Source organism: Fictibacillus barbaricus, from assembly GCF_014635025.1.
Lineage (GTDB): Bacteria > Bacillota > Bacilli > Bacillales > Fictibacillaceae > Fictibacillus > Fictibacillus barbaricus.
Window position 1 is genome coordinate 1 of record NZ_BMCE01000001.1, and the last position, 230,686, is coordinate 230,686.

A 230,686-nucleotide genomic window follows, 5' to 3' on the forward strand; every position below is an offset into this window, starting at 1 on the left:
CTGACGGAATTAATTCTTAATTCCTTACCTATTTCTTTTGTTCAGTTTTCAAAGAACTTTTTTGTTTCGGTCACTTGTTTTAGCGACTTTAATAATATACCACGCTGAAGCATTAGAGTCAATAGCTTTCTTTAACTTTTTTTAAAACATTTCTTTAGGAAACATTTATTATGCTGCAGGTGCAATTAGCTGTTCTTTAAGACAGCTTGATTATCTTACCACGGTTATATACGTGATGCAATACCTAAAATAAAAAAGCTTCTATCTTAAGATAAAAGCTCTTCAATAAAGAGATCATTTCTATTCTTCAATGCGATGATCTCACCATTTGCATCTAACTTTATCATGGGTCTTGTAGGTTGGCTTTCTTCTATAAATACAATCTCTCCTACTTCCTGGTTCGTTAGTTTTACACGGCTGCCTACAGAAAATGTTGAAAGACCGGATAATAAAGCACGGATCACTTGATGATCAAACTTACCAAATTGATCTTTCATCATCATCTCAAGTACTTTAAACGGAGACTGCTTGCTTCGGTATGGCCTTTCAGCTGTCATAGCTAGATAAACATCGGCAACGGCAAGGACCTTGCTAAAGGGATGCAGTTTACTTCCTTTTACTTTTAAGGGATAGCCAGACCCATCTGCCCGTTCGTGATGTTGAAGTACACCTAGTAGAACACCTTCTTTAATAGATGGAATCTTTTTGAGCATATTGTATCCATGAATGGTGTGCTTTTTTACTTCATCAAATTCAGCCGTAGTTAGAGCGCCACTCTTCTTTAAAAGAGTAGGTTGAACTTTTGCCATGCCACAATCAGATAGAATACCGGCTAAACCGATCTGTATACAATCTCCGCTTGAGAAATTCATTTTTTTAGCTAAGAAGGTGCTTAATATACCTACAGCAATCGAATGATGGTAGATATAATCAGCACTCGTAGCATAATGATGAAGCAGCAGGATCTCCCTTGGAACATTCGAGCCTTCCTCAAGAACAGGCAGAACACTTTGACGTACATCAAGCATATCAATAGCACTTCCCGACTGCCAATTTGTGAAGAGCTGTTTATATCTCTTTACGGCTTGAAGATACATTCCCGGAAAAGAGCGCTGTTCCTTTTCTGTTTTCACCTGAGTCATTTTTTCTTCCCGTTTAGATGAAGGAGGAGCAACCTGATCAGGTTTATCATGTTTTGTATTCGCTTGGTTCGTTCTCGATTCGTTTAAAATATCAATTTCCTTGATTTGAAAACGAGTAAGCACACGAAGATGCCCAGAATTTAAAATAGTATTCTTATTAACGATTGGCTGATTAGTCATAGAGAATACATCTTGAACCAACATCTGACCAATCTTAGCCTGACTCGTTTTAATCTTCATAATAAGGCTCCTTTTATTTGGAAGTTCATGATTTTATTTTACATATAAAAAAGAGGAAAATGTATACTCATTTTCCTCTTTTAAGCAATTATTCGTTATTCTCTTCGCTATCTTCTGTTTCAGAAGCAGGTGTTTCTTCTGTTTCTAATGCTGGTGATTCACCTTCTGTCACAATTGGTTCACCATTTTCATCAAATAACTCTTCTGATTCTTCTTCACGTTCTACAACGGCTACGGTAGCGACGTGATTGTTATCATTCATGGTCATCAGTTTAACACCTTGAGTGTTACGTCCCATCTGCGAAATACCAGAGATGTTCATTCTAATAATGATGCCTTTTGCGGTGATAATCATTAGATCTTCCTCATCTGTTACAGTTTTCAATGTAACAACTGGACCATTCTTTTCAGTAATGTTAACGGTTTTTATCCCTTTACCGCCGCGAGACTGTAGTCTGTACTCACTCATCGGTGTACGTTTTCCATAACCCTTATCCGTAACGATTAAGATGTCTTGTGATTCATCTAAGACTTCCATTCCAACGACAGCATCATCTTCTCCAAGGGTAATGGCTTTAACACCTGTGGCTGTTCTTCCCATGGATCTAACGTCTGTTTCTTGATAACGGATAGACATACCTTGCTTCGTACCAACGATGATGTCCTTGCTTCCATCTGTCAGACGAACACCCATCAATTCATCCTCTTCACGAAGATTGATCGCGAATAATCCGCCTTTACGGATATTGCTGTAAGCTGATAACGGTGAACGTTTCGTGATCCCTTGTTTTGTCATAAAATTAAGGTAAACTTCGTCACTTTCCATATCTTCTACAGGAATAACTGCAGAGATCGTTTCACCTTGTTCGATCTGAAGTAAGTTGATGATCGGAATACCTTTAGCTGTTCTTCCGTACTCAGGAATTTCGTACCCTTTTAAGCGATATGCTTTTCCTTTATTAGTGAAGAACAGGATATAGTTATGCGTGTTCGTTGTGAACAGCTGCTCAACAAAATCATCTTCACTCGTACCCATTCCTTGAATCCCTTTACCTCCACGGCGCTGTGAACGGTAAGTAGAGATAGGAAGCCGCTTGATATATCCTTTATTAGTCAACGTGATAACGATATTTGAACGAGGAATCAAATCTTCATCCTCAATGCTGTTAAATCCTACAGAAATAATCGTACGTCTAGGATTGTCGTATTTCTCTTTTATCTCTGCTAATTCAGTACGGATAATTTCAAGGATTCTTTCTTCGTCTGCTAAAATTGCTCTTAACTCAGCAATTAAAGCAACAAGGTCATTATATTCGTTTTCGATCTTATCTCGCTCTAAACCTGTTAATCGCTGCAAGCGCATATCTAGGATGGCCTGGGATTGCTCATAGCTTAATTCAAACTTTTCCATTAACCCTTCGCGTGCTATATCCGTTGTTCTTGAAGCGCGGATCAAGGCGATCACTTCATCTAGATGGTCAAGTGCAATACGAAGACCTTCTAGGATGTGAGCTCTTGCTTCAGCTTTCTTAAGATCAAACTCCGTACGGCGTCGGATAATAACTTGCTGATGCTTAAGGTAATGGTACAAACATTCTTTAATGTTCAGTACTTTAGGCTGTCCATCTACGAGCGCAAGCATGTTGATACCAAAGCTTGTCTGTAGAGCCGTCTGTTTGTATAAGTTATTCAAAATAACATTTGCGTTCGCATCACGGCGTACTTCCATCACAACGCGCATACCATTACGGTCAGACTCATCACGCAAGTCTGTAATGCCGTCGATCTTCTTATCACGAACTAATTCAGCAATTTTCTCGATCAGACGAGCTTTATTCACTTGATAAGGAAGTTCAGTAACGATGATAGCCGCTTTCCCGCTAGGCATTTCTTCAATCTCCGCTTTTGCACGGATAATGATGGAACCTCTTCCGTTCTGATACGCTTTACGAATTCCTTCACGGCCTAAAATTTCACCCGCTGTCGGGAAATCAGGTCCAGGAATGATCTCCATCAATTCTGGAATCGTAATATCAGGATTCTCACTTACGGCTAAGATCCCGTCAATTACTTCTCCAAGATGATGAGGAGGAATGTTCGTTGCCATACCAACTGCGATACCGGCAGCACCGTTTACGAGCAGGTTGGGAAAACGAGCAGGCATTACAATAGGTTCTTGTTCTGAACCGTCATAGTTATCTTTGTAGTCGATCGTGTCTTTATTGATGTCACGTACCATTTCCATAGCGATCTTAGACATACGTGCTTCTGTATAACGCATAGCTGCCGCAGCGTCGCCGTCGACAGAACCGAAGTTGCCATGGCCATCGATAAGCATGTGGCGGAAGTTGAAATCCTGCGCCATACGTACCATTGTGTCGTATACAGCAGAGTCGCCGTGCGGGTGATACTTACCGATTACTTCACCAACGATACGGGCAGACTTTTTGTACGCCTTATCGGCAGTCATCCCCAAATCGTTCATCGCATAAAGAATACGACGGTGAACGGGCTTCAATCCATCACGTACATCCGGGAGTGCACGACTGACAATTACACTCATGGCATAATCCATGAATGAAGTACGCATTTCCGTACTAATATTAATTTCTTTAATCCGTGAACGTTCCATTTCAGACATTCGTTTTACCTCCATAACCTCTTGAAAAACAAAGGCTTTTTATAGCCAAAATAACTGCTTTAAAACAAACCGAAACTGGACCTTGTCCAGCTTCATGTTTTTTATATCTAGCTTCAATGGTTCAGCATTTTCATTTAGATATCTAAATTCTTAACATACTGTGCGTTCTCTTGAATGAAGTCACGGCGCGGTTCTACTTTGTCGCCCATCAAGATCTCGAATGTTTCATCCGCTGCCATCGCGTCCTTCATTTCCACTTGAAGCAATGTGCGCGTCTCTGGGTCCATTGTTGTCTCCCATAACTGTGTAGGATTCATTTCTCCAAGACCTTTGTAACGCTGCAGCGCGGGCTTTGGAATTTGCGGCAGTTCTGCAAGCATTTTCTCAAGCTCTTTGTCGTTATAAGCATATTCAATGCGCTTTCCTTGCTGTACCTTGTAAAGAGGCGGCTGAGCGATATAGATATATCCGTTCTCAATGATCGGACGCATATAACGGAAAAAGAATGTCAATAGCAGTGTACGGATATGTGCACCGTCGACATCTGCATCTGTCATGATGATAATTTTATGATAGCGTGCTTTTGTAATATCGAATTCATCGCCGATCCCTGTACCGAGAGCAGTTATGATGGCACGAACCTCGTTATTGGAAAGGATTTTATCCAATCTTGCTTTTTCAACGTTAATAATTTTACCGCGAAGAGGCAGAATTGCCTGGAAGTGACGATCACGGCCCTGTTTCGCTGATCCGCCGGCAGAGTCACCCTCTACCACGTACAATTCAGAAATGCTTGCATCTTTTGAAGAACAATCTGCAAGTTTACCTGGCAGTGAAGATACTTCTAGCGCACTCTTACGGCGTGTAAGCTCACGTGCTTTTTTCGCTGCAACACGTGCACGAAGCGCCATCATCCCTTTTTCTACGATCGATTTCGCTACGACCGGGTTCTCGAGCATAAACGATGAGAACGTCTCGGAGAAGATCGACTCTGTAATCTGACGTGCTTCAGAGTTGCCAAGCTTCGTTTTCGTTTGTCCTTCAAACTGAGGATCCGGATGTTTGATCGAGATGATTGCGGTTAAACCTTCACGTACATCTTCACCAGTTAGGTTCGTATCGCTGTCTTTAAACAGATTGTTCTTACGCCCATAATCATTAATTACACGTGTAAGGGCTGTTTTAAAGCCAGACTCGTGTGTTCCGCCCTCGTGCGTGTTAATGTTATTTGCAAACGAATAGATATTGCTGGCGTAACTATCATTGTATTGGAACGCGATCTCTACTGAGATGCCGTCTTTTTCCCCTTCAACGAAGATCGGTTCCTCATGCAGCACTTCACGTGTACGGTTAATGTGCTCCACATATGATTTAATTCCGCCTTCATAATGATATTCTTTCGCAACTGGTTCTTCTCCCCGTTTGTCTTCTGCAATGATGCGAAGTCCACGGTTTAAGTAAGCCAGCTCACGAATACGGTTGGAGAGAGTTGGGAAATCATATTCTAATGTTTCTGTGAAAATCTCCGGATCTGGTTTAAAGTGCGTACGAGTTCCGGTTTTATCTGTATCACCGATCACTTTAAGGTCTGCAGTCGGTACGCCGCGCTCGTATGATTGATAATGCAGTTTTCCGTCACGGGAAACCGTTACTTCTAACATAGTGGAGAGGGCGTTTACAACAGAGGCACCAACACCGTGCAGTCCTCCGGAAACCTTATATCCGCCGCCGCCAAACTTACCTCCTGCATGCAGGACTGTCATGATAACTTCAAGCGCAGGTCTTCCCATTTTTTCATGCATACCGACAGGAATACCACGTCCGTTATCTTCTACAGTGATGCTGTTGTCTTCTTCGATTGTGATTCGAATCGTGTCACAATAACCCGCTAATGCTTCATCGATCGAGTTATCCACGATTTCCCAAACAAGATGGTGCAATCCGCGTACGTTCGTGGCACCAATATACATCCCAGGACGTTTACGGACGGCTTCAAGACCCTCTAGTACCTGGATATTACTTTCATCATAATTTTGCTGTTGTTCTAATTGTTGTTCAGTCGTCAATTCGTTCACCTTCATTCCGGTTTCAAAACGCTTTATTTATAAAACCTTTATTTTATGTTCCAGCCATTTTCAAGTTCGAGGCGATCAGTGGCTCTCTTTTTTAACGTTGAGGCAGAAAGAGGAGACAAATAGATCGTTTTGTCTGTAATAATTACGGATTTTGCGGCATTCCCGCTTAGATCGGTCAATGTTTGGTCTTGTTCATGCTTTTTCAGAAACTCCTTTGCTAGCACAGAAGTCTTTAATGCATTGATATCCAATATTGCTAGTACATCTTTAGAATGAATCACTTCTTCATCACCTAAATGCAAAAGCAAATCCCTCACCTCACTTCAAACGTTCTATGGAGCCTGAATGAACTTTATAGGTTGCGGCCTTCTCTAGTGTTTCATGGTGTATGCCCTCCACACTAGTTGTAGTAACAAAGGTTTGTACTTTTCCTTGTATTGTATTTAAAAGATGAGATTGTCTGAAGTCATCTAGTTCGGATAACACGTCGTCCAAGAGCAAGATAGGGTATTCTCCTACTTCTGAATGGATCAGATCAATTTCAGCGAGCTTCAATGACAGTGCTGTTGTCCGCTGCTGACCTTGAGATCCAAAGGTTTGCACGTCTTTTCCGTTCACAGAAAACAGCAAATCATCCCGATGGGGCCCGAATAGAGAGGTTCCTCGTTCAATCTCTTTATCTTTTATTTTACCAAACTTCATATGAAACGCTTCTATCATTTTCGACAAGTCCAACCCATCACATACCTCAATGGCAGGTTTATAATGAATTTTTAAATCTTCCAATCCTCTAGATATTCCTCGGTGGATCGGTTCCGCCCAACTTTGCAGCTTGTCCATGTACTTCACGCGCTTTAACGTGACTCTGGCAGCTTTATCAATAAGCTGTTCTGTTAAGATCTCAAGCATCGTTATCTTTTCAGGACTTTTGTTACGATACATCTCTCTTAATAAAGAGTTTCGCTGAGACAAAATCTTTTGGTACACAGAAAGGTCATTTAAATAAACAGCGTTAACCTGGCCGATTTCCATGTCAATAAAACGACGACGCACCTGCGGACTGCCTTTTACAAGATTGAGATCCTCAGGTGCAAACATAACCACATTAAGATGTCCGACGTAATCTGTTAGTCGTCGTTGTTCAATGCGGCTGATTTTCGCTTTTTTTCCTTTTTGTGAGATAACAAGGCTTAAATCAAAAGAACTGTTCCTCTTTTTGATGCTACCCTCTATTTTAGCATATTCTTCGTCCCAAGTTATCAACTCTTTATCTTTTGCCGTTCTATAGGATCTTGCCATGGCCAAAACATAGATCGATTCCATGACATTTGTTTTCCCTTGGGCGTTTTCACCAAGAAAAACATTGACCTTATTTTCAAATTCAAGAGACTGTTCTTTATAATTCCGGTAATTTTTTAATTGAAGCTTTTCAATATGCAAAGGGATTCCCCCTATTCCGTTGTTACCTTAAACTCTCCTACGTCTGGAATGGACACGACATCACCCGCATATAATTTTTTCCCTCGGCGTGTTTCATGTTCTCCGTTCACAAGAACTTCATGTTCTGCTAAATACCATTTTACCATTCCTCCCGATTGGATGACATCGGTAGTTTTTAATAGCTGCTGCAGCGTAATGAATTCTGTATTGATTTTTACATTTTCCATTTCTATAACCTCCTTAATAAATTTTCTTTCTTACTAGTTTCTCCAAAAAACGAGTGACTTAGAAAGAAAAGAAAGCCACCGGTCATCCGGCAGCTTTATATTTTAGTAAGTTCTTACAGGCAAGATTAATTGACGGATCGAATCATCTGAGACTGGCTGAATTAAAAACGGTCTCATCGCTCCTGTAAATAGGATGCTGATCTCTAAGTAATCCATCACTTTTAGCGCCTCCATGACATACTTAGCGTTAAAAGATATCTTCAGCTCTTCTCCTTCAATCTCCTCTGCGATCATGTGTTCAAATACTTTACCGATCTCTGGAGAGTTTGAAGAAAGTTCGATGGTTTGGTTATCTAATGTTGCTAATTTTACAACGTTGTTTCTTCCTTCTCTAGCTAATAGAGAGGCACGATCGATCGCTTGTAAAAATTCTTTTGTTTTTAAAACAAATGTTGTTTTGCTCTCAGATGGAATCAGTTTAGAAGTATCCGGGTAGTTCCCATCTAATAATCGTGAGAAGAGTAAGATGTTTTTTGCTTTAAAAAGAATCTGATTGTTCGTTACAACGATCTGTACTTTTTCTGCTGATTCATCAAGAATCTTTGAAAGTTCATTCAAGCTCTTTCCTGGTATTACTACGTTTTGAAAAGATAGTTCTTCAGCTTGTGAATCGATCGGCATTTTGCGCTGCGCCAATCGATGGCTATCTGTTGCAATACAGTTCAGGACACCATCCGACAAGGTCCAATTCACGCCTGTTAAGATAGGACGTGTTTCTGAGGTGGACACCGCAAAGACAGTTTGGCGAATCATCGTTTTCAAAAGATCACTTTGAATTTCAAAAACAAGATTCTCTTCGATTTGCGGCAATCGAGGATATTCTTCTGGATCAAGCCCTAAAAGACTGAATTCAGATGCGCCTGAACGAAGTGTTGTTTCAAAACGTTCCCCAACTTCAATCTCAACAGATTCATTTGGCAACTTTTTTACGATTTCAGAAAAATAACGAGCTGGAAGTACTACACTTCCTTCTTGTTTTACTTCAATATGTACCAGATCGCCTTCTTCAACTGGTATTAATCGTTCGATCGAAATATCAGAATCACTTCCAGTTAGATGTACACCATCGTATGTAACTTCCATTTTTATTCCCGTTAAAATTGGAATCGTAGTTCGGGACGATACAGCTTTCATGACATCTTGAACGGCTTCGATCAATTGGTTTAATTGAATCTTAACTTTCATTGTTTTGCCCCCCTGTTATTTATTAAAAATCTTTTAAAAAATAGTAGTAATAGTACTAGGCGCTGTGAATGTGTGGATAACTCTTTAAAACAAAGATAGAACAGCCTATCCACATGTGGACAGACTGTGTATAAAGTAACTGTAGTTATTCACAGTATTCAGTGTTGTTTATTTAATTGGATTTAAGCTGATCATGAATTTCCTGCACTTTTCTTTGCAGTATTTGATCAGTTATAAGCAAAGTTGAAATTTTTTCATGGGCATGCAGGACAGTCGTATGGTCACGTCCTCCAAATTCTTCACCTATTTTAGGCAAGGAATTATCAGTCAGTTCACGGGATAAATACATCGCGATTTGTCTTGGAAAAGCAACAGATTTCGTTCTCTTTTTCGCAGTGAAATCTTCTAACTTCACGTTATAATGCTTTCCTACTACTTCTTGTATATGGTGGATCGTTAATGTTCTTGGTTTAGCAGAAGGAATAATATCACGAAGGGCTTCTGCTGCTAAGTCTGCGTTCATATCTTGATTAATTAAAGAAGAATAAGCAACTACTCGAATAAGTGCACCTTCAAGTTCTCTAATGTTCGTATCAATTTGATTTGCGATATAAAGCATCACTTCATTAGGAATATCCAGGCCTTCCGCTTTTGCCTTCTTTCGCAAGATGGCGATTCGTGTCTCTAGATCTGGCGGAGTAATATCTGTAATAAGTCCCCACTCAAAACGAGAACGAAGTCTGTCTTCTAGTGTCGGAATCTCTTTTGGAGGCCGGTCACTCGAGATGACAATCTGTTTGCTCTCTTCATGAAGAGCATTAAATGTATGGAAAAATTCCTCTTGGGTCTGTTCTTTTCCCGCTAGGAATTGAATATCATCAATTAAAAGCACGTCCACACTGCGAAATTTGTTGCGAAACTCAACCGTTTTATTGTCACGAATAGAATTAATAAATTCATTGGTGAATTTTTCGGATGAAAGATAAACTACTTTTGCCCCTGGATTATGTTCTAATACATAATGACCGATCGCATGCATTAAGTGTGTTTTTCCAAGTCCAACTCCACCATATATAAATAACGGATTGTATGCTTTTGCTGGTGCTTCGGCAACAGCTAAGGAAGCGGCATGCGCAAAGCGGTTCCCAGATCCAATAACAAAACGATCAAATGTATATTTAGGATTCAGCATACTTTGAGAAACTTCTTCGTGAGGTTCATTAGATGCTTTTGGGGCTTTTTTCATGGAAAGTTCTAGATCCAAGTCTAATTCTGTCTGATTTTGCGGAATGATGAACTTCACGTCGAGAGCTGCTCCTGTTACGTCCAACAGTGTCTCTGAAATGATGCCCGCATATCTGGACTCAAGCCAATCACGCGCAAATTCATTCGGCGCAGTAATAACAAGCGTATCATTTTGCAATGCATGCGCTGTTGTTGATTTTAACCAAGTCTCAAAGCTGGGCTTACTGACTTTTGTTTCGATTGCAGAAAGTGCTTTGGACCATAGGTCGTTGATGTTTTCCAACCAATTTACCCCCCTTATCTCTTTAAATTATCCTATTTCAGCAGTTGTTGTCCCTGTTGTATAAGACTTGTACACCCAGTGAATACCTATGAATAAAAATAAAAGTCCACACCTTATGTGAATGTTAATTAATATAGTAGATAATAGGATTATGAACAGCTAAAAAGCATCTGTGGACAACCTTTTTAACAGCCATAAAAATCTGTCCACAAGTTTATCCACAGGATGTGAATAACTTGAAATGCAATTCACGTTATTAACGAGTTAAAACACAACAAGCATATCAAAAAAAAGCAAGCTTGGCAACGGATTATTGTTACTTATCCACAACGCCCATACCTTGTGTAGAAAAGTTGTCCACAATACTAGATTTTGTGTAAAACGTGTCGATAATTGGTGTGGATAATAAAAAATGTGTCGAAAAAGATGTCCACAGGCTGGAATAAAAGATTTTTAAGAATAGTGTAGAATGATTCCCCTTAATGACGAGAATTAGATGCAGATCTTGATGTACTTTACATAAAAAGAAAATCCAGCTTGACAAAAGAAGGGGCCAGTCATTATACTTTATTAGACTGTCTTTTATAAGAGATATCCTCAGGGAGGTGTTATATACATGAAACCTACATTCCAACCGAACAATCGTAAGCGTAAGAAGGTACATGGTTTCCGTGCACGTATGGCTACTAAGAACGGTCGTAAAGTTCTAGCTCGCCGTCGTCAAAAGGGAAGAAAAGTGTTATCTGCATAGGCCACTGACATCAGTGGTCTTTTTTTACTTTTATAGACATATCCGCTCAATCCATATCAGCCTTATTTTTAAGGAAAGTCGAGTTTTCTGAAGAGAAAGGTTTTATTAACTTTAAAAAAGACCGATACTGATGAAGATCGAAATAGACGATGGAATGAGATTGCTTAAATTGATGGAGTGTTAATTGATGAAGAAAGAACAACGCATCAAAAAAAACGAGGAATTTCAAGAGGTTTTCAAAAAAGGAAAATCCACGGCTAATCGCCAATTTGTTATATACAGTTTAAAAAAAGAAGATCAAGAAACATTTCGGATCGGTCTTTCAGTCAGCAAAAAAGTAGGAAAAGCCGTAACGAGAAATCGAATAAAGCGTTCAGTTAAAGAAATCTTCCATAAATATAGTGAACAGCTTCTGACAGGCAGGGATTATGTGGTTATCGCGAGAATACCTACTGCTAATATGGAATTTCATGAATTGGAGAAAAGTTTGCTGCATGTAATGAACAGAGCAAACGTTTTTAAAAAGAGGGTGTAAGAAATGAGGTCCTTCTTTATAGGGATTATTCGTTTTTACCAAAAGTGGATCTCCCCATTAACACCACCTTCATGCCGCTTTTATCCGACTTGTTCGCATTATGGCATAGAAGCATTTAGGCGTCATGGGGTTATAAAAGGAATGTGGCTAACTTTTGTCAGAATCCTAAAGTGCCATCCTTTTCACCCAGGAGGCGTTGACCTCGTGCCTGAAAAAAGAGACAATAAATAATTGAGATGAGATTTATGATTTTAAGGAGGATAAGAGTGTGCGTAAGAAAATAGGTTTAATGATTGCCCTTTTCGCACTCATGGCTGTCCTATCAGGATGTGGATCGATGAATGAACCCATCACAAAAGACAGCACGGGAATTTGGGACACATATTTTGTATATCCATTATCGTGGTTGATCACATATTTCGCTAATTTAACAGGCGAGAATTATGGACTAGCGATTATTATTGTTACATTGCTTATCCGTACTGCACTTCTGCCTTTAATGATTCAGCAGACACGCAGTTCAAAAGCGATGCAGGCAGTTCAGCCAGAGATTCAAAAACTGCGTGAAAAATACAAGTCAAAAGATGCGAACACACAGCAAAAACTTCAGCAGGAAACGATGGCGCTCTTCCAAAAGAACGGTGTAAATCCTCTTGCAGGATGTTTGCCTTTACTTATTCAAATGCCTATTCTTTTAGGTTTTTATCATGCGATCATGCGTACCGGAGAAATTGCTAATCACAATTTCCTGTGGTTCGACCTTGGAGATCCAGATCCATACTATATTTTACCGCTAGTTGCAGGTCTTACGACATTCTTGCAGCAGAAGATCATGATGGGCGGAATGGATAACCCGAATCCACAAATGAAGATGCTGCTTTACATCATGCCAGTCATGATTGTTGTATTTGCGATTAATTTCCCAGCTGCATTATCATTATATTGGGTGATCGGTAACATTTTCATGATTGCACAAACATACTTCATTACGACCCCAATGAAAAAGAATGAAAATCAAGTTGATGGGGGAGCTAAAAAGTGAAAAAGGTACAGGTAACAGGGAAAACGGTTGAAGAAGCAGTAGAGGCAGCACTAGAACAACTTCAGACTTCAAAAGATCAAGTAGAAGTATCCATTCTTGAAGATTCCAAAAAAGGTTTTTTTGGCCTTGGCGGGAAGCCTGCAGTTGTTGAAGTAACAGTGAAAGCTGATCCTGTTAAAACCGCGATTGACTACCTTCAGGATGTAACATCCAAAATGGGGGTACCCGTTACCATCACACAGCGACAGGAAAATGATCATCTTGTGCTGGATCTATCCGGTGACAAAATTGCGATTTTAATTGGAAAACGAGGGCAAACGCTTAATGCGCTTCAGCTTTTAACGAATATGGTTGCAAACTCAGATCCTGCAAGCAAGCATGTCAAAATTGTGCTTGATGCTGAAAATTATCGTACCAGAAGACAAGAATCACTTGAACGATTAGCAGAGCACTCTGCTCAGAAAGTATACTTTACGAAAAAGAGCTTTGCACTTGAACCGATGCCTGCTAACGAACGTAAAGTGATCCATTTAGCACTTAAAGAAAACCGAGATGTTGAGACGACGTCAGAAGGGATAGAGCCATTCCGTAAAGTCGTGATCCGCCCGACGTCCTCCAGCAAAAAATAATGGGAGCTTCAGAGGTTATTCCTCTGGGGCTTTTTGTTTACTGTAAGCCTATTATGCGATACACTATTTTTTATTGTGGATATTTATGTCCTTTTTTGCTAAACCATTATCACAGCAACTAATTAAGGCCATACTATAGGTAATTTATATAGAGCGTAAGAATGAGGAAAGCCGAGGTGAACAACAATGGAATACGATACAATTACTGCTATCTCCACACCGATGGGTGAAGGGGCGATCGCGATCGTCCGATTAAGCGGACCTGAAGCGGTATCCATAGCAGATCGTGTATATAAAGGCTCAAAGAATCTTTCAGAAGTAGATACACACACCATCCATTACGGAAAATTGTTTGATCCCAAAACAGAACAAGCCGTAGAAGAAGTAATGATTAGCGTTATGCGTGCGCCTCGTACGTTTACACGTGAAGATGTAGTAGAGATCAATTGTCACGGCGGTTTAGTATCCGTAAACCGAGTTCTGCAATTGATCCTGCAGCAGGGAGCACGCTTAGCGGAACCAGGAGAATTTACAAAACGTGCCTTTTTAAACGGACGAATTGATCTGTCTCAAGCAGAAGCGGTGATGGATCTGATTCGAGCGAAAACCGATCGCGCGATGAATGTTGCGCTTAATCAAATGGAAGGACGCCTTTCTTCTTTGGTTAGCCGGCTTAGACAAACATTGCTAGAGACGATAGCTCATGTTGAAGTAAATATTGATTACCCTGAATATGATGCAGAAGAGATGACGCATTCCCTATTGAATAACAACCTTCTAACCGTTAAAAAAGAGGTTGAATCTATATTACAAACAGCACAGCAGGGGAAAATCCTTCGTGAAGGGTTGTCGACTGCTATCATCGGAAGACCAAACGTAGGAAAGTCTTCACTCATGAATGCATTGGTTCATGAAAATAAAGCCATCGTAACAGATATTGCCGGTACAACAAGGGACGTAATTGAAGAGTATGTCAATGTAAGGGGAGTTCCTTTGCGGCTTGTTGATACAGCTGGGATACGCGAAACAGAAGACATCGTTGAAAAGATCGGTGTTGAAAAATCGCGAAAAGTACTTAAAGAAGCGGATCTGATTTTACTTGTATTGAATGGAAACGAACCGCTCTCGCTTGAAGATGAAAACTTATTCCGTGCGGCAGCTGGTTTAGATAAGATCGTGATCATCAATAAAACAGACCTGGAACTGAAAATAGATATGGACAGGGTTAAAGAGCTCACAGAAAATTCACCTCTGATTTCAACATCTTTAGTTAAAGAAGAGGGAATAGATGAATTAGAACAGGCTATAGCAAACCTCTTCTTTAAAGGTGGCATCGAAGCTCAGGACTTAACTTATGTATCCAACTCAAGGCATATTGCACTTCTGCAGCAAGCGATTCATCATATTGACGAAGCAATTGGCGGTATTGAGGCCGACTTGCCGATCGATATGGTTCAGATCGATATAACGAGAGCATGGGAGATCCTTGGTGAGATTGTGGGTGACACGGTTTCAGAAAGTTTGATCGATCAATTATTCTCTCAATTCTGTCTCGGGAAATAGAAAGTAAGGAGGTAAAAAACAATGGGATATAAAGCAGATGCGTTTGACGTCATTGTTGTCGGTGCTGGCCATGCTGGAGTAGAAGCAGCTCTTGCTTCTGCACGTATGGGCGCAAAAACATTATGTCTGACATTAAACTTAGACACAGTAGCGTACATGCCTTGTAATCCGTCAGTCGGCGGACCTGCAAAAGGGATCGTTGTACGTGAAGTTGATGCCCTTGGTGGTGAAATGGCACGCAACATCGACAAAACACATATACAAATGCGCATGCTGAATACAGGAAAGGGTCCTGCTGTGCGCGCGCTCCGTGCACAAGCAGACAAATATCTATATCAGCATGAAATGAAGAAGACCATGGAAAACACTGAAAACCTCACATTGCGCCAAGGAATGGTAGAGCGTCTGATCATTGAGAACGGTGAATGTAAGGGTGTTATAACTAAAACTGGAGCAGAATATGCTGCTAAAGCTGTCGTACTTACAACTGGTACTTATTTAAGAGGGAAGATCATTATTGGTGAGCTTGCTTATGAAAGCGGTCCTAACAACATGGCTCCTTCAATTAACTTATCATACCACCTGCAAGAACTTGGATTTGAAATGGTACGTTTTAAAACGGGAACTCCGCCTCGTGTCAACAGCAAGACGATCGATTATTCTAAAGCTGAAATACAGCCAGGGGATGATGTTCCGCGAGCATTCTCTTATGAAACAACAGAATACATTACAGATCAGCTCCCTTGCTGGCTTACTTATACAGGGGATGAAACACATCAGCTGATCAACGGTAATCTTCACCGCTCTCCTATGTATTCAGGAATGATCGAAGGGACAGGGCCAAGATACTGTCCATCTATCGAAGATAAAATTGTCCGCTTTAACGATAAACCAAGGCATCAAATTTTCTTAGAGCCTGAAGGACGCAATACAGAAGAAGTCTATGTACAGGGACTTTCTACAAGTCTTCCGGAAGATGTTCAAAAGAAGATTTTAGCAACGATTCCCGGGCTTGAAAAAGCAGAACTGATGCGTGCTGGTTATGCGATCGAATATGATGCGATCGTACCTACACAGCTTTGGCCATCACTTGAAACAAAGCTTGTGAACGGTTTGTTTACTGCCGGTCAGCTTAACGGCACGAGCGGTTATGAAGAAGCAGCGGGACAAGGCATAATGGCTGGAATTAATGCAGCATTAAAAGTACAAGAAAAAGAACCTCTAGTACTTGATCGTTCCGAAGCTTATATTGGCGTTTTGATTGACGATCTGATCACAAAAGGGACAAACGAACCTTACCGTCTTCTAACTTCTAGAGCTGAGTATCGTTTGCTATTAAGACACGATAACGCTGATCTCCGTCTAACGAAAAAAGGTCACGAAATCGGACTGATAGCACAAGATCGTTACGAACGCTTTGAGGAGAAGAAAGTTCAAATTGCGCAGGAAATAGAACGTTTAGAACATGTTTCTATTAAGCCAACGGAAGACGTGCAGCAAATCCTTGCAGAAGCACAATCTACACCGTTAAAAGAACCGATGTCTGCTGCAAACCTTTTAAAACGTCCAGAAATAACGTATCCTGTGATCAAACAACTGGCACCTGCAGAAACACCATTGAGTGAAACGGTAATGGAACAGGTTGAAATTCAGGTAAAGTATGCAGGGTACATCGATAAACAGCTTGCGCAAGTTGAGAGAATGCGCAAGATGGAAAATAAAAAACTGCCGGTTGATCTTGATTATATGGCGATCAATGGTTTGGCCACAGAAGCAAAACAAAAGCTTCACGAAGTTCGACCTCTTTCTGTCGGGCAGGCATCACGTGTATCAGGGGTAAATCCAGCAGACATCTCCATTCTGTTGATTTATCTTGAACAAGGCAAACTGGCGAAGATCGCCCGTTGAGGGGGAACTCAAAAAAATGAATATCGAAATGTTTCAAACTTCTTTAAAAGAAAAAGGAGTACAGTTATCTGAGAAACAACTTGCACAATTTGATACGTATTACCGCTTACTCGTTGAGTGGAACGACAAGATGAACTTAACAGCAATAACAGAAAAAGAAGAAGTATATCTAAAACATTTTTATGATTCAGTTACAGCAGGCTTCTATTATGATTTTAATCAACATATTACGGTTTGTGATGTCGGAGCAGGTGCAGGATTCCCGGCGATTCCACTCAAGATCTGTTTTCCAAACATCCGGCTGACTGTTGTCGATTCACTGAACAAGCGTATTGGTTTTTTACAGCATATTGTAGATGAACTCGGTTTAGAAAATGTATCTTTGTATCATGATCGGGCGGAGACATTTGCTCATCGTCCTGAATTTAGGCAGCAGTTTGACCTTGTTATGGCCCGAGCGGTCGCAAGACTATCTGTTTTATCTGAGCTTTGTCTGCCATTGGTTAAAAAAGGAGGGCACTTTTTAGGAATGAAAGGCGCCAATCTTCCTGAAGAAGTAAAAGATGGTGAAAAAGCAGTAAAACTTTTAGGCGGAACAGTTCAAGAGGTTCATTCATTTTTATTGCCAATAGAAGAGAGTGAACGAAATATTATTCTTATTGAAAAGGTTAAAGAAACACCTAAAAAGTTTCCGCGAAAACCTGGAACACCAAACAAATCTCCTATTCAATAAAACCCTTCTGTGTTTCACGTGAAACACAGTCGTTACATAAAAGAAAGATTTTTACAGGCTTGCAGGATTTTTGGACTAGTGAGAAGAAATAGTTAACAGGCACATTACAAAAGGTGGTGTATTCGCATGAAGCATCCTTTTTCACGTTTATTCGGCATCGGCGAAAAAAGCCAGCAAACCTTAGATCCAGAACCAGCTGAAAAAAACGACAACGAAGAAGTACTTCAAATCCCGGTTCAGCAGATCATACCAAACCGGTTTCAGCCTCGTACGGTTTTTATAGATGAACGAATTGAAGAATTGTCACAAACAATAGAAGCTCATGGTATTATTCAGCCTATCGTGGTTCGCAGCATTGGAGAAAATCGATACGAACTGATCGCAGGGGAGCGCAGATGGCGGGCAGTCCAAAAGCTTGGCTGGGAAAAGATCCCCGCTATTACTAAAGAGATGGACGATTCGCAGACGGCATCTGTAGCACTTATTGAAAACCTTCAACGAGAAGAACTCACAGCTATTGAAGAAGCTATGGCTTATGCTAAACTTCTAGATTTGCATGGACTTACTCAAGAGGGACTTGCACAAAAGCTCGGCAAAGGTCAATCAACGATTGCGAACAAGCTGCGTTTATTAAAGCTTCCGCAATCTATTCAAGATGCACTTTTGCAGAAAAAAATCACTGAACGCCATGCCCGGGCATTGATTGTTTTAAAGACTCAAGAAAAGATGGAGGCTGTCCTTCAGGAGATTCTTGAAAAACAATTAAATGTAAAACAGACGGAAGATCGTGTGAAGCGGATGATTGAATTTGAGACTCAAGAAAAGAAACCGCAAGCACGACGTAAATCTTATAGCAAAGATATGCGTCTTGCGATCAATACAGTGAGACAATCTGTTGACATGGTCGTGCAAAGCGGTCTGTCTATCGATACTGAAGAAGAGGAACATGAAGAGTTCTATCAATTCACGATTCGTATTCCGAAAAAATAATTGAAGACCACCAGCTGAAAACTATGGCTGGTGTTTTTTTATTTACCCGCTTGTAAAACGGTGAAAATAATTCACAGAAAAACTTCTTTTTTCTTTAAATCCATACGTCATTTTAAATGCTTCATGATAGAATAATAGATAATGATGGTTTTATTAAGTGAGGTAGGTGACATCGTGGCCAAGATCATTGCAGTAGCCAACCAGAAAGGCGGAGTCGGAAAAACGACTACGTCCGTCAACCTTGGTGCATGCTTAGCATATTTCGGTAAGAAAGTTTTGCTCGTAGATATAGATCCTCAAGGAAATGCGACAAGCGGCGTTGGTGTGGACAAAGGAGACATTGATCAGTGTATCTATAATGTCCTTGTTGAGGATGTTGAAGTAAAAGATGTTATTGTAGAAACGATCTGTGAAGGTTTACATATCCTCCCTTCAACCATTCAGCTTGCTGGAGCGGAGATTGAGCTAGTTCCGACAATATCGCGCGAAGTTCGACTGAAAAGAGCCTTGGAAAAGGTCAGCCACATCTATGATTATATTATTATTGATTGTCCGCCATCTCTAGGACTTCTTACGATTAACTCTTTAACAGCTTCTGACTCTGTTATTATCCCGGTACAATGTGAATATTACGCACTCGAAGGATTAAGCCAGCTTTTAAACACAGTCCGTCTTGTGCAAAAGCACTTAAATACTGACCTGATGATAGATGGAGTCCTGCTTACAATGCTTGATGCACGTACGAACTTAGGCATTCAAGTCATTGAGGAAGTAAAGAAGTATTTTCAAGATAAAGTGTATGAGACGATCATACCTAGAAACGTTCGACTTTCAGAGGCACCAAGCCACGGGAAGCCGATCATTATTTACGATCCAAAATCCCGAGGTGCAGATGTATATTTAGATTTTGCGAAGGAAGTGATTGGCATTGGTGAAAGGGTTAGGTAAAGGGCTGCATGCCTTTTTCCCTCCGACAGAAGCTGGGGAAGAAGAGCACATTAAAGATGTCAGCATAACAGAGCTTAGGCCAAATCCGTATCAGCCCCGTAAAGTTTTTGACCAAAAAGCCATTGATGAGCTAAGAGAATCCATTCAAGAACATGGCATCCTGCAGCCGATTGTTGTACGAAAAAGCATTAAAGGCTATGAGATTGTCTTAGGTGAAAGAAGGTTTAGGGCTGCATCTGAAGCGGGATTAAAAACGATTCCTGTGATTGTAAAAGATTACTCAGAACAAAAAATGATGGAAGTAGCTCTTATCGAAAACCTTCAAAGAGAAGATCTTAACCCAGTAGAAGAAGCCCAAGCTTATCAAAAGTTAATGGAGCATCTTAAGATCACACAAGAAGAACTAGCATCCAGGGTTGGTAAGAGCCGTCCGCACATCGCAAATCACATACGCCTGCTTCAGCTTCCAAAACCTGTACTTGAACTATTATCAAACGGCCAATTATCAATGGGGCACGGACGAGCATTACTCGGACTTAAGAAAAAAACCAAATTGCAGCAAGTTGTTCAGCGAATTACGGAAGAGGGTTTAAACGTAAGACAGCTGGAAAAATTGATATCTGACATCAATAAGAATGTTCCACGTGGAACAAAGAAGAAAACCGTGCAATCGAATATCTTCTTTAAAGAAAAAGAATCCTTCTTACGTGACCGCTTCGGCACATCTGTCTCCATTAAGAAATCGAAACGAAAAGGAAAGATAGAGATTGAATTCTTTTCTCAGGATGATTTAGAACGCATTTTGGATCTGTTAGAAAAATAGAGAGAAAACCATCGACACGGTGGTTTTCTTTTTTACCATTCTTATTGATTTGGCTTAAGATGTATGAATACTAAAGACGAGGTAAGCACCTTGATTTAAGTTTTATAACGAGATCATCGCTGGCCTACTTGGATAGGAGATCGTATACATGTCACTGTTAGGAACAATAGTAAATGGGATCGCCATTGTTGCAGGAAGCTTTTTAGGATTGTTTTGGACAAGGATACCAGATCGTTTTAAAAACACGATCTTACAAGCTATGGCTTTAGCCGTTATGATTTTGGGGATTGGTATGGGACTTAAAAGTGAACAGTTCCTGATTGTAATTGCCAGCTTGGCAGTGGGTGGAGCTTTAGGCGAGTGGTGGAACCTAGAGGATAAGTTGAATGCTGTCGGAAAATGGCTCGAAACAAAAGTTGGGAAACAAGATAAAGGTTCTGTTGCGACAGGGTTTGTGACAGCTACACTTGTATTCGTTGTTGGAGCGATGTCGATCGTAGGTGCCCTTGACAGCGGGTTAAGACAACAACATGATGTGCTATATACAAAAGCATTGATCGATGGTTTCTGTGCTATTTTATTTACCTCAACACTTGGCATTGGTGTCATGTTCTCGGCTATTCCTGTCGTTTTATATCAAGGAGCGATAACACTGATGTCAACTCAGATCGACCAATTTGTTCCGCAAGAGCTGATGGATGCGCTTATTGTAGAGATAACGGGTACTGGCGGAATCATGATCGTGGCAATCGGATTGAACCTGCTTGGAGTTACGAAGATTCGAGTTGCCAATCTTCTTCCTGGCTTATTGGTAACAACCATTCTTGTTTTTATTATTGAAAAATGGGATAACATTTTAGCCTTTTCACAAGGACTGTTTTAAAAAAGCCGTCTCCATTTGGAGCGGCTTTTTTGTTATTGAATTTTATATATATCTTGTGAACGCGCTTCTGTTCCCGCAATCATGTTTTTTTGCTGAATCTTCTTTCTTAAACACGCCATATGAAGGGAATCCGCGATTAAATCAGCCATCTTCATCACAATGCTAAGCCTTGTATTCTGCAGAACGAAGTATTCCATGAATCCGCTTACGTTTACGATACCTGTGATGTGCATATCACCAACTGGCGGAAGCTGTTTATTGACACCTGCACCTGGTTTTACCGGACCATCATTAATAGAGACCATGCCAACATGATTCAATCGGCCCAAACAGGCATCAATTCCAATAATAAAGGCACCTGGATGCTCTGCTTGGATCATTTTCAGCTTTTCTTCTAAATTTACGGCGTGAACTGGGTCATCAAGTGTGCCGTACACAAAAAACGGAAATGTATCTTTGTTGTGCAATTTTGTACCAACGAGGGGGCCTAATGCATCGCCTGTCGATCTATCTGTTCCTATACAAACAACGACAACTGGCTGATGGTTTGAATCCGGAAGCATAGGCAGAATCTGTTCTGTTATCCGTAACATGGCTTCCTTGTCTTCATGGTGCAACTTATATTGAAGTGGTTTCCCTAGTCCCAGCTTCCGTTTGAGGAACATGACATCCTCTCCTTTATAATGGTACTACTAGTATACGGAAGAAATCCTTTTCCTATACATGGTAGAATAGAATAATCACAGACTTTTGTTTAAAGTCTATACCCGTTTAGCGGGCACTCGTAACCGAATAAGTTTTTCATAACAACTTTCAATCAATGACATTTGATATTCTAGGTAAAAGCTGATTAAATAATTTCATAATCAGAGAGAGGATGGAGACCCATTGGAAAAACCAAAGTTGCCTGAAGCAGCAGAACAGGCTGTAACTATTTTTTCAGATAAAGAATGGTGGGCAGGAATTGCTACCACTGGAATAAAGATCGTAGGAATCATCATACTCGCCGTGATCTTCAAATATGTTGTAAAAGCAACGATTGCCAATATATTTAAAGTTAGGTTAAAGACCCCCTTAAGATTAAGTGAGAGACGGGAGAATACTTTATTCAGGCTCTTAGATAACGTAGCATCCTATGTTATTTACTTTGTCGCGATTTTAACCATATTAAGTGAGTTCATGGATATAAAAGCGATACTTGCCGGTGCTGGTGTAGTGGGCCTAGCGATTGGATTCGGTGCTCAAAGCCTTGTGAAAGATATTATAACGGGCTTTTTCATTATCTTTGAAAACCAGTTTTCCGTAGGCGATACAGTAAGAATTACAAGCTTTGAAGGAACGGTCGAAGAGATTGGACTCCGAACCACAAAAATCAAAAGCTGGACAGGAGAATTACATATCCTGCCGAATTCGTCTATCACAGAAGTTACAAACTTTTCTGTTCATAACAGCATCGCCGTCGTTGACTTAAGCATTGCTTATGAAGAGGATATCGATAAAGCACAAAAGATTATTGAAGAAGTCGTAAAAAATGCAAAACCGAACTATCCAGAAATGGTAAAAGAACCAGAAGTACTGGGTGTACAGATGCTAGGTGCGTCTGAAGTTGTCATCCGGGTAACTTCTGAAGTACTGCCGATGACACACTTTAAAATTGCGCGTGAACTTCGTAAAACCTTAAAATATGAGCTTGAAAAAGCAGGTATAGAAATCCCTTATCCTAAAATGGTCACCTATCACAAAGAGCAGATGCCAAAAGAACAAAAATAAAGGAGAGCTGATGATGCAGCAAAAGGAATTTCAGCTTCACGATGAAGTGGAAATGAAAAAACAGCACCCATGCGGTACAAACCGATGGAAAGTCATCCGTATGGGAGCCGATATCAGAATTAAATGTATGGGGTGTCAGCATAGTGTGATGCTGCCTCGGTCAGAATTTGCTAAGAAAATAAAGAAAGTTTTGTTATCACCAGGGGAGTAAATACAGGAGGTAAACGTATGGAGGAGAAAGTGGTTTCCGCATGTCCCTTAAATTGCTGGGACGCGTGCAGCTTTCACGTGACCATTGAGAATCAAACGGTAAAAAGAGTTGAAGGAAACCACGATCACCCGATTACAAAGGGAAAGATCTGTGGAAGAGGAAGGCTTTTAGCAGAAAGAACGAATTCATCACAACGTATTCTGCATCCGCTTAAAAAGATAAACGGTGAATGGGTCCAGATAGAGTGGGAACAAGCCCTTGATGAGATTGCTATGAGGATGGGGGAAGTAAAATCCAAATATGGGCCAACTGCTGTTATGCATTCTCATGATTATTCAAATAACGGGCTCTTAAAAAGTCTTGACCAGCGGTTCTTTAATTGCTTTGGAGGCTTAACTGAGGTTGTTGGAAGTCTGTGCTGGGGAGCGGGGATCGCTGCTCAAACTTGGGATTTCGGCAACTCTTACAGTCATGCCCCTGATGATATCGAAAATAGCAAACAGATTGTTGTCTGGGGAAGAAATGCAGCGCATACGAATATGCACCTTTTCACCCGTTTGCAAAAGATGAAGAAAAAAGGTATCCCTATAACTGTTATTGACCCCATGTTTCATACAACTGCAAAACTGGCAGATCGCTATGTTGCTGTCAGACCTGGCATGGACGGATGGCTTGCACTAGGGATTGTTAAGGTTATCCTTGAAAAGGGATGGCAAGATACTTATTTTATTGAGAACTTCACTCATGGATTTAAAGACCTAGAGAAACTTGCCGCTAGTATAAAACTTGAAGAAATTGAAGTAAAAACAGATGTTTCACGTGAAACAATCGTTCAGCTGGCTCATACATACAGAAGTGGTCCAACTTCAACTTTTTTAGGACTGGGTATGCAGCGGTATAAAAATGGCGGTAATACGATTCGTTTGATCGATGCTTTAGCAGCGGTAAGCGGCAATATCGGGATACCGGGTGGAGGCTGCAGCTATGGCAACTTAGCGGTTGGTCAAAGTTTCAACAAACAGGAATTAACGCTGCCCCATAAACGAAGAGAAGTTCGTCATTTTACTCGCATGTTTCAGGCTGAAGAGATTCTGCGGAATAAAGAGCTTCCCGTTGAAGTTCTTTTTATAACAAGAAGCAATCCGCTAACTCAAGTTCCTGATTCGAATAGAGTAAGACAAGCCTTTGAATCTGTGCCCACGATAGTCGTTGTCGATCAATATATGACCGATTCCGCAGAAATTGCAGATTACGTGCTACCTTGTACAACTGTTTTTGAAGAAGAAGATATCTATTATGCGTCAATGTATCACCACTATATAAACTATGGAAAAAAACTCGTTCCGCCAAAAGGTGAAGCGAAATCTGACCTTGAGATATGGTCGATGCTTGCAGAGCGTCTCGGTTTTGGTGAAGAGTTTCATTATACCGCTGAAGAGTTTATGGAGATGGGCCTCTCATCATTAAATAAACACGGGATCACACTTGAAAAATTAAAACAAGAGAAATTTCTTGAACTGCCTGTTGAGTCTGTTCCTTGGTCTGACCGAAAGTTTCAAACGCCAAGCGGCAAATATGAGTTCACTTCACTGTCAGCCCTTCAAGAAGGATTTACGGATGGGAGAATCAAGCTTGCGTTTCCTGAAGAAAGTGCAGAAAATGAACCAGAACTAGTGAAAAAGTATCCTTATCAGCTGCTTACGATACATCCCTTGCGCTCAAACCATTCTCAAAGCCATCATCTTATTTCAAATATGCAAACTGTAGTGGTTCAAGTCTCAGATGTAATCGCAAAGAACAAAGGGATCTTATCAGGCGATGAAGTAGAGATTTTTAATCAAAGAGGCAGTTTAAAAGGAGAAGTAAAGATTATAAAAAACGGCCATCCAAATGTGATTAATGTTGATGAAGGACAATGGCATAAATTTGGCGGCAGTGTGAATGTATTAACTCCTAGCAGTGAATCAGATATAGGACAAGGAAGTACGTTTTACGATTGCAAGGTAGACATACAAAAATTGAATGGAAGTCTGAGCCGGGTGACTTAACCCGGTTCTTCTTGTTTTTTAAAGTGATAAAACCTATAATTGGGAAGGATATTTTTTTATCGAATGGACTCGGGTCACCGAGCTTTATATAAAACAGAGGAGTGAAATAACAGTGGCTCTTACAACTGGAATCGTTGGTTTGCCGAACGTTGGTAAATCTACATTGTTTAACGCTATTACACAAGCAGGTGCTGAATCAGCTAACTATCCTTTCTGTACGATTGATCCAAACGTGGGAATCGTAGAAGTACCCGACGATCGTCTTCAAAAATTAACAGAATTAGTACAGCCTAAAAAAGTAGTACCTACTACTTTTGAGTTTACAGATATTGCTGGGATCGTAAAAGGTGCTAGCAAGGGTGAAGGACTAGGGAATAAGTTCTTGTCACACATCCGTCAAACAGATGCGATCTTACAAGTTGTACGCTGCTTCGATGATGAGAACATTACACACGTTCACGGGAAAGTAAATCCGATTGACGATATTGAGGTTATTAACCTTGAATTAATCTTTGCGGACCTAGAATCCATCGACAAGCGTGTTGCACGTGTTGAAAAATTAGCAAAGTCTAAAGATAAAGAAGCTGTAGCTGAGTTTGCTGTACTTTCAAAAATAAAAGAAGCGCTCATGCAAGAACTTCCTGCTCGCAGTGTGGAACTAACACCTGAAGAGAAAAAGATCGTTCATGCGATGCACCTTCTAACAATGAAGCCTATCCTTTATGTAGCAAACGTGAGTGAAGAGGAGCTATTAGAAGGAACAAACGAGCATGTGGAAGCTGTTAGAGAATACGCTGCTCGCGAAAATGCAGAAGTGATCGTGATCTGTGCAAAAGTTGAAGAAGAGATCGCTGAACTAGATGGCGATGAAAAACTTGCTTTCTTAGGTGAACTAGGAATTGAAGAAGCGGGTCTTGATAAGCTGATCCGTGCTTCTTATTCGCTTTTAGGATTAGCCACTTACTTCACAGCAGGTGTTCAAGAAGTTCGTGCCTGGACGTTCCGTAAAGGGATGAAAGCTCCTCAATGTGCTGGAATCATCCACACCGATTTTGAAAGAGGCTTTATCCGTGCAGAAGTTGTAGCTTATGATGATCTGATGGCAGCTGGGAACATGGCAGCTGCGAAAGAAAAAGGGAAAGTCCGTCTAGAAGGTAAAGAGTACGAAATGAAAGATGGAGATGTGGTTCATTTCCGTTTTAACGTTTAATCAAAATTTAAAAAAGAGGAGGAAGAGCTGACGCTTTTCCTCTTTTTTAGGCTTATTTGTAATGTTAGCTTGTTTTATACAATATTTTTTGATATAATTCTTTATTGTGAGTTAATTGTCAACAAATATGATGATTTTCTCCTTGCCCGAGACAAATGTGTTGGGCCGCTTAGACCAAAAGGAGGTGAACGGAATGAAAAAGTACGAAATCATGTACATCGTCCGTCCGAATATCGAAGAGGAAGCTCTTAAGTCAACGAAAGAGCGTGCGAAAAGCATCCTAACTGACAACGGTGCGGAAATCGCGAACGAAAAGGAAATGGGTAAAAAGCGTTTAGCTTATGAGATCAATGACTTCCGCGATGGATACTACACGCTATTGGAAGTTAATGCTCCAACTGAAGCGATTAATGAGTTCGACCGTCTTATGAAGATCAACGAAGATGTTCTTCGTTTCATGACAATCGTAGACGAAAGAAATTAATCCTTTAAGGAGTGGTTCTGAATGCTAAATCGTGTAGTACTGGTGGGACGTTTAACGAAAGACCCAGAATTAAAGTACACTCCAAACGGTGTGGCTGTAGCTAATTTCACACTTGCTGTCAATCGGCCTTTTTCGAATCAGCAGGGTGAACGTGAAGCAGATTTTATTAACTGTGTCGTGTGGCGCAAGCCCGCTGAGAATGTGGCGAATTTCTTGAAAAAAGGATCACTTGCAGGAGTGGATGGACGTTTGCAAACACGTTCTTACGAGAACAATCAGGGTCAAAGAGTGTATGTTACTGAAGTAATGGCAGAAAGTGTTCAATTCCTTGAACCTAAAAGCGCTAATGCGGGCGGCCAGCAATATCAAGGCGGCAGCAACTTTGGTGGACCATCAAATGACCGCGGATTTGAGCAGCAAAATCAGAACCGCAGCTATGGAAGTGACAACGGATATGGTCAGCAAAATCAGAACCAGAAACGTAATAACTTCAACGATGACCCGTTTGCAAATGATGGCACACCGATCGACATTTCTGATGACGATCTGCCATTTTAAACTAACGTAAACTATGAATCGGAATATATAAAATAAATCTAAAGGAGGGGACCATCAATGGCTGGACGTCGTGGTGGACGCCAAAAGCGTCGTAAGGTTTGTTTCTTCACTGTAAACAAGATCACTTACATCGACTACAAGGATACTGATCTTTTGAAGCGTTTCGTTTCTGAACGCGGTAAGATTCTTCCTCGTCGTGTAACTGGTACATCTGCTAAATATCAACGTCAATTGACTCGTGCGATCAAACGCTCGCGTCACATGGCTTTGTTACCATATGTATCTGAATAAGATCATATAAAAACGCAGCTAGGGTTTCCTGGCTGCGTTTTTTTCTATGGTTGAACTGGAGCTGCTTGAGTTGGAGTGGCAATGAGCGCGTGTCGGAATATGACGAAAAATGTAGATTCGTGGATATTTGAACAAAACTCGTGGAATTAACTCCAAAATTCCTGGAATCAACCAAAAAACTTGTGGATTTATAAGCGGAATTCGTTGAAATATCGTAATAATAGTTCGTTCAAAAATCGCTGTTCACTGCACTTTTATAAAAGCCTCTTCTCTTTTCCTTCTTAAATTCATCCAATTTCCACAATTTGTTTACTTCTCTAAAAGTACGTCTATGCTAGAATTATCGTTTAAGTTGAATTACAGCGGCTATGTAACTACAATTAGAACATATGAAGAATTTGATGAGGTGAATCATGCGCAATACTAAAGTATTGGTAGAAGGTGCTGTCGTTTCGGGCATCTATACGCTTCTTTTTTTATCCAGTATGTACATACCGTTTTTTAGCCTTTTTTCATTATTTATCTTGCCCCTCCCGTTTATTATCTATTTATATCGACATGATCTTAAAGCGGGATTGCTGCTTTGGGCTGTTACGTTTGGTGTGTCCCTTGCCTTTGCGGGTATTAACGGTTTAATCGTAACCCTTTTCTCCGGTTTAACTGGAATAGTGATGGGGGAAATTTACAGAAGGAAAAAATCTGCTTTTGCGGTTCTTTTAGGTGCCAGTCTCTCGAATATTTTAAATATGCTTGTTACACTCGTCATCGCCCAAGTATTCATGGGTATTAATTTTGTGAATGAGTTAGAACAGCAGTTTCAGAGTGCGATAGGCACTGCAGAAGAGTTCTACAAAACAAGCGGACAAGATCCTGCTCAAATTGAACGATTTAAAGAGCAAGCGGAGCTAATTCCGATGATGCTTCCGACATACATCATTGGAGGGGCTGTTATTCTTGCCTTCTTAACATATTTGGCAGCTAGGATGCTTATGAAAAGGCTCCGTTACGATGTACCATCATTCCCTCCATTCCGAGAGTGGAACCTGCCAAAATCATTTTTGTGGTATTATATTATAGCGATTGTTTTAACGTTCAGCACCCCTGAAAAGGGCACTGCTTTATATATTGTAACGATAAATTTATATATGATATTATCGTTTGTACTTATTATTCAAGGTTTTACAGTTATTTTTTATTATGCCTGGATAAAGAATTGGAAGAGAAAAAGAATCATATTGTTGATTATACTCCTGTTTTTGTTGAACTCTTTCCTGCCAATTCCTCTGGAAGTGGTTAAATTCTTAGGTATAATTGACTTAGGTTTTATGATTAAAAAACGGTTGAAACCAAAACAGTAGGAGCTGAAAGTATGCCAAAGTTTTTGCTAAAACGGTGGCATGGTTATCCCGTCATCGCCTTATTTGTTACTTCTGTTGTGCTGGTTAGCATCATCACTTATTTTCATTGGATGATCGGAATGGCAGGCTTTGTTTTGCTTGGCGGATTGTTTTATTATGCCATGAAAGCCGAAGCGAGTTTTCAGGAGGAACTAGGTGACTATATTTCTACGCTTTCCCATCGTTTGAAAAAGGTGGGGGAAGAAGCACTGATGGAAATGCCGATCGGGATTATTTTGTATGATGAGGATTTTAAGATCGAGTGGGCAAACCCATATATGGGGTCACTTATTGAAGAAGAATCCTTTATCGGGCATTCTCTAAACCATGTTTCAGAAGAACTGATTCCTTATATAAAAAGTGATGCTAAGGAAGAAGTTATTAAGATTAACACACATAGATTTCAAGTAAACTTTAAAAAAGAAGACAGACTGCTTTACTTTTTTGATGTAACCGAACAGCTTGACCTTGAACGTTTATATGATGAAGAACAAACCGTGATGGCCATTATCTATCTCGATAACTATGATGAGGTAACACAAGGGTTAGACGACCAATTCCGTTCAACCATCAATTCAAAAGTAACATCTGTACTGAATGAATGGGCGAACGAGCATGGTATCTTCTTAAAACGAACTTCGTCTGAGCGATTTTTAGCAGTATTCAACCAACGTATTTTAAATGAATTAGAAAAAAATAAATTTAGCGTATTGGATGAAGTAAGAGAATCTACAGCTAAACAGAACGTTTCGCTCACACTAAGTATCGGGGTAGCGGCAGGAACGTCTTCCTTGCCAGAACTCGGTCAGCTTTCACAATCGAGTCTGGACTTGGCTCTTGGCCGAGGTGGCGACCAGGTAGCTATCAAACAGACGAACGGAAAAGTACGTTTCTACGGAGGCAAAACAAACCCAGTCGAAAAGCGTACTCGTGTACGTGCCAGAGTCATATCACATGCGCTTAGTGAACTTGTGGCTGACAGCGATAAAGTGATTATTATGGGTCATAAGAATCCTGATATGGACTCGATCGGTTCTGCTATCGGGATATTGAAAGTCGCGCAAGTCAATGGAAAAGACGGTTATATTGTGCTCGATCAATCTGACATTGATGTCGGCGTGCAGCGTTTAATGGATGAACTACGCGAAACAGAATCAGTATGGAAGTTTTTTATTTCGCCTGAAGAAGCCCTCGAGATCGCTTCTCGAGATACTCTTTTAGTCATTGTTGATACTCATAAGCCTTCTATGGTCATTGAGGAAAAGCTTTTAACAAAACTTGATCATGTTGTTGTTATTGACCATCACCGACGAGGAGAAGAGTTTATCAAAGACCCTGTTCTCGTCTACATGGAGCCTTATGCGTCGTCAACAGCTGAGCTCGTAACCGAACTTTTAGAATACCAGCCGAAACGACTGAAGATGCGTATGCTTGAAGCAACAGCACTGCTGGCAGGGATTATCGTAGATACGAAAAGCTTTACGCTTAGAACGGGTTCTCGTACGTTTGATGCAGCCTCCTATCTAAGAGCGCATGGAGCTGACACGATCCTTGTTCAAAAGTTTTTGAAAGAAGACTTAAATACGTATACGAAGCGTTCCAAGTTGATTGAGAGCGCAGAAATCTATAAAAAAGGCATCGTAATTGCCAAGAGTACTCCTGAGGATGCTTACAATCAAGTGGTGATTGCTCAGGCTGCAGATATCTTATTAACGATGAACGGCATTCAAGCTTCTTTTGTTATTTCAAACCGAATAGACGGAAAAGTAAGCATCAGTGCTCGTTCGCTTGGGGACATCAACGTGCAGATGATCATGGAAAGATTGGAAGGCGGAGGTCACCTGACTAATGCTGCCTGCCAGATTGAAAACAGCACGATTGATGATGCAGAGAAACACTTAAAGATGGTTATCGATGAGTATATTGAAGGGGGAGAAGAGGAATGAAAGTGATTTTTCTTCAAGATGTAAAAGGTAAAGGTAAAAAAGGGGAAGTCAAAAACGTTTCTGAAGGATATGCGCGCAACTTTTTATTCCCTAAAAACTTAGCTTCTGAAGCAACTGCAGGAGCGATGGCAACATTGCAAGGCCAGCAGAAGAGCGAAGAGAAAAAGCAGCAGGCTCAACTTGAAGAAGCTGAAGCACTTAAAGCTAAACTGGCTGAGATGACGATTACGATTAAAACAAAAACAGGCGAGGGTGGCAGAGTATTTGGTTCTGTTACAAGCAAACAAATCGCTGACGGTCTCAAAGAACAAGGCATCAAGATCGACAAACGTAAAATTGAACTGGCTGACCCGATTAAATCGCTAGGATATACAAATGTGCCGATCAAAGTTCATTCACAAGTAACGGCAACAGTAAAAGTACACGTAACGGAAGAATAAAAAGCCGGGAGTCCCCGGTTTTTTCCACGTTTATAAAAGGGCAGAGAGGAGGAAATGAACATGAGTGATTTATTTGCTGATCGCATACCACCGCAAAATATTGAAGCCGAACAGGCTGTTCTAGGTGCTATCTTCTTAGAGCCCGAGGCTTTAATCACAGCATCAGAGATTCTTTTGCCAGAGGATTTTTACCGAGCCACTCATCAAAGAATCTACCGAGTGATGCTGGATCTTAACGCTAAAGGTGAGCCTGTCGATCTCATAACGGTTACTTCTGAACTGCAGGACAAGAACCAGCTTGATGAAGTAGGAGGTTTGTCTTTCTTAACAGAGCTCGCTGATAGTTCACCGACTGCTGCGAACATCGAGTATTACAGCAAGATCGTTGAGGAAAAATCACTTCTGCGCCGATTGATACGAACAGCTACCGATATCACGGCTAACAGTTATGCGCGGGAAGAAGAAGTAGAAGCCATCCTGAATGAAGCAGAAAAATCCATACTGGAAGTTGCCAATCGTAAGAACACGAGTGCTTTTACGGCGATAAAAGACGTGTTGGTTCATGCGTACGACAACATTGAAGCTCTTCATAACCGTAAAGGCGACATTACGGGAATCCCGACAGGGTTCAATGACTTAGATCGCATGACCGCAGGGTTCCAGCGCAACGATCTCATTATCGTTGCAGCCCGTCCATCCGTAGGTAAAACAGCATTTGCGCTGAATATTGCACAAAACGTCGCAACTAAGACAGATGAGAATGTAGCGATCTTTAGTCTCGAGATGGGAGCGGAGCAGCTTGTTATGCGTATGCTCTGTGCAGAGGGGAACCTGGATGCTCAGAGGCTGCGTACAGGGTCTTTGCTGCCTGAAGACTGGCAAAAGCTTACGATGGCAATGGGAAGCTTGTCTGCGGCTGGTATTTACATTGATGATACACCAGGTATCCGTATTAATGATATTCGGGCAAAATGCCGACGTCTTAAGCAGGAAAAAGGATTAGGTATGATTCTTATTGATTACTTGCAGCTTATTTTAGGCAGCGGTAAGTCTGGGGAAAACCGTCAGCAAGAGGTTTCTGAGATTTCTCGTTCCTTAAAAGCACTTGCTCGTGAGCTGGAAGTGCCAGTAATCGCACTGTCTCAGTTATCTCGTGGAGTAGAATCCCGACAGGACAAGCGTCCGATGATGTCTGATATTCGTGAATCCGGATCGATCGAGCAGGATGCTGATATCGTAGCCTTCTTATACCGTGATGACTATTACGATAAAGAAACAGAAGCTAAAAATATTATCGAGATCATTATTGCTAAGCAGCGTAACGGCCCAACAGGAACGGTAGAGCTGGCTTTCGTAAAAGAATACAACAAATTCGTTAACCTGGACCGGCGGCACGATGAAAGTGCCATTCCGCCAGGCGCATAAAAAAAGCAGCTGGATTAATCCGGCTGCTTTTGTAATTCAAGGAGTTTTTTTTCAATTAACCAATTCTCTATGCGATTTTTTACTTTCTCTTTTTGAAAAGCTTGCCACTCTTCCAGCAAGTTAAGCTCAGCCACTTTTTCATTAAATCGTTCAAAAGGTACATCTTCATTTAGGGCATGAAGCAACTCGTTATTTTGGTTCTGACTTTCGAACTCAACCATCCAACTAAAAGCTTCTACATTCAATACCTTTGGAATCTCAACGAATCGCTCTGGCTCATCTGCATCTAAGAATTCAAGATTAGGAAGACCGTCTGGTTCGATCGCATCGAGAAGAATAACTTGTTCGGCAGTGTCTAAATAATATATGTGGTTTGCTTTATCATCCATGTAAGCAACCATTAATTTTTCAATAAACAAATGAATTTTACCTCCTAGACAAGGTGTATACTACAGGATACGATAGAGTTTTTGATCTTTTGACTATGGAAACGCAAATATATTACGAACGAAAGTAAGTATATATGAATTAATGTTCGTGTTTTTGGTTGACTTTCCTTAAATATATTGCTAAACTAAGCATGGTTTTTAAGATTAGATGATAAATTCGTCAATCGTTAATTTCATGGAGGTGCAACCATGTCATCAGTAGTAGTAGTAGGAACACAATGGGGAGACGAAGGTAAAGGTAAGATTACTGACTATCTCTCAGAAAAAGCAGAAGTAGTAGCTAGATATCAAGGCGGTAACAACGCTGGTCATACAATTGTTTTTGAAGGGAAAAAGTATAAGCTTCACCTTATTCCGTCTGGAATCTTTTATAAAGATAAGGTCTGTGTAATCGGAAACGGAATGGTTGTTGATCCAAAGGCCCTTCTCGAAGAGCTTGACTACCTTCACGGCCACGGAGTAAGTACAGACAACCTCCGTATCTCTAACCGTGCACACGTAATTCTTCCTTATCATCTTCGCCAAGATATTTTAGAAGAAGAAAGCAAGGGCGCTAACAAGATCGGTACGACGAAAAAGGGTATCGGCCCGGCCTATATGGACAAAGCAGCTCGTGTTGGAATTCGTATTGCAGACCTTTTAGATCGCGAAGTATTTGAAGAAAAGCTTGAGCGCAACTTAGCGGAAAAGAATCGTTTATTCGAGCGCATCTACGAATCAGAAGGCTTCACTAAAGAAGAAATTTTAGATGAGTACTATGAATATGGTCAGAAGATCGAAAAATACGTAGTAGACACATCAGTAGTTTTGAACGATGCACTAGATGATGGCCGTCGTGTCCTTTTTGAAGGAGCACAAGGGGTTATGCTGGATATCGACCAAGGAACATATCCTTTCGTAACATCCTCAAATCCAATCGCAGGTGGAGTAACGATTGGTTCTGGTGTTGGGCCAACTAAGATCAACCATGTTGTAGGGGTTTCAAAGGCATACACAACACGTGTTGGCGATGGTCCATTCCCAACTGAACTTCATGATGAGATCGGTAATCAAATCCGTGAAGTTGGCCGTGAGTATGGTACAACTACTGGACGTCCGCGCCGTGTAGGCTGGTTTGACGCTGTTGTGGTTCGTCATGCACGCCGAGTTTCGGGTATTACTGACCTTTCATTGAACTCAATCGACGTTTTAACAGGTATTGAAACGTTAAAAATCTGTGTAGCATACAAATACAAAGGTGAAATCACACATGAGTTTCCAGCTAGCCTGAAAATGCTTGCTGAATGTGAGCCAGTATTTGAAGAAATGCCAGGCTGGACAGAAGATATTACAGGCGTTAAAGATTTAGGAGAACTTCCTGAAAATGCTCGTCACTATGTGGAGCGCATCTCCCAAGTAACAGGTATTCCGCTTTCAATCTTCTCTGTTGGACCTGACCGTGCACAAACAAACATGGTAAGAGGCGTATTTGCATAATTAAATAGGAGGCCCCTTGGAGACAAGGGGCTTCTTTTATTTGTTTGGGGCTTTTATATATGCAGCTTGAGTGTTGAATTTTGTCGAACGACCTATATTTTTTGATTAAGACTCAATTTATCTTTAGAATGACTTAATTTTTTTAAATAAGACTTAATTAACCCTCATTTTGACTTAATTGGAGCTGATCTAGACTTAATCACAGAAGAAAAAATAAGATATTGAAAGTTTTTATGAAAAATATTATGAAAACATATTGCCAAAGCACTCATATCGTGATAAAGTAACACTTGTCGTGAAAAAACGACATTGTTTTTGAAAGCACGAGCCATTAGCTCAGTCACGAGCGAAACAACACGAGTTTACTGCGAGTTGTTTCGACGGATAAACGTACGGTATTGCTTGTAGAGGAAGAAACAGGTATTACCGACGGAAATTTTATAGCCCGAGCCATTAGCTCAGTCGGTAGAGCATCTGACTTTTAATCAGAGGGTCGAAGGTTCGAGTCCTTCATGGCTCACCACTTTTTTTAAAAAAGTGGCCCGTTGGTCAAGCGGTTAAGACACCGCCCTTTCACGGCGGTAACACGGGTTCGAATCCCGTACGGGTCACCATTCATTTTTTCTCGAATAACCAGTACTTTTTTACAAGTGGACTCGTGGTGTAGTGGTTAACATGCCTGCCTGTCACGCAGGAGATCGCCGGTTCGACCCCGGTCGGGTCCGCCATTTTTATTTTAAAAAAGTACAAATGAAATAAAAACCAAATTTTTAATTTGGCTCGGTAGCTAAGAGCGTTACCTCACGAGTAAACTTCGATTTGTCTCGACGGATACGCATAAAAGAATAGCTATAAGAGGAAGAGACACACCTTAAATAAAACCAAATTTTCAATTTGGCTCGATAGCTCAGTCGGTAGAGCAGAGGACTGAAAATCCTCGTGTCGGCGGTTCGATTCCGTCTCGAGCCACCATTTTACTTTAAATCCTAAAACATGTTGCATGTCCTGATGAAGGGCATGCTTTTTTTTGCTCTGTTTAGGCGTCACGAATAGATCGAATCCTGCAGTACTTGCCCTACTTACATTGCATAACGGAACGCCGAACAATCAGAAAACAGCTAGAAAATGAGAAAGAGGGATAAGTACTTAACATTAAGAATATAATGTTACCAATTGGGATTAGGAAGGTAGTGATCATACAGATGGAATTTCAATGGGGACTGTATTTGATCGCGAGTTACCTTGTAGGTGGTTTGATGACAGGGTTTCTTGTAGCAAAGCTTTTAAAAGGTGTAGATTTACGACTGCTTGGAAGCGGCAATATAGGTGCACGAAATGCAGGGAGAGTTTTAGGGCCTTCTGGTTTCGTTCTAACATTAGCAGGTGACATCCTTAAAGCAGCGGCAGTCATCTGGGCTGCCATTCAATTTGAATACCCTCCACATATTCAGCTGCTTGGTTTTCTAGCTGTTATTCTAGGCCATCTTTATCCAATATTTCTAAGGTTTCAAGGAGGAAAAGGGGTTGCCTCATTTATCGGAGGTTTGGTCGTTTTTCATTTAGTCTCTGCGATATTAGTTGGTGCAGCATTCCTTTTGTTTTATTCCATTAAACGAAGCTTAACGGTTGCAGGGTTATTTGCCTTTGCACTTGCTCCTTTCTTCTATTGGTTGATTGAAAGACAATGGCTTGAAACGCTCATTCTTCTGCCGATCAGTTTACTCGTTATATATGTTCAAAAAGACGATATTAAGGAAAGAATCAAGTTAAACGAATAATTCTTAAAGAGCAAAAAGAGTTTATCTTTTGCTCTTTTTTGATGGCCCACTTTTACAGTTAGATTACAAAAACCGTGAATTTCTGACAAATTGAAATCCCTTATGATAGGATACTAGAGATAATAAACGGCGAAGATTGTCCTAGGACAATAGACATAGCAGAGAAATAGCAGAGGATCTTTAGGGGGAAAAAGAAGAGTGCAGAATCGAAAAACCACTGAAAGATTTATAAGAAAACTAGTTCCGTTATTTTTAGCAGTTATTATGATACTCTCAACATTTACGTTGAATCCTTCTGTAACAAACGCACATCACGATGATAACCAGTTAATAAAAACAGTTTTCCATGTTTATGTTGATGGGGTAAAGATTGGTACAGTAAGGGAAAAAAGTGTTGTTAATCAGACAGTTGAGCATATTTTACAGAATGCAAAAGGCAGAAAGAGCGATTTTGCCTTTACCATAAATGAATCTATAGAGTTAAAGCCAGAAAAGATGTTTCGGCCACAGTTCGATCATGAAGCGGCTAGAAAAGCGTTAACAAAGCATTTATCTGTTTCAATAGAAGCTTACCGTTTGGTGGTGGGTGGACAGACAGCAGCTTATGTTTCTAGTGAAAAAGAAGCAGAGGACATACTTTTAAAGCTTCAACTTGAACATGTTTCAAAAGAAGAACTGGATGCTATAAATAAAAAGAAGGCTAAAGATAAAGAACTTGAAATACCAGATCTAAAACCTGGTGAAAGTAAAGTTGTTGACGTTGATTTTTCTAATCCTATTTTAATTTGGAAGGCACAGACATCCATTAATGAACTCGTTTCTGTTAAGGAAGCGATGTCCCGTATAAAAGAAGGGACACTTCAAAGAAAAGAACATGTTGTTTTAGAAGGGGAAACAGTTGAATCGATTACTGAAAAGTATCACTTATCAATGGATCAATTTTTCACGTTGAATCCAAGAATGCTGCTAGCGCCCGTTATTCGAACAGGTGACTCAGTAACCGTAACAGAAAAGAAGCCTTTTACCGAAGTACTCGTCTATAAAGCCACTCGTGTTCAAAACGAGATTCCTTTTCAAATTGAAAAGCAGGAAGACAGTACAATAGAAAAAGGCCAGACAAAAACGGTACAAAAAGGTCAAAACGGATTAGAGGATATCACCTTTACTGTTTATAATGCAGACAACAAGCTTCTTCAAAAAGATATCTTGAAGAAAGAGCAAGTAAAAGCACCTGTAACTGAGATTCAAAAGATCGGTACAAAGGTGATCCCATCTAAGGGAACAGGCACTCTTTCATGGCCTGCCGTTGGTGGATATATTTCCAGCCATAAAGGATCACGCTGGGGAAGGCAGCATAAAGGAATCGATATTGCTCGTCCATCTGAACGCTCTATCCTTGCTGCAGATAATGGCACCGTCGTATTTGCGGGCTGGGACGGGGATTATGGCAAAAAGATCATCATCAATCATAACAATGGAATGAGAACTATCTATGCTCATTTGAATTCTCTTTCTGTATCAACAGGGGATGTGGTGCAGAAGGGTTCAAAGATTGGTGTGATGGGTTCTACAGGCCGATCGACAGGTGTACATTTACATTTTGAAGTATACGAGAATGGTGATCTGAAAAATCCTGCAGATTACTTGTGATAATACGTGTAAGACCTCTTGGGAATGAACCATTTCTGGGAGGTTTTTCTTATCAGAAATTAGAAGGTTTTACTAGTAGTATGGAGAAAGTTTCAACTGTGATAAAATAGTAGAGATACCATTTAAAACAAACAATAAAGTATATATCCTGCTATATATAAAATAGAGTTTCCGAAGAAGGAGCGTTCCCATGGAAAAGAAAATTCTCGTAGTGGATGATGAAAAACCAATTGCAGACATCCTGCAGTTCAATCTTGAAAAAGAAGGATTTACTGTCATTTGTGCCTATGACGGTATAAATGCACTTGAAAAGGTTGAGAAAGAAAAGCCTGATATGATTCTGCTTGATATTATGCTTCCTTTAAAAGATGGCATGGAAGTATGCCGTGAAATCCGTAAAAAATATGATATGCCGATTATTATGCTTACAGCTAAAGATTCGGAAATTGATAAAGTACTAGGATTAGAGCTTGGTGCGGATGATTATGTGACAAAGCCTTTTAGCACACGAGAATTGATCGCTCGTGTCAAAGCAAATCTGCGCCGTCATCAACAAGAAGCAGAGCGTGAGGTAGATGAGAACAATGAGATCACGATCGGTTCTTTAACCATCCATCCTGATGCTTATATTGTTACAAAACGCGGTGAAACCATTGAGTTAACACATCGAGAATTTGAATTGCTGCATTATCTGGCTAAACATATCGGACAAGTGATGACACGTGAACACTTGCTGCAAACGGTGTGGGGGTACGACTATTTTGGAGATGTTCGAACAGTTGATGTTACCGTTCGCCGTCTCCGTGAAAAAGTAGAAGATAACCCGAGCCACCCATTATGGATCATTACAAGACGCGGAGTGGGGTATTACCTAAGAAATCCTGATCAGGAGTAATCATCATGGATAAAGTGAATTTTTTTAAATCAATACATGTCAAATTTGTATTGATTTATGTTTTGCTCATTTTAATAGCCATGCAAGTGATCAGCGTTTATTTTATTAATAACCTAGAGGCTGATCTTCGGCAAAGCTTCTCTAAATCACTCTATGACAGAGTGAATTTATTAGAGTTTAATATTGAGCAAAAGATGAAGGACGCAAGTAAGTATAAAAATAGTAAAAACGAAGATGGGGAAGAACAGGTAACGCTTGAAGAAGATATTCAAGCGTTAATTGATGAGGAGTTTGAAGAAAAAGAATTACAAGTCTTGAATAAAGAAGGTATGGTTCTTGCCAGCAACAAACAAAGGCTGGTCGGCCAAATCAGCTTTAACCCTAAGATTAAAATCGCTCTTGAAGGCACTGTTGATGATGAGATCATGCTTACACCTGAGGGTGAAAGGGTTATGGTTTTGGCAAAGCCGATTCAGATAAACAGTGATGGACCAACCATCGGAGCTATTTATCTACAAGCCTCTATCGAAAGCATCTTCAAACAAATTCAGCGTATTAATAATATTTTAGTAACCGGTACAGTAATCGCTCTGATTATTACAGGACTACTCGGTGTCTTCTTGGCGCGTACGATAACCCGTCCAATGGCAGATATGAGAAAACAGGCTCTGGTTATGGCCAGAGGAGATTTCTCGCGTAAAGTTCAGCTTTATGGAGATGATGAGATCGGACAGCTGGCGATGACGTTTAACAACCTGACGACAAAGCTCCAAGAAGCGACTGCCATTACCGAGAGTGAAAGAAGAAAGCTGCGTTCAGTCCTGACCTATATGACTGATGGTGTGATCGCGACAGATCGAGATGGAGCCATCATTCTTATGAATGACCGCGCTGAAGAAATGCTGAATATCTCCAGGCAGAATGCACTTGGCACTTCACTATTGGAACTGCTTCGATTAAACACGAATTATACATGGGAAGAGCTGTATAACGAATATGAGTCTATGCTGCTTGATTTCAGTACAGACGATCTTCATTATGTCGTCCGGGCTAACTTCTCAACCATCCAAAAAGATGATGGGCCAATTAATGGTCTTATTTGTGTTCTTCATGATGTAACAGAACAAGAACAAATAGATAACGAACGAAGAGAGTTTGTATTTAACGTTTCACATGAGTTAAGAACGCCTCTTACTACGATGAGGAGCTATCTAGAAGCCCTTGCAGACGGTGCTTGGCAGGATGATAATATTGCCCCGCGTTTCCTTGAAGTAACCCAAAATGAAACAGAGCGTATGATCAGACTTGTTACAGATCTGCTTCAACTTTCAAAAATGGATAGCAAAGACTATAGATTTAACTTCCGTGAGATTGATTTGATTCACTTTTTAAACGGGATTATTGATCGTTTTGACATGCTTGAAAAAGAAAATATTGAGTTATCCCGCTCACTGCCTGACACCTTGATCCCTGTTCAAATGGATACTGACAAGATGACACAAGTATTGGATAACATCATTTCTAATGCGATGAAGTATTCTCCTGAAGGTGGTACGATCACGTTTACAGCTGTAGTTATCGGCCGAAAAGTAAAAGTGAGCATCTCTGATCAGGGTGTAGGAATTCCCAAGAACAACGTATCCAAGATTTTTGACCGTTTCTTTAGAGTAGACCGAGCACGTTCTAGAGATATAGGCGGAACGGGGCTGGGTCTTGCGATCGCAAAAGAAATTGTGCTGGCGCACGGCGGAGATATATGGGCAGAAAGTGAATGGGGACAAGGAACAACGATACATTTCACTCTTCCTTTAAGAAAAGTTAAGGAGGGGCCAAAAGCATGAACTGGTTAAAATGGATTACACATACAAGAAAAGTGATTACGTATGTTCGTGAAAACCGTGAATTGATAAAGTCAGTTGTTTTAACGTCATTGATCGCATTAAGCCTTGTCTTAACATGGAGCTTGTGGACTTTTAAACCGAGCTACCCTGCATTAGAGGATCCACGAACAGTGAAAAAGGAAATGGTAGAAGATCAGCTTTCTTTATCTGAAGCTGTCTATCCTACCCAAGTAATCTATCACAAAGACAATGAATTATATGGAGCAGAAGCTAACAATCAGATCAATTTATTTCATAAAGTCTTAAGTGAGACAAGATTTACTTTTGATACAGGTCCAAAGAATGATCAAACATTTGACCCTGCTGATGAGAGCTTTATAAAGAAAACAAACTATGTAGAAGTAATCTATCCTGTAGGAATGAGTCAGGAGATATATAAAGATGTCTTTTCTTTTGAAGCAGCTCAAATTACAGCAAGCAAGCCTCAGAACGTAGACAGACTATACTTGTATCAAAGCAATACAGGCGGCGTTGAAGGGTATCTGATCTCGTATCAGCCACAGAAGAAACAAAAAATTAAAGCGATAAATAATGACGCACTTTTGCCTTTGCTAAAGCAAATGAATCAACTTGTCGCAAAAGAGGATTTTAAGCCTTATGTTTCTCATGACATTAAAGAAGAGACAAGTGAAGGGGAAAATGAGATTAAAGACCGCTTCTATTTTCCTATGAATTCTATAATAGTAAACAGCAACGCTTATATCTCAAAAGCCATCAATGAAGAAACGAAAGAGAAATATAAAAAAGCTCTATTTAAGGATCCTTTAGCCGTTAAAAGTGCTTCTACGGCTGTAAATGAAGAAACATTTACAGATGGTACAGCTGCAATGGTTATAAATGAAACAGAAAACCGATTCACGTATACAAACTTTGCAGGTTTAACAAATGGGAGTCAAAGCACGATCAATTCTCCACTATTCCTGTCTATAGACTATGTAAATACGCATGCAGGATGGGGCGGTAATCCTTATATCGTATCATCTCTCGATAACGAAACGGCTGGGTTTTGGCTTTACGTAGACGAACTGCCAGTATTGGATGATGATATGCAGATGAGTCTTAGCTGGTCTGAAGGTGAACTCTACCAATATAAGAGGTCTATGGTAGAACTGGATACACAATCTAAATATTATCCAGAAGATCTATCAGAGACGATCAAACTGGAATCAGGCAATGAGGTTATCCAAGAGTTAAAGGCTGCTGATTATAACGAGAACTATATTAAGGATGTCCGAATCGGTTATTCCATCAGAAGGCAAAGCAAACCACATATCTATATATTAGAGCCAAAATGGTTTATAAATTATGAAAATCAAGGGTGGTCGCCATTATTTAAAGCTGACAGAGAGGAAGGGTTTTAATTGGATTGGAAAAAAACAAAAAGCATCTTTATCCTTACCTTCCTTGTCTTGAACTTGTTTCTAGGCTATCAGCTCTACCAAAAGAATGATATAAACAATATCGCACCACTTTCTCAACAGCCTTTAGAAGAGATACTGCGAATTAACAATATTGAGTACGAAGATCAGATTCCGAAATATAAAGACGAACAAACACTGATCAGCGCTCAGAGATACAATTTTTCTGATGAAGAAAAATCGTTAAAATTTAAAGAAATTTCGCTGGATCAACAAAAAAGTTCAGATATTACATTGAACTATACATTAAAGAAACCGATGGATCTGCCTAAGAAAGATGACAATGATCTTATAGATACACTGTCTAAGTTTCTAGAAGATAATGTGTCACGCGGTAATGAGTATGCCTATTTTGCCTGGGATAAGAAGAAGAACATCATTTGGTTCAATCAGATTTATTTAAAAAAACCTATCTTTTATAATGCTGCTAATTTTGATCAGCCAAAGGATTCTAATTTAGACTTTGAAGCTCCAAATGGTATGATTAAATTTTACCTTGATGAAAAAGGAAGACTGACAAAGTTTACACAAACGTATCTATTAATCATGCGTCAAGGAGCTCCACAGGAAATTATTGATCCTACTAAAGCGTTAGGAAGGCTGTTCGATACTGCCTACTTAACAAAGGGTGATAAGGTAAAAGACATACAATTGGGGTATTACAGTCTAGTAGAGGTAGGAGACCTTCAAGTATATGCTCCTACTTGGTTTATAGAAACAGAAGACGGACAGTATTTAGTTAATGCAACTGACAGTTCCATTCAAGTGTTATCGGGAGAAGAAGAGTAGAAAGGAACATGCGGTTATGAGTTTGAAATTTAGCGTTCTTGCTAGTGGAAGCTCGGGGAATGCGATATACGTAGAGACGGAAAAGACACGCTTGCTTGTTGATGCAGGTCTGAGTGCAAAACAGATTCAAATTCTTTTTGAAAAAGCGGCTTGTGGTGAAGTAGGTGATATTGACGGTATCTTGGTCACTCATGAACATAGCGATCACATAAAAGGACTCGGTGTACTTGCCCGAAAATTTAAGCTGCCGATCTATGCGAATAAGAACACATGGAATGCCATGGACGGCCTGATTGGTGACGTTGCAACGGAACAAAAATTTGAGTTTGAGATGGAAACCGTTAAAACGTTCCATGATCTAGAGGTTGAGTCGTTTGGCGTTTCTCATGATGCAGCTGAGCCGATGTTTTATGTTTTTCATCATAATGGAAGAAAGCTTGCTCTTATGACAGATACGGGCTACGTGAGTGATCGTATGAAAGGGATCATTCGTGACAGCCACTCGCTTGTTATTGAATCTAACCACGATATTAACATGCTTATGATGGGAAGATACCCTTGGAATATTAAACGCCGGATCTTAGGTGATCATGGGCATATATCTAACGAAGATTGTGGACATGCTCTTGCGGATGTTATTGGGGATGGCACTAAACATATATATCTAGCCCATCTGAGTAGAGATAATAACATGAAGGATATTGCGCGCCTAGCGGTTGAACAGACCCTAAAGACCTATGATATCACTGCTGGAGAACAAATTATTCTTCATGATACCGATGCAAGCCAGCCAACAAAACTGGCTTTAGTGTAACTCCTCGCGTTGTTTAAAGTAAACCGTTTCAGGAAATAACAATAAGTGTGGGAAATTATGAAAAATAACCCAAAATGTCCATATTTTCAGGACTAATTGCTTACAATAGGTTATGAACTCATACACTTGATTGTTGAAAGGAACGGTGAAGAGCAATATGGGATATTATGATGACGATTATGAATCCTCATCTCGGCAAAAAGGAAACCGCGGAGGAAAGTTTCTACCAGCTTTGCTAGGAGCCATTCTGGGTGGTTTACTTGTATTATTTACAGTACCTGCCTTAGGAGGGGCGGGTCTGTTGCCGGATAACTTGTACCCTTCTGATGGAGAGGAAAACGGGCTGGATACGGACGAGAACGAAGTAGAAAGAAACGTTGATATCGATCTTACGACAAACGTAACGGATGCAGTAGATAAAGCTTCCGGAGCCGTTGTAGAGGTAATCAACATTCAGCAAACTGATTTTTGGAGCCAGCAGCCCGCTGGTACAGGATCGGGTGTTATCTATAAAAAAGAAGGCAATAAGGCTTACGTTGTAACAAACGATCATGTTGTTGCGGACGCAAGTCAGATTGAAATTACGCTAAGCAACGGAACCAAGCTTAAAGGAACCTTGCGCGGTACCGACCCGCTGATGGATCTAGCTGTCGTTGAGATTGATGGGAGCAAAGTAGAGAGTGTAGCGGAGTTCGGAACATCCGGTGATTTAAAACGAGGGGAACCAGCGATTGCAATCGGTAACCCGTTAGGGAACTTCCCCGGATCTGTAACGCAAGGTATCGTTTCAAGTGCTGACCGCTCTATTCCTATAGATCTTGATCAAGACGGCAACCCGGATTGGCAAGCAGAAGTTATTCAGACTGATGCGGCTATTAATCCAGGTAACAGCGGTGGTGCATTAATCAATATTGCCGGTCAGGTTATCGGAATTAACTCTTCTAAAATTGCTCAGAATGAAGTAGAAGGAATCGGATTCGCCATTCCTTCAGATGTTGCAGAGCCCATTATTGAAGACCTTGAGAAATATGGTGAGACGAGAAGACCATTTTTAGGAGTTAACATCATACCGCTTTCGCAAGTGAACACGTACCAGCGAGAACAAACACTTAAAATTCCAGACAGCGTTCAAGAGGGTGTTGTCGTTATGGAGATCACTCCAGCATCACCAGCTGCCAGAGCCGGAATGAAAGAAATGGACGTAATTGTTGAGATGGACGGAGAAAAGATTAAAGATCCAATCGCTCTTCGTAAATTCCTATACACGAAAGCAAAAATTGGTGATGAAGTTGATGTGACATTCTATCGTAACGGCAAGAAGCAAACTGTTAAGGTTGAACTCAGCGGTGGAAGACAAACTTAAGTTTTTTAAACAGGGGGAATTTTATCTCCCTGTTTTTTGTTTTGATTCCACATGTGGACAACTTTAATAAGGAAGATTATTTACACACAGACCATTATTCGTTAGTGTAGGAAGAGGAATTGTGGATAAGTAGGGAGTGAAGATTTTTGAATATTATTTGCTGTAAAGAGCATGCAGAGCTTGCGATTGACATTATTGTGGATGAATTTGAAACACCGCCGGTCGTAGAGTTATTAACAAAGGAAAGCGAGTTATCAACAGGATGTGAATACTGCAGCAAACAGGGTGTATATAAAGTATCGAACATATGACCGCCTACAATATATGGCCTTCATTGTGTATATGTGGATAAGTTCTGGGGATAACTTATTTGAAAGGAAGTTTTCAACACGTGAATATATCAATTGTTTCAGTAGGGAAATTAAAAGAAAAATACTTAAAGTCAGGTATAGATGAATACTTAAAGAGACTTGGTCCTTATGCGAAGATAGAGATTATAGAGGTTCCTGATGAAAAAGCGCCTGAAACATTAAGTGACCAGGAGATGGTTATGGTTAAAAACGCAGAAGGTGAAAGGATATTGGCTAAGATCGGGCAGGATGTACATGTGATTGCTATGGCTATAGAAGGTAAGGCTGTCTCATCTGAAGATCTGGCTGAAAACTTGGACAAGCTGGCGACTTACGGAAAGAGCAAAGTAGCTTTTGTAATCGGTGGATCTTTAGGTTTAAGTGAGGCTGTTATAAAGCGGGCAAACGAAAAGATCTCTTTTGGAAAGATTACATACCCGCATCAGTTGATGAAACTCGTACTGGTAGAGCAGATTTATCGAGCGTTTCGGATTAATCGGAATGAACCTTACCATAAGTAAATGAGGTTTTTAAACAAAATGTTCAGTAGATATAGTGAGTGGAATACACTTTAGAGTAAATATGAATGATAAAAATATAAAAGGAAAACCACTGAGATTAGTCTCAGTGGTCTTTTCTTTACTTATTATCATTCAACAAGTAGTTATAAATATTGGCTTCGCCAGCTCCATAAAGTGGATCTACTCCGACTTTACCCAAATCAAGGGCACTTTGTCTGATTGCTGCTGCTACTTGAGCAGGTGAGTACTCAGGGTGAGCTGCTTTAATGACTCCAGCCACACCAGCAACTTTTGGTGCTGCCATGGAAGTTCCGTGTAAATAAGAATATCCATGCCATTGTCCATCAGTAAATTTCGTTGTAGCATTACTACCACCATTAGCTCCTACAGGATAAGAAGGATAGGTTGATAATGTACGATACGTAAAATCACGTTTATTTAAATAGTCGCCTTTTGGGTCTGCACGGAACAAACTGTCGTATAATGGACCGTTATCCCCACCAGGACCAGCAACGTCAATTGCATTTCCATAATTAGAGTAGAATGCAATATTATCTGTTGACCACTCATTAGATGAAGAAACGGTAATAACTCCAGGAATTTGGGCTGGTACTACACGAGATGGACCTTTAATGTCTAAACCGTAAGTATCCTTCCAATAAGCCTGCATATCATGTAAATTGTTTAGATCTTTTGAATCATTCCCTGAAGATACAACCACTGTAACTCCTTTTTGGATGGCATACTGAATTGCACGGTGATAAGCTACCATTGAAGCGGAATCACCTTTTTCTCCAAGGTTATGAGCCATCCAACGCCAGCCTCCAATGGACATATTAATAACTTCAACGCCATCGTTTGCTGCAGCTACAATTGCATCAGTAATCCAAGATTGTTGTGCTCCACCTGTTGCACCAAATACGCGGTAAGCTCGGACTGTTAATTCTGGACCTACTCCCTTAACCTTTCCATTGGCGGCAATTGATCCAGCAACATGTGTTCCGTGACCATTTTTATCCCAGGCATCTGTTGTTCCAGGTACAAATGTTTTTGATCCAGCAAGATCAGCGTTATCCTTCAAATCTGGATGGCTGAAGTCAATTCCTGTATCAATGACGGCTACAACGGTATCAGGGTTACCTTCATTTAGCTCATAAGAATCGCCATCATGAGTCAAACGCTGCATATCCCATTGTTTATCCCAATAGCTGTCTGCATTTGAATCCAAAGTAACTTTGCCTCCATCTGGGTTACCAGGAGTAAAATTAACTTTGTTATCTGGATCGGTTTCTAAGTATGCTTCAAGTTCTCTTCCAACAGTCTGAATGTTAGTATCTTGTTTTATATTTGATAGAAAAGTTGAATCGGAGGATGCAACCTCAACAATTCCGATTTCATGTATAACTCTTTCAACATTCCCTCCTGCCTTCGAGATGGTTTCTGAGAAATTACCCGGCAGCTTCCCTTTATACGCTATTACATAATGTTCCTTCTCCGTTGCAGCCTTTGTTTGATTCGGTTGGACCCCAATAAGCAAAGAAAATGATAGAGCCGAACAAATAGATAGCACAGCTAGTTTCTTTTTCATTAATATTACTCCCTTATGTAAATTTAATGTGAATCACAAATTAATTCTAGTACAAGCTCTTCAAAAAATTTGTCGATTAATAAAAAGAAAATTTAAAATATTACGACAAAATAACCTAATATTTGTGATGGCAGACCTAAATATCCCCAGAAAATTAAGAAGAGAAGCTATGCTTACTGCTAGTTAACGAAATAAAAAACCTCATTTTGTTTAGACGAGGAGAACCGTACCACAAGTAAAAAAACCATTTTTATCGATATGGTAAAATGGACAAGAACTGATGAAGAGAGGAACCAATTAAATGTCTAATCTACCAGATTGCCCAAAATGCAATTCCCCTTATGCTTACGAAGACGGCAGCTTTCTTGTTTGTCCAGAGTGTGCTCATGAGTGGACGTCAGAAAGTGAAACTTCCGAACAAGAAGAGAAGGTTGTTAAAGATGCGAATGGAAACATCCTGAAAGATGGTGATTCTGTATCGGTCATTAAGGATCTTAAAGTAAAAGGAACATCTTCTGTTATTAAGATTGGAACAAAAGTAAAAGGAATCCGTCTCGTAGAAGGCGATCATGATATTGATTGCAAGATCGACGGTTTTGGAGCTATGAAGCTTAAGTCAGAGTTCGTAAAAAAGATTTAAGCTCTCATCCCATTCATATTTAATAGATGATAACCAACTTACTTCAAATCTGCTGATATAGCGATAAAGATCGTCCTAAAAAACTGAAAAATATTTATAAACCCCGTTTTTTAATAAGCGGGGTTATTACGCGTTTATATTCATTGACTTGGTTGTTTTAATCCGTACATTATGATGGGAAGAGTGATTTGCGGTCATGGAACGCTCTAGCACTCTGTCATTGCAGTTAACGTGAATTGGACAAGTGTTGCTGTATATAAAAAAAGCTCTAGCCTTGTTGGCTAGAGCTAATTCATTATAAAGATTCCTTGATCACTTTCTTATAATAAAGAACTGATAACATACCGAAGATGGAATAGAGGACGGTATAGACAACCATCACGATAATCATAGGTGTCCATACTTCAGCTCCGAATAAGAACCACCCGGATTGTACAGCGAAATAACCGTGAAGCAATCCGATGGCTAAAGGAATACCAAAATTAAATAGCTGCTTGAACTGGATCCCTTTCAAGAGATCGCCTTGAGTATATCCCAGCTTTCGTAAAATCGTGTAATTGGGCTTCTCACTTTCACCTTCATCCATCTGTTTAAAGTAAAGGATACATCCCGATGTAATCAGGAAAGTAAGTCCTAAGAAACCTACAATGAACATCATTAAGCCCATGTTCTTCTTTTGATTGGTGCTTATTTCAAGACGGGACTCATTGTATAATTTTTCATATGTTCCCGTTGATTTAAAAAGATCATTAGCTTTCTCTAATTTTTCTTTGTTGTTTATATTTACCCCAATATATAGAGTGGATTCTTTTTGAATCTTTGGATCCAAATCCTTTTTGACACGCTTGAATACCGTGTCATCTACAACGGCAACAGGTACGCCGCCTCCTGTAAAGTACCAGGAAACAGGGTGTTCTTGTTCTAGCCCTTGGTAGGTTTGAGGTATAACCTCAGTCTTTCCTTTAATTTGAATCATTCCAGAATCCTTTAATGGCATAAACTTTTGCAAGAGATCGTTATATCCTGTGAAAACTACTTCTTTTGGTGAAACATCTACCCAATCAACAGATTTGTCGCTTATAAGAGGAAGAGGCATTGCCTTTGGGTCTATCACGAGCTCTTCTAAACTTCTATCTACTAGCTGTCCAGCATTAACAGATGCTTGAATGACTTCTAATGATGTCTCGGTGTATTCAATATTATTTTCTTTTAAAGCTGTCTCAAACTTATCTGCAGAATTCCTATCAATGATTGAGAAGTGATGAGGAATATGATCTGCTGCTGTTTTTTCTGCAGAATAATAAGAGATATAGGTCAATGACAACAAGGCTATGGCAAGAGCAGAAACCGTTGTAATGATCGTTAAAAGCAATGCATTAGATTTCATGCGAAACATAACGGATGCCAAGGACATGACTTCATTAATAGACAGGTACCCGTCTTTTCGTTTTCTTAAAAGATGCAGAAGAAAGCTTACAGAACCTTTATAAAAAAGATAAGTACCGAGGATAACGGAAGCCAGAATGAAGATCATTGCTCCAAATAACTCAGGCATTGTAGTAAAGTCACCAGTAAATAGTTTAGAAGAAATGTAATAACCGGTTAAGATCATACCGATCCCGAAAACGCCTATAACAATTTCAAACACGGAAAGCTTCTTAATTTTTCCTTCAGTGGAAGAAGTGACACGGAACAAGGCCAGAATACTTTGCCGTTTAATAAAGATATAGTTCATGATCATGATTAAAAGATAAATGACGGTAAATACGATAAGGGTTTGCACAAGAGCTTGTGATGAAAAACGAAGGGACGCAATCGCATCAACTCCGGTTGTCTTAAATAAGATCATAATAATCAATTTTGAAAAAGAAAATCCAGCAAAAATTCCAATCCATAATGATCCAAAGTAAAGTACAAGGTTTTCAAGTGTCAGGATTCGAAATATCTTATTCTTCGTCATGCCAATAAGCTGAAATAAGCCTATTTCTTTACTGCGCCTTTTAATAAAAATCGTGTTTGCGTATAAAAGGAAGATCGAAACAATCGCCACTAAGAGAATGGATGCCGCTCGGACTGATGCTGCTCCTTTTACTGTTCCTTTTGCAGCATCCATGGATGGGTCATACTGCAGCGTTACAAAAGCGAAATAAAGTGCTGCAATAAAAATCAACGCAAATACATATAGGTAATAGTTCTTTAAATTTTTCTTTATGTTTCGAAAGATCAGCTGATTAATGTTCATGTTGAACACCGCCTAAAACACCTTGCGTTTTCATGATATCTTTAAAGAAGCTCTGTCGATCTTGTTCTCCTTTCATTAACTGGGTATAGATCTGACCATCTTTTATGAATACAACACGGCTGCAATAGCTTGCAGCGACAGGATCATGTGTAACCATTAAGATCGTAGCTTTTCGATTCTGGTTTAGTCCGCTAAGTTTATTTAATAAATCAGATGCGGATTTTGAATCAAGGGCTCCTGTTGGTTCATCAGCAAAGATGATGCTAGGCTCATGAATAAACGCCCGAGCAGCAGATGTACGCTGCTTTTGACCGCCAGAGATTTCGTTTGGGTACTTATCTTTTACCTCATATATACCTAACTCTTTAGCTACCCTGTCAAATTTTTGTTCTGCTTCTTTTTTGGGTGTTTTCGTAATGGATAAAGGCAAAAGAATGTTTTCTTTAACCGTTAATGTATCCAATAAGTTGTAATCTTGAAAGATAAAGCCTAAGTGATTTTTTCTAAATTCTGCAAGCTGCTTTTCTTTCATCGCTGTCATCTCGACTTGGTTTATATGAATCGTGCCTTCGCTGACTCGGTCAATGGATGAAAGTACATTTAACAGAGTAGTCTTTCCAGAGCCAGAAGCCCCCATGATACTAATGAATTCTCCCTTTTCGATAGAAAGGTCTATGCCTTTTAATACTTGCTGTTTGTTTAATTTGTTTCCGTAACTTTTATAAAGCTTAGCGGCTTTTAATATACTCATTTTGTCATTAACTCCTCTCTGAATAGTTCCATTATAGAAAGGGAGAAAACCAATTTCCTTCCATTAGCCGAACAAAACATAAAAGCATGTGACACTTTTGTCACATGCCCATAATATGATCAAATTCGTTTTTAAGCGGAAACGCCAATTTAATAGTTGTTCCGTTGCCTAGCTTTGATTCAGCCGAGATACGTATGTGTAAAGAGTCTGCTGCTTTCTGAGCTAAATATAATCCCATTCCTGTGGAGGCTTGGTCGTGATGTACAGTGGTAGATGTAAATCCTTTATCAAAGATACGGGGGAGATCTCGGGGGTCTATTCCACGACCCGAATCTTTAATTTCAAGATAGGTTCGTTCCTCATGTTCATAGCTTCTTATCATAATGTCAGAAGAATAACTGTATTTAACGGCATTCGTAAGGATCTGGCGAATAATAAATGCCAGCCATTTTGCATCACTAAGAACACGGGTGATCTGAAAATCAAAATCGAAGCCGATCCCTTTTTGAATACACCAGGATTGCAACGTTTTTAGTTCGGAAAAGAGCAGCGTCTCTAATTCTGTCACTTCCATAAAGAGATCGTTCTCAATAAAAGGAATTCGTTTTTGGTGGAGCTGCTGATCCAATAAAAGATGAATCCGGAGCCACTCATACGTTAAGTCTGTTTTTAACGAATTATCCTCGATTCGCTGAATCATTAAATGCATAGCCGTTAAGGGTGTTTTTACCTCGTGGATCCACGATAGCATCTCGTCTTTTTCTTGCTCGATTTGAACCCGGTTTTGAGAAGCAGTCCTTTTTAAGTGTTCCGTTTGTTCAATAATACTTTTCTCTACAATTGTCTCAAAAGGAGTCCTGGATGCTGCTAAGTTTGATAGATCTAGATTATGATCTTTTTCTTCAAGTTGTTTAAAGAAATCAGTTTCACTTTGATACCGTAAAAATAAGAAAAAAGCAAATAAAAAAAGAGATAAAAAGACGATATAACTTATCGATGAAAGTGGGATGGCAGCATCGAGATAAGCGATAAAAAGCAAGATTAGTTGTTGAAAGAGAAAGAAGAGAATCCAACTTCTTCTTTCTTTCATATATCGTTTGATCATACGGATTCCTCTTCAATCGCCATATATCCTTGTCCCACTTTTGTTTCGATGAACTGACCTAATCCGATCTCATCCAGACGCTTACGCAGGCGATTCACGTTAACCGTAAGAGTGTTATCACTTATAAAACGTTTATCATCCCATAAGCTATTGATTAGATTGTCACGACTGACGATCCTATTTTTTTGTTCAATCAAAAGCTTCAGGATAAATACTTCATTTTTAGTCAGTTCAACTGAGCCTTTATCGCTGGTGATTAAATTCTTTTCATAGTCGATGGTTGCCCCGCACCATGTTTTTAAATTTACTGTTTCGGTATTGTAATTATAAACACGGCGAAGAATCGCATGGATCTTAGCGATCAATACATCAAAATGGAACGGCTTTTGTATGAAGTCATCTGCGCCAAGCTGCATGGACATCACCATGTCACTAGGATGGTCACGAGAGGACAAGAATATAATGGGAACATTGGAATGAGATCTGATATTCCTGCACCAATGAAAACCATCAAACTTGGGAAGCTGAATATCAATGATAACTAAGTCCGGCTTAATATCAGTAAATTCCTGAATGACCCTTCCAAAGTCTGTAATGCCATACACTTGATAAGACCATTGAGATAAACGGTCTTTTACTTCGTTAAACAAAGTTAAGTCATCCTCAATTAGTAAAACTTTAAACAAATCTATCACCACGCAAATCACCATTTTATTTATATTGAGTGTATAGCAAAACTTGGATATTTTCTACAAGAGACTCTCTTATATGAGAGGAGATCAAATAGAAAAGGATGGCTTCTTTCACATCTTTATCTTAAACTATGAGGTTTTATCTCACTCATCAGACCGTATGATAACTGCCACTGCAAAATACCTTAAACATGACGAGTTCAAAATGAATGTTCCACATGAAACAATGAAAAAAGAAGGCGAAAAAACACCTTCTATACTTGTATCAGCCTATCCATGCACCTTTTTATTCACACACTCCTGAGTCAGCAGTCAATATAAAAAAAATGAAGCTTTCTTGGACCTAAGAAAGCGCTGCGTCCGCTAAGGTATAAACAATCGCATCGTCAGTAGGAGGATTATGCAGACCTGCTCTTACATCCCGAAAATGTCGCTGCAACGGATTTTGCGCGGAAAGACTTCGAGCACCCACGATCCTCATGGATAAATCGACCACCCGATTTGCACTGTTGGTTACAGAATGTTTAACAGCTGCGAGTTCTGCACCTATATATGGCCGCTGTTCAGGGCGTTCAACCCACTTTCTTGCGATAGCATAAAGGACCGTTCTTGCCTGAAATAGCTCCAGTTCTATTTTGCCGATCTTTCTTCTTACTTCAGGCACGTCTGCAATAGGCCCTTTTAACGTATTAGGACTATAATTGGACGCAAAATCAATCGCATAATCCCGTGCTGCTTGAGCTATGCCAAGATACACAGCAGGAACCTGCAAGTACCAGCCTTTTGGAGACACGTGTTTTCCATCATCAATAACGAGAAGAGCATCTTCGGATACAAATACGTCGTTTAATAAGAGATCATCACTTTTCGTGCCTCTCATGGAGATGCTATCCCAGGTTTCTTTGACCGTCACTCCGTTTAATCGATGATCCACTAAGAAAAAGCCTTTATGATCTGTATGGCTAATGTTAGCTGTAATGATAGAGTAATCTAAGGCTTCTGCCATAGAAGCAAAAGCTTTGCTGCCGTTAATAAGCCACCCTTGATCTTTTTTTACCGCTGTCGTTGTCGGAATACCCCCTCTAGAAGGACTCCCTGTTGCGCGCTCCGTCTGTGCGAGGTTAATGAGTGCATGATGTTCTACGACTTTATGGCTAAGGTTTGCGAATGTGTCTCCAGCCCAATGACGGTTTTCGGCAGCTTCTAAAAGAGTACCTAAATGCCAGCCAAGTGAAAGGGCAGTAGGTGCATCTCCTTCAGCCAAATGTTCCTGTATGGTTAAAAACTCAAGAAGATTTAATCCTTTGCCTCCGAACTCTTTTGGGATGGTGAGGGAAAGAAAGTTATATTTTTTTAGGTCCTGAAAGTTCTCATATGGGAAAATCCCTTCTCTATCTACACGTTCTGCTCGTTTCTTGAAAATTTCTTTTAGCGTTAAAGCTTTGTTTAAACTATCTTCAAACCCCTCACTTACAGTTGGTACATTTAAAAGTTGGCTCACAGTTCTCCTCCTTTATTTTTTTAAAAAAAGGCACAAAAAATCCTCTTTCTAATGACGAAAGAGGACGTAGTTACAAATACGAAGATCACTCTCTCATCTATCAGACAGTTAATCTGTCTGCTGGAATTAGCACCTTTCTTAGAAAAAGCGGTTGCTGCAGGATCGTAGGACCAGTTCCTCCCCTGACTCTTGATAAGATTCATTACCATATTCATTTATTAGTGAACACTATAAGGGATGAGGCAAAGGGCTGTCAATTAAAAATCGAAAACTAAGAAAATTTACTCATTTCAAAAAAGAGGCGTTGACAGGCCACTTTTGATCCTGTATATTTTGTTGATAAATTGAATATCATCGATTTCTTATCGAGAGAGGTGGAGGGACTGGCCCTTTGAAGCCTCGGCAACAACTATTTTAGTACTGTGCCAATTCCAGCAAGCGTAAAGCTTGAGAGATAAGAGGAGACCTATACGTATGTTTTTTAAACGTATCTTTAACCTCTTCTTAAATTTGAAGAGGTTTTTTATTTTCTCTTGGAACGGGTACGAAAAAATTCATGATACGGAGGAAATTATTTTGAGTAAAGAAATTTTGTTAAACGCTTTTGAGATGACAAGTGCCATGCATAATTCTCATGGCCTCTGGAAGCACCCGGAGAACAAGAGACATAGAAACTATAAGGATCTGGATTATTGGATCCATTACGCAAAGCTTTTAGAAAAAGGAAAGTTTGACGCGGTGTTTTTTGCTGATGTACTTGGTGTATACGACGTGTACAAAAAAAGTAAACATCCTTCGATTCGTGATGGGCTGCAAGTTCCGTTGAACGATCCTGCTCTTCTCATTTCAGCGATGGCCAGTGTTACAGAGCATTTGTCTTTCGCTGTAACGGTGAGTACGACGTACGAACAGCCTTTTGGTAATGCTAGACGTTTTTCCACACTCGATCATTTAACAAAAGGACGAATTGCGTGGAATGTCGTAACTTCCTATCTGCCAAACGCCGCCAGAAATTTCGGGTTGGAAGATATGATCAAACACGATGAGAGATACAATATAGCCGATGAATATCTAGAAGTGTCATATAAGCTTTGGGAAAACAGCTGGGAGGATGATGCGGTGATACAGGACATTGAGAGCAACACGCTCGTCAACCCAGAAAAAGTCCATGAGATCCATCACAAAGGGCGCTATTTCAAGGTGGAAGGGCCTCATTTAAGCGAACCATCATTGCAGAGAACGCCGGTTATCTACCAAGCAGGAACATCAGAACGAGGACGTGACTTTGCCGCAAAGCATGCTGAGTGTATTTTTGTAGGCGGTCCAACACCAAAAAGAATTCGTTTTTATGCAGATGACATTCGAACACGAGCAGAGAAACACGGGCGGGACCCGGAGAAAATTAAAATCTTTTCGTTCTTAAACGTTGTGGTAGGCAGAACAACAGAAGAAGCTGAAGAAAAGTTTAAAGCATATGCCAGTGTTTGGAGTTCTGATGCTGCAAAAGCTCAATACGGAGCAAGCGGCTATGACATTGCTGAATATGAAGGGCTGGATGCTGATCTTCCTTTTGCATACAAAAAGTCTACTGAAGGCGGACATTATAAAGCAGCTACTCTTACAACGGATGCTCCTAGACCGCTAACTATCGGAGAAGTTTTAAAACGATTTGAGGAACCTGACAGGGGAAGCTTTATAGTCGGCAATCCAGAAGAAGTAGCAGATGGGATTCAAAAGCAGTTTGAAGAGTCTGGAGTGGATGGTTTTAATTTAAATCATCTGGTTACACCAGGCGACCTTGAAGCCTTTGTGGAGTTGGTTGTACCTGTTCTTCAAGAGAGAGGACTCTACAAAAAAGAATACAGCAAAGGAACACTTAGGGAAAAATTATTTCCGAAAGGTGAATCTTTATTGCCTCAAGACCATCCGGCAGCAAAATTTAGACGAGTTCTTGCAGAAACAAAATAAAAATTCAGCAGAAGCGGGGAGGAAACGAATTGAGAAGAAATCTACTATTTATTTTAGCTGTCTTGTTAATAAGCATTGCTGCTGGCTGTGGTGCTTCAGGAGAGAACGAAAAAAAGGTAATTACCCTTGGTGCAACAGTACCATATAGTGACATGCTTGAAAATGGGGTTAAACCCTATTTAGAGAAAAAGGGATATACAGTTGAAGTGAAAGAATTCAATGACTATGTGCAGCCGAATATTTCATTAAAAAGCGGATCATTGGATGCAAACCTTTTTCAGCATAAGGTGTATATGGATGCATTCGCGAAAGAAAATAATATGAAATTGTCCTCTGTTATTACAGTGCCGACAGCACCGATCGGCATCTATTCCAAGAAGTATAAATCTCTAAATGAAATCAAACCTGGAAGCACGGTCTCCCTGGCAAATGATCCTACTAACTTAGCGAGAGGTCTGACCGTTTTAAGAGATAATGGCTTAATAGAAATTAATAGCTCAGCTAACCCTCTAAAAGTATCAGAAAAAGATGTTACCAAAAATCCGAAGAGCCTAAAGTTCCAGCCAGTTGAAGCCGCCCAAACACCTAGGACACTAGATTCAGTAGATTTGGCAGCCGTTAACGGAAACTTTGCCATCTCATCAGGGCTGAATTTAAAAGATGCTCTTGTAAAGGACAAACTGCCTGAGGAGATTATTAATCGAATCGTTGTACTAGAAGAGAATAAAGACTCGAAATTGGCTAAAGATCTTAAAGCTGCAGTGGAATCAGAGGAATTTAGAAAAGTTATAGACAGTAAGTTTGAAGAATTTCATAAGCCTCAATGGATGAATAAATAAATGACAACAAAATAAAATATCTTGTCCAAAAGCCGTTACCAACTCTCTTAAACACTCATAGAATGTCTTATGTTATTTTAAGGGGGAGATCAAATTGAGTAATTGCCCGCATTGTGGCCTTTTTCGATACGATTTAAGCGGATGTATCTGCTCAGATCAAGACTATAATAGTGATTGGAACTCGAGATATATTGATGAAATCTTCAATAAAGACAACGGTCTTGTAAGAGGACAAAAAAAGGTAAGAAAACAAAAGAAACGACCAGGAATGTAGTAAAACATGGCTTATTCATACTTACTATAAATGAATTAGAGCTGACTTAAAGGTTTGTGAATGGCAAATCATAGGTCAGCTTTTTTGGATATAAAGAAAGAAGCAGAACCCAGAACGAAAAGGGTCTGCTCTTTTGTTAGTCACCTTCTTGGACGAAGTGGCGGTGCTGTATTCAGTTTTCTTACAATAGAAGAATATTGAACACTTTTTAGTTGGTTGGAGTCAGACTTAGAACCGTCAAGTTCTTTTAGGATAACCATATTAGACCCAATCTGCCCCTGTACTTTAAATCCCCAACGCTGAAAGACTTTGAGTGCGTCTGTGTTTTCTTCATCAACTGTGCCAAGAACCGTTCGGATGCCTTGTTCCATTAAATGCCTTTCAAAGGCCGGGAGAACAGAACTGGCTATCCCTTTCCCTTGATGCTTCGTATCTAAAACGACATAGTCAATATAGATCATCTGTCCGATTCTAAACCGATAGGAAACAAAACCAACGATCGTATTGTTATTATCGGATACAATTAAGACCTCATTAGCCATTCGTAAGATTAACTCAATAACTTCTTTACGGACTTGAAAATTATTAACTACCATATCAACCAATATCGGATCGTCTTTTCCAGGAACCCGTTTGCGAATATACAAATATATTCCCCCTTATACACTTTACGAAGGGAAGATATTGACGAAAAATAGAGAAAGATTTACTTGTGAACAAAATTTTTAGGTCAGTACAACGATACTATTTTTTAAAAAATCCCCCTTGCTTGTACTATATGTGGTTGTCCCATAAAGGGTATGGATATCTTCCTAATTCTTATTAAAAGGGCTAAAGGCCAAGGAGGGTCTGGAAACATAAGAAAGCCGGGGATTTCCCCGGCTTTATAGCACTAAATGCTATTCCCATTATGCTGTAGGTCTTTTTTTACATTTTTTTCTTTTTTTCTTAGGAGCAAGTAAGCACACAATAGACACCCCCCTCTATATGTGAACTTTTGAAAAGAGAACGAATTAACATCCTCTTTTCTACTATATCTTACGCATGCTTGTCTTAAATGCTTGGACAAATAAGGATTTTAGACAAAATGATCAAAAACAAAACACGGTTACAGCCAGTTGCATGAATTCGTTTATAATTAAGGATACTGCTTTGGGATAAGGAGAAGTTCGAAATGAACTATGTGAAGAACAACGTAAAACAAATATTTAAAGTGCTGGAGTATATCGAACAACATATAGATGAATCGTTAACTTTAGAGAAACTTGCAAGCATCTCCACCTATTCTCCTTTTCACTTTCAACGAATGTTCAAGAGCGTTATTGGTGAAACACCAGCTGCCTATGTAAAGAGATATCGTTTAGAAAATGCAGCTCACTTGCAAGTCTTCGTATAAAAGCACATGCAGAATTGCTATAGGGGATCATTTAATTATCTTTACATTGCTTGGCATGCTTCAAGGTTTAATGAATTAAAAGAAAGTAGAAGCTTATTCAATAGGCTTCTTTTTTATATAAAAAACCCACTGACATAATGGAGACCATTGCATCAGTGGGAAAAAATAACATTTTATTATCGGATACCCTTCATGAACTCTTGAATCTTAGGTGAGATCACGAATAAGAACAGAGATAGTAAGATAGCAACTCCGCCGATTGTACCGAAGTACATCATTTCTGTTTCAGCAGAATAGAACTTAACGATCTGTGCATTGATTGCTTGTGCAGCAGCACTAGATAGGAACCATAAGCTCATTGTTTGTGCTGAGAAAGCAGCTGGGGCAAGCTTAGTTGTTGCTGAAAGTCCAACAGGTGATAATAATAGTTCACCAATTACGACGATGAAGTAACTAAGAACAAGCCATAATGGATTTACTAGAGAATCTTCACCGCCAAAGTAAGCAGGAAGAAGGATAACAAGGAATGATAATCCAGCAAATAGCAAACTTAACGCAAATTTCTTTGGCACTGTCGGCTGACGGTCACCAAGCTTCACCCAGATCCAAGCGAACAACGGCGCTAATGCAATAATGAATAATGGGTTCAATGATTGGAACCAAGCTGGTGAAATCGTGATACCTGCAAATTCAAGGTCTGTACGCTTGTCTGCATATACAGCAAGAATGGTAGAACCTTGTTCTTGAATAGCCCAGAACATTACAGATGCAATAAATAACGGGATATATGCGATAATTCTTGAACGCTCAGTTGCCGTCGTTTTTGGGCTTCGGTACATCACGATAAAGTAGATTGTCGGGATTGTAATACCAAAAATACCAACAAGTGTAATGAAAACATCAAGTGTAAAGATTCCAGCAGGAATTGTAGTACCTAAGATCACAGCTAATACAACTACTGAGATTCCAACAATCAGAGATACCTTTTTCTTCTCAGCTGGAGATAATGGGTTAGGCACAAAAGTACCCGCAAGACCTAGATTTTTTTTCTTTGTAAGAACAAAGACGATCAGTCCTAAAAGCATACCTACAGCTGCAATAGCGAATCCTAGATGGAAGCTTGTTTTTGCAACTTCCCCTACAAGTAACGGGGAAAGGAATGCACCAAGGTTGATACCCATGTAGAAGATACTGAAACCAGCATCTCGACGATTATCTTCTGGTGCGTACATATCACCTACAACACTGGATACGTTAGGTTTAAGTAAGCCTGTCCCAATAACGATGAAGACCATTGAAACAAATAACATGGTCAGATTGCCCGGCAAGGACAATACGATATGACCGATCATAATTAAAATACCACCGTAGAATAGTGCTTTAGATGTACCAAAAACTCTGTCTGCTAACCAACCACCGATTACACCTGACATATATACGAGTGAACCATAAATGGACATGATGGCTAAAGCAGTGGACTGGTCAAGCCCTAAACCACCTTTTGAAACTTCATAGTACATGTAATAGATCAGGATTGCTCTCATTCCATAATAAGAAAAGCGCTCCCAAAACTCAGTGAAGAAAAGTGTGAATAGACCTTTAGGATGTCCAAAGAAGCCTTTTTGAGGCACACTATCCACAATTTTCTGTCTATTAATGTCTGACATGAGACAACCTCCTTTAGTTCATTAAATATAATACTTTGAAATATTTATTATTGTCAAAAGTTTTTGGCTTATCTATTATTACAGGTTCTCATACATTCGTAAATGGAAATTACAGCCTATATAAGCAAAATGAATTATAATCATGCAAAAACTGGTATATGAGAGTAAGAAATAAGACTTAGGGACAGTTTATATTTTGCAAAAAAGCGTACAAATATGAATGTATTGGAAATGCTATGATAACATTGAGGGAATGATAAGTTTTCAGTAGTATAGAAGAAGAAGTTTACAGGTTTTGAAAAGAGGTCTTTTTATGAACAAACATTCCATTTATGGATTAACAATCGATCAGTTAACAGCTTGGCTCCTTGAGCATGGACATAAACCATATCGCGCATCCCAGGTTTGGAGTTACTTATATAGAGAGCGAGTCACAAAATTCTCTGAGATGACCGACATCAAAGAAGATTGTATTCATTTATTAGAAGATAACTTTACAATCCAAACGCTTCGTCAACACGTAAAACAAGAAGCGTCTGACGGCACAATTAAATTTTTATTTAAACTGCAAGATGGCAACCTAATTGAGACTGTATTAATGAGGCATAAATACGGCTTGTCGGTTTGTGTTACTACTCAAGTAGGGTGTAATATAGGCTGCAGTTTCTGTGCAAGCGGGTTGTTGACTAAGACTCGTGATTTATCCAGCGGAGAGATCGTGGAGCAGATCATGAATGTACAACATCATTTGGATTTGGCTGGCAAAGGAGAAAACGTTAGTCATATCGTAGTGATGGGTATCGGGGAACCGTTTGATAATTTTGAGAACATGGTGGACTTTTTAAAGATTATGATCGATCAAAAAGGACTTGCTATTGGTTCGAGACACATTACGGTTTCTACAAGCGGGATTGTGAATAAGATTTACGAATTTGCAGATACAAACATCCCTGTGAATTTAGCGATTTCCTTGCATGCCCCAAACAATGAGCTGCGTACAAAAATTATGAAGATTAACCGCGCGTATCCTCTTGAAAAGTTAATAGATTCCATAAACTATTATATAGAGAAAACAAACCGTCGTATTACGATTGAATATATCTTATTAAAAGATGTTAACGATCACGTAGAAGAAGCGATACAACTAGCTGCGCTCTTTCAAGATAAAAAGAAAAAGCTCTATATTAACCTTATTCCGTACAACCCTGTTGATGAGCATAGTCAGTACCAGCGCAGTGATCAGGAATCAGTGCTCAGCTTTTATGACACACTTAAGAAAAATGAAATCAACTGTAAGATCCGTCAGGAACATGGTACAGATATTGATGCTGCTTGCGGACAGTTAAGAAGCAAACAGATCAAAAAGGATAAGAATAACTCAAATTCAATCAAACTTTAAAGCTTGAGACCGGTTAATGTGACCGGTCTTTTTTTCTGTTGACAACTGTAAATGAATTACATATGATGAGGGTAATCAATGGAAAGGATGGTGTGTTTGTGAGCGTTGTCGTTCTTAACTAAAACAAATCGGATACAGGTATACAGAAGAAAAAATGAAACGGTATGATCCGGTTTATTTGTTATGCTCTTTTGTTGCCGCCATTAGTTAAGAACAGCGGTCAGATACAAGCCATCATATTCATTCCTTTGATGCTGCCGGACTCTTCTTATGAGCCGTTTTTTTATGCAGTTTTATAGGGTGAAGTCTATCTATGAGGCAGAAATGACATGTTCATTTCTGTCTTTTTTTATTGGCACGTTCCTGGCCTCTGTTAAGAGGAGGGGATATAAAAAACATTCCATAATAAAACACGTTTTTTGGCAATAAAAAATTTGGAGGTAGATCCACTTGAATACACAAACCATAAATATGCTTGAATATAACAAGATAAAAGAAAATCTTGGCTCATATGCAATGAATTCAGCAACGAAAAAAATGATTGAGAAACTAGAACCTTCTTCAGATCTCTCTGTTATAAAATCGTGGATGCTTGACACTACTGAAGCAAAATTGATTCTCGAGAAAAGCGCTAGTGTTCCTATCGCTAATCTAAATGGTCTTGAACAGGTGCTGGACGTTCATAAAAAGGGCCTAAATCTTACAGCTGAGCAATTGACATTAATTTATGGGCTGCTCGAAAATGTCAGCAGAATGCAGCGTTATATGAAAGACAAAATCTATTTAGCACCGGCTGTATCCTCATATGCTTATTCCATGTTCGATCTTAGTGATCTAAAAGAGGAGATCTATCGGTGTATACGAAACGGTCAAGTAGATGATCATGCAAGCAAAGCTTTATCGAAAGTAAGAAAAAAGATCGCAGTGGCAGAAGAAAGAATTAAATCAAAGTTAGACAATATGATGAAATCAGCAGCTTATCGGGATATGCTTCAAGATTCAATCGTTTCGATGAGGGATGGCCGGTATGTGATACCAGTAAAAAGTAAATTTAAGCGAAATATTGATGGCCAGATTCTAGATAGCTCTTCCAGCGGAGCAACAGTTTACATGGAGCCGAATGATATACGTAAGCTGCAAACCGAAATCAGCGTGTTAAGAGCAGAAGAGGAGATCGAGATCTCTATCATCTTAGGGGTTTTAACTGGGATGGTTGCTGCATATGAAAGGGAATTACACGTTACGATCGAGGCGATGATTCATTATGACTATATCTTCGCGAAAGCAAAATACAGCAGAGTATTGGATGCTAGAGGTGTTGAGATAAACCAAGATAATGTTATTAGAATCATAAACGGAAAACATCCTCTGCTAGGTGAAAAGTGTGTTCCACTGAACTTTAACTTGGGTGAAGGATATCAATCCCTTGTCATTACAGGACCAAATACAGGTGGAAAAACAGTAGCAATCAAAACCGTGGGGCTTTTGACATTAATGGTTCAATCAGGAATGCATGTTCCAGTTGGAGAAGGAAGTCAATTTTCAGTATTTCGAGAACTTTTTGTTGATATTGGAGACGGTCAGAGCATAGAACAGTCCCTTAGTACGTTTTCATCCCATATGACCAACATTATCTCTATTATGAAGAAAGCTGGACCTCAAGACTTGATCATTTTAGATGAACTTGGCGCAGGAACTGATCCTTCAGAGGGAATGGGACTCGCTGTTGCAATTCTTGAAAAATTATATAGTCAGGGAAGTATGATTTTAGCTACCACTCATTATAGTGAGATAAAGGAATTTGCGGCAGCAACTCCTGGATTTGAAAATGGTTCCATGGAGTTTGATCTTGAAACACTTCAGCCCATGTACCGATTAATCATTGGTAAAGCAGGTAATAGCCAGGCATTTGCTATTGCATTGAAATTAGGAATGGATCAGGAAATCATCCACCGTGCACAAGTTGTCACCGATCAAAACGGTTATCCACATGTGGATAAAGCGAAGGAGTCAATATTGTCCACAATTGACCGTTCAGGACTTGAAAATTTAAGAGAAAAAGCAAAATCTCGTGTGAAAAAGCAGCAAGAAAAACCACGGAACAGCGAAGATATCCAAGAAGAAACATTTCAAGTTGGAGACAGAGTGTACTTATCAAGCTTAAAAACAGCAGGGATTATCTATGAATTAGAGAATAAACATGGAGAGTTTGGCGTTATGGTTGGGGAGAAAAAACACATGATCCACAAAAAACGTCTAAAGCTCCATATTCAAAGTAACATGCTGTATCCAGAAAACTATGACATGGACATTGTGTTTGAATCAAAAGAAAACCGAAAAAAAGATAAACTCATGAATAAACGTCATATCGAGGGGCTTTCGATTGAGCGTGAAATCGATTAAAGCGAGGGAGAGGAATGGCTAGTAAGCACGTTTATAAAACATTGACCTTAAAGGATTTATCCCCTGGGTTATTACAATCATTCATACGCTATCAAGAAACAAAACGGGTATGGTACGAAGACAATAATGAGTTTCAGGTGAAAGATGATTATTTTATTGATGATTGGTCTGAGGAGAAGAAAGAGAGTGTTATAGAAGCGTTGAGGCAGTGCATTACAGATGGTGGTGCAGTAATCGGTTCATTCGACGACGATGAGCTGGTAGGCTTTGCAAGTGTGGAAAGCATGCGTTTTGGCTCTGAGGATGAATATGTAGAGCTTTCTTATATTCATGTATCAGGTGGGCAAAGAGGTTTTGGAATTGGAAGCAATCTTTTTAAACGATGTTGTGAGGTAGCTAGGAGATTTGGCGCCAAGAAACTATACATCGCTGCCCATCCGTCGATTGAATCTCAAAACTTCTACAAGGCAGTAGGGTGTACGCCTGCTGTTGAGATCAATAGAGATATATGGGATAAAGAACGATTAGACATTCAGTTAGAGAAAGTGTTGTAAATACAAGAGAGACATCTATCAGGTGATAGATGTCTCTTTTTTGGGTTGTATAACTACATGCTCTATAGCGGCATTCTCTACATTTGCTCCAACCGAAACCGTTTTTGTGAAATAATGATCGCAGGTAAGGTTTTTTATCGTAATATCATCAGCCCGATGCGGACCTCCATATACCTTTATCGCAGGTCCTGCTGACGTAAAATCCCTCAAACTGACTTGATTTAACAGGACATTTCGTGCGCGATACTGAACCGCAATCATTGGATTTTCTTGATAATCGTAGAAGGGATCTCCGATAAGAGTAAAACCATTAATAATCACGTGATTATATCCAGATACGACAAGGCCACGTGGTGTTGAAGCCCTATAAAGCTCAGTAAATACAGGAGCAATCGCACATATATTTGTGGCAGAGATGTGATAAGCTGTTTTTGAAGCCGGGTCTATATCTTTGTGGTGCCCAATATGACGGAAGTTATAAGCTCGATTATCATTAACAGATAGATGACCAGCGATATGAACATTGGTAGCTGCAGAAGCATTGTGATGGGCTTTTATCTCGACGCCTCCAAAACAGCGGGCAGTGGAATTGTTCAAAAGCCACACATTATGGGATCCATCGTCAATTTCAATGCCATTTGAGTTTGAAAACCCCTTCTTATGTGATCTTCCGCTCGGGTCACACATGTGTGAATTCGAAATAAAGATATGTTCACTATGATGGGTAGTAATTCCATCGTCTCCAAAACCATAACCATTCAAGTTATCTAACCAGATGTATTTACTTCCTCCCCTTGAACGCGTTCCATCACCTAAATAGGTATAAACGGAAGAAGACACATCAAAACAATGAAGTCCCGGATTGATCGCCTCTAAATCCAGCATCCATCCATACGTAACGTTTGCGAATGTAAGACAGCTCGAGCGATTATTTCCTGCTGCTGTTTTTTCTTCATTCCCAAGCCTTTCAACGTTCCAGTCCAAAGTCATTCCTTTAATGGCTATATTTCGATTACCTCTTACATGATTCTTATTTGTGATGAGCCACTCACTCTTTGGAGATTGATCATGTAATTTTAAAGTTGTTTTCCCTTTTCCTTCCCCTAAAAGTACAGTCCAAGACGGAAGTTTAATGCCTTTTGTAACGTAAATCCCCTCTGGTATACGTACTATGACCTTTCCTCTCCCGATCGCTTTTCGGATTGCCTCAGTGTCATCGGTCATACCGTCACCGACAGCCCCAAAATCTTTTAGGTTTACTTCCTCTTTTATATGATCATATAAATTCACATATTGTTGATCCAGTTCGCATATCCAGTCAGGATATATATTTTCTTCATGATCCACTTTCCATTGTGTAGATTGTATAGCTTCGTATCGCACCCTTTTAATAAGAAAGCTTTTTGTCATGAATGTAAGCCAATTTATATTATTTTTCTGTTTGTTTATTTTACAAGTTTCATTAAATAGTTTTTCAGATATGGATAGTATATCTGTCATGGATGCCATGGGATGTTTAGTACTAATTTCGTTTATAAGGATTTTATTTTTCATAGGGTTATGTTTTTTATCTAATTGAATCAAAGGAAATTTCACCTCTTCTTTTGATTAAATGATAACTACTTTTCATATTACCCTATCTCAAATCATGTAATCAAAGTAGAATTTCATGAGTAGGGGAGGGTAAAAAAAAGCTGCACTACACATCGCAAACATTTTTGTTTACAAGTTTACAATTATGTTTACCTTTGTTTGCAGTGATGTTTGCAAGTTTACAAAACCGTTTGCATGTTGGTGTATAAGGGATTTTGACGATCTGATAGATTTGTTTGCGGTGTTGTTTACAAGTTTACAAATAATGTTTGCGTGTTTACATTTTTGTTAAAAGAAAAAATAGGCATTGTCTATTTAGAGTTAACCCTCTACTCTATTCATATAGCACCAAAATAAAAATTGAAAAAAGAAAGGATGTACACTAATGAGTAATTCTCGAATTGCAGCTGTTGATGTGGGTAACGATTCATTAAAAGGAATTTTCGGTACATTAGACTATGAATTAAACATTCCAAATGTCATTGCAAGAGATATTGAAGACCGTCCAGTAATAGGAATTGAAGAATTAGACAGCAAAGATCCATTAGAAGGCATACATATTAAAGTCCACTCCCCTGCCCTCAAAGAAAATAATGCGATTTACCGTGTTGGACAGCTAGCGACAAAAAGCGACAATTCTACAGAATTAGATCCAGGAAGCAGCAAATCAGAAGAAGATCAAACATTGATCATGTTATTTGCAGCTCTGGCATTAGACGCTGTAAGAGAAGAAAACGCAAAAACGTTTACAAAAAACAATAACGTAATCGATTCAAGCTACATCTTAGGTACTGGTTTGCCTCTTCGTGAAGTTAAAGAAGGCAAAGATGCTGGATACCGTTCTAAACTATTAGGATCCGTTCACCAAGTAGAGTTCCTCGTTACTCCAAAGTACCAAGGAATAAAAGTGAACTTGAAATTTGAAGAAGTAAAAGTATATCCGGAAGGTTTTGCGGCATTCATTAACCTTGTGATGGATAATGATCTAAACATCATTAACAAAGATCTAATCGACAAGCCGATCCTAATTCAAGATATTGGTGGTCTGTCTACAGATATTGCTGTTATTAAAAATAGAAATGTAGATGACGATAAAGCTCAAGGGTTTAACCTTGGTGTTTCGGAAGCATTGGAACAAATCAGAGAAGAGATCCGCTCTAAACACGGTGTAGAACTTGATAGCCGTCGTGATGTAGTAGATATTATTACGAAAAAAACAAACCGTAATCATATCATGGTGCGCGGAAGCCGTACTAGTGTACACGATATTACGGACCGTATTTTAGTAGATTTAGCTAAAAAGCAATACCGCCTGCTTCGTAATGTATGGCAGAAGAACTCCCAAACGGAAATCTGCTATTTTGTAGGTGGAGGATCTGCCGTATTAAAAGATTATATTAAAACTTTAAACAACAATCTCGATGGTTATAACATCGATTTCTTTGAAGATGAAAAAGAAAGCATCTGGATGATGGCAAACGCTTATTATAAGCTGATCTCTGATCACCTTAGAAGAACTGCACCAAAAGATAAAAAGAGCGAGGACAAAGAGAAAAAAGCCGTTAAAGCTTAAGTAGGGTGATGAAATGGACAAAAAAGCATCCAATGAAATAACAAGAGGGAAGACGATTGCATTTCGTATCCCCTCTGACACCCCTGATCACGTTCTAAAACAGCTTCAAAAGCTTAAGGAGACGGAGAGGCGCAATTTTTCGAGCAGAATCTCCGAGTTTGTCCTTCAAGGTGTTGGACAAAGCATCCAAAAGGACAGAGAGACCATAACGATTCCACTTCCGAAAAATCTTAGTAAAATGCAGCGTGACTGGCTGAAGCATGAGCATTCAGAAGCTTTATTAGGCAACATTATGTATCAGCTCATATCGAATCCAGTACGAACAGCATCTATACTGGCCGCTTTAAACAGCAACTCTACAGATATTGATCAAGCTCTTTATCTGCAGGAAGATCAACAAAATGATGAGGTGTCTTTAGAGAACCTTCACGACGATATTCCCTCTGAGCAAACCAACCATACAGATCACTTTGATGATGATGATTTAAGTCAATTTGATTGGAATACAGCAAAGCGGGAAGAAGAAGACGTAAAAGAAGAACCTCTAAGTCAAGAACAGGAAATGGAAGACTTACTCGGTGATTTCCTGGCACATATGAACAAATGACTTGAAACGCAGCTGATCGTCAGCTGCGTTTTCTTTTTAGAAAAAACTGTTTGCACGTATTCACTGTAGGGAAGGGTTTAAATGTAATGTCAAAATACATAAAGAGAGGAACAGTTGAATGAGTGATCAGAATCCCAAAAAAGTGAATGAAAACAGTAAAAACGATCAACTGGAACAATTTCGTGTAGATGACAAAGGCAGGAAGCTGACAACGAACCAAGGGCTTAAAGTAGCAGAAGATGAATTTTCATTAAAAGCGGGGGAACGGGGTCCAACGCTTATGGAGGATTTTCATTTTCGCGAAAAAATGACTCATTTTGACCATGAGCGCATTCCTGAGCGGATTGTACATGCACGCGGTTTTGCGGCTCATGGAGAATTTGAGCTATATGGATCACTTAAAGACTATACAAAAGCTAATTTCTTGCGAGATACGTCGAAGAAAACACCTGTGTTCGTACGCTTTTCAACGGTAGCAGGTTCACGTGGATCAGCTGAGACCGTGCGTGATGCCCGCGGTTTTGCAACGAAATTTTATACAGAGGAGGGCAATTATGATTTAGTGGGAAATAACATTCCTGTGTTTTTCATTCAAGATGCCATCAAGTTCCCTGATCTTGTTCATGCTTTAAAGCCTGAGCCGCATAACGAGATGCCGCAGGCGGCAAGTGCGCATGATACGTTTTGGGACTTTGTAGCAAATAATCAGGAATCCGCTCATATGGTCATGTGGGCTATGTCCGACCGCGCTATTCCACGCAGTTTTCGCATGATGGAAGGATTCGGTGTGCATACATTCAGGCTAGTGAACGATGAAGGGAAGGCTCATTTTGTTAAATTCCATTGGAAGCCAGTATTAGGTACTCATTCACTTGTGTGGGATGAAGCTCAAAAGATCTCAGGAAAAGATCCGGATTTCCATCGCAGAGATTTATGGGAGTCCATCGAAAATGGTGATTATCCAGAGTATGAATTAGGCCTTCAAATCATTGCGGAAGAAGATGAATTTAACTTTGACTTCGATATACTAGACCCTACAAAATTGTGGCCAGAAGAAGATGTACCCGTGAAACTGGTCGGCAAGATGACGCTGAATAGAAACGTGGACAACGTATTCGCTGAAACTGAGCAAGTTGCCTTTCATCCAGGTCATGTAGTACCGGGAATTGATTTTTCAAATGATCCATTGCTTCAGGGTCGATTATTTTCTTATACCGATACACAGTTATCACGGCTTGGAGGACCGAACTTTCACGAGCTTCCGATCAATCGTCCTGTCTGTCCATTCCATAACAATCAGCGTGACGGCATTTCAAGACATACCATTAACAAAGGTCAAGTGAGTTATCATAAGAACTCATTAGCGGCAAATACACCTTCACCTACGCCTGAAGAAGAAGGCGGGTATGTACACTATCAAGAAAAAGTCGAGGGCAGAAAAATCCGCAGCAGAAGTGAGAGTTTTAAGGATCATTTTTCTCAAGCAACACTTTTCTGGAATAGTATGAGTAAGCCTGAGAAAGAGCATCTCAAGAAGGCATTTAGTTTTGAACTCGGTAAGGTAAAAAGTAAATCAGTACAGCAGCAAGTGGTTGACATGTTTGCTAATGTGAGTTTAGAGCTTGCGACAGCATTTGCTGAAGCTATTGATGCTGTACCACCATCAGGTGAAGGTTCTGCAGCAACAAAGGCATCTCCTGCACTTAGTCAGCTAAATACGAACAAAAGTCCCCACACACGAAAAGTTGGCGTTATTGTGGGACAACGGGTTAGTGGTGAGGTTGCAGAGATTTTACAGGAGTTAAAAAGTAACGGAATTCAAGCAGAGTGCATTAGTGACAAGCTAGGAAAGAGAATCGCTGATAATGGATCTGAACTGGAGGTCATGCATACCTTCTTAACTGCATCTTCTGTTTTATTTGATGCCATTTATGTGGTCGGCGGAAACAGTGAGAACCCGATGTTCAAGAAGGAAGCCCTGTATTTCGTCAATGAGGCATTTTCACATTATAAGCCGATCGGAGCCACTCATGAAGGCGAGGAATGGCTGAGTGAGGCCCAAATAGTTGGTAATCCTGGTGTGATCAGTGGGGCAGGTAAAGATTTCGTACCGAGTTTCATTGAAGCTATTTCCTTTCATCGTCATTGGGACCGTAAGCTTGTTTAAAATAAAATTATGATTTTAGAACAGTGAATGTACGTTTACTGTTCTTTTTTGTGTCTAAAGAATGAAAAAAGAGAATTTATACAAACTAAATATGAATGATATAGAAAAAAAGGAGAAAGAGAATGAAGAAAAAAGTATTTAGTCTAATTATGGTTCTTGCTATAGCATTTCCGGTTTTTTTATCACCACTCTCTGCTCATGCTCAAACAAAAAGGGTACAAGGTCAATGTTATAGTCAAAATGCTATTAAGTTGTATTCTGAACAAAGAAGATTATGGAAAGATCATGTTTACTGGACAAGGAGCTATATCGTAAGTGCTCTTGAAGGTTTAAAAGATAAGGATGCTGTTCTAAAGCGATTACTCCAAAATCAAACTGATATTGGGAATTCGATCAAACCTTATTACGGGGATGGCGCTGGTAATCAGCTCGGCAAACTTTTAACAGAACATATTGTGATCGCAGGACAATTAGTGGATGCCCTAAAAAAGGGAGACAAGGTAAACGCCGATAAAATTAACAAAGAGTGGCACAGAAACGCTGATGACATTGCTAAATTCATGAGTAAAGCAAACCCAAACTGGTCTGAACAAGAAATAAAGGATATGTTTTATCTTCATTTGAAGTTATTAACAGATGAGGTTACTGCAAGATTTAAGAAAGATTGGGCAGGGGAAATTGTTGTATTCGATAAGAATAAAGACCATATGGTGATGTTAGCAGACGAGATTACAAACGGTATCATGAAGCAATTCCCCGATTCATTTAGAACCTCATAATACAACAAGAAAACCTCTCAAAATTGAGAGGTTTTTCATTGTATTTCCTTAGTTTTTCTCTTTTTGCTTCTCTTTTTCATCTATTGTTCCTTGATTGAATGCATCATTGATCTGTTCATGGACCTTCTCTAAATCTTTATCTGTATCTGATTGATTTTTCTTATTTGGTTCATAATTCTTTTCCGCTACTTTTTCTGATTGTTTTTGTTTATCACTCATAGATCGCTACCTCCTTAATGACGTTTAAATCGAAGGTCAGCAAATAGATGCTGATAGTATACATTTCCCTATCCTATCTCTTTAAAACATGATGAAAACAAAAAGAGCTTATCCCATATAGGATAAGCAATAAACATTAGAAGAAATCAAGAAAAGCTGCAGGCTTATTTGTAATAATCTGTTCAAATCGAACAACGTTTTCAGCATTACCTTTTATTTTTCCGCATTCAAATAAGAATGAGGGCTTTTGAGAACCTAAAAGGGCAACAGTTAATGTTTGAATATCCATAGAAAGTGTTTCTTCATCGCTTTCTGTTTCTCTTGTAATTTCGTTTTCCTTTATCGAATACGTACCATTGTTCCAATCCGCTTTTTCATCTGTAATGGATATTTTCATCGCCGGGTTATTTGGTTTGAAAGGGTACTGCTTTAAAAAACCTTCAACATCAACAATACGTGCCATGAAATAAGGATAATGTTCTTGGTGAATTCTAGGATTGCTGATGAGATATGGAAGCTGATCATTAGCTGGTGCTATTATTTTTACTTTGTCGACCATTGAATCATGCTGACAGATGAAATTCCATAAAGCACGGCGAGCGTCTTCTGATAGATAAATAAACTCTTGGACATCCATTGATCTATCAGATACTTTGCAGCATAGATAACCTTTTGGAGTACCTTCTTTGTCTTTGTAGATGATGCGGTCGTATCCTTCTGTAAAAACATGATTATCCCACCAATCATCTGTTCGGACTAAAAGATGGTTGTATGTATGAAACCATTCCTCATAAACCAAGTTTAATAGGTCGTTCCCGTCTTTCTTTTTAAGTCTGGATACGGTGCCTGGAAGATCTGGATAGCGGACTAGATCACTTTTTTCGAGTGTATACTTATTGACTGAAGCTGTAAGCTCCCAGCCGAATCGGCGATAGAACTGAATGTTGAACGGGTGCAGCAAGCTGATCGTCTGCCCTTTTTCCTTCATCGATAGAAGTGCTCGGTGTAGAAGGCGAGTTACAGAGCCCTTTCGTCTGTGCTCTGGCCATGTTGCTACCCCAGCAATTCCACCCATAGGAAAGCGCTGATTTTCAATATTGATCTCTAATGAGAGAATGTGAAGCTTCGAGAGCAAATCTTCATTTTCGAATTCACCCCAAATCTCTTGTTTCTTCATCATTTCATAACGTCTGGGCAGATCTTCTTCCTTCACTTTGTACTGAAAAGCATATTGTGAGAGCTGTAATGATTTTTCATACTCGGTTTCTGATAATTTTCTTATATCCATGATGAATGACCTCCCTTTATGTTTTTATTCTACAGTGTAGAATTAATAGTTGGAAAGTAATTCACTTATGTTCTGAAAAGCAAAAGATAAGAATGTTAACATATTTATATCAGGTGAAAAATATTGGATATTTATAAAAACTATCGAAATTATATTCATTTGGAGTTATAATTATAAACTGTTGTGCATAGACGCAACATTAAAGCGAGGATCAGATGCGAATTCATAAATTTATAAGCTTGACGGGTTTTTGTTCAAGGAGAGAAACAAAACGGCTACTTGAGAATGGACGTATTACGATAAATGGAGAGATATGCAATAAGGATACGATGGTAAATGAGGGAGATGTCGTCCTTATTGATGGACAGCCTATTCCTCACAAGTCTTCAGCTGCTTATATAGCTTTTAATAAGCCTGTTGGAATCACTAGTACATCTAATCCTGATATAGAAGGTAACATTCTAGAACTCGTGGATATACCTGAGCGGGTATTTGCAGTAGGACGTTTAGATAAAGCGTCTCAAGGCTTAATTCTTTTAACCAATGACGGAGAACTGGCAAATCGAATCTCACAGGCTGATTATGGACATGAAAAAGAGTATGAAGTAACGGTGGATCAGCCTGTAACAGACTTGTTTCTTCAAAAAATGGCTGAAGGTGTTCCGGTTTTAAACACGATAACCAAACCGGGGAAAACGAAGATAGTAAGCAAATATGTCTTTCGCATAACACTTACACAAGGATTAAACAGGCAAATTCGGCGGATGTGCAAGACACTTGGATATGAAGTTGAAAAGCTAGAACGCATACGCATCATGAATATACATCTTCATGCATTGAATGCTGGAAAATGGCGTTACCTTGAAGATGAAGAGCTTTCTGAACTTAAAAAGAGTTTAGGGGTTCAGTAGGAAGGAAAATTCATATAAAGCATGATAAAACATTTTACAAACTATAAGAGAGGCAGGGCATCATGGGATTACAGAAGCAACAGTATTATAACAGCCAGATCCAACAGAGCAGCATGATTAAATTTATCATTCCATCATTGATTGGTATTTTCTTATTTATGATTCCCATTTCATTTAAAGGGGAAATTACGATTCCCGTAGCGATTTTAGCGGGTATTTTACAAGATGTAATAGGGGAGTACATTCCTCAGATCATGACAGCTATTATTGCGATTACGGTCGTAGGGTCTTTAGGAACTTATTTTTTCAAACCTAAAGCGATCGTTAATCAACCATTTTTGAATACGCTGTTCAATGTAAATATCGTATGGCAATCGATTCGTCTCCTTGGACTTATTTTTGCAGTGATGACATTGTTCAAACTAGGACCTGAAGCCGTATGGTCAGAGAACACAGGACAGCTTTTGCTTTTTGATTTAATTCCGGTATTGTTCTCCGTGTTCTTGTTTGCTGGATTATTTTTACCTTTATTGTTTAACTTCGGATTGTTAGAACTTTGCGGAGCATTGCTCGTTAAAGTCATGCGCCCCGTGTTCAAATTGCCAGGACGTTCATCAATCGATTGTTTAGCTTCATGGCTTGGAGACGGAACGATTGGTGTTCTTTTAACGAACAAGCAGTACGAAGAGGGATACTATACGAAGCGTGAGGCAGCTGTAATCGGAACAACGTTTTCTGTCGTATCTATTACGTTCGCCATTGTTGTCCTTGCTCAAGTAGATTTGGCACATATGATTGTTCCTTACTATCTAACGGTTGTACTGGCTGGGCTCGTATGTGCGATTATTATTCCACGCATCCCGCCATTATCTAGAAAGCCGGATACGTATTATGAAGGCGCAAAAAATACGGTTGTAGACGAATTGATCCCTCGTGGAGAGACTCCGTTCAGTTTTGGTCTTAAAAAGGCGGTAGACCGCGCTGACCAAAACAAAAAAGCGGCACCATTAGTAAAAGAGGGCATTCAGAACGTACTCGATATGTGGATGGGTGTTGTGCCGATCGTAATGGCAATTGGAACATCTGCATTGATGGTAGCGGAATTCACGCCGTTCTTTACTTATCTTGGTGCACCATTTGTACCGATTCTAGAGCTTCTGCAAGTTCCTCAAGCATCAGAAGCGGCGCAGACGATAGTAATCGGTTTTGCTGACATGTTCCTTCCCTCTATTATTGGAGCGGGTATTGAAAGTGAATTAACACGATTTGTGATTGCCGCAATGTCTGTTATTCAATTGATCTACATGTCTGAGGTTGGCGGCCTGCTATTAGCATCTAAGGTGCCGGTTAACTTTAAAGATTTAGTGATTATCTTTTTCTTGCGTACGTTTATTTCCCTTCCGATCGTTGTAGGAATGGCGCATCTGTTGTTCTAATTCATTTTTAAATTAATAAAGGCTGTTTAGAGGACCCCCCCTAAACAGCCTTTTTATTTTATAGCAATTCTTGAATATGCTTCTCGATTGTTTCTGGTTTGTCCGTTGGTGCAAAGCGTTTTACAACACGTCCGTCACGGTCTACCAAGAACTTTGTAAAGTTCCACTTGATCGCTTTAGAACCTAAGATTCCTGGCGCTTCAGAAGCCAAGTATTTAAATAGAGGATGTGCATCGTCTCCATTGACGTTTAATTTGGCAAACATGGGAAAATTAACGCCATAATTCAACTCACAAAACTCCATGATTTCGCCACTAGTACCAGGCTCTTGTGCCCCGAACTGATTACAGGGAAACCCGAGAACAGAAAATCCTTTTTCTTTATGATTTTCGTAAAGAGATTGCAGCCCCTGATATTGGGGAGTAAAGCCGCACTTACTTGCGGTGTTAACGATTAAGAGTACGTCACCTTTATACTTATTAAGGCTTGTTTCTTCTCCTTTTATCGTATCCACTGAAAAATCGTATACTGACATTTTCCCAGCTCCTTATTTTTGTATTTTCTATAAGTTTAACGGTAAATGGAATGGCTTTCATCGAAAATGCTCTCAGTGGTAAAATAAGGAGAATTATAAAGGGGGATGGAAAAAATGGACGCAGTGTTTCATGTGGAACATCAAGTTTTTAACTATCGTGTGGCAGCCGTTATGATTAAGGATGGTCATGTTTTATTACACCGATCCAAAAAAGAAACTCATTGGTCTTTGCCGGGTGGAAGGGTAAAACTTGGTGAAGATGCGAAGGCAAGTTTACAGCGTGAAATGTTGGAAGAATTAGCTCTTCAAATCGAGGTAGATCGATATCTATGGACAGTCGAAAACTTTTTTACATATGCCGAGAAAGAGATTCATGAAGTTGGATTATACTTTAAAATAACAGCAAAAAATGCATTGCCGTTGCATGCTGGTAAAGAATTTACGGTATTAGAAGCAGAGCGCCTAGTCTTTAAGTGGATCCCTTTAAATCATTTACATGAGTATGTGATATATCCTGAGGTAATCAAGAATAAGCTCGTATCAAATTTACTCGAGCCAGATTATTTCCTAGTAAATGGCGACCTGCAAAACATATAAGGAAGAGGATTATAGATGCATCCAATCATTAAGAATTAAAATGTGAAATCTAAAGATCGTCCAGTTCTAATTATCAATCATCCTTTAGAATAAAAAGAAGTGGTGGATGCATTTGAAGCTGAGGTTCACCATGAGCCGCGGAGGAAGGATTTGAACCTGTTAGGCAAGTAGCGATTGATGAGGACTGGTCTGCTCTTCGGTTCAGGAAGCCGGAGAACATCAGGACAATGGTCCGAAAAAGTGCAGAAGGCAAGAAGCGAATAGAGAAATAAGGAGAGGCAGCGCTCGAGCTGCCTCTCTTTTTTACTTTTACGATGTCCACCCCATTCGAACAAAGTGGGGTTTTTTGTATTTGTGTGGGGTCAGACCCCAAGGCTGAGTCCGCACTACGCCTCAGGTCTTATTGGAAAATACAGCCGCGGCCAGTTTTGAGGAAAAGCGCATAGAGGTAAGCTAAAGATACGAAAGGAGGAAGCCACTATGAAAAAATTAGGCTTACTTGTAGTTGGAGGAATTGCTGCAATCGTGCTGATCGCAAACTTAGGTCCGATGGTCGGTCTTGCGATTGGTCTTGTGGTTATGTATTACGCATTTAAGAAAGCAATGGCTGCAGAAACCGGAGGGAAGAAATTCTGGTGGGGTGCTTTATCAGTTGTAGGTCTGTGTGTTTCTGTTGCAAACATCCCAGCGATCTTAGGAGCTGCAGCGATCTATGTTCTATACCTTGTCTATAAAAAATGGAATGGATCAGCATCTGTAGAAGAAAGCATTGATAATGATCCGTTCACCAATTTTGAAAGAGAATGGGCAAAACTTAAAAACAGCTAATCATAAATCAAAATGATAAACACATTTTAAAGGAGCGAATAAACATGAATTTATTTGAACGCATTAGAACCTCAATCTCAGCGGACGTTCACGAACTTTTAGATCAAAAAGAAGAAAAGAACCCGCTTTCCCTTCTAAACCAATATCTGAGACAATGTGAGCTTGAAGTGAATAAAGCAAGAAAGTTAGTTGAGCGTCAACAGCTATTAAGAGACCAATTTGCTCGTGAAACACAAGAAGCAGAAGCAAAAGCAGCAAAACGTGCACATCAGGCAGAACTAGCTCAACAAGCAAACGAAACAGAGCTTTATCAGTTCGCGAGCCAAGAAAAAGAGCAGCACGAAACGCGTGCAAGCAAGCTTAAGGAATCTACACTACAAGCAGATAAAGATCTTTCAGAGCTTGAACAAAAGTATGAGCAGATGAAGCATAAGCTAAAAGATATGCAAATCAAACGTATGGAACTAATGGGGCGTGAAAATGTAGCAAGAGCGCACCAAAAGATGGACCGTGTCATTGACCCATCAAACTCAATGAAGAAAACAGCATTCCGCTTTGATGAACTTGAGACCTACATGGATCGTTTAGAACAAAAAGTCAATGCTGATTATTATGCGAGTTCAATGGAAGCAAAGCTGGCTAAGCTAGAAAAAGAGTGGAAAAAAGAAGAAACACATACTACAGTTTAATTCCGTATGTGATACGATAAAAAGGTACGAGGCGCAAAATGCTGCGCCTTTTAGGCCGTTTAAGACAGAAAGTGAGTGAGTGCAGATGCTGAACATGAAAAGAAGTGATCTAATCAGTTGGGGGCTTTTAATAGCTTTTGTTTTAGTGTTATTAGAAGCCACGCTTAACGGAGAGGGGATATTATTCGCTCTTTTATTCAGCGCTGCACTCATGTTTTTTGGAAGAAAACGAATGCCGAAGCGATCCGGGAAAATCATGTTTTGGGTCGGTGTATTTATCGGTGTCATGAACATTTTAAGCATGTACACATTCAAGCTGCTGCTCGTAGCGATCATCATATACGTTATTGTTCAATTTTATCAATCAAAACAAAACCCTGTTTTTATTACTCCGCATGTGGATGCAAAAGATACTTCTTCACAAGAAGATGTATATAAGAAAGAGCCGCTCTTAAAAAATATGATTCTTGGGACCCAACAAACACCTGAACATGTGTATGAATGGAATGATATTAACATCCAATGCGGCCCTGGAGACACTATTATTGATTTGAATCAGACGATTCTGCCCGATGGAGAAGCGTTGATCATGATAAGGGGGTTTATCGGTAATATAACGGTATACGTTCCCTACGAAGTCGAAACTGCTGTCAGTCATTCTGTGTTTGTGGGAAATACGAAGGTTTTTGATCAGAATGAACCAAAAATGTTCAACCAGACACTGTCCTATCGAACAAAAGGGTATATGGAAGCTGAGAAAAAAGTAAAGATTGTAACCAGTTTGTTCGCAGGAAGTCTGGAGGTGAGGCGGGTATGAGTACGGTATTGCGCCACATGTTCACCGGCATAATGTCCGCTTTTTTTGTATCTCTTGTTTTAGGAGGAATTGTTTATACTTTATTTCCGATCGACGATTGGAACTTCTTATTAGAAGAAAGGCTGCTTGATATTCCTGCAGCGTTCGTTATACCTTTCTTGGTTTTTATAATTGGTGCATTCTTGGGCTTGAATTCAGGAGTCACCTCTCGAAAACAGCTAAACTTAATTAATCGGACATTAAAGTCGATTGAAGACGGCAGGCAAGTAGACATGAAAGAGGTTTCAAGTCTCGAGTTAAAGGCGATTACCAAAAGGATGGATGGCATACAGAAACAATTGGGCGAGAAGATTCGGCAGTCCCAAAAAATGGCGACTGAAAAAGCCGTTGACCAGGAAAAGAGAATTCAAGAAATTATTTCCCAAGAAAGAAATCGCCTGGCAAGAGAGCTGCATGATTCGGTGTCGCAGCAGCTTTTTGCAGCAAGTATGATCATGTCTGCGGTAAATGAAACACGTTCAGAATCGGATACTCGTGAATCTAAACAGCTAAAGCTTGTTGAAGAAACGATTCATCAGACACAGCTTGAGATGAGAGCCCTTCTCCTTCACCTTCGTCCTGCAGCATTGAACGGAAAATCCCTGCAAAAAGGAATGGAAGAACTGTTACAAGAGCTTCTTCAGAAAGTACCTATCGAGCTTAAATGGAAGATTGAAACGATACCTCTTGATAAAGGGGTAGAAGATCACCTGTTTCGTATTCTACAAGAATCCGTGTCTAATATTCTTAGGCATGCGCAGGCAAATAAAGCTCAAATCCTCCTAGTCCAACGAGAAGATCTTATTATTTTGCGCATTGAAGATGATGGTGTTGGTTTTAAGCTGGATCAAGAAAAAACAGGATCATATGGTCTTCGGAATATGCATGAGCGTGCAGCGGAAATTGGCGGGACACTTAAAATTGTGAGTTTGCCGGGTGAAGGAACACGGCTTGAAGTAAAGGTTCCAATTTTAACAACGGGAGAGGAAAAACCATGATCAAAGTATTATTAGTAGATGATCACGAAATGGTGCGGATAGGGGTTTCTGCATATCTTTCTGCACAGTCTGATATTGAAGTGACCAGTGAAGCAGAAAATGGAAAGGTAGCGGTAGAGAAGGCACTTGCGCTTAAGCCAGACATTATTTTAATGGACCTTGTGATGGACGAAATGGACGGCATTGAAGCTACACGTCAGATCACCAGTTCTTGGCCGGAAGCAAAAATCATTGTCGTTACGAGTTTTCTCGATGATGAGAAGGTATACCCTGCATTAGAGGCAGGTGCGTCCAGTTATATGTTAAAAACGTCTAAAGCAAGTGATATTGCACAGGCCGTTCGAGATACCTATCATGGGAAGTCCGTTCTGGAACCTGAAGTGACAGGGAAAATGATGAGTAAAATGAGACAAAAACAAACGCGCGAGCCACATGAAGAGCTGACTGCGCGCGAGATGGAAATCTTATTATTGATGACAAAAGGGAAGACCAATCAGGAAATCGCCGACGAGCTCTTTATTGCTTTAAAAACAGTTAAAGTACATGTCAGCAATATTTTGAGTAAATTGGATGTACAGGACCGTACACAAGCGGTTATTTACGCGTTTAATCATTCACTGGTGTAAGGAGTGATCTTTACTCAGCCTTCACCGTAATATGTTGATACGTATTAAAATCAAACAGGCCTAAGTCTGTCAGCTTGATCTCTGGAATGACAGGCAGTGTTAAGAAAGATAGAGTGAGGAACGGATCAAAGTCACCGTTAAATCCAATCCTTTTTAATTTACTCTTTAACTGGATGATTTCTTCGTTTACTTGTATAAAAGGTTTATCTGACATTAATCCTGAGATCGGGAGCGGTACGGAAGCTAGCTCCTTTCCGTCTTTAACGATCACATATCCGCCCTGCATTCTTTGGATGGCATCTACTGCAGCAAGCATATCTTCGTCATTTGTACCGGCTACAACAAGATTGTGAGAATCGTGAGCCACAGTTGAAGCGATGGCACCACTTTTTAGCATAAGCCCCTTTACCACACCAAGGCCAATATTTCCGGTTTGCCTATGGCGCTCGATAACAGCCATTTTTAACAAATCATCTGAGGTAGAGGGAGTAAAACTGCCGTTTGCTGCTTTTGCTGGTAACACCTTCTTTTTTGTTACAAGCTGATTAGGAATAATCTCAATAACATGAATAGGATCTTTGTCATTTATGGAGATAGCGAGTTCTTCTGCGCTGGTCTCCGTCATGTTAACGGATGTCAGCAATTGAATCGGAGGCTTCGCGAATTCACTCGTTTGTCCTGTGTATTCACCGTTCTTCGCAACTGATTTTCCATCAACAAATACCTCAGAAATAGAAACAGATTCTAATTCATCGAGCAAAAGAAAGTCCGCTTTATATCCCGGTGAGATCGCCCCTTTTTCATGCAAACGATAACATTCAGCTGCATTTAAGGTTGCCATTTGAATCGCTTGAAGCGGAGAAACCCCTTCTGAGATCGCAAGCCTTACATTGTGGTCTACACTTCCTTCTGACACCAGGTCGTCGAGATGCTTATCATCTGTACAAAATAAAAAGCGGCGTGCATTATTCGGTGTTACCGCTCTAATAAGAGCTTTAAGATTTTTTGCAACAGATCCTTCTCGAATTAAGACATACATACCCCGGCGAATACGATCGAGTGCTTCTTCCACTGTTGTACATTCATGATCTGTCGTAATAAGAGAAGAACGATACACGTTTATTCCCTTAGCGTCCAGTCCGGCTGCGTGTCCATCGATTACCCCATGATGAGAAGCTGCTGAGACAATTTTACTTAGCATACCTTCATCACCTTTCATAACAGCCGGAAAATCCATAACTTCTGCTAAGCCAAGTACCCGTGGATGTTTATAGAACGGCTCGAGGTCAGCCGCTTTTAACGCGGCTCCTGAATTTTCAAAGGGTGTTGCGGGAACTGATGAAGGAAGCATCACTCGAACGTCCAGCGGGAGTCCTTCAGATTGATCTAGCATGAATGAGATTCCCTCAGCCCCAGATACGTTTCCGATCTCATGAGGATCAGTGATAACGGTTGTTACACCATGAGCGAGCAAGACTTTGCTGAATTCAGAAGGAGTCACCATTGAAGATTCAATATGGACATGACCGTCTATAAAAGCGGGGGCAATAAATTTCCCCTCTGCATCTATTGTTTCATAACCCTTAAACTCTCCGATTCCAGCAAAATGACCGTCAACGATTGCAATATCTCCTTCGATCACCTCAAGATTGAACACATCGATGATTTTTCCGTTCTTTACTACGAGGTCTGCTGGAACTCTTCCTGTACTTACATCAATTCGTTTCTTTAATGGATCTAGATTCATACACGATCTCCTTTAAGCAAAATCTACCGAATAGTATACGATTATCCACTCTATCTTATTTCATATGAATGTAAAGAAAAACGGTCCCACGAGAATGAGACCGTTTTTGTGCTATTCGCTTAAAATGTCAATGACACGTCCAACTTGACCATCTTCGAGCCGAACCTTAATCCCATGAGGGTGAGTGGGAGAGTTAGTTAAGATATCTTTTACAATTCCTTTTGTTTTCTTACCCGTACGCTGATCAGCTTTTAAGATAACATGAACGGGAAGACCAGGGGTGATATTAGAGCGCTTTCTGTGCATTAAACACCTGTTCTCCGAGCTTGATTGTTCGCTTTTTTTGTCTGCTGGTTTCGCAGCTGGTTTGCCACTTTTACAGGACCTTTATTAAAAGTTCCGCCTGATTGCTGTGCCTTCTTTTCTGCCAGTCTCTGTTTGGCTATCTCTTGAAAAGTTAATTTCTTTTTCTCCTCAGCCATCGTTGTCACCTCTATTTTTTCTTTTTAAAATCTGCCTCTTTTAAATAACCTTCTGCTTCAGCATACGTTTCAAATGCTGCTTCAAGTGCATCATCTTCATCAAAGATAAACCACATGCCGTCTTCGCCAACAAGACGAATCTCCTCGTGGCTGTGGCTGTACCAGTGTTCTTCTTTACGATCGTCATCATTTGTACGATCTTTCTTAGGCTGCTGCCATCCGTGTTTCTTTGACAGGTATTCCATCGATTCTTTGATTAAGGCAATCAATTCCTCCGCTTCGTAATCACGAATATTCACGTAGCCTTTTTCGTTTTTTACGCTTTGTGGAAGGTGTCCGCCATACACGAAGCCGTTACCGTTCGGGTGAAGGTGATACACAACAATCTTCTTGTCTTGTACACTTTCCTCGTAGTGAAAGTTCAAACGTCCTAAGGAAACCTCGTGCATGTCAAGCTCTGGGAAGTTTTCTTGAATTAAAGCAATTTTATCTTCAAATGAAAGCATTTTTATACTCTCCATTTCTTTTAATGTGATTGGTTGATTATATCACAACGAAAGAAAAAAACGAAAATGCTATAGGGAAGAAAGAACATCAGAATCTTATTGTTCTGATGTTCTTCGAGGTTATTTATAAAGCAGATGCTTCTTTCTTGATGGATCTCTCGAGTTCAAACCAGTAATCCGCTAGTGTTTCCATACCTTTATCAAAATTTTCTAAGTGGAAGTGCTCGTTGGGCGCATGGAAATTTTCTGTTGAAAGACCGAAGCCCATCAACACAACAGGGATGTTAAGGAGCTGGTCGAAAGTCGCAACGATAGGGATCGATCCGCCGCCACGCGTGAACGCTGTTGGCACACCATATACCTTTTCATAGGAACGTGCAGCCGCTTGTATGGCAGGATGATCAAATGGAGTTACATAAGGAGCTCCTTTATCAAAAAGAGTGACCTTTACATCGATTCCAGCTGGCTTATGCTTTTGGATATGTGCTTTTACTTTTTCAATGATTTCATCCGGTTCTTGATTAGGTACTAGACGGCAGCTGATCTTAGCGTGTGCTTTGGCAGGGATAACCGTCTTGATCCCTTCGCCTTGGAAGCCACCCCAAACACCGTTAAGTTCGAGTGTAGGACGAGCCCAAGTGCGTTCAGTGTGGGTATAGCCTTCTTCACCAGCGAGTTCTGTTACACCAAGCTGCTCTTTTAGTGCTTCTTCTGTTAGTGGAAGAGCTCGGAACGCTGCTCGCTCTTCGTCCGTTAATTCCTGTACATTATCATAGAAGCCATCTACTAAGATGCGTCCGTTCTCGTCACGGAAAGATTGAAGAAGTTCTGTAATGGCGTGAAGCGGGTTTTGGACAGCTCCTCCATAAAGACCAGAGTGAAGATCACTGTTTGGTCCTGTTACATCAAGCTGCATCGCACACATTCCGCGTAGTCCATAACAGATCGCCGGCTTTCCACGGTCCAGCATCCCGGTGTCTGAAATGACGATCACATCTGCGGCGAGGAGCTCTTTGTTTTCCTCAATAAACTTTGGAAGACTCGGACTGCCGATTTCTTCTTCTCCTTCAATACAGAACTTGAAGTTAAGAGGCAATGTTCCTTCTGTTTCCAGAATGGCCTGCAACACTTTTACGTGCATGAATGTTTGTCCTTTATCATCCGATGCGCCGCGTGCGTATAGTTTGTTGTCACGGATTGTTGCTTCGTACGGAGGAGACTCCCACAGCTCCACAGGATCCACAGGCTGAACATCGTAATGCCCATAAACAAGAACAGTCGGTTTACCCTCAGCTTTTAACCAGTCACCATAAACCACCGGGTGTCCGTCCGTTTCATAGATTTTTACGTTGTCCATACCGGCTTTTGTTAGTTCGTCAGCAATCCATTCTGCACCTTTTCGAACGTCTTCCTTGTGCTCAGGCAGGGCACTGACACTTGGAACAGCAAGCCAGTCGGTTAACTCTTTTAAATGAGTATCGCGGTTTTCTTTTAAATAATTCACAATTTTGTCTGTCATTTGAAGATCCTCCTTTTGTACGTTATGCTCTACTTCCTAGTTTAATGGAGTTCAGCTCAGAAATGAAATAATCTTTATCTTCTTTTTTTGTGATTGTTTCAGCAGCTTTAGAAGCAAGTGCAAAGTATTCTTCCATTTTCACTTCGTCATCTTTTACAAGATAAGCCCGAGCTACAGATTCATAGGCGAACGCAAGATCAAAATCACCAATCCCGTTTTGCACACATAGTTTTAAGGATTGTTCTCCGTGCATTAAGGCTGACTCTCCCAGATTGAGCAGTGAGTAAACTCTTGAGATCTGCCATTCTCCCCGTGCGAAGTTAAGTGGTCCACCTGCCAAACCCCAGTGGAAGCGGGAAGCATGTGCGGTGTGGATCATCTCTAGGTTTTCTTCATTTGTCCGGACTTCCTTTTCCATGAGGCCCCATGTTTTATTAAAATTTTCGAGGGCTTGCTTTCTGTGCCATTCTTCTCTCGTGAACTTGTCCATCCATTTCACACACCTTATGTATTTGTGGTTTACTAAAGGTAAAGCTATCGTTAAGAGTATTCTTTATGAATGAACGTATCCCTTTTTAAAAGTATAGATAGAAAGAAGTGCAGATCTTATGAATAAAAAGATTGGTTTTATCGGTTTTGGGAAAATGGCACAAGCGATGGCAGGTGGAATGATTAAGTCAGGATTAGTTAACCCTGAAAATATCATTGCGAGCATGCGTACGGAGAAAACACGGATTTTTGTGAAAGAGCAATTTGGTATTGAAACTTCTTCATCCAATCGTGAAATAGCAGAGACTGCAGACACGCTGTTCCTCGCCGTCGCTCCACATACATACTCTGAAGTGATCGAAGAAGTACGCGAAGCCGTAAAGCGTGATGTTATCATCATCACGATTGCCGCTGGGATTACCACGGAGAATGTTGAACAAGCCTTCAGGAAAAAAGTAAAGGTCGTTCGAACGATGCCTAACACGCCTTCATTAGTTGGAGCAGGTATGACAGCTGTTTCAATAAACAGTCAAGTGATGGACGAAGAGTTGAAGGATGTAGAAGCGTTGTTGGGTAGTTTTGGAAAAGTCGAAGTGATCTCGGAATCTCTTATGGATGCGATTCCCGCGATCAGCGGATCGTCACCTGCTTATGTGTACATGTTGATTGAGGCGTTGGCAGATGGCGGTGTCAGACAAGGCCTTTCACGTGGTCAATCTTACCGTTTAGCTGCTCAAGCTGTTTTAGGCGCAGCACAGATGGTTCTTGAAACAGGAAAACACCCTGGTGAGTTAAAAGACCAGGTAACATCTCCAGGAGGAGCTACGATCGCGGCGGTTTCTACATTAGAACAGGAACGGTTTCGCGGAGCAGTGTTAGCAGCGATGGACAGCTGTACAGAGAAAGTAAAAGAACTGGGGAAAAAGAAATGAGTTTTAAAGAATTAGGTATACAAGATGCTTTCACTGAAATTCTCTTGCAAAACGGAATTGGAGAGCCTACACCCATTCAGAAAGAAACGATTCCTGTTATTTTAGAGGGCCAAGATGTTGTTGGACAAGCTCAGACAGGTACCGGTAAGACTCTTGCTTTTGTTTTGCCGCTCCTGCAGAAAATAGATTCGGAACGAGATGAGATCCAAGGATTGATTGTAGCTCCAACAAGAGAGCTAGCTATTCAGATAACAGCTGAAGTTCGGAAACTGACAGATACTAACAGTGAAATCAACGTCCTCGCTGTATACGGAGGGCAAGATGTTATTGCGCAAATGCATAAACTTCAAGGAAAAGTTCATGTTGTCGTGGGTACACCAGGTAGACTGTTAGATCACATCCGCCGTGAAACGATAGATTTATCGGGGGTTTCAACGTTTGTTTTAGATGAGGCAGATCAGATGCTGCATATCGGATTTTTATCGGATATTGAAGACATTATGGCAAAAGTGCCTGCTTCCCGGCAAACACTCCTTTTTTCAGCAACGATGCCTGATGAAGTGAAGAAACTCGCAGAAACCTATACAAAAAATCCTCGTGATATTCAAGTGAAAACAAAGCAGATTACATTGAAAGAAATCCGCCAGCGTATCGTGGAAACAACAGATCGAGGGAAACAGAATGATTTGGTTCAAACCATTCGGTTGCTGCGTCCTTATTTAGCTATCATTTTCTGCCGGACAAAAAGAAGAGTAAGCAAGTTGAACGAGGCTCTTCAAACAAAAGGCTATAACTCTGATGAACTTCATGGAGACCTTTCACAAGCGAAAAGGGAAGACGTAATGAGGCGCTTTCGGGATGGAGAGATACAGTTTCTAGTTGCGACAGATGTGGCAGCACGCGGACTTGATGTAGAAGGGGTCACACACGTATTTAATTACGATATTGCTCTGGACACAGAAAGCTACATCCACCGGATCGGCAGAACGGGGCGAGCTGGCGGAAAAGGGTTGGCGGTCACGTTTGTTGCACAGAAAGATCGCAGGTTGCTGCAGATGATAGAACGGGAAACCAATCAAAAGTTAAATGTACTAAAGCTTGAATATATGTAAATTTTTATCTTTACATTCATAATTTTTTTTAAAACGGGTCATCCTTTAGTGTGACCTGTTTTTTTGTGGGTACATAATACCAACTATTATTACCAGGTAATAAAAATAGTTGATTCATAAAACAATCCTTGTTACCATAGTAAAGAACAAGAATTCAAAAGAGTCAGATTTAGAGGAGTTGAGCAAATGAAAGATTTACAATCGTTCGGCTGGTATGCAGCCAAGATCGCTCCCAAGCTTCCGAAAGAGGCATTTAAACCGGTACCATCACGGTTATGGGGCGGACTAGTCTATTTATTGATCGCAATCGCCGGTATTTTAGTTATCGGTTTATTAAATAATCTGCATCCTTGGTTAGGAATCGGAATTGCTGTAATCTTAGGAACTTGTTTTGCCGGAATGGGCTTTTTAGGACATGAAATTCTTCACGGCACTGTCATTCGCAAGCCTTGGCTGCGTGACTTTTTAGGAGCAGTAGCGTTTTGGCCGTTAAGCGTGGGTCCAAAATTATGGCGTAAATGGCATAATACAACACACCATGTTCATACGCAGCATGACGAAAAAGATCCAGATGCGTGGCCGACCTTAGAAAACTTGTCACACAAACCGTTATTACAAAAAGTGTACAAGCTTCCGATGTGGATTCGTTCTATTGTAAGCTTTGCCTTTTTATCCGTTTCTTTTACGATGCACGGTCTGTTCATGTTCAAGCGTTTTATCAAGGAATTCAAGCCAAGCAATCGCCCATCTGTATGGATTCAGCTTTTATTGCCTTGGGCGACATGGTTAGGATTACTGGTTTGGCTGGGACCTGTTAAATGGTTCTTTGCGGTTCTTTTGCCGTTATTAATTGCAAATGCGATCGTAATGAGCTATATTTCAACGAATCACCGTTTGAACCCAATCACAGAGGTAAACGACCCGTTGGCGAACAGCTTAACGGTTACCGTTCCAAAATGGGTGGACGTGCTTCACTTTAATTTCTCTTATCACACCGAACATCATTTGTTCCCTGGGATGAGTCCAAAATATTATCCGCTCGTTAAGAAGCACATTAAAGAGATGTGGCCTGAGCGTTATCATGAGATGCCGCACTGGAAAGCACTAGTCGCGTTATGGAAGACACCGCATGTGTACTTTAATCAGCATCAATTCGTTGATCCGGCTCCAGGCAACTTGTATCCTTCCCTTGGGCATGGAATGAATGAAACAGGGGCGGAGAAGCAAGAACGAAAATCATCGAATCAAACACCGAAAAGCATCCATTAATTTGGGTGTTTTTTTGTTGGTCGAAGGCGGGAGAGACAAGTGGACAGTATTATTGTAGAAGTGGATAGTAAATTACGAAAAGTGGACAGTAATATATGAAATGTCGACAGTAAAAGTTTAAAAGTGGACAGTAAACTCGTTATTCGTAATCCAATATGCTTTGCAGGGAGTATTTTCTATCCTTAAAAGTCCCTGTGTAAGGCAAATCCATGGAAACGAGCAGTTTTGAAGCAATAGAAGTGGAAGAAAGTTTAAGAAAATCACGTACTTGTTTGTTTGTAATAGATGAATTAAAAAGAAGACAGTAATCTTTTAAAGCATTTATGTGTGCATCTTTACTGGTAAAGTCACACTTTGGACATTTCCAAGTTCCATGCCCTTTTATCATTCCAAAAGCTAGACATTTAGAACATTGGATTCCTTTTATTATTCTCTCTTTATGAATTTGAAAACGTTCAAATATATCAATCTCACGCGGTGTGTGTTCTTTAATCAATCTCTTTGTTATTTTGTTCATATCCTTTGAAACTAGAGTGTTTTTATATTTTCTATTGAGTTGCTGGATCCTGTTTAAAAGTTGGGTACTATGAATGACTTTGTTTGGAATTCGTTTAGTTATATCGTTAGTTTTCAAAATGGATTGAGAATGTGTCATCACAATTAAAGTTTCAACAGGGACTGGGGGAAATTTATGTTTGATTAGCCAATTTTCAAGTTGGAGTTTTTGCCGTCCTACTTGTGAAATAGGGTCTTGAAACGATTCCTCTACGCCGTTTGTTGTTCGTAAAAGCTGCTGAAAAATATGATCAAAAAAAAGAGTTCCGGAAATGTTTTTTACTTCGATTATGAGACAATACGCGGGATTGATTAGAAGGGTGTCTATTTGAAAATATGTGGATTCATGGAGAATTCTTAAGTCTTGAAGAATATGGCAATCTTTCTTATGCGGCAGCAGGTCTAAAAAATAATTAAGTGACTCTTCACCACGAAACCCAGCAGCCATTTTAGCTAATTCTCTTTCAAGATTCTGTTTAATAGGATCATCATCTAACCGGTTAATAAGAGTTTCTAATCTATTCATATAAATAGGTATCTTTCTTACTTTTTTTATCATAGCATCACTCCTCAAGATATTTTTCTTTTTTGAGGGGAGTAACTCCTTTAAAATTGTTATAGGATTTCGCATAATCTTTCTAGAATATATTCATATCGTTTGTTTGAAGGAGAATCCCCTATGGAAAAAGAAATGCATTGTGAAAGCTGCTTATTACCCATTAAAGTGAGGGAAGACCTTGTTACCGTTTGGGCGTTTTTTAAAATCCGGCTGTATCATGAATCCTGCTATGCCAACTCGTTAAAAGGAGCAGCTGCCTTATTTGTTTCCAATACACCGATCAATAGATTTTCCGGAAATTTCACAGCAATTGTTGCTTTTATTGTGGCATGGATCCCTTTGTTCACGGACATTACTCCTGCCATAACGATTGTATGTTCATTGATCGTACTCCTGCGCTTATATTCATTTATTCGGTTTGAAAAACACTTGCCACAATAAAAAACGTGCTCTCCATAATCGGAAAGCACGTTTTACTATTTACGCTTTAACGCGATATACACGCGCTTCATACGGCTTTAAAGTGAATCTAGTCACTTCTTCATGAGCTGCTACTTCTTCGTTTGCCAATAAAAGTTCATTAGCGTTCAGCGTAAGTGTCGAGTCAAAATCAGCTGCATCCTTAGAAAGGTTTGTGATCACGACTACTTTTTCTTCTCCCAACGTACGCGTGTAAGCATAGATCTGCTTGTGGTCATCTAGGATCAAGTCATATGTTCCGTACGTAAAGATCTCGTTCTCTTTCCTCAACGAGATCATCTTTTTGTAGAAGTTCAGAACAGATTTTTCGTCCTGCTCCTGTTTCTCCACGTTAATCTCCGTAAAGTTTGGATTTACTTTCATCCAAGGTGTGCCGTTAGTGAAGCCAGAGTTCTTATCATTGCTCCATTGCATAGGTGTACGGCTGTTGTCACGGGAAGATGCCCAAATCAAGGACATGATGTCTTCGTGTGAAACGCCTTCTTCACGTTTGATGCGGTACATGTTTTTGATCGCTACATCATCATAGTCCTCGATGGAATCAAACTGGACGTTTGTCATACCGATCTCCTGACCTTGATAGATGAATGGCGTACCTTGCATAAGGAAGTACATCGCACCAAAACTTGTTGCACTTTGATACCAGAACTCCTTGTCGTTCCCCCAAGTGGAAACAACACGCGCTTTATCATGGTTTTCGATAAAGAGTGCGTTCCAGCCTTCTTTTTCAAGGCCTTTTTGCCAGCGTGATAACACTTTTTTCAGTTCAACGATATCTACTTCTGGGTTCGTTTCCGCATCCCAAAGACCAAGGTGTTCGAATTGGAAGATCATGTCCATCTTGCCGTTTACTTTTCCTACCCAAAGGTCAGCTTCATCAATCTTAACACCGTTCGCTTCGCCAACTGTCATGACATCATAGTTTGCATACGTACGGTCTTTGAACTCTTGAAGGAATGTATGAATGCCTTTTTGGTTCATATGCATGTCGAAAGAAGAAACGTACTTCTCGTTTTTCGGGTTCGGCATGTCAGGGAATCCTTTACGCTTTTTGATATGGCTGATCGCGTCGATACGAAAACCGTCGACCCCTTTATCCAGCCACCAGTTAACTGTGTCATACAGCGCTTCACGAACTTCAGGGTTTTCCCAGTTCACGTCAGGTTGTTTCGTTGAGAAAACATGCAGGTAATATTGGTCTGTTTTTTCATCATATTGCCAGGCAGATCCTGAGAAGATGCTTTCCCAGTTGTTCGGTTCCTTGCCATCTTTACCGTCTCTCCAAATGTACCAATCACGTTTTGGGTTGTCTTTAGAGGAACGAGACTCAATAAACCATTGATGTTCATCACTTGTATGATTCAGTACAAGGTCGATGATCAGCTTCATACCACGCTTATGAACTTCTTCCATAAGCAGATCGAAGTCTTCCATCGTTCCAAAATCGTCCATAATGTCCTGATAGTCAGAGATGTCATACCCATTATCATCGTTTGGAGACTTGTACATCGGGCAGATCCAGATCACATCGATGCCAAGATCTTTAATGTAATCCAGGCGCTGAATGATCCCTTTTAGATCACCGATTCCATCTCCATTTGAATCTTGGAAGCTGCGAGGGTAAATTTGATAGCCAACGGCTTCTTTCCACCAAACTTTTTCCATAATGTTACCTCCATATTTTCTCTTAAACTACAGGGCAGGGGATACCGTTAATCCGGATCCCCATAGTCTGTTAGTTTTCTAATTCTAAAGTTACTGTTACACCTGCATGATCAGAGACCACCGGTGTTTTTTTACCGTTAAAGCGTACAGATGAATGCTGAACGTTAACAGGTTTATTGGTTAAGATATAATCAATTCTGCGTCCTGCTTCGTTGTTGTCCCATCCTGCGATGGAGCCTGAGATCGTAAGGCCGTCATCTTTTTCGGAAGCAAGTTCATACGTGTCATAAAACCCTTTTGACTTCACGTAATCAAAGCCTTCATCTCGAACGTTAGCATCATTGTTTAAATCACCCATGATAAAGGATAGACCTTCTACAGGTATGCGCTCAATCAATTGATCAAACTGACCTTTAAACGGTTCTGCTTCATCATTCCACCAGCCAAAGTGGCCGGAGAAGAATTGAATGTCTTGTCCCTCATATGAGATAGAGGCTTTTACGATCTTTCGTGTTTTCCAGTTATGCATATCCTGCAGATCGGAAACAAAAAAGCTTTCGTGGGACGTAATCGGGTGACGGCTAATGATCGCCAGTCCTTCTTCGTACGTTACATAGCCGTAGTGAGCCATATCCCATACAAAGTCATAATCTTCAACGCCAAGTTTCCTCACTAGCTCTAAAAGAACGAGGGCATAATTATCTTTTTTGATGTTATCTCTGACGATAGGTGAGTCGATCGACTGCATGACCTCTTGCAGAGCAATTACATCATAACGCTCGCTCGCGATATCGCGAGCAAGCATCTCTAATTTTTCCATCTGGTTCTCTTCTTGCCAAGCATGAACGTTTAACGTTAACAACTTCATGAATTACATCCCCAAACGATCTTGAATATCGGATTTTAATACGTCCGCTTTTGGCCCGTAGATGGCTTGAACACCTTTATCTTTAATGATCAGACCAAGGGCGCCGTTCTCTTTCCATTCTTTTTCCGTTGCAACACCAGTAGTGTCTTTAACGGTTACACGAAGACGAGTCATACATGCGTCAACGTCTTCAATGTTGTCAGCTCCGCCTAAAAGGCTGATGACCGCTGAAGCTTGAGAGTTATCTGAGCCTATTGCTGCTTCATGTTTAGCAGGTGCAGCAGTGTCACTTTCCGTTGTCTCGATATAATTTCCTGCACGACCTGGAGTAGGCAGGTTGAATTTCTTGATTAATACATAGAAGATGGAGAAGTTTAATCCAAAGAACACGATACAAGTAAATGCAAAGTTGATTAAGTCGCGAGTTAACCCTGCTTTTACAAGCAATGGAGTACGTGTTAATAACTCGATAAAACCAAATGCGTGAACACGAACATGAATCAAGTCAGCTACTGCGAACGCAAGACCTGTAGTGATTGCATACACAACATAAAGTAATGGTGCAGCAAACATAAACATGAATTCAATTGGTTCTGTAACACCTGTTAAGAAAACCGCAAGTGCTGCAGATAAGAACATAGACTTATACTTTTTACGCTTGTCCTTATCAACGTTCATGTACATCGCAAGAGCGATCGCTACAAGTGAAGCTGTTGAAAGAACAACTTGTCCCATTTTAAAACGAGCAGGTACAACATCATTTAGAAGTGCTTGATACGCTTTTGTATCACCAGCAGCTAAGAAGTTGTTCAAGTCATTGATCCAAGCTAACCATAGTGGATCTTGTCCAGCTACAGAAGAACCTGCACCAGAACCAGTCATGATTTGGTACGTACCGCCAAGTTCTGTATAGTTGATCGGCACCGTTAACATGTGGTGAAGACCAAACGGCAATAATAGACGTTCTAGTGTACCGAACACGAATGGCGCGATAACTGGAGCAGTGTTACGAGATGTTGCGATCCATTTCCCAAAGTCATTTAAAAGTGTCTGAATAAAAGGCCATACAAGCGCAAGTAGAAGTGCTGTAATCACTGACCATAAGATAACGGCAAAAGGTACAAAACGTTTTCCGTTAAAGAATGCTAATGCATTTGGAAGCTTATTGTAGTTGTAGTACTTGTTGAAAAGCACCGCACCAAGGAAACCTGAAATGATGCCGACAAAAACACCCATGTTAAGAGCAGGTGCTCCCAGTACAGATGTGAAATAGTCGCCAACAACTAGTTCACTGCCAAAAAGGGACTTAGCCTTAGCACCCTCTTCAAGCATCATAGCGCTATTAACACCGAAGATAGCGCCTGTAATACGGTTGATCAGGATGAACGCAATAACAGCTGCAAATGCACCGCCAGCACGTTCTTTAGCCCAAGATCCCCCAATAGCTACGGAGAACAAGATGTGCAGATTAGTAATGATTGCCCACCCGATGTCTTCCATAACACGGGCAATCGTTTGCACTAAAGTCATGTCTCCGCCAAACATTGCTATAACTTTCCCTAATGATATCATCAGACCTGCAGCTGGCATAACCGCTACTACTACAAGAAGCGCTTTACCGAGCTTTTGCCAGAAATCAAATGAAATGAGTTTTCCACGTTTATTCAAATCCATTTCCTCCTTAAGTATATATCTTTTATTGAATTTTTGAAATCGCATTCAGTTGATTGCAAAAAAAATTGAATCGCTTACATATTTGTATATGCACATTGGTGCAATCGTTTGCATAAGTGATTGTAGAATAAAACGTTTTTATTTACAAGTCATATTTCTTAAAAATGAATAAAAGTTTCCCAATTTGCTCGATATTTAGTGAAAAAAAGCTGCCACAATTTGTTGCTGGCAACCTTCTTTTTGTAGTTTTTGCATTATTGTCTGATCTTAGTAATTTTTTATAGAACAGTTTATTTAAGGATGAGCAAATCGGTTCGTTAAGTCATATTTTTGGTGTTATCCAAATTATTAAATATTACCTAATAAGCTGAATGAAATAAACGCTTTATGAGATTAAAGGACTATGAATATTTTCTTATTTATATACAGAATGAAAATAATGACAGGCTTTTAAATAATCTTTATGGAATAAGAAGTATGGAGCACATTTGCCTTAAAAATAGTTTGTATAAATATTCAATTTTAAGTATGATTATTTTTGAATTGAGGAAAGGGGAGAAACAAATGATGAAGAAGAAATGGATAGCAGGTGCATTAAGTTTAAGCTTGCTGTCATCAATGCCTTATGCAGTAACAGCAGAAGCGCCACAAAAGCAATGGACTCATGTAAATGCTTATGAAGAGGCTGATGGCAGCCCGTTTAACTCTGAACATTATAATTTTGTAAAATACTCAAAGATAGGTGGAATGCTCCAAAAGATTGATAGAGAAAGTAAGCGAGTGACTTTAGAGGAAACAGGAAAGTCCGCTGACGGCTACCCCATGTATGTCGTAACGATTTCTAACCCTGAAGATAAAGGCAAATACGGCCATTATAAAAAGCTTCGCAAGCAAATGTTCAAAAACCCTCAAAAAGCTCAAGACTGGATTGCACAAAACCCTGATTTTAAGGTACCTGTTATGATCAACGGTTCTATACATGGCACGGAATACATAGGTTCTGATGCAGTTCTTCAGCTGATTGACCGTTTTGCAAATGATGATGATGCAGAAACTAGAGAAATCTTGAAAAACAACATCTTAATTTTTAATGTGGTAGCTAATCCCGATGGCCGTGTGGATGGAACCCGTTTTAACGGAAATGGCATTGATCTGAACCGCGACTTTATTACACAGTCTCAGGAGGAAACAAAGCAGACGGTAGACCTGATCACAGAATGGAATCCGATGGTTTTCTTAGACCTTCACGGCTATGTGAACAGTTCGGACGGTAAACCGGGCCTTATTGAGCCATGTACACCCCCTCATAATCCGAACTATGAGTACGACTTGTTCTCCAAATGGGCTCTAGATCAGGCGGAGGCTATGGAAGCTGAGATTGTAGGGAATAAAGCAAATTATGAAAGTGACCATTATAAGTCGATGACAGGAACATATATCCCACAGCGTGATGATAGTGCAGGATGGGATGATTACCCACCGATTTTTACACCGATGTATGCAATGTATCACGGGGCATACGGGTATACGCTCGAGGCACCAACAAACAGCTGGGATGGTGTCAGATGGGCAAATGATGCGGTAATGGGAGCTCTTAAATTTACTACTCAAAACAAACAAGGCATGCTAACGGACCAAATCGAGATTTTTAAACGCGGTATTAATTTTGATCACCCATACCATGAAGAAGGCTTTTTCCCCAATGCGTATGTGCTTCCTGTAAATGAAAAGGATCCTACGGTTACTGAAAAGGCAGTTAATCATCTTCTTGAAAATGATATATCAGTAGAAAAATCAGTGAAGTCCTTTTCGGCAAACGGCAAGACGTATCCTGCTGGAACGTACATCGTTGATATGAGCCAAGCAAAAGCAGGCCTTGCTAATACGATGTTATGGGACGGAGAAGATATTACGAATGACACGCCTGCGATGTATGACATCTCAGCTTGGAGCCTTCCAGAGCTTTGGGGCTTTGAAGCTATTGAAGTAAAAGAAGAATTACAAGCTAAAACAGCTCCTGTTAAAGAATCAGACTATGCTGGTTCTCTAAATGGTAAAGGGCCATATGTAATCTCTAATAGCTCTGTACAAGCTGTGAAACTCGTAAATGATCTAGTGAGAGCTGGTGAGAGTATATATAAAGGCAAAGACGGTAATTTCTACGTAAAAACATTAGCAGCAACGAACAAATCGCTCGTGCAACAGTCAGGAATTACCCTAGAGGAAGCTGTATTACCCGTTGAGAAAGAAAAGCTCACAACACTTCAAGTGGCTATCCTTAAAGACGGGGGAATGAATAAAGCGCAAAGCCACTCAGGGACAAAGCTTGCTCTAGAACGTTTAGGCTTCTCTGTAACAGAAGTAACACCAAAAGAAGTTGCGGAAAACGGTCTTAGACAATTCGATGCGTTCCTGTTCTCAGGAACTGATGCTTTGCTTCAATATGAAAGATTAAGTGTTGGCAATAAGCCTTTCGCTGTGGGAAGCAAAGAGGCATACGATCGTTTTAAAGTGAATGTACATGCGTTCATTGAGAACGGCGGAAAATACATTTCTGTAGGTGCTGGCGGTGCAAAAGCCACAAGCCAGCTAGGATTAACCTCTGTGAAGATAAACACAGGGAGTGCTAACAGCAATGGAATCGTAAAGGTGAACTATAGTGAAGATGAGGTTACGGCTGGTTACAAAGCTTCCGATATAGGCTTTGTGTATAGACCGGTTTGGTTTACTGAACTTGGTGATGCAAAAGCTGTAGCCACATTGGCAGCTGGCGACTTCTTCGTTGCAGGTCACTGGAAAGGCAATGAACAGGCTTCAGGACAGGCAGTTATCGTGGAAGATGCAGAAAAGGATGTAACCCTGATCGGGATTGAAGCTGGATTCCGTGATCACACCGATTATTTATTCCGATTATTATCCAATGCACTTTATCAATAGGAGGACCTTTCTGATTGACAATGTGATAAGCACTGGATTACTTTTATAGGGAAGTTGCCCTGTTAAAATGAAAAAGACCTGAAGAGCAAGCGAACGTTCGTTTCTTGTTCTTTGGTCTTTCTTTGTATCATTGGTAATGAAATGTTTTAAAGCACTCAGACAGGTGTAAATTATAAAAGTAAGAATCCGAAAGGTGAGTGAAAAGTGATGTTCAATAAATTATTTGGAAAAAAAGAAGTTAAAAAAGAAGAAACGATCGTAGCTCCATTAACAGGGAAGATTGTAGGGATCGAAGAGGTGCCAGACCCTACATTCGCTCAAAAGATGATGGGTGACGGTATTGCGATAGAACCAACTGATGGTGTTGTTGTATCACCTGTTGACGGTGAGATCGTTCAGTTTTTTCATACGAAACATGCGATCGGCATCCAATCTGAAGCAGGTGCAGAAATCCTCATTCACGTTGGGCTTGAAACAGTAAGCATGAACGGTGAAGGCTTTGAAGGTCATGTGAACGTCGGCGACAAAGTAAAAACGGGTGACAAACTTTTAAGCTTTGACTTAGATCTAATTAAAGAAAAAGCGGCTAGCACGGTTACGCCAATCGTTATTACAAATGGAGATGCTGTAGAATCTTTGGATAAACACGCCGCTTCAGAAGCAACAAAAGGTGAAACTTCTTTACTTCAAATAAAAATGAAATAAGTGATTAGAATCAGGCCGTTACTGCCTGATTTTTTTCCATATTTCAAATGGGAGAGGCTATTATGAAAACAGGTGTCATTTCATTAGGAGAAGCACTGATTGATTTTATTCCAACCGATGAAACGAATACTACCTATCAGAAGAGCCCTGGCGGTGCACCTGCCAATGTAGCGGTTGGTGTAGCCCGCTTAGGATCAAAATCTACTTTCTTAGGTAAGGTTGGAGATGATGTTTTAGGAAATTTTATGATTGATACATTGAAAAGTTATGGTGTGAACGCTTTTCATGTGTACAAAACAGAGGAAGTAAGAACTGGGGCTGTTTTCGTTACCCTTGATGCAGCCGGTGAACGCTCTTTCGACTTTTATATCAATCCTAGTGCAGACCGATTTTTAGAAGAGAAAGATATTCAGCCAAGTCTTTTTAAAGATCATAAGATTCTTCATTTTGGTTCTATTTCATTGATTGGCGAACCTTCTAAGAGTGCGACTGAAAAAGCTGTTAAACTTGCCAGAGATAACGGCATGTGGGTCTCCTATGATCCAAATCTAAGAATGTCTCTTTGGAAGACACCTGCACATGCACGGGAAACGATCATCTCTATGCTGCAGTACGCAGACATCGTAAAGATCTCAGAAGAGGAACTGGAATTTATTACAGGTCTTAAAAAGGTCGAGGAGGGCATTAAAGTTCTTCAGCAGTATGATATTCCACTTTTATTCATTACGCTCGGGGATGACGGCAGCTACGTTGTAACAAAAGAGGGTGGAGAGTATATTCCTGCAAAAAGTGTATCTGCTGTGGACACGACAGGCGCAGGTGATGCTTTTGTTTCTGGAATTCTCCATCGTTTGAATGAATACAGAGGTACTTTAGAAGACCTTACGCTAGATGAAGCAAGTGATATGGCGCTTTTTGGAAGTATTTCTGGTGCTCTTGCTGTTTCCGTAAAAGGTGCGATGACAGCACTGCCAACATTGGAACAAGTGGAGCAGGAGCTTGCACAAAACAAGCAATAGCCACATATAATAAGAAAATATTTTGACTAATGTTTTAAGTTTTTGGTAATATTATTTTATTATAAAAGATGATATGCAGCTGTGAAGGATTTATAGTAGCTAATTTATACTTCTTTAAGCGAGCCGGGGACGGTGTTAGCCCGGTAGGAGACATTAGTGAAACGGCAGTCCGGAGTTGCTTTTGAAAAGAGGATTCGTTTTTACATACGGATCAACTAGGGTGGAACCGCGGGAGATACAACTCTCGTCCCTGGGCATAGCGCCTTGGGACGGGAGTTTTTTATTTATAAAAACAACCGGTCCATAAGGCAAAATCCGAATGGGAGGAATAAAAAATGTCAAAAAACATGGAAACCATCACAAATCATGCGAAACATCGCGGTTTTGTTTTTCCGGGATCAGAGATCTATGGAGGCCTGGCGAATACGTGGGATTACGGTCCACTTGGTGTTGAGCTGAAGAATAACGTAAAAAAAGCATGGTGGAAAAAATTTGTTCAAGAATCACCTTACAACGTAGGACTTGATGCAGCGATCTTAATGAACCCGCGTACATGGGAAGCATCTGGACACATCGGTAACTTCAATGACCCGATGATGGACTGCAAGAACTGTAAAGCGCGTCATCGTGCAGACAAGCTGATCGAAGATGCGGCTGAACAGACAGGAAAAGAGATCATTGTTGATGGCCTTCCATTTGAAAAGATGGAAGAGCTCGTAAAAGAGTACAACATCGCTTGTCCTGAATGCGGTAGCCATGACTTCACAAGCATCCGCCAGTTCAACTTGATGTTTAAAACACATCAAGGTGTAACAGAATCCAGCTCAAACGAAATCTACATGCGCCCAGAAACAGCTCAAGGTATTTTCGTTAACTTTAAAAATGTTCAGCGTACGATGCGTAAAAAGCTGCCGTTCGGTATCGCGCAGATCGGTAAGAGCTTCCGTAACGAGATCACGCCAGGTAACTTTACGTTCCGTACACGTGAGTTCGAACAAATGGAGCTTGAGTTCTTCTGTAAGCCAGGTGATGAGATCGAATGGTTCAATTACTGGAAAGATACTGCTGAGAACTGGTTGAAATCTCTAGGTATGACTTCAGAAAACCTTCGTCTTCGCGACCATAACGAAGATGAACTTTCTCACTACTCAAACGCGACGACGGACTTTGAATATAAGTTCCCGTTCGGATGGGGCGAGCTTTGGGGTGTTGCTTCCCGTACAGACTTTGACTTGAAGCGCCACATGGAATATTCCGGTGAAGACTTCAACTACATTGACCAAGAAACGAACGAGCGTTATATTCCGTATTGCATTGAACCTTCACTAGGTGCTGACCGTGTAACCCTTGCGTTCTTGATCGATGCTTATGAAGATGAAGAGCTGGAAGATGGAACGAGCAGAACGGTTATGCACTTGCATCCGGCACTTGCTCCTTACAAAGCGGCTATTTTACCGTTGTCGAAAAAGCTTTCTGAAGAAGCGACTGAAGTATTCAGCTCACTCGCGAAAGACTTCATGGTAGATTATGATGAAACAGGATCGATAGGGAAACGTTACCGCCGTCAGGATGAGATCGGTACACCGTTCTGTATCACATATGACTTTGATTCAAAAGAAGATGGCATGGTTACGGTTCGTGACCGTGACACGATGGAACAGACGCGTGTGAAGATTGCAGATTTAAAGAGCTTTATCGAGTCAAAAGTACAATTTTAATAAAAGGCTGTTTTCACGATCTTTGTTGCCCTTGTGGGTGGTTGATTTCCGTTCCAGGATGCTCGCTTTCCGGGGGGCGTGCGGTGAGCCACCTTGGTGCTTTGCACCTGCTGTGTCTCACCTGTCCCGCTGGTCCCCCAGGAGTCTCGCACCTTGCACTTCAATCAACTAATCAACTTGTCAATGAGGGAAAAATGACGAGAATCAACGATCTTTTAGATAAAACCCTTATTTAAAAGAGCACACATTTTGCGACATGCGATGTGTGCTTCTGTTTTTTCTTCGGCGTTTATTTTACAATAGACAGTGAGAGATTAATTCATTAGCCTGCGGGCTTTTATTGGAGGTATACATATGAACGAAGGACGTATTCAAAAGGTAAAAGGTTGGTTAAAGCAAGAAGGGCATACTTTCGCGTTCATCCATACAACAGCGAACGTTTTCTACTTATCCGGACTTTACTCGGACCCGCATGAGCGTGTGCTTGGTGTTGTGGTATTAGCAGATGGTGAACCGTTCATGATCTGCCCAGGAATGGAGCGTTCACAAGCGAAAGGCGCAGGCTGGACTTACGAGATCGTTGGTTACAGTGATTCTGAAGATCCTTGGATAAAGGTTCAGGATGCTTTGGCGAGCCGCGGTGTGACGGCTGCTTCTTCTGTTGCAGTCGAAAAAGAAACACTTCCTTATGCACGTGGTGAAAAGCTTCTTGGCATGTTTACAGATGTGAAGTTAGTCGGGGCTGAAGAATTGTTGAACGAGCTTCGCCTCATTAAAGAAGAAAGCGAGCTTGAAACAATGCGTGAAGCGGCAAGACTTGCAGATTACGGGGTTGAAGTGGGTGTTGCGGCACTTCATGAGGGTGTAACCGAGATGGAAGTACTCGCTAAGATTGAGTATGAACTGAAGAAAAAAGGCATCAGCCAGATGTCGTTCTCTACGATGGTGTTGTTCGGCGAAAAAGCGGGACAGCCTCACGGGAAGCCTGGCTTAAGAAAACTTCAGCATGGCGACTTTGTTCTGTTTGACCTTGGTGTTGTGCTTGATGGCTATTGCTCGGACATCACGCGAACAGTAGCATTTGGTGACCTGGATGAGAAGCGCCGCGAGATCTATGATACAGTGCTTCAAGCCCAGTTAAAGGCACTAGAAGCATCTAAGCCTGGAACGCGCATCGGTGACCTGGATGTTGTCGCGCGTAAACACATTACTGAAGCTGGCTACGGAGATAACTTCCCGCACAGAATCGGACATGGACTAGGAATCGATGTTCATGAGTTTCCTTCTATGAGCGATAACAACGACGGCGTGCTGCGTGAAGGGATGACGTATACGATCGAGCCAGGCATCTATATCGATGATATCGGCGGAGTTCGTATTGAAGATGATGTATACGTAACAGCTGATGGGCACGAAACATTAACGAAATACCCGAAAGAATTGCAGATTATTAAGTAAAAAGTGGTGAAAGGGTGTCTCCAAGTGAATGGAGTCACCCTTTTTTAGAGCGGAAATCCAATTGGACAGATTAATGTGAATGACAATATAGCGAAACGTTTGAACGCCAGCATAAAAAAAGAGCAGTCACCCTCTGCTCTTCTTCATTGACCATTTATATAATACATACAACGCTGCAAAAATGAGTAAAACCACGATTAATGATAGAATCCGTTCTCCCATCATGCCGTCTGCTAACATCACTGGACCAAGACCGAAAAATGCAACTGACAGAAAAGCAATCCCAAAAACGATCCTCAGTACAATCTTCATTTTAATCACCCCTTACATCATTCTATGAAAGAGGCAGCACATAAAACATCATTAAAAAGTGCAAGACACTGCCGGCTAATACGAACAGATGCCAGACTGCGTGGTGGAACGGAAAACTGCGCCATACATAAAAGATACTGCCTAGCGTGTAGATGATTCCGCCTGCAACCAATAACTGAATGCCCGCTGGCGGCATAGTTGCCATAATATCCTGAAAAGCAAACGTGATCAGCCAGCCCATTGCTACATATCCAAGCGTGGATAACACTACAAATTTTTTGGTAAAAAAGACTTTAAACACAACACCGAAGATCGCAAGTCCCCACACCACTCCGAATAATGTCCACCCCAGCGCACCACCTACAACAACTAGAACGATCGGTGTATACGTTCCAGCGATAAACAGATAGATGGCAGCGTGGTCCATAATTTCGAATAAATCTTTAACCCGACCTTGAGGAAAAGCGTGTACGAGGGTTGAAGCTGTATAGAGCACCAGCATCGTTCCTCCGAATACGGCAAAGCTAACGATATGAACCGCTGTTCCTTTCCAAACTGCAAACACTAGCAGAATAGAAGTGACCGCAACACTTAAAAGAACACCAAGTCCATGTGTTATGGCGTTTGCTATTTCTTCACGTTTTGAAAAGACATGAGTACCCATTCCGTTCACCTTCCTTTACGTTACGGTAAGTATATCAGAAAAGGTATCCTTTACCCAAATAAAGAGTGGAAGATTTTATGATTTAGAAGGAATCGTTTTAACAGAATGGAAATATGTAAGATTAAAGACTTTATAGATTAGAGAGGGTCATGATTATGGAGGTAACACGTTTTTTATCCATTCCCGCCTTTTACGATGAAGTAGAGTCTTTCTTGTTAGAACAGGAAGACAGGGCGGGACTTATGCTTGGAAACAGTTTAAGATTTAAAGACAAAGTATGGGAAGAGGAACAGCCTTTTCTTGCAACAGTGAAAAAAGATGGGGAGATAATGCTTGCAGCTATGCTGATTCCGCCATATGCATTGCTGCTTCTCGAAAAAGATGAAGCAGATGGTGTTGGCGCGGTCCCGTATTTAGTCGATTATTTGGTTAAAGAAGATTACGCTATTCAGAAACTGAATTCACCAAAGGCGGTTGGAAGAGCATTCTCTGAGGAGTGGACGAAAGTACACCATTTAGAAGAAAAAGTAGTAATGGATCTCAGGCTTTACACTTTGCAGTCTGTCATTCAGCCTGCGGCACGTACCGGGAAATTACGAAAAGCAACCGACGCAGACTTAACTTTCTTACCCCAATGGGTACTTGAGATGACACAAGAGACGAACCAGCTTATGACCTTGGCTGAAGCAGAGGAGTATGCTCTGGAACGAACCAAGAACGAATTTCTCTTTATCTGGGAAGAAGATGGCCGGCCTGTTTCGATGGCCTCAAAAACACGGCCCAATATTAAAGGAGTCTCTGTCAATCTCGTTTATACACCAAGAGGTTTAAGAGGAAAAGGATACGCAAGTGCCTGTGTGGCTGCATTAAGCGAATATCTGCTGCAAGAAGGGTATGAGTTCTGCTCCTTGTTTACAGACCTAGCTAACCCCACCTCAAATAAAATCTATCAAAATATTGGTTACAATCCCGTATGTGATTATATTGAACTGAAATTTAACAAAAAAAGAACAGAGAAACCGGTATAATCACGGGTAAGCCTGTTCTTGTCCTTCTGGGTCAGGTAATCGGTTATGTATCTCTTAGCGCCTCCTAAAAGACCTTCAGGAAGCTGATCTGATGCAAAGTAACGAAAGTCGTACGATTCATTTTGATCGATTAAGAGTTCACCATGAATTGAACTAGCTGTATAAACCGCTGTAACAGCGTAAAGATCATCACCATTTGGAGTCTGCAGATAATGGTCTTTTCCCGAATAAACGTGAAGCTGCGTTAGACCGTCAATATCAAGTCCCGTTTCTTCTTTTACCTCACGGACAGCGTCTCTTCAAAGCTTTCACCTAGCTCCATCAAACAAGCCGGGCAGCCCCCAACCGCCATCTTTACGATGCTGTAGAAGTATTTCATTCTTATCATTAACCATAATAACGACTGAGCCTGGTAAAATGAGTGGTGCACTTCCTACATGTTTCCGAAGATCTTCATAATAAGCCATCAAATCCGCTCCTCTCTAACCAACATTTTACAGAATACATGTAAAAAATTCATCTAAAAGTGGAACACTGAATAAAAAGATTGAGGGGAGTTTTGGAATGGAAGCCTTTGCTAGACCCCGGGTGGTTGTGAGTAAATGTCTCGAATTTGACGCATGCCGATATAATGGTGATGTGATTTATAATGATGTCATCAAAAAGTTAATGAACTATGTAGACTTTGTTCCTGTCTGCCCTGAAGTAGAGATTGGACTCGGAACACCAAGAGAAACGATCCGAATTGTAAAAAGGGGTGAAGAGCACTTACTTCTTCAGCCTTCCACACAACGAGATGTAACCCATGAGATGAGATTGTTTTCAGAGGGCTATCTATCAGGGGTAATTGATACAGATGGATTTATTTTAAAAACACGCTCTCCATCATGCGGATTAAAAGAAGTAAAAGTATATGCTTCAACAGAAAAAGGGCCAGCAATTGGGCATTCCAGTGGCTTATTTGGCGGAAAAGTAGCAGAACGATTTTCACATTTAGCCATTGAAGAGGAAGGACGTTTAAATAACTTTACGATTCGAGATCGGTTTTATACGAAGCTCTTTACACTCGCTTCTTTCCGCAAGGTACTCCCTATAGGGCTGCAAGCCATTAAAGATTTTCATAGCAAGAATCAATTTCTCTTCATGGCCTACAGCAATCCTACATTAAAAGTTATGAACCGGATCTTAAAAAATGAAGATGTAAACGGAGAAGAAAAGACCATCCAGCTGTATGCCAAAATGGTGCACAAACTATTTAACCGAGCTGCACGAAATGACTCGAAACGAAAAGTGGCATACGAGATCTTTAAACGGTTTGAACCCCATTTATCTCAAGGTGAAGCTGCATTTTTTGACGAGCTTCTTCAAAAGTATGCAAATAAAAAAGAACCTTTCTCGAGTATCGCGACTATCCTCAAGTCTCATGCGATCCGGTTTAAAGACAGTGAAGTTCTCAGACAAACGTTCTTTGCCCCATACCCTGAGATTTTGCTGGAGATCTCGGATTCAGGAAAAGGACGAGATTACTAGAACAAGCCCATAAAGAGCAGGAATAGTAAGGAATGAAAGTATGGTGCTTAAAGCTACACCTGCAGCTGCGAATGATGCATCTTCATTATAGGTTTGAGCATACATCGAGATCGTGGGAGCTGAAGGCATCCCCGCAGTTAGAATGGCAGCAGCGAAAAGTTGAAAAGGCAGCGGGAACAAAGCAAAAGGAAATAATAAAAATGGAAATAGAAGGAGTTTATAGAAGCTAGCTAGCCATAAATGTTTATTCATTAAATAGCCTTCTAGTTTGTCAGAAGACATGCTGCCTAATAGAACGCCGATTAATAGCATGGAAAGAGGTACAGTAGGTTTTCCTGTCAACTCGAGTGTATTAGAAACAACAATTGGAAGGGTTCCAGGCAGAATCATCAGAACAAAGCCAGCTAATGTAGAAGTTACGCCTGGATTAATGAAGACCCTGTGCCATTGGACAATTTCAGAGTTCCTGGCAAAGAGGTAGATCGCATAGGTCCAAATGAACAATAAATATACAAAGTTAAAAAGAGTGACGAAGAATACACCCTCTTTTCCAAATAATAAAAAGCTGACAGCGATGCCTAGAAAGCCTTGATTTCCAAAGATCATGATGCCTTCTAAGGCATTTTTCTGTTCTTTTTCAGGTCTTAATTGCTTTACTGTCCACCATGAGATGATAGATGAAGCAGTCAATACAAAAACGGACATAAGTGAAAGCCAGGCAAACTGTTTTACATTTTCAACTGAAAAAGGGACATCCATTCCGTATAGAATAAGAGCAGGAAGCGTCACGTTTAAAATGATGGCTGTAAGTATCTTCTCACTTCCTTGCGGCAAGACCTCTTTCTTTCGAAGTATATATCCTAAGAACGCAATGCTGTACAATAATGATAATTCGAGAATAAAAGGAACAAAGTCCGTCATTCATCATCCCTCCTAATTATTACAAGGGTATGGGTTTATAGTAAAATAGGTGATAATGGTTTTCTTGTTCAAAAAGGGAGATGGTTTGGCATGTTGATCGCGAAAGGGGAAACTTTATTTAGGCAAGGAGAAGAAGGGCCTTTATATAAGCTGGAAAAAGGGTTATTAAAGGTTGTTCGTGTTCATGAAGATGGAAGTCAATTCCTGCTGAATTTAATCGTCCCTGGTGAGGTCATTCCGCATCACTCCTTAACAAGCCAGAAAGAGTATAATGGCACAGCGATTGCGCTTTTGCCTTGTGAGGTCACACTGATTAATCCAAACCAGTGGTACCAGTCATTGGAAGAGGATCCGTTAAAATATAAAGAAGTAGCTCTCCTTTTAGAGACAAAATTAAGGATGATGCAGCAAAGGATCAACCAATTGTCCACGCTGACACCAGAAGGGAAGATTATAAAGCTACAAAAATGGTTTGCTCTATACTTTCCGGAGATCGCGGTTGAAAAAGTGCTTACTCAAGAAGAGATAGGACAGTTTGTCGGACTCAGAAGAGAAACGGTAAACCGGGTTTTGAAGAAACTCAGATAATGTCAAAAAATTTATATATAAAAATGAACGTAAGATTTTTGCTCCTTTAACAAAAGATACATGTATAAATCAAAAAGGAGTGAAAACGATGAAGAAATTAATGCCTCTTGCCCTTGCTTTCTCGGTTTTAACGAGTGGTGTGGTAACCGTGTCTGCCGCACAGGCAGAGAACGTACAAACTGTAAAAGAGAAAAAGGGATACCGCCATTTTAGAAATATGGAAATTTTTGAAGATCAGGTTCATAGGGCAAATGCTCTAAAGGTTGAACAGCTGGAGATTCAAAAGCAAATTGTTCAGCAAAAAGATAAACTTTTCGATATTCATGTAAAAGCGACCGAAAATGAAAAGCAAGAGAATAGAGATGAAAAGAAAGTTAACTGGCAGAGTATGAAAAAGATACATCAAGAATTAAGGGCTTTACATAAAGAAGCTCATGAAACAAAAAAATCTATGCATGAAGCCATGAAAGCTGATAATGAAAAGCTGGCTTTAGAAAAAATGAATCAGTGGTTGAGTATAAACGAAAAGATTAACAGCAAACTCGTAGAGAAATCTGCTAAGTTAGATGAGATCTTAGCGCAATATAAGTAATAAAAAAGTGTTGAAGCGGACCTGCGCCTCAACACTTCTTTTTTTATTCTGCTTTATGCAATGGTGCGTAATCTGGATAATCTGTAATGATGCCATCTACACCTGCGTCTAACAAAGGCTGAACCTCTTGTTCATTTCGAACTGTCCAAGCCATGATTCCCATGTTGCGCTCATGTACTTCATCCACTACAGAAGAGTTCACAAGCAAGCGGCTTGGGTTAACATACTCCGCATATGTAGAAAATTCACTTAATTTTGCTTCGCTTAGATCTGTTGCACGAGAAGTAAGAACACCTACTGGTACTTCAGGTAAAAGCTTATCCATTCTTTGCATTGAATCAAATTCGAACGATTGGATAATAATCTTTTCATGTGCAGGAAGGTGCATATTGCGTTCTTTTAGGGCAGATGCTACTTTTTCTTCTATACCAGGATAGTAATAGGTTGCCTTTAACTCAATTAGAATACCTGTCTTCCCGCGGAATTCATCTAACACTTCTTCAAATGTTGGAACTTTTTCTCCAGCAAATTCTTCGCCGAAGTAGCTGCCAGCATCGAGTTGACGAATTTGTTCAAGTGTATGATCTTTTATATATCCTGTACCGTCCGTTGTTCGATCCAACGTTACATCATGAATAACAACGAGTTCACCGTCTTTGGTTTGCTGTACATCAATCTCAATATAATCTGCTTTCATATCAACGCCTTTTTGAAAAGCTGCCATTGTATTTTCGGGTGCATATCCTGAAGCACCGCGATGAGCAACTGTTTGAACTTGGTCTGATGGCTCATATGCAAAAGTTTCAGTAGTGAAAAATGAACCTAAGATCCCCATGGAAAGTATTGATGCAACTGCTGTTTTTCTAACGTTCATGTCATCCATCCCCTTTGATTGTTTGATGTTCCTCCTGCTTGCCTCATGCAATAAGCAGGATTAACAACCACAATGCTATCAAATGAAAGCTTGGAAAGAATGGTCAGATGTACCTTAGTATTTTAAAGAAAAAGAGGTCGAAGTAAGGAGAAATTTTAATAAAACAGCTCTTTGTAAAGAGAGCATGAACGATATATGTTTCGTGTTAAGATTACAGAGAAAGAAAGGAGGAAAGGACATGATCGTTGATGAAATTTATGGTGAATTTGAACTGGAACCTGTACTGCAGGACTTAATACATTCTAGTCCCGTACAGAGGTTAAAAGGAATCCACCAAGGAGGGGCATCCTATTTAGTTAACAGAGCATGGAATGTGACCCGTTTTGAGCATTCTGTTGGAGTTATGCTTTTAATTCGTAGATTAAAGGGTTCTGTAGAAGAACAGATCGCAGGCCTCCTTCATGATGTTTCGCATACTGCGTTTTCCCATGTCATTGATTTTGTGTTAGATAAGGAATCAGAGGACTTTCATGAAGAGATTTTTGAAGAAACGTTAGTAAACTCTGAGATTCCCTCCCTATTAGAGAGCTATGGATATTCTATTGAACAAGTAATAAAAGGAAACTATCCGCTCTTGGAACAACCGCTTCCTCTTTTGTGCGCTGACCGAGTAGATTATACGCTTAGAGATCTATATCGATACGGCTACATTACAAGAGATGAGGTGGATTCTTTTGTAAGCAGTCTCTGTGTAGTGAACGACGTTATCTGCATAGAAGGAATGAAACAGGCTGAGTGGTTTGTGAAGTCTTATTATAAAGAAGTACAAGATTTTTTTATGGATCCCTTAAATGTTTACGGATATGACAGACTAATCCAATTATTAAGGGAAGCTCTCTATCTACAAGTGATAACAAAAGAAGATTTCTTGTTGCAAGATGAAGAAGTCTTAGCGAAGGTAAGAACTTCTGAATCTCCAGAGCTTTTGAAACGATATCTAGAGATTACATCAACTGTAGTTCTTCAAGAAAATGATAAGGACTACGATATTCATCTAAAAGGGAAGCCCAGATTGATTGACCCAACGGTAATTGTGAAGGGTCAACCATATGTTTCATCCGAAATTTCTAATGCGATTAATGAGATGAATACTAGGGCTGAACATAGAGCGAGAAAAGGAAGCTACATAAAAGTAAAACAAAAAACCAGGCTTTAAACGCCTGGTTTTTGAGCTTCTTCTGGATGTTTGAAGTTTCGTGCAATATAAATAAATGGTGTAGATGCTGCTGATACTACAAACTTTATCACGTATGTCGTGAAGAAGATCTGAATCCAAACGTCCCACGAATAGACACCAGCGAATGCGATCGTACAAAAGATCAATGTATCGATAAGCTGGCTGACCATCGTGCTTCCGTTGTTACGGATCCAAAGTTGATCAGGACGTGAGAATTTTCTCTTTATCGCTGCAAAAAGCTTAACGTCAAGATACTGACTGATCAGGTAGGCTGTTAGGCTGCCAAGCGCTAAACGCGGCATTAAGCCGAAAAGTGCTTCAAGGTGTGGTTGTGCAAAGTCACTTTCATGGGGTTCAAACACAAGCACCAACTGCATGATGATCGTTGTCATAATCAAAGTGAAAAATCCAAACCAGACCGCTCTTTTGGCATCTTTTTCGCCGTACTTTTCATTTATTAAGTCTGTCGCTAAATAAATCGTACCGTAGATCACGTTACCAAGCGTCATAACAAGACCGAACATCTCAATCGTTTTGACCACTTGTAAATTAGCTAGGATCGTAGCTGCGGCAATCCAGGCAAATAAGCCTGTTTTCCCAAACCATTTATAGCAGAGCAGAAAGAGAATAAAGTTAACGAGTGCAAAGCCTACACCAAAATAAAAATTAAACATCATAAATCCTCCTAGTTTTGATAACGCGGGAGTTTTCGAACCGCGAACCACTATAAATTCAACAATTCCCCATTATAAGTCAGTTTTTGTAATTTATCAATTACTGGCTTTTAATTATATGAATCATGCACCGATTACTTTCTCTTTATTTGTGATTATTCATTGAGGGGAGCAGGAAAGGAAATACTGTCTATATATAATAAAGCCCAATAAAAATGATAAAGTAAATGTTCAAAGTATGTCATCTGAGGAATTCATAAAGGAATATTTGGGTAGGAAGAGGTTCTTTAATGGCTCAGGAATGCAACTTCTCTATATTTCGACAAAAATTTCCCGGAAAATAACGTAAAAAACCCCCCTTTTTATAAGGGAGGCTTTCATTGTTTTCATTTATACAGTTTGAACTGCTTTTTCCAATGCAGCTTCTGGTGTTACGAATTCATACCCAAGGTCAGCTGCAACTGCTTCGTATGTTACGAATCCGCCAGCTGTGTTTAGACCAGCTTTTAGAGATGCGTTATCAGCGATTGCTTTTTGAGCACCTTTGTTTGCAATTTGAAGTGCATAAGGAACTGTTACGTTAGTAAGTGCGATCGTAGAAGTACGAGGCACTGCACCAGGCATGTTAGCTACTGCATAGTGAACAACACCGTGCTTGTCATACGTTGGGTTGTCATGTGTAGTAATGCGGTCAACCGTTTCAAAGATTCCGCCTTGATCAATTGCAACGTCAACAATAACAGAGCCTGGAGTCATAGATTTGATCATTTCTTCTGTTACCAATTTAGGCGCTTTAGCTCCTGGAATTAAAACAGCTCCGATTACTAGGTCAGATTCAGCAACAGCTTGTGCGATGTTTAATGGGTTAGACATTAATGTTTGGATGCTGTTTCCGAAGATATCGTCTAACTGGCGAAGACGGTCTGGGCTAAGGTCGATGATTGTTACATCTGCTCCAAGTCCGATCGCAACTTTTGCTGCATTTGTACCTACTACACCGCCACCGATAATTGTTACTTTACCACGACGTACACCTGGTACGCCTGCAAGAAGAATCCCTTTTCCGCCTTTTGGCTTCTCAAGGAACTGAGCACCGATTTGTGCAGACATGCGCCCTGCTACTTCACTCATTGGTGTTAATAGAGGGAGTGTACGGTTAAATTCAACTGTTTCATATGCGATCGCTGTAACGCCGCTTTCAGTTAATGCTTTTGCCAATGCCGGCTCAGCTGCTAAGTGCAAGTAAGTGAAAAGAATAAGGTCTGAACGGAAGTGTTTGTACTCAGACTCAAGAGGTTCTTTAACCTTCATAACCATTTCTGCTGCCCAAGCGTCTTTCGCTTCTGCAACGATCTCTGCGCCTGCTGCTGCATAATCTTCGTTTGTAAATCCGCTTCCCACACCTGCATTGTTCTCTACAAGAACTTTGTGGCCTGCTGCTGTTAATGTAATAACACCTGATGGCGTAATCGCTACACGGTTTTCATTATTTTTAATTTCTGCTGGAACTCCAATAATCATTTGTGAAACCTCCTATATAAGTGAACTCAATGAGTGCGTTTTCAATTGTGATTTCAGTATAGTTCGGAGGTAATCGCATTGCATTGTTAGGAAACTAGAAAATGAAAAAAAGCATTTGTGAAAGTTCACAAACGCTCCTGCTTAAATAGCCTGTTCATTTTAAAATCAAGGTAGATCATGATCTTCTGATGAGGGCTCTTCAGATCAACATTCGTAATCTCGCCGATACGCTTTAACCGGTAAAGCAAGGTATTCATATGGATATGAAGGGTATCTGAAGCTTTATTTAAGTTTTCATCCAATGTTAGATAAGTCTCAAGCGTATGATAGAGCTCTGTTTTGTGAAGGCGGTCATATTCCTGAAGGGTACGAATCATCTCGTTATGATAACTCTGTTTTTGTTGTTTTTCATAAATAGCATCTAAGAATTGGTAGATGCCAAGCTCGTGGTATCCGTTTAAGGATAATGTTTCTCCGCCAAGTCTCTCTTGAACAGCTATAACACTTGTTGCTTCTTTATAACTCTTTTCAACCTGTGAGAAGGAGGAAACCAGGCTGCCGTATGCCGCTTTTATATCTGACACAGAGAAACGCTCCTTCATATGTGTAAAAAAGGACTCTACAAAGGATTTTGCCAATTCTAAAGGCGGCTCTTTTCCAACAGGTGAAGCGAGCAGAAGCATCTGGTTCGCATCTGCTGCCGACAAGAGTACATTAATCTTTTGGTTTACCGCCGCCAAGTATAGAATGTCTTTTTCAAGTGCTGGTGTGATCTCGTCTTCAAGCTGCAAAATAAAAACGGCAGCCGGCAGGATAGGCAGTATGTTCAGTTCATGCAGCTTCTCAAGTATCTGTTCTTCCTGAGGAAGATTTCCGGTAAGCATCTTCCAAAAAAGTTCTTGCCGGTTTTCTTCTTTCTTTTTTGTACCGATCTGCATTTGGAGAAGTTGGCTCTTGGCAGATGCCGCTGCAAGCTTCAATAACTGCATATCATCTGCGTTTAATTGTTTCTGTACTTCCAAAACCCAAATATATCCGAGGACTTCATTGTTTTTTCTGATCGATACAGCCACACGGTCACCGAGTCCTACTTTTTGAATAGAACTTACCCGAACGGGGTCATCACTTTCTTGCAATCTAGGTATTACGCCATCTTTCCAAAGGCTGTTTACCACTTTTTCAGGTACACGACGCCCAATGATGGTTGCGATGCGCGCTGGATCTGTGCCGTCCTCATGTGTACTGTATGCCAGGAGACGGTGGTTCTGATCTTCTATTGTTACAGGACAAGACAAGACATCACTAATCTTGTCTGCTAAATTTTCAAGACTGCCGAATGTACCTTTAAAAGGATCAGATTGATAGTTCTTCATATTTTGTCTCCCGCCATTAGTTTCTCTGCTTATATTCTACCGAAAAAGGGAAGGGGATTACAGGAGAAAAGAGTTTCTGTGTAGAAATGGTAATACAGTAAATCGATAGGAGGCATGAAGATGAAATTTAGTGAATTTACATATGAAAGACCTGATGTGGCTAAGCTGAAGACCAAGTTTGAGGAAGCTGTACAAATTTTTAGGGAGGCCTCATCTGCAGACGAGCAAAATGAGGCGATGAAAACCGTAGTATCGTTGAGAAATAGCTTTGAATCAAAAGCAAGGCTTGCAAAGATACGTCATACGATCGATACAGAAGACACGTTTTATAAAGAAGAACAAGCTTTTATGGATGAGAACTTGCCTGTCTATCAAGGAATGGTCACTGCATTTCATGAAGCGCTTGTTCAATCTCCTTTTAAGGATGAACTGGAAAAGAAGTGGGGCAGCCAGCTGTTTCGTTTAGCAGAATTAAAGGTTAAGACCTATTCTGAAGATGTATTAGAAGATTTGAAACAGGAAAATAAACTAAGTTCAGAATATGTAAAGGTTATGGCATCTGCAAAGATTGAGTTTGATGGAAAAGAGCTAAACTTGGCTCAGCTGTCACCTTACGTGCAGTCACCTGATCGTGAAACAAGAAAAGCAGCAAGTGCTGCAGGAAATGCTTTCTTAAGTTCGAATCAAGATAAGTTTGATACGATCTACGACGAACTGGTAAAATTGCGTACCGGAATTGCGAAAAAGTTAGGCTATAACAAATTTACAGAACTTGCTTATGATCGGATGGGCAGAACCGATTACAATGCAGCTGATGTAAAAGTGTTTCGTGAACAAGTAAAAGAAATTATCGTTCCTCTTTGTACAGAACTGAAGAAACGTCAGCAAAAGCGTATTGGGATTGATGAGTTTAAGTTTTACGATGAATCTTTCAGCTTTACAACGGGTAACCCTAAACCTCAAGGAGATGCGGGTTGGATCGTTGATCAGGCAAAGCAAGTCTTTAGCGGCCTGTCACAAGAAACAGGAGCATTCTTCAACTATATGGCCGAAGATGAACTGATGGACTTAGAAAGTAAAAAAGGCAAAGCGCCAGGTGGATATTGTACATATCTTCAAGACTATACGGCACCGTTTATCTTTACGAACTTTAATGGATCTGATAATGATGTACGCGTCCTTTTACATGAGATCGGCCATGCGTTCCAAATGTATACGAGCCGCGGGTATGAGGTGCCTGAATATCAGTTCCCGACACTTGAAGCGTGTGAAATCCACTCTATGAGTATGGAGTTCTTAACGTATCCTTGGATGGATAAGCTATTAGGGGAAGATACGGAGAAATATCTGTATTCTCACCTCACAGGTGCAGTCGAGTTTATACCATATGGTGCTGCAGTAGATGAATTTCAGCACTTTGTTTATGATAACCCGGATGTGACGCCGGCAGAACGCCGAACAAAGTGGAGAGAGCTTGAGAAGGCATACTTGCCTCACCGTGATTATGATGGTTTAGAGTATTTGGAAAACGGTGGTTTCTGGCATAGACAAGGTCACATTTTCCGTTCGCCATTCTATTACATCGATTACACGCTCGCACAAATTTGTGCACTTCAATTCTGGAAGCGTTCAGTGGAAAACCGTGAAAGTGCATGGGAAGATTATTTCGCTCTTTGTCAAAAAGGAGGGAGCCTGCCTTTTACAAAGCTTGTTGGTGAAGCAGGGCTGATTTCGCCGTTTGAAAAAGGGTGTGTAGCTTCTGTTGTTGGTGAGGTAGAGAAATTCCTTGCTGCTGTTGATGAGGATCAATTTGCAAAAGCTTAAAAAATGCATAAGAATGAAGAAATCGGCCTAAAGTGCCGGTTTTTTTGTTGTCTTTTCCCTGTGGACAAATTTAATGAGTTGGAAGATTTTATAGGATTGTGACAGGTTTTTATGTGATTATGTGCAAAAATTATGTGATTAGGAGAAGGGATTATGTGATCATAAGCTATTTTTATGTGGTTATTTCCTTCTATCTCCATAAATGTTCATCTCATAAAAGCAACCTGCCAATTCGTAACATTCTATAAAACTTTTTTGAAGAATTATTGACACTTGTAAAGGGAATGCTGTTTTCAGTTGCCTATAAGTTTGTGAATAGGGTCCCTAGTGGTAAAATAAAGAGGAAATCGGAGAAATTTGAAGTCTTTCAGTTGAAAAGGAGTAATACAAAAATGGCTGAAACGAAACAGCGTAACTATACACCGCTAATTATTGGATTGTCCATCGCGATCAACGTGCTCGTGGCCGTTCTATTTTTCTTGCCAGAGTATGAAGGAGAAATTGCTTTTGATGTTACTTTATTGCCGCGTCTGAACGCAATCTTTAACAGTTTTACATTCGTATTCTTACTCGCAGCACTTTATTTTGTAAAACAGAAGAACATTACTCTGCATAGACGCTTTATTTATGCGGCATTCACAAGCACGACACTTTTTTTGTTATCTTATGTAACGTATCACTACTTGACAGAGTCTACGTCTTATGGCGGTGAGGGACCGCTTAAGTACATCTATTTCTTTATTCTCATTACACATATCCTGCTTGCGATCGTAATTGTGCCGCTCGCGTTAGTAACCGTTGCGCGCGGATTCAATATGCAAATTGCTAAGCACCGTAAAATTGCACGCTGGACCATGCCGTTATGGCTGTATGTGAGTTTAACAGGTGTAATCGTTTATTTGATGATCGCACCTTATTATTCATAATTAAACAGAGGACTTTTGCTGATGGAGAACAGCAAAAGTCTTTTCTGTATGGAGAGGAATAGAAGGATGAGCTGGTTTGGAACATACCCGTTATTTGTGCGGATTTGGCGTTGTCGCTAGGCGTATACATCTTCTCCGATCTGCCGCCGACTACTTAATAGGCAATCCCAACCCGGGACTGAGAGAATCGGGGTTTCTTTAAGAGGGAATAAGTAAAGTGAGCCGTATCGCCTGTACTGATCTGCTTGCCTTCTGCAGGTAAAACGTCTTTCTCCACGTGGTAGTTCTCAGTTGGTTCCCCGTCCGGAAGATATGTCGGACAAACAATCGTCCAATCCAATCCGCTTTTCTGTAAAAGTGTGTATGCTTTATGATGGTCCTCAGCTGATCTCGTAAGTTTTCGCTTAGATTCAGATGATTGATAACGAAGCAAGTGGGGTTCTGTTCTGCTCTGCAGGATGCCTGCCGTTCCAATCGTGATGATACGCGAGATCCCTTGCTTTTTCATAGCTTCGATTAGTAGAGGCATGCTTTCAGAAAGTACGTTTCTCCCGTCTGTCGATAATGCACTCACGACAACGTCACACCCAGTCATTGCTTCTTCTGCGTGCTCCTTATCAAGAACATCCCCCGTTGTATAGGTGATCTGCCTTAAGATAGAAGGTGCCAATTTCTCCGGGTTTCGGATAAGCGCATGAACACTCATTTTATCTTCGAGCGCCATTTTCGTAATGTATTGACCGACTCTCCCTGTAGCACCTAGTAATAATAATTTCATTAAATGACCTCCCGTGAAATCTCTTCTCTCATCATATCACTTAAGTGTTGCACATAAAAAACCTCTCGCTTAACGATTAGAGGATCCATTGCTATTATTTAGGAGTTTGAGCAAATCATAAGGTTAATGAATTCGTCCCATGATAAGATAGGAATACTGTTTTAAAGGAAGAGGTGAACAAATGGCTAAGAGTGATGAAAATTATGGAGCAATCCGGGAGAATCGGATTATCCCGCTGTGGAGCTTAACGGTGTGGCTCGTTGTTATGAATACGACGATGTTTAATGTCGCACTGCCAAGTGTTATTGCACAGTTTGATTTAAGTCCTACTGCAGGATCTTGGATTGTTTCAGGCTATTCGATCGTGTTTGCCTTATCGACCATTACATTCAGTCGTTTATCTGATTTTATACCGATCGGCAGGTTATTGATTACGGGACTTGTTATTTTGGGAATCGCATCAATCATTGGATATTTCTCCAACAGTTTTGAGTTCGTTCTCATCAGTCGGATGGTTCAAGCGATGGGAGCAGGAGCCGTTCCGGGTCTTGGAATGGTACTGGCAACACGTTATATCCCCCTTTCACGGCGGGGACGTGCTATGTCCTTGATTTCTTCCGCTGCATCGCTTGGTTTCGGTCTGGGACCAGTGATCGGAGGCGGCATTACACAACTTTTTGGATGGAATTTCCTTTTTGTCGTTACCGGTCTTGTGCTGTTGCTTTTGCCGGTTTTTAAAGTCTATCTGCCGGTCGAGAAGAAAAGGGAAGGTTCGTTTGATGTTATAGGGGCGCTTTTAACAGGCGGGGGAGTGACGTCATTGCTGCTCTATCTATCCTCATTCTCTTTTTACCTTCTCGGGTTGAGCATCTTGTTCTTTGCCGTTCTTGTTATCTATTCTAAGAAAAAAGAAGACCCCTTTATTCGTGTAAGTTTATTTAAGAACACGGCTTATGTCTCGATTCTACTTATTGGTCTCATCGCTTTTATGACTCATTTTGCTTTTTTATTTGTCATGCCGGTTATGCTTTCTAATCTGTTTCAAAAAGAGCCTGCTACGATTGGATTCGTTATTTTTCCGGGTGCGATGCTGTCTGCATTTGCAGCTATCTTTGTCGGCCGCTGGATCGACAAGTTTGGGAACCTCCCTGTTATGCGGGCAGGACTTCTTTCACTTCTTTTATCGGCTGTATTGTTCTCGCTTTTTGCAACAAAAGCATTCTATATGACCGCTATTTTTTATATGTTTACAAGCATCGGATTTTCGAGTTTAACCTCGAGTCTAGCTAACGAGAATTCCAGGATCTTGAGTAAAGATGAAGTGGGTTCAGGTATGGGGATGCTTCAGCTCGTTCAATTTTTTGGAGGGGCGCTTGGTGTAGCGGTGGCTGGATTATTAATCGAAGGTCAGCAAGCCTTTGGACTAGATATCATATACCGAAACGTCTTTATTTTTTACACCATCTTAGTTATGGTGTCGATTGTCATCTATCAATTAAAAATTAAAAGAAATGTGAGCCTGGAAAGTGAATAAGCTTTCGGCTCACATTTTTTTATATACATTTTAACATTTTGAAATCTCGTTCTTTGAAATGGTCAAATAAGTTTAGGTAAAAGTGAGTATTCTCCCAGTGTCACACCTTGAAAATGAAGAGGGAAATAAATTGTTGGGGGACAGTCCCCCAACGTTTACAAATATTTAAAAAATTAGTGACCTGAAGCCGATACATAAAACAGATGCCTAAACAGGCGAACTTTTAACAAAGGAACAGATGAAAAGGGGAAGGATGAGAGACGTATTCGTGGAAAGAAACAAAGAACTGATTGATTCATTATTGAAACTTCAGAAGCTATTAGACACAGAACCAGATACCGTAGATGCCATACCAGTTTTCACAAGTTACATTCGCTCTTTTTTACGCATTAAACCAACGGGCAGAACGCTGCCCACTATTGAAATCATGACACTCATAAAGAAAAGAAAGCCTACCTTATTTTATTTATTAAAACGGCATTCAAACGATGATATGATGACTATGTTAACGTATCTGAATATGGATTATGAGCAGGCTCAGATAAAGATTGAACGTATTTTACAAGGGGAAGTCATCGCTTAATAAGCGATGACTTTTTTATTTTCTCTTTCTTTAAAGTTATAATAAAAAAAAGGAGTGAGGAGATTTGCAAACAGTTGGATTTATCGGAACAGGTGTTATGGGAAAAAGCATGGCTGGCCACTTGATAAATGCTGGCTATCCTGTCCATGTTTATACACGTACAAAGGAAAAGGCTGAAGATCTGCTTCAAAAAGGCGCTCACTGGGCAGATACTCCAAAGGAAATTGCAAAGAATTGCGATGTCATTATTACGATGGTCGGGTATCCAAAAGACGTGGAGGAAATCTATCTAGGTGCTGAAGGACTAGTGGCACACGCAAAAGAAGGTTCTTACTTAATAGATATGACCACATCCAGTCCGCAGCTTGCCCAAAAAATAGGACGTACGGCTGCTGAAAGAAATATCGCTGCACTTGATGCGCCAGTTTCAGGGGGAGACATCGGAGCAAGGGATGCCAAGCTATCCATTATGGTAGGTGGAGATGAATCCGCATTTCAGGCTATTGAACCGATTTTCACCAAGATGGGAACGAATGTGGTTTATCAAGGTAAAGCAGGATCTGGGCAGCATACTAAAATGTGTAATCAGATTGCCATTGCCTCTGGTATGATTGGTGTTTGTGAAGCTATTTTATATGCGGAAAAAGCAGGATTAGATCCTGAAACCGTTCTAAAGAGCATCGAATCAGGAGCGGCAGGAAGCTGGAGCTTAAGCAATCTTGCCCCTAGAATGTTAAAAGGGGATTTTGCACCTGGTTTTTATGTAAAGCACTTCATAAAAGATATGACCATTGCTCTAAACTCCGCTGAAGAAATGGGATTGATGACACCAGGTCTGACGCTCGCAAAGAAACTCTATGATGAACTGGCTGAAATGGGAGAAGAAAATAGCGGAACACACGCACTTTACAAGCGCTTAGCTAACCAGGGTTAATATCCCCTGGTTCTTTTTTATCCTTTACAAAACGTAATAATTACGATTAAATATAGATGGCAATAGTTTAATATACTATATTTCAATCACAACGATACTAGATTTAAATATAAATAAGTGATAGAGAAGAGGAGTACTAAAAGATGAGGAACCTGACAACAAGAGATTCTGTAAGAAAAGAGATAATAGGACTTTTATTGCTGGCCATCTTTATTATTTCTTTTCTGTTCATGGAGGATATTAAGAACGACTCTGTATTTGAAGATCTGCCAAGTTCATTCATGCACGTGAACACGGTTTTTTTGAGTATATTGATTGAAGCTGTTCCCTTTATTCTATTAGGAGTTTTTGTCTCTGCTCTCATTCAGACGTTTGTAACCGAACAGCATATTCAGAAGCTCATTCCTGAAAATCCATACATGGGAATTGGGGTAGTCTTGTTTATGGGAGTTATTTTTCCAGTATGTGAATGTGCGATCATACCAGTTGTGAGACGTTTAATTAAAAAAGGGCTGCCTCTTCATTTAGGAGTTGTATTTCTTTTAACGGTTCCTATTGTGAATCCGGTCGTTATCTTGTCTACGTTCTATGCGTTTAGAACCAACCTGACAGTTGTGTACGGAAGAATTGGACTGGCTCTTTTAGTTGCTATAGTGATTGGTTTAATCGTTTACTGGGTTTTCCGTAATCAAGATCAGTTAAGATCTCAAATACAGCATGGTGCCCATGAACATTCACACGGTTTATCGATGAGCCGCTGGAAACAAACGGTTTACCATGCTTCTGATGAATTCTTTGATACGGGTAAATTTCTTATTTTCGGTGCTTTTCTAGCGAGTATGTTCCAAGTGTTCATCAATCGTAACGATCTTTTAGCACTTGGAAGCAGCGAATGGTCATCAACAGGATTGATGATGGGACTCGCGTTCTTATTATCGATTTGTTCGGAGGCAGATGCCTTTATCGCAGCTTCCTTTGGAAGTACATTTACGGTTGGATCTATTATTGCTTTCTTGGTTTATGGGCCAATGCTCGATGTAAAAAACATGTTGATGATGTTCGCGTATTTTAAAGCACGGTTTGTATTCGTATTAATGGGATTGATCACACTGATCGTTTTTGCTGCGTCTATGGTGTTTCAGTACATTTAGAATAGGGGGTAAGCTGTTATGGAAAAGAACGATCAAGATTTTCATGCTTATTTGAGGGGCATTATTCTAATCGGCTTTATGCTTCTATTGATTGGGTTGATTACATCAGGAAAACTAAACTATTATGTTGCTCCTAAGATGCACATCTTCGTATATTTTGCGATAGCTATATTTGGAGTGTTAGGTGTAATGCAGTTTTTTAGAAGGTCTGAAGGCCAGCATGGTGATGGATGCGGGTGTGGTGCAGACCATACACCAAAGGGGAAGCCTATAAAGCATTTTTTGATTTATATGCTTTTTATTATCCCTCTCCTCACAGGATTTATGATGCCTGAAAAAGCTATGGATAGCTCCGTTGCTGAAAAGCGCGGAATCCGTTATGGAAGCGGATTATATGCTAAGCCCGCTCAGCAAACAGAAGACGGTAAAGTTGTGGCAACAGAAGAGATTGATGTAGAGGCATACTTAGAAGATCCAGAAGGCTATATAAAACAGATGGAAGAGAACGTCAAAAAAGAAAATCCGGTAGAAACATATGATGTGACTGATTACTATAAGAAGTTTGGAAAAGAGCAGTTAAGTAAAGATAAAGTGGTTGTTACGTCAGAACATTATTTAGATATGATGAGTGTACTTGATATTTATCTAGATGATTTTATTGGGAAAGAACTTGAGACAACCGGCTTCGTTTACCGGGAAGAAGGCATGGGGAACGATCAGGCTGTTATTGCCCGTTTTTCTATGAACTGCTGCAGTGCTGATGCTGTTGTATACGGGACGATTGTTAAAGGTGATCAAGTTGCGAAGCTTGAGACTGACACATGGTACACGGTTACAGGAATCATTGACGAAACAGAATACAATAATGTACGGCTCCCTTTCATAAAGGTAGAGTCGTTGAAAAAGATCAAACCTCTTAAAGATCCATATGTATATCCGAGTGCTGAGAGCTTAGGAGCTTATTAAATAAATCAAAAGAAAAAAGCGGGGGGATATCCTCCGCTTTTTATTATTCAAAACACATAAGTTCCGACAACAAACAGCTGAAATAAAACGGTAACCCCAATAAAGTACGATACTTGAGCAAACAGTCCCCAATCTTTATCTTTTGCAGCTTGCATAACATACAGAGCAACAACAGAAACAATAATAGGAACGATCAGGGAACTCCCGCTAAAGGTGAGATATTTAGGTGCTATCGTATAGAATGTGTTATTGAATAAAGATTGGATGACGAAGAGCTGTGTTACGATAAAAAGTGCTATAGAAACCCATTTTACCCAAGGTTTCTCTTGTTCAATAACATCAATGCGTACAAAATATAGGATACCTAGGAATAAAATAGGCGGCACTACCCAAATAAATGCGTTTGTCATGGCAATGAACGATACGATAGAGGCAGTGAACGCATCAAATGTCGCGTTATAAATATCTTGCTTTCCGATTGCTTGACTCGCTTTTTTGATCTCAGGGTTCTGGCTCGCTGCATAGACCTTATACTCACTGACAGATTCTGCTTTTAACCAAACAACCGTTTGATCATCAACATGTAAAGGATATACCGAGAAGTCACTTGTTGTGCTGATTCGAGATGCTTCCCAATCCCTTTTGTTTAAAGTAGCTTTGTATATGTTTCCAGCTTCCTTTTTAGCCGATATGGGCCCAGTTGCAGCAAATAGAATGACAGGCTCACCCTTTTCTATGCTTAACTGTTGATAGGAAGAATTCTCAATCTCGTAGCCTAAGTCAGACTCTTTAAAACGAACCGAATCAAATTTAATAGCTGCTAAACTATCATATGGGGCTGCACCATAATATGTTTTAAATGTTTTGGTTCCTTGCTTTGAAGAATAAAAGGTATATAGAAAATGTACTTCGTTTTCAGCTTCTGCAAACCGGAAGTTATAGACTTTATCTGTAGGAGTTTTACTGTACTGAATAATAGATTGTGCTTTATATTGTCCTTCTTTTTCTTGCAGATAAAAAGCCTCCATCTCTACTTTTTCACCGACAGTTGCAATGAACGAATTTGAGTCTGGATGTCCTGATAACTCTGATAACTTTTCTTTGGCCGTAAAGATTAGTTGACTCTTACCGTTTTTTGGGTCATAAACAAATACTTTGTTCCCTTTTGAATAAGCAAAACGATTCTTCGTATCTGCTAAAAGCTCCACATCTTTATCAAGGGCGGTCTGTTTACCGCCTTCAGAAATAATAAGTTCTCCACCAGAAATAAATGCGATCTTTTTTCCGTCTGTCCAAAAGTTTCCTCGTTCATCTAGGGAAAGCTTCTCTTCCTTCTCTGAGACCACATTTAGCTTTTCATCCAATGTTGTTTGTTTTATACCATCCTTTAAGTGTGTATAGATTTGGTATTGATCCCCCTTTTTTAAAGCAATGGGTTCTGAACTGATAGATTCGGCGGATGTGCTGATTGATCGGCTCCAGTCTTGGTTGGGAAGTTTCGTCTCTTGAAGAATGTTATTCCAAACAACCAATCCTATTAGCAAAAAAACAATGGTAAAAGGAATTAATAAAGCTCTGTAATTCGAACGATTCTTATTCTTTTTCTTTTTTGGTTTAGAATCGATGTTCATGGTAATGCCCCCTTTTTCTATAAAGAAACAAGATTATAAGTATTCGATAAGTAGACGGATACTCCTGTAATTTTCATTCAATTTTTACGAAGAATGTGGATAGATAGTAATGGGTATCCAAAAGTATCCATTTCAACCATACACTATTTTATTACAAATATGATTAAAAATGGTATAAAATAACTACATTTTATTTCAATAAATAGGTATTTATACACACCGAACAGGACATTTGATGCAAAGATTTTATGATAAAATTAAGAAGTCGCAAAAATGCGAAAATTCTGTTAGGGGGAATAAGGGGATGAAACGAGTTCTTACTAGTTTGGCAGCCGCTTCCGTTCTCGCTGGGACTTTTCTTTGGACAAGCCCGCCAGCAGTAGAGCATGCAGCTGCTAATAAACTTACGGAAGACGCAGCTCCGGTTGATCTAGGGATAGTCAATCAAGACCGTCTGATTAAATCATTGGTACAGAGTGGTGTTATAAAGGAAGGTCTGACTCCACAGCAGCAAGAAGCAGAGCTTAATAAGTACCTAAAGAAGCGAGCAGGAGGAAGTTCTGTTCACCTTCATGAAAAGCATGATGTAAATGAAACAGCTAACTATTTAAAGAGTCAAATGAAGGCTTCCACCGACAGTGGTTTAACGACAACTTCTCCTGCTATAGGAGGTAAAAAGTCAGGAACTGCAACAACGTCTACACTAGACGGTGCTCAAGCTGAAACATATACAGGTGATGTAAGGCAGGATCAGGTATTAGTCTTATTAATCGATTATGCTGACTATAAAGAAGGCAGCATCACACCGTCTGAAACGGATTTCCATTATCCAAAATACACGAAAGAACACTATCAAAACATGATCTTTGGTGATAAAGGATATACAGGTCCAAACGGTAAGAATATGGTTTCTATGAAACAGTTCTACCTTCAGCAATCTGGCGGTTCTTATACGATTGATGGGGACGTTTACGGCTGGTATACAGCAAAGAATCCAGCTGCCTACTACGGCGGAAACAATGCATCAGATAACGATTCTAAACCTCGTAATCTAGTAGCTGAAGCTTTAGCAGCAGCAGCGGCTAACGGCGTTGACCTAAATGCTTATGATAAAGAAGATATTTACGATCTTGACGGTGATGGGAACAAGCGTGAGCCGGACGGACTTGTTGACCACTTAATGGTTGTTCACGCAGGTGTAGGTGAAGAAGCAGGCGGAGGAAGCTTAGGAGCTGATGCAATCTGGTCTCACCGCTGGAATCTTGGGGGCATTTATGCAATTCCGGGCACTTCAACTTCTGTTCCATACTGGGGTGGCGCACTTGGTGCTTATGATTACACGATTGAACCAGAAGATGGCGCAACAGGCGTATTCGCCCATGAGTTCGGGCACGATCTGAACTATCCGGATGAGTACGATACAATTTACTCAAACGCATATGGCGAACCTGTTTCTTATTGGTCTATCATGTCTAGCGGAAGCTGGGCAGGAGAGATTCCAGGAACAGAACCAACAGGATTCAGTCCGCTTGCAAAAGAGTTCTATCAATCTACGATTGGCGGTAAGTGGCTGCAAGGAAAAACAGTACATGCCAACGATTTAGGTAAAAATGGTGTAACGGTAACGCTTGATCAAGCCTCTACAAAAGGTGCGAATGAAGATGCTGTCCGTATCAACTTGCCTGATCAAGTCAATCAGATTACGACTCCAGCTTCTGGATCTTACGCTTATTATGGCGGAAGAGGCGATGAGATCGATCATAAGATGGCAGCGAACGTTGATCTAACGGGTGCTACATCTGCGACATTAGACTTTGATGCTTGGTATAAAATCGAACAGAATTGGGATTACGCAATGGTTCAGGTTTCTACAGACAACGGAGCAACGTGGAAATCTCTTTCTAGCTCGCGTACGAATAGTGATTTAGTAGCTGATGGTTATCCAGCGATTAAAGACAACCTTCCTGGCTACACAGGACACTCAAATGGATGGGTTCATGAATCCATTGACTTGAGCCAATATTCAGGCCAAAACATTAAGCTGCAGTTCCGTTACATGACAGACTGGGGCAGCAATGAAGAAGGATTCTTTGTAGATAATGTAAAAGTAACAAGAAATGGTACAAGTGTGTTTGAAGATGGAGCAGAAGGTACTCCACAGTTTGCTCTAGACCATTTTGAGAAGCATCAAGGAAAAGAATTAAAGTCTCACTACTATTTGGTAGAATGGCGCAACCATGATGGTGTAGACAATGGATTAGCACATTTAAAGCGCGGAAATTCTATCATGTCTTATGATCCTGGTATGGTGATCTGGTATGTAAACAACGCTTACGATAACAACTGGGTAGGCTCACATCCAGGTAAGGGATTTGTCGGTGTCGTTGACTCACATCAGAATGTTCACCACTGGGGTGGAAATGTAGCGACTGGTGATCTAGCTAGCACACGCTATCAAATCTATGACGCACCATTCAGCACTGTTAAAGGTGCAGACTTAAACGTTGACTATGGACAAGGAAACCACATGTACAATGCGGCAAAATCTCCAGTATCTCTATTTGATGATAAAAAGAACTACTGGAATCCATCTAGCCCATCATCTGGTTTGAAGCTTCCTTCATACGGGCTAAAGATTCAGGTGTTAGAAGAAGCGTCAGATCGCAGTACAGCTAAGATTAAGATCTACAAATAATAGAGTCAGAGTCTAAGAAGCGATTCGTTTCTTAGGCTTTTTCTTTTACATCTCAATTTTTTTTGTAGAATATCGGTTATTCCCGCGGAAATAATGTCGATTTTTGATTGATTTAATGAATGAAGCAATTTTTAAAGGAGTCAGGGGTTAGTAAGTAGTATTAGTTGGTTAACGAGTATATAGGGAGAGAGCGTTAGATGGAACAATGTATCCATATTTATATGACAAGTGATATTCATGGAAACGTTCTGCCTTTAACGTATGGAAGCAATGTAGAGGCTGAACTTGGTCTGGCTAAAACAGCTGCTCTTTTAAAAGAGAAGATGAAAGATCAGCATAATTGTATCTTGATTGATAATGGTGATCTGATCCAAGGAACACCCCTCACCTACCATTATGTAAAATTTGGCGAGGGCTCTGTCAACCCGATGGTCCTCCTTTTAAATGAACTTCAATATGATGCAGCTGTCATCGGTAATCATGAATTTAATTATGGACTTCCAATTTTACAGAAGGCTGTGAAGGAATCCGAATTTCCCTGGCTATCTGCAAATATTGTGTGGGAAGAATCAGGTGAACCTGTTTTTGGAATGCCATATCTTATAAAAACATTTACGTGCGGTTTGAAAGCAGCAGTTCTCGGATTAACAACGATGTATGTTCCGAATTGGGAAAATCCTGACCACATAAAAGGAATCTCATTTTTAGATGCGGTTGAGACAGCAAAAAAGTGGGTTCCGTTTCTAAAAGAAAAGGCGGATATTATTATAGTCTCTTATCATGGAGGAATTGAAAGAGACTTAAAAACGGGAGAACCGACTGAAACACTCACAGAGGAAAATCAAGGGTATCAGCTTTGCATGGAGGTTGAAGGAATTGATGTACTTCTAACAGGTCATCAGCATCGGCATATTGAAGGTGTGGAAGTGAACGGAGTAACAGTTATTCAGCCTGGAACGCAAGGAACTCGGCTAGGACTTGTAGAAATAAAGGTTAGAAGCGAAAGCGGAATATGGACAATAGTAAACAAAGAATCAAAACTTCTGTCCATAGAAGGATATGAAGCAGATCAACAGGTGCTAGATCGTATTGGCCCATATGAAGAAGAAACACAAAAATGGCTTGATCAGCCAATCTGCAAAGTGCAAGGTGACATGGAAATAACAGATTCCATGCAAACGAGGTTACACGATCATCCGTTCATCGAGTTTATTAATAAAGTGCAAATGGATGCTGCCGGCGTAGATATATCGAGTACAGCATTATTCGATAATCATTCAAAAGGCTTTTCAACAGAAGTGACAATACGCGATATCGTGTCTAATTATATCTATCCGAATACGTTAAAAGTGGTTGAGATTACAGGAAGAGATATGAGGGAGGCACTAGAAAGATCGGCTTCTTATTTTTCTTTAGAGGAAGATGGCACACCAATGGTAAATCCTATGTTTTCTATACCGAAGCCTCAGCATTACAATTATGACATGTGGGAGGGCATCGATTATATCATCGATCTGTCAAAACCGGCTGGCAATAGAATTACGCACCTAGTCTATAAAGGTGAGCCGGTAAGGAACAAGACGCTCTATCATGTCGTGATGAATAACTACCGTGCTGGCGGAGGCGGGGATTACCCTATGTTTAAAGGTAAGCGAGTGATAAAAGATATTCCAATCGATGTATCTGAGCTGATGGCTAATTATCTCTTGAAAAGAGGTACGATACAGGCAACCTGTGACAACAATTGGAGAGTGAAGGTACCTTCTTCATAAAAAATAAAGGAAAAGGGTGGAGCGGTTGAAAAGGCAGAGCTGGTTGGTCTTTCTAATTTTAGTTGTCTTTCTTGCTGGCTGTTCCAGCAGTGCAAAAGGTACATTAGACGATAAAAACTTAACGCTGCAAGATCATCCGAAGGAGACATATCCAAGGTATTATGATCAAGTATCGAAAGAAGTGGCTCAAAAAGCATTACCGTTTTCGTTAGAACTGCCAAGCAAGCTTCCTTTTAAAGTGGCTCTGTCAACGTTTCAGATTTCCGATTGGGGTGAGAAACGGAATATTTTGCTCGACTCTGTATTTTATCCGAAACAAGAAGGGCAGAATGTGTATTTGGCGTACAGAGTCTCTAATTTTCTTCCTAAAACTGATAAGATAGAAACAAAAGATGAAGTGGAGCTTGAAGACGGGACAGATGCTTACTTCTCTGGCAGCTCCGATCTGCCGATACTAAAGTGGAAGAAGGACGGTCTGTATTTTAAAATGGAATACTTGATGAAAGAAGGAACAGACACTAAGGATGCAAAGAAGGAACTGTTGGAAGCAGCAAGTTCGGTATATGAATAAACGAAAGCTGACCTATTACCCATGGATGATAAACATGGTGGGACTGGCTTTTTCTTTTAAAGAAGAAGCCTCTTAAGAAAATATGATAATATGATTCAAGGGGGGGATGTACTTTGCAAAAATTGGAGTTTGAGTCTGCTTGGGACAGGACTTTAGCGTTGCCAGACAGATTAAAAATAGAGCAAGTTTTCTCTGAGCTGGATCATGAACAAAATGAAGGACAGCAATCCGTTATTTTAAAGACAGCCTTCAATCATAAAAATGATTTTTTAGTAACTGTATTAGTTAATAACTATGCAAAACAACCCTTCTCGCTGGCAGAAAAAAATGTAGTGTACAAAGAAAAGGCAGGGACCATAAGTGAGATGGATTCTCCATATTCACTTGAAGTTCCAGCACATACAAGTATGCCTTGGACGTTTATTTTTCCGGCGGCATCTATAAAGAAAGAACCATCAGGAGCATCTGGAGAGTTAATCCTGATCTAAAGTGGGGGAACGTTTTGAGAACGATTATCTGGTTTATTTATTTTTGGGGCGTTTTATTAAAGCTCATACCTGCATTAAACCGTGTGAAACATCTGCAAAAAACAGGAAATATACAAGAACGCGATACTTTAGTAGATAAGAAAGTAAAAGAATGGTCAACTTCTCTCGTGAAACTGAGCGGGTCAAAAATCACAGTTAGCGGGGAAGAGAACATTCCAGCGGACACAGCCGTACTCTTTGTAAGCAATCATCAAGGAAATTTCGATATCCCTATCCTTTTAGGCTATATCAAGAAACCAAAAGCTTTCATCTCGAAGATTGAAGTAAAGAAGATGCCTTTTATTGGTACGTGGATGGAGCAGCTTAATTGTTTGTTTATGGATCGAAAAAATGTAAGGCAGTCTGTACAAGCGATCAATGAAGGTGCAAAATTACTTAAGAACGGGACTTCTCTTGTTATTTTTCCTGAAGGAACAAGAAGTAAAGGTGATGAGATGTCTGCGTTTAAACCAGGCAGTTTCAAACTGGCTATCAAGTCAGGGGTGCCAATCATTCCTGTAACGATAGATGGGTCATATAAAATCATGGAGAAGCAAGGATTTTGGATTAAGCCTGCAGAAGTTTATATTACCGTTCATCCGCCGATCTATCCTCAACATCAAGAAGCAAAAGAACTTGCAGTACAATCACAACGCGTGATAAAAGAAGGCGTTAAAAAAGCAGCATCATAATAGAGCCTGTACGGGATTTGCCTTTATTTGGTATTATTGGTATGGAAGGTAATAATTTCTAGGAGGAATACCATGACCGGAACAATCTCAGTCATTATGATATTCTCAATTCCAATTATCGCAATCGTATTAGGGCACTTTCAATCACAGACAAAATTAAAACATAAGATGCTGAAGGACGAGCTGGAGCTGGAACGCTTAAAACATGATAACTATGTGATCGAAACACAAAAGTTGAGACTTGAACTTGAACAGATGAAGCTGCTCGACCCAAGTGGCAAGAAAGAATCCATATAAAAAAGCCTCTCGTTCCCGAGAGGCTTTTATCTTATCTGTAGTTAATAAATTGAACATCGATCGGCAAGTTTGCTTCCCTAACAAGTGCAATAATCTGCTGAAGGTCGTCTCGGTTCTTCCCTGTAACACGCACTTGATCATCTTGAACTTGACTCTTTACTTTTAATCCAGAGTTCTTGATCAACGTGTTAATTTTTTTTGCGTTATCTTTATCGATACCTGTAACAAGTTTCGCACGCTGGCGAACCGTTCCGCCTGAAGCTTGCTCGATCTTACTGTAATCGAGGTTCTTTGTTGGTACTCCTCGCTTGATCAGTTTTGTGATGAGAACATCTTTTAGCTGCTCGAGCTTGTATTCGTCATCTGACACCAATACAAGCTCTTCGCTAGATTTATCAAGCGTGATTTCGCTTTTGCTTCCTTTAAAGTCATAACGTGTTGTGATCTCTTTTGTTGCGATGTTGATTGCATTGTCTACTTCAGCTAGATCTACTTGTGAAACGATATCAAATGAACTTTCTTTAGCCATTTTTGTGAAACCTCCTGACGTTTCTTTCGTTTATATAGTTACAGTATAAATACATTGCTGTTATGTTTCCAGTTTGTACACATTCTTTTCCGTGGAAACGGGTACAAATACAATATTGTATGATAAAATGAAGGCTGGAAAATTTACAGAATGTTTTAACCACTAGGAGGAGTACTTTGTGCTTCATTACAAAACGTACACACACGAAAAAAATCATCAATGGGTGATTTTTGTCCATGGAGCAGGGGGCAGTTCATCCATCTGGTATAAACAATTAAGGGAATTCAAGCAGCACTTTAATATTCTTCTTGTTGACTTAAGAGGCCACGGTAAATCACAATCCGAAACATTTTTATTAAAAAAGTATTCGTTTAAAGAAGTAAGCCTCGATGTGCTTGAGGTGATGAATCATCTTCATATTCAAAAAGCACATTTTGTTGGAATCTCATTAGGTACGATCTTAATTCAAACGATTGCTGAACTATATCCGGAGCGAGTCGCTTCCATGACACTAGGAGGAGCTGTGACAAAGATGAATTTCCGCTCACAGTTTTTGATCGCAGTCGGAAACCTATGTAAGTCATTTATTCCATACATGTGGCTGTACAGCTTGTTTGCATGGGTCATCATGCCAAAGAAAAGACATGAAGCTTCCCGATCCTTGTTCATAGGAGAGGCTAAGAAGCTTTGCCAAAAAGAATTTAAGAGATGGTTTAAGCTCACTTTGAAGATTAACCCATTCCTGCAAAGTCTGCGTAAAAAAGAAATTCCGATTCCAACGCTTTATATTATGGGTGAGGAAGATTATATGTTTCTACCGCCGATCCAGGCGTTTATTGATAAGAAAAAGCATTCAAAGCTTCTAACGATCAAGGATTGTGGACATGTATGTAACGTAGACCAGCCAGAGGTCTTTAATAAAAGTTCCATCGATTTCATAAAAAGACAAATTGCTGCAGCTCCAACAGCATCATAATAAAAAGGAAGTTCCCCAGGCAAGGGAACTTCCTTTCTTATTTCATAAACTTACGGCTCGTGCGATCGTAAATAATCGTGAAGCGGGATGGAAGCCTTTTGTTATCAAGTCTTTAATGATGGTAGCGCCTAACATGCTGTATACAGTTCCATTACCCCCGAAACCTAAGCAATAATATTCCCCTAAACGGTTTGGATGTTCTCCGATGTACGGCAATCCATCATGAGATTCTCCGAATGTTGCACACCAGGTATGCGAAAGTTTCGGAGATAAATCTGGAAAATGCTCCTTGATCTTTTGAAGAATTCGTTTCCCTCTTTCTTCAATGATTCCCTCATTGAGCGGTGCTTCAGCTTTGTCTTCGTCCAATCCTCCGGCTACAATTCTTCCGTCCTTTGTTGTTCTCATATATAGGTAAGGTCTTTTTGTTTCCCAAATCATCCATTCTTTGTACCAGGTCTTCAGTGAAGGAAGGGGATCGGTTACAACTGCAAAGGATCGATTTAAATCTGCGCCTAACTGCTGAGCAAGAAAATCATTTTCATAACCGGTGGCAAAAATGATATAACGCGCCGAAATCGTCCCTTTTTCCGATTCACATGTAAAGCCATGAACCGTTTTGGTTTTTCGCAGAAGAGGTGTGTACTCATAAATTCGTACACCTGCAGCTGAAGCATCTTTTAACATGATTTGAACAAATTGATATGGATTCACATCAGCGTCCCCACTTGTAACTAAGGCAGCAGGCTTTGAAAACGGAAAGTGGGAAGAAATTTCTGCCGGTTCCAGATATTCAACAGGAAAATCAAATCTCTTTAATACATCATATTCGCGGGCAAGTTTCACAGCATCTTCACCTGAGCTGGCAAAGTACAGGCTTTTTTGCATTCTGAATTCAGGATCTTCAGAGAGTGCATTGGCAGCTTTTTTTAGGTCTTCTAAAGCTTTTTGGCAAAGCTGATAAAAATAAACGGCATCTTGTTCCCCTTGCTGATCGATCAGTTCGTGAAGCATCTTATCACTCGAAAATTGCAAGAGTCCCGAATTTGCTGAGGAGCTTCCTGAACCAGGCTTCCTCCTATCAATTAATACAACGTCTAGTTCCTTTTCTTGTCGAAGTACATGTGCACACAGAGCACCAGACATGCCTCCGCCGACGATAAGTACATCACATGTAATATTTTCTTCAAGTTGTGGATATTGAATATGATCTGTATAGGTTTCAGGCCAATAAAGCTGGCCATTGTGTAAGTTCATGTTTACTCCTCCTCGTCTCCTTTTGATTCCCGGTAATGCCCCTTAAGAAACCGCATGAAAGGAAATGTTTTTAAATACAATGATGAGTAGGAGGGATGTTCATGGTTTCTATCTTGATAGCAGGTATATTATTTCTTAGCTTTATAGTTATAGCCTTTTTCATTCCAAAGGGATGGTGTGTGAAGCAAACCGCCTTTATTCATACTTCGGTGGAACAGATGTATGATTTTCTGCTTTGTGTAAAAAATTGGCCCAAGTGGCAATCGGACAATGAAGAAGAGATCGCTTTTTTATACGTAGGTCCTGAAAAGGGAGAAGGGTCAGCTCAATACTGGGAAATAAATGGAGTGGCAGCAAGCCTGCGCCTCATTCAATGTGAATATTTAAGAAATATTAATTATCAGATGCGGATTAATCATGGTGAAACTCGTCTTGATTATAAACTTGAATTGCTTCGAGCCGAGAATTCGGTCACCTTAATCTGGAGCTGTGAGGGAATATCCAATAATAACCCTCTTGATCGGTATGCCTCTCTTATATATGGATGGAGAGTGAAGAAAGAGATGAAAAAAGCTTTAGTTAAGCTTAAAGAAGTTTATCATGCACAAGAGAAAATAAAACAATCTGCATAATAGGAAAAAGAGCTGCTTGGCCCATCGGGATCCAGCAGCTCTTTTATGTTATGGCATATTCGTCACTTTGTCTTCATCTTTTATAATTAATAATATTTTACCCATGTCTAATTTCTTTTCATATTGATCCGCTTCAACATCAGATAATCCCATTTCGGTCATCTTTTTACGAAGCTCATCACCTCTAGATTCAAACACATTGCTTAGGGCTGTGCCAAGTCCTTCTTCTTTTAACCCGATTGTATTAACATCCGCGTTGTCAGCAAGATCCTTCGTATCATCTTTTTCGTGAGACAGGACATAAAGATTGTCTTCGTGAATACCTTGCGCTTTCAAGTCACTTGCAGCTGCAATCAACTCTTGTTGAGAGTTAAATTCATGTACGATTGGTTTGACCATTTCTATCCTCTCCTTAAAACGAAGTTATAGTGTGTATTCACGGATTTCCTAAAGTCTAAACGTATAAAACCGTCTGATAACCGGGAGAAAAGCACTAATTTTGCGCCAATGTTCGTAATATGTAGGTAATACTTACTCTTTTTCGTAAAACAGCATGGTTTACAAGGAATTTACGAATATACTCTATCTTTTTACAATTCAAAATTTATACTTTTAATTGTTGGGCTTTGTTCACAAATTTAAGGATAGGGGAGTAGTCAAATGAAAAAGACTTTATCAGCGCTAGCGCTTTCTATAGCTATAACTCCATTAGGGGCAGCGGTATATGCGGAAGAAAACACGGTGGAAAAGCAAGCAGGGCCATATTTAAACGTTCAGCTCTTAGGAGTAAACGATTTTCACGGGCAAATTGATATTACACGTAACGTAGCAGGCCAGCCAGTCGGCCGTGCAGATTATCTAGCAAGCTATTTAAAGCAAAGAGAAGCTGAAAATGAGAATACCCTTTTGGTTCATTCAGGTGATATGGTAGGAGCAAGTTCACCAACTTCAGCATTAATGCAGGACGAGCCTACTGTTGAAATCATGAATGAGCTCGGATTTGACGTAGGTACCTTAGGCAACCATGAATTTGATGAAGGCGTTCAAGAGATGTTGCGTCTAATTGATGGTGGAAGCCATGAGAAAACAGGTGACTTTGAAGGAGCCAACTTCCCTTATGTCGCTGCTAATGTCATAGATAAAGAGACGAAGGAAAACGTTCTTCCTTCTTATGTAATTAAAAACGTGAAAGGCGCAAAAATCGGATTCATCGGTGTTGTTTTATCCGATACACCTGATATTGTGACTCCGAGCGGTACAGCTGGGATAGAATTTACCGACGAAGCCGAAGCGATCAATAAAGCGGTAAAGGAACTAAAGAAAAAAGGTGTTGAGGCCATGGTTGTTCTAGCTCATAATCCTGTAGAGCAAACGAGCACAGGAGAAGTTTTTGGAGAACTGGCAGATATGGCGAACACAGTGGATGATGAGATCGATGTGATGTTTGGCGCGCACAACCATAGAAATGTGAATGCGACAGTGGACGGTAAATTGCTTGTACAAGCTTATTCATACGGAACAGCATTTGCTGATGTAGATGTAAAGATTGACCGCCGTACAAAAGATATTGTGGAAAAGAAGGCGGAAATAGTAACGACATTCCAAAAAGGCATAACTCCGGATGCAAAGATTACAGAAATCGTGAAGAAAGCTGAAGAGCAAGTTGCTCCTATCATCAATGAAGTGGTTGGAAATGCTGGAACGTTGTTATCTGGTACAGATGCATATAATGGTGAGTCTGTTTTAGGAAATGTTATTGCTGACTCCATGACAGAACAAACAGGTACAGACTTTGCCTTCATGAATCCAGGTGGTATCCGCGACGTGATCAATCCAGGTGAAGTAACATGGGGTGAACTCTTTAATGTTCAGCTCTTTGGAAACGACCTTGTGACGATGACTTTAACGGGAGCTCAGATTAAAGAGCTTTTTGAATCACAGTGGTCAACGGGACGTGAAAAAGTGCTTCAGATCTCTGGTCTAAAAGCTACATTTGATATGTCAAAACCGATTGGAGAAAGAACGGTTTCCATGGTAAAAGAAGATGGAACGCCAGTTGAAGCAGCACAAGAATATACAGTTACGGTCAATAACTTTATGGCTGGCGGCGGTGACGGCTACACCGTTTTGTTGGAGGGAAAAAATCAAACGATCAACGTAACTGATCTAGATGCGCTAGTTAATTACTTTAAAAAACGTGAAACAGTAACAGCACAAATAGAAGGACGCATCGTAAAGATCAATCAATAAAAGAAAGGCAAAGCGGCTAAGATGCGCTTTGCCTTTTTCTTTTTATTCTCCGCGATCCACTAGATCCAATCTTCCAGAAGACGGATCGATAACAAGTCCGTGGACTTTTATACCCTCAGGAAGAAGGGGGTGATTTCTCACTAACTCCACACTATTTCTCACAGAATCTTCTACACTTTCAAATCCTTGTACCCATTTCTTTAAGTCTAATCCGGAATATTTTAATGTGTCGAGTGTCGAGTCTTCCACTCCCCGATCTTTCATTTTGGCAATCAATCCATCAGCGTTCACATTGCTCATTCCGCAGTCATAGTGACCGATTACCATGACTTCCTCAGCTTTTAGCTCATAGATCGCAACAAGGATACTTCTCATGATAGAGCCGAATGGATGGGAAATAACCGCTCCCGCTGATTTTATGATTTTCACATCACCGTTTTTAATATTCATCGCACTTGGCATCAATTCAGTCAGACGCGTGTCCATACATGACACGATAACAAGTCCCTTATCAGGAAATTTAGTAGTTTGAAAGCGTTCATATTCTTTATTTCCAACAAATTGATGATTAAATTCTAAGATTTCGTTAAGTACGGACATGTTTTTCCTCCTCGTTTCTACAGAAAATAGTTCAACTATAAAATAATTTAGAAGTATACGTCTTTTTCTATCATAATCAGCTCAAACTCGCTAACATATTCACTCCTTTATTAAATAGTATACAAAAAAGAGAGCTCAATCTGCTTTTTTTTGTATGTGAAGCGCTCTTTTTGTTGATAGAAACATTATAACAAAAGCACATTGTGACAAACATTTTATGAAAAGGTACGTATAATCGCAGTTAACACCACATACATTGGTAAGTTCGAAGGGAGGAAGGAAGATCAACTTGCCAGTAGGGTTTAAATAGATCGGAAACAAATATTTTATAATTTGAAAGGGGTAGGGAAAATGGAAGTTATGACGTATGTCCTTTGGGTTCTGCTGTTGATGGGATCGGTGATGAAGAATTACATGGTTGCAGCTGCTGTGCCGAAAACAGGACAAGTAGTTGTGGCGAATGATACGGCATTTAATGCGTTCTCGTATGAGAATACAAACAATGAGAATGCAGAAGTTCTCGAACATGCAATCGTAAGCACATTCAATAAGCAGAATTTTACCTGGGTGGATACGTCTTAGAGATATATCGTATAAAAAAATGAGGAACGGAAGAAATTCTATCATAAAGGGGGGCTGTCTTTTTAAGGATAAATAGATTCATTTTCGCATTCACTCGCATGCTGGCGGCCTGGATCACCGTACGTGTGCTAGTGTATGAGGGTTATCGAGCGGCGGAATTAGGAGCAAAAAAGGCAGCTTATTTGAAGCTGTCTTTTTGGGCATTATTTTATTTCTAGCTGGGCGTCTGATAGAATAAGAAAAAAAGATAATTGTGGTGAAACCGATGAATATACCTGTAAGTCAGTTCGCGAAGAAAATAGAAAAGCATGTAGCCGAAATCAAACAGCTTGGAGAGAATTCTCCTAAGCTAAGAGAACATGTGTCAGCGATCCAGACCTTATGTGAGTTAATGATGGAGGCAGGAGAAGAAGGTCAAGTTCAAATAAAAGAATGGGTCCCGTCTCACCCCGTGCAAAAACCTTTAAGCATGATGACTGCCCCGCCTGTTAAACCGCAGAAAAAGTCTATGATGGATTATGATATGGATTATGATGACGACAACAACGACGATAATGATGGCAATGGAGATTCAATTTTTGATTTTTAAGCTTTGCTATATTGGAAAACCTGCTCTTTGGAGCAGGTTTTTTCTTATTGTCCAATCACAAAAAACAAAAAAAACAGCACTATCATTTAGCGCTGTTAAATCGATACGTACGTATTTGGATGTTCCAATCTCTCTTCTTTTCGTTTTGCAATTTCGATTTTTTCTTTGATCTTTTTATTAGAAAAATAAACGGCAGCGGCTGTTGCGATAAGACTTAGAGCAGCTAAACCAAGAATTGTATATATCATCGTAATAATCAGTTCCATTTCGTTGTTCCTCCTTTTGAGTAGTTCTTTCTGTCTTAGTTTTTTTATTCCACTGTAAAATTTATTTAAACCTCTTTTTTTGTATAGGCCAAATGAATCAATATGAAAATATGAGAAAGGAATGATGGTAAAATACTCGTTTTCATTTTATACTAAAATCACGAACATATGTTCTGTTTTGTTCGATATAAAATGAGGGGTGAAAGTAAATGAATCAGGCAAATGAATGGTTAAACCTAGTCAATCTCCTCGGTAATGTAGGATTTCCAATCGTCATCGCAGGATACTTGCTCTTCCAGTTTGAAAAGCGGATCCAGAGCTTAGAAGGGATCATTAAAGAGCTCCATTCAGAGCTGGTAGAGAAAGAGGAGCTTGAACGGAAGATTGATCAGTATGTCCGATTGCTAGACAGCGAACGTCAGCTGAAAAAATAGCAACGTTCGCTTTTTTTTATCATGGACAACCTGTCCGCCATAATTTTTACAATCCTGTGGCATTCTTTTGTATCCTAGTGCTTCAATGGTAAGATAAAAGAAAAACAGGAGTGGAATTCTATGAAGCTATTTCTTATATTAGGAGCGGTTCATGCCATGCTTGCTGTCATGCTGGGTGCTTTTGGGGCACATGCGCTTGAGGCAAAATTAACAGAACGAAACATGCTTGGTGTTTACCAAACAGGGGTTCAATATCATATGTATCATGCCCTGGCTTTACTTGCGGTCGGTATTTTACTTGGAAAATGGCCTGCATCCGCTTTATTGAATGGAGCAGGATGGTCGTTCTTTATTGGGATTCTTTTGTTCTCTGGAAGTTTATATGCTCTTTCAAACACTGGCATGAAATTCTTTGGTCCGATCACGCCACTTGGCGGAGTTGCTTTTATCGTTGGCTGGATCCTGCTGATCATTGCTGTTGTAAAAGCATAAGGAAAAGGCGCTCTATGATAAGAGCGCCTTTCCTATAACTGTCTGTACCAGACATGAATAATAGCTATCAACGAGGGCTGTACTGTGAGAGCTGCCCGGTTTGCTGCTGCGATCCATACGGATAGCTGTAGTTGATCTCTTCATCAAATGTTACATAGTTGACGTACACCATTAATAATAAATAACGCTTACCCGTCTGCGGATCACTAAGGATAATATGATCACGGCCTGCCGCTTCAATAATTCCTTTGAATACTTTCGCGTTCCACTTTTCATTGTTCTCAAACGTCATGTAAACAGTTGCCACTTTTCCTTTGTTCAGTCGTAAAATGTTTTCAATATAGGATTGCTCAATCGGAAGCTGTCCTGGTGCGGCTATATCCATCATAGGACCGCCGCCGACACCCGGCGCCTGCTGGCTTTGCGCCATATCCTGCGGGACACCCATTCCTGCCATTCCACCCATACCGTTCATCATACCGCCCATACCATCCATTCCATTCATACCGTTCATGCCATTATAACCATTTTGCTGCCGATAATTCGGATTAAAGTTGTTCATCAACAAGCCTCCCTAAAAGGTGTTAAAATACAGTTGGACAATCACTTTGCCTTGGCTGATAAAAACAGTGGGCCTTGAAGTTTCCTGAATGAGGCTGATTGTACCAAGTCGGAGGACAAGCCCCGCTCGGGTCAAAAAACCATAACGCATTTCTAGCAGGGTGAAAGCGCTGGCCGTTAATTACTCTTCTTGCCAGCCTTTTTTCGTTTTCACGGGCACCTTGATAAAAGTATCCTTTGATGGTAGCTTCAAATCCTCCTGGTCTTTGAAACACCATCTGCTGCATCGTCCGGATATTTTTAAAATCAAGGCAGTTGCCGCGAATGCGGTTAACGCCTGTGTTCCCAACAAGCAGCATTCCTTGATCGCCTTCTCCTTCTGCCTCTGCACGTATCAAACGGGCAAGCAGGTCAATATCCTTACTGGTTGCTTTAATGACTGCCAATTGCCTTCCCCCTCTATGTGTCAATTCTTGATGTACAAGCAGGGAAACAGAACATTCGATATATGTGTATGAGCCGCTGCAGCAAACTAGACCTGTTCAATAAAAAAACCTCTGCCCGAAAGAAAGGCAAAGGTTTTTGTGGTTGGTTTATACTTGTAGGAATGCAGGAACAGCTTCTTTTGTTAGGATGTTTCCAACATAGAAAGATCCGAATTCACCGTAGCGTGCACTTACTTCATCAAAACGCATTTCGTAAACTAATTTTTTAAACTGAAGCATGTCATTCGAGAAGAGCGTTACGCCCCATTCCCAATCATCCAAGCCAACAGATCCAGTGATAATCTGCTTCACTTTCCCTGCATAGCCGCGGCCGATCATACCGTGGGAATACATCATCTTCTTACGTTCTTCCATCGGCAGCATGTACCAGTTATCGTCACCATCACGGCGTTTGTCCATTGGATAGAAACACACATGCTTCCACTTTGGCAGCTCTGGGAACAGGCGTGCTTTAATCATCGGATCCATCTCGCCGCTTTCGTTTTGAGGGTTGTATGTGCTTAATTCTACAACGGAAACGTAAGAGTAGGCTTTAATGGTATATTGCGCAAAAGCTGTTTTGTTAAAGGCGTTCTCGATCTCGTTTAATTCTTCCATTGTTGGACGAAGAAGCATGATCATAAAGTCAGCTTTTTGGCCCATGATACTGTAAAGTGCATGACTGCCGGTTTTGTTTGCTTCTGCACCTTCCCATTTTTCAAGGAAAGTCAAAAATTCATTGATTGCATATTCTCTCTGGTCACTCGTAAGCGTTTTCCAAGAGGCCCAGTCCATCGTACGAAAATCATGAAGGCAATACCAGCCTTCAAGTGTAATAGCTGCTTCACTCATCGTATATTCACTCCTTGCTAGATATATAGACACGTCCCTACAAATATACCATAAGTAAGGTCGATTCCAAAAAGGAGCGAGGAAGAGTTAACTAAATTGTCGAAGAGTCTGCTCGATCCTGCTCTTAACTAAGGATGGATTCTTCAATTCGATTCGTGAGAGTGACATGCGTACTTTTGTTTCATCAAGGTCCATCGCTTCTGAAAGCATGCCGAACAATCCTTTTCCTTTTTTATCAATTTCCAGGAAAAGGTCGACGCTGTCTGTTTGAGGGACTAAGATGACTTCTAGCTCATCCAGTTTCCCAGCATAAGCTCCTGAAGCCGGTACATATTCAAATTCTTGAAGGAACGGAAGTCTGCGGCGCATATAACGCGGAGCAGTTCCACAGTATGCTTTTCTAAGTCGGAATCCCAGCTGTTCAATCGCTTCAAAGATAGCAGACGTTTCAGCATCTGGTTCAACTCGGATCTGGTCTTTGTCAGTTGGATCTACAGCCATCTGGATATCAAGTCCAGTTTTGATCCAAACCGGCGTGTGGCCAAGTGTGAAAGGTGCATCAAATGGAAGTTTTAGAGAGAACGGGATCTCCTGTGAGCTTCCTGCCTTTACAACAAGGGTACTCGTAACCGTCTTATTCTCGATAGCTGCTGTTTCACGTACTTTCTTATCATCGACTTCCCGGTAATATTCTGTCATGACGTAAAGAGTGATGTGGTCTATAGTTTGATCCACTTTGCCGCCTTCAACTTTAATCTTACCTGTAATGTCTTCTCCAGGTGAGTAAGTATCTTTATCTAAGATCGTATCTACCGTTGCCGCTCCAATTCCTACACTAGCTAACATGCGATTTACAAAGGACATAAAGTATTCCTCCTCCAAATTTTTCAATTAATTGTACGGAGGAAAATAAAAAAGGATTCATCTTTAAAAAAATAATAATAGTATTCTTCCGACAAGGGGAGAAGGCAAGAATGAACCGGTTGATCATCTCCCCTTTTATGCAACAAGATGTTTCACCAGACAATTGCTTTAAACAAAAGATAAGCAGACGTTGAAAAATTCGAAATAAAAGAACTTCTTCTTTCAAGCGCTTACAACTGTATGGGCAGGTTTAAAAGGTATAAAAAAAGGAGTAACCTAATAGGGAATGCAAAAAAGTAGAGTCTAAAACGAAATTAGGAGGTTCTATCATGAGTGATCTTTTTATAGATTTAAAGAACAAAGTACAAGCTTCAAATCCTGTTATTGTTTTTCCTGAAGGAACAGATGAAAGAATTCTAGAGGCAGCAAGCCGTCTATCATCTGAAAAAGTGCTGCAGCCTGTCTTAATTGGTAACCCGGCAGATGTTAAAGCTAAAGCGGATTCAGCTGGATTATCACTAGATGGAGTAGAGGTGCTAAATCCTTCTGAATACGGAGAGTTTGACGCATTAGTAGATGCATTGGTTGAGCGCCGTAAAGGGAAAACAACGGAAGAACAAGCTCGCAAAATCTTGCTAGACGAAAACTATTTCGGTACGATGCTCGTTTACACTGGAAAAGCACACGGACTTGTAAGCGGTGCAGCACATTCTACAGCCGATACAGTTCGTCCGGCGCTTCAGATCATTAAAACAAAAGAAGGCGTAAAGAAAACGTCTGGTGCGTTCATCATGGTTCGCGGTGACGAGAAATATGTGTTTGCGGATTGCGCGATCAACATTGCACCATCTAGCCAGGACCTTGCTGAATCTGCTATGGTTTCAGCTGCAACGGCTCGCGTTTTCGGCATCGACCCAAAAGTGGCACTTCTTTCTTTCTCAACAAAAGGATCTGCGGTTTCTCCTGAAACTGAAAAAGTAGTAGAAGCGTTAGAAGTTCTTAAGGGAATGAACCCTGACTTTGCGTTTGATGGAGAACTTCAATTTGATGCAGCGTTCGTACCGTCTGTTGCAGCGAAAAAAGCCCCTGAATCGCCCATAAAAGGGGAAGCAAACGTATTTATCTTCCCGAGCCTTGAAACAGGAAACATCGGGTATAAGATGGTTCAGCGTCTAGGCGGTTTTGAAGCGATAGGACCGATCCTTCAAGGGTTGAACATGCCGGTAAACGATCTTTCTCGCGGATGTAATGTAGAAGATGTGTACAAATTAGCATTAATTACTGCGATGCAAGCTCTATAAGTAAATAAAGAAAGCCAGCTAAACGAAGCTGGCTTCTAGATGTAGATGAACCCCATCCTAAATTATTTTTGAGATGGGGTTCATTCTATAATTAGCTAAGATGATAGATCTTTTTAATCTGATTGATGTATACATTAAATTCAGGGTAAAAAGCAAAGTTTGAAAGCATGCCCTGAATGATCGCAGGACGTGGTGTGTCTCTGCTAATTTCAGCCTCTATTACTTCTAATGAAACCTCTAAATCCTCTTTGCTGCCCACTTCGATTAGTTCTTGTTTCATCTTGGCAATTATGGCGTTTATATTTCGGTTATCATCCTCAAAGAAAACCTGAGCCTTGTTTAAGAATTGGGTTACCTTCTGATTGGACAAGAGCGGGCCTTCTTGTTGATTCAATAGATCATTTACAATTATATCCATTCTATTAAAGATGAACGATGAAAGGGAATGAATTTCAAATGCCTCTCTATCAAAGAATAAAATTCGCAAATAACCTTGGTAGATACCTTCTAGTATGGTTGATGCATCCCACAAGTATGGAGTAATCTTTTCTCCATATATGTTTAAGAAGTTATCATGGTATAACTGGTGAATCTTAATGTGCATCTTGAAAATAATCTTTTTAACTTCATCGTTAAGGGGGATTGCCTGTTCTCTGGAATGCATAATAATAAATTCTTTATGCTCAAGCAGGGTTTCGGTCATAACGATCAGCTGGTTAATAAATTTCTCTTTAGGAGGCAGCTGCAGATTTTCATATTTCAGTATTCGATTTTGTAATGTCTCAGAATAATAGTTAAGGATCGCAACAAGTAAAGCTTCTTTTGACTTAAAACTAAGATAAAAAGCCCCTTTTGAAATCCCGCTCTCCTGCACAATCTCCTGTACCGAAGTGGAGGTATAGCCTTTTTCTGCAAATAGTCTGATAGCAGATTTGATAATGACTTTTTCTTTTTCTTTCAATACGTAGCGCCCTCCCGAATATCTAATACTTTTATTATACCCTATCAAATATATACTACAATGCAGCTTATACGTTTTTGACTAGGTGGTCAGTGTATATATTTATAAAAAATCTTTGAATATAAAGATTGTGATTGACTTGTGACTAGTTGGTCATATATATTTTATTCTATGGAGACCGGGTGGTCAATCGATAAAAGGGAGTCGAATGTGTGAACAGAATAATTGGTTTTTCATTAAAAAATAAATTTGCCGTATGGCTGTTAACGCTCATTATTACTGTTGCTGGATTGTATTCTGGGATGAACATGAAACTAGAGACGATTCCAAATATATCTACGCCGATTGTTACAGTCATGACGGTGTATCCAGGGGCTACACCAGAAGAAGTAGATGATAAGGTTTCAGTGCCTTTTGAAAAACGCGTCAGGAACCTTGACGGGGTTACATCTGTAAGTTCTTCATCATTTCAGAATGCCTCTTCTTTACAGATCGAATATAACTTCGACAAAGATATGGAAAAGGCAGAAGAGGAAGTGCTGGATGAGTTAAGTAAAATTCAGCTTCCAGAAGGTGTTAAAGATCCAGAAGTTTCTCGTGTAAGTATTAATGCCTTTCCTGTTATGTCATTAAGCATTTCAAAAATACAAGAATCTTTATCAGAACTAACGAAATCTGTTGAGGATGTCATCGTTCCTGAGTTGGAAGGGATCGAAGGAGTATCTTCTATCCAAATCTCTGGCCAACAAGTCGATGAAGTAAAGATCAAGTTTGATGAAGAAAAGATGAAGAGCTATGGTTTAACAGAAGAAACGGTCAACAATCTGATTAAAGGATCAGATGTTACGATTCCGTTAGGATTGTACACATTTAAAGAAACAGAAAAATCGGTAGTGGTGGATGGCAATATAACTACTATTAATCATTTGAAAGAATTAAAAATTCCTATCATACCTTCTAGTGGAGGACAAGGAAATCAGCAAATGCCAGGTGCTGCACCACAAGGCTTAGGCCAGCAGCAAGCAGGCGGATCGCAATCCGCTGCACAAAATCAGCAATCCATATCGGAAATTCCAACAGTTGAACTGCAGGAAATCGCCTCTATTGATGTAGTGGGTAAAGCGGAGTCTATCTCTCGAACGAATGGTGAGACTTCGATCGGTGTTCAAATTGTTAAAACAGGTGACGCGAACACGGTAGAGGTTGTAAATGCGGTTAAAGATGAATTGGATGACATGGAAAAAGAGATTGACGGGTTAACGGTTACTCCTATTTTTGATCAAGGTGAACCGATCGAACAGTCCGTATCTACAATGTTGAACAAAGCCATTGTAGGTGCAGTTTTTGCAATGATCATCATCTTGCTGTTCTTGCGTAATTTTAAAACCACCATCATTTCAGTCATATCTATTCCGCTGTCCTTATTAATCGGAATTTTAGTATTGAAACAGATGGATATTACGTTAAACATTATGACTCTTGGCGCAATGACCGTTGCCATTGGCCGGGTTATCGATGATTCTATTGTTGTCATCGAAAATATTTACAGAAGAATGTTGTTGAAGAAAGAAGAGTTAAGTGGGGCCACACTTATAAGAGAAGCAACAAAGGAAATGTTTAAGCCCATTCTTTCTTCTACGATTGTAACAGTAGCAGTTTTCTTGCCTCTGGGATTAGTTAAAGGTCCTGTAGGTGAAATGTTCTTACCGTTTGCTTTAACAATCGTTTTTTCGCTCCTTGCATCTCTATTGGTTGCGATCACAATCGTTCCGATGATGGCCCATTCTTTATTTAAGAATGTTGCACCTAAAGACGAGCAACATGAGGAAAAAGAAAACGGAAGACTAGCTAGAGGATATAAGCGTTTATTGGCTTGGACATTAAATCACAAAATCATTACATCAGCGATTGCGGTTTTAGCGCTTGTTGGAAGTCTGTTCTTGGTACCTGTTATCGGAGTCAGTTTCTTGCCTTCAGAAGAAGAGAAAATGGTAGTAGCTACGTATAAACCAGAACCAGGTCAAACATTAGTGGACGTAGAAAAAATCGCAACAGATGCTGAGAATCTATTAGATAAAAAAGAAGATGTAACAAAGATTCAGTTTTCTGTCGGAAGTGAAAATCCGATGAACCCTGGGCAAACCAATTCAGCCATGTTCTTTATTGAATACGATAAAGATACGCCTGATTTTGACAAAGAAAAAGAAGCTGTGATTGAAGAGTTAAAGAAGGTAACAACAAAAGGGGAATGGGCAAGCCAAGACTTTTCAGGCATGGGATCTAGTAATGCTGTTTCCATGCAGGTCTATGGTGACAGCAGTGAAGATATCCAGCCTGTGATCAAAAAAATCGAGAACATCATGAAAGACAACAAGTCACTTACAAATGTTAAAACAAGTATTTCAGAAACTTATGATGAATTTACATTAGTGGCAGATCAAGAAAAATTAAGCCAATTAGGTCTAACTGCTGGGCAAATCGGGATGGAATTATCCAATGGCAAACAGCAGCAGGTTCTTACAACTGTTAAGCATGATGGAAAAGATGTAAATGTGTATGTAGAAGTAGATAAAGAAGCTTATCAAGATATTAACGATATTACGAATCGTACCGTACAATCCCCGCTAGGGAAGGCAGTGCCGATTCATGAGGTCGTAAAAGTTGAAGAAGGAAATACTTCAGATACGGTGACTAGACGTGATGGCCGCATCTATGCAGACGTTAGTGGTGAGATTACATCAAAGGATGTAGCGAAAGTCTCAACTGCTGTAAAAGAAGAAGTTGATAAGGTGGAAATACCTTCTAACGTAGAAGTTTCCATGGGTGGCGTAACCGAAGATATTAATGAGTCATTTACACAGCTGGGATTAGCGATGCTTGCTGCTATCGCAATCGTGTACCTTGTTCTAGTCATTACCTTTGGTGGAGGATTAGCACCATTCGCTATTCTTTTCTCATTGCCATTTACCATTATCGGCGGCCTTCTAGGATTGCTGATCTCTGGTGAAACATTAAGTGTTTCTGCTATGATTGGAGCTTTAATGCTAGTCGGAATCGTTGTGACGAACGCTATCGTTTTGATTGATCGTGTTATTCATAACGAAAAAGAGGGACTGTCAACAAGAGAAGCATTACTGGAAGCAGCGGGAACGCGTCTTCGTCCGATCTTGATGACTGCTTTAGCAACAATCGGTGCCTTAGCTCCACTAGCCATTGGTTTAGAGGGAGGCGGCTTGATCTCTAAAGGGTTAGGTGTAACAGTAATTGGGGGACTTACAAGCTCAACATTATTAACACTCGTAATTGTACCAATAGTATACGAATCCTTAATGAGATTTAAAAACAGAAAGAAATCAAAAGCATAACGAAGAAATGAATAGGTGAAAAACGAGAGGTGTGTCAATCCTCTCGTTTTTTTGTCTTATAAATACGCAATCACATAAAAATTAGATCGGATCACATAAAAAATTGGCTAGATCACATAAAAAACGAAGCTAATCACATAAAAATGACTCTTCATCACATGAAAGTTCATTTTTAGCCTTGATGTGTCCACCGCAAAAGACACCATCACCTAAAGTGACAGTGCCTTTTCATTTCGATCCCACATTCTCTTTATATTACCAGGAAGCAGCTCGCTTTCTTCCGCTGATAGCTGGCCGCTGTAAAAAAGCTCACTATTTTTGTGCAGCACACTTAAAAGGGAAGCGTGAATGTCTGCAACAGTAATCTGACTCCTGAGCAGTTCGGCTAAACTAGCCATAACGCCAGGCTCGATCACCGGATACTGAAATTTTGTTTCTTCTCCCGCTAATCCCCGCTTATAAAACTCTCCGATCACTGACGCCCGTTCAGACCCGCTCCCGTCTACGCAAAGATAGATCTGCACCGCAACACCGCCGCGCATACGCCGCTGAGAAATCCCCGCGAACTTTTTGCCGTCGATGCTTAAATCATAACTTCCCGGGCAATAAGAACCTACGATTTCATAAGCATCAAACCTTGCATCATAGGGTGCAAGCAGCTCTTCCACTAATGCAGTCATCGTGTCGTACCCCTGATTAATGTCAATCGTTCTTTCTTTTTCAGGAAGGATCAGCGATATGTTCAACACACCGCTATCCAGCACAACAGCAAGTCCACCGGAATTCCTTACGATCACACGATACCCTTTAGACTCTAAAAAATCGATGCCTTCTTTTAAATGAGGGAGGCGTGTATCTTGTATGCCGAGGACGATCGTGTCGTGGTGGACCCATGTACGTGCGGTAGCCGGTGAATTACTGCTTCCTATCGATGTGCAAAGTGTATCATCTGTCGCAAAGGACTGCCGTGCATCAAACGTCGGACCTAGAGCAGACTGGTCGATCAACCGCCATACTGGCTGGCTTAATAAATGATCTGCCATTACACTTTCTCCGCCACAATAATGAATGATTTGGGAATGCCTCGGTCGAGTTCATCTGGGTGCGGTTCTTCAACAAGCCGTTTGATCCATAGACCTTGGGAGCCGATCGCGGTAACGATCTCACCGAGCGTCCATTGGCGGATCTGCACTTGGAAAGGTGCGCGTTCTTCTGATGTTGCGTATTGAAGCTCTGGCAAAAATTTGGAGTAAGCGACATCCATTGTGACAAGTTCTTCGCTGAAGTAATCACCAGTCACTTTATGCTTTCTTACCGCTTGGCTCTTGCCTTGAGATTCTATGAGTTTTGTAGAAACAGGGTGGAAGTCTTGAAGAATAAGTGTTCCGCCTTTCTTAAGCAAACCTGCAACAACTTCGAAATAAGCATTCAGATCTGTAAAATAGTGTAAGATGCCATTTTCCATGAAGGCCATATCATAGTCGCCTGTCATTTCTGCTACTGGCAGATTTAAAATATCTTCTACAACATAGCGGACCTCAACATTCGCTGCATCAGCCAGTTCACGGGCATAAGCCGCGTTTGATTCAGAGATATCGATCACTGTAGCATCCGCACCAAGAAGGGAAAGTGCGACAGCCTTACTCCCGTGTGAACCTAAGAGATTTACCACCTTTTTTCCGGATACATCACCAACGTATTGATCCAATGGCTGGAGCCGGCGTTTTGGATCTTTTAGGATTCGAGAAACTGCTTTTTCAGGTACGCCAAAACGGTTTACCCAAGCTTGATAAGAGCTGTTGCTCCAAGCCTGTCCGTTTCTTATTCTTCGATCTTGATCCATGATTTGTTCCTCCTGCGATCTATATAAAATCTATCTTTTCCGTAATAAGCCTTATCTAGTATAACTCAAATGCAAAGGGGAAGAAAATGGTGGATGTCGATCACGATCTGCCGATATAAAAGAAGCTGGGTTAGAAAAAAATAGTGGTTGTTTTCAAAGTTATGAACACGATACAATAGGGTATATTCTATTAATCACAACATGAATTTTTGTACAGAAAATACCTTCTCAACCAGTTGTTTGAGGAAGGGATTTTTCTTTTTTACGAGAACTCTTACCTATAAATGCTGTAAGAAGGAGCAGGGACAAATTCAATGGCTAAACCATTAGGAAAGTTGCACGAAGAGAAAGTGTTTAAAGACCCGGTGCACCGATATATCCACGTACGTGATGAACTGATGTGGCGTCTGATCGGTACGCGAGAGTTTCAAAGACTGCGAAGAATCCGGCAGCTTGGAACAACATACTTAACATTTCATGGAGCAGAACACAGCCGTTTTAGCCATTCTCTTGGTGTTTATGAGATTACAAGGCGGATCATTGATATTTTTCAAGAAAAACAAACGTGGGATCCTGAGCAGCGCCTGCTCGTTTTATCCGCAGCCCTTTTACATGACGTCGGACATGGTCCGTTCTCTCACTCGTTTGAAAAAGTGTTTGGGGTAGATCATGAAGAATTTAGCCGTGACATTATATTAGGAAATACAGAAGTTCATAACGTCCTCCTGCAGATGGGAGAAGATTTTCCAGTACAGGTTGCGGAAGTTATCGCAAAAACACATCGAGACAAGTTGATCGTTAGCCTTATATCAAGTCAGATTGATGCAGACAGAATGGATTATCTGTTGAGGGACGCTTATTTCACGGGTGTGAGCTACGGAAACTTCGATATCGAGCGCATACTCCGTGTGATGCGTCCTACTGAGGATGGCGTTGTCATTAAATCCAGTGGTATGCATGCAGTTGAAGATTATATTATGAGCCGTTACCAGATGTATTGGCAGGTTTACTTTCACCCTGTAACTCGAAGTGCTGAAGTAATTTTAAGCAAAATTCTGCATAGAGCGAAAGAACTCTATGAAACAGGGTATACATTCAAAAGAGATATCTCTCACTTTAAAACGCTGTTTGACGGAAATGTTTCACTTCAGGATTACATCTCGCTTGATGAGGGTGTCATTCATTACTATTTTCAAGGCTGGATGGATGAAGAAGATGCAATCCTTAGTGATTTGTGCCAGCGGTTTATTGACCGGAAATTATTTAAATATACGGAAATGGTTTCGTTTACGGACGGCCATCTGCTTTCGGGCTACTTTACAGAAGCAGGAATAAATCCGAAATATTATTTAGTAGTGGACTCATCTTCTGATCTGCCATACGATTTTTACCGTCCAGGTGAAAAAGAAGAGCGTCTGCCGATTAATCTATTGAAGCCTAATGGCGACATTCGTGAGCTCTCGAGAGAATCAGACGTGGTTGAGGCGATTTCAGGAAAACGCCGTACCGATCATAAGCTGTATTATCCGCTCGATCTAATTGAAGCTATTGAAGATGAAGCGCTTAAAAGTAAAATAAAAGAGATCTTACATAGATAGAACTTTGCACGAAAAAGGATGTTAGGGGGAACGTACTGTGTTTGAGGATCATTTAAAGGTTGTCACTTTGATTCAGGAAGCCGGGGAAGTGGTTGGCCGAAAAAAGCTTCAAAAGATGGTTTATATCGCGAAAAAGTTGAACTTTCCTTTTCAAGAAAAGTATCAGTTTCACTTTTACGGGCCTTATTCAGAGGAATTGACGTTAAAAATCGAAGAGCTTTGCAACATGGGCTACATCCATGAAGTAAAAGAAAAGGTGAGCGGGTATTCGCAATACAGATATGCTGTGAATGATGAAGGGCAGAAGCTGCTGTCCACATATGGCGCAGAGATTGACATGCTAGGGAATTGTGTTCGTTCCATGAATGAGCAGTCATCACGTTTCTTAGAGCTTGTTTCCACGATCATGTACTTTGAAAAGCTTGAGAGAGACGAGATCAAAGAAAAAGTTCAGACGGTAAAGGCGAAACAAAAGTATTCGGAAGAAGAGATGGAAGAAGCTTTTGCTTATATTGAAACATTAAAACTCCAAGTCCAATAAAAAAAACCTGTTTGAGGGCCAACCCAGCCTAAGAACAGGTTTTTGTTTACCATTTAAATTGCAGAGGATTACCGTGATTATAAAGGCCATAAAGATAGATGAAGCCCATAAACAAACAAAAGGGAATAATGATAGCGAGCAGCGTTGTGAAAAAACCCTTTGCAATACTTTTATCGTAAAGTTTTGTTGCGTAATAACCGATTCCAATACCTAAAAATAATAGCGATAATATAAAAGCAGCAAGCCAAAGTTTCATGCCAGGCACCCCTTTTTATCAGCATATCCACCCCTTTTAACCGATAAACGACAGTTTGTCTGAAACTTTTTATTCTTACTGACGACTAACAAGTAAAGGAGGGCTTAGTGATGAAAAACATGAAGCTTATGCTTATGGTAAGTCTGTTCGTTCTCCTTGCCGCTTGTGGTTCTAAACCAATGCCAGAAGAGGACAAACAGAACGGGGCACCTCAAGTTAAGAACGAGATACCGGCTGAAGCAGCGGGTGTAAAAGCAGAAGTCAAAGTTGAAGAGGGCAGTGAAGAAGCGAACTTAACACTAAAGAATTCATCGGATCAAGAAGCTGGTACGGGAACGGCATACGTACTTGAAAAATGGAAAGATGGCAAATGGGAAAAAGTGAATAACGGTCAGATGTTCACCGAGCAGATGATCATGATAAAAGCTGGGGAGAACTATGATCAGGCGATCGATTTAAAGGGGCAGGATGCAGGAACATATCGTGTTTCAAAAGAGTTTTTTGTGGATGAAAAGAAGGAAAAGGTAGCTGTTGTGTTTGAGAAAAAATAGGGTAGTTGACTTCTGCTTCAGGATGCTCGCTTTCCGCGAGGGGTAAGGTGAGCTACCTATTAGCGCCTGTGGGTCTCACCTGTCACGCTGCTCCTAGCCGTAGTCTCGCACCTTCCGTTTCAATCAACCTTTTCATCTACAGTTAGCTTTCACAAAAATGAATGTAAGCAAAAACAAAAGACCGGTTACAGCCCCTGAATTTAGGGTTGACCGGTCTTTTTTCATTATTTATTAATGAGGTAAGAATGCCAGCTGATAGAAGAACAATACCGCGAATAAATATACTAAGAATGGAACCTCACGATACTTTCCTTTAACGATTTTTAGAATCGGATACGAAATGAATCCAAGTGCGATTCCTGTTGCGATACTAGATGTCAGTGGCATCGTTAAAATGATTAGAAACGCCGGGAACGCTTCATCAAGTTCGTTCCAGTTGATCTTGCTAAGAGATCCTAGCATTAAGCTTCCAACAATAATCAGTGTTGGTGCTGTGATGGCTGCTAGTCCTGAGATCGCACCAACAAGCGGTGAGAAGAACGCAGCGGCAACAAATAATACCGCAACAACTACAGAAGTTAAGCCTGAACGTCCACCGGCAGCAACACCTGAAGAAGATTCAATATAAGCACTCGTTGGGCTCGTACCAAATGCGGCGCCAACCGTAGTTGCTACAGAATCTGCGAGAAGTGCTTGGCGTGCGCGAGGCATCTTTTTGCCTTTCATCAGTCCCGCTTGTTCTGCAACACCAACCATCGTTCCTGTTGTATCAAAAATCGTTACAAGCAAGAAGGAAAATACAACCGCATATAAACCATATTGGAACACATCCGCAAACGCGGTGATCGGATCACCAAAGATGAATAGTTCTGTTGGTAAGTTAGGTGTAGACACGAATCCGTCTTTAAACGTTAAATGACCCGTGAAGTATGCAATCGTACCTGTGATGATCATCCCGAAGAACAATGCACCGTTCACGTTAAGTCCCATTAGGATCAGTGTGATCGCAAGACCTGCAAGAGCAAGCAATACTGTAGGAGAATGCATATCTCCAAGTGTGACTAGGTTATCTGGATGTGCAACGATAATTTTTGTTAAGCGCAATCCGATAAATGCGATAAAAAGTCCGATTCCGGCTGTAATTCCATGCTTTAAGTTTGCAGGGATGGATTCGATCAATTTTTCACGAAACGGCGTTAACGATAGAATAACAAAAAGGATACCTGCAACAAAAACAGCACCGAACGCGATACGGTAATCGATGTTTTCGTTGTTTCCAACAACGGAAAACGCAAAATACGCGTTCAATCCCATACCGGGAGCGATAGCGATTGGATAGTTAGCTAAAAGCGCCATCCAAAGTGTTCCGACTACAGTAGCTATGATTGTAGCCATGAATACCGTATCAAAAGGAACGCCGGCAGAATGTAAGATGATCGGGTTGATTACTACGATGTAAACCATCGTTAAGAAAGTAGTGATCCCTGCTAAAATTTCTGTTTTAACGGTCGTACCAAGTTCTTTTAATTTAAAAAAGGATGAAAGCATGAGTGAAAACCTCCAAAATACGAACATTTAATAAACACATTCTATATAATATTCGTTTTTAAGGGACATTTCAACAATTATCTAGAAAGTTTCCTTCTAAGAGTTTTTTATGATTTGTGATACAATACGTTGTAAGATGAATGTTAGAGGAGCTGGAAGCATGAAAGATTTTTTCAATTCCAACAACAGCAAAGATGCTGATAAAAAGAAAAAAGGGATGGGCTTTACCATTATTAGCGGTGACTCAACTGATGGTCATGGCGGATATGGCGTTGGGAGTTTAACGCTCGATCATGTAACACCTGTTATCGTTGATGTAGATGATGCTGTTGCTTATATTGATATGGGGGCCATGCATGCAAGAAGTGATGTGGAAAAGCGCATCAAGTTTACACCGAACCGTGAAGATACCCCTAACCCAAGAGCGTATTGGCTCGTTTGGGTCACGATCAACCGAAAAGCGGAAGGTCCTTATTATTTCGGGTTAACTGCATGCGAGATGCAAGTGGATGTTGAAGCGCGCAGAGGGTATAAGAGTTTACCGGAACACGTGAACCGCATGGATAAATCCATGAAAGGCAAAGTGATCGTAGAAGATATGGATGCCAATTCGCGCCGAGTACTCGGAAACTTCCTTAAAGAGCACGATGAAGAGATGTTTAATCGTTCCAGTGACGAAATCAAGGCATTAGTGGAATAAAAATGGCAAAGTTATGAACCTTTCTTGAACATTTTTTAAAAAACTTGTGACAAGAAAGCACTTCCATTAAAATGTAGTTAGCATTGTACACACAATGTTTCTAGGACAATAAAGTGCCCGGGGCTTCCGTAGTAGAGCTCCGGGCATTTTATTTTTTCCTGAAACTGGACATGGCGGGGTATATCAGATTATGTAAAATATTGTCGACTCGCCGATATATAGGTGAAACTCGCCGTATTATTACTAAAACTCGCTGAATTATTTCTCAAACTCGCCGTATTGTAGCAATTTTTCGCCGAATTATCACTTCATGTCATGTGTTGGCTCGTAAAAACTCATACAAAAACCCCGCCAGCTACCGTGCCAACAGGGGTTATCTACTCACCAAGAAAAAATCCGCTTAAAAAAGCCCTTTTTCTCTTCTTTCTTCTCCAGTTTTTCTTTTATTTCACTCGATGCACCGTGCTCATCACAAAACTCAACCGGTTCAGTTCCTTTTTCATAATACGAGATGCGAGTTACCGGGCAGCTGTCTGTAGCAAGTTTGCCGTTTTGCGGGTTGATAGTTACCGCTGTTACACCTTCAGGCTGTTCAAAAGATAAGATCTGTTTGTTTTTCAAGGCCTCTTCCATAAAGTAAGCCCAGATGCGCTTTGAGTAGCCTGTGTCGTTTACATCGTGAAGTTCTTCGTTGTTGTCATACCCTACCCAAACTCCTGTAACGAGCTGAGGTGCATAACCGACCATCCAGCTGTCGTTCGGCGTAGAACCTGATTTTCCGGCCATCGGACGCGTCAGATAGTGGTTGATGCTGGAGCCGGTTACGCTTGTATAGTCATTTAATTTTTCATCAAACGTCCCAGCTAACAGATCAGTCATGACAAATGCTTTATTCTCATCGATAACTTGTTCGCTTTCATACTTATGCTTATAGAGCACCTCGCCTTTTGAATCCGTGATCTTCGTTATAAAGACAGGTTCTACCTTTTTTCCGCCATTTGCAAAAACGCCGTATGCGTTAGTAAGTTCTAACACGCCAACTGCCTTAGAACCGAGAGCCAGAGAAGGAATTCCCGCAAGCTCACTCTTGATTCCAAATTTCTTAGCTGTTTTGACAAGCTTCTTTGGTCCTAAATAAAGATTTGTTTTTACCGCATAAATATTATCCGACAGAGCTAACGCCTGTGCCATCGTTATAAAATCGTTGGCGTAGCGGTTCTTAAAGTTTTTTGGCTTATAATCGTTCACTCCGTCTCCCATTGCAAATGTGGTTGGCTCAGACTTGATCGGAGTTGAAGCAGTATAGCCGTGCTCTAAGGCGGTGTAGTATAAAAACGGCTTAAAGGTTGATCCTGGTGCTCGCTTTGCTTGAAGCGCACGGTTGAACGAGCTCTCCCCAAAGTCACGGCCGCCGACTAGTGCTTTAACATCACCGCTGCGCGGATCCATCGCTACTAATGCGGTCTGAATCTTGCTGTTATCAATGATTCGATTCTCAATCGTATGTTCAGCCACTTCCTGCATTTTAGGATCAAGCGTGGTATAGATACGAAGGCCGCCAAACTGTATGGAGTTCGTATTCACATTGAGTTCCTTCTTAAGGGTACGCATGACGGCATCCTGAAAATAGGGCGCTACAGCTGCGATTTCTTCTTCTTCCTCACGAACATACGTTAATTTTTCTGAAACTGCTTCTTTAACAGCATCCTTTTTTATCGACCCGTCTTCAGCCATAGCACTAAGAATGATGCCCTGACGTTTCTTCGCGTTCTCTTCATGAAGAATCGGTGAATAATAGCTTGGGCCTTTCGGAATTCCTGCGAGTATACTAGCTTCACCCAATGTAAGATCTTGTGCATTCTTCCCAAAATAATAACGGGAGGCAGACTGAATGCCGTATGAACCATGACCGTAATAAATGGTGTTCAAATAACCTTCTAATATCTCATCCTTTGAATAACTCATTTCAAGACGAAGTGTGTAGAAGGCTTCTTGAAATTTTCTTCGCCACGTCTTTTCGTGAGTAAGGAAAAGGTTTCGGGCATACTGCTGTGTGATCGTACTCGCACCTTGAACTTTTGCCCCAGCTTTTATATCGGCTAAAAGCGCTCCAGCAATCCTTTTTATATCAAACCCGTTATGTTTATAGAAACTTTTATCTTCAATAGAAATAGTGGCGGATATTAAATCTTTATCAATTTTCTCAAGCGGAACCCAGTATCTGTTCTGTCCGCCGTTGTTGATCTCACCCATTTTTGATCCGTCAGCCGCATACATGATCGTGGTTTGCGGAACGAACAGTGCAGGCGGTCCCATGAGTTTAGCAAGGAGTAACATGCCTATGAAAGATAAAACAAAACTTCCTGAGGCAATGATTCCCCATTTTTTGATCCAGCGTATTTTCTGCTGTTTCGTAGCTTCTTTATAAATCAGCCAAAACTTCATAATCCGCCCTCCTTAAAACTAACATTTTGTTATCTAGTATGGTGAAAAAAGAGTCTCCTTAAACGTAAGAAGGGAACGAAATGCTATAATGGCAGATAGACAGAGGAGGTACGGAACATGCTTATACAAAACATTCAATATATGACGGTAACGGACGATGGAAAGTGGATCGCCAATAGCGGAGATATCCTTATTAAAGACAAAAGAATAGAGAAAATAGGAAGCGTTGAATATGACGATTCGATTGAAAAATTGGATGGAAGAGGAATGCTCGCCCTGCCTGGACTTGTAAACGGACATCAGCATACCCCCATGTCTTTATTGCGCTGTTATAGTGATGATGTAACGTTGATGACTTGGCTTAACAAAAAGATGCTGCCGCTCGAAATGAAGATGGACAATGATGATCGTTATTGGGGAGCTCTCTTATCCATGGCTGAGATGATTAAGAGCGGAACAACGTCTTATGCGGATATGTACATAGGAATCGACCATGTGGCAGAAGCAGCGGTTGAATCTGGCATTCGTTCTGTAATCGCGCGAGGACTCATCGCGATGGATTCAGATTATGAAGGGCGGTTAAAGGAAGCGGGAGATGTGGTTGATCGCTGGCAAGGCAAAGGTAACGGCAGGATCACGACGATGATTGCTCCTCACTCTCCATATATGTGCCCGCCTGATTTTTTGAAAGCGGCAGTCGGGTTATCTAACGAAAAAAACGTACCGTTGCACATTCATTTGGCTGAGACGAAAGATGAAGAGCAGATGATTCAGGAAAAATACGGAGTGAGACCTGTTCATTATCTGGAGCAGGCAGGCGTGTTCGAGCGTCCGGTACTTCTCGCACACGGTGTTCATTTTAATGATGAGGATTTTAAAGTGTTACAGTCAGTTCGAGGCGGTATCATTCATAACCCTGTTAGCAACGCGAAGCTCGGGTGCGGGATCAGTGATGTGAAGCGGCTATTGAATTCAGGGGTGAAAGTTGGTTTAGGGACGGATGGACCTGCGAGTGCGAGTTCGCTCGATCTTTTCTTTGAGATGAAGGCAGCAAGCTGGTTCCAGAAGCTAAAGTACGAAGATGCAGCAGTACTTAGCGCACATGATATACTGACGATGGCGACGCAGAACGGAGCGGATATCCTTGGAATCGGAGAAGAGGTCGGTTCGTTAACCGTTGGCAAAAAAGCGGATGTGATCCTGATGGATATGAACAAGCTCCATCTGACTCCGAGCCATGAACCAGCGAACTTGCTTGTTTATGCTGCAACCGGACAAGATGTGGATACAGTGATCATTGATGGAGAAATCGTGATGCGCGGGCGTGAATTAACCACGATTGATGAAGAAAAAGTGATGGCGAACGCAAAAGAGCGAACGAAGGAGCTGCTAAAAAGGCTCTAAGAGCAAAACGTTCAATTCGGTTTGCAAGAGGTTCTATGAGCCATAATAATGATTGTGCAAAATCTTACAAAAGGGGTGTCTCGAAAAGAGCCCCTTTTTTATATGGAATAGGGCTAAGGATATATATTCAAGAGCGAGCGGCAACTTGAAAATGAACCATACTTCGTGCTTGGCTGTCATTCGGTTTTTTAGTTCCTTCTGCTTTAAAATAGGTCAAGAATCATATGTTAAATTCAGGAAAATATGATAATATCAATGTGTGGGTGAACCCATAACCATTCATGAAAAGGAGGCCGCCACGTCATGATTATCAAGTGGATCAAACATAGATAATTGAAAGTGCAGGCCAAAAAACTCCGTTGAGAGATTATTGAACTGCGCTTACAAAAGGCGATTGAAAATAAAATCACGGAGGATCCAAAACATGAAACAACAATTATTACAAGTAAACCAGGTAGATATCTATACGGAAAGTTTCGGAAATCCTAAGGACCCCGCTGTTCTTTTAATTATGGGGGCGATGTCTTCCTTGGACTGGTGGGATGAGGAGTTTTGTCAGCAGCTTGCTGAACAGGGTAGATACGTCATCCGATATGATCATCGTGATCTGGGGAAATCAACTTTTTACAAACCGGGAACATCCAATTATACGATCACAGACCTCGCAGATGATGCCATAGGGATCCTGGATGCCTACTCGATAGAGAAAGCTCATATTACAGGCATGTCTCTCGGAGGGATGATCGGACAGATAATGGCAGTAAAGTATCCGGAGCGTGTGCTTAGCCTGACCATCATTGCATCAAGTGTGTTCGGGATGGAACAGGAGAAACTTCCGCAGATGGACCAAAGCATATTGGATTATCATGCAAAGAGTGCTTCAATCGACTGGTCAGACCGTGAAGCATCCATCAGTTACCTTGCAGAGGGATGGAAAACACTTTCAGGCTCTAAACCTTTTGAAAAAGAAAGAATGTATCGGCTTGCTGAAAGAGAATTTAGCCGCTCCAGGCAGATCCAGAGCCGTTTCAATTATGTTCTGCTGGGTGGTGGTGAAGAATATCTGGATCGTATGGGAGAAATAAGAGTGCCTGCGATCATCATCCACGGAACACATGATCCGGCGCTGAAGTTTGAACATGGCCTGGCACTTGCAAAAGCCATCCCACATGCAGAATTAGTGTCGCTAGAAGGAACAGGGCATGAAATCCATTCAGAAGACTGGGAAAGGATCATAGAGTCAATCATAAAAATAAGTCATTAGAACAATCATAAAAAAAGTAAAGCAGCCAAAAGCGGGTAGACCGCGGGCTGCTTTATTAGTGTAGATAAATGCAAAAAAATTAAAAATCGCCCGTGCCAGTACACGAGCGATCGGGGGCGCCAGAAGGGACACACGAGCCGGTAAAGCGAGGCCGGGCTATCTGGACGAGAACCCGGGTGCCTTTACACGTGTGACAGAGGCCTATTTATTTTTAGACGTAAGGACAGTAACGATAAGCGAGCTAAAAGCAACCGCAAACATCAACGCCTCAAAGATCGTCAGAGGCATCACCCCCCTTAACTGTAAGCTGCCAAACCAGCTAGATGTCCAGCTTCAGTTTAAAAAAGGGAATGCGCCGACCGTCTGTCCTTCTGAACGCTACCTTCATTATACCACTTTTATCGTCAGAATAGTCTGCCGAAATAAACAGGGTAAATGTCCTATTTATAATAGAGTAAGAATAGGGAAACATGAATGTGGTATGTTTAAGAAGCAGTCGATCCATATTGGCTGAAAATCTTATAAAATTGAATTGGAATCTTGGGTCTTGGAATGCTATAATCATTTTGTTTGTAAAAAGTCGAAACAACGATGCCTGGCATTTCAAAATATATAGTAGGAGTGAGACCTTCATGAGCATTTGGTTTACTGAGAAACAAACAGAGAACTTCGGAATTACGATGAAAATTAACAAAACGTACGTATCTGAGCAAACAGAATTTCAAAAGCTGGATATGGTAGAAACAGAAGAATTCGGAAACATGCTGATCCTAGATGGCATGGTTATGACAACGCAAAAAGATGAGTTCGTTTACCATGAGATGGTAGCGCACGTACCTCTTTTCACACACCCGAACCCTAAGCACGTATTAGTAGTAGGCGGGGGAGACGGCGGTGTAATCCGTGAAGTGCTGAAGCACCCATCTGTTGAGAAAGCAGTTCTTGTTGAGATCGATGGAAAAGTAATTGAGTACTCTAAACAGTACTTGCCTGAAATCGCTGGTGACTTAGAGAACCCGCGCGTTGAAGTAAAAGTAGATGACGGATTCATGCATATCGCAACAAGTGAGAACGAGTACGATGTAATCATGGTTGACTCAACTGAGCCGGTTGGACCAGCTGCTAAACTATTTGAAAAAGGATTCTATGAAGGAATCTCTAAAGCACTTAAAGAAGACGGAATCTTTGTTGCACAAACGGACAATCCTTGGTTCACACCTGAGTTGATCTCTCAAGTATTTAGTGACGTAAGTGAGATCTTCCCGATCACGCGACTATACACAGCAAACATCCCAACTTATCCAAGCGGTCTTTGGACGTTCACGATTGGTTCTAAAAAGCATGATCCATTAGAAGTACCTGCTGATCGTTTCCACGAGATCGAAACTAAATATTGGACACCGCAGCTTCACACTGCAGCATTTGCGTTGCCGAAGTTCGTGAGTGACCTATTGAAATAAGAAGTGAGGGGAGCTTGGTGTTAAGCTCCCCGCATTTTACATAAAGGAGTGTAATAACCATGCGTTTTGATGAAGCCTATTCTGGAAATGTGTTTATTTTAAGCAAACCTGATTATAAGACTGCGGATGCTGTCCTTTACGGAATGCCGATGGACTGGACGGTTTCATTCCGTCCGGGAAGCCGTTTCGGCCCTGCCCGTATTCGTGAGGCGTCATTGGGACTTGAAGAATACAGCCCGTATATGGACAAGCATCTTGAAGAAGTGAACTACTTTGATGCAGGTGATATTCCATTGCCGTTCGGAAACCCGCAGCGTTCACTCGATATGATTGAAGAGTATGTTTCAACATTGTTGAACGACAACAAGTTTCCGCTTGGAATGGGTGGAGAGCATCTTGTCACTTGGCCTGTTTTTAAAGCATTAAAGCAAAAATATGATGACTTTGTGGTTATTCATATTGATGCTCATGCTGATCTTCGCGAACAGTATGAAGGGGAAGTGCTTTCTCACTCCACACCGATCCGTAAAGTTTGTGATCTGATCGGAGCAGAAAACGTGTATTCATTTGGCATCCGTTCCGGAATGCGTGAAGAGTTTGAATTCGCAAAAACGAGCGGCATGCACATGTACAAATTTGATGTGGCCGAACCTTTAAAAGAAGTGCTTCCTACATTAAAAGGCCGCAACGTGTATGTAACGATCGATATCGATGTACTTGATCCATCTGCAGCTCCCGGAACTGGAACAGCAGAAGCAGGTGGAATCACGTCCAAAGAGCTTCTTGAAGCGATTCAATTGATCGCAAAGGCTGACATCAACATTATCGGAGCAGACTTAGTAGAAGTAGCTCCAATCTATGATCACTCAGAACAAACGCCGATCGCAGCAAGCAAATTCCTTCGCGAAATTCTGCTAGGCTGGGTAAAGTAATATAACGAAGCCCCTGTATGATAGCTTTTTGCTGTTGTACAGGGTTTTTTTTATGTGGTTTTTTGATGGATGAGTGTCGAAAATTGTAGAATGACCTAATTTTTTCATTTTAGACTTAATTAGAGTTAATTTAGACCGAATTTTTATTAATTAGACTTAATTCATCTTCATTTAGACTTTATTTAGGCAACTCCCATTAAATCCATAGTGGATTTGAAGCTACTTCTGATGCATAAAAAGACCGATCTCATTAGAGACCGGTCTTTTTTTAGACTATTTCTTGAAGCAATTCTTCTTTTTTAGTTGATTTAACAAATAAAAGAGCTTCCACTACAAAATAAACCATCGATGCCACACAAACATATGTCCAAATCTGCTGAAGCTTTGCGATCGGCCACATATCGAGCAGCATGAATAATGATGGCAGTGTTAAGGTTACCCAAGACTGCACAAAAGCCACTCTTCCAATATAGGCTTCATAAGGTTTTTTTAGTGCAGAAGACAAGAAGAACAGAAACCACAGAAACGCCCACATGACCCAGATCAGCGCATTTACCATGTCATTTTCTTGTACGTAAAAGACAAGTGCGTAGACGATGGCCATCATTGCTACCCACAACGAATACCAGCCAAGCCCGCTGGAATCAAAGCCTTTTAAGATCGTTGCCCCTAGATAGAGGTATGTGAAGCCAAATAAGAATACCGCACCATTATTGAACATCGACCAGTTAGATTGATCAGATGTGATGATTAAGTAGACCGGTGTGATCACTTGCAGCAAACCCACTAGTATATTAAAAAACGCGACACTTTTTTCTTCGGCTTTACCAAGCAGCATCAAGCTGTTTAGAAATAAAGCTCCTCCGGAAAATAATAATCCTATAGCACCCATTATTTATACCCTCATTACGTTGTAGAATGATTTGACAATTTATCACTAGAAGAGGTCTGACCTCCTACATTAATCAAATATAGTAAATTTGAATGTGTAAAGCAATGGTAACTTAAAGAAAATGAGAAGTTGGAAAAGTTTGAAACAGTTTTTATCTAAAAATGTCGAAATTTGTTATATTGCTCAGGCTTTTTTGCTATAGTAACAGTAGAGAACTAAAGGGATAAAGGGGGGAATGATTGCGGTGGAAGCGGTTTCAAAACACATGAATTATATACAACTTTTTATAGATCAGCTTTCTGACGCTGTTTTGCTCGTAGCGCCCGATCATAAAATCGCAGCAGTAAATCGGCACTTTCTAGATCTTACAGAAGAAGCAGACCTGCATAAGGGAAAATCCATTGATGAGATTCTTTTGCGTCATATGGATGGAGACGAAGGTACGCTTCTGGTGGCAAAGGGATTTATAAGCGTAACAGTGAGTGAAGGTTTATTGCCGGTTCATGAAGAAATTTATCGCTACTTTATAGTAAAGGAACAGCCTGCAGTCGTTCACTCTTGTCAGGAATCTCTTTTGAAAACGTTAATGGACATCGTTCCAGATTTTATTGGTATTAAAGATGGAGAAGGACGATTTATTTTTGCAAACGAGTTTGTAGGGGAATTATTTGAGCTGCCCGGATTTGATTTTACAGGGAAAACAGACGCAGATCTTGCAATGATTAGACCATATTTTCGTGATGTGTTTCAATATTGTATAGAGACGGATGAGCAAGTGTGGCAGGCAAGAGAGATTGTACGTTGTGAAGAATTCGTGCCTGAACGTGATGGAGGTACTCGTTTTTTTGATGTATATAAGATCCCTGTTTTTAATCCAGACGGAACTCGTAAAAACCTACTCGTTTTCGGTCGGGAAATAACAGAAAAGATCAAGTCCAGGGTGCTGCTTGAAGAAAGTGAAGCAAGGTACAGATTGCTCGCGGAAAACGCGATGGACATGATTACAACACATACCCCTGATGGATCGTTTACGTACGTTTCGCCTGCTTCCTATGCCTTGTTAGGGAAAAAGCCGGAAGAAATTTTAGGAGAATCAGGCTACGGCATGCTTCATCCTGATGACGAAGAAATTTCACGAATGGCTCATGAGGCTTTGATTCAAGGACCTTGTACGAAAACGATACCATTTAGGCTGCAGCATAAAGACGGACACTACGTTTGGCTGGAAACCTCCTGTAAAAGTATTGCCGATGACACAGGGGAAGTAGTAGAGATTATTGGGGTTACGCGTGATATATCTGATAGAAAGCGATCAGAAGATATGCTTCGCCAGTCCGACAAGCTATCCATCGTTGGACAGCTGGCAGCATCTGTTGCCCATGAAATAAGAAATCCGCTTACTTCACTTAAAGGATTTATTCAACTTTTACAAGAAAGTAAGCAGCTGGATGCGGCAAACTATTACACAATTATGGATAAAGAACTGAACCGAATCGACCAGATCATGGGTCAGTTATTATTGCTTGCAAAGCCTCAAGTAAGAACGTACAAGAAAACGTGTTTAAAAGAAATTGTAGAGTTTGTAGAAACCCTTCTACAGCCTGAGGCCATTGTACAAAATGTCCGGATCAACACAGAGTTGTCAGCTGAATTGCCGCTTATATACGCAGAAGAAAATGAATTAAAACAAGTCTTGATCAACCTTTTGAAGAATGCGATCGATTCTATGGCAATTGGAGGAGAAATCACAATTCGAGGGGAGCTTCTTGAAGACAAGATTCATCTGTCTGTGGAGGATCAAGGCTGTGGAATACCGGCTGACCACATTCAAAAGATGTGTGAACCTTTTTATACAACAAAAGAAAAGGGTACTGGTCTTGGATTGATGGTAAGTTCAAAGATTATGAAAGAACATAAAGGCGAACTTAAATTTGAAAGTGTGGAAGGCAAGGGGACGACTGTTCGCATGATCCTGCCTCTATCATAAGTGGACTGGCTCGGGTATGGAGCCAGTCTTTTTGTTGATTAAGTAGAGACATCTTTATGGATAGGGGTTTCCATACTAATAAAAAACAGCTTTTCACAAGGAAAGGTGAAAAGCTGCTGAATTTTGCATATTATCATTGATTGTCTTTTTTGAGGCCTCACGCTTTATCCCTGTATATTCCCGGGCTCTGCCACTTTTACGAGCTGCTTACCCGTGTTTTCACCTGTAAACAAACCTAAAAAGGCATCAATCGTGTTCTCAAAACCGTCCACGATATTCTCGCTGTAGGAAAGTTTTCCTTCTTTCAGCCATTTGGCTAGCTCGATTGCGCCTTCCTCAAAATAAGCCGCATAATCACTCACGATAAAGCCTTTCATCAGTGCGCTGTTGATCAGGAGCTGACTCTGCATACGAGGCCCAACATCTGCTTTCTCTAAGTTATAAAGAGCGATCTGGCCGCATACGGGAATTCGCGCTCCTTTATTGATCAAACCGAGAACGCTGTCAGAGATCTCGCCGCCAACGTTATCAAAATACACATCCACACCATCTGGGCATGCTGTTTTTAGCGCTTCATATACCTTTTCAGTCTTATAATTGATGGCTTCATCAAAGCCTAACTCTTCTTTTAAATAAGCGATTTTCTCATCTGATCCTGCGATCCCCACAACACGTGCACCTTTAATCTTTGCGATCTGACCAACGATTGTACCGACAGCACCAGCAGCGCCACTGACAACAACGGTTTCTCCCTCTTGCGGATTTCCGATATCAAGCAGTCCGAAATAAGCGGTTAAGCCTGTCATGCCTAATACACCAAGGTTTGCAGTTAGCGGCGCAAGGGACGGGTCGAGCTTTCTGACTTCAGCATCACTTACCGCATTGTATCTTTGCCAGCCAAGATTTCCGATGACAAAATCGCCTTCAGCCAGTTCACCTGAACGAGATTCAACAACTTGTCCGACTACACCGCCAGAAATCACTTCATTTAATTCAAAAGGAGGTATGTAAGATTTACGGTCACTCATACGTCCTCTCATATAAGGATCGACTGAGAGGTAGATCGTTTTTACGAGAACCTGATCATTCTGAAGCTCTGGGACAGCGGCTTCCTCAAAGCGGAAGTCACTTTTCTGAGGCGTTCCTTTTGGTCGATTCACCAATAAGATTTTTTCGTTTTTCATCATAATCCTCCTCATCTTGGATTCATCTTCTTGTTGCTATCATACGTCAATTTCGTTCCTGCTTCCAAATAAAGCACTCATAGAAAAGTGATTTTGGGCTAATTTTACCTATTAGACAAACGATTTTTCAAAATAACGCCCATAAGGTTGAATGGTAGCAGGAAAATCTTTTATAATAGGTAAGTTAAAGGCAAGGTTACACCAAAAAAGGAAGTGTTCGCATGGATCAAGATACGGAATTGTCTGTTGCGCTTGCGATAAGTTCAGAAGTACATTTTAGCGGTGAGAAAGAAAAGCATTACACCGAGACAGACGGAAAACTCTATAAACGGGGGGACGTGACCTATCTTCAGTACAAAGAAGAGATAGAAGGTGCAGGTTCTGTCAATAATGTGATTAAAATTACACACGCTGGAATTCTGATTATCCGCTCAGGCAGTGTATCTATGAAACAGAAATATTTGATCGGCCAGACAACGAAAGGGATGTACGATAGCCCGTATGGCCAACTTTGGATGGAAACCACCACACATGAAATGAATTTCCGCTGGAATCAGCAAACTCAGACGGGTGATCTGAAACTTGCTTACGAGCTGGTTCTGCAGGGTGAACATACAGGAACACATCGAATCAAGATTAATTTTCAGGAGGCAAAAGCATGAATATCCTTGACCAGGTCAAACACCTGTTAAAAGAAGAGATTGAAGAAGCAGTAGTAAAAGCAGGACTCGCAAAAAAAGAAGAACTGCCAGAAGTGGTTCTTGAAGTACCAAAAGAAAAAGCACATGGTGACTTTGCGACGAACATGGCGATGCAGCTGGCACGTATTGCGAAAAAAGCGCCGCGCATGATTGCAGACGAGCTTGTGGCGAACTTTGATAAAAGTAAAGCGTCTATCGCAAAGGTTGAGATCGCAGGGCCTGGATTTATTAACTTTTACATGGATAATTCTTATTTAACAGAGCTTGTGCCGACTGTATTAAAAGCAGGCAAGGATTATGGACGTACAGAACACGGAAACGGTAAAAAAGTTCAGGTTGAATTCGTTTCAGCAAACCCGACAGGGACCCTTCACTTAGGCCATGCCCGCGGAGCAGCTGTTGGTGATACGATCTGCAATATCTTAGACCACGCTGGCTATGACGTTTCGCGTGAATTCTACATCAATGATGCAGGAAACCAGATCAACAACTTGGCAACTTCTATTGAAGCTCGTTATTTCCAAGCGTTAGGCAAAGACAAGGACATGCCTGAAGATGGCTACCACGGGGCAGATATCATCCAGTTCGGTAAAGATCTCGTTGAAGAATACGGTGATTCATGGCTAGATAAAGAAGAGAGTGAACGTGTCAGCTTTTTCCGTGAATACGGTCTTACTCGTGAATTAGAAAAGCTTAAAGAAGATCTGGCGGAATTCCGTGTAAACTTTGATGTGTGGTTCTCTGAAACTTCTCTCTATAAAAACGGAAAAATTGAAGCTGCACTTGAAAAGTTAAAAGCAAAAGATGTTGTATTTGAAGAAGAAGGAGCAACATGGTTCCGTACGACTGATTATGGTGATGACAAAGACCGTGTACTGATTAAGAATGACGGTTCTTTCACGTATTTAACTCCAGATATCGCGTATCATAACGATAAATTTGAGCGTGGATTTGAAAAGCTCATCAATATTTGGGGAGCCGATCACCATGGTTACATCCCTCGAATGAAAGCAGCGATACAAGCATTAGGTTACAAAAAAGAGCAGCTTGATGTGATGATCATTCAGCTTGTTTCCCTATTCCAAAACGGTGAGAAAGTTCGTATGAGTAAACGTACGGGTAAAGCCGTTACGCTGCGAGAACTGATGGAAGAAGTGGGCATCGACGCGACTCGTTATTTCTTCGCGATGCGTTCAAATGATACACATCTTGATTTTGACATGGACTTAGCGGTTTCTAAATCAAACGAAAATCCAGTGTTCTACGTCCAGTATGCCCATGCACGTGTTTGCAGCATGCTTCGCCAAGGGGAGGAAATGGGTCTTTCTTACAACGGTGACGTAGACCTTTCTCAGATCGACTCTGAAAAAGAATTTGAGCTTTTGAAGAAGATTGGTGAGTTCCCGGCTGTCATTAATGAAGCAGCAGAAAAACTATTAACGCACCGTGTGACGAACTATGTATTTGAGCTTGCTTCTGCTCTTCATAGCTTCTATAACGCAGAGCGTGTACTCGATCCAGAAAACAAAGCAAAATCTGAAGCTCGTTATGCGTTGATGAAGGCTACTCAGATCACAATTAAAAATGCACTGAACATCGTAGGTGTAGAAGCGCCAGAGCGTATGTAAGTGATTCATAATTTCGTAAAAACCTGTCCTGAGGCAGGTTTTTTCTTTTAATCAGGTTTATTTGAATATTCAATGTTAGTTTTGTGGAATTTACGAGCGGAACGGAGGATTTATGAGCGGAACGGAGGATTTACGAGCGGAACACGGAATTTACGAGCGGAACCTGGAATTTATGAGCAAAATACGGAACCTTAGAAACGATACCTTAACTCGTATCCACATCCTTCACACTGAAAAGGAATTTTTTGTTTTATCTTGAAATTGTAATAACACATCTAATTCCTTAGGAGGAGTACATAATGACGATATCCAACAAAAGCCTATTCGTTATTGACCAAATCGAGGGATATTCAAAGGAATTTTCAACCCTTGTATCGATGATGAATTACACAAGAAGTACGACGATACGAGCCGTGCAGGATTTATCTGTTGAAGCACTCGATTTCAGGATCAATGGGACGGGCAACTCGATCGGAATGCTTCTCGCTCACTTTGTGGCGGTTGAAAAGTTCTATCAATTTTTAACGATCGAAGGAAAAGACCTGCCAGATGAAGAGATCGAACGATATGCAGTAACCTTACAGCCTGCTATAGATTTAGGAGAAGCAGCAACCGTCATTAACGGAAACACAGCAGAATTTTATTTGGAAGACATGAGAAAAACGCGTGAAAAGACCTTAGAGCACTTCAGGACATTGCCGGATTCCTGGCTGTATGAAACAACACCGTGGTGGGAAAACGAGCTGTCTAACAATTATTTTAAATGGTTTCATGTTTTTGAAGATGAACTAAGCCATCGCGGCCAGATTCGCTTGATTAAAAAGCAATACGAACTGTTTAAGGATGCCTAAGCTTCAGGAATCTAATCTCAATCACAAAAGGGATAATGTATAGAGAACATGCCATATTAATAAGAGATAGATTTGGCAACTCATTTGAATAAGGGGGTACATATATGAAATTGATCTTGTTGTCATTAATAACGGGCGCCCTCGTAGGTTTTGTTTTTGCCCTGTTAAAATTACCGATTCCGGCACCTCCAGCATTACCTGGAATAATGGGAATCGTCGGCATTTATTTAGGTTTTCAATTCTACGGGTGGATCGCAGGAACCTTTTTAAAGTGAGGATAAAATGGCTTTAGCTGGACTAACATCTGAGTTTCAAATCTACTATGAAAAGCTGGGAAGCGGAACGCCAATTGTCTTTTTGCATCCGCCGGCAATGAGTCACCTCGTATTCCGCTATCAAAAAGACTTATCGTTATCCTGTCAGACGATTTTTCCGGATATTCGAGGACATGGAAGATCATCTGTTAAGGGAGCGAACACCTTTAGCATATTTGATCTAGCAGATGATGTTGCGAATCTCTTAGACCATCTCTTGATTGACGAAGCCTTCATCTGCGGTTATTCGTCAGGAGGGTCGATTGCTCAGGCATTTGTACAGAAGTACCCGCAACGAACCAAAGGTCTTATTTTAAGCGGGGGGTTTTCGGAAGTATCTACTTTTGCTCTTAAAAAACAGTTCCAATCAGGGATAAAACTGGCGAAAAATACACCAGCCCTGCTAAACCAAATCCTTGTCAGTACACATTCGAATACCGCTCAAGACAGAAAAGAGATGCTGTCTTACCATAAGCAGTCAGATCCTAAATCGTGGGTACGATACTACAAAGAAAGTTTATCGTTCGATTGTACAGATCAAATCAAGGAATGGCGATTTCCACTTCTTTTCATTTACGGAGATCTGGCTGAACACATGCATCCTTATCGAAGGATCTATCAGAGGAATGTTCATCCTAAAGCACAATTCGTTATGCTGACAAAAGCATTACATCAGCTTCCTATTAAACATTATGAGAGCTTTAATGCAGAAATTAAGCGTTTTGTGACCGGTCTTACATAAGGATCGTCCCGCCGCTCATCCGTTTAAAGCCGCGTACCTTCTCCAGCTCGTTGATCAGCTGAAGAGCAGCGCGGTCTTTTTGTTTGGCTTCAATCATAACGTCTAACTCATCAGTGAATTCAGAGATCATCTTGAAAAATGGAAGCACATATTCTAAGCTCACATAATCGTGGTGGCTTCTATACGCTTTTTCATCCTTTGGAGAGGATAGATGGACCTTGGGAGGCCGTCCTGTATTTTTCCATGTTTCCACAAAACGCGGAATCAGGTCTTCTAGCGGAGTATCCCCAGGGTTTGCTTTGTAATGGTGATAATCAAACATAAGGGGAATGCCCTCGTTTTCACAAACTTCAAGCGTTTCTTCCGTTGTAAACGTCTTGTCGTCGTTTTCAAGTGTCATACGGCATTTAATATCAGCAGGAAGCATTTTAATATTTTCATAAAATCGCTCTAATGCAGAGGTTTTATCGCCGTATGCCCCGCCGATATGAATATTGATATAACTGCGGTCTTCGATGCCCATTCCTTTAAGCAGGTCATAATGATACTGCATATCTTTCACAGCATTTACCGTTACCTCAGGACGCGGGCTCGTAAACAATGTGTACTGGTTTGGATGCATGCTCGTTCGTATGCTGTATTTTTCAACCAGCTTTTCGATCTCTTTGCACTCTTTTTTTGTCTCTTTCAAATAGTCCCAAGCGGCTTCCGGATGAGTTGCGAGCGGGACGATAGAGGAAGACATCCGATATAAGGGAAGTTCGTGAGCGATGCAATAATGAAGCACACGAAGTGTCCGTTCCAGATTGTTTTTTGTGATCGCGAGCAGCTGCGCTTCGCGCTCTTTTTTTTCTCTTTTCTGATACGTTGCAAAAGTCATTGTTTTTGCAGGTGATGCCTCATATAAGTTGAGAGCCGTTGATACAAAACCAAATGATGTTAACATGGCTGCCCTCCTGTAATTCTTTGGTTATTATAAAAAGGGTGAAATGATGAATGAGAATGCTTCTTTCAGCCGGACTGGAACAGTTCGGGTCTTTTTTAGCCGGGTAAGAGTCAGCTTCTCAGAGCGTGCAAGATCGGACTCAATCACCTTTTTAACATCTTCAATATAAACTTTATCCGTAAAAATACAATTGATTTCATCGTTGAAGAAGAAGCTCCGGTAATCAAAGTTAGCCGTTCCGATGTCACATATGCTCTCATCAAACATAAGCACCTTTGAATGATAGAACCCTTCATGAAATTGATAGATAGATGCTCCGGCCTCTAATAATGGTTTCAGATAACGATAAGAAGCTTCTTGAACTAAAGTGTGATCAGGATGCATCGGAACAAGCAATGTTACTTTAACTCCTCTTTTTAAAGCTTGTAAAAGTGCCCTGTTCATCTTTTTACCCGGAATAAAGTATGGTGAACCAATAAGAATGCTTTTTTTTGCACGCTGTATCTTTTCGTAAAAGAAACGGTAAACAGCATCGCCGTTTGAATAAACGAACATAAATTCTTTTTGATCAGCTGATGCCGGCTGCGTGCTTGAATCAGGTATTGGCACATTTTCGCCAGATGCTATGTTCCAGTCTGTAATGAATGATTTTTGCAGTTCATTAACGGCATCTCCTGATAATCTGAGATGATAATCACGCCAGTCCCCAAGCTTTGTATCTTTTCCGATATATTCGTTTCCAACATTGTAGCCGCCAATGTAGCCAGTCTTACCGTCAATGATTGTAACTTTTCGATGGTTTCGGTGGTTTATTCTGTACAGAAAATAAGGAAAACCTGGCTTGTTGCTGAACTGAAAATGAATCCCGGCTTTTTTTAAAGATTGGATCGTTTCCTTCTTAACACCATGACTTCCCAAATAGTCTAAGAGCAGTCTAATCTCAACGCCTTCTGCAGCTTTTTTGGTTAAAAGGCTGCACAACTCACCTCCGAGTTCATCATCACGTAAAATATAAAACTGGATATGTATATGTATAGAAGCTTCGTTAATATCACGAAATAGAGCATCAATAAAGTGGTACCCCGTCGATAAAAATTGCATTTCTCCTTTACTTTTGGAAGGAGGTTTCTCTAAGCTGACAAGTTTCTTATGCCCAAAATAAAAATCTATCCCTGCTAAGACGCAAAGAATGGCAATAAATACTACAATCCACAACCACATGTGTATGTCCTCCTCCGTTCATAACTTTTATTTAGTATACCCTGACCGTATAAAAGCACTAAAAAATTTTTTTGAACGGATGTTGACTGAATGCTCATTCATTTATTTTTTATGATATAATGATGTCAGAAAATTAATTTCATTTAGAATTATTAAAAGAGAAAGAAATAGGGAACAGCAGGAGTGGAAGGGAGAGAACGCGATGAACGGCTTAATGGTAGCAAACTGGCTTGCATTTCTTTTTGTAACCGCTTACGCATTATTTTTGTTCGCTTATGTGGTTAAGACAAGGTATGAATTCATCAAGCTCGGAAAAAAAGTTGAGTTTGATCACACCGTACAGGAAAGAATCAAAGCGGTTCTAGTAAATGTCTTTGGGCAAAAGAAACTGTTAAAGGATAAAAAAAGCGGAATCATCCATATTATGTTCTTTTATGGATTCATCCTTGTCCAGTTTGGAGCGATCGATTTTATTTGGAAAGGACTTGCGCCTGGGTCTCACCTGCCTTTAGGCCCGCTTTATCCAGGATTCACGTTTTTTCAGGAGATCGTAACAGCGATGATCTTAGTCGCAGTAGTATGGGCTTTTCATAGAAGGTATGTTGAGAAGCTGGTACGTCTAAAAAGAGGCTTTAAATCAGGGCTGGTTCTGCTGTTTATCGGTGGACTGATGCTTTCTGTATTAGTAGGGAATGCAGCTGAGATCATCTGGCATGACCTTCCATACGAGTGGACAGCGCCAATTGCCTCAGGTCTTGCAATGGGTCTTGGCTTTTTAGGCAAAACGGGAGCTGCTGTCGTATTCTTTATCTCTTGGTGGATCCATTTATTGTTCTTATTAACGTTTTTAGTTTACGTACCTCAATCCAAGCACGCCCACTTAATCGCAGGGCCGCTGAACGTTTGGCTTGGCCGCAAAGATAAGGTTGGAAAACTATCATCCATTAACTTTGAAGATGAAACACAAGAAGTATTTGGAGTTAACAAAATTGAGGATTTCAATCAAAAACAGCTTGTAGACCTGTATGCCTGTGTAGAGTGCGGACGCTGTACGAATGTTTGTCCGGCTACAGGTACAGGCAAGATGCTCTCGCCGATGGACATGATCGTTAAACTTCGTGACCATCTGACGGTGAAAGGGGCTGCCGTAACTTCCCGTACACCTTGGATGCCAGCATTTGCGTTCTCGAACACGACTGGCAATCAGATCGCTTTTGAAGCAAGAGGAAAGGGCGCAGAAGAAACAGCGGCAACAACGGATGGATCGTCCGCATTGTCTTATGATGTAGCGATGATCGGTGAGGTCATGACAGAAGAAGAGATCTGGGCATGTACAACTTGTCGTAACTGTGAAGATCAGTGTCCTGTAATGAACGAGCACGTTGATAAGATCATCGATATGCGCCGTTATCTTGTACTAACAGAAGGTAAGATGGACAGTGAAGCGCAGCGTGCGATCAAAAATATCGAAAAGCAAGGAAACCCTTGGGGGATCTCGAAAAAGGAACGAGAGAACTGGCGTGAGCTGAAAGAAGATATCGTCATTCCGACCGTTAAAGAGAAAGAAAAAGCGGGTGAAGAGTTCGAGTACCTGTTTTGGGTAAGCTCCATGGGTGCTTATGATAACCGTTCACAAAAGATCGCTCTTTCACTTGCGAAGATCATGAACGAAGCCGGCATCACGTTTGCGATCTTAGGCAATAAAGAGAAGAACTCTGGTGATACGCCTCGCCGTCTTGGCAATGAGTTCTTATTCCAAGAGATGGCGAACGCAAACATCGCTCTATTTGAAAAACATGATGTGAAAAAGATAATTACCATCGACCCGCATGCATATAACACGTTTAAGAATGAATATCCTGAGTTTGGTCTAAAGGCAGAAGTGTACCACCATACGGAACTTCTAGCTGAGTGGATCAAAGAGGGGAGAATTCAGCCAAAATATGAAGTGAACGAAACGATCACGTACCATGATTCCTGCTACCTCGGCCGCTATAACGAAGTGTATGAACCGCCTCGTGATATCCTAAAAGCCATTCCTGGCGTGAAAGTGGTTGAGATGGACCGCAACCGCCAGAACGGTATGTGCTGTGGAGCCGGCGGGGGAATGATGTGGATGGAAGAAAAAGCAGGTTCTCGTGTGAACGTTGCGCGTACTGAACAAGCTCTTGCTGTAAATCCAACCATGATCGGAAGCGGATGTCCATACTGCTTAACGATGCTAAGTGATGGTACGAAGGCGAAGGAAGTAGAAGATCAAGTACAAACACTAGACGTCGTTGAAATCTTAGAAAAATCTATGTTTGGGTCTCAAAAACAAGAGGTTATTCAGTAGTTTAGAAACAGGTATGAAGGCTGCCAGTATGGATTGCGGGCAGCTTCATGCATAGGTTTCGGTCGACTGAGCGTTCGCTCGGACTGGATATTTTGAAAGCGTTAACAAAAAGTATCCAGCTTCAATAACCAATCCCTCGAGGCCACTTTCCTCTTTCGATGTGACACGAAAAGGCGTGTCTTCATTCAAGAGTAAGTGTAGGTCGGGGCAAATCGGTCATTTCAGAATTTCATATTAGGAGGTCTTTTACATGACAAAATCAGTAATCGTGAGCGGGGCTCGTACTCCTGTTGGTAAGTTTGGGGGAAGCTTAAGCTCTTTAACTGCTTCAGATCTTGGTGGAATTGTGATCAAAGAAGCACTTCAACGTGCTGGTGTGGCACCGGAAGCAGTTGATGAAGTGATATTAGGCTGTGTTCTTCAAGGCGGGCAAGGGCAGATTCCTTCTCGTCAGGCTGCTCAAAAAGCAGGATTGCCTTGGGAGACGAAGACGGAAACGATCAACAAAGTATGTGCATCAGGTCTGCGTTCGATCACACTCGCAGATCAGATCATCCGTGCGGGGGATGAAGAGATTATTGTTGCTGGCGGCATGGAGTCTATGAGCAACGCGCCTTACATTTTACCAAAAGCCCGTTGGGGACTTCGGATGGGTGACAGCTCGGTGAAAGATCTGATGGTGCATGATGGTTTAACGTGTACGTTTACAGGAGTTCACATGGGGATCTACGGAAATGACGTGGCAAAGGAGATGGAGATCTCACGCGAGCGCCAAGATGAGTGGGCGTACCGCAGTCATAGTCTTGCTGTTAAGGCAACCGAAAACAATGTGTTTGCTGAAGAGATCGTTCCGGTGGAAGTTCCACAGCGTAAAGGCGATCCAATCGTGGTAGCGAAAGACGAATCGCCTCGTAAAGATACTTCAATTGAATCTCTTTCTAAATTAAGACCTGTTTTTTCTCAAGACGGAACCATTACAGCAGGGAATGCACCTGGCGTAAATGATGGTGCGGCAGCGGTTGTTGTTATGAGCGAAGAGCGCGCAGAGAAAGAAGGAAAAGAAGTACTTGCAACGATTCTAGGACATACAGCAATAGCGGTTGAAGCGAAAGATTTTCCGAAGACACCTGGGCTTGTCATCACAGAACTTTTAAAGAAAACACGAAAAACTTTAGCCGAAATTGACCTTTTTGAAATTAACGAAGCCTTTGCTGCTGTTGCATTAACGAGTGCAGAGCTTGCGGGGTTAGATCTTGAAAAAGTGAACGTGAACGGCGGTGCAGTTGCATTAGGGCATCCGATTGGGGCAAGCGGCACGCGTATCGTTCTTACATTAATCCATGAATTGAAAAGACGCGGCGGCGGACTTGGGATTGCATCGATCTGTTCAGGCGGTGGTCAAGGTGACGCGATTTTAGTAGAAGTAAAAGCATAGAGGAGGAACTAGTTTAATGAGCATACAACAAATTATGGTGATTGGTGCAGGGCAGATGGGTTCAGGCATTGCGCAAGTATGTGCGATGGCGGGCTACGATGTCGTTTTGCACGATATGAAGGATGAATTTGTACAAAAAGGAATCGGAGCCATTCAAAAAAACTTGAGCCGTCAAGTTGAAAAGGGCCGTATAGACGAAAGCGAAAAAGAAGCGATCCTTTCTCGTTTAACGCCTTCTATTTCTCTAGAGAATGCATCAAACGCAGATCTTGTGATTGAAGCTGTAGTTGAGAACATGGATGTAAAAACACAGCTCTTTAAGATGCTCGATCAATATGCTCCAGCACATGCAATCCTAGCTTCAAACACTTCTTCACTGCCCATCACAGAGATTGCAGCTGCAACAGAGCGTCCTGAAAAAGTAATCGGCATGCACTTTATGAATCCAGTACCGGTTATGAAACTCGTTGAGATCATACGTGGTCTTCAAACTTCAGATGACGTATACGAAACGATTGAATCGGTATCAAAGAAACTGCAAAAAGTACCGGTGGAAGTAAACGATTTTCCAGGCTTCATCTCAAACCGCATTCTAATGCCGATGATCAACGAAGCCATTTTTGCGGTCTATGAAGGTGTTGCAACACCAGAAGCGGTTGATGAGATTATGAAACTCGGAATGAACCACCCGATGGGACCGTTAACACTTGCAGACTTTATCGGACTCGATACGTGTTTGTATATCATGGAAACCCTTCATGAAGGATTCGGGGATGATAAGTATCGACCGTGCCCATTGCTTAGAAAATACGTAAAAGCTGGATGGCTCGGCAAGAAGACTGGCAAAGGCTTCTATAGCTATAACTAACGCTGCGATACGCAGCAAAGATAGATAGATTCAAGATTCAGCTTTAGCGGCTAAAGCTCGAGACAACATTCTCTCCTTACATGGACACAAAAAACGTGTCCTTGGTCTGAAGATTATGTGCTTGCACCACAGACAAAAGTGCAGCATCAGCTTGCAAATAACACAAACTGTGTTTGCTTTGTCGCATTTTAACGAGCCGCTTGTAGCATTTCAAAAAGGAAATGGGGAGAGACCATGCACCTCGTGTTTACAGAAGAACAGCTTATGATGCAGAAGATGGTTCGGGATTTTGCACAAAAAGAGATTGCGCCGGCCATTGAACATATGGAAGAGACAGAAGAGTTTCCACGTCATCTTATTAGCAAGATGGCAGAGCTCGGACTGATGGGGATTCCGATTCCTGAAGAGTACGGTGGTGCAGGAATGGATTTTACGTCTTACATCATCGCGATCAATGAATTGTCAAAAGTGAGTGCCACGATCGGTGTGATTTTGTCAGTCCATACGAGTGTCGGAACGAATCCGATCCTCTATTTCGGGAATGAAGAACAAAAGAAAAAATACATTCCCAAGTTAGCGAGTGGAGAGTACCTTGGTGCGTTCGGACTTACAGAGCCGAGTTCAGGTTCTGATGCGGCAAGCTTAAAGACAAGAGCCGTAAAACAAGGCGATCATTATGTGTTGAACGGCTCGAAGATCTTCATCACGAATGCTGGCGTTGCAGATGTGTATATTGTATTTGCTTCTACTGAGCCAGATAAAGGGAGCTACGGGATCTCGGCCTTTATTGTAGACAAAGATACACCAGGATTTTCAGTAGGGAAAAAAGAGAAAAAAATGGGGTTATACGGATCAAACACGTGTGAGATTGTATTTGAGGATGCACGGGTACCTGCTGAAAACTTACTTGGTAAAGAAGGAGAAGGCTTTAAGATCGCAATGAGCAACCTCGATGCGGGCAGGATCGGAATAGCTGCTCAATCACTTGGGATCGCAGAAGCTGCCCTTCATTATGCGGTCGATTATGCAAAAGAGAGAAAACAGTTCGGAAAACCAATCGGTGCAAATCAAGGTCTTGCTTTTAAACTGGCAGACATGGCAACAGAAATAGAAGCGGCGAAGCTATTAACATATCGAGCAGCTAATCTGAAAACAAACAACCTGCCATGCGGAAAAGAAGCATCGATGGCAAAGCTGTTCGCTTCAGAAACGGCGATGAAATCAGCTATTGAAGCAGTGCAAGTATATGGCGGCTACGGTTATACCAAGGAGTACCCAGTAGAGAGATTGTTCCGAGATGCAAAGGTGTGCCAGATCTATGAAGGAACAAGCGAGATCCAGAGGATGGTACTCAGCAAACATTTACTAGGATAAGAGGGAGAGAATAGAGATGCAATTTTTATTATCTGAAGAACATGAAATGATCCGCAAGATGGTTCGTGATTTTGCAAAGAACGAAGTTGAGCCAACTGCAGCAGAACGTGATGAAGAAGAGCGTTTTGACCGTGCGATCTTTGATCAGATGGGTGAGTTAGGACTTTGCGGCATTCCTTGGCCAGAAGAGTACGGCGGTATCGGCGGAGATTATCTAGGTTATGTCATCGCAGTAGAAGAGCTTTCCCGCGTATGTGCGTCAGTAGGCGTAACACTTTCTGCCCACACATCCCTTGCAGGCTGGCCGATCTTCAAGTTCGGCAACGAAGAGCAAAAGCAAAAGTTCCTTCGTCCTATGGCAGAAGGAAAGAAGATCGGCGCTTATGGCTTAACGGAGCCAGGCTCTGGTTCAGATGCGGGCAACATGAAGACGACGGCTAAAAAAGATGGTGACCACTACATCATTAACGGCTCTAAGATCTTCATCACGAACGCAGGGGACGCTGAGATCTATGTGGTGTTTGCCAGAACAGATATTGATGCAGGCAGCAGAGGTGTTTCTGCCTTCATCGTAGAAAAAGGTACTCCGGGCTTTTCTTTCGGTAAAAAGGAAAAGAAACTGGGAATCCGTTCATCTCCAACACTAGAGATCATTTTTGAAGATTGCCGTGTTCCTGCTGAAAATCTTCTCGGAAAAGAAGGGGAAGGCTTTAAGATCGCGATGATGACACTTGATGGCGGACGTAACGGAATCGCGGCTCAAGCAGTAGGGATCGCGCAAGGTGCACTGGATGCATCCGTAAAATACGCAAAAGAGCGAAAACAGTTTGGAAAACCGATCGGAGTCAACCAAGGTATCGGGTTTAAACTTGCTGATATGGCAACAAAAGTTGAAGCAGCAAGACTACTAACGTACCAAGCGGCATGGAGAGAGTCTGAAGGCCTTCCTTATGGAAAAGAATCCGCGATGTCTAAGCTTTTTGCTGGTGATATCGCGATGGAAGTCACAACAGATGCCGTTCAAGTATTCGGCGGATACGGGTATACGAAGGACTATCCGGTTGAACGTTACATGCGTGACGCGAAGATCACTCAAATTTACGAAGGTACGCAGGAAATTCAGCGCCTCGTTATTTCAAAAATGCTTTTGAAGTAGACTTATCCCACGTTTGTGGTTGGAGTGGAAGGTGCGAGACTCCTGCGGGATCAGCGGGATCGTCGAAATGCGGAGGCGGTTTGTTCAGCCCCGACAAGCATAAGATGAATGGGCTAGGAAGGCGCTCTTTGCCTTCTGACCATTTATCTTATGACCTCGAGGGGCTAGCCGCCGGAGCTGGACAGATGAGACCCACAGGCGCAATTAGCTAGCTCACCTTACCCCTCGCGGAAAGCGAGCATCCTGGAACGGAAATCACTACTCCCAAAAAGATTTTAAGAATACTAGGAGGAAATCATGCATCCATTAGCCAAGCGCATCCAGCAAAAGGACGAACGTGCCCTCGCAAAAGCGATCACACTTGCCGAGAACAACGGAGCTGACAAACTGGAGCTTTTAAAGAGTATCTATTCCCATCAAAAAAGTGCCCACTGGATTGGGATCACCGGTTCGCCTGGCGCGGGGAAAAGCTCGCTCGTAAACCGTCTTATCTCATTTTTGCGTAAGAAGGGGATGACGGTTGGGATTGTTGCCGTTGATCCAACGAGCCCTTTTAGCGGCGGTTCTATTTTAGGAGACCGTGTTCGGATGGCCGATCATTTTACCGATCCAGGTGTGTTTATCCGGAGCATGGGAACACGCGGGAGTCTTGGCGGCCTGTCCCGTTCTACTAAAGAAACGGTAAGGCTGATGGATGCGTATGGTTTTGATGTGATTTTAATAGAAACAGTAGGGGTAGGGCAGTCTGAACTCGACATTATGAAGCTGGCAGATTCTGTTGCCGTTGTTTTGAATCCGGGAAGCGGAGATGTTGTTCAAGTTTTTAAAGCAGGAATCATGGAGATAGCCGATCTGTTTGTTGTTAACAAAGCAGATATGCCAGGGGTTCCAAAGCTGCTCGCTGAGATCGAAGCGATGCTCGATCTTGTCAAACACGACAGTCCGTACCGCCCGCCTGTCGTTCAGACCATATCTACTGAGAATAAAGGATTAAAAGAGTTGTGGGATGCTATTCTTCTGCACCGTGAATATTTGGAGAAGAGCGGTGAAGGGAAGGAACGAAAGCTTTCTAACCTTAAGCGAGAGGTGATGGAAGTGGTTCAGCATGAAATCTATCAGCAAGTATGGACACACGAACAGAAAAACGGGTTCTCCTGGCTGGCCGACTTAGAATCAGGCAAGACAGACCCTTATACAGCTGCAGAACAAATTTTAACGGAACATATGCAGCCGGCTGACGGGAAACAGAAATGAGGGAGGCCATTTGGGTAAAAAGGAAGTACCGTCGCTCGTAAAAGATGAAAAATTGATTCAGAGACGACGTGAAGAGATGGTAAAAGCGGCCGTCTCCTTGTTTAAGGAGAATGGGTTTCACCGTACGACCACCCGTGAGATCGCAAAAGCATCAGGCTTCAGCATCGGTACGCTTTATGAGTATATCCGGTCGAAGGAAGATATTTTATATCTGGTTTGTGACAGCATCTATGATGGCGTTAAGCTGAGGCTGCAGCAGGATATTAACGGTGAAGACAGCGGGATTAAAGGTGTTGAGCGTGCGATAACCGCTTACTTTAAAGTGATGGATGATATGCAGGATGAAGTGCTTGTTATGTATCAAGAAGCGAAGTCTCTTTCTCATGAAGCACTGCCTTATGTGCTGAAAAAGGAGCTTGAGATGACAGCGATCTTTGAAAATCTGTTGTCTGAAGTAGTGCAGCAGGGAGAGCTTGACCTAAGTGTAAAAGAGATCCAGACGGCTGCTCACAATATTTTAATCATCGGACAGATGTGGACGTTCAGACGGTGGGCGCTGCAAAAGATGTACACTCTTGAAGAATATACCCAATTACAGCTCCAGCAGCTTCTGCATGGCATAAAGGGAGCGTAAGAAAGGATGAATAAGATGACCCAAACCGATATTTACCGGCCAAAAAATCCGGTTCGATTTGTAACCGCTTCCAGTCTATTTGATGGTCATGATGCATCGATCAATATCATGCGAAGAATCATTCAGTCAAACGGATGTGAAGTGATCCATCTCGGGCATAACCGTTCTGTAGATGAAGTGGTGAGTGCTGCGATTCAGGAGGATGTTCAAGGAATCGCGATCTCTTCTTACCAAGGCGGACATGTTGAGTATTTTAAATACATGATCGACCTGTTGAAAGAGCGTGGCGCAGGACATATTAAAGTCTTTGGCGGAGGCGGGGGCGTAATTATCCCACCCGAAATTAAAGAACTTCATGCATACGGAGTTACACGAATCTTCTCACCTGAAGATGGAAGATTGCTAGGCCTTCAGGGCATGATCAACTTCATGGTCGAAGAATGTGATTTCCCCACGGTTACATCCCTTTCCGATGAGATCGAGAAGGTGAAGGAAAAAGACGTTCGTTCCGTTTCGCGCCTGATCACGTTGGCTGAGAACGCAAAACAAGCACCTGAAGAGATCGCAGCAACAGCTGAACAGACGCTGCTCGAGCTAAAAGGACTGCAGAAGCAAGTGCCTGTCCTAGGGATAACGGGAACAGGGGGAGCGGGGAAAAGTTCATTGACAGATGAACTAGTACGCCGTTTCTTAAACGAGTGTGAAGATAAGACAATAGCGATCATTTCCATCGATCCTACAAAACAAAAAACGGGCGGGGCACTCTTAGGTGACAGAATCCGCATGAACGCGATCTATCATCCACGTGTATATATGCGCTCACTTGCTACACGCGGCTCCCGCTCAGAGCTTTCAGATGCGATCAAGGATGCGATAGCTGTAACAAAAGCGGCTGGCTATGACCTGATCGTTGTTGAGACGAGCGGAATCGGGCAAGGCGATGCAGGGATCTCCGAGATCTCAGATGCGTCTTTATATGTGATGACGAGTGAATTCGGTGCGCCGTCTCAGCTTGAGAAGATCGATATGATCGATTACGCAGACATTATCGCGATCAACAAATTTGAGCGTAAAGGCTCTGAAGATGCTCTTCGTGATGTGAAGAAGCAATATCAGCGCTCTCGCAACTGGTTTGATAAGGATCTTGATGAGATGCCGGTCTACGGTACGATTGCGAGCCAGTTTAATGATGCGGGTACGAACATACTCTTCTACCACTTGATGAAGGTGATCGAAGAGAAGTCTGGTGTGGTCTGGGGAATCCAGCCTGCAGCAGAAGCCATGACAGCGAAAAAGAACGTCATCATTCCAGGTGAGCGTGCTCAATATTTAAATGAGATCGCTCAAACTGTTCGCAAGTACCACGAGACAGTAGATGAACAATCAAAGCTTGCGCGTAAATCGTTCCAGATCAAAGGGACTCTTGAAACGGTAAAAGAATATAACGCAGCTGGCGAAGAAGTAGAAGTGGGCTTAAATAAAGCGCTTGAGAAAGTGGAAGAACAGATTCTGCCGGCAACAAGTAAAATGCTGAAGGAATGGCCTGCTCTAAAAGAAATGTACAGCAAGAAAGAGTTTGTAACGAAGATTCGTGATAAAGAAATCGTGACAGAGCTTACGACGAAAAGTCTATCAGGTCTTGATATCCCGAAAGTCGCTCTTCCAAAGTTCGAAGACTGGGGAGATATCGTTAAGTGGATCATGAAAGAGAACGTTCCAGGTTCATTCCCTTATACAGCAGGCGTGTTTCCTTTTAAACGGAAAGGCGAAGATCCGAAGCGTCAGTTTGCAGGTGAAGGCACACCTGAACGAACGAACCGCCGTTTTCACTATCTTTCAAAAGATGATGATGCGAAGCGCTTAAGTACAGCTTTTGATTCGGTGACATTATACGGGGAAGATCCTGATTATCGTCCGGACATCTACGGGAAAGTTGGAGAGAGCGGTGTAAGCATCTGTACACTCGATGATATGAAGAAGCTGTATGACGGCTTTGACCTGATTGCTCCTTCTACATCGGTTTCAATGACGATCAACGGACCGGCACCGATCATTTTGGCGATGTTCATGAACACAGCGATCGATCAGCAAGTGAAAGTTTTTGCCGAGGAAAATGGAAGACAGCCGAACGAAGCAGAGTTTGCTGACATTAAAGCAAAGACACTTGCATCCGTCCGGGGAACGGTTCAGGCAGATATTTTAAAAGAAGATCAAGGTCAGAACACGTGTATCTTCTCTACTGAATTTGCACTTCGTATGATGGGTGATATTCAGCAATACTTTATTGATCATCAAGTGCGCAACTACTATTCGGTATCGATTTCCGGCTATCATATTGCAGAAGCTGGTGCGAATCCGATCACGCAGCTCGCGTTCACACTGGCAAACGGCTTTACGTATGTTGAATACTACCTGAGCCGAGGGATGGATATTAATGCATTCGCGCCGAATCTATCGTTCTTCTTCTCCAACGGTTTGGATCCTGAATACAGCGTTATCGGCCGTGTAGCGAGAAGAATCTGGGCAACGGTTATGCGTGATAAGTACAAAGCGAACGAACGAAGCCAAAAGCTGAAATATCATATCCAGACTTCTGGACGCTCGCTTCACGCACAAGAGATCGATTTTAACGATATTCGTACGACGCTTCAAGCGTTGATGGCTCTTTATGATAACTGTAACTCTCTTCACACGAACTCATATGACGAGGCGATCACAACACCGACTGAGGAATCTGTCCGCCGTGCGATGGCCATCCAGATGATCATCACGAAGGAGCTTGGGCTTGCACGCAATGAGAACTCGCTTCAAGGTTCGTTCATCATTGAAGAATTAACGGATCTAGTAGAAGAGATGGTTCTTCAAGAGTTTGAGCGTATGAATACGAGAGGCGGCGTACTCGGTGCGATGGAAACTCAGTATCAGCGCGGAAAGATCCAGGAAGAGTCCATGTATTATGAGATGAAAAAGCATGACGGATCACTTCCGATTATCGGAGTTAACACATACTTGAACCCGAACCCGCCATCTGAAGAAGAATTCAACATGCAGCTGGCACGTGCAACAAAGGATGAAAAAGAACAGCAGATCGCTAATTTGGCTGCTTTCCAAGAGGCAAGCAAGGATCAAGCTGGAGTGGCTCTGAAGCGCTTGAAGAGCGTAGCGCTCTCAGGTGGAAATATTTTTGAAGAACTCATGAACACGGTGCAATTTGCGAGTCTAGGTCAGATCACAAGTGCCCTATATGAAGTTGGTGGGAAGTATAGAAGGAATATGTAGATAAAAGTAACACTTAAAAGACATAGTATCTCTAAAAAGAGATCCTATGTTTTTTTTGTATGAATTCATGATCACTTTCTCTTTTGGATAACGTGAAAAAATATCATCTGACCCAGCTGTGAACACATGTATATAGGAATGGACCAATACAGCCAATAACCTTTTTCATAATGAAAAAGTCCGATCGACATACTGAAATATTCTATCAGCACTGAAAAAGATGTCCAGATTAAGATATAAACAATAATCATAGACCCTTTAATTCGCAGCTTTACAAAAAAGTACATAAAAAAGTAACTGTAAGGTCCATACATCAGATATGAGAGACAAGAAAAGATAAAATCATACACATCCTCCTTGTCACTTAGTATTTCTAATTGAAAAGGGGGATAAACTACTTATTAGATCAATTTATCCGAGGGAATGGAAAAAAGTTTAAACTTTAAGCAGTACGTGTGCTATGGAGGGAGACCTCATGACTATATTCTTGACGATCTCAATCATGCTGGGAATTGCGGCATTATTATCCCTATTCATTTTAAAAAAATATTTTCATTCAACAGAGTTATTAACATTCTGGCTTTTCATATCTTCAATGTTATTTATTTTTTCCAATATTATTGAGCTGAATTATAAATGGATTAGGTTAAATAATGAAATAACTGTCTTTTGGATTTTAACGATTATTCGTTTAATCGTCATCCCCTGTTTATGCGTATGGCTGCTACTCATTTATTCTTCAAAAGAAATAAATAGGTCTATTAAAATGATATGTACAGGTTTATGGTTTGTTCTTTTAATAGGATTACAATTTCTTCTTAAAACATTGAATCTTATTCAGTTTAAACAATGGAATTTTTATTTCTCATTTGTTGAATGGTTAATTTTATGGTTTCTTGCCGTAGGTTATTGGAGCACATTTAGGGTGTTATTAAAAAAAGAGGGGGTCATTGAATGAGGCTTCCTGAAACCTTTAACAGCAATGAATGGTTTATTATAGCCGTGTGTATCATTTTGATTACACTGTCATTTCTTTTAAAAAGAAGCTTCTTATTTTCTCAAATCATCGTTATTTTTACAGTTAATTTCTTTCTGGCGGCAAGTCTTGATCATATTTTATCAGGTCCCCCATATGATCTATACGACATTATGGATATGCCTGAGTTTGAAATTTTTGATTTAGTCATGTACTTGCTCGTATATCCCTTAAGTGGATATTTGTTCATTTGTTTTTTTTCCATCTTTATTGAAAAAGGGTTTCCAGTTATTGTATTCCTTTTTATGTCAACGCTTACTACAGTCGGTCTTGAATGGATCTCAGTTCAATTTCATGTGTATAAACATCTAAATTGGACCTATTTTTATTCGTTCATTTCCTATCTGGGCATCTTCAGTATAAATATAGCTCTCTATTTTTGGTTTGCGAACGAGAATAATTCCATACACAAATCTGCAAATAGCTAGAATTCAATATTTAAAGGATAAAAACAGACGGGTTAATTCCCGTCTGTTTTTTTATTTAATAATTGACCTGTAAAAAGCTAATGCTAAGAACCGAATAAAATCTTTTGGAATAGAATAAGTGTTTGATGTCTTAGGAAAGGATAACACTGATTATGAAATGGTTTAGGAAAGGGTCAAAACAGGAAGATCTTTCACTTTATAATTTAATACAGCATTTTACAAAATCGGGTGATTTCATCCATTTTCATAATCCGCAGTCCCCTAAACCTTACTGGATTTCATACTATGGGTCACTTGTAGATGCTGAGATCGTTCATCGTGATATTCTTCCATACCTGCAAGATCCCAACATAAGTGGTTATGAAGATTTCCAATCGGCAGTGCCTATTGAAAAAGTGGAGATAACCAGTGATCTGGAAACCATACAAAAAAAGATGTTAGCCGGGTCAGTGCTTATCCAGTTCAGCGAGAATGATAACAAAGGGGCACTCGTACGAGCAGAAATGAATAAAGCCCGGGAAGTATCGATTCCTGAAGAAGAGTTTAGTGTTGTAGGCCCAAAGGAATCTTTTGTTGAATCTTTAACTACGAACTTAAATTTAATAAGAAAACGCCTTCCTATCCCGCAACTTGCAATTAGAGAGTTTACGGTTGGAACCCTATCACAAACAAGAGTTGCCGTTTTATTCATAGAAGAGATTGCAAATGAAGAGAATATCAATACTGTCTTACAGAGGATAGGCGATTTAAAATACCATCAGATATTGGATAGTTCTTATATCGCCCAGATGATATCTGATAATGAAAACTCCCCATTTCCACAGCTTATTGACACAGAAAGGCCAGACCGGGTAGCGGGTGTTCTAGCTGAGGGAAGCATTGTTATATTAGTGGATGGATCACCTCATGCACTGATCGGTCCAACTACCCTCGTGAAATTTTTTGCTGCTTTAGAAGATTATTTTATCAATTGGCAGCTAGCTTCAGCATTAAGGGTGATTCGATTATTTTCCGTGTCCTTTTCCATATTGGTTACACCTGTATATGTTGCCGTTCTCACTTATCATTATGAATTAATACCTAGAGATTTAATGGCAACACTCGTATCATCCAGGAGTTTGATACCACTGCCCCCCTTTTTAGAAGCAGTGATTTTAGAGCTCACAATTGAACTTCTGAGAGAAGCAGGGGCAAGGCTTCCTACAAAAGTTGGACAAACAATTGGTATCGTTGGCGGGATCGTTATTGGGACGGCATCTGTTGAAGCAGGGCTTACAAGTAACGTGCTTCTGATTATCGTTGCTTTGGCTGCCCTTGCTTCCTTTACGACACCCGTATACAAAATGGGTAATTCGATTCGTCTCATCCGGTTTCCTTTCCTTTTATTGGCTGAACTTTGGGGTTTGATCGGCATTGCTCTTGCATTTGCATTTTTAATGGGGCATCTGTTGCGCTTAACTTCATTCGGCAGACCTTATATGGAGCCGATCTATCCGCCTCGTTTAGAAGATTTAAAGGATGCTTTCATTCGGCTGCCTTTTAAGATGCAGCCAAAACGACCGATAGAGCTTCAATCTCCAGACACGATCATGTTCTCTGGGAAAAAAGCCCAAGAGATGAATGATATCGATGAATAATTTTTGACAAGGAGAAATGCCTAATGAAAGTAGATCTAAAAGAACAATTTCTAATATCACCCTCTCTGGCTTTTTTCCTTGTGCACAGTATGCAGATCGGTGTTGGAGTTTTAGGTTTTCAGCGGTATGTAGCAGCTATGGTCGAACAAGATTCCTGGATTACGGTTTTGATTGCAGGGGCTACTGTCCATGTGATCATCTGGATGATGTATAAGATGCTGAATAAGGAAAAAGGGGACTTAATCTCTATCCATGAAAGTACATTTGGAAAATGGCTCGGAGGCGCATTATCGTTTCTTTTTATGATCTATCTTATAGCATTGGGGACCACTGTTCTCCGATCGTTCATAGAAGTCATCCAGGTTTGGATGTTCCCGATGATAAAAACATGGCCGATTGCCCTTGTGTATTTAATCTCAGTTTACTATATAATTGCAGGCGGATTTCGAACGGTTACTGGTGTATGTTTCTTAGGGGTGGTCATTCCTCTTTATCTTGTCTTTACGTTCCTGGCACCGCTAGAATTTTCGAACTATCGCAATCTGCTCCCTATTTTTGATCATTCTGTGAAAGAGCTTGCTTTATCGGTAAAAACAATGACGTTAAGCTACTTGGGATTTGAACTTCTCCTTATTTATTATCCTTTTTTCAAGAAGCCGGAAACCTCCCAAAAATGGTTTCATTATGGAAACCTTTTTACTATGTTTCTATATTTATATTTGATGCTCATTACCCTCGTTTATTTTACGCCGGATCATCTTAAGAGGACCATTTGGGCAACTTTAACCCTATGGAAGATCGTTCGTTTTCCTTTTGTTGAACGTTTCGAATATATCGGTATCGCTTCCTGGGTCGTAGTCATTCTTCCAAACATTTGTTTAGCATTCTGGGCTGCCAGCAGGACTGCTAAACGATTGTTTCATGTCAAACAAAAAAAAGCATTGGGGTTTATTTTGTTACTTTCTGTAATCGCAACTCCTTTTCTTAAAGACAGACAAATGATTGATCGATTAAACAGCTTAGTTTCTGAATTTGGTTTCTATTTCATATATGGATATATCCCGATATTGTTTGTATGTTATTACATCATGACCAAAGTGAGGAAAAAGGCATGAAAAAAAAGATCATCTTTTTCCTCATCATCAGTATTATTGTTGCGTACTTTGGCAGAGTAGAGAAAGAGATTCTAGATGAATTAGAGATTGCAACATCAGCCGGATTTGATTATAAAGGCGATCAAAAAGTTGAAGCTACTGCTGTTTTCCCTCGGATCAATCCGGATAAAACCATTACGAATGAAACGTTATCAACAACTGCAAATTTAAGTAAGGAAGCTTTGCGGGAAATAAACCAAAAATCACACAAACCAATAGAAAATGGAAAGCTAGAAGTGGCAGTCTATAACGAGAAGCTGGCAAGGCATGGAATTGAAGATTTTATAGATACGTTTCACCGTGACCCAAGCATTGGTTCGCGGCTTATTCTTGCTGTTGTTGATGGAAGCTCCAAAAAGATACTGGAAAAATCGTACGGAGAGTTCGACACGGGGACCTATCTTCAAAAATTGCTGGAACATAATATGGCACATGGGATCATTCCTACTTCTAACTTTCACCTTTTTTTATCGGCTTTTTATGCAAGAGGAATGGATCCCATACTGCCGCTTCTTGAACTAAACGGTAACAATATAAATATTAAAGGCCTCGCTTTATTTAAAGGTCCTAAAATGGTCATGGAACTTACGGAAGAAAAGCTGTTTACATTTAAATCGCTTTATGAGGAATTGAGGCTTGCTGGTGTTAAGTTAAAAACGAAAGAGAATAATGAGACAGAATACTTTTCCATTCAAGCAATAAATTCGAAGAAAAAGTTTAAGATAACAAACGTATATACGGATCCGGAAATCAACATCCATTTAAAAGTTACAGGTTCTATACGGGAATATTCAGGGGAAAATGTAGATGCTACAACGATAAAAAAAGCAGAAAAGCTATTAAAAAAGAAGATAAGCAAAGAATCGGCAGAGATGATTAAACGTTTTCAGAAGAAAAGAATTGATCCTCTGGGATTAGGCGAACAGGTTCGAAGCCGGACGAGGCATTGGGATGAGAAAAAGTGGGAAGAGCAATACAAGAATGCGAAGATAAATGTAAAGGTAGAAGTTATCATTACTGAGATAGGTGTTGTAGATGGATTGTCTTAAATGTGCTAAGAAACCCTGTTAAAGAATAACAGGGTTTTTTGGATTGTTTCTGACGTTGGAAATCAATTAAATCAATCAATTCTGGCTGAAACATTTTACTATAAAAATAAAAAAGCGCTTAAAGGGGTATGCTAAAAATTTTTGTACTGGAGATACTAAATACTGTGAGTAATGTGTGAGGTGACATAATATATGCATTTAATAATTGCGGCCGTTACACTCATCGCAGCATGGAGATGGGGTGATTGGAAAAATTGGCAGCTATATTATCCCACTATTCTATTTATGATTGTGGGGAACTTTTTATATAATATTCTAACTTATAACTATCCGATATGGATGTATCAAGATTCTTTATTCCCCAATCATACAATAACAGATATTTTTAATTCATTAGTACTTTTTCCAGCAGTTATTCTGCTTTATCTTCCCCGTTTTCCAAAAGAAGGTATGATAAAAAAGGTAAGATATATTGTTTTATGGGTCATTGTCTTTGTTTCAGTAGAATGGCTTTTATCTTATTTTGGCTTGTTCTCTTATTACAATGGCTGGAGTATTGTCTGGTCTCTTATATTTAATATAGGAATGTTTACCATACTAAAAATTCATTTCCAAAAACCATTACTTGCCTGGATTATTTCGGTTATTGTCATATTATTTTTGGTTATTTACTTTGACGTTCCTATTGAAAAAATGAGATAAGTATAATTGGATAAAGAAAATAATAAATTCATTCCTCTATCAAGCAGTTTTTATTTTTCAAAAAAGATAGATTACTACTGGCATATCCGTATGGGATTTGTTTATAATGAAGAGTATGATTCTTCTAGGGAATGAGCACAATGTGTTGATATAAATGAGTGTGGAGAAGGAAAGGAAGTGCCGATGTGGCTATTTTGAACACGTACACGAAAGAACAAGTCGTTGAAATGTCTATGGTCGAAATCGCATTTGAAATTTTGAAAAATGAAAAGCAGCCTGTTCAATTCTACGATCTAGTAAAACAGATCGCTGAAATTAAAGGATTGTCTAAAGAAGCAGTTGAAAACCGTATTGCTTATTTTTACACAGATATGAACATCGATGGCCGCTTCGTTTCATTAGGCGATAATAAATGGGGACTCAAAACCTGGTACCCAGTAGAAAGTTCTGAAGAAGAGCTAGGTGCAACAAACAAACCAACAAAACGTAAGAAAGCTTCTGAAGATGATTATGACTTTGAAGAGGACTTCGATGATGAAGACTTTGATGAGTTAGAAGTAGAAGACGCATTCGTTGATGAAGACGACGATCTTGCAGATGACGACGATGATGATGAAGATGAAGAAGAATTAGACTTTGACGAAGAAGATGAAGATTTCGAAGAGGAAGAAGAAGATCTTGATGAGGAAGAAGAAGATCTGTAAGTTTGAATGTGAGCTACAAACCGGTGCCTGTGGGTGCTGGTTTTTTTGCTTTTTTATTCCAAAACTGTTCGATATTTTATGTGTAATTACATGTATACATCCTGTATGTTTTGGTGTCCAAATAGTGGCTTTTAGTTGGTGGGGAGTTCTTAAGCCGAGTTAATTCCACAAGAATTGGTTATATATCCAGAAGTTTGGACCAGATATCCACATATCTTGGCCTTAAATCCGAGAATGAACGATATATCCACTAGTCGACAATATGCAACAAATACAGACATCATTCTAACGTAACTTTAAGATCTCATCTCCTATCCAGAAGAGTATATTTTTCATCTGCAGTTCATCTTGACATGAGCTCAAGACTCGGGTATTATTCTTTTTGGGCTACACCTGTATCTTTTAATCAAAAGACTTAATTTTATATGTTATCAAAGCAAAAGTGCCCCCTAACCATAGGGGAAGTGTCTTTTGCTTTTTATTTTTTTACGGATTGGACGTGGCTTACGACTTAAAACAAGCCACCCCCGATAGTAGAAAAAGGATTAAACGCACATACTTAATTTAGTAAATTTAGGGGGATTGAAAAATGGCAAAATATATTTTTGTTACAGGCGGGGTTGTTTCTTCTTTAGGAAAAGGGATTACAGCAGCTTCATTAGGACGCTTATTAAAGAACCGCGGGTTAAAAGTAACAACTCAAAAATTCGATCCGTACATCAACGTGGATCCAGGGACGATGAGCCCGTATCAGCATGGTGAAGTTTTCGTAACAGACGACGGTGCTGAAACAGACTTGGACTTAGGTCACTACGAGCGTTTTATCGACATCAACTTGAATAAATACAGTTCAGTAACGACTGGGAAAATTTATTCAACTGTACTTAGAAAAGAACGTCGCGGTGAGTATCTTGGAGGAACGGTTCAAGTTATTCCGCATATCACAAACGAGATCAAAGAGCGTGTTTTCCGTGCCGGACGTGAAACAAATGCAGATGTTGTCATTACTGAGATCGGCGGAACAGTTGGGGACATCGAGAGCTTGCCTTTCTTAGAAGCGATTCGTCAGATTAAAAGTGATGTAGGTTCTGAAAACGTTATGTACATCCACTGTACGCTGATCCCTTACATTCGTGCGGCTGGTGAGCTTAAAACAAAGCCTACTCAGCACAGTGTAAAAGAGTTGCGCAGTCTTGGTATCCAGCCAAACATTATTGTTGTGCGTACGGAAATGCCTGTTCCTCAAGACATGAAAGAGAAGATCGGTCTATTCTGTGACATTGATCCGAAAGCCGTTATTGAAGCAAGAGATGCTGAAACGCTTTACCAAGTACCGATCGATCTTCAAGAGCAAAAGATGGACGAGCTTGTTTGTAAACATCTTAAACTTGAAACACACGAGCCTGACATGGAAGAATGGAAGCAACTGATCAGCCGCGTAACAAACCTTAAAGGAAAAGCGAAGATTGCTTTAGTCGGAAAATATGTAGCTCTTCAAGATGCGTATATTTCTGTTGTTGAGGCGCTTCGTCACGCGGGTTACAACTTTGATGCAGATATCGAGATCGACTGGATCAACTCAGAGAACGTAAATGCTGAAAACGTGAAGGAGCTGTTAAAAGATGCTGATGGCATCTTGGTTCCTGGCGGATTTGGTGACAGAGGGGTAGAAGGGAAGATCTTAGCTACTCAATATGCACGTGAGAACAAAGTTCCTTTCTTAGGAATCTGTTTAGGTATGCAGCTTGCGTCAGTTGAGTTTGCACGCAACGTTCTTGGACTGGAAGGTGCACACTCTGCAGAATTAATGCCTGAAACGCCATACCCAGTAATCGACCTTCTTCCTGAGCAAAAGGATATCGAAGACTTAGGTGGTACACTTCGTCTTGGATTGTATCCTTGTAAGATTAAAGAAGATACGAAAGCGTTCGCGGCTTATAACGATGAGGTTGTTTACGAAAGACACCGTCACCGTTACGAGTTCAACAACGAATACCGTGAACAGATGGAAAACGCAGGCTTCGTCTTCTCAGGAACTTCTCCAGATGGACGTCTTGTAGAGATCATCGAAATCGAAGATCATCCGTGGTTTGTTGCGTCACAGTTCCACCCAGAGTTCACTTCACGACCAACAAGACCACAAGCATTATTCCGTGATTTTATCGGTGCGGTAACACAATTGAAGAACTAATTTTCGTTTGTAGTATTGCCGGTAGTTCCCTTTTTGCGTGGGAGCTGCCGGTTTTTTTGTGGTTTTTTTGGCGGGCGTGTCCGTTTGAGGTGGACAGATATGGAGGGAATTAAATTTTTCCGTGATAGAGGGCAATTTTTCCGTGATTATTCAACATTTTTCCGTGATCCTCAATAAAAATTCCGTGATCATAGCTGCTTTTTCCGTGATTCATCGCAAAAGTGTTTTTACCATAAAAAATCACCTTAAGAAACTAACACCAAAAAGGAAAAAAGCTTGGCACATCGCCAAGCTTCTCCTTATTCAACATCATATTCTTCTAAAATTTCTTCTGTTGTTAAATATAAAGCGTAATACACGAACAAAGCGGTCAAACCTGACGGAAAACCTAAGCGGGAGCCATCATCGAGCGGCACCAATCCGCGTACTGCCTTCGTATCGATCACGATATCGGCAGCCCCACTAACAGCCGTATCAACATCTACGCCACTATCAGCATCTTTTCTGCGGCCTCCGATCAATATCACATGGCACCCTGCAGCTTCCCGAACTTTCGCACAAAATCCCAGCGCTTCTTCATCATCTATAAATCGCGATGCCACAACGACACTATCGACCGGCAGCAGCTCAGAAAAACTTGAATCTCCAAACGCTCCACCGCTCCGAAACTTGTTCTCTCCATAGAGCGCCTCACTCACAACCGCTTGCATCTCATTAAAGCCCTTAAAATAAACCGTACCATCTGACAGAACAGACTGTGCCAGCAAGCGGGAACTTTCTTCGATCGACTGTTCTTCTTTATCGGAAATGGTTTTTAATAAACCTGCAACTTGTGTTGAAAATATTTTTAACATGAAAAATACTCCTTACTTTATTCAAATCTTCGTGAATTAGTTTATTTATTTAGTATACTTAATTTAACAACACAATTCATGGATGACAGCAGGAAATTGAATAAAGCGTCTCGAATGATATACAGACAATTGGTTTTGTAAAGAAACTCAGATGAGGTGAGCAATAATGAGCGGGAAAATATTAATTGTAGATGATCAGTACGGAATCAGAATTCTTTTAAACGAGATCTTCCAAAAAGAAGGTTATAAAACGTATCAGGCTGCGAACGGTGTACAAGCTCTATCGATTGTGGAAAAGGACCGACCTGATCTTGTCATTTTAGACATGAAAATTCCAGGAATGGATGGTCTGGAGATTCTTCGTCGTGTTAAAAAACATGATGAGACGATTCAAGTTATTATTATGACAGCTTACGGTGAACTGGACATGATTCACGAAGCCATGAAACTGGGAGCTATCACTCATTTTGCAAAACCGTTCGACATTGATGAGATCCGTGCAGCTGTCAGGAAAGAACTTCCAATAAATACTCCATCGTCTTAAAAAACTTTTAAACCCAAGCATGTCGGCGATGGTAGCGTTTACACCCTGAAAACGCTGATGTGTTGCGGTTTTCAGGCGATATTGGTATGCTATACTAGAATGAAATATGAGCATTATGAAATGTTTAGCAAGACGCCATGAAAGGTAAACTATAGTGGCTTCTTTTTGCTGTTTATGCACATTTCAGCAATATACAATACAAACGTAGTTGGTCTGCTCGTGCCAATATCCAAAGGAGGACATATACTATGCCTTTAGTTTCAATGAAAGAAATGCTTGAAAAAGCAAAAGCTGAAAATTATGCAGTTGGTCAATTTAACTTGAACAACCTTGAGTTCACTCAAGCGATCCTTAAAGCTGCACAAGAAGAGAATTCTCCAGTAATTCTTGGTGTTTCTGAAGGAGCAGCTCGTTACATGGGTGGTTTTAAACTTACGGTTGCTATGGTTAAAGCGCTTATGGAAGAGTACAAAGTGACTGTACCGGTAGCGATTCACCTTGACCACGGTTCTAGCTTCCAAAAGTGTGCTGAAGCGATCCATGCAGGTTTCACATCTGTAATGATCGACGGTTCTCATCATCCGTTAGAAGAGAACATCGAGTTAACGAAAAAAGTTGTTGAGCTTGCTCACATCCACGGTGTTTCTGTTGAAGCAGAACTTGGCCGTATCGGTGGACAAGAAGACGACCTAATCGTTGATGATGCTGAAGCAGCTTACGCTGTACCATCTGAGTGTGATCAACTTGTTCGTGAAACTGGCGTTGACTGTTTCGCACCTGCTCTAGGATCTGTTCACGGTCCTTACAAAGGTGAGCCGAACCTAGGATTCGACCGCATGAAAGAAGTTATGGAACTAACAGGTGTACCTCTTGTACTACATGGTGGTACTGGTATCCCAACAAAAGATATTCAAAAAGCAATTTCTTTAGGAACTGCTAAAATCAACGTAAACACAGAAAACCAAATTGCTTCACATAAAGCAGTAAAAGAATATATCGGATCTAACCCGGACAAGTACGATCCTCGCAGCTACTTGACTGCTGCTCGTGATGCGATCCAAGCTACTGTTGCAGGAAAAATGCGTGAGTTTGGTTCTTCCAACAAAGCGTAATTTCCTGGTCAAAAAAGCCTAATATGCACCTTTCTTTGAAACCGCCTATACATCATAGGCGGTTTCATTTACACTATAAGAGTGTGAAACTTGGGAAGAAGTATATCCGTCTAATAAAGTGTCTTTTGAAATTCTGTAAGCGTAATCCTTCGTGAATGAAGACGAGCATGTTATAAAAGAATATAAAAGATAGATAAACTTAACCTATAGGAGTGATTGTTTTGAAATTTTTTATTGATACTGCCAATATTGATGATATTAAAGAAGCCTATGACCTGGGCATTTTATCTGGAGTAACAACAAACCCGTCGCTGGTCGCAAAAGAAAAAGGCGTAGATTTTCATGAGCGATTAAAGGAAATTACGAGCCTAGTACCGGGTTCTGTTAGTGCTGAGGTGATCGGAACTTCTTATGAAGAAATGGTAGAAGAAGGCCGTGAGTTAGCTAAGATCGCACCAAACATCACAGTAAAGGTTCCCATGACGCTGGATGGATTAAAAGCAGTTAAGACGTTTTCTGATGAAAACATTAAAACAAACGTAACGCTTATTTTTAATGCGAACCAAGCCTTATTGGCTGCGCGTGCAGGCGCGACATATGTTTCACCGTTCCTAGGCCGTTTAGATGATATTGGCCAAGATGGACTCGAGCTGATCTCTCAAGTAGCGCAGATTTTTGCGATTCATGAAATACCGACTGAGATCATTGCTGCATCGATCCGCCACCCCGTTCATGTAACGGAGGCTGCTCTTCGCGGTGCGCATATTGCTACAATCCCGCCAAACGTTATTAAAGGGCTTGTGAAGCATCCATTAACAGATCAAGGTATTGAAAAATTCCTTGCTGACTGGGAAGCATCAAATAAAAAGTAATACATGAAAAGAAAATTTTGGTAAATAATAAAACTAACGAAACAGGTAATACAATCACAACTTTTGTGACTCTTACTGAAAGGAGTTTACCATGGAAAAACTGATGATTGAAGGGGGCTATCCTCTCGAAGGAACGGTCCATATAAGCGGAGCAAAAAACAGTGCAGTGGCATTGATACCCGCTACGATATTAGCAGAATCTACCGTTACCATTGACGGTTTACCTAACATATCAGATGTTCGTATTCTGCGTGATCTGTTAGAGGAAATCGGAGGGGAAGCTTACCTGGACGAGAATCAGACTCTAACGGTTAACCCTGAAAATATGATTGCGATGCCGCTTCCGAACGGAAAAGTGAAAAAGCTTCGTGCGTCTTACTATTTAATGGGTGCGATGCTTGGGCGCTTCAAGAAAGCTGTAATCGGCCTGCCAGGAGGCTGCAACCTGGGTCCTCGTCCGATCGATCAGCATATTAAAGGCTTTGAAGCACTAGGGGCTAAGGTTACCAACGAGCAAGGTGCAATCTATTTGCGTGCTGACGAGCTTGTTGGTGCACGAATCTACTTGGACGTTGTAAGTGTTGGAGCGACGATTAACATCATGCTTGCAGCGGTAAGAGCAAAAGGGCAGACGATTATTGAGAATGCAGCTAAAGAGCCTGAGATTATTGATGTTGCAACTCTCCTAACGAGCATGGGCGCAAGAATCAAAGGAGCAGGTACCGATGTCATTCGTATCGATGGCGTCGAAACGATGCATGGATGCCGTCATTCTATTATTCCTGACCGCATTGAAGCAGGAACGTATATGATCCTCGCGGCATCAATGGGTCAGCAAGTACTGCTTGATAACGTCATCCCATTGCATTTAGAATCTCTGATCGCAAAGCTTAGAGAGATGGGTGTGTTCATTGAGACAAAGGATGATCAAGTACTTGTTTATCGCGGAAATAATCCGTTAAAGAGCGTTGATATTAAAACGTTAGTATATCCAGGGTTTCCGACAGATCTTCAGCAGCCGTTCTCATCGCTATTAACAAGCTCTGAGGGAACAAGTATTGTAACAGATACGATCTATAGTGCGCGTTTTAAACATATCGACGAACTTCGCCGAATGGGAGCGAATGTGAAAGTTGAAGGACGTTCTGCTATAATAAATGGGCCTGCCAAATTAGAAGGTGCAAAAGTAAAAGCATCCGATCTTCGTGCAGGTGCAGCACTCGTGGTTGCAGGCCTTATGGCAGAAGGCGTGACTGAGATCTCTGGACTTGATCATATCGATCGCGGCTACGAATCTTTAGTTGATAAGTTAAAAGGACTTGGTGCTAAAGTGTGGCGTGAGAGTTTAGGTGCTGAAGAGATGGAAGAACTAAAGAATTCATAAAAGCTTAGGAGAAATCACCTTCACCCGGTGATTTTTCTTAAGGATAAATATGTAAGCGTTTTAAGTATGGGGAGGGGAACACACATGGAGAGAAGTTTATCAATGGAGCTAGTACGTGTAACAGAAGCGGCAGCTCTTGCATCAGCACGTTGGATGGGTAGAGGAAAGAAAGACGAAGCAGACGAAGCAGCGACAACTGCAATGCGTAATGTTTTCGACACAGTACCGATGAAAGGGACTGTTGTAATCGGGGAAGGCGAAATGGACGAAGCACCGATGCTTTATATCGGTGAAAAGCTTGGAACAGGCTATGGTCCGCGCGTAGACGTAGCTGTTGATCCACTTGAAGGAACAAACATCGTAGCTTCAGGAACATGGAACGCGCTAGCCGTTCTGGCTGTTGCTGACCATGGAAACTTGTTGCATGCCCCAGACATGTACATGGACAAGCTGGCAGTTGGCCGCGAGAGTGTAGGGAAAGTTGATATTAACGCACCCGTTATAGATAACTTGAAAGCAGTTGCAGAAGCAAAAGGGAAGAACATTGAAGACTTGGTAGCGGTAATACTAGATCGTCCGCGTCATCATCAGATTATCCAGGAGATCCGTGAAGCAGGTGCTCGTATTAAGCTGATCTCAGATGGTGATGTAGCAGCAGCGATTAACACGGCTTTTGATGATACAGGTGTTGATATTCTATTCGGTTCAGGAGGGGCTCCAGAGGGAGTTATTGCTGCAGTTGCATTAAAGTGCCTTGGTGGAGAACTTCAAGGAAAACTTCTTCCTCAAAACGATGAAGAATTAGAACGATGCAAACGTATGGGGATTGAAGATGTGAATCGTGTATTGTACATGGACGACCTTGTAAAAGGCGATGATGCGATCTTTGCTGCAACAGGTGTAACAGATGGAGAGCTGTTAAAGGGTGTTCGTTTTGACGGATCTAAAGGTACAACACAATCTGTTGTAATGCGTGCGAAATCGGGAACTGTACGTTTTATCGATGGTACGCACAGTCTAAAGAAAAAACCAGATTTAGTAATAAAACCTTAAGTAAAGCTGAGGCCGGACAGTGCGTCCGGTCTTTGTGTTACATTTTGATGAAATCATCTTTCGTTTAGTTGCAAACACAAGGTTTGTGTTGTACATTCACGTTAGATAGGCTTGTGTCCCAGAGTTTCTTCAGCTTGATTAAAGACCGATTTTGTGGTTAAAATAAGAAGTATGATTCATTTTTATTAAGTTTCTTCATACCCACTAAACCCTTACTTTCAAAAGGAACTCCTTCCATTAACCAAAACCAAACCAACACATAAAAAAATCCCAATTTTAATAAAACACAAATTTAGATGTTAATAATAGAAAAGCGTGGTGTCACTATGGGGATAGATTTAGCAACATTGGAAACAAAGAAATTAAAAGAGCTTTATGAGCTTGCCAAACAATTTAATATACAGTACTACGGAAAGCTGACAAAACGTGAATTAATGTTTTCCATTCTAAAAGCACAAGCTGAACTTGATGGTTATTCATTCATGGAAGGTGTTTTGGAGATCATTCCAAACGAAGGATTCGGTTTCTTGCGTCCGATCAACTACTCGCCGAGCTCACAGGATATCTATATCTCTGCGTCACAGATCCGCAGATTCGATCTGAGAAACGGAGATAAAGTTTCAGGAAAGGTTCGTCCTCCAAAAGAAAATGAACGATATTATGGCCTTTTACAAGTAAATGCTGTGAACGGTGAAGATCCTGAGACAGCAAAAGAAAGAGTGCATTTTCCTGCCCTGACTGCTCTTTACCCTGAAAAGAAAATGGTCATGGAGACAACAAGCAACAACATCTCTACTAGAATCATCGATATGATGGCTCCTGTAGGATTTGGCCAGCGTGGTCTGATCGTTGCTCCTCCAAAAGCAGGGAAAACAAGTCTTTTGAAGGAAATCGCCCACAGTGTAACGACAAACAACCCGCAAGCAGAACTGATCGTCTTGCTGATTGATGAGCGTCCTGAGGAAGTAACAGATATTGAGCGTTCTGTAAAAGGGGACGTTGTCAGTTCGACGTTTGATGAAGTGCCGGAAAACCATATTAAAGTGGCAGAGCTTGTACTAGAGCGTGCGATGCGTCTTGTTGAGCATAAGAAGGATGTTGTCATTCTGCTTGATAGTATTACGCGTCTTGCTCGTGCGTATAACTTGGTGATTCCGCCAAGCGGACGTACACTTTCAGGTGGTATCGACCCTGCAGCTTTCCATCGACCGAAGCGTTTCTTTGGTGCTGCTCGTAACATCGAAGAAGGTGGAAGCTTAACGATTTTAGCAACAGCACTTGTCGACACGGGTTCTCGTATGGACGATGTAATTTACGAAGAATTCAAAGGAACAGGAAACATGGAGCTTCACTTAGACCGCAAACTGGCTGAGCGCCGTATTTTCCCTGCGATCGACATTCGCCGTTCTGGAACAAGAAAAGAAGAGATGCTTATCGCGAAAGATCATCTTGAGGCCCTTTGGTCGATTCGTAAAACAATGGATGACTCATTTGATTTCGTAGATAAATTCATGAAACGCATGCGTAAAACCGAAAACAATGAAGAGTTTTTTGAGCTTTTTGAGAGTGAGAAAAAGGGAACAACGAAAAGGGTTAAAACCGTAACAAACTAGCGAAAAAGTATGGTTGCAAATGGGTTTTGTCCCTGTTATACTGTTTTTATGTGTTTATAACTCTGTTTCCGCATAGGAATCAGGGCAGAAGGAGTGGAATTAGAATGAAACAAGGAATTCATCCGAATTATAAGAAGGTTATCTTTGTTGACGCTCAAAGCGGATTTAGCTTCCTTTCAGGTTCAACTTTGTCTTCAAACGAGACAATGAAGTGGGAAGACGGTAACGAATATCCAGTAATTAAAGTGGATGTAAGTTCTGACACTCACCCGTTCTACACTGGACGTCAGAAATTCACTGATGTTGGTGGACGTGTTGACCGCTTTAAGAAGAAATACAACCTTAAGTAATTTGTTGCAAGTAAAAGGGCAGGAGTCTTTCTTGCCCTTTTTTCTTTTATATTCTATATAGAAAAAAACATTTCAGACTCGGTAACTGTTCTTTGATGGGCCGGGTTTTTTATACGCCATAAAAGGAGTCGCGTACTCCTATGCCGAACGTTACGTATGAAAAAACAATCAAAATCGTACATACTAAAGGGAAAGATTGTGTGAAAGGGGGAGCAGGCTATGTATGTGATGAAACAAAATGGCTGGATTGAATTGATCTGCGGCAGCATGTTCTCTGGAAAGTCAGAAGAATTAATTCGCCGTGTAAGAAGGGCTACATATGCCAAGCAAAAAGTACAGGTATTTAAGCCGTTGATCGATAACCGCTACAGTGAGGAATCGGTTGTATCCCATAATGGAACTGCAGTTCTGGCAGAGCCTGTTGGACGATCAGTTGAAATTTTAAAAAATGTACTTCCTGAAACAGAAGTGGTTGCGATTGATGAAGTGCAATTCTTTGATGAAGATATCATTCCAGTTGCTCAAGAGCTTGCTGATCAAGGGCTGCGCGTGATCGTTGCCGGACTTGATCAAGATTTTAAGGGTGAGCCATTCGGACCTGTTCCAATGATGATGGCTCTTGCTGAACATGTAACAAAGCTTCAGGCAATCTGTATGGTTTGTGGTTCTCCTGCCAGCCGTACACAGCGTTTGATCGACGGAAGACCTGCTTCTTATGATGATCCTGTTATTTTGGTAGGGGCTTCAGAGTCATATGAGCCGCGTTGCCGTCATTGTCATGAAGTTCCAGGAAAGAAAAGAAACCTGCTTTCAGGCGCAGAGGGCTTTGAGGGCCGATTAAAATAATATATTTTGGTTAAACTAGTCCGGGAGCGGGGTGCTTCCGGGCTTTTTTGTGTGTTGAATAAGATTTTCCGGATGTCGAACTAAGCTGAAATTTGTCAGCTCGCTGATATATGGAGCAAACTCGCTGGATTATGACTAAAAATCGCCGGAAAAACGTGAAATCTCGCCGGAATACTCTTCATTTTTCTTGAATTTACTCACTGGCCATTTCTTAACTTCTTAAAAAAAGGCAGTTTCGCTTTGCCGAACTGCTCATTATCCATCATAAACCTCTCTCAATCAGGAAATCCTAACGATATGGGAGGTGTTTATAGTGAAAAAGGCGATTTTTACTCCGCTTTTAGCGCTTCTCGTGACGGCAGCATGTTCACCGATGCAGTCGTATAAGGAAGAAGGAGCTAAATCGGAGCCTGCTGCTTATGAAAATAAACAGGATGTACGTGATAACCTGTTTGGACATGGGATTATAAATTACCACCTAACAAAAAATGAACCGCGTGTGAATTACAGCTATGATACGAACATGAATCCAAGTGATTATCGAAGCATGAATCAAACACGTTTTGATTTATCCGATGATCAGGATAAGATTCGTGAGGCTGTAATTGATGCTTCGGGTATCAATCCACAGATGGTTACGATCAATGGGAACTATGCCCACATTCATGTAAATGCACCGCGCGATACTTCCAAAAAGGAACGTGCTGCACTATACCGTAAAATTATGAATGCTGTAGAACGTGCGGTTCCCCGTTATAATTTCTCGCTAAAAATCGACCACTAACTTTAGACTTTCAGCCACTTTCTATGTTTTCTTCTTATCTGATAGGGTAATTAACTTTTATCGGATGAGAGGAGGGACTCAAAAATGGTCGAGAAAAGAAATTCTGAAGATTCTCGGGAACAAAAAGAGAAAAAGCGGTCAAATGAGGATATCGAACCACAACGTGATCCCAAAAAGCCAGATCACACCGGAAACCAGAACCCGAATGAAAAGTAAGAAAATAAAATAAAACCGGCCCTGTCAAAAGGACCGGTTTTTATATGGTTATTTCGATCTCCTCGCAGCCTGTTGGATCGGATCCCATGAACCGTTGTAAGGAGGAGCGTAAGATAAATCCAGATCAGCGAGCTCTTCAACGTCCATCTCATGATATAGAGCAGTGGCTAAGACATCAATTCGCTTATCCACACCTTCTGCTCCGATAATCTGACCGCCTAATAACTTCTTCGTTTCTTTATGATAGGTTAATTTCAATTCAAGTTTTTTAGGGTCAGGATAATAACCCGCATGACTCTTCGATGTTATTTTGATCTCATCATACGGAAGGTTCAGTTTTTTTGCTTCTTTGTTCGATAATCCCGTTTTCCCTAATGATAAGTCCATAAACTGAATAATAGAAGAACCTACGATTCCTTTAAAATGTTTTTCAACACCAGCCATATTTAAACCTGCGATCCGGCCCTGCTTATTCGCTGTCGTTCCAAGCGGAATATGATCATTGAGCTTTTTTATCCGGTGGTAATGTGTCGCACAATCTCCCGCCGCATATACGCCATTCACATTCGTTTCCATTCGTTCATTCACTACGGCAACACCCTGTTCGTTCAAAGCTACATCGGTATCCTTCAGAAATTCTGTATTCGGCTTCACACCAACAGATACGATGACAAGGTCGGTCGGATAATCTTTTTTAGCCGTTTTAACAAACTGAACATGATCATCACCTTTAAAGCCAAGCACTTCTTCCTCTAGGCAAAGTTCAATACCATGTTTCTCTGCTTCTTCATGAATGTATGGAGCTAAGTCTTCATCAAAAATGCTTCCAAGCTGATTGCTTCGCTGTATGATGCGAACACTTTTTCCAAGTCTAAGCACGTTCTCCGCCATCTCAAGACCGATATAGCCGCCACCGATGATCGTTACATGCTGAACATCTTTCAGGCCTGCCATGAGCTCTTCAGCATCAGGGATCGTTTTTAGAGGGTAGATCCCTTTAAGATGAGCACCTGTCCACTGTTTCGGAATGATCGGCCTTACTCCAGTTGCGATCAAAAGCTTATCGTAGCCTACCTCAAACGGTTCACCTGTCTTCGTATGAATACCTGAGACCGTTTTAGAAACAGTGTCTACAGCATTTACTTCATGAAACGTCCGCGCATCCATTCCGTATTTTTCTCTGAACGTTTCAATGCTGCGGGCAATTAGTCTTTCCGTAGAAGGGATGAGTCCGCCTACTACATAGGGAAGTCCGCATTGTCCATACGAATAGATGCCGCCTTTTTCAAGAACGGTTATGTCTGGATTCTCTTGGTTCCGAACGATCTGCATGGCAGCACTCATGCCAGCTGCGTCTCCTCCGATAATACAATATTTCATCTGATCAGCTCCTTACATGCTTCTAACCATATAGTATTCCCATTGCCTCAAAAAAAGTAACTTTACGTGTATGATGCCACAACTCTATGGCTTTTGACCAACAAGAAGTTTGGAGTTGAAACGAACTTTATAGTAGAAAGAGGTGGTGGACTGTGCTTGAAATTAAATCGAACGGAACCGACTGGAATGCACCGGTTCAACCGATCCATACGCTGTTAAAAAAACTCGACCAAAAACCATTAGACCCTGTTTATGAGGGGATGGGGAACTTTATCATAAAATATAAACATGAACATCAGACAGATAACCCGCGTTATGTAGGATGTACTCATTTTTTAGGGCATTTTGCGACCATTCCATATGTGTTCAATGTCATTACTGATGAAAAAGTGATTATTGAAGAACTGACAAAGGCGATCAGAATAAATCAAGAGCGTTTAGATTACGAGCAATTACGCCGAAACATCTTTTCCTATTAATTTCCTTTGATGGTTTGTGTTGTGCTATGCTTTTGGTGAGGTGAACATAATGAAGGGTAAAGTAGATTCCTTAAATATTAAGCTTCCTGAAGAAGTAATGGCCGCCGGTAAATCTTTTTATACAGGTTACAATAAAGAACCGCAGCAGGAGCCCGTTTATTTACATAAGACACATTTTGAAGGTGACGGTGTAGGAGATACTGTGCATCATGGCGGAGAAGATAAAGCTGTATGCGTATATCCGCTTGAGCATTATGAAAAGTGGAGTACGGATCTAGAATTAGAGAGTCCGCTCAAGGTACCTTCATTTGGTGAAAATATCACAGCGGCAGGCCTTAAAGAAGATGACGTGTGTATCGGTGATGTGTTTCAGATGGGACAGGCAGTCGTTCAAATCACACAACCCCGTCAGCCTTGTAACACATTGGCTTCTATATTGAGTCGTCCAGATATGATTAAAAAAGTCGTAAATACAGGACGGACAGGGTACTATTTGCGTGTTATACAAGAGGGTTCTGTTTCAAAGGGTGACGAGATGGTTCTGATTGAGAAAAACTCCGCTGGGATTTCCGTTACAGAAGCAAACCAAATAAAGTATGGTTTTATAAAAGACGCTAAAAAAATTAAAGAATTAATTGAAGTTGAGGCACTGGCTGAATCCTTAAGACAATCATTAGCAAAACGAATTTAGAACTTTTATTATAACATTTTCCCGATTGGAAATCAGTTGGGAAAATTGTTCTATATAAAGGTTGATTATTTCATATAAACGAACGCTTTTTTCCCAATATTTGAAAATACCAATCGTGTTACAATGAATCAGTAATAGTCAAACAATTCCAATACATACATACGGGCCCGGGACCTGACCACCAAGAGCACATGGTTTGATTGTTATAAAATCATGATTGGGGGAAAAGAAATGAAAGCTGTTTTTAGAGCATTTACTGCTGTACTCAGCCTAGTATTCGTCCTATCCCTTATGGTAGGAAATCTACATTTCTCAGCATCGGCCGCAACGGTAGATAAAGGACCGAAAAACTTCCTCGTTGGTTTTAAATCAGATATTCAAACAGCTCAAATTAATCATGTTAAAAAAATAGGTGGACAGGTAAAACACCAGTATAAGTTCATGAACACGATGCTAGTATCAATGCCAGAAGCCGCAGCAGAAGCTTTAAAGAAGAATCCGAATGTTTCTTATGTAGAAGAAGATCAACTGGCTTTTAAGACCGGGCAGTCAACGCCATGGGGGATTCCTCACATTAAAGCTGATCAAGTTCATGCAACCGGCAATACAGGGTCAGGTGTAAAGGTGGCGATCCTGGACACTGGAATCGATGCAAATCATGAAGACTTAAACGTACGTGGCGGTGCAAGTTTTATCCCAAGTGAGCCAAACGCGTTTGCAGACGGCGATGGCCATGGGACGCACGTAGCAGGAACAGTAGCGGCGTTAAATAATACGACAGGTGTTATTGGCGTGGCGCATTCTGCGAGTCTTTATGCAGTAAAAGTTCTAGACAGCACAGGAAGCGGAACGTATAGCGGCATCATTCAAGGAATTGAGTGGGCTGTTGCTAACGATATGGATGTCATCAACATGAGCTTAGGAGGCAGTTCAGGTTCGACTGCACTTCAGCAAGCTTGTGATAACGCATATAATTCTGGCGTGCTTGTTGTAGCAGCGGCTGGAAACTCTGGAACAAAGGGCAAGAGAAATACGATCGGCTATCCGGCTAAATATGCTTCGGTCATGGCAGTTGGAGCCGTTGATTCCAGCAACACCCGTGCTTCTTTTTCGAGTGTTGGAACAGAGCTTGAAGTGATGGCGCCAGGTGTTGGTGTTGTAAGTTCTGTCCCAGGCAACAAGTATGCAAGCTATAATGGAACATCAATGGCTTCTCCGCACGTAGCAGGAGCAGCCGCACTCATTATGGCAGGCAACCCTGGACTAACAAACGTTCAAGTTCGCCAAAAGCTCGTAAATACAGCAAAACCGCTTGGTGACTCTTTCTATTATGGAAAAGGTGTCATTGATGTTTATGCGGCAACACGATAATAAATATAGAAAGACTCCAAAACGTTGGAGTCTTTTTTGTTTAATCCTAACTTCTTAACAGAGAATAAGAGATATTCAGTTGTAAGTCATCACAAAATAACTTGAACTGATACGAGTCAAAAAAGATTTGTTCTCCATTGTTTTGGTCCCAGCTCAAGATGGTGGAGCCGATCGGGGAAACTTTTCTTCTGTAGGCCCTGATGTCGCTTGTATGTTGAAACGCCTCGATATGGCCTTCGTTAGCCCCTTTTTCTAGTCGATCGATTACCCATGAAAAATCGTTTTCGCACACCATCTTTTCTTCGCCCTTTTTTAATAACCCTATCACTTTTTGCATTCGCATTTCTCCAATTTATTTATAGTCTTTTTTCGCTGTAGTCATTATAATGATAGTTAGTTTCCATATGCAAGAAGGTACAAAAATGTGGTATAGTTACCTTTTTGATACTAAGGAGTGGCATAAGTGAGAAAACAATATATGCATCCAATAGAAGTGACACTGGATGTTGTCTGCGGAAAATGGAAGGGCGTCATCTTATGCCATCTTCAAGAAGAAGGCATATTAAGGTTTGGTGAGCTAAAAAAACGTCTGCCGGGCGTATCGCAAAAAACGTTAACGCTTCAATTAAGAGAATTGGAAGAAGATGGACTCGTCAATCGCAAAGTCTATCCGCAAGTTCCTCCAAAGGTGGAGTATTCTCTGACGGAATACGGGACAGAATTAGAAGCAACGCTAGAGATGATGTGTGAGTGGGGAATAAACCACCATGACAAGGTGGGACCAAACAGTGATTCTCAACTAATAGAAAAGCCGAATTAAAAAGACCTGAAAAAGATTGAGAGTTTTACTCAAAGCGTCTATAATTATAATGTTATGCATATAAAACAGAGGTGAAAAACCATGTTAGAACGTTTAGAAACGATCGAAGCTAGATATGACAAGTTAAATGAACTACTCAGTGACCCTGAAGTGATAAATGATACAAACAAGCTGCGCGAGTACTCAAAAGAGCAGTCTTCTCTCCAAGACACGGTTTCGGTCTACCGTGAATACAAAGAGGCGAAAGAGCAGCTGGATGAAGCAAAATTGATGCTGGAAGATAAGCTGGATGCTGAAATGACAGCGATGGTAAAAGAAGAGATTTCTGGTCTTACTGATCAGATCGAAGAGTTAACAGCGCAGTTAAAGATTCTATTACTGCCGAAAGACCCTAACGATGACAAAAACGTTATCGTGGAGGTTCGTGGTGCAGCTGGCGGTGACGAGGCAGCATTGTTTGCTGGTGACCTCTACCGCATGTACAGCCGCTATGCGGAGATGCAGGGCTGGAAGTCTGAAGTAATCGAAGCATCTTACACAGAGCTAGGCGGATACAAAGAGATCATCTTTATGATCAACGGAGCAGGTGCATATTCTAAGCTTAAATATGAAAATGGTGCACACCGTGTTCAGCGTGTTCCGGCAACAGAATCAGGCGGACGTATCCATACCTCTACGGCAACTGTAGCTGTTCTTCCTGAAGCTGAAGAAGTAGAAGTTGAGATTCATGACAAAGATGTACGTGTTGACACATTTACTTCATCAGGTCCTGGTGGGCAGTCTGTTAACACGACTCAATCAGCCGTTCGATTAACACATATTCCAACAGGTACAGTCGTATCGTGTCAGGATGAAAAATCACAGATCAAGAACAAAGAAAAAGCGATGAAAGTTCTTCGTGCTCGTGTTTATGATAAGATTCAGCAAGAAAAACAAAAAGAGTACGATGAAACACGTAAGAGCGCGGTTGGTTCAGGTGACCGTTCCGAGCGTATCCGTACGTATAACTTCCCGCAAAACCGAGTTACCGACCACCGTATTGGCTTAACGATTCAAAAGCTTGACCAGATTCTTCTTGGCAAGATGGATGAGTTTGTTGAAGCACTCATCACAGAAGATCAAACAAGCAAGATGAAAGCTCAGGTGGACGCGTAAGATGAGTACAAAAATTCATGAAGCCCTCGCGTGGGCTTCTTCTTTTTTAGCTGATAACGGACGGGAAGCTTTTGCAGCTGAGATTTTGATGAGACATGTGCTAGGGTGTGTGAGCAGGACAGAGATGCTGATGCGTCTTCACGACCAAATGGATGATGAGATGTATCAACAGCTTAAAGCTGCTGTGGAACGCCATGTTGAAGGGGAACCGGTCCAATACATTACAGGAAAAGAAGAGTTCTACGGCCGGACGTTTTCTGTTAATAAGGAAGTGCTCATTCCTAGACCTGAAACGGAAGAATTGGTTGAACATACGTTAGCACTTATCTCAGAACATTTTGGTGATGATGAGACCGTTTCAGTCGCAGATATCGGTACAGGGAGCGGTGCGATCTCCGTAACGATGGCGCTAGAAGATGATCGATTGCAAGTTTACACGGTAGATATCGCGGAGGAATCTATTGAGGTAGCGAAGGGTAATGCCGAACGGCTTGGTGCCGAAGTTGAGTTCATTTTAGGTGATCTGCTGCAGCCATTTATGGAGATGCATATGAAGCTGGATGTCGTTGTGTCGAATCCGCCATACATTCCTGACCATGAGATTGAAGTTCTGGATACGATTGTAAAAGACAGAGAGCCGATGCGCGCTTTAAGCGGCGGGGAAGACGGTTATGTATTTTACAGAAGGTTTATGGAAGAGCTTCCGCTCGTGCTGAAAGAGAAGGCAATTGTAGGATTTGAAGTAGGAGCAGGGCAGGGTGAAACCGTTGGTGCTATGTTGCGTATTACCTTTCCAGGTTCAGAAGTGTATGTAAAAGAAGATATCAGCGGCAAAGACCGAATGGTGTTCGCGGTGCTTGGGAAATAATTTGGGAAAAGGGGACAGACCCGGGTCTGTCCCCAAAACAAAAACCCCCTTCTCATAGAGTTGAGAAGGGGGTTTGTTTGATTACTCTTTTACCATTAACTTAAGCGGGGCAGCAATCTTCTTTTCTACTTTCTTTCCTGCAAGTACGTCTGATGCTGCTCTTACAGCGAGTTCTCCGATCAGTTCAGGCTGTTGAGCAACAGTTGCTGCTAACTTGCCCTCTTTTACAGCATTCACGGCATCTTCATTTCCATCAAATCCAACTACCAGTACATCTCGGCCTGAGCTGTTGATCGCCTGAAGAGCTCCTAATGCCATCTCATCATTATGAGCGAAGACTGCTTTAATGTCTGGGTTTCCTTGAAGCACGTTCTCCATAACGTTTAATCCTTTTGTCCGGTCAAAGTCAGCAGCTTGTTTGGCAACCACATCTAACTTTTTGTCAGCTACATTATGAAATCCTTTTCCGCGTTCACGTGTAGCCGATGCTCCTGGCACGCCTTCCAGCTCAGCTACTTTTGCACCTTCACCTAACTGCTCTACAACATAGTCAGCTGGCATTTGGCCGCCTTTTACATTATCAGAGGCAACAAGTGCGGCAACGTCACCTTTATCAGTGGAGCGGTCCAGCGTAACAACTGGAATTCCGATGCTGTTTGCTGATTGAACAGCAGTTGAGATAGCCGCTGAGTCAGTAGGGTTGATCAGCAGGGCATCAATACCTTGCTGCAATAGATCTTCAACATCGTTTACTTGTTTAGCAGAGTCATTTTGTGCATCCACGACAACCACTTCTGCACCTTGTTTTTTCGCTTCATCTACGACACCATTTTTCATCGAAACAAAGAATGGGTTGTTTAACGTAGAAACAGATAAACCGATCTTAAGCTTTTCTCCATCTCCTTTTTTGGCTGGCTTTGCCCATGAAGGGGGATCTAATGAACACGCGCCTAAAAGGAAAATGGACAATGACATCATGATTAATAAGACTTTTTTCATCTTGAACCCTCCTATGCAGCTTTTTTGCGATCAATTAATACGGCGATCAGAATAACGACACCTTTTACTACCATTTGGAAGAACGAAGATACGCCTAACAGATTTAAACCATTGTTCAGTGTTCCGATAATCAATGCACCGATTAATGTTCCGACAATTAAACCTCGTCCGCCTGATAGGCTAGTCCCGCCTAGTACGACGGCAGCGATGGCATCCAATTCATATGATGTTCCTGCTGTTGGCTGTGCAGAGTTTAGTCGTGATGTAAGAATCGCACCTGCCAATGCAGCAAGAAGTCCTGCCAGTGAATAGATCATCACTTTTACTTTTGTTACTTTAATACCTGAGATGATGGCGGCTTTTTCGTTTCCGCCGATCGCGTATGTTTTACGTCCGAACGGCGTCTTGTGTAGGATCATCCAGAACAGAGCGAACGAGAGGATCATCGTGATCGCTGGTACCGGAATGCCTAAGAAATAGCCTCGTCCGAACAGTTGGAACATATAGCTCTCGCCAAGACCTGTAATCGGGTTGCCCTCTGTAAAAACGAGTGTTAAACCGCGGAAGATCGTCATCGTTGCTAATGTCGCGATAAAAGGAGCCATTTTACCTTTTGTGATTAATAGACCATTAATCGCACCCATTACAGCACCTAGCAAACAACCGATCAAGATAGCGAGCATCGGGTCTATTCCCGAAACGATCATTCCGGCCATCAATGCACTCGAAAGCGCTAGGATCGCCCCTACCGATAAGTCTATGCCTCCCGTTAAAATGACGAATGTCATCCCAAAGGCGATCAATGCGTTAATGGCAACTTGTCGAAGCAAGTTTAATAAGTTCAGTGGTTCTAAGAAACTCGGGTTCAGAACCGATACGATGACGACTAGAATCATCAAACCTAAAAGAGGTCCAAGCTTCTGCATAATATTTTCGACATGATTCACTTTTGCGGGTGAAGTTTTCATGTTATTGTCCTCCCGTTGCATATGTCATAATCTTTTCTTGTGTGGCATCACTCTTCTGAAGCTCACCGCTGATTCTACCTTCGTGAACAACAAGGATACGGTCACTCATGCCAAGAACTTCAGGAAGTTCTGAAGAAACCATGATGATTGCTACTCCGCGATCAGTCAGCTCATTCATCAACTGATAGATCTCACGCTTCGCACCGACATCAACCCCTCTGGTTGGCTCGTCCAAGATTAATACTTTTGGTCCAATTCCAACCCATTTGGCTATTACGACTTTCTGCTGGTTGCCTCCTGATAAGTTCTTGGCATTGGTTTCGCCGGATTCTGTTTTGATCCGTAACCGTTTGATCAATAGATCAACAAAGTCCTTCTCTGTTTTATAATCGATTACACCTTTCTTTGAAAAGCTTGTTAAGTTCGGAAGTGCCATATTTTCTCGGATAGAAAAATCAAGTACAAGTCCTTCGTTTTTCCGGTCTTCTGTAATAAAGCCAATTCCGAGTTTCACTGCTTCATATGGGTTTTTGATCGATGCTTTCCGTCCACCGACCCAAATCTCGCCAGAATCCAGTTTATCGAGTCCGAACAACGCTCGCATGATCTCAGTTCGGCCAGCTCCCATAAGGCCGGCAACTCCAACGATCTCACCGGATTTTACGGAAAAATTCACACTGTCAAAAACGCCTTGTATCGTGGCATTCTTTACTTCTAAAACGGTCTCCCCAATGTTCGGATTCCGTTCCGGATAACGATCTGTAAGTTCACGGCCTACCATTTTACGAACCACTTCATCAAAGTTTGTCTCCGTGATTGTTTTCGTATCAACCGTTTTTCCGTCTCGCATCACAGTAATACGATCGCATATCGCAAAAATTTCTTCCATTCTATGAGAGATATAAACGATCGAAACGCCTTCTTTTCGGAGTGCGTTGATCACTTCAAACAGCTTTTCTATCTCACGCTCTGTCAGCGCAGCAGTTGGTTCGTCCATGATGATCACTTTTGCATCTGTCATTAATGCTTTTGCGATCTCGATCATCTGCTGCTCCCCGACTGAACAGCGGCCAGCTTCTTTTTCGAGAGGGATTGATACTGCGAGCCTCTCAAACTGCCTTTTTGCCAGCGCTTTCATTTCTTTTGATTTTAAAAGTCCAAACTTTGATCTTAATTCTTTGCCGATAAACAGGTTATCGAGCACCGTCATGTCAGGCCATACATTTAGCTCTTGATGGATAAAAGCAATTCCGTTCTGTTCAGCTTCTTTCGGGTTCTCAAAATAGCGTTCCTGTCCATCAATAACAATCGTTCCTGAATCGCGTTTGTGAAGGCCCGTTAGAATGTTCATCATCGTCGATTTACCAGCGCCGTTTTCACCCATTAAAGCATGAACTTCGCCTTCTTGGAGATCGAAGTGAACGCCAGTTAATACTTGGTTCGATCCAAACGCTTTATAAATATCGTTCATTTGAATGTGCATCACAATCACCTCTCTCTAGAAGATTACACCTGCTTGTAAAATACAGTTGGCATACGGAGTCACTTCACCTGTTCGAATAATTACTTTCGCTTGCTTTGTGATTTCTTTAAAATCTTCATGTGAGACAAAACCAATCTTTGTTTGTGAGAAAGTCTCGTTCATATAAGTAAGGGTATCTGCGTTTTTTTCTTTGATCTCTCTTGCCAGGATCACTTTTTCAACTACCATATCCTCAGAAACGATCCTTACTACGTCTTCAAAACTCGGGACACCGAGCGTTAAAGCTAAATCGATACGAGGGACATCCTTAGGGATCGGAAGCCCTGCATCTGCAATCACGATCTGATCGGTATGTCCAAGATCACTTAAAATTTTTGAGATATGACTGTTTAGAATGCCGTTTCGTTTCATAACGTTTCCTCCACTTCTTTTCGAATTGGCATCCCGCCTTGAGCACCAAACTTTGTAACCGATAGGGAAGCGGCCCGGTTAGCAAAACGAAGGCTGTCGCTGATGCTTTTTCCTTCCGCTAAAGCTACGGCTAGTGCTGCGTTAAACGTATCACCTGCACCTGTCGTATCGACCGCGTCTACACTGTAAGAGGGAACGAGCACTTCTTTTTCGCCGTCATGATAGCGCGCGCCTTCTTTACCTTCTGTAATGAACACTTTATTGGGATACTGTTTAAGGGCATCCTCTGTTGATAAACCGTTAAACAGTACCGATGCTTCATGTTCGTTCGGTGTAATGTAGTTCGCATTGTCTATCACTTTTTGTGATAGCGGACGAGCTGGCGCCGGGTTAAGCAGTAATTGAACCCCAAACTCTTTGCAAAGGTCACTAACATATTCAACCGTTTCTTCTGGTATTTCTTGCTGAATCAGTACCATATCCGCTCTTTTTATGAGTTCCGTTGACTTCTTAACAAAGTCTGGTGTCACATGGTCGTTGGCACCTTTAACAACTACAATGCTGTTGTCACCTTCAGCTAAAATGATGTGTGCCGTACCGCTCTCTGTTTCTGTAACCGGTTCCACATTTGCTGCAGAAACGTTATTTTGTTTAAAGTTTTCTAAAATGGCAGCTCCATAATGATCATCACCAACACAGCCAATCATGGTTACGTCTGCACCTAAACGAGCTGCTGCGACCGCCTGGTTAGCTCCTTTTCCTCCAGGGACTGTTTTAAATGACGATCCTAATACGGTTTCACCCGCACCAGGACGCTTATCCGATGTAACGACTAGATCCATGGAAGAACTTCCAATGACCGCAATTTTAACCATGTGCATCAACCTCTCTTGTTGTATTTCGATCTATAAATGTAACAGGCATCTGAATATGCTGTTGTTGAACATTTTCTTTATTTATAAGTTTAACTAAAAGGGTAGCCGCTTCTTTTCCCATCTCATAAGCTGGCTGCCGTATAGTGGATAGCGAAGGGAACAACAAGCTGCTTTGCGGTATATCATCAAATCCAATAATCTGCAGGTCCTCTGGGATCGACTTTCCGAGGCGGAGCGCTTCATGTAAGACGGCTGTTGCCACGATATCATTACTCGCTAACACACCATCTGTATCAGGGTATGTTGCAAACAGCTCTTTTGCCCATTTCTCTGCATCTTCAAATGCAAAAGAAGTAGTGGACATCACATGAAAATCAACAGTTGATTGACTCAATGCTTCTAACGCTCCTTGAAAACGGTCTTGGGCGGGTTGAATATGTGCTGGACCTTTTAAGAGTGTGATACGCTTGCTTCCTCGCTTAACGATTTCTTCTGCAGCTATTCTTCCGCCTTCTTTTCCGTCCGCGTAAACCGAAGGATAATCGCTGGATGTACGGTCTAGAAAGACAACCGGAATAGACAGATCTTTATAGTTGGTTTTCGTTTTATTGTTAGTTGCGGAGATGATTCCGACGACATTGTTCTGAATAAATGTGTTCAAGTAATCCATCTCTTTTTCGGCATTTTCATCACTGTTGCCAAATAACAGCCGATATCCGCCTTTTTGCATTTCGTCTTCAACACCTCTTGCAAGCTGTGGAAAGAACGGATTTGTTATGTCCGGCAGCAGCAAGCCGATCAGCTTAGATTTCTTTTTATATAGGGAACGGGCTACTTCATTAGGGCTATACTTTAAGTTATCAACTGCGGCCATTACCTTTTTGCGTGTATCTTCATGAACGTAACCCGTTTGATTAAGAACACGTGATACGGTCGCGACCGAAACGCCTGATTCTTTTGCTACATCACGAATGGTAACCAATTTTTCGCCTCCTTCCAAATATGTAACCGTTTACACATTTAAAATAACATGATTGAACTGGATGCGCAAGCTGGTAATTCTTTCTTTTGTTTTTGTCGAATCAGACAGAAAGAATTTTACTAGATTGCTAGTATGAAATTTTCTCTCCGTGACCAAACTGTGGTTAGATACGACGGGGGAGGAAAAAACGATGAAAAAACGCAATCATTTCTTTATTCTTATACTCATTTCTTTAGCGGTGATGTTCCTATTCTTTGAAACACAAACAAAAGTGGCAAACGCAACGATGAATGCCTCTGTTAAAATACCGGAGGATTCGATCAGACTTCGCATTCTAGCGAACAGCAACACGGACGCTGACCAACAACTTAAACGCGAGATCCGTGATGAAGTAAACGCTCAGATTACTACATGGGTAGATGAACTTTCAACGATTTCTGAAGCGCGTGAGATCATTCGTAAACAGCTTCCTGCGATTGAAAGAATCGTACAAACAAAATTGGATGAAGCGGGGATTGAAAAAACGTTCTCAGTGGAGTTGGGCAAGGTAGCTTTTCCGACTAAGATGTACGGAGAGTACATCTATCCTGCTGGTCAATATGAAGCAGTGCTTATTACACTTGGAGAAGGAGAAGGGAAGAACTGGTGGTGTGTTCTTTTTCCTCCGTTATGTTTCCTAGACTTTGAAAACGGTGACGCTGTAAAAGAAAACAAAGAAGGAAAAGGCGATAAAGTGGAGACTGCTTCAGCAGAAGAAGTTAAAGAAACAGAGAAGGTCCAAACAAAATTCTTTGTTGTTGAACTATTTGATAGCTTCGTGAGTGCTGTAGGCTCCTTATTCTCTTAAAATGTGCATAAGTTCCTCCCTATTTTCATAGATTATAGAAAGTGAAGAAGGTAACCTCCTTGTGGTCTGCCTTCTTTTTTTAAAATCTCTGCACAAACAGCCAGCGTGGCTGAAAATCATAAAGAATAGGGGAGTTACGTAATGACGATTATCTTAAGGCAGGCAATGCAGCATGAAGCAAAAGATTTGCTGCAGCTCGTCGGAAAAGCTGGACTTCAATCAGAGGGAATTAAAGACAGCATTGAAAACTATCTTGTCGTTGTGAACGATTCAGGAGAAACGATTGGAACCGTAGGCCTTGAGCGAATAGGAAATGATGGCTTGCTTCGCTCTTTTGTATTAAAACAGAAATATTCTTCTGAAACGCTTCTCCTTAAACTCATCGATAAAATTTTGGTATACTCAAAAGATAAAGGAGTCGAAACTCTTTATTTACTTACAAAAGCCGTAAACATGTTTGAAGCATTATCCTTTAAGATCATTCCTAAAGATAAAGTGCCTCCGCACATTGAAAGTGCTCATCATGTTAAAAATAATGCAGCATCAGGAGCAGAACTTTTAGCATATACTTTGGATTCCTAAAGATCTTGTCAACAAGTTGTCCACAATTTAAGACAAATTGTGCATAACTCTGTGGATATAAAAGTTTTGTACTCGGCCTTCTTTTAGAAGGCTGACCTGAGTAGTAGAAAGGATTTAACCCATGAGATCATTCCAAACGGAACGCTGGACTGTGGATAAAACAGAACAATCATTAACAACTCATCCACATGTTGTTCAAGCTTCCTTGTGGATAAATAAAAATGAAGTAGTAGCTTTACCAACCGAAACGGTATATGGTCTTGCCGGGAATGCGAGAAGTGACGAGGCTATAGCACGGATTTTTGAAGCGAAAGGAAGACCGAGTGATAACCCGCTTATTGTCCACATCTCTGACCGTAAACAACTAAAAGGACTGGTGTCGTCGATATCGCCTAATGCAGAAAAATTAATGGACGCGTTTTGGCCAGGGCCTTTAACGATTGTGCTACCAAAGGGAGAAGAAGTGAGCGGAAAAGTGACAGCTGGTTTATCTACAGTTGCGGTAAGAATGCCTGACCACGTGGTAGCTCTTGCTGTAATCGAAGCATCAGGTGTACCACTAGCAGCTCCAAGTGCAAACCTTTCTGGGAAGCCTAGCCCGACAACAGCAGATCATGTTTATGAAGATCTGAAAGGCAGAATTCCTGGGATTGTGGATGGCGGCTCAACAGGTGTTGGCGTCGAGTCAACAGTTGTTGAATGCACGGAAGATTCTGTCATCATATTAAGACCAGGTGGAATCACTTTAGAAGAGTTAGAGAAGGTAGCAGGCGTCGGCAACGTAACAGTCGACCCGGGGATCGAAAACGAAAAGCTCGCTCCTAAGTCACCAGGTATGAAGTATACCCATTATGCGCCAGATGCACCTTTTGTCCTTGTGGATGGAAGTCCTGAATTTTTACAGCAGCTTGTGGATAAAGAGCGGGGGGCAGGACGCAAAATCGGTATTCTTACAACAGAAGAAAGAATGGACTACTACAAGGCAGACAGTGTTATTCCAGCAGGGAAACGATCAAACCCCGAAACGGTCGCTCAACATTTATATGAAGCCTTGCGTGCATTTAATGAAGCTGGTGTGGATAAAATTTTTGGAGAGGTTTTTCCGAAAACAGGTGTAGGCGCGGCTATTATGAACAGGCTTGAAAAATCGGCCGGCGGCCACATTATAAATGAATAAAAAACAAGCCTCTGTCTATGAAGACAAAGGCTTATTTTTATGGATGGGAAGCATGATGGAAAAGGTGCTGCCTTCGTCCACCTTGCTGTTGATTACTATTTTTCCGTGATGGTTTTCTATGATCTTGTAACAGATCATTAGGCCAAGACCTGTACCTTTTTCTTTTGTTGTATAAAAAGGCTCGCCAAGTGTTGGCAGACGTTCTTCTGGAATACCGCAGCCATGGTCGATAAAAGAAGCGATCACATGGTTGTCTTGTTTCTTAAGTTGAATATGTACAGAGCCTCCGGTAGGCATGGCTTCTATCGCATTTTTCAGCATGTTTACGAATACTTGTTTTATCTGATTATCCACACACCAAATCTCAGGCAGGTCAGGTTCACACTCAAAGTAAATCTGGACATTCGTTAAGATCGCTTGTGTATCCAGGATCGAAATTACATGCCTTAACAACTGGCGGAGATCAGTTTGTGTAAAATTCATCGCCTGAGGTTTAGCTAAAAGCATAAACTCCCCAACGATGCTGTTGATCCGGTCGATCTCTGAAAGCATAATTTCATAATAATCTTCGTTTCCAGATGCTCTAGATTGCAGAAGCTGCAGAAAGCCGCGAATAGAGGTAAGCGGATTTCGTATTTCATGTGCGACACCAGCTGCTAGCTGGCCGAGTACGGAAAGTTTATCTGATTTTCTAAGCATCTCTTCCGTCTTCTTGCGTTCCGTCAGATCACGTGCCACGACTACAAAGGAATCTGGCTGGTCTGTATCGTTTGCGATAGGGGTAGCATTGGCTTCAAGTGTTACCCAGTGCCCGTGTGCGTGTTTGCACCTTACTTCAAACTTTACAGGCTTTTGTGTTTGGACCATCTCGTTTATGGCCATCCTCACTTTTGGCCGATCGTCTGAGTGAAAGAAGCCTTGTATCTTTTTGCCATCATAAAGGGACGGATCAAAGCCGAGGAGCAGGCGGTTAGATGGTGAAACATACTTCACGTTTCCATCCAGATCCACGACACCTATTAAGTCAGTCGTATTCTCGGCAATAATCCGGTATTTTTCTTCACTTTCTTTTAATGCTTTCTCTTTTAATTTTTTATCGGTAATATCCCGTGAAATAGCGGAAAGAGCAACAACTTCACCGTTTTCTCCATAAATAGGGCTTAAGGAAAGGCTTACATTTAATCGTTTGCCGCATTTGGTTAAACGAATGGTTTCCACCCCTTTTACATAACCGCCATGTTTTACGATCGTCATCAATCTATCGGATTCAGCCACTTTATCCTCAGGGACGACTGGAAGTATGTGTGAAGTCAGGTTCGTTAACTCGTCTTGTGACCAGCCATAAATAAATTCAAAAGCGGGATTCACTTTTACCGAAAAGTCCGTTAAGTGAACAACAGAAATGGCATCACTAGAATGATAGATAACCGATTCGAGCAAATCTTTTGTTTCTCTTAATTCTTTTTCTGCTTCTCTTTTCGCAGTCACGTCTTTGGCGATCCCGAACACACCAATTACTTTGTTCAGCACGATGATCGGGGTGAGGGTGAACGTGATCTGGCGGGTGCCTCCGTTCTTATGACGGATACGTGCTTCATGCATTTTAGAGTTACCTTTAAGGGCATCATTGAACTGATCAATCGCGATCGCTTTTCGGTCAGGCATCATGAACGGATCAAAAGTCATGTTTAATAGCTCGGTCTCGCTGTAACCGGTCAGTACCGTACAGGCTTTGTTTACGGTTGTAAATTTTCCGTCAAGATCAAGAGAGAATAAAGGATCAATATTATGATCCATCAATGACCGGAAGCGTTGTTCACTTTCAGCGAGTTGTGTTTCAACGGCAACTCTTTCACTTAGATCCACACAGAATCCATACGCTTCGGAAACGGTTCCATCTTTATAAATAGGACCGATCGCAGTCAAAAAAGGGATTCCGTTTAGCTCTGCTTCATACGTCAGGCTTTCTCCGTTTAACGCTCTTTCGTACATTTCTTTTTTAAAATCAGCCATTTCTTTCGGAAAGATCTCTTCGATCCTCTTTTGCAGAACGTTTTCCCTCTTGAGGCCGAACAAGTCAAACAGTTCTCCTTCGCTCTCGGTCATAATGATGTCCTTATCCTGCTTTATACATCGAAAAGTCATGCTTTTTTGGCGGGATATACCTTTCTGGAACGGAGATAATCGCCATAGGGCGTCTCCTTTTTCTGGTATGGCCGATGCGTTATGGACCATGCTTGTCCCTCTCCTTTACGTACAGAGTTATATCCTTTTATATACGATATAAATTACGTTTTCCCTTCCTCCTAAGCCGTAAGTGAACAATTTTTAAACAGTCAACAGCTTGTATAGTTTTTATTCTTTTTACAAGTAGACATGCATAGGTTGAAAGTATGATGGTTAAAGGAGTGGGAACTATTTGGCAACGATGGGGGAATGGATGACACTTTTATTTATGTCCGTTGCGCTAGGTATGGACGCTTTCTCAATTGGTCTGGGCATGGGTATGTTATCACTTCGATTAAAGCAGATCATGAAAATAGGGATTACGATAGGGCTTTTCCATATGCTGATGCCGCTCGCGGGAATGACGATCGGAAAGCAGATCTTGCTCCACTTTGGTAATATCGCAGGCCTTATTGGCGGGCTTCTGCTTGTCATACTTGGGGTAACGATGATTCGTTCCTCATTTTCGAGTAACGATGAGCCTCTCGTACAGCCTGTTGGTTTAGGGTTGTTCGTATTTGCATTAAGTGCCTCATTGGACAGTTTCTCTGTTGGTTTATCACTTGGAATCTATGGTGCAAAAACATGGCTTACCATTTTGATGTTTGGCATGATGAGCATGCTTTTAACATGGGCTGGACTGATCATGGGAAAGAAAGTGCAAAAATGGTTCGGCTCTTACGGGGAAGCCTTTGGCGGCTGTATCTTACTCGCATTTGGGGTGAAGATTCTTTTTCCTTTTTAGTCAAAAGAGGGAAGCGATCTACATTTTTTTATTCGTTAAACCGATGATATACTAAATATAATCACGTTAAACCATACCGAAAATGGGGAAAGCTAGAATATGAGGTGAATACTCCATGAACGTGTTATTTATTTGTACAGGCAACACTTGTCGCAGTCCGATGGCAGAAGCCATTCTACGTGAAAAAGGCAAAGGCAAGTTCAACGTTAAGTCTGCAGGCGTATTTGCCGGAAACGGTGCCGTGATGAGCTCGAATGCATCACATGCCCTTCTGGAAAGAAAAATTAAAGAGAATCATCAGTCACAAGGTGTTTCTGATTATCTGGTCGAGTGGGCTGACCTCATATTAACGATGACAGAAAGCCATAAACACGCACTAGTGGGAAGATGGCCAGATTCTGTAAACAAAACGTACACATTAAAAGAATACGTAATGGACGAGGAAGAACAAAAGAAAATTGAAGAGATTTATGAGTTGTATACAGAGATTGAAATGCTGAAACTTCAATATATGTCGAAGGACCCGAATAGTGAAGATGTAAAAAAAGAGTTCGAAAAAGAAGTAAGGCCGCTCGTTGAAAGACGAATGCAGCTGGAAAGCGCGGTTCCGTCTTTAGACATTTCCGATCCGTTCGGCGGACCTCTTCATCTTTATCAAGAAACTCGGGATGAAATTGAAGCGCTGATTGAAAAATTAGTGAAAAAAGACGATAGCATGAAGTAGTAGGACATAATTAAGTAAAGTTGTCCTAAATTGCCATGCAGTGACATTGAATAGGGCATATCTACAGCATATAATGGAAAAAAGTATGAGAGAGCAGGTGCACACAACATGAAAGTAGCAATTGGATCAGATCACGCAGGAGTGGAATTACGAAAAGAAATCATCAGCTTGATTGAGGAGCTGGGTATGGAAGTAGAGGATGTAGGCTGTGAATGCGATACATCTGTCGACTATCCGGACTATGCCATTCCTGTAGCTGAAAAAGTAGCAAACGGCGAAGCAGATCGCGGAATCTTAATCTGCGGGACCGGAATCGGAATGAGCATTGCAGCAAACAAAGTAAAGGGCATTCGCTGCGCGCTTGTTCATGATCTGTTCAGTGCAAAAGCTACCAGACAGCATAACGACAGCAATGTACTTGCCATGGGTGAGCGTGTCATTGGTCCAGGTCTAGCATTGGAAATTGCAAAAGTATGGCTGACGACAGAATATGAAGGTGGACGCCACGGTCGCCGTGTAGATAAAATCTCTCAATACGAAGGCCAATAGCAATAAACCCAAATAATGAAGGGAAGACCATCTAATGAGCGATGAGCTCCAACAAATTCAAGACCAAGTCCTGAATGTTTTGCAAGATCTGCAAAAGCATGCACAATTAAAACCGTCTCAATTATTAGTGGTAGGAGCAAGCACTAGTGAAGTAATTGGTGAACGAATTGGCACATCAGGCACGATGGATACAGCTGGTGCTCTGTACAGCGGTATCGTCCAGTTTCAAGAAGAAACAGGAATTGCACTTGCCGTGCAATGCTGTGAACATTTGAATCGTGCGCTCGTTATGGAGCGCGAAGAAGCAGAAAAACGAGGCTATGAAGAAGTCCGGGTCGTTCCAGCCCGTTCAGCTGGAGGCGCATTGGCTACACATGCCTACCACCATATGAACGAACCCGTAATCGTTGAATATATAAAAGCCGACGCAGGGATTGACATCGGTGATACCTTTATTGGAATGCACCTAAAGCACGTCGCAGTACCTGTCCGCAGTGAAGTTAAGAAAGTGGGTGCCGCACACGTAACACTGGCCAAAACCCGCCCGAAACTGATCGGCGGCGAACGCGCTGTGTATCCGAGCAAAGAAGACATTCGTTGTTTTTAAATAAGGAAAGCCCTCTTGATGAGGGCTTTTTTCTTTACGTGTTGGTCGTGGGATGGTGTGGGGCGTGTCGAAATATAACGAGCATTGCACACTCGTGGATATATGGCCAAAACTCGTGGATTTAGTAGTCATCTTTCTGGAATTAAGTCTACCTAGCTTCTTTACGGCCATATCTTGCAGCCATTTTGTAAGGAGCAGAAGCTTGGGACCAGCCAAACCTCCTAATTATGTTCAATTTCGTAATGAATCCACTCGGAATTGATATTTTTTCCTCCCATTTTCTTATAAAGTGCCTGAGCAGATGTATTATCGACAGCTGTTTGCCACGACATGTACGCGTAACCTTCATTTTTCGTGTAATTCAGCACATGCTGAAACAGTTTTTCTCCCAATCCACATCCACGATATGCACCATCAACAAAAAGGTCGTTCAAAATGGCGATCTTTTGCACCCGCGTGGTGCTGAATGAAAAATAGAGCGTCGCAAATCCGGCAAGAACACCATCTTCTGTTTCCGCTACAAATTGCGTCCCCGCTTCCTTTGAAGACAATAAGTGCTTAATATGATCCTCAAGTTTTGTTCCTTCAGGTGTCTTTCCTTTATAAAAATCAACGATATAGCGGAGCATTAGTCCCTTTAGCTGCTCCAGATCTTCTAAAACCACCTGGCGAATCGTAAAAGTTGTCATCGTCCATTTCTCCTCTTATTTGCTCCCTAAAAAAGGAAGAACTCATTTACATCTATATTAAGTGATTCCTCAAGCATTGAATAGTATGATTAATAGGATTAATGCCATATTTAGATGAAATGGTGGTTTTGATAAGTAAAATGCTTACTGAACAAGGGAGGGCATACTAATGCCGATCCCTTTTTTGAATGTTGAAAGGAGATTTGGAATTTTGAGAGATTATGCGATTGGCATTGATATAGGGACAACGAGCACAAAGGTCGTCCTTTTTGATGAAAGAGGTGCGGCTGTTGCGCATCACTCAAAAAGTTATCCTCTGCTATCTGAAGAACCAGGATCAGCGGAACAAAATCCTGATGAAATCTATGAAGCAGTCGTTTACTCGTTACGAGAAACGGTAAGAAAAAGCGGTGGCTTAGCAGAGCGGATCGGTTTTATCTCGTTCAGTACAGCGATGCATTCATTGATTGCAGTAGATCGTGACGGAACACCTCTCACAAAAAGCATAACTTGGGCAGATACACGCAGCGAGCCGTATACCGCCTCAATAAAAGGAAGCTCTGATGCGGTTGACCTGTATAAACGGACAGGTGTCCCACTACATCCGATGACACCTCTTTTTAAACTGCAGTGGCTAAAAAACGAATCGCCTGATATTTTTCGGAAAGCTGCAAGTTTTGTGGGAATAAAAGATTACATACTTTATAGATGGTTCGGTGAGTGGGTAACCGATTATGCTTCTGCTGCTGCAACGGGTTTATGGAACATGCACGAATTAACATGGGATGAAGAAGCGTTGCGGCTAGCAGCCATCACACCGGAAAAACTGCCAGCCATACAGCCGACGACTTTTTATTGGGAAACTTTATCTGAAACTCTAGCAAAAGAAAGCGGTCTTGACCCATTGGTAAAAGTAGTGATCGGCGCCACAGATGGTCCTTTATCCAATCTTGGTGTAGGTGCGATTTCACCTGGCGATGTGGCTGTAACCATTGGAACAAGCGGGGCGATTAGAACCACTTCCACATCACCAGTGCTTGATGCAGAAGGCCGTACGTTCTGTTATCCGATAACGGAAAAACATTGGGTATCAGGTGGACCGGTTAACAACGGAGGACTCGCGTTTCAGTGGATTCATGATCTTTTTCAAAAAGAGGGAGAGAGTGCATATGAAACGTTCTCAGTAGAAGCGGAAAGTGTCGAGCCCGGAGCAGAAGGGCTATTGTTTCTGCCTTATCTAACTGGTGAACGGGCACCATTATGGGATGCACAAGCGAAGGGTTCTTTTATCGGTCTTACGCTGCGTCATACTCAAAAACACATGGTGCGCGCTGTTTTGGAAGGAACGATCCTAAATTTATACAGTGTGTACAGTCTTATTAAAGATCACGTTGACGATACTAAAGCAATTAAAATTTTTGCAACGGGCGGCTTTACAAATTCACCGCTATGGAAACAAATTTTAGCTGATGTTTTTCAAACAGAAGTAAGCATACCTGAACATACGGAGAGCTCGTGTCTTGGTGCGGTCCTTCTCGGCAGGTTTGCTCTCGGGGAAACAGAATGGCTGCAAGAAGCACCGATGGAAACAAAGCAATATGAAAAGGTTATGCCGAATCACGAAAACCAAGAAATCTATGAAGAACTGTTCAATCTCTATCAGTCTCTATCAGATGCGATGCAGGATCAATATAAAGCCATTCATGATTTTCAAAATAAACCTAAAAAAGAGAGCGGAAAATAACATCCGCTCTTTTTTTCTAATTAATTTATATATGTGGCATTGATCAGAGGAAGACCTGATTTAGCGTCTTTACCGTTTTTTACATTCCCATAAACCGTTATCTCAGATCCTTCTGAAAAACTGCTGTCCATCGTAAAGTTCATCACTTTAAAAGTTGTGTCGCCAACCTTCATCTCGAAGCTGCCGCCCATTCCCTTCTCAGCATGAGCACTAACAGTTCCAGTCGCTTTAATAATCTGTTGTTCATAAGCGTTCGGATCGTTCTCAAGTGCTGTTGGATCAAGGTCTACAGCCTTTTCTTCCATGTTCTTAATGATCTCAGCCTGCTGACCAGCTAAATCATCAGCTGTGCTTTGTTCTTCGTTAGCTTTTTTCTCTGTCGTATCCGCTTTTGGTTCAGGCTTTGCTTTTTCTTCACTGCAGCCTGCTAAAGCTAGTACTAAAACAAGGAGACTTGCTCCAAACCACTTTTTCATCATGATGATAACACCCCTTTTGGATAACTCTATCTCTATTATGTAACATCATATCATGTTCATCCCTATGAAATAAAATGAATTTTCACACTTGTGCATTTGCTCTTACAACTTGCAGCTTTAACGTGTAAGATAGAGGGGTATGTTACAATCATAATAATTTTTTCACATAAGGTAAGGGGGAAGCGAAATTGAACCATTTGAAAACAGCTGATCAAGAAGTCTACCAATCCATTATGGATGAATTGCATCGCCAGCGTACGAAAATTGAATTGATTGCTTCTGAAAACTTTGTAAGCCAAGCCGTAATGGAAGCACAAGGCTCCGTTCTTACAAATAAATATGCAGAAGGCTACCCGGCAAAACGCTATTATGGCGGATGTGAACACGTCGATGTTGTTGAGAATCTAGCAAGAGACCGCGCAAAGAAAATTTTTGGAGCGGAACATGCTAACGTTCAGCCTCACTCTGGTGCGCAAGCCAACATGGCCGTTTATTTTACGATTCTTGAGCAAGGTGACACAGTTCTTGGAATGAACCTTTCTCATGGCGGTCACTTAACACACGGAAGTGCTGTAAACTTCTCTGGTATTCAATATAACTTTGTTGAGTACGGTGTAGATCCGGAGAAAAACGTCATTGATTATGAAGATGTTCGTCAAAAAGCACTTGAACACCGTCCGAAGCTGATTGTGGCGGGAGCTAGCGCATATCCGCGTGCAATCGATTTTGCGAAGTTCCGTGAGATCGCAGACGAAGTTGAAGCTTACCTTATGGTGGATATGGCCCACATCGCAGGTTTAGTCGCGGCAGGCCTTCACCAAAATCCAGTTCCTTATGCAGATTTTGTAACGACTACCACACACAAAACACTTCGCGGACCTCGCGGAGGAATGATTTTATGTAAAGAAGAATTCGCGAAGAAAATTGATAAGTCGATCTTCCCTGGCATCCAAGGTGGTCCTTTGATGCACGTGATCGCTGCAAAAGCGGTTGCTTTTGGTGAAGTGTTAACAGATGAGTTCAAGAACTATGCCGAGCAGATCGTAAAGAATGCGAAGCGTTTAGCGGAATCTCTTAAAAAAGAAGGCATCACACTTGTTTCTGATGGCACTGATAATCACTTGATCTTGATCAACGTGAGCGAGCTTGCCTTAACAGGAAAAGTGGCTGAAAAAGCCCTTGATGATATCGGCATCACAGTAAACAAAAATACGATTCCTTTCGATAAAGAAAGCCCGTTTGTGACGAGCGGTATCCGTATTGGAACTGCAGCTGTAACATCTCGCGGTTTTGTAGAAGAAGACATGGATGAGATCGCATCAATTATGGCATCTGTTTTGAAGAACATTGAGGACGAAACAGTCTTAAAAGATGCAGAATCACGCGTTGAAAAGTTAGCAGGAAAATATAAGTTGTACGAATAATAGAAAGAAAAAACCAGTTTCTAAGCAGAAACTGGTTTTCTTTGTGTAACAGGATTTTTAGTTTTTATTCTTACAGGCAGAATTGAAATATACTGATGTTTTGAAGGGTTTGAACCGTTGGCTGGTATTGTCTGTCTTTTTGGAGAGGACATATTTTAGGTTATAGAGGCTTTTCCCGTGATTAACCCCTATTTTTCCGTGATAAAGTATGTTTTTTCCGTGATTAGAGCGTGATTTTCCGTGATCGTAAGACTATTGTCCGTGATCATTACAAGCGCTGCTCAAAAGTGTTTTCCTGAAATGAAATGAGGATCGTTTTGTCCCTTCAAAACGGTCATTATAGATCAAGTTGTTGAAGATGGATACGAATCCATCTTCTTTTTTGTATGGTTTTGTACCTGAAAAAGGGGAATAGTAGTAGGAGAGTTATATATGTAAATTTTGGAGTTTGGATTCGGGGCAATTACATGTTAGTTTTCCTTGAAGTGAAAGATGTTTTTCTGTACAATGCTAGAGATGCTTTTTGAACGACAATATATGTTACATAAGGAGAGGTGCTTAAAAACATGAGCAATGTATATGTCCTTGATCATCCGTTAATTCAGCATAAACTAACATACATCCGTGATGAGAGAACGGGTACTAAAGAATTTCGCGAGCTTGTAGATGAAGTGGCGGGCCTTATGGCATTTGAGATCACGCGTGATCTTCCATTACAGGAAGTTACTGTAAAAACGCCAGTTGCTGAAGCGACAATGAAAACAATCGCAGGGAAAAAGTTAGGGCTGGTACCGATTCTTCGTGCTGGACTTGGTATGGTAGATGGTATCCTTAAACTGATTCCGGCAGCAAAAGTAGGACATGTGGGTCTTTATCGTGATCCTGAAACGTTAACACCGATTGAATATTACGTGAAACTTCCATCTGATGTGGAAGAGCGTGACTTCATCGTGATCGACCCGATGCTTGCTACAGGCGGATCAGCTTCTGCAGCAATCACTTCAATCAAAAATCGCGGCGCGAAAAACATTAAACTTATGTGCTTAGTGGCAGCTCCAGAAGGTGTGAAAGTGATTCAGGACGAGCACCCAGACGTTGACATCTTCTTAGCAGCACTTGACGAAAAGCTGAACGACCACGGATATATCGTGCCTGGTCTAGGTGACGCTGGAGATCGTTTATTCGGGACAAAATAATCTAAAGAATGAACAAAACTGACTCTTGGAGGATTTCTAGCCTCCGAAGGGTCAGTTTTTTTGGTTATTTCCATGCTCGCTCAATTTATACACCCTCTGCACAAAAAACAGCCCGACAAACGGGCTGCTCCTCTAACCAAAAGTCTCTTAGGTCATCTCTTCAAACTTCATATCGATCAGCTTTTCATTCGTATGCATGACACCCACTTTTACTAAACGCTTCTTGCCATCTTGAAAGACTGTGAAATCAAAAAAGTCAGAGATCGTGCCATCTGGTGCTACGCGGCGGGTATCATATTCATAGTCGCTTACTTCGCTGTTCGGGTACTTCTTTTTCGTTTCCTCTAATGCCATCCTACCCCACTTGGCATAATCAATATCAGTCATGTTGGCTGGGGTCTGATCGTTATATTGCACGTTCAGCGGCTTATTCCGATCTTGTTCTACATTATTTCTCATATCACGAGATTCTTCCATAGGCTTCTTATCATTGATGTTACAGCCTGAAGCGAAAACCGCAATAACTGCTAATAAAATTAATATTTTTTGTTTCATGTCGAACAAGCTCCTTCCATATATTTAATGTAAGTATTTATCAAATGCATATATTTATTCAGGATAATGGAAATAGTAGGTATAGATAGTAAACAAAGTGAATAATAAACCATTAAAACAAGCCACAAAATTTCCACAATTTATTTAATAAACCGTCCCGATAGTCGTTGACATAGAAATGTCACTATTGTATTCTTACAAAGGGAATATGGTAAGGTTTACATTCTTGTATTTTCAAGGGTTTTCAAGAAAAAATATTACCAGTTTTCCAGTAGGAAGGAGTCCATACGATATGAGCAACGGGAAACGCCCTTATAAAGCGATGGCTTTAATGTCTGGCATTCTTTCTCAGCTTGTTGGATGCATTTTGATTGGACTTTTTGGAGGGAAATGGCTGGATGAATATCTAGGCAATGAATTTCCAATCTTTCTTATCATCGGGTTGTTTCTAGGTCTTGGAACAGGTGTTTACGGGATGATCCGCTTAATATCAAAGTTTTCAGGAGACGGGCAATGATGAATGAGTACAAATCAGTGTTTTTTAAATACATAAAGTACACATTGTATCTTCTCTCTCTACTATTCATCGGTTATGCTGTCACTCCTTATAAAGCCATCTTCTTAGGACTGGCTCTAGGAACTGCTTTCAGCCTCT

At 40.9% G+C, this 230,686-nt stretch carries 225 protein-coding genes, 4 tRNA genes, 2 pseudogenes and 2 riboswitches (1 of these 233 cut by a window edge); of the genes and pseudogenes, 156 read left to right on the forward strand and 75 right to left on the reverse strand.

All coding sequences use genetic code 11. From position 1 onward, the window contains the following. Positions 1-266 precede the first annotated feature (266 nt). The 8 genes from IEV52_RS00005 to dnaA all read right to left on the reverse strand — a co-directional run bounded on the left by IEV52_RS00005 (position 267) and on the right by dnaA (position 10,538). Complete coding sequence (locus IEV52_RS00005) at positions 267-1,382, reverse strand: HD-GYP domain-containing protein (protein WP_188400500.1); 1,116 nt, start codon at positions 1,380-1,382, stop codon at positions 267-269. Positions 1,383-1,470: 88 nt separating this feature from the next. Continuing rightward, positions 1,471-4,023 carry a DNA gyrase subunit A gene (gyrA, locus tag IEV52_RS00010; RefSeq protein WP_188400501.1) on the reverse strand — a complete coding sequence of 851 codons (2,553 nt, stop codon included), beginning with the start codon at positions 4,021-4,023 and terminating at the stop codon, positions 1,471-1,473. Between the two features lie 134 nt (positions 4,024-4,157). Further along, positions 4,158-6,089, reverse strand: coding sequence for a DNA topoisomerase (ATP-hydrolyzing) subunit B (gene gyrB, locus IEV52_RS00015; RefSeq protein WP_229754226.1), 1,932 nt, complete (start codon positions 6,087-6,089; stop codon positions 4,158-4,160). A gap of 47 nt (positions 6,090-6,136) precedes the next feature. Next, entirely contained in the window at positions 6,137-6,406 is a 270-nt protein-coding gene (remB, locus tag IEV52_RS00020; protein ID WP_188400503.1) for an extracellular matrix regulator RemB, read from the reverse strand. Between the two features lie 10 nt (positions 6,407-6,416). Beyond that, positions 6,417-7,538 carry a DNA replication/repair protein RecF gene (gene recF / locus IEV52_RS00025; RefSeq protein ID WP_188400504.1) on the reverse strand — a complete coding sequence of 374 codons (1,122 nt, stop codon included), beginning with the start codon at positions 7,536-7,538 and terminating at the stop codon, positions 6,417-6,419. 11 nt (positions 7,539-7,549) lie between these two features. Next, positions 7,550-7,765: a S4 domain-containing protein YaaA gene (yaaA, locus tag IEV52_RS00030; RefSeq protein WP_066244167.1), complete on the reverse strand. Its 216-nt coding sequence runs from the start codon at positions 7,763-7,765 to the stop codon at positions 7,550-7,552. A gap of 102 nt (positions 7,766-7,867) precedes the next feature. Further along, a complete protein-coding gene (gene dnaN / locus IEV52_RS00035) occupies positions 7,868-9,010 on the reverse strand; it encodes a DNA polymerase III subunit beta (protein ID WP_188400505.1) in 1,143 nt (380 codons plus the stop codon). Positions 9,011-9,182: 172 nt separating this feature from the next. Beyond that, positions 9,183-10,538, reverse strand: a complete 1,356-nt coding sequence (gene dnaA, locus IEV52_RS00040) for a chromosomal replication initiator protein DnaA (RefSeq protein ID WP_188400506.1) — start codon at positions 10,536-10,538, stop codon at positions 9,183-9,185. A gap of 616 nt (positions 10,539-11,154) precedes the next feature. Here dnaA and rpmH point away from each other — a divergent pair. From rpmH to IEV52_RS00100, 12 genes are all read left to right on the forward strand, one after another. Then, entirely contained in the window at positions 11,155-11,289 is a 135-nt protein-coding gene (gene rpmH / locus IEV52_RS00045; RefSeq protein ID WP_007201576.1) for a 50S ribosomal protein L34, read from the forward strand. Positions 11,290-11,476: 187 nt separating this feature from the next. Next, positions 11,477-11,824: a ribonuclease P protein component gene (gene rnpA / locus IEV52_RS00050; protein ID WP_188400507.1), complete on the forward strand. Its 348-nt coding sequence runs from the start codon at positions 11,477-11,479 to the stop codon at positions 11,822-11,824. 3 nt (positions 11,825-11,827) lie between these two features. Further along, positions 11,828-12,055, forward strand: a complete 228-nt coding sequence (gene yidD / locus IEV52_RS00055; protein WP_188400508.1) for a membrane protein insertion efficiency factor YidD — start codon at positions 11,828-11,830, stop codon at positions 12,053-12,055. Positions 12,056-12,092: 37 nt separating this feature from the next. Then, positions 12,093-12,866, forward strand: a complete 774-nt coding sequence (gene spoIIIJ, locus IEV52_RS00060; RefSeq protein ID WP_188400509.1) for a YidC family membrane integrase SpoIIIJ — start codon at positions 12,093-12,095, stop codon at positions 12,864-12,866. Continuing rightward, positions 12,863-13,495, forward strand: coding sequence for an RNA-binding cell elongation regulator Jag/EloR (gene jag / locus IEV52_RS00065; RefSeq protein ID WP_188400510.1), 633 nt, complete (start codon positions 12,863-12,865; stop codon positions 13,493-13,495). The genes spoIIIJ and jag overlap by 4 nt, the downstream gene beginning before the upstream one ends. A 186-nt stretch (positions 13,496-13,681) precedes the next feature. Further along, positions 13,682-15,058: a tRNA uridine-5-carboxymethylaminomethyl(34) synthesis GTPase MnmE gene (mnmE, locus tag IEV52_RS00070; protein WP_188400511.1), complete on the forward strand. Its 1,377-nt coding sequence runs from the start codon at positions 13,682-13,684 to the stop codon at positions 15,056-15,058. 21 nt (positions 15,059-15,079) lie between these two features. Next, positions 15,080-16,966, forward strand: a complete 1,887-nt coding sequence (gene mnmG, locus IEV52_RS00075; protein ID WP_188400512.1) for a tRNA uridine-5-carboxymethylaminomethyl(34) synthesis enzyme MnmG — start codon at positions 15,080-15,082, stop codon at positions 16,964-16,966. Between the two features lie 16 nt (positions 16,967-16,982). After that, a complete protein-coding gene (rsmG, locus tag IEV52_RS00080; protein WP_188400513.1) occupies positions 16,983-17,699 on the forward strand; it encodes a 16S rRNA (guanine(527)-N(7))-methyltransferase RsmG in 717 nt (238 codons plus the stop codon). A gap of 126 nt (positions 17,700-17,825) precedes the next feature. Then, complete coding sequence (gene noc / locus IEV52_RS00085; protein ID WP_188400514.1) at positions 17,826-18,689, forward strand: nucleoid occlusion protein; 864 nt, start codon at positions 17,826-17,828, stop codon at positions 18,687-18,689. Positions 18,690-18,863: 174 nt separating this feature from the next. Beyond that, positions 18,864-19,637, forward strand: coding sequence for a ParA family protein (locus IEV52_RS00090; protein WP_188402185.1), 774 nt, complete (start codon positions 18,864-18,866; stop codon positions 19,635-19,637). After that, complete coding sequence (locus IEV52_RS00095) at positions 19,618-20,460, forward strand: ParB/RepB/Spo0J family partition protein (protein ID WP_188400515.1); 843 nt, start codon at positions 19,618-19,620, stop codon at positions 20,458-20,460. The genes IEV52_RS00090 and IEV52_RS00095 overlap by 20 nt, the downstream gene beginning before the upstream one ends. Before the next feature lie 148 nt (positions 20,461-20,608). Next, positions 20,609-21,343 carry a DUF554 domain-containing protein gene (locus IEV52_RS00100; RefSeq protein ID WP_188400516.1) on the forward strand — a complete coding sequence of 245 codons (735 nt, stop codon included), beginning with the start codon at positions 20,609-20,611 and terminating at the stop codon, positions 21,341-21,343. Positions 21,344-21,375: 32 nt separating this feature from the next. Here the strand turns inward: IEV52_RS00100 and yyaC are convergent, their stop codons facing one another. Beyond that, positions 21,376-22,008 carry a spore protease YyaC gene (yyaC, locus tag IEV52_RS00105; RefSeq protein ID WP_188400517.1) on the reverse strand — a complete coding sequence of 211 codons (633 nt, stop codon included), beginning with the start codon at positions 22,006-22,008 and terminating at the stop codon, positions 21,376-21,378. Between the two features lie 223 nt (positions 22,009-22,231). Here yyaC and IEV52_RS00110 point away from each other — a divergent pair, with 223 nt between their 5' ends. The 11 genes from IEV52_RS00110 to dnaB all read left to right on the forward strand — a co-directional run bounded on the left by IEV52_RS00110 (position 22,232) and on the right by dnaB (position 33,123). Beyond that, positions 22,232-23,113: a mechanosensitive ion channel family protein gene (locus tag IEV52_RS00110; protein WP_188400518.1), complete on the forward strand. Its 882-nt coding sequence runs from the start codon at positions 22,232-22,234 to the stop codon at positions 23,111-23,113. Positions 23,114-23,126: 13 nt separating this feature from the next. Continuing rightward, positions 23,127-23,324 carry a DUF951 domain-containing protein gene (locus tag IEV52_RS00115; RefSeq protein WP_188400519.1) on the forward strand — a complete coding sequence of 66 codons (198 nt, stop codon included), beginning with the start codon at positions 23,127-23,129 and terminating at the stop codon, positions 23,322-23,324. Positions 23,325-23,341: 17 nt separating this feature from the next. Then, positions 23,342-25,372 carry a molybdopterin-dependent oxidoreductase gene (locus IEV52_RS00120; protein WP_188400520.1) on the forward strand — a complete coding sequence of 677 codons (2,031 nt, stop codon included), beginning with the start codon at positions 23,342-23,344 and terminating at the stop codon, positions 25,370-25,372. A 112-nt stretch (positions 25,373-25,484) separates the two neighbouring features. Continuing rightward, on the forward strand, positions 25,485-26,582 hold the full coding sequence (ychF, locus tag IEV52_RS00125) for a redox-regulated ATPase YchF (protein ID WP_188400521.1): 1,098 nt from the start codon (positions 25,485-25,487) through the stop codon (positions 26,580-26,582). Positions 26,583-26,775: 193 nt separating this feature from the next. Beyond that, on the forward strand, positions 26,776-27,066 hold the full coding sequence (gene rpsF, locus IEV52_RS00130; RefSeq protein WP_188400522.1) for a 30S ribosomal protein S6: 291 nt from the start codon (positions 26,776-26,778) through the stop codon (positions 27,064-27,066). 21 nt (positions 27,067-27,087) lie between these two features. Continuing rightward, the gene (gene ssb / locus IEV52_RS00135) at positions 27,088-27,624 is read left to right on the forward strand and encodes a single-stranded DNA-binding protein (RefSeq protein WP_188400523.1); all 537 of its coding nucleotides are present in this window, start codon (positions 27,088-27,090) and stop codon (positions 27,622-27,624) included. 57 nt (positions 27,625-27,681) lie between these two features. Continuing rightward, positions 27,682-27,915 (forward strand): 30S ribosomal protein S18, encoded by a 234-nt coding sequence (rpsR, locus tag IEV52_RS00140; protein WP_066399523.1) that lies wholly within the window; start codon positions 27,682-27,684, stop codon positions 27,913-27,915. Between the two features lie 413 nt (positions 27,916-28,328). After that, positions 28,329-29,273, forward strand: coding sequence for a YybS family protein (locus IEV52_RS00145; protein WP_188400524.1), 945 nt, complete (start codon positions 28,329-28,331; stop codon positions 29,271-29,273). A gap of 11 nt (positions 29,274-29,284) precedes the next feature. After that, a complete protein-coding gene (locus IEV52_RS00150; RefSeq protein ID WP_188400525.1) occupies positions 29,285-31,258 on the forward strand; it encodes a DHH family phosphoesterase in 1,974 nt (657 codons plus the stop codon). Continuing rightward, positions 31,255-31,698, forward strand: coding sequence for a 50S ribosomal protein L9 (gene rplI, locus IEV52_RS00155; RefSeq protein WP_188400526.1), 444 nt, complete (start codon positions 31,255-31,257; stop codon positions 31,696-31,698). Before IEV52_RS00150 ends, rplI begins: the two co-directional genes overlap by 4 nt. Positions 31,699-31,758: 60 nt before the next feature. Further along, the gene (gene dnaB / locus IEV52_RS00160; protein ID WP_188400527.1) at positions 31,759-33,123 is read left to right on the forward strand and encodes a replicative DNA helicase; all 1,365 of its coding nucleotides are present in this window, start codon (positions 31,759-31,761) and stop codon (positions 33,121-33,123) included. A 14-nt stretch (positions 33,124-33,137) separates the two neighbouring features. Here dnaB and IEV52_RS00165 read toward each other — a convergent pair whose 3' ends face one another. Further along, positions 33,138-33,542 carry a UPF0158 family protein gene (locus IEV52_RS00165; protein WP_188400528.1) on the reverse strand — a complete coding sequence of 135 codons (405 nt, stop codon included), beginning with the start codon at positions 33,540-33,542 and terminating at the stop codon, positions 33,138-33,140. Positions 33,543-33,761: 219 nt separating this feature from the next. Between IEV52_RS00165 and IEV52_RS00170 the strand changes: the two genes are divergently transcribed. From IEV52_RS00170 to rlmH, 15 genes are all read left to right on the forward strand, one after another. Next, positions 33,762-35,048 (forward strand): adenylosuccinate synthase, encoded by a 1,287-nt coding sequence (locus tag IEV52_RS00170; protein ID WP_188400529.1) that lies wholly within the window; start codon positions 33,762-33,764, stop codon positions 35,046-35,048. Positions 35,049-35,495: 447 nt separating this feature from the next. Continuing rightward, positions 35,496-35,571, forward strand: a tRNA-Lys gene (locus IEV52_RS00175). A 16-nt stretch (positions 35,572-35,587) separates the two neighbouring features. Next, positions 35,588-35,662: transfer RNA gene (locus IEV52_RS00180), tRNA-Glu, on the forward strand. Between the two features lie 38 nt (positions 35,663-35,700). Then, positions 35,701-35,776 (forward strand) — tRNA-Asp (locus IEV52_RS00185). 168 nt (positions 35,777-35,944) lie between these two features. Beyond that, positions 35,945-36,020: transfer RNA gene (locus IEV52_RS00190), tRNA-Phe, on the forward strand. Positions 36,021-36,250: 230 nt separating this feature from the next. Beyond that, complete coding sequence (locus IEV52_RS00195) at positions 36,251-36,826, forward strand: glycerol-3-phosphate acyltransferase (RefSeq protein WP_188400530.1); 576 nt, start codon at positions 36,251-36,253, stop codon at positions 36,824-36,826. Positions 36,827-37,024: 198 nt separating this feature from the next. Beyond that, the gene (locus IEV52_RS00200) at positions 37,025-38,476 is read left to right on the forward strand and encodes a peptidoglycan DD-metalloendopeptidase family protein (RefSeq protein ID WP_188400531.1); all 1,452 of its coding nucleotides are present in this window, start codon (positions 37,025-37,027) and stop codon (positions 38,474-38,476) included. A gap of 190 nt (positions 38,477-38,666) precedes the next feature. Further along, entirely contained in the window at positions 38,667-39,371 is a 705-nt protein-coding gene (gene yycF / locus IEV52_RS00205) for a response regulator YycF (protein WP_188400532.1), read from the forward strand. 5 nt (positions 39,372-39,376) lie between these two features. Further along, entirely contained in the window at positions 39,377-41,212 is a 1,836-nt protein-coding gene (gene walK / locus IEV52_RS00210; protein WP_188400533.1) for a cell wall metabolism sensor histidine kinase WalK, read from the forward strand. Next, the gene (locus IEV52_RS00215; protein ID WP_188400534.1) at positions 41,209-42,633 is read left to right on the forward strand and encodes a YycH family regulatory protein; all 1,425 of its coding nucleotides are present in this window, start codon (positions 41,209-41,211) and stop codon (positions 42,631-42,633) included. Before walK ends, IEV52_RS00215 begins: the two co-directional genes overlap by 4 nt. Beyond that, positions 42,634-43,479: a two-component system regulatory protein YycI gene (locus tag IEV52_RS00220; RefSeq protein ID WP_188400535.1), complete on the forward strand. Its 846-nt coding sequence runs from the start codon at positions 42,634-42,636 to the stop codon at positions 43,477-43,479. 16 nt (positions 43,480-43,495) lie between these two features. Then, the gene (locus IEV52_RS00225) at positions 43,496-44,293 is read left to right on the forward strand and encodes an MBL fold metallo-hydrolase (protein WP_188400536.1); all 798 of its coding nucleotides are present in this window, start codon (positions 43,496-43,498) and stop codon (positions 44,291-44,293) included. 157 nt (positions 44,294-44,450) lie between these two features. Further along, positions 44,451-45,656, forward strand: a complete 1,206-nt coding sequence (locus tag IEV52_RS00230; protein WP_188400537.1) for a S1C family serine protease — start codon at positions 44,451-44,453, stop codon at positions 45,654-45,656. Between the two features lie 146 nt (positions 45,657-45,802). Then, positions 45,803-45,967: a CxxH/CxxC protein gene (locus IEV52_RS00235; RefSeq protein WP_188400538.1), complete on the forward strand. Its 165-nt coding sequence runs from the start codon at positions 45,803-45,805 to the stop codon at positions 45,965-45,967. Between the two features lie 80 nt (positions 45,968-46,047). Then, a complete protein-coding gene (rlmH, locus tag IEV52_RS00240; RefSeq protein ID WP_188400539.1) occupies positions 46,048-46,527 on the forward strand; it encodes a 23S rRNA (pseudouridine(1915)-N(3))-methyltransferase RlmH in 480 nt (159 codons plus the stop codon). Positions 46,528-46,645: 118 nt separating this feature from the next. On the opposite strand, the gene IEV52_RS00245 is transcribed toward rlmH, so the two are convergent. After that, positions 46,646-48,115 carry a S8 family peptidase gene (locus IEV52_RS00245; RefSeq protein ID WP_188400540.1) on the reverse strand — a complete coding sequence of 490 codons (1,470 nt, stop codon included), beginning with the start codon at positions 48,113-48,115 and terminating at the stop codon, positions 46,646-46,648. Positions 48,116-48,416: 301 nt separating this feature from the next. Here IEV52_RS00245 and IEV52_RS00250 point away from each other — a divergent pair, with 301 nt between their 5' ends. Further along, on the forward strand, positions 48,417-48,755 hold the full coding sequence (locus IEV52_RS00250) for a zinc ribbon domain-containing protein YjdM (protein ID WP_188400541.1): 339 nt from the start codon (positions 48,417-48,419) through the stop codon (positions 48,753-48,755). A gap of 295 nt (positions 48,756-49,050) precedes the next feature. On the opposite strand, the gene IEV52_RS00255 is transcribed toward IEV52_RS00250, so the two are convergent. The 4 genes from IEV52_RS00255 to IEV52_RS00270 form a co-directional block, all read right to left on the reverse strand. Continuing rightward, positions 49,051-50,997, reverse strand: coding sequence for an ABC transporter permease (locus IEV52_RS00255; RefSeq protein WP_188400542.1), 1,947 nt, complete (start codon positions 50,995-50,997; stop codon positions 49,051-49,053). After that, the gene (locus IEV52_RS00260) at positions 50,987-51,748 is read right to left on the reverse strand and encodes an ABC transporter ATP-binding protein (RefSeq protein WP_188400543.1); all 762 of its coding nucleotides are present in this window, start codon (positions 51,746-51,748) and stop codon (positions 50,987-50,989) included. The genes IEV52_RS00255 and IEV52_RS00260 overlap by 11 nt, the downstream gene beginning before the upstream one ends. A 100-nt stretch (positions 51,749-51,848) precedes the next feature. Next, positions 51,849-52,853 (reverse strand): sensor histidine kinase, encoded by a 1,005-nt coding sequence (locus tag IEV52_RS00265; RefSeq protein WP_188400544.1) that lies wholly within the window; start codon positions 52,851-52,853, stop codon positions 51,849-51,851. Continuing rightward, positions 52,850-53,539, reverse strand: a complete 690-nt coding sequence (locus IEV52_RS00270; RefSeq protein ID WP_188402186.1) for a response regulator transcription factor — start codon at positions 53,537-53,539, stop codon at positions 52,850-52,852. The genes IEV52_RS00265 and IEV52_RS00270 overlap by 4 nt, the downstream gene beginning before the upstream one ends. 82 nt (positions 53,540-53,621) lie before the next feature. On the opposite strand from IEV52_RS00270, the gene IEV52_RS00275 reads away from it, so the two are divergent. Continuing rightward, on the forward strand, positions 53,622-53,849 hold the full coding sequence (locus IEV52_RS00275) for a hypothetical protein (protein WP_188400545.1): 228 nt from the start codon (positions 53,622-53,624) through the stop codon (positions 53,847-53,849). A gap of 39 nt (positions 53,850-53,888) precedes the next feature. Here the strand turns inward: IEV52_RS00275 and IEV52_RS00280 are convergent, their stop codons facing one another. Next, positions 53,889-55,046: an acyl-CoA dehydrogenase family protein gene (locus IEV52_RS00280; protein WP_188400546.1), complete on the reverse strand. Its 1,158-nt coding sequence runs from the start codon at positions 55,044-55,046 to the stop codon at positions 53,889-53,891. A 90-nt stretch (positions 55,047-55,136) separates the two neighbouring features. Beyond that, positions 55,137-55,245, reverse strand: a riboswitch (SAM riboswitch). 160 nt (positions 55,246-55,405) lie between these two features. Further along, positions 55,406-55,507, forward strand: a riboswitch (SAM riboswitch). A gap of 115 nt (positions 55,508-55,622) precedes the next feature. Here IEV52_RS00280 and IEV52_RS00285 point away from each other — a divergent pair. The 3 genes from IEV52_RS00285 (at position 55,623) to IEV52_RS00295 (ending at position 58,127) form a co-directional block, all read left to right on the forward strand. After that, a complete protein-coding gene (locus IEV52_RS00285) occupies positions 55,623-57,014 on the forward strand; it encodes an LLM class flavin-dependent oxidoreductase (RefSeq protein ID WP_188400547.1) in 1,392 nt (463 codons plus the stop codon). Positions 57,015-57,043: 29 nt separating this feature from the next. Continuing rightward, on the forward strand, positions 57,044-57,853 hold the full coding sequence (locus IEV52_RS00290; protein ID WP_188400548.1) for a MetQ/NlpA family ABC transporter substrate-binding protein: 810 nt from the start codon (positions 57,044-57,046) through the stop codon (positions 57,851-57,853). Positions 57,854-57,947: 94 nt separating this feature from the next. Further along, positions 57,948-58,127 (forward strand): hypothetical protein, encoded by a 180-nt coding sequence (locus IEV52_RS00295; RefSeq protein ID WP_188400549.1) that lies wholly within the window; start codon positions 57,948-57,950, stop codon positions 58,125-58,127. 140 nt (positions 58,128-58,267) lie between these two features. On the opposite strand, the gene IEV52_RS00300 is transcribed toward IEV52_RS00295, so the two are convergent. Then, complete coding sequence (locus tag IEV52_RS00300) at positions 58,268-58,774, reverse strand: GNAT family N-acetyltransferase (RefSeq protein WP_188400550.1); 507 nt, start codon at positions 58,772-58,774, stop codon at positions 58,268-58,270. 527 nt (positions 58,775-59,301) lie between these two features. Here IEV52_RS00300 and IEV52_RS00305 point away from each other — a divergent pair. After that, a complete protein-coding gene (locus IEV52_RS00305; RefSeq protein WP_188400551.1) occupies positions 59,302-59,523 on the forward strand; it encodes an AraC family transcriptional regulator in 222 nt (73 codons plus the stop codon). Between the two features lie 176 nt (positions 59,524-59,699). Here the strand turns inward: IEV52_RS00305 and IEV52_RS00310 are convergent, their stop codons facing one another. Beyond that, positions 59,700-61,190, reverse strand: a complete 1,491-nt coding sequence (locus IEV52_RS00310) for a peptide MFS transporter (protein WP_188400552.1) — start codon at positions 61,188-61,190, stop codon at positions 59,700-59,702. Between the two features lie 313 nt (positions 61,191-61,503). On the opposite strand from IEV52_RS00310, the gene rlmN reads away from it, so the two are divergent. From rlmN to IEV52_RS00325, 4 genes are all read left to right on the forward strand, one after another. Beyond that, positions 61,504-62,589: a dual-specificity RNA methyltransferase RlmN gene (gene rlmN / locus IEV52_RS00315; RefSeq protein ID WP_188400553.1), complete on the forward strand. Its 1,086-nt coding sequence runs from the start codon at positions 61,504-61,506 to the stop codon at positions 62,587-62,589. Between the two features lie 164 nt (positions 62,590-62,753). Beyond that, a complete protein-coding gene (locus IEV52_RS22490) occupies positions 62,754-62,888 on the forward strand; it encodes a hypothetical protein (protein ID WP_268234740.1) in 135 nt (44 codons plus the stop codon). Between the two features lie 151 nt (positions 62,889-63,039). Next, positions 63,040-64,992, forward strand: a complete 1,953-nt coding sequence (locus tag IEV52_RS00320; RefSeq protein WP_188400554.1) for an endonuclease MutS2 — start codon at positions 63,040-63,042, stop codon at positions 64,990-64,992. A 14-nt stretch (positions 64,993-65,006) separates the two neighbouring features. Then, complete coding sequence (locus tag IEV52_RS00325) at positions 65,007-65,546, forward strand: GNAT family N-acetyltransferase (protein WP_188400555.1); 540 nt, start codon at positions 65,007-65,009, stop codon at positions 65,544-65,546. Between the two features lie 18 nt (positions 65,547-65,564). Here IEV52_RS00325 and IEV52_RS00330 read toward each other — a convergent pair whose 3' ends face one another. Then, positions 65,565-67,130 (reverse strand): glycosyl hydrolase family 28-related protein, encoded by a 1,566-nt coding sequence (locus tag IEV52_RS00330; protein ID WP_188400556.1) that lies wholly within the window; start codon positions 67,128-67,130, stop codon positions 65,565-65,567. Between the two features lie 394 nt (positions 67,131-67,524). Here IEV52_RS00330 and IEV52_RS00335 point away from each other — a divergent pair, with 394 nt between their 5' ends. From IEV52_RS00335 to IEV52_RS00350, 4 genes are all read left to right on the forward strand, one after another. Further along, positions 67,525-68,712 carry a ParM/StbA family protein gene (locus tag IEV52_RS00335; protein ID WP_188400557.1) on the forward strand — a complete coding sequence of 396 codons (1,188 nt, stop codon included), beginning with the start codon at positions 67,525-67,527 and terminating at the stop codon, positions 68,710-68,712. A gap of 13 nt (positions 68,713-68,725) precedes the next feature. Further along, on the forward strand, positions 68,726-69,319 hold the full coding sequence (locus tag IEV52_RS00340; protein WP_188400558.1) for a hypothetical protein: 594 nt from the start codon (positions 68,726-68,728) through the stop codon (positions 69,317-69,319). Between the two features lie 118 nt (positions 69,320-69,437). Then, positions 69,438-71,486 (forward strand): catalase, encoded by a 2,049-nt coding sequence (locus IEV52_RS00345; RefSeq protein WP_188400559.1) that lies wholly within the window; start codon positions 69,438-69,440, stop codon positions 71,484-71,486. A gap of 122 nt (positions 71,487-71,608) precedes the next feature. Then, positions 71,609-72,265 (forward strand): glycosyltransferase, encoded by a 657-nt coding sequence (locus tag IEV52_RS00350; protein WP_188400560.1) that lies wholly within the window; start codon positions 71,609-71,611, stop codon positions 72,263-72,265. Between the two features lie 48 nt (positions 72,266-72,313). On the opposite strand, the gene IEV52_RS00355 is transcribed toward IEV52_RS00350, so the two are convergent. Further along, positions 72,314-72,484, reverse strand: coding sequence for a DUF4025 domain-containing protein (locus tag IEV52_RS00355; protein WP_188400561.1), 171 nt, complete (start codon positions 72,482-72,484; stop codon positions 72,314-72,316). 136 nt (positions 72,485-72,620) lie between these two features. Further along, complete coding sequence (locus IEV52_RS00360) at positions 72,621-73,772, reverse strand: GNAT family N-acetyltransferase (RefSeq protein WP_188400562.1); 1,152 nt, start codon at positions 73,770-73,772, stop codon at positions 72,621-72,623. 215 nt (positions 73,773-73,987) lie between these two features. On the opposite strand from IEV52_RS00360, the gene IEV52_RS00365 reads away from it, so the two are divergent. Then, on the forward strand, positions 73,988-74,683 hold the full coding sequence (locus IEV52_RS00365; protein ID WP_188400563.1) for a pseudouridine synthase: 696 nt from the start codon (positions 73,988-73,990) through the stop codon (positions 74,681-74,683). A 62-nt stretch (positions 74,684-74,745) separates the two neighbouring features. After that, positions 74,746-76,119, forward strand: coding sequence for a YjiH family protein (locus IEV52_RS00370; protein ID WP_188400564.1), 1,374 nt, complete (start codon positions 74,746-74,748; stop codon positions 76,117-76,119). 58 nt (positions 76,120-76,177) lie between these two features. Here the strand turns inward: IEV52_RS00370 and IEV52_RS00375 are convergent, their stop codons facing one another. Further along, positions 76,178-76,654, reverse strand: a complete 477-nt coding sequence (locus IEV52_RS00375; protein WP_188400565.1) for a glutathione peroxidase — start codon at positions 76,652-76,654, stop codon at positions 76,178-76,180. 114 nt (positions 76,655-76,768) lie between these two features. Here IEV52_RS00375 and IEV52_RS00380 point away from each other — a divergent pair, with 114 nt between their 5' ends. The 7 genes and pseudogenes from IEV52_RS00380 (at position 76,769) to IEV52_RS00410 (ending at position 81,248) form a co-directional block, all read left to right on the forward strand. Next, complete coding sequence (locus IEV52_RS00380; RefSeq protein ID WP_188400566.1) at positions 76,769-77,251, forward strand: NUDIX hydrolase; 483 nt, start codon at positions 76,769-76,771, stop codon at positions 77,249-77,251. Positions 77,252-77,388: 137 nt separating this feature from the next. Further along, positions 77,389-77,523 (forward strand): annotated as a pseudogene (locus tag IEV52_RS22710) (DUF3052 domain-containing protein); the annotation flags it as partial. Between the two features lie 208 nt (positions 77,524-77,731). Continuing rightward, positions 77,732-78,079 (forward strand): lmo0954 family membrane protein, encoded by a 348-nt coding sequence (locus tag IEV52_RS00390; RefSeq protein ID WP_188400568.1) that lies wholly within the window; start codon positions 77,732-77,734, stop codon positions 78,077-78,079. A 44-nt stretch (positions 78,080-78,123) separates the two neighbouring features. After that, positions 78,124-78,768 (forward strand): PspA/IM30 family protein, encoded by a 645-nt coding sequence (locus IEV52_RS00395; protein WP_188400569.1) that lies wholly within the window; start codon positions 78,124-78,126, stop codon positions 78,766-78,768. Positions 78,769-78,853: 85 nt separating this feature from the next. After that, positions 78,854-79,585, forward strand: coding sequence for a cell wall-active antibiotics response protein LiaF (gene liaF / locus IEV52_RS00400; protein ID WP_188400570.1), 732 nt, complete (start codon positions 78,854-78,856; stop codon positions 79,583-79,585). After that, entirely contained in the window at positions 79,582-80,622 is a 1,041-nt protein-coding gene (locus IEV52_RS00405) for a sensor histidine kinase (protein WP_188400571.1), read from the forward strand. The genes liaF and IEV52_RS00405 overlap by 4 nt, the downstream gene beginning before the upstream one ends. Continuing rightward, positions 80,619-81,248 carry a response regulator transcription factor gene (locus tag IEV52_RS00410; protein ID WP_188400572.1) on the forward strand — a complete coding sequence of 210 codons (630 nt, stop codon included), beginning with the start codon at positions 80,619-80,621 and terminating at the stop codon, positions 81,246-81,248. Before IEV52_RS00405 ends, IEV52_RS00410 begins: the two co-directional genes overlap by 4 nt. 10 nt (positions 81,249-81,258) lie before the next feature. Here IEV52_RS00410 and ade read toward each other — a convergent pair whose 3' ends face one another. The 6 genes from ade to IEV52_RS00440 all read right to left on the reverse strand — a co-directional run bounded on the left by ade (position 81,259) and on the right by IEV52_RS00440 (position 85,992). Then, a complete protein-coding gene (gene ade / locus IEV52_RS00415; protein WP_188400573.1) occupies positions 81,259-82,995 on the reverse strand; it encodes an adenine deaminase in 1,737 nt (578 codons plus the stop codon). A 111-nt stretch (positions 82,996-83,106) separates the two neighbouring features. Further along, positions 83,107-83,301, reverse strand: coding sequence for a YwbE family protein (locus tag IEV52_RS00420; protein ID WP_188400574.1), 195 nt, complete (start codon positions 83,299-83,301; stop codon positions 83,107-83,109). After that, on the reverse strand, positions 83,301-83,486 hold the full coding sequence (locus tag IEV52_RS00425; RefSeq protein ID WP_188402310.1) for a hypothetical protein: 186 nt from the start codon (positions 83,484-83,486) through the stop codon (positions 83,301-83,303). Before IEV52_RS00425 ends, IEV52_RS00420 begins: the two co-directional genes overlap by 1 nt. A gap of 2 nt (positions 83,487-83,488) precedes the next feature. After that, positions 83,489-83,983 carry a hypothetical protein gene (locus tag IEV52_RS00430; protein ID WP_188400575.1) on the reverse strand — a complete coding sequence of 165 codons (495 nt, stop codon included), beginning with the start codon at positions 83,981-83,983 and terminating at the stop codon, positions 83,489-83,491. Positions 83,984-84,107: 124 nt separating this feature from the next. Next, the gene (locus tag IEV52_RS00435; RefSeq protein WP_188400576.1) at positions 84,108-85,502 is read right to left on the reverse strand and encodes a dipeptidase; all 1,395 of its coding nucleotides are present in this window, start codon (positions 85,500-85,502) and stop codon (positions 84,108-84,110) included. 22 nt (positions 85,503-85,524) lie between these two features. Continuing rightward, the gene (locus tag IEV52_RS00440; protein WP_188400577.1) at positions 85,525-85,992 is read right to left on the reverse strand and encodes a hypothetical protein; all 468 of its coding nucleotides are present in this window, start codon (positions 85,990-85,992) and stop codon (positions 85,525-85,527) included. Positions 85,993-86,110: 118 nt separating this feature from the next. Here IEV52_RS00440 and proC point away from each other — a divergent pair, with 118 nt between their 5' ends. From proC to desB, 3 genes and pseudogenes are all read left to right on the forward strand, one after another. Continuing rightward, positions 86,111-86,923 carry a pyrroline-5-carboxylate reductase gene (proC, locus tag IEV52_RS00445; protein WP_188400578.1) on the forward strand — a complete coding sequence of 271 codons (813 nt, stop codon included), beginning with the start codon at positions 86,111-86,113 and terminating at the stop codon, positions 86,921-86,923. Beyond that, a pseudogene (locus IEV52_RS00450) lies at positions 86,920-87,990 on the forward strand (DEAD/DEAH box helicase); the annotation flags it as partial. The gene proC and the pseudogene IEV52_RS00450, both read left to right, overlap by 4 nt. A gap of 231 nt (positions 87,991-88,221) precedes the next feature. After that, positions 88,222-89,304, forward strand: a complete 1,083-nt coding sequence (desB, locus tag IEV52_RS00455) for a Delta(10) desaturase DesB (protein WP_188400580.1) — start codon at positions 88,222-88,224, stop codon at positions 89,302-89,304. A gap of 139 nt (positions 89,305-89,443) precedes the next feature. On the opposite strand, the gene IEV52_RS00460 is transcribed toward desB, so the two are convergent. Next, positions 89,444-90,418, reverse strand: coding sequence for a nuclease-related domain-containing protein (locus IEV52_RS00460; RefSeq protein WP_188400581.1), 975 nt, complete (start codon positions 90,416-90,418; stop codon positions 89,444-89,446). A gap of 120 nt (positions 90,419-90,538) precedes the next feature. Here IEV52_RS00460 and IEV52_RS00465 point away from each other — a divergent pair, with 120 nt between their 5' ends. Further along, positions 90,539-90,859 carry a hypothetical protein gene (locus IEV52_RS00465; RefSeq protein ID WP_188400582.1) on the forward strand — a complete coding sequence of 107 codons (321 nt, stop codon included), beginning with the start codon at positions 90,539-90,541 and terminating at the stop codon, positions 90,857-90,859. A 39-nt stretch (positions 90,860-90,898) separates the two neighbouring features. Here IEV52_RS00465 and IEV52_RS00470 read toward each other — a convergent pair whose 3' ends face one another. The 3 genes from IEV52_RS00470 to IEV52_RS00480 form a co-directional block, all read right to left on the reverse strand. Further along, positions 90,899-92,563, reverse strand: a complete 1,665-nt coding sequence (locus IEV52_RS00470) for a glycoside hydrolase family 13 protein (RefSeq protein WP_188400583.1) — start codon at positions 92,561-92,563, stop codon at positions 90,899-90,901. A gap of 70 nt (positions 92,564-92,633) precedes the next feature. Beyond that, positions 92,634-93,431, reverse strand: coding sequence for an endonuclease/exonuclease/phosphatase family protein (locus tag IEV52_RS00475; protein ID WP_188400584.1), 798 nt, complete (start codon positions 93,429-93,431; stop codon positions 92,634-92,636). 3 nt (positions 93,432-93,434) lie between these two features. Further along, entirely contained in the window at positions 93,435-95,105 is a 1,671-nt protein-coding gene (locus IEV52_RS00480; protein WP_229754138.1) for a PTS transporter subunit IIBC, read from the reverse strand. 567 nt (positions 95,106-95,672) lie between these two features. Between IEV52_RS00480 and IEV52_RS00485 the strand changes: the two genes are divergently transcribed. The 5 genes from IEV52_RS00485 to IEV52_RS00505 all read left to right on the forward strand — a co-directional run bounded on the left by IEV52_RS00485 (position 95,673) and on the right by IEV52_RS00505 (position 102,942). Then, positions 95,673-98,042 (forward strand): M14 family zinc carboxypeptidase, encoded by a 2,370-nt coding sequence (locus IEV52_RS00485; protein ID WP_229754139.1) that lies wholly within the window; start codon positions 95,673-95,675, stop codon positions 98,040-98,042. A gap of 207 nt (positions 98,043-98,249) precedes the next feature. Continuing rightward, positions 98,250-98,747: a PTS sugar transporter subunit IIA gene (locus tag IEV52_RS00490; RefSeq protein WP_188400587.1), complete on the forward strand. Its 498-nt coding sequence runs from the start codon at positions 98,250-98,252 to the stop codon at positions 98,745-98,747. A gap of 62 nt (positions 98,748-98,809) precedes the next feature. Beyond that, positions 98,810-99,766, forward strand: coding sequence for an aminoimidazole riboside kinase (locus IEV52_RS00495; protein WP_188400588.1), 957 nt, complete (start codon positions 98,810-98,812; stop codon positions 99,764-99,766). Positions 99,767-100,101: 335 nt separating this feature from the next. Beyond that, the gene (locus IEV52_RS00500; protein ID WP_188400589.1) at positions 100,102-101,484 is read left to right on the forward strand and encodes a glycine--tRNA ligase; all 1,383 of its coding nucleotides are present in this window, start codon (positions 100,102-100,104) and stop codon (positions 101,482-101,484) included. Positions 101,485-101,838: 354 nt separating this feature from the next. Then, complete coding sequence (locus tag IEV52_RS00505) at positions 101,839-102,942, forward strand: M24 family metallopeptidase (RefSeq protein ID WP_188400590.1); 1,104 nt, start codon at positions 101,839-101,841, stop codon at positions 102,940-102,942. 126 nt (positions 102,943-103,068) lie between these two features. Here the strand turns inward: IEV52_RS00505 and IEV52_RS00510 are convergent, their stop codons facing one another. Then, positions 103,069-103,254, reverse strand: coding sequence for a DUF6954 family protein (locus tag IEV52_RS00510; protein WP_188400591.1), 186 nt, complete (start codon positions 103,252-103,254; stop codon positions 103,069-103,071). A 22-nt stretch (positions 103,255-103,276) separates the two neighbouring features. Continuing rightward, positions 103,277-103,918, reverse strand: coding sequence for a PAQR family membrane homeostasis protein TrhA (gene trhA / locus IEV52_RS00515; RefSeq protein WP_188400592.1), 642 nt, complete (start codon positions 103,916-103,918; stop codon positions 103,277-103,279). A gap of 155 nt (positions 103,919-104,073) precedes the next feature. Between trhA and IEV52_RS00520 the strand changes: the two genes are divergently transcribed. Next, on the forward strand, positions 104,074-104,946 hold the full coding sequence (locus tag IEV52_RS00520) for a GNAT family N-acetyltransferase (protein WP_188400593.1): 873 nt from the start codon (positions 104,074-104,076) through the stop codon (positions 104,944-104,946). A 308-nt stretch (positions 104,947-105,254) separates the two neighbouring features. Here IEV52_RS00520 and IEV52_RS22240 read toward each other — a convergent pair whose 3' ends face one another. Further along, entirely contained in the window at positions 105,255-105,413 is a 159-nt protein-coding gene (locus IEV52_RS22240; protein ID WP_229754141.1) for an NUDIX hydrolase, read from the reverse strand. A 97-nt stretch (positions 105,414-105,510) separates the two neighbouring features. Here IEV52_RS22240 and IEV52_RS00530 point away from each other — a divergent pair, with 97 nt between their 5' ends. After that, complete coding sequence (locus IEV52_RS00530) at positions 105,511-106,476, forward strand: YbgA family protein (protein ID WP_188400594.1); 966 nt, start codon at positions 105,511-105,513, stop codon at positions 106,474-106,476. Here IEV52_RS00530 and IEV52_RS00535 read toward each other — a convergent pair. After that, positions 106,453-107,397 (reverse strand): AEC family transporter, encoded by a 945-nt coding sequence (locus tag IEV52_RS00535; protein WP_188400595.1) that lies wholly within the window; start codon positions 107,395-107,397, stop codon positions 106,453-106,455. The two genes, IEV52_RS00530 and IEV52_RS00535, sit on opposite strands and share 24 nt — an antisense overlap. Positions 107,398-107,487: 90 nt before the next feature. Here IEV52_RS00535 and IEV52_RS00540 point away from each other — a divergent pair, with 90 nt between their 5' ends. Continuing rightward, positions 107,488-107,985 carry a Crp/Fnr family transcriptional regulator gene (locus tag IEV52_RS00540; RefSeq protein WP_188400596.1) on the forward strand — a complete coding sequence of 166 codons (498 nt, stop codon included), beginning with the start codon at positions 107,488-107,490 and terminating at the stop codon, positions 107,983-107,985. 88 nt (positions 107,986-108,073) lie between these two features. Continuing rightward, positions 108,074-108,577: a hypothetical protein gene (locus IEV52_RS00545; protein WP_188400597.1), complete on the forward strand. Its 504-nt coding sequence runs from the start codon at positions 108,074-108,076 to the stop codon at positions 108,575-108,577. A gap of 43 nt (positions 108,578-108,620) precedes the next feature. On the opposite strand, the gene IEV52_RS00550 is transcribed toward IEV52_RS00545, so the two are convergent. Beyond that, complete coding sequence (locus IEV52_RS00550) at positions 108,621-109,451, reverse strand: glycerophosphodiester phosphodiesterase (protein WP_188400598.1); 831 nt, start codon at positions 109,449-109,451, stop codon at positions 108,621-108,623. A gap of 238 nt (positions 109,452-109,689) precedes the next feature. On the opposite strand from IEV52_RS00550, the gene IEV52_RS00555 reads away from it, so the two are divergent. Continuing rightward, positions 109,690-110,667 (forward strand): HD domain-containing protein, encoded by a 978-nt coding sequence (locus IEV52_RS00555; RefSeq protein WP_188400599.1) that lies wholly within the window; start codon positions 109,690-109,692, stop codon positions 110,665-110,667. On the opposite strand, the gene IEV52_RS00560 is transcribed toward IEV52_RS00555, so the two are convergent. From IEV52_RS00560 to IEV52_RS00570, 3 genes are all read right to left on the reverse strand, one after another. Continuing rightward, positions 110,664-111,362, reverse strand: coding sequence for a queuosine precursor transporter (locus IEV52_RS00560; protein ID WP_188400600.1), 699 nt, complete (start codon positions 111,360-111,362; stop codon positions 110,664-110,666). The two genes, IEV52_RS00555 and IEV52_RS00560, sit on opposite strands and share 4 nt — an antisense overlap. Positions 111,363-111,752: 390 nt before the next feature. Further along, complete coding sequence (ald, locus tag IEV52_RS00565; RefSeq protein ID WP_188400601.1) at positions 111,753-112,883, reverse strand: alanine dehydrogenase; 1,131 nt, start codon at positions 112,881-112,883, stop codon at positions 111,753-111,755. 125 nt (positions 112,884-113,008) lie between these two features. Then, positions 113,009-114,256, reverse strand: a complete 1,248-nt coding sequence (locus IEV52_RS00570) for a PucR family transcriptional regulator (RefSeq protein ID WP_188400602.1) — start codon at positions 114,254-114,256, stop codon at positions 113,009-113,011. Positions 114,257-114,376: 120 nt separating this feature from the next. Between IEV52_RS00570 and IEV52_RS00575 the strand changes: the two genes are divergently transcribed. Then, the gene (locus tag IEV52_RS00575) at positions 114,377-116,080 is read left to right on the forward strand and encodes a M3 family oligoendopeptidase (protein WP_188400603.1); all 1,704 of its coding nucleotides are present in this window, start codon (positions 114,377-114,379) and stop codon (positions 116,078-116,080) included. 392 nt (positions 116,081-116,472) lie between these two features. Continuing rightward, positions 116,473-117,006: a DUF420 domain-containing protein gene (locus IEV52_RS00580; protein WP_188400604.1), complete on the forward strand. Its 534-nt coding sequence runs from the start codon at positions 116,473-116,475 to the stop codon at positions 117,004-117,006. 154 nt (positions 117,007-117,160) lie between these two features. Here the strand turns inward: IEV52_RS00580 and IEV52_RS00585 are convergent, their stop codons facing one another. Next, positions 117,161-117,784 carry an NAD(P)-dependent oxidoreductase gene (locus IEV52_RS00585; RefSeq protein WP_188400605.1) on the reverse strand — a complete coding sequence of 208 codons (624 nt, stop codon included), beginning with the start codon at positions 117,782-117,784 and terminating at the stop codon, positions 117,161-117,163. A 181-nt stretch (positions 117,785-117,965) separates the two neighbouring features. On the opposite strand from IEV52_RS00585, the gene IEV52_RS00590 reads away from it, so the two are divergent. The 5 genes from IEV52_RS00590 to IEV52_RS00610 all read left to right on the forward strand — a co-directional run bounded on the left by IEV52_RS00590 (position 117,966) and on the right by IEV52_RS00610 (position 122,952). Further along, positions 117,966-119,318 carry an MFS transporter gene (locus tag IEV52_RS00590; RefSeq protein ID WP_188400606.1) on the forward strand — a complete coding sequence of 451 codons (1,353 nt, stop codon included), beginning with the start codon at positions 117,966-117,968 and terminating at the stop codon, positions 119,316-119,318. Between the two features lie 268 nt (positions 119,319-119,586). Next, complete coding sequence (locus IEV52_RS00595) at positions 119,587-119,901, forward strand: hypothetical protein (RefSeq protein ID WP_188400607.1); 315 nt, start codon at positions 119,587-119,589, stop codon at positions 119,899-119,901. A gap of 64 nt (positions 119,902-119,965) precedes the next feature. Then, the gene (locus IEV52_RS00600; protein WP_188400608.1) at positions 119,966-120,835 is read left to right on the forward strand and encodes an NAD(P)-dependent oxidoreductase; all 870 of its coding nucleotides are present in this window, start codon (positions 119,966-119,968) and stop codon (positions 120,833-120,835) included. Positions 120,836-120,978: 143 nt separating this feature from the next. Continuing rightward, a complete protein-coding gene (locus IEV52_RS00605) occupies positions 120,979-121,986 on the forward strand; it encodes a permease (RefSeq protein WP_188400609.1) in 1,008 nt (335 codons plus the stop codon). A gap of 18 nt (positions 121,987-122,004) precedes the next feature. Then, positions 122,005-122,952, forward strand: a complete 948-nt coding sequence (locus IEV52_RS00610; protein WP_188400610.1) for a TIGR03943 family putative permease subunit — start codon at positions 122,005-122,007, stop codon at positions 122,950-122,952. A 47-nt stretch (positions 122,953-122,999) separates the two neighbouring features. On the opposite strand, the gene IEV52_RS00615 is transcribed toward IEV52_RS00610, so the two are convergent. Then, positions 123,000-124,583 carry a hypothetical protein gene (locus IEV52_RS00615; RefSeq protein ID WP_188400611.1) on the reverse strand — a complete coding sequence of 528 codons (1,584 nt, stop codon included), beginning with the start codon at positions 124,581-124,583 and terminating at the stop codon, positions 123,000-123,002. A gap of 304 nt (positions 124,584-124,887) precedes the next feature. On the opposite strand from IEV52_RS00615, the gene IEV52_RS00620 reads away from it, so the two are divergent. The 6 genes from IEV52_RS00620 to IEV52_RS00645 all read left to right on the forward strand — a co-directional run bounded on the left by IEV52_RS00620 (position 124,888) and on the right by IEV52_RS00645 (position 131,137). Then, positions 124,888-127,278, forward strand: coding sequence for an immune inhibitor A domain-containing protein (locus IEV52_RS00620; protein ID WP_188400612.1), 2,391 nt, complete (start codon positions 124,888-124,890; stop codon positions 127,276-127,278). A 197-nt stretch (positions 127,279-127,475) separates the two neighbouring features. Next, the gene (locus tag IEV52_RS00625; RefSeq protein WP_188400613.1) at positions 127,476-129,050 is read left to right on the forward strand and encodes a bifunctional metallophosphatase/5'-nucleotidase; all 1,575 of its coding nucleotides are present in this window, start codon (positions 127,476-127,478) and stop codon (positions 129,048-129,050) included. 43 nt (positions 129,051-129,093) lie between these two features. Continuing rightward, a complete protein-coding gene (locus IEV52_RS00630; RefSeq protein WP_229754142.1) occupies positions 129,094-129,621 on the forward strand; it encodes a hypothetical protein in 528 nt (175 codons plus the stop codon). Positions 129,622-129,734: 113 nt separating this feature from the next. Continuing rightward, positions 129,735-130,109, forward strand: a complete 375-nt coding sequence (locus IEV52_RS00635; RefSeq protein WP_188400615.1) for an SLAP domain-containing protein — start codon at positions 129,735-129,737, stop codon at positions 130,107-130,109. A 14-nt stretch (positions 130,110-130,123) separates the two neighbouring features. After that, entirely contained in the window at positions 130,124-130,840 is a 717-nt protein-coding gene (locus tag IEV52_RS00640) for a lysophospholipid acyltransferase family protein (protein WP_229754143.1), read from the forward strand. Positions 130,841-130,912: 72 nt separating this feature from the next. Next, positions 130,913-131,137 (forward strand): hypothetical protein, encoded by a 225-nt coding sequence (locus IEV52_RS00645; protein WP_188400616.1) that lies wholly within the window; start codon positions 130,913-130,915, stop codon positions 131,135-131,137. 31 nt (positions 131,138-131,168) lie between these two features. Here IEV52_RS00645 and IEV52_RS00650 read toward each other — a convergent pair whose 3' ends face one another. Beyond that, positions 131,169-131,666, reverse strand: a complete 498-nt coding sequence (locus IEV52_RS00650) for a YajQ family cyclic di-GMP-binding protein (RefSeq protein WP_188400617.1) — start codon at positions 131,664-131,666, stop codon at positions 131,169-131,171. A 178-nt stretch (positions 131,667-131,844) separates the two neighbouring features. Here IEV52_RS00650 and IEV52_RS00655 point away from each other — a divergent pair, with 178 nt between their 5' ends. Further along, a complete protein-coding gene (locus IEV52_RS00655; protein WP_188400618.1) occupies positions 131,845-132,642 on the forward strand; it encodes an alpha/beta fold hydrolase in 798 nt (265 codons plus the stop codon). A 42-nt stretch (positions 132,643-132,684) separates the two neighbouring features. Here the strand turns inward: IEV52_RS00655 and IEV52_RS00660 are convergent, their stop codons facing one another. Then, positions 132,685-133,899: an NAD(P)/FAD-dependent oxidoreductase gene (locus IEV52_RS00660; RefSeq protein WP_188400619.1), complete on the reverse strand. Its 1,215-nt coding sequence runs from the start codon at positions 133,897-133,899 to the stop codon at positions 132,685-132,687. Between the two features lie 101 nt (positions 133,900-134,000). On the opposite strand from IEV52_RS00660, the gene IEV52_RS00665 reads away from it, so the two are divergent. After that, positions 134,001-134,531: an SRPBCC family protein gene (locus IEV52_RS00665; protein WP_188400620.1), complete on the forward strand. Its 531-nt coding sequence runs from the start codon at positions 134,001-134,003 to the stop codon at positions 134,529-134,531. A 48-nt stretch (positions 134,532-134,579) separates the two neighbouring features. Here the strand turns inward: IEV52_RS00665 and IEV52_RS00670 are convergent, their stop codons facing one another. Next, positions 134,580-134,930, reverse strand: a complete 351-nt coding sequence (locus IEV52_RS00670; protein WP_188400621.1) for a YflT domain-containing protein — start codon at positions 134,928-134,930, stop codon at positions 134,580-134,582. A gap of 261 nt (positions 134,931-135,191) precedes the next feature. Here IEV52_RS00670 and IEV52_RS00675 point away from each other — a divergent pair, with 261 nt between their 5' ends. Next, entirely contained in the window at positions 135,192-136,781 is a 1,590-nt protein-coding gene (locus IEV52_RS00675) for a bifunctional metallophosphatase/5'-nucleotidase (protein WP_188400622.1), read from the forward strand. Positions 136,782-136,823: 42 nt separating this feature from the next. Here IEV52_RS00675 and IEV52_RS00680 read toward each other — a convergent pair whose 3' ends face one another. Then, positions 136,824-137,381 carry a beta-class carbonic anhydrase gene (locus IEV52_RS00680; RefSeq protein WP_188400623.1) on the reverse strand — a complete coding sequence of 186 codons (558 nt, stop codon included), beginning with the start codon at positions 137,379-137,381 and terminating at the stop codon, positions 136,824-136,826. A 351-nt stretch (positions 137,382-137,732) separates the two neighbouring features. On the opposite strand from IEV52_RS00680, the gene IEV52_RS00685 reads away from it, so the two are divergent. Both IEV52_RS00685 and IEV52_RS00690 read left to right on the forward strand, forming a co-directional pair. Further along, positions 137,733-137,963 carry a hypothetical protein gene (locus IEV52_RS00685; protein WP_188400624.1) on the forward strand — a complete coding sequence of 77 codons (231 nt, stop codon included), beginning with the start codon at positions 137,733-137,735 and terminating at the stop codon, positions 137,961-137,963. Positions 137,964-138,228: 265 nt separating this feature from the next. Continuing rightward, positions 138,229-138,552, forward strand: a complete 324-nt coding sequence (locus tag IEV52_RS00690; RefSeq protein WP_205724037.1) for a DUF5327 family protein — start codon at positions 138,229-138,231, stop codon at positions 138,550-138,552. Positions 138,553-138,647: 95 nt separating this feature from the next. On the opposite strand, the gene IEV52_RS00695 is transcribed toward IEV52_RS00690, so the two are convergent. After that, positions 138,648-138,818: a hypothetical protein gene (locus tag IEV52_RS00695; RefSeq protein WP_188400626.1), complete on the reverse strand. Its 171-nt coding sequence runs from the start codon at positions 138,816-138,818 to the stop codon at positions 138,648-138,650. 209 nt (positions 138,819-139,027) lie between these two features. Between IEV52_RS00695 and IEV52_RS00700 the strand changes: the two genes are divergently transcribed. Together IEV52_RS00700 and IEV52_RS00705 are read left to right on the forward strand one after the other, a co-directional pair. Next, positions 139,028-139,252, forward strand: coding sequence for a YvrJ family protein (locus IEV52_RS00700; RefSeq protein ID WP_188400627.1), 225 nt, complete (start codon positions 139,028-139,030; stop codon positions 139,250-139,252). Between the two features lie 120 nt (positions 139,253-139,372). After that, positions 139,373-139,744 (forward strand): DUF423 domain-containing protein, encoded by a 372-nt coding sequence (locus tag IEV52_RS00705; RefSeq protein WP_188400628.1) that lies wholly within the window; start codon positions 139,373-139,375, stop codon positions 139,742-139,744. Between the two features lie 67 nt (positions 139,745-139,811). Here the strand turns inward: IEV52_RS00705 and gerQ are convergent, their stop codons facing one another. The 4 genes from gerQ to IEV52_RS00725 all read right to left on the reverse strand — a co-directional run bounded on the left by gerQ (position 139,812) and on the right by IEV52_RS00725 (position 142,506). Beyond that, positions 139,812-140,306: a spore coat protein GerQ gene (gene gerQ, locus IEV52_RS00710; RefSeq protein WP_229754144.1), complete on the reverse strand. Its 495-nt coding sequence runs from the start codon at positions 140,304-140,306 to the stop codon at positions 139,812-139,814. 22 nt (positions 140,307-140,328) lie between these two features. Further along, positions 140,329-140,751 (reverse strand): cell wall hydrolase, encoded by a 423-nt coding sequence (locus tag IEV52_RS00715; protein ID WP_188400629.1) that lies wholly within the window; start codon positions 140,749-140,751, stop codon positions 140,329-140,331. A gap of 147 nt (positions 140,752-140,898) precedes the next feature. Beyond that, positions 140,899-141,642 carry a hydrogen peroxide-dependent heme synthase gene (hemQ, locus tag IEV52_RS00720; RefSeq protein WP_188400630.1) on the reverse strand — a complete coding sequence of 248 codons (744 nt, stop codon included), beginning with the start codon at positions 141,640-141,642 and terminating at the stop codon, positions 140,899-140,901. 87 nt (positions 141,643-141,729) lie between these two features. Beyond that, entirely contained in the window at positions 141,730-142,506 is a 777-nt protein-coding gene (locus IEV52_RS00725) for a sporulation protein (protein ID WP_188400631.1), read from the reverse strand. Between the two features lie 329 nt (positions 142,507-142,835). On the opposite strand from IEV52_RS00725, the gene pta reads away from it, so the two are divergent. Next, positions 142,836-143,807, forward strand: coding sequence for a phosphate acetyltransferase (pta, locus tag IEV52_RS00730; RefSeq protein WP_188400632.1), 972 nt, complete (start codon positions 142,836-142,838; stop codon positions 143,805-143,807). A 91-nt stretch (positions 143,808-143,898) separates the two neighbouring features. Here pta and IEV52_RS00735 read toward each other — a convergent pair whose 3' ends face one another. Continuing rightward, positions 143,899-144,768: a TetR/AcrR family transcriptional regulator gene (locus IEV52_RS00735; RefSeq protein ID WP_188400633.1), complete on the reverse strand. Its 870-nt coding sequence runs from the start codon at positions 144,766-144,768 to the stop codon at positions 143,899-143,901. Between the two features lie 212 nt (positions 144,769-144,980). Here IEV52_RS00735 and IEV52_RS00740 point away from each other — a divergent pair, with 212 nt between their 5' ends. After that, positions 144,981-148,133, forward strand: coding sequence for an efflux RND transporter permease subunit (locus IEV52_RS00740; protein WP_188400634.1), 3,153 nt, complete (start codon positions 144,981-144,983; stop codon positions 148,131-148,133). Between the two features lie 209 nt (positions 148,134-148,342). Here the strand turns inward: IEV52_RS00740 and lipL are convergent, their stop codons facing one another. Together lipL and IEV52_RS00750 are read right to left on the reverse strand one after the other, a co-directional pair. Beyond that, the gene (gene lipL / locus IEV52_RS00745; RefSeq protein WP_188400635.1) at positions 148,343-149,176 is read right to left on the reverse strand and encodes an octanoyl-[GcvH]:protein N-octanoyltransferase; all 834 of its coding nucleotides are present in this window, start codon (positions 149,174-149,176) and stop codon (positions 148,343-148,345) included. After that, positions 149,176-149,976 carry a class I SAM-dependent methyltransferase gene (locus tag IEV52_RS00750; RefSeq protein ID WP_188400636.1) on the reverse strand — a complete coding sequence of 267 codons (801 nt, stop codon included), beginning with the start codon at positions 149,974-149,976 and terminating at the stop codon, positions 149,176-149,178. Before IEV52_RS00750 ends, lipL begins: the two co-directional genes overlap by 1 nt. Before the next feature lie 314 nt (positions 149,977-150,290). Between IEV52_RS00750 and IEV52_RS00755 the strand changes: the two genes are divergently transcribed. Then, positions 150,291-151,574, forward strand: a complete 1,284-nt coding sequence (locus IEV52_RS00755; RefSeq protein ID WP_188400637.1) for an HD domain-containing protein — start codon at positions 150,291-150,293, stop codon at positions 151,572-151,574. A gap of 37 nt (positions 151,575-151,611) precedes the next feature. Further along, positions 151,612-152,115, forward strand: coding sequence for a YwgA family protein (locus IEV52_RS00760; RefSeq protein ID WP_188400638.1), 504 nt, complete (start codon positions 151,612-151,614; stop codon positions 152,113-152,115). 46 nt (positions 152,116-152,161) lie between these two features. Here IEV52_RS00760 and IEV52_RS00765 read toward each other — a convergent pair whose 3' ends face one another. Beyond that, on the reverse strand, positions 152,162-152,371 hold the full coding sequence (locus IEV52_RS00765) for a hypothetical protein (protein ID WP_188400639.1): 210 nt from the start codon (positions 152,369-152,371) through the stop codon (positions 152,162-152,164). 110 nt (positions 152,372-152,481) lie between these two features. On the opposite strand from IEV52_RS00765, the gene IEV52_RS00770 reads away from it, so the two are divergent. Beyond that, positions 152,482-152,922: an immunoglobulin-like domain-containing protein gene (locus tag IEV52_RS00770; RefSeq protein ID WP_188400640.1), complete on the forward strand. Its 441-nt coding sequence runs from the start codon at positions 152,482-152,484 to the stop codon at positions 152,920-152,922. Positions 152,923-153,153: 231 nt separating this feature from the next. Here IEV52_RS00770 and IEV52_RS00775 read toward each other — a convergent pair whose 3' ends face one another. Then, positions 153,154-154,470 carry an NCS2 family permease gene (locus tag IEV52_RS00775; RefSeq protein ID WP_188400641.1) on the reverse strand — a complete coding sequence of 439 codons (1,317 nt, stop codon included), beginning with the start codon at positions 154,468-154,470 and terminating at the stop codon, positions 153,154-153,156. Positions 154,471-154,630: 160 nt separating this feature from the next. Between IEV52_RS00775 and IEV52_RS00780 the strand changes: the two genes are divergently transcribed. After that, complete coding sequence (locus IEV52_RS00780; RefSeq protein WP_188400642.1) at positions 154,631-155,170, forward strand: YwhD family protein; 540 nt, start codon at positions 154,631-154,633, stop codon at positions 155,168-155,170. Between the two features lie 381 nt (positions 155,171-155,551). Here IEV52_RS00780 and IEV52_RS00785 read toward each other — a convergent pair whose 3' ends face one another. Then, complete coding sequence (locus IEV52_RS00785) at positions 155,552-157,615, reverse strand: transglycosylase domain-containing protein (RefSeq protein WP_188400643.1); 2,064 nt, start codon at positions 157,613-157,615, stop codon at positions 155,552-155,554. Positions 157,616-157,732: 117 nt separating this feature from the next. On the opposite strand from IEV52_RS00785, the gene IEV52_RS00790 reads away from it, so the two are divergent. The 5 genes from IEV52_RS00790 to speB all read left to right on the forward strand — a co-directional run bounded on the left by IEV52_RS00790 (position 157,733) and on the right by speB (position 162,675). Further along, a complete protein-coding gene (locus IEV52_RS00790) occupies positions 157,733-159,019 on the forward strand; it encodes an amidohydrolase (RefSeq protein WP_188400644.1) in 1,287 nt (428 codons plus the stop codon). A gap of 424 nt (positions 159,020-159,443) precedes the next feature. Then, positions 159,444-160,283: an alpha/beta fold macrolide esterase gene (mle, locus tag IEV52_RS00795; RefSeq protein ID WP_188400645.1), complete on the forward strand. Its 840-nt coding sequence runs from the start codon at positions 159,444-159,446 to the stop codon at positions 160,281-160,283. 190 nt (positions 160,284-160,473) lie between these two features. Beyond that, positions 160,474-160,797 carry a hypothetical protein gene (locus tag IEV52_RS00800; protein ID WP_188400646.1) on the forward strand — a complete coding sequence of 108 codons (324 nt, stop codon included), beginning with the start codon at positions 160,474-160,476 and terminating at the stop codon, positions 160,795-160,797. A 118-nt stretch (positions 160,798-160,915) separates the two neighbouring features. Next, a complete protein-coding gene (gene speE / locus IEV52_RS00805) occupies positions 160,916-161,743 on the forward strand; it encodes a polyamine aminopropyltransferase (protein ID WP_188400647.1) in 828 nt (275 codons plus the stop codon). Between the two features lie 59 nt (positions 161,744-161,802). Beyond that, a complete protein-coding gene (gene speB, locus IEV52_RS00810; RefSeq protein ID WP_188400648.1) occupies positions 161,803-162,675 on the forward strand; it encodes an agmatinase in 873 nt (290 codons plus the stop codon). A 268-nt stretch (positions 162,676-162,943) separates the two neighbouring features. On the opposite strand, the gene IEV52_RS00815 is transcribed toward speB, so the two are convergent. Beyond that, positions 162,944-163,567: an AmiS/UreI family transporter gene (locus IEV52_RS00815; protein WP_188400649.1), complete on the reverse strand. Its 624-nt coding sequence runs from the start codon at positions 163,565-163,567 to the stop codon at positions 162,944-162,946. 265 nt (positions 163,568-163,832) lie between these two features. Between IEV52_RS00815 and IEV52_RS00820 the strand changes: the two genes are divergently transcribed. Continuing rightward, positions 163,833-165,554, forward strand: coding sequence for a PAS domain-containing sensor histidine kinase (locus tag IEV52_RS00820; RefSeq protein ID WP_188400650.1), 1,722 nt, complete (start codon positions 163,833-163,835; stop codon positions 165,552-165,554). 164 nt (positions 165,555-165,718) lie between these two features. On the opposite strand, the gene IEV52_RS00825 is transcribed toward IEV52_RS00820, so the two are convergent. Beyond that, the gene (locus IEV52_RS00825; RefSeq protein WP_188400651.1) at positions 165,719-166,741 is read right to left on the reverse strand and encodes an NADP-dependent oxidoreductase; all 1,023 of its coding nucleotides are present in this window, start codon (positions 166,739-166,741) and stop codon (positions 165,719-165,721) included. A 218-nt stretch (positions 166,742-166,959) separates the two neighbouring features. Between IEV52_RS00825 and IEV52_RS00830 the strand changes: the two genes are divergently transcribed. The 5 genes from IEV52_RS00830 (at position 166,960) to IEV52_RS00850 (ending at position 170,974) form a co-directional block, all read left to right on the forward strand. Beyond that, positions 166,960-167,400 carry a YwiB family protein gene (locus IEV52_RS00830; protein WP_188400652.1) on the forward strand — a complete coding sequence of 147 codons (441 nt, stop codon included), beginning with the start codon at positions 166,960-166,962 and terminating at the stop codon, positions 167,398-167,400. Continuing rightward, on the forward strand, positions 167,397-169,067 hold the full coding sequence (argS, locus tag IEV52_RS00835) for an arginine--tRNA ligase (protein WP_188400653.1): 1,671 nt from the start codon (positions 167,397-167,399) through the stop codon (positions 169,065-169,067). The genes IEV52_RS00830 and argS overlap by 4 nt, the downstream gene beginning before the upstream one ends. A gap of 299 nt (positions 169,068-169,366) precedes the next feature. Next, on the forward strand, positions 169,367-169,918 hold the full coding sequence (locus IEV52_RS00840; RefSeq protein WP_188400654.1) for a DinB family protein: 552 nt from the start codon (positions 169,367-169,369) through the stop codon (positions 169,916-169,918). A gap of 104 nt (positions 169,919-170,022) precedes the next feature. Further along, a complete protein-coding gene (locus IEV52_RS00845; RefSeq protein ID WP_188400655.1) occupies positions 170,023-170,193 on the forward strand; it encodes a DUF1427 family protein in 171 nt (56 codons plus the stop codon). A 7-nt stretch (positions 170,194-170,200) separates the two neighbouring features. After that, complete coding sequence (locus IEV52_RS00850) at positions 170,201-170,974, forward strand: alpha/beta fold hydrolase (RefSeq protein WP_188400656.1); 774 nt, start codon at positions 170,201-170,203, stop codon at positions 170,972-170,974. Here the strand turns inward: IEV52_RS00850 and uvsE are convergent. Continuing rightward, a complete protein-coding gene (gene uvsE, locus IEV52_RS00855) occupies positions 170,967-171,920 on the reverse strand; it encodes a UV DNA damage repair endonuclease UvsE (RefSeq protein ID WP_188400657.1) in 954 nt (317 codons plus the stop codon). The genes IEV52_RS00850 and uvsE overlap by 8 nt on opposite strands. A 27-nt stretch (positions 171,921-171,947) precedes the next feature. After that, the gene (gene cls, locus IEV52_RS00860) at positions 171,948-173,141 is read right to left on the reverse strand and encodes a cardiolipin synthase (protein ID WP_188400658.1); all 1,194 of its coding nucleotides are present in this window, start codon (positions 173,139-173,141) and stop codon (positions 171,948-171,950) included. A gap of 202 nt (positions 173,142-173,343) precedes the next feature. Here cls and IEV52_RS00865 point away from each other — a divergent pair, with 202 nt between their 5' ends. Further along, on the forward strand, positions 173,344-175,476 hold the full coding sequence (locus IEV52_RS00865; protein ID WP_188400659.1) for a (Fe-S)-binding protein: 2,133 nt from the start codon (positions 173,344-173,346) through the stop codon (positions 175,474-175,476). A gap of 45 nt (positions 175,477-175,521) precedes the next feature. Here the strand turns inward: IEV52_RS00865 and IEV52_RS00870 are convergent, their stop codons facing one another. Continuing rightward, the gene (locus tag IEV52_RS00870; protein WP_188400660.1) at positions 175,522-175,665 is read right to left on the reverse strand and encodes a hypothetical protein; all 144 of its coding nucleotides are present in this window, start codon (positions 175,663-175,665) and stop codon (positions 175,522-175,524) included. Positions 175,666-175,726: 61 nt separating this feature from the next. On the opposite strand from IEV52_RS00870, the gene IEV52_RS00875 reads away from it, so the two are divergent. The 15 genes from IEV52_RS00875 to pyrG all read left to right on the forward strand — a co-directional run bounded on the left by IEV52_RS00875 (position 175,727) and on the right by pyrG (position 194,377). Beyond that, positions 175,727-176,911 (forward strand): acetyl-CoA C-acetyltransferase, encoded by a 1,185-nt coding sequence (locus IEV52_RS00875; RefSeq protein ID WP_188400661.1) that lies wholly within the window; start codon positions 175,727-175,729, stop codon positions 176,909-176,911. Between the two features lie 16 nt (positions 176,912-176,927). Next, positions 176,928-177,779, forward strand: a complete 852-nt coding sequence (locus tag IEV52_RS00880) for a 3-hydroxybutyryl-CoA dehydrogenase (protein ID WP_188400662.1) — start codon at positions 176,928-176,930, stop codon at positions 177,777-177,779. A gap of 234 nt (positions 177,780-178,013) precedes the next feature. Then, entirely contained in the window at positions 178,014-179,153 is a 1,140-nt protein-coding gene (locus IEV52_RS00885) for an acyl-CoA dehydrogenase (protein WP_188400663.1), read from the forward strand. A 16-nt stretch (positions 179,154-179,169) separates the two neighbouring features. Next, positions 179,170-180,309, forward strand: a complete 1,140-nt coding sequence (locus IEV52_RS00890) for an acyl-CoA dehydrogenase (RefSeq protein WP_188400664.1) — start codon at positions 179,170-179,172, stop codon at positions 180,307-180,309. A gap of 297 nt (positions 180,310-180,606) precedes the next feature. After that, positions 180,607-181,563: a methylmalonyl Co-A mutase-associated GTPase MeaB gene (gene meaB / locus IEV52_RS00895; RefSeq protein WP_188400665.1), complete on the forward strand. Its 957-nt coding sequence runs from the start codon at positions 180,607-180,609 to the stop codon at positions 181,561-181,563. Between the two features lie 10 nt (positions 181,564-181,573). Then, positions 181,574-182,197: a TetR/AcrR family transcriptional regulator gene (locus IEV52_RS00900; RefSeq protein WP_188400666.1), complete on the forward strand. Its 624-nt coding sequence runs from the start codon at positions 181,574-181,576 to the stop codon at positions 182,195-182,197. A 15-nt stretch (positions 182,198-182,212) separates the two neighbouring features. Next, positions 182,213-185,476 (forward strand): fused isobutyryl-CoA mutase/GTPase IcmF, encoded by a 3,264-nt coding sequence (gene icmF / locus IEV52_RS00905; RefSeq protein WP_188402189.1) that lies wholly within the window; start codon positions 182,213-182,215, stop codon positions 185,474-185,476. Positions 185,477-185,978: 502 nt separating this feature from the next. Continuing rightward, positions 185,979-186,434 carry a hypothetical protein gene (locus IEV52_RS00910; protein ID WP_188400667.1) on the forward strand — a complete coding sequence of 152 codons (456 nt, stop codon included), beginning with the start codon at positions 185,979-185,981 and terminating at the stop codon, positions 186,432-186,434. Further along, entirely contained in the window at positions 186,431-186,940 is a 510-nt protein-coding gene (locus IEV52_RS00915; protein ID WP_188400668.1) for a hypothetical protein, read from the forward strand. The genes IEV52_RS00910 and IEV52_RS00915 overlap by 4 nt, the downstream gene beginning before the upstream one ends. Before the next feature lie 152 nt (positions 186,941-187,092). After that, positions 187,093-188,577: a spore germination protein gene (locus tag IEV52_RS00920; RefSeq protein WP_188400669.1), complete on the forward strand. Its 1,485-nt coding sequence runs from the start codon at positions 187,093-187,095 to the stop codon at positions 188,575-188,577. A gap of 23 nt (positions 188,578-188,600) precedes the next feature. Further along, entirely contained in the window at positions 188,601-189,692 is a 1,092-nt protein-coding gene (locus IEV52_RS00925; protein WP_188400670.1) for a GerAB/ArcD/ProY family transporter, read from the forward strand. Next, positions 189,689-190,780 carry a Ger(x)C family spore germination protein gene (locus tag IEV52_RS00930; protein WP_188400671.1) on the forward strand — a complete coding sequence of 364 codons (1,092 nt, stop codon included), beginning with the start codon at positions 189,689-189,691 and terminating at the stop codon, positions 190,778-190,780. The genes IEV52_RS00925 and IEV52_RS00930 overlap by 4 nt, the downstream gene beginning before the upstream one ends. Before the next feature lie 192 nt (positions 190,781-190,972). Then, positions 190,973-191,482 (forward strand): CBO0543 family protein, encoded by a 510-nt coding sequence (locus IEV52_RS00935; protein ID WP_188400672.1) that lies wholly within the window; start codon positions 190,973-190,975, stop codon positions 191,480-191,482. 185 nt (positions 191,483-191,667) lie between these two features. Continuing rightward, positions 191,668-192,186, forward strand: a complete 519-nt coding sequence (rpoE, locus tag IEV52_RS00940; RefSeq protein WP_308464555.1) for a DNA-directed RNA polymerase subunit delta — start codon at positions 191,668-191,670, stop codon at positions 192,184-192,186. A 589-nt stretch (positions 192,187-192,775) separates the two neighbouring features. Next, positions 192,776-194,377, forward strand: coding sequence for a CTP synthase (gene pyrG, locus IEV52_RS00945; RefSeq protein WP_188400673.1), 1,602 nt, complete (start codon positions 192,776-192,778; stop codon positions 194,375-194,377). Between the two features lie 299 nt (positions 194,378-194,676). Here the strand turns inward: pyrG and IEV52_RS00950 are convergent, their stop codons facing one another. Then, on the reverse strand, positions 194,677-195,231 hold the full coding sequence (locus IEV52_RS00950) for a DUF2529 family protein (RefSeq protein WP_188400674.1): 555 nt from the start codon (positions 195,229-195,231) through the stop codon (positions 194,677-194,679). Between the two features lie 163 nt (positions 195,232-195,394). Here IEV52_RS00950 and IEV52_RS00955 point away from each other — a divergent pair, with 163 nt between their 5' ends. The 10 genes from IEV52_RS00955 to IEV52_RS01000 all read left to right on the forward strand — a co-directional run bounded on the left by IEV52_RS00955 (position 195,395) and on the right by IEV52_RS01000 (position 204,005). Then, the gene (locus IEV52_RS00955; RefSeq protein ID WP_188402191.1) at positions 195,395-195,775 is read left to right on the forward strand and encodes a response regulator; all 381 of its coding nucleotides are present in this window, start codon (positions 195,395-195,397) and stop codon (positions 195,773-195,775) included. 248 nt (positions 195,776-196,023) lie between these two features. Beyond that, positions 196,024-196,887 (forward strand): class II fructose-1,6-bisphosphate aldolase, encoded by an 864-nt coding sequence (fba, locus tag IEV52_RS00960; protein WP_188400675.1) that lies wholly within the window; start codon positions 196,024-196,026, stop codon positions 196,885-196,887. Between the two features lie 221 nt (positions 196,888-197,108). After that, positions 197,109-197,759, forward strand: a complete 651-nt coding sequence (gene fsa / locus IEV52_RS00965) for a fructose-6-phosphate aldolase (protein WP_188400676.1) — start codon at positions 197,109-197,111, stop codon at positions 197,757-197,759. A 91-nt stretch (positions 197,760-197,850) separates the two neighbouring features. Next, complete coding sequence (gene murA / locus IEV52_RS00970; RefSeq protein ID WP_188400677.1) at positions 197,851-199,143, forward strand: UDP-N-acetylglucosamine 1-carboxyvinyltransferase; 1,293 nt, start codon at positions 197,851-197,853, stop codon at positions 199,141-199,143. An 84-nt stretch (positions 199,144-199,227) separates the two neighbouring features. Next, a complete protein-coding gene (gene glpX, locus IEV52_RS00975; protein WP_188400678.1) occupies positions 199,228-200,196 on the forward strand; it encodes a class II fructose-bisphosphatase in 969 nt (322 codons plus the stop codon). Positions 200,197-200,522: 326 nt separating this feature from the next. Beyond that, on the forward strand, positions 200,523-201,809 hold the full coding sequence (rho, locus tag IEV52_RS00980; RefSeq protein WP_188400679.1) for a transcription termination factor Rho: 1,287 nt from the start codon (positions 200,523-200,525) through the stop codon (positions 201,807-201,809). 104 nt (positions 201,810-201,913) lie between these two features. Further along, entirely contained in the window at positions 201,914-202,159 is a 246-nt protein-coding gene (locus tag IEV52_RS00985) for a type B 50S ribosomal protein L31 (RefSeq protein ID WP_188400680.1), read from the forward strand. 219 nt (positions 202,160-202,378) lie between these two features. Next, on the forward strand, positions 202,379-203,005 hold the full coding sequence (locus IEV52_RS00990) for a thymidine kinase (RefSeq protein ID WP_188400681.1): 627 nt from the start codon (positions 202,379-202,381) through the stop codon (positions 203,003-203,005). A 313-nt stretch (positions 203,006-203,318) separates the two neighbouring features. Further along, complete coding sequence (locus IEV52_RS00995) at positions 203,319-203,789, forward strand: hypothetical protein (RefSeq protein ID WP_188400682.1); 471 nt, start codon at positions 203,319-203,321, stop codon at positions 203,787-203,789. Positions 203,790-203,873: 84 nt separating this feature from the next. Then, positions 203,874-204,005, forward strand: coding sequence for a 3-methyladenine DNA glycosylase (locus IEV52_RS01000; RefSeq protein ID WP_188400683.1), 132 nt, complete (start codon positions 203,874-203,876; stop codon positions 204,003-204,005). Positions 204,006-204,053: 48 nt separating this feature from the next. On the opposite strand, the gene IEV52_RS01005 is transcribed toward IEV52_RS01000, so the two are convergent. Further along, complete coding sequence (locus IEV52_RS01005; RefSeq protein ID WP_188400684.1) at positions 204,054-205,385, reverse strand: FAD-dependent oxidoreductase; 1,332 nt, start codon at positions 205,383-205,385, stop codon at positions 204,054-204,056. Between the two features lie 152 nt (positions 205,386-205,537). On the opposite strand from IEV52_RS01005, the gene IEV52_RS01010 reads away from it, so the two are divergent. The 3 genes from IEV52_RS01010 to IEV52_RS01020 all read left to right on the forward strand — a co-directional run bounded on the left by IEV52_RS01010 (position 205,538) and on the right by IEV52_RS01020 (position 207,926). Next, entirely contained in the window at positions 205,538-205,864 is a 327-nt protein-coding gene (locus tag IEV52_RS01010) for a hypothetical protein (protein ID WP_188400685.1), read from the forward strand. 49 nt (positions 205,865-205,913) lie between these two features. After that, positions 205,914-206,555 carry an MOSC domain-containing protein gene (locus IEV52_RS01015; protein ID WP_188400686.1) on the forward strand — a complete coding sequence of 214 codons (642 nt, stop codon included), beginning with the start codon at positions 205,914-205,916 and terminating at the stop codon, positions 206,553-206,555. A gap of 231 nt (positions 206,556-206,786) precedes the next feature. Beyond that, positions 206,787-207,926, forward strand: a complete 1,140-nt coding sequence (locus IEV52_RS01020; protein ID WP_188400687.1) for a S8 family peptidase — start codon at positions 206,787-206,789, stop codon at positions 207,924-207,926. 46 nt (positions 207,927-207,972) lie between these two features. On the opposite strand, the gene IEV52_RS01025 is transcribed toward IEV52_RS01020, so the two are convergent. After that, on the reverse strand, positions 207,973-208,263 hold the full coding sequence (locus IEV52_RS01025) for a hypothetical protein (protein ID WP_188400688.1): 291 nt from the start codon (positions 208,261-208,263) through the stop codon (positions 207,973-207,975). Positions 208,264-208,404: 141 nt separating this feature from the next. On the opposite strand from IEV52_RS01025, the gene IEV52_RS01030 reads away from it, so the two are divergent. From IEV52_RS01030 to prmC, 3 genes are all read left to right on the forward strand, one after another. Then, a complete protein-coding gene (locus tag IEV52_RS01030) occupies positions 208,405-208,746 on the forward strand; it encodes a winged helix-turn-helix transcriptional regulator (protein WP_188402192.1) in 342 nt (113 codons plus the stop codon). A gap of 81 nt (positions 208,747-208,827) precedes the next feature. After that, positions 208,828-209,901 carry a peptide chain release factor 1 gene (gene prfA / locus IEV52_RS01035; protein WP_188400689.1) on the forward strand — a complete coding sequence of 358 codons (1,074 nt, stop codon included), beginning with the start codon at positions 208,828-208,830 and terminating at the stop codon, positions 209,899-209,901. 1 nt (position 209,902) lies between these two features. Then, entirely contained in the window at positions 209,903-210,769 is an 867-nt protein-coding gene (gene prmC / locus IEV52_RS01040) for a peptide chain release factor N(5)-glutamine methyltransferase (protein WP_188400690.1), read from the forward strand. An 81-nt stretch (positions 210,770-210,850) separates the two neighbouring features. Here prmC and rbsB read toward each other — a convergent pair whose 3' ends face one another. From rbsB to IEV52_RS01070, 6 genes are read right to left on the reverse strand one after another with little or no spacing between them, the layout of a single operon-like run. Continuing rightward, positions 210,851-211,768 (reverse strand): ribose ABC transporter substrate-binding protein RbsB, encoded by a 918-nt coding sequence (gene rbsB / locus IEV52_RS01045; protein ID WP_188400691.1) that lies wholly within the window; start codon positions 211,766-211,768, stop codon positions 210,851-210,853. An 11-nt stretch (positions 211,769-211,779) separates the two neighbouring features. Then, positions 211,780-212,736 (reverse strand): ribose ABC transporter permease RbsC, encoded by a 957-nt coding sequence (rbsC, locus tag IEV52_RS01050; RefSeq protein WP_188400692.1) that lies wholly within the window; start codon positions 212,734-212,736, stop codon positions 211,780-211,782. A gap of 1 nt (position 212,737) precedes the next feature. After that, positions 212,738-214,219, reverse strand: coding sequence for a sugar ABC transporter ATP-binding protein (locus tag IEV52_RS01055; RefSeq protein WP_188400693.1), 1,482 nt, complete (start codon positions 214,217-214,219; stop codon positions 212,738-212,740). Positions 214,220-214,234: 15 nt separating this feature from the next. Next, complete coding sequence (gene rbsD, locus IEV52_RS01060; RefSeq protein WP_188400694.1) at positions 214,235-214,630, reverse strand: D-ribose pyranase; 396 nt, start codon at positions 214,628-214,630, stop codon at positions 214,235-214,237. Continuing rightward, positions 214,627-215,505 carry a ribokinase gene (gene rbsK, locus IEV52_RS01065; protein ID WP_188400695.1) on the reverse strand — a complete coding sequence of 293 codons (879 nt, stop codon included), beginning with the start codon at positions 215,503-215,505 and terminating at the stop codon, positions 214,627-214,629. Before rbsK ends, rbsD begins: the two co-directional genes overlap by 4 nt. Then, positions 215,498-216,487: a LacI family DNA-binding transcriptional regulator gene (locus IEV52_RS01070; RefSeq protein ID WP_188400696.1), complete on the reverse strand. Its 990-nt coding sequence runs from the start codon at positions 216,485-216,487 to the stop codon at positions 215,498-215,500. Before IEV52_RS01070 ends, rbsK begins: the two co-directional genes overlap by 8 nt. 190 nt (positions 216,488-216,677) lie before the next feature. Here IEV52_RS01070 and spoIIR point away from each other — a divergent pair, with 190 nt between their 5' ends. From spoIIR to IEV52_RS01085, 3 genes are all read left to right on the forward strand, one after another. After that, positions 216,678-217,334, forward strand: a complete 657-nt coding sequence (spoIIR, locus tag IEV52_RS01075) for a stage II sporulation protein R (protein ID WP_188400697.1) — start codon at positions 216,678-216,680, stop codon at positions 217,332-217,334. 141 nt (positions 217,335-217,475) lie between these two features. Then, on the forward strand, positions 217,476-217,916 hold the full coding sequence (locus tag IEV52_RS01080) for a GNAT family N-acetyltransferase (RefSeq protein WP_188400698.1): 441 nt from the start codon (positions 217,476-217,478) through the stop codon (positions 217,914-217,916). 121 nt (positions 217,917-218,037) lie between these two features. Beyond that, positions 218,038-219,093: an L-threonylcarbamoyladenylate synthase gene (locus IEV52_RS01085; protein WP_188400699.1), complete on the forward strand. Its 1,056-nt coding sequence runs from the start codon at positions 218,038-218,040 to the stop codon at positions 219,091-219,093. Positions 219,094-219,108: 15 nt separating this feature from the next. On the opposite strand, the gene IEV52_RS01090 is transcribed toward IEV52_RS01085, so the two are convergent. Beyond that, complete coding sequence (locus IEV52_RS01090) at positions 219,109-221,328, reverse strand: PAS domain S-box protein (RefSeq protein WP_188400700.1); 2,220 nt, start codon at positions 221,326-221,328, stop codon at positions 219,109-219,111. Positions 221,329-221,521: 193 nt separating this feature from the next. Between IEV52_RS01090 and IEV52_RS01095 the strand changes: the two genes are divergently transcribed. From IEV52_RS01095 to IEV52_RS01110, 4 genes are all read left to right on the forward strand, one after another. Then, positions 221,522-222,064 carry a manganese efflux pump MntP gene (locus IEV52_RS01095; protein ID WP_229754230.1) on the forward strand — a complete coding sequence of 181 codons (543 nt, stop codon included), beginning with the start codon at positions 221,522-221,524 and terminating at the stop codon, positions 222,062-222,064. A gap of 115 nt (positions 222,065-222,179) precedes the next feature. After that, positions 222,180-222,788, forward strand: coding sequence for a low molecular weight protein arginine phosphatase (locus tag IEV52_RS01100; protein WP_188400701.1), 609 nt, complete (start codon positions 222,180-222,182; stop codon positions 222,786-222,788). Between the two features lie 108 nt (positions 222,789-222,896). Next, positions 222,897-223,337: a ribose 5-phosphate isomerase B gene (rpiB, locus tag IEV52_RS01105; protein WP_188400702.1), complete on the forward strand. Its 441-nt coding sequence runs from the start codon at positions 222,897-222,899 to the stop codon at positions 223,335-223,337. 34 nt (positions 223,338-223,371) lie between these two features. Then, entirely contained in the window at positions 223,372-223,944 is a 573-nt protein-coding gene (locus IEV52_RS01110) for a TIGR01440 family protein (RefSeq protein ID WP_188400703.1), read from the forward strand. Between the two features lie 221 nt (positions 223,945-224,165). On the opposite strand, the gene IEV52_RS01115 is transcribed toward IEV52_RS01110, so the two are convergent. Then, on the reverse strand, positions 224,166-224,633 hold the full coding sequence (locus IEV52_RS01115) for a GNAT family N-acetyltransferase (protein WP_188400704.1): 468 nt from the start codon (positions 224,631-224,633) through the stop codon (positions 224,166-224,168). 169 nt (positions 224,634-224,802) lie between these two features. Between IEV52_RS01115 and IEV52_RS01120 the strand changes: the two genes are divergently transcribed. Then, a complete protein-coding gene (locus IEV52_RS01120) occupies positions 224,803-226,377 on the forward strand; it encodes a gluconokinase (RefSeq protein ID WP_188400705.1) in 1,575 nt (524 codons plus the stop codon). 20 nt (positions 226,378-226,397) lie between these two features. Here the strand turns inward: IEV52_RS01120 and IEV52_RS01125 are convergent, their stop codons facing one another. Further along, the gene (locus IEV52_RS01125; RefSeq protein WP_188400706.1) at positions 226,398-226,856 is read right to left on the reverse strand and encodes a hypothetical protein; all 459 of its coding nucleotides are present in this window, start codon (positions 226,854-226,856) and stop codon (positions 226,398-226,400) included. Positions 226,857-227,044: 188 nt separating this feature from the next. Here IEV52_RS01125 and IEV52_RS01130 point away from each other — a divergent pair, with 188 nt between their 5' ends. Both IEV52_RS01130 and upp read left to right on the forward strand, forming a co-directional pair. Continuing rightward, entirely contained in the window at positions 227,045-228,280 is a 1,236-nt protein-coding gene (locus IEV52_RS01130; protein WP_188400707.1) for a serine hydroxymethyltransferase, read from the forward strand. A 566-nt stretch (positions 228,281-228,846) separates the two neighbouring features. Beyond that, complete coding sequence (gene upp / locus IEV52_RS01135) at positions 228,847-229,476, forward strand: uracil phosphoribosyltransferase (protein ID WP_066293906.1); 630 nt, start codon at positions 228,847-228,849, stop codon at positions 229,474-229,476. Between the two features lie 147 nt (positions 229,477-229,623). Here the strand turns inward: upp and IEV52_RS01140 are convergent, their stop codons facing one another. Continuing rightward, a complete protein-coding gene (locus IEV52_RS01140) occupies positions 229,624-230,031 on the reverse strand; it encodes a DUF3889 domain-containing protein (RefSeq protein WP_188400708.1) in 408 nt (135 codons plus the stop codon). A gap of 292 nt (positions 230,032-230,323) precedes the next feature. Here IEV52_RS01140 and IEV52_RS01145 point away from each other — a divergent pair, with 292 nt between their 5' ends. Then, positions 230,324-230,548 carry an AtpZ/AtpI family protein gene (locus tag IEV52_RS01145; RefSeq protein ID WP_188400709.1) on the forward strand — a complete coding sequence of 75 codons (225 nt, stop codon included), beginning with the start codon at positions 230,324-230,326 and terminating at the stop codon, positions 230,546-230,548. Further along, positions 230,548-230,686: the start of an ATP synthase subunit I gene (locus IEV52_RS01150; RefSeq protein ID WP_188400710.1), read on the forward strand. The gene runs 245 nt beyond the window's last position; 139 of the gene's 384 nt are visible here — the first part of the coding sequence; it begins with the start codon at positions 230,548-230,550; the stop codon falls past the right edge of the window. The genes IEV52_RS01145 and IEV52_RS01150 overlap by 1 nt, the downstream gene beginning before the upstream one ends.

What these genes read in the sequence shown, in the direction of transcription:
- IEV52_RS00005 (WP_188400500.1), bottom strand. Translation starts at nt 1,382, where the DNA reads ATGAAGATTAAAACGAGTCAGGCTAAGATTGGTCAGATGTTGGTTCAA.
- gyrA (WP_188400501.1), bottom strand. Translation starts at nt 4,023, where the DNA reads ATGTCTGAAATGGAACGTTCACGGATTAAAGAAATTAATATTAGTACG.
- yaaA (WP_066244167.1), bottom strand. Translation starts at nt 7,765, where the DNA reads ATGGAAAATGTAAAAATCAATACAGAATTCATTACGCTGCAGCAGCTA.
- dnaN (WP_188400505.1), bottom strand. Translation starts at nt 9,010, where the DNA reads ATGAAAGTTAAGATTCAATTAAACCAATTGATCGAAGCCGTTCAAGAT.
- rpmH (WP_007201576.1), top strand. Translation starts at nt 11,155, where the DNA reads ATGAAACCTACATTCCAACCGAACAATCGTAAGCGTAAGAAGGTACAT.
- rnpA (WP_188400507.1), top strand. Translation starts at nt 11,477, where the DNA reads ATGAAGAAAGAACAACGCATCAAAAAAAACGAGGAATTTCAAGAGGTT.
- yidD (WP_188400508.1), top strand. Translation starts at nt 11,828, where the DNA reads ATGAGGTCCTTCTTTATAGGGATTATTCGTTTTTACCAAAAGTGGATC.
- mnmE (WP_188400511.1), top strand. Translation starts at nt 13,682, where the DNA reads ATGGAATACGATACAATTACTGCTATCTCCACACCGATGGGTGAAGGG.
- mnmG (WP_188400512.1), top strand. Translation starts at nt 15,080, where the DNA reads ATGGGATATAAAGCAGATGCGTTTGACGTCATTGTTGTCGGTGCTGGC.
- rsmG (WP_188400513.1), top strand. Translation starts at nt 16,983, where the DNA reads ATGAATATCGAAATGTTTCAAACTTCTTTAAAAGAAAAAGGAGTACAG.
- noc (WP_188400514.1), top strand. Translation starts at nt 17,826, where the DNA reads ATGAAGCATCCTTTTTCACGTTTATTCGGCATCGGCGAAAAAAGCCAG.
- IEV52_RS00100 (WP_188400516.1), top strand. Translation starts at nt 20,609, where the DNA reads ATGTCACTGTTAGGAACAATAGTAAATGGGATCGCCATTGTTGCAGGA.
- yyaC (WP_188400517.1), bottom strand. Translation starts at nt 22,008, where the DNA reads ATGTTCCTCAAACGGAAGCTGGGACTAGGGAAACCACTTCAATATAAG.
- IEV52_RS00115 (WP_188400519.1), top strand. Translation starts at nt 23,127, where the DNA reads ATGCAGCAAAAGGAATTTCAGCTTCACGATGAAGTGGAAATGAAAAAA.
- IEV52_RS00120 (WP_188400520.1), top strand. Translation starts at nt 23,342, where the DNA reads ATGGAGGAGAAAGTGGTTTCCGCATGTCCCTTAAATTGCTGGGACGCG.
- rpsF (WP_188400522.1), top strand. Translation starts at nt 26,776, where the DNA reads ATGAAAAAGTACGAAATCATGTACATCGTCCGTCCGAATATCGAAGAG.
- ssb (WP_188400523.1), top strand. Translation starts at nt 27,088, where the DNA reads ATGCTAAATCGTGTAGTACTGGTGGGACGTTTAACGAAAGACCCAGAA.
- rpsR (WP_066399523.1), top strand. Translation starts at nt 27,682, where the DNA reads ATGGCTGGACGTCGTGGTGGACGCCAAAAGCGTCGTAAGGTTTGTTTC.
- IEV52_RS00145 (WP_188400524.1), top strand. Translation starts at nt 28,329, where the DNA reads ATGCGCAATACTAAAGTATTGGTAGAAGGTGCTGTCGTTTCGGGCATC.
- IEV52_RS00150 (WP_188400525.1), top strand. Translation starts at nt 29,285, where the DNA reads ATGCCAAAGTTTTTGCTAAAACGGTGGCATGGTTATCCCGTCATCGCC.
- rplI (WP_188400526.1), top strand. Translation starts at nt 31,255, where the DNA reads ATGAAAGTGATTTTTCTTCAAGATGTAAAAGGTAAAGGTAAAAAAGGG.
- dnaB (WP_188400527.1), top strand. Translation starts at nt 31,759, where the DNA reads ATGAGTGATTTATTTGCTGATCGCATACCACCGCAAAATATTGAAGCC.
- IEV52_RS00170 (WP_188400529.1), top strand. Translation starts at nt 33,762, where the DNA reads ATGTCATCAGTAGTAGTAGTAGGAACACAATGGGGAGACGAAGGTAAA.
- IEV52_RS00195 (WP_188400530.1), top strand. Translation starts at nt 36,251, where the DNA reads ATGGAATTTCAATGGGGACTGTATTTGATCGCGAGTTACCTTGTAGGT.
- yycF (WP_188400532.1), top strand. Translation starts at nt 38,667, where the DNA reads ATGGAAAAGAAAATTCTCGTAGTGGATGATGAAAAACCAATTGCAGAC.
- walK (WP_188400533.1), top strand. Translation starts at nt 39,377, where the DNA reads ATGGATAAAGTGAATTTTTTTAAATCAATACATGTCAAATTTGTATTG.
- IEV52_RS00215 (WP_188400534.1), top strand. Translation starts at nt 41,209, where the DNA reads ATGAACTGGTTAAAATGGATTACACATACAAGAAAAGTGATTACGTAT.
- IEV52_RS00225 (WP_188400536.1), top strand. Translation starts at nt 43,496, where the DNA reads ATGAGTTTGAAATTTAGCGTTCTTGCTAGTGGAAGCTCGGGGAATGCG.
- IEV52_RS00230 (WP_188400537.1), top strand. Translation starts at nt 44,451, where the DNA reads ATGGGATATTATGATGACGATTATGAATCCTCATCTCGGCAAAAAGGA.
- IEV52_RS00245 (WP_188400540.1), bottom strand. Translation starts at nt 48,115, where the DNA reads ATGAAAAAGAAACTAGCTGTGCTATCTATTTGTTCGGCTCTATCATTT.
- IEV52_RS00250 (WP_188400541.1), top strand. Translation starts at nt 48,417, where the DNA reads ATGTCTAATCTACCAGATTGCCCAAAATGCAATTCCCCTTATGCTTAC.
- IEV52_RS00255 (WP_188400542.1), bottom strand. Translation starts at nt 50,997, where the DNA reads ATGAACATTAATCAGCTGATCTTTCGAAACATAAAGAAAAATTTAAAG.
- IEV52_RS00260 (WP_188400543.1), bottom strand. Translation starts at nt 51,748, where the DNA reads ATGAGTATATTAAAAGCCGCTAAGCTTTATAAAAGTTACGGAAACAAA.
- IEV52_RS00265 (WP_188400544.1), bottom strand. Translation starts at nt 52,853, where the DNA reads ATGATCAAACGATATATGAAAGAAAGAAGAAGTTGGATTCTCTTCTTT.
- IEV52_RS00275 (WP_188400545.1), top strand. Translation starts at nt 53,622, where the DNA reads ATGAGAGGAGATCAAATAGAAAAGGATGGCTTCTTTCACATCTTTATC.
- IEV52_RS00305 (WP_188400551.1), top strand. Translation starts at nt 59,302, where the DNA reads ATGAACTATGTGAAGAACAACGTAAAACAAATATTTAAAGTGCTGGAG.
- IEV52_RS00310 (WP_188400552.1), bottom strand. Translation starts at nt 61,190, where the DNA reads ATGTCAGACATTAATAGACAGAAAATTGTGGATAGTGTGCCTCAAAAA.
- rlmN (WP_188400553.1), top strand. Translation starts at nt 61,504, where the DNA reads ATGAACAAACATTCCATTTATGGATTAACAATCGATCAGTTAACAGCT.
- IEV52_RS22490 (WP_268234740.1), top strand. Translation starts at nt 62,754, where the DNA reads ATGATCCGGTTTATTTGTTATGCTCTTTTGTTGCCGCCATTAGTTAAG.
- IEV52_RS00325 (WP_188400555.1), top strand. Translation starts at nt 65,007, where the DNA reads ATGGCTAGTAAGCACGTTTATAAAACATTGACCTTAAAGGATTTATCC.
- IEV52_RS00335 (WP_188400557.1), top strand. Translation starts at nt 67,525, where the DNA reads ATGAGTAATTCTCGAATTGCAGCTGTTGATGTGGGTAACGATTCATTA.
- IEV52_RS00340 (WP_188400558.1), top strand. Translation starts at nt 68,726, where the DNA reads ATGGACAAAAAAGCATCCAATGAAATAACAAGAGGGAAGACGATTGCA.
- IEV52_RS00345 (WP_188400559.1), top strand. Translation starts at nt 69,438, where the DNA reads ATGAGTGATCAGAATCCCAAAAAAGTGAATGAAAACAGTAAAAACGAT.
- IEV52_RS00350 (WP_188400560.1), top strand. Translation starts at nt 71,609, where the DNA reads ATGAAGAAAAAAGTATTTAGTCTAATTATGGTTCTTGCTATAGCATTT.
- IEV52_RS00355 (WP_188400561.1), bottom strand. Translation starts at nt 72,484, where the DNA reads ATGAGTGATAAACAAAAACAATCAGAAAAAGTAGCGGAAAAGAATTAT.
- IEV52_RS00360 (WP_188400562.1), bottom strand. Translation starts at nt 73,772, where the DNA reads ATGGATATAAGAAAATTATCAGAAACCGAGTATGAAAAATCATTACAG.
- IEV52_RS00365 (WP_188400563.1), top strand. Translation starts at nt 73,988, where the DNA reads ATGCGAATTCATAAATTTATAAGCTTGACGGGTTTTTGTTCAAGGAGA.
- IEV52_RS00370 (WP_188400564.1), top strand. Translation starts at nt 74,746, where the DNA reads ATGGGATTACAGAAGCAACAGTATTATAACAGCCAGATCCAACAGAGC.
- IEV52_RS00375 (WP_188400565.1), bottom strand. Translation starts at nt 76,654, where the DNA reads ATGTCAGTATACGATTTTTCAGTGGATACGATAAAAGGAGAAGAAACA.
- IEV52_RS00380 (WP_188400566.1), top strand. Translation starts at nt 76,769, where the DNA reads ATGGACGCAGTGTTTCATGTGGAACATCAAGTTTTTAACTATCGTGTG.
- IEV52_RS00390 (WP_188400568.1), top strand. Translation starts at nt 77,732, where the DNA reads ATGAAAAAATTAGGCTTACTTGTAGTTGGAGGAATTGCTGCAATCGTG.
- IEV52_RS00395 (WP_188400569.1), top strand. Translation starts at nt 78,124, where the DNA reads ATGAATTTATTTGAACGCATTAGAACCTCAATCTCAGCGGACGTTCAC.
- liaF (WP_188400570.1), top strand. Translation starts at nt 78,854, where the DNA reads ATGCTGAACATGAAAAGAAGTGATCTAATCAGTTGGGGGCTTTTAATA.
- IEV52_RS00405 (WP_188400571.1), top strand. Translation starts at nt 79,582, where the DNA reads ATGAGTACGGTATTGCGCCACATGTTCACCGGCATAATGTCCGCTTTT.
- IEV52_RS00410 (WP_188400572.1), top strand. Translation starts at nt 80,619, where the DNA reads ATGATCAAAGTATTATTAGTAGATGATCACGAAATGGTGCGGATAGGG.
- ade (WP_188400573.1), bottom strand. Translation starts at nt 82,995, where the DNA reads ATGAATCTAGATCCATTAAAGAAACGAATTGATGTAAGTACAGGAAGA.
- IEV52_RS00420 (WP_188400574.1), bottom strand. Translation starts at nt 83,301, where the DNA reads ATGCACAGAAAGCGCTCTAATATCACCCCTGGTCTTCCCGTTCATGTT.
- IEV52_RS00430 (WP_188400575.1), bottom strand. Translation starts at nt 83,983, where the DNA reads ATGCTTTCATTTGAAGATAAAATTGCTTTAATTCAAGAAAACTTCCCA.
- IEV52_RS00435 (WP_188400576.1), bottom strand. Translation starts at nt 85,502, where the DNA reads ATGACAGACAAAATTGTGAATTATTTAAAAGAAAACCGCGATACTCAT.
- IEV52_RS00440 (WP_188400577.1), bottom strand. Translation starts at nt 85,992, where the DNA reads ATGGACAAGTTCACGAGAGAAGAATGGCACAGAAAGCAAGCCCTCGAA.
- proC (WP_188400578.1), top strand. Translation starts at nt 86,111, where the DNA reads ATGAATAAAAAGATTGGTTTTATCGGTTTTGGGAAAATGGCACAAGCG.
- desB (WP_188400580.1), top strand. Translation starts at nt 88,222, where the DNA reads ATGAAAGATTTACAATCGTTCGGCTGGTATGCAGCCAAGATCGCTCCC.
- IEV52_RS00460 (WP_188400581.1), bottom strand. Translation starts at nt 90,418, where the DNA reads ATGATAAAAAAAGTAAGAAAGATACCTATTTATATGAATAGATTAGAA.
- IEV52_RS00465 (WP_188400582.1), top strand. Translation starts at nt 90,539, where the DNA reads ATGGAAAAAGAAATGCATTGTGAAAGCTGCTTATTACCCATTAAAGTG.
- IEV52_RS00470 (WP_188400583.1), bottom strand. Translation starts at nt 92,563, where the DNA reads ATGGAAAAAGTTTGGTGGAAAGAAGCCGTTGGCTATCAAATTTACCCT.
- IEV52_RS00475 (WP_188400584.1), bottom strand. Translation starts at nt 93,431, where the DNA reads ATGAAGTTGTTAACGTTAAACGTTCATGCTTGGCAAGAAGAGAACCAG.
- IEV52_RS00480 (WP_229754138.1), bottom strand. Translation starts at nt 95,105, where the DNA reads ATGGATTTGAATAAACGTGGAAAACTCATTTCATTTGATTTCTGGCAA.
- IEV52_RS00485 (WP_229754139.1), top strand. Translation starts at nt 95,673, where the DNA reads ATGAAGAAGAAATGGATAGCAGGTGCATTAAGTTTAAGCTTGCTGTCA.
- IEV52_RS00490 (WP_188400587.1), top strand. Translation starts at nt 98,250, where the DNA reads ATGTTCAATAAATTATTTGGAAAAAAAGAAGTTAAAAAAGAAGAAACG.
- IEV52_RS00495 (WP_188400588.1), top strand. Translation starts at nt 98,810, where the DNA reads ATGAAAACAGGTGTCATTTCATTAGGAGAAGCACTGATTGATTTTATT.
- IEV52_RS00500 (WP_188400589.1), top strand. Translation starts at nt 100,102, where the DNA reads ATGTCAAAAAACATGGAAACCATCACAAATCATGCGAAACATCGCGGT.
- IEV52_RS00505 (WP_188400590.1), top strand. Translation starts at nt 101,839, where the DNA reads ATGAACGAAGGACGTATTCAAAAGGTAAAAGGTTGGTTAAAGCAAGAA.
- IEV52_RS00510 (WP_188400591.1), bottom strand. Translation starts at nt 103,254, where the DNA reads ATGAAGATTGTACTGAGGATCGTTTTTGGGATTGCTTTTCTGTCAGTT.
- trhA (WP_188400592.1), bottom strand. Translation starts at nt 103,918, where the DNA reads ATGGGTACTCATGTCTTTTCAAAACGTGAAGAAATAGCAAACGCCATA.
- IEV52_RS00520 (WP_188400593.1), top strand. Translation starts at nt 104,074, where the DNA reads ATGGAGGTAACACGTTTTTTATCCATTCCCGCCTTTTACGATGAAGTA.
- IEV52_RS22240 (WP_229754141.1), bottom strand. Translation starts at nt 105,413, where the DNA reads ATGGCTTATTATGAAGATCTTCGGAAACATGTAGGAAGTGCACCACTC.
- IEV52_RS00530 (WP_188400594.1), top strand. Translation starts at nt 105,511, where the DNA reads ATGGAAGCCTTTGCTAGACCCCGGGTGGTTGTGAGTAAATGTCTCGAA.
- IEV52_RS00535 (WP_188400595.1), bottom strand. Translation starts at nt 107,397, where the DNA reads ATGACGGACTTTGTTCCTTTTATTCTCGAATTATCATTATTGTACAGC.
- IEV52_RS00540 (WP_188400596.1), top strand. Translation starts at nt 107,488, where the DNA reads ATGTTGATCGCGAAAGGGGAAACTTTATTTAGGCAAGGAGAAGAAGGG.
- IEV52_RS00545 (WP_188400597.1), top strand. Translation starts at nt 108,074, where the DNA reads ATGAAGAAATTAATGCCTCTTGCCCTTGCTTTCTCGGTTTTAACGAGT.
- IEV52_RS00550 (WP_188400598.1), bottom strand. Translation starts at nt 109,451, where the DNA reads ATGAACGTTAGAAAAACAGCAGTTGCATCAATACTTTCCATGGGGATC.
- IEV52_RS00555 (WP_188400599.1), top strand. Translation starts at nt 109,690, where the DNA reads ATGATCGTTGATGAAATTTATGGTGAATTTGAACTGGAACCTGTACTG.
- IEV52_RS00560 (WP_188400600.1), bottom strand. Translation starts at nt 111,362, where the DNA reads ATGTTTAATTTTTATTTTGGTGTAGGCTTTGCACTCGTTAACTTTATT.
- ald (WP_188400601.1), bottom strand. Translation starts at nt 112,883, where the DNA reads ATGATTATTGGAGTTCCAGCAGAAATTAAAAATAATGAAAACCGTGTA.
- IEV52_RS00570 (WP_188400602.1), bottom strand. Translation starts at nt 114,256, where the DNA reads ATGAAGAACTATCAATCTGATCCTTTTAAAGGTACATTCGGCAGTCTT.
- IEV52_RS00575 (WP_188400603.1), top strand. Translation starts at nt 114,377, where the DNA reads ATGAAATTTAGTGAATTTACATATGAAAGACCTGATGTGGCTAAGCTG.
- IEV52_RS00580 (WP_188400604.1), top strand. Translation starts at nt 116,473, where the DNA reads ATGGCTGAAACGAAACAGCGTAACTATACACCGCTAATTATTGGATTG.
- IEV52_RS00585 (WP_188400605.1), bottom strand. Translation starts at nt 117,784, where the DNA reads ATGAAATTATTATTACTAGGTGCTACAGGGAGAGTCGGTCAATACATT.
- IEV52_RS00590 (WP_188400606.1), top strand. Translation starts at nt 117,966, where the DNA reads ATGGCTAAGAGTGATGAAAATTATGGAGCAATCCGGGAGAATCGGATT.
- IEV52_RS00605 (WP_188400609.1), top strand. Translation starts at nt 120,979, where the DNA reads ATGAGGAACCTGACAACAAGAGATTCTGTAAGAAAAGAGATAATAGGA.
- IEV52_RS00610 (WP_188400610.1), top strand. Translation starts at nt 122,005, where the DNA reads ATGGAAAAGAACGATCAAGATTTTCATGCTTATTTGAGGGGCATTATT.
- IEV52_RS00615 (WP_188400611.1), bottom strand. Translation starts at nt 124,583, where the DNA reads ATGAACATCGATTCTAAACCAAAAAAGAAAAAGAATAAGAATCGTTCG.
- IEV52_RS00620 (WP_188400612.1), top strand. Translation starts at nt 124,888, where the DNA reads ATGAAACGAGTTCTTACTAGTTTGGCAGCCGCTTCCGTTCTCGCTGGG.
- IEV52_RS00625 (WP_188400613.1), top strand. Translation starts at nt 127,476, where the DNA reads ATGGAACAATGTATCCATATTTATATGACAAGTGATATTCATGGAAAC.
- IEV52_RS00645 (WP_188400616.1), top strand. Translation starts at nt 130,913, where the DNA reads ATGACCGGAACAATCTCAGTCATTATGATATTCTCAATTCCAATTATC.
- IEV52_RS00650 (WP_188400617.1), bottom strand. Translation starts at nt 131,666, where the DNA reads ATGGCTAAAGAAAGTTCATTTGATATCGTTTCACAAGTAGATCTAGCT.
- IEV52_RS00660 (WP_188400619.1), bottom strand. Translation starts at nt 133,899, where the DNA reads ATGAACTTACACAATGGCCAGCTTTATTGGCCTGAAACCTATACAGAT.
- IEV52_RS00665 (WP_188400620.1), top strand. Translation starts at nt 134,001, where the DNA reads ATGGTTTCTATCTTGATAGCAGGTATATTATTTCTTAGCTTTATAGTT.
- IEV52_RS00670 (WP_188400621.1), bottom strand. Translation starts at nt 134,930, where the DNA reads ATGGTCAAACCAATCGTACATGAATTTAACTCTCAACAAGAGTTGATT.
- IEV52_RS00675 (WP_188400622.1), top strand. Translation starts at nt 135,192, where the DNA reads ATGAAAAAGACTTTATCAGCGCTAGCGCTTTCTATAGCTATAACTCCA.
- IEV52_RS00680 (WP_188400623.1), bottom strand. Translation starts at nt 137,381, where the DNA reads ATGTCCGTACTTAACGAAATCTTAGAATTTAATCATCAATTTGTTGGA.
- IEV52_RS00685 (WP_188400624.1), top strand. Translation starts at nt 137,733, where the DNA reads ATGGAAGTTATGACGTATGTCCTTTGGGTTCTGCTGTTGATGGGATCG.
- IEV52_RS00690 (WP_205724037.1), top strand. Translation starts at nt 138,229, where the DNA reads ATGAATATACCTGTAAGTCAGTTCGCGAAGAAAATAGAAAAGCATGTA.
- IEV52_RS00695 (WP_188400626.1), bottom strand. Translation starts at nt 138,818, where the DNA reads ATGGAACTGATTATTACGATGATATATACAATTCTTGGTTTAGCTGCT.
- IEV52_RS00700 (WP_188400627.1), top strand. Translation starts at nt 139,028, where the DNA reads ATGAATCAGGCAAATGAATGGTTAAACCTAGTCAATCTCCTCGGTAAT.
- IEV52_RS00705 (WP_188400628.1), top strand. Translation starts at nt 139,373, where the DNA reads ATGAAGCTATTTCTTATATTAGGAGCGGTTCATGCCATGCTTGCTGTC.
- gerQ (WP_229754144.1), bottom strand. Translation starts at nt 140,306, where the DNA reads ATGAACAACTTTAATCCGAATTATCGGCAGCAAAATGGTTATAATGGC.
- hemQ (WP_188400630.1), bottom strand. Translation starts at nt 141,642, where the DNA reads ATGAGTGAAGCAGCTATTACACTTGAAGGCTGGTATTGCCTTCATGAT.
- IEV52_RS00725 (WP_188400631.1), bottom strand. Translation starts at nt 142,506, where the DNA reads ATGTCCTTTGTAAATCGCATGTTAGCTAGTGTAGGAATTGGAGCGGCA.
- pta (WP_188400632.1), top strand. Translation starts at nt 142,836, where the DNA reads ATGAGTGATCTTTTTATAGATTTAAAGAACAAAGTACAAGCTTCAAAT.
- lipL (WP_188400635.1), bottom strand. Translation starts at nt 149,176, where the DNA reads ATGGCAGATCATTTATTAAGCCAGCCAGTATGGCGGTTGATCGACCAG.
- IEV52_RS00750 (WP_188400636.1), bottom strand. Translation starts at nt 149,976, where the DNA reads ATGGATCAAGATCGAAGAATAAGAAACGGACAGGCTTGGAGCAACAGC.
- IEV52_RS00755 (WP_188400637.1), top strand. Translation starts at nt 150,291, where the DNA reads ATGGCTAAACCATTAGGAAAGTTGCACGAAGAGAAAGTGTTTAAAGAC.
- IEV52_RS00765 (WP_188400639.1), bottom strand. Translation starts at nt 152,371, where the DNA reads ATGAAACTTTGGCTTGCTGCTTTTATATTATCGCTATTATTTTTAGGT.
- IEV52_RS00770 (WP_188400640.1), top strand. Translation starts at nt 152,482, where the DNA reads ATGAAAAACATGAAGCTTATGCTTATGGTAAGTCTGTTCGTTCTCCTT.
- IEV52_RS00775 (WP_188400641.1), bottom strand. Translation starts at nt 154,470, where the DNA reads ATGCTTTCATCCTTTTTTAAATTAAAAGAACTTGGTACGACCGTTAAA.
- IEV52_RS00780 (WP_188400642.1), top strand. Translation starts at nt 154,631, where the DNA reads ATGAAAGATTTTTTCAATTCCAACAACAGCAAAGATGCTGATAAAAAG.
- IEV52_RS00785 (WP_188400643.1), bottom strand. Translation starts at nt 157,615, where the DNA reads ATGAAGTTTTGGCTGATTTATAAAGAAGCTACGAAACAGCAGAAAATA.
- IEV52_RS00790 (WP_188400644.1), top strand. Translation starts at nt 157,733, where the DNA reads ATGCTTATACAAAACATTCAATATATGACGGTAACGGACGATGGAAAG.
- mle (WP_188400645.1), top strand. Translation starts at nt 159,444, where the DNA reads ATGAAACAACAATTATTACAAGTAAACCAGGTAGATATCTATACGGAA.
- speE (WP_188400647.1), top strand. Translation starts at nt 160,916, where the DNA reads ATGAGCATTTGGTTTACTGAGAAACAAACAGAGAACTTCGGAATTACG.
- speB (WP_188400648.1), top strand. Translation starts at nt 161,803, where the DNA reads ATGCGTTTTGATGAAGCCTATTCTGGAAATGTGTTTATTTTAAGCAAA.
- IEV52_RS00815 (WP_188400649.1), bottom strand. Translation starts at nt 163,567, where the DNA reads ATGGGTGCTATAGGATTATTATTTTCCGGAGGAGCTTTATTTCTAAAC.
- IEV52_RS00820 (WP_188400650.1), top strand. Translation starts at nt 163,833, where the DNA reads ATGAATTATATACAACTTTTTATAGATCAGCTTTCTGACGCTGTTTTG.
- IEV52_RS00825 (WP_188400651.1), bottom strand. Translation starts at nt 166,741, where the DNA reads ATGATGAAAAACGAAAAAATCTTATTGGTGAATCGACCAAAAGGAACG.
- IEV52_RS00830 (WP_188400652.1), top strand. Translation starts at nt 166,960, where the DNA reads ATGGATCAAGATACGGAATTGTCTGTTGCGCTTGCGATAAGTTCAGAA.
- argS (WP_188400653.1), top strand. Translation starts at nt 167,397, where the DNA reads ATGAATATCCTTGACCAGGTCAAACACCTGTTAAAAGAAGAGATTGAA.
- IEV52_RS00840 (WP_188400654.1), top strand. Translation starts at nt 169,367, where the DNA reads ATGACGATATCCAACAAAAGCCTATTCGTTATTGACCAAATCGAGGGA.
- IEV52_RS00845 (WP_188400655.1), top strand. Translation starts at nt 170,023, where the DNA reads ATGAAATTGATCTTGTTGTCATTAATAACGGGCGCCCTCGTAGGTTTT.
- IEV52_RS00850 (WP_188400656.1), top strand. Translation starts at nt 170,201, where the DNA reads ATGGCTTTAGCTGGACTAACATCTGAGTTTCAAATCTACTATGAAAAG.
- uvsE (WP_188400657.1), bottom strand. Translation starts at nt 171,920, where the DNA reads ATGTTAACATCATTTGGTTTTGTATCAACGGCTCTCAACTTATATGAG.
- cls (WP_188400658.1), bottom strand. Translation starts at nt 173,141, where the DNA reads ATGTGGTTGTGGATTGTAGTATTTATTGCCATTCTTTGCGTCTTAGCA.
- IEV52_RS00865 (WP_188400659.1), top strand. Translation starts at nt 173,344, where the DNA reads ATGAACGGCTTAATGGTAGCAAACTGGCTTGCATTTCTTTTTGTAACC.
- IEV52_RS00875 (WP_188400661.1), top strand. Translation starts at nt 175,727, where the DNA reads ATGACAAAATCAGTAATCGTGAGCGGGGCTCGTACTCCTGTTGGTAAG.
- IEV52_RS00880 (WP_188400662.1), top strand. Translation starts at nt 176,928, where the DNA reads ATGAGCATACAACAAATTATGGTGATTGGTGCAGGGCAGATGGGTTCA.
- IEV52_RS00885 (WP_188400663.1), top strand. Translation starts at nt 178,014, where the DNA reads ATGCACCTCGTGTTTACAGAAGAACAGCTTATGATGCAGAAGATGGTT.
- IEV52_RS00890 (WP_188400664.1), top strand. Translation starts at nt 179,170, where the DNA reads ATGCAATTTTTATTATCTGAAGAACATGAAATGATCCGCAAGATGGTT.
- meaB (WP_188400665.1), top strand. Translation starts at nt 180,607, where the DNA reads ATGCATCCATTAGCCAAGCGCATCCAGCAAAAGGACGAACGTGCCCTC.
- icmF (WP_188402189.1), top strand. Translation starts at nt 182,213, where the DNA reads ATGACCCAAACCGATATTTACCGGCCAAAAAATCCGGTTCGATTTGTA.
- IEV52_RS00910 (WP_188400667.1), top strand. Translation starts at nt 185,979, where the DNA reads ATGCTGGGAATTGCGGCATTATTATCCCTATTCATTTTAAAAAAATAT.
- IEV52_RS00915 (WP_188400668.1), top strand. Translation starts at nt 186,431, where the DNA reads ATGAGGCTTCCTGAAACCTTTAACAGCAATGAATGGTTTATTATAGCC.
- IEV52_RS00920 (WP_188400669.1), top strand. Translation starts at nt 187,093, where the DNA reads ATGAAATGGTTTAGGAAAGGGTCAAAACAGGAAGATCTTTCACTTTAT.
- IEV52_RS00925 (WP_188400670.1), top strand. Translation starts at nt 188,601, where the DNA reads ATGAAAGTAGATCTAAAAGAACAATTTCTAATATCACCCTCTCTGGCT.
- IEV52_RS00930 (WP_188400671.1), top strand. Translation starts at nt 189,689, where the DNA reads ATGAAAAAAAAGATCATCTTTTTCCTCATCATCAGTATTATTGTTGCG.
- IEV52_RS00935 (WP_188400672.1), top strand. Translation starts at nt 190,973, where the DNA reads ATGCATTTAATAATTGCGGCCGTTACACTCATCGCAGCATGGAGATGG.
- pyrG (WP_188400673.1), top strand. Translation starts at nt 192,776, where the DNA reads ATGGCAAAATATATTTTTGTTACAGGCGGGGTTGTTTCTTCTTTAGGA.
- IEV52_RS00950 (WP_188400674.1), bottom strand. Translation starts at nt 195,231, where the DNA reads ATGTTAAAAATATTTTCAACACAAGTTGCAGGTTTATTAAAAACCATT.
- fba (WP_188400675.1), top strand. Translation starts at nt 196,024, where the DNA reads ATGCCTTTAGTTTCAATGAAAGAAATGCTTGAAAAAGCAAAAGCTGAA.
- murA (WP_188400677.1), top strand. Translation starts at nt 197,851, where the DNA reads ATGGAAAAACTGATGATTGAAGGGGGCTATCCTCTCGAAGGAACGGTC.
- glpX (WP_188400678.1), top strand. Translation starts at nt 199,228, where the DNA reads ATGGAGAGAAGTTTATCAATGGAGCTAGTACGTGTAACAGAAGCGGCA.
- rho (WP_188400679.1), top strand. Translation starts at nt 200,523, where the DNA reads ATGGGGATAGATTTAGCAACATTGGAAACAAAGAAATTAAAAGAGCTT.
- IEV52_RS00985 (WP_188400680.1), top strand. Translation starts at nt 201,914, where the DNA reads ATGAAACAAGGAATTCATCCGAATTATAAGAAGGTTATCTTTGTTGAC.
- IEV52_RS00990 (WP_188400681.1), top strand. Translation starts at nt 202,379, where the DNA reads ATGTATGTGATGAAACAAAATGGCTGGATTGAATTGATCTGCGGCAGC.
- IEV52_RS01000 (WP_188400683.1), top strand. Translation starts at nt 203,874, where the DNA reads ATGGTCGAGAAAAGAAATTCTGAAGATTCTCGGGAACAAAAAGAGAAA.
- IEV52_RS01005 (WP_188400684.1), bottom strand. Translation starts at nt 205,385, where the DNA reads ATGAAATATTGTATTATCGGAGGAGACGCAGCTGGCATGAGTGCTGCC.
- IEV52_RS01015 (WP_188400686.1), top strand. Translation starts at nt 205,914, where the DNA reads ATGAAGGGTAAAGTAGATTCCTTAAATATTAAGCTTCCTGAAGAAGTA.
- IEV52_RS01020 (WP_188400687.1), top strand. Translation starts at nt 206,787, where the DNA reads ATGAAAGCTGTTTTTAGAGCATTTACTGCTGTACTCAGCCTAGTATTC.
- IEV52_RS01025 (WP_188400688.1), bottom strand. Translation starts at nt 208,263, where the DNA reads ATGCAAAAAGTGATAGGGTTATTAAAAAAGGGCGAAGAAAAGATGGTG.
- IEV52_RS01030 (WP_188402192.1), top strand. Translation starts at nt 208,405, where the DNA reads ATGCATCCAATAGAAGTGACACTGGATGTTGTCTGCGGAAAATGGAAG.
- prfA (WP_188400689.1), top strand. Translation starts at nt 208,828, where the DNA reads ATGTTAGAACGTTTAGAAACGATCGAAGCTAGATATGACAAGTTAAAT.
- prmC (WP_188400690.1), top strand. Translation starts at nt 209,903, where the DNA reads ATGAGTACAAAAATTCATGAAGCCCTCGCGTGGGCTTCTTCTTTTTTA.
- rbsB (WP_188400691.1), bottom strand. Translation starts at nt 211,768, where the DNA reads ATGAAAAAAGTCTTATTAATCATGATGTCATTGTCCATTTTCCTTTTA.
- rbsC (WP_188400692.1), bottom strand. Translation starts at nt 212,736, where the DNA reads ATGAAAACTTCACCCGCAAAAGTGAATCATGTCGAAAATATTATGCAG.
- IEV52_RS01055 (WP_188400693.1), bottom strand. Translation starts at nt 214,219, where the DNA reads ATGCACATTCAAATGAACGATATTTATAAAGCGTTTGGATCGAACCAA.
- rbsD (WP_188400694.1), bottom strand. Translation starts at nt 214,630, where the DNA reads ATGAAACGAAACGGCATTCTAAACAGTCATATCTCAAAAATTTTAAGT.
- rbsK (WP_188400695.1), bottom strand. Translation starts at nt 215,505, where the DNA reads ATGGTTAAAATTGCGGTCATTGGAAGTTCTTCCATGGATCTAGTCGTT.
- spoIIR (WP_188400697.1), top strand. Translation starts at nt 216,678, where the DNA reads ATGAAAAAACGCAATCATTTCTTTATTCTTATACTCATTTCTTTAGCG.
- IEV52_RS01080 (WP_188400698.1), top strand. Translation starts at nt 217,476, where the DNA reads ATGACGATTATCTTAAGGCAGGCAATGCAGCATGAAGCAAAAGATTTG.
- IEV52_RS01085 (WP_188400699.1), top strand. Translation starts at nt 218,038, where the DNA reads ATGAGATCATTCCAAACGGAACGCTGGACTGTGGATAAAACAGAACAA.
- IEV52_RS01090 (WP_188400700.1), bottom strand. Translation starts at nt 221,328, where the DNA reads ATGGTCCATAACGCATCGGCCATACCAGAAAAAGGAGACGCCCTATGG.
- IEV52_RS01095 (WP_229754230.1), top strand. Translation starts at nt 221,522, where the DNA reads ATGGGGGAATGGATGACACTTTTATTTATGTCCGTTGCGCTAGGTATG.
- IEV52_RS01100 (WP_188400701.1), top strand. Translation starts at nt 222,180, where the DNA reads ATGAACGTGTTATTTATTTGTACAGGCAACACTTGTCGCAGTCCGATG.
- rpiB (WP_188400702.1), top strand. Translation starts at nt 222,897, where the DNA reads ATGAAAGTAGCAATTGGATCAGATCACGCAGGAGTGGAATTACGAAAA.
- IEV52_RS01110 (WP_188400703.1), top strand. Translation starts at nt 223,372, where the DNA reads ATGAGCGATGAGCTCCAACAAATTCAAGACCAAGTCCTGAATGTTTTG.
- IEV52_RS01115 (WP_188400704.1), bottom strand. Translation starts at nt 224,633, where the DNA reads ATGACAACTTTTACGATTCGCCAGGTGGTTTTAGAAGATCTGGAGCAG.
- IEV52_RS01120 (WP_188400705.1), top strand. Translation starts at nt 224,803, where the DNA reads ATGCCGATCCCTTTTTTGAATGTTGAAAGGAGATTTGGAATTTTGAGA.
- IEV52_RS01125 (WP_188400706.1), bottom strand. Translation starts at nt 226,856, where the DNA reads ATGATGAAAAAGTGGTTTGGAGCAAGTCTCCTTGTTTTAGTACTAGCT.
- upp (WP_066293906.1), top strand. Translation starts at nt 228,847, where the DNA reads ATGAGCAATGTATATGTCCTTGATCATCCGTTAATTCAGCATAAACTA.
- IEV52_RS01140 (WP_188400708.1), bottom strand. Translation starts at nt 230,031, where the DNA reads ATGAAACAAAAAATATTAATTTTATTAGCAGTTATTGCGGTTTTCGCT.
- IEV52_RS01145 (WP_188400709.1), top strand. Translation starts at nt 230,324, where the DNA reads ATGAGCAACGGGAAACGCCCTTATAAAGCGATGGCTTTAATGTCTGGC.